This is a genomic window from Bradyrhizobium sp. UFLA05-89 (assembly GCF_059803475.1).
In genome coordinates this window covers 1-196,247 of the sequence record NZ_JBANBA010000002.1, presented here as the reverse complement: position 1 = coordinate 196,247, position 196,247 = coordinate 1, and the positions used below count along the sequence as shown (strand labels likewise).

The window sequence follows — 196,247 nt, the reverse complement described above, 5'->3', positions numbered from 1 at the left end:
CGAACAAGGAGATGATCTGAAATGATCTAACAACCACTCATCCTTGACCAAGCCCATACAAGTATTCCAGAGACAGTTCTGCCTGAATCGAGAGGCCGCGGCGTACTGGATGCCCCGCTTTCGCGGAGCATGACAGCGGAGATTGATGCGCGATGGACGCTCCCAAGCGCTCGTCATTGCGAGCGCAGCGAAGCAACCCAGAATCCCTCTGCGGAAAGACTCAGGATTGCTTCGCTGTGCTCGCAATGACGGTGGAGTGTGAAGCGAGAGCGTCGCGCCTCACTCACTCCGTCATCACATCAAGCATACCTTCCGTGACAGTGCTTGAACTTCTTCCCACTGCCGCAGGGGCAATCTTCGTTGCGGCCGACCTTGCCCCAGCTTGCCGGGTTCTTCGGATCGCGCTGCACGGCGTTGGCCTGCGGGGCCAGCGTCACGTTGGCGAAGGCCATCTCGTCCTCGCCGGTATCAGGATTGAGCTTGTGCGCTTCCATTGTGGGCAGGATAGGCGCTTCCTGCTCCGGCGGAATGATCTCGACGCGCATGAGCTGCGCGGTGACGGCCTCGCGCAGATGCGCACTCATCTCCTGGAAGAGATTGAAGGCCTCGGTCTTGTACTCCTGCAACGGATCGCGCTGGCCGTAACCGCGCAGGCCAATGACCTGGCGCAGATGGTCGAGCATAATCAGGTGCTCGCGCCAGAGATGATCGAGCGTCTGCAGCAGAATCGTCTTCTCGACGTAACGCATCACGTCGGGACCCCACTGCGCGACCTTGGCCGCCATGTGCTCGTCGGCACGGGTCTCGATGCGGGTGAGCAATTCCTCGTCGGCGATGCCCTCTTCCTTGGCCCAGTCGTCGACCGGCAAATCGAGATCGAGCACGCGCTTCAACTCTTCCTTGAGACCCGCGACGTCCCACTGCTCGGCATAGGCATGCTCGGGCACGTGCTTGGCGACGAGGTCCTCGATGAAGGCGTGGCGCATGTCGGCGATGGTCTCGGCGACGTTCTCGTCCTTCATCAGGTCGACGCGCTGGTCGAAGATCACCTTGCGCTGGTCGTTCTGGACGTTGTCGAACTTGAGGAGGTTCTTGCGGATGTCGAAGTTGCGCGCCTCGACCTTCTGCTGTGCCTTCTCGAGCGCCTTGTTGATCCAGGGATGGATGATGGCCTCGCCCTCTTTCAGACCGAGCCGCTGCAGCATGCTGTCGAGGCGATCCGAGCCGAAGATGCGCATCAGATCGTCTTCCAGCGACAGGAAGAATTTTGAGCGACCGGGGTCACCCTGACGGCCGGAACGACCGCGGAGCTGGTTGTCGATGCGGCGGGACTCGTGACGCTCGGAGCCGATGATGTAGAGGCCGCCGGGCTTGTTCACGGTCTTGGCGGGCTTTGAACCCTTGGCCGGCTCGATCTCGACGGTCTCCTCGGCCTTCAGCACGATGTCGCGGAAATGTTCGATGTCGGCCTTGATCTGCTCGATTTTTTTCGCCTTCTCGGCCTCGTCCTCGATCCCTGCGGTCTCCTGCTGGATGCGCATGTCCAGGGAGCCGCCGAGCTTGATGTCGGTACCGCGTCCCGCCATGTTGGTCGCGATCGTGATCGCGCCGGGCACGCCGGCTTCCGCAACGATATAGGCTTCCTGCTCGTGGAAGCGCGCGTTCAAGACCGCGAACAGTTTTGCGGGCTTGCCGGCGCGGGCGGCGGCGTAGAGCTTCTCCAGCGCGCTTTCCTTGCCGAAATCGATCTGCTTGTAGCCGTTCTGCTTCAAGAATTCGGCGAGCACTTCCGACTTCTCGATCGATGCCGTGCCGACCAGCACGGGCTGGAGGCGCGCATTGGCGCGCTCGATCTCGGCGAGGATGGCGACGTATTTTTCCTTCTGCGTGCGGTAGACCTCGTCGTCCTCATCCAGACGCGCGACCGGCAGGTTGGTCGGGATCTCCACGACCTCGAGCTTGTAGATGTCGAACAATTCGTCGGCTTCGGTTGCCGCCGTGCCGGTCATGCCCGCCAGCTTCTCGTACATGCGGAAGTAGTTCTGGAAGGTGATCGAGGCGAGCGTCTGGTTCTCGGGCTGAACCGCGACGTGCTCCTTGGCTTCGAGCGCCTGGTGCAGGCCTTCCGAATAGCGCCGGCCCGGCATCATGCGTCCGGTGAATTCGTCGATGATCACGACTTCGCCGTCGCGAACGATGTAGTCCTTGTCGCGGGTGAACAGCGTATGGGCGCGCAGCGCCTGGTTGACGTGGTGCACGACCGAGACGTTCTCGACGTCGTAGAGCGACTCGCCCTTGAGCTGGCCGGCGTCGCGCAGCAGTGTCTCCAGCTTCTCCATGCCGCCTTCGGTCAAGGTCACCGTGCGCTGCTTCTCGTCGACCTCGTAGTCCGTGACCTTCTCCAGCTTCGGCATGAAGGTGTCGATGGTGTTGTAGAAGTCCGAACGGTCGTCGAGCGGGCCGGAGATGATCAGCGGGGTGCGGGCTTCATCGATGAGAATGGAGTCCACTTCGTCGACGATCGCGTAGTAGTGCGGCCGCTGGACCATGTCCTCGAGCCGGTACTTCATGTTGTCGCGCAGGTAGTCGAAACCGTATTCGTTGTTGGTGCCGTAGGTGATGTCGCAGGCATAGGCCGCCTTGCGCTCGGCATCGTCGAGCCCGTGCACGATCACGCCGGTGGTCATGCCGAGGAAGCCGTAGATCTGGCCCATCCAGCCGGAGTCGCGGCGGGCGAGGTAGTCGTTGACGGTGACGACGTGGACGCCCTTGCCGGCGAGCGCGTTGAGATAGACCGCAAGCGTTGCGACCAGCGTCTTGCCTTCGCCGGTCTTCATCTCGGCGATGTCGCCCTCATGCAGCACCATGCCGCCGATGAGCTGGACGTCGAAATGGCGCTGGCCGAGCGTGCGCTTGGCCGCCTCGCGCACCGTGGCGAAGGCAGGCACCAGCAGGTCGTCCAGCGTCTTGCCCGATGCGAGCAGCTGCTTGAATTCGGCGGTGCGGGCCTTGAGGGCTTCGTCGGAGAGTTTTGAAAGTTCCGGCTCGAGCGCGTTGATCGCGTTGACTCGGGATTGGTATCCCTTCACCCGCCGGTCGTTGGCGGAGCCGAAAAACTTGCGGGCGAGCGCGCCGATCATACCGAATTCCTTGCCAAATTCCTGTGTTCGCGATTACCGCGTTGCAGCCAAGAGGTTGTCACCAACTTGCCTATCAACTCACCGTGACGCCTCGCGGCCAAGGCCCCGTTGCGGGGTCATCCGCCATATGGGTGGGAATTGAGCAAATCTGGGTTCAACGGCCAAAAACGCAGCAAAATAAACGCTATCGCCATGGACGCGACCGGCCACAGATATGGCCCACCCTGAGCCTTGTCAACGGCGGCCGGCTTTCCGCTAATTCATCATTTTGACAGGTTTTTCGCGTTGCCAAGGCATCCCGATTGGGCGAGTGTCCGCCCCGCCCAAATACCCCCTTCAGGATAAGGATTTTCCATGACCACCTCGTTCCCGGTAACGAAAACCGGCCTGCGCTTCGGCCTTGCCACCGCCCTTGCGGGCTGCCTCGCACTGGCGCTGATCGCAGGTCCCGGCCGGGCCGCCGACGACCCGGTCCTGGCCAAGGTCAATGGCGCGGAGATCAAGAAGAGCGACGTTGCGCTCGCCGAGGAGGAACTGGGGCCCTCGCTGGCACAGATGGACCCGGCGACCAAGGACGAGAACGTGCTGGCCTTCCTGATCGACATGAAGATCGTCGCCAAGGCCGCCGAGGACAAGAAGATCGCCGATAACGAGGAGTTCAAGAAGCGCCTGGGTTTCGCCCGCAACCGGCTTCTGATGGACAGCCTGCTCGCCCAGGAAGGCAAGACCGCGACCACCCCCGATGCCATGAAGAAGGTCTATGAGGAAGCCTCCAAGCAGATCACCGGCGAGCAGGAGGTGCACGCCCGCCACATCCTGGTCGAGACCGAGGACGAGGCCAAGGCGGTGAAGGCCGAGCTCGACAAGGGCGCCGATTTCGCCGAGCTCGCCAAGAAGAAGTCCAAGGATCCGGGCTCCGCCGACGGCGGCGACCTCGGCTTCTTCACCAAGGAGCAGATGGTGCCGGAATTCTCGGCGGTCGCCTTCGCGCTGGAGCCGGGCAAGATCTCCGACCCCGTGAAGTCGCAGTTCGGCTGGCACATCATCAAGGTCGAGGAAAAGCGCAGCCGCAAGGCGCCGGATTTCGACCAGGTCAAAGCCCAGATCGAGAACTACGTCACCCGCAAGGCCCAGGCCGACTATGTCGCGAAGCTGCGCGCTGAAGCCAAGGTCGAGCGGCTGGACCAGCCTGCTGCGGACGCGGCAAAGCCGGCTGACAAGCCGGCCGACGCGGCGAAGCCCTCCGACAGCAAGATGGCGCCGCCAGCGAAGAAGTAAGAATTCGCTGTCACTTCGCTGACGCCTAGAGTATTTAAGTATCGTGATGCCCGGCCTCGTGCCGGGCATCTGCGTATCTGAACCCATCAAGGCCCAAGCGATGTCCTCCACTGTCTCTCCACTTGCCCCCAAGCACGTTCCCGACATGCCCGTCATTGCGGGCGTCCGTCTCGCGACGGCGGAAGCCGGCATCCGCTACAAGAACCGCACCGACGTGCTGCTCGCGCTTCTGGACAAGGGCACCGCGGTCGCCGGCGTCTTCACCAAGTCGAAATGCCCGTCCGCGCCGGTGGAATGGTGCCGCGCGAAACTGAAGGGCGGCAAGGCGCGCGCGCTGGTGGTCAATTCCGGCAACGCCAATGCCTTCACCGGCAAGACCGGCCGGGCATCCACCGCGCTGACCGCGAAGATCGCGGCCAAGGCCGTCGGCTGCAGCGAAAGCGAGATTTTCCTCGCTTCGACCGGCGTGATCGGCGAGCCGCTGGATGCGACCAAGTTCGATGGCGTGCTGGGACGTCTCGCCGCGACCGCCGAAGCCGGCGACTATCTCGCGGCCGCGAACGCGATCATGACCACCGACACCTTCCCGAAGGTCGCAACCAGGACCGTGAAGCTCGGCAAGGCCAAGGTCACCATCAACGGCATGGCCAAGGGCGCCGGCATGATCGCGCCCGACATGGCGACCATGCTGTCGTTCATCTTCACGGATGCGCCGATCGCGCCGGCCGCGCTGCAAGCGCTGCTCAAGAGCGGCGTCGAGGACACCTTTAATGCGGTGACGATCGACGGCGACACCTCGACCTCTGACACTCTGCTCGCCTTTGCCACCGGCGCTGCCGCCGAGCACGGCGCGCCAAAAATCAGCCGCGCCAGCGACCCGCGCCTGAAGGCCTTCGTCAAGGCGTTCAACGAGGTGTTGGCCAATCTCGCCGAGCAGGTGGCGCGCGACGGTGAAGGCGCACGCAAGCTGGTCGAGATCACCGTGGAAGGCGCCAAGACCAAGGCGTCGGCGCGCAAGATCGCGATGTCGATTGCAAACTCGCCGCTGGTGAAGACCGCGATCGCAGGTGAAGACGCCAATTGGGGCCGCGTGGTGATGGCTGTGGGCAAGGCCGGCGAGCCCGCCGATCGCGACAAGCTGTCGATCTCCTTCAACGGCATCCGCGTCGCCAAGAGCGGCGCGCGCGATCCGTCCTATGACGAGGCACAGGTGTCGGAGGCGATGAAGGCGCCGGAGATCGCGATCAAGGTCTCGCTCGGCCTCGGCAAGGGCCGCGACCGCGTGATGACCTGCGACCTCACCAAGGAATATGTCGCGATCAACGGCGACTATCGATCGTAAGTTCAGGCATGGCCGAACTCAAGCTGACATTGGTAGTGGCCTGCGCGCTCGTTGACGCCGACAAGCGCGTCCTGATCGCGCAGCGCCCCGAGGGCAAGGCGCTTGCCGGCCTCTGGGAGTTTCCCGGCGGCAAGCTCGAGCCCGGCGAACGGCCGGAGCAGAGCCTCATCCGCGAGCTTCACGAGGAGCTCGGCATCACCGTCAGCGAGCCGTGCCTGGCGCCTCTCACCTTCGCAAGCTACGCCTACGAGGCGTTCCATTTGTTGATGCCGCTCTACATCTGCCGCCGCTGGGAGGGGATGGTGACGGCACGTGAAGGCCAGACCCTGGCCTGGGTCCGTGCCAACAAGCTGCGCGACTATCCGATGCCGCCAGCGGACATCCCGCTGATCCCGCATTTGATCGATCTGCTGATGTGAATTGGGACCTCATCCTGAGGAGCGGCGGTTGCGCCGCGTCTCGAAGGATGGGCCGCATGGCGAGAGCGGGGCCTGCATGGTTCGAGACGGCGCTTGCGCGCCTCCTCACCATGAGGACCATGAGGGTCACGTCTTCCCTGCCTTCTTCACCGCCTCGGCAAGGCTGGTCTTGGCCGATCCGGGCTTGAGCGGCTGCTGTTGGCTGGCATGCGGCGCCCAGCCGGAGAGCCAGATGATCTCGAATGTCGTGCGGATGCGGCCGTCGGGATCGGCAAAGCGCTCGGCATAGATTTGCGCCATCCGCAGCATGGTCGCACGCCGCGTCAGCGTGCGCCGCCGCTCGACCAGCACGTTGGCTGCGCCCATGCGCCTGAGATCCTGCATCAGCGCGAAGGCATTCGCATAGCGCACGACGATGCGATCGACGTCGGTGACCGGCAGCGCAAAACCCGCCCGCTGCAACAGCGCGCCGATGTCGCGCAGATCGGCGAACGGCGCAACGCGCGGCGACACGCCGCCCTCGCATTCGGCTTCGGCCGCGGCAAAGGCCTGGCGCAACTCGGTCAGTGAATCGCCGCCGATCATCGCGGCGAGCAGGAGACCGTCGGGCTTCAACGCACGCCGGATTTGCGCGAGCACGCCCGGCAAATCGTTGACAAATTGCAGCGCCAGCGCGGACGCCACCAGATCGAGGCTTTCCATCGCCAGCGGCAGCTTCTCCTCGCCCGTAGCATCGAGCTCGATCCGCTGTACATTGCCGAAGCGCGCGCGCAACGCCGACAGGCCCTCACCGGGGGTCCACAGATCGGCAACGGCGCCAAATTCGCGCATCACCGCAGCCAGCCGGTCGGCCATGTCCTCGTCGACACGGTCGAGCAGGAAGCTGGCAAGCCCCTGCACGCTCGCACGTCGCTGCCGCGCATGCAGCAGCGCGCGGTCGAACAGGGCGGGCGGGATTTGCGGGTTTTGCGCCATGCCGCTGGTTACGCCGATCGCGACGGTTCTGGCAATCTCCTCTCTCGTGTCCCGGACGCGGTGCGGCACGCAGTGACGCTCCGTAGAGCCGGGACCCACGTTTACGTGGACGATTCCTGGGCCCCGGCTCAGCAGCGCACCGCTACGCGCTGCGCCGCGTCCGGGGCACGAGACATAAAACCGCGGCTTGAGCCCTCGCAAACGTAGCGCTAGCCTTCATTCATGGAAGCCGAAACCGCCCCGTCCCGTTCCATCTCCGCCCATTGGCGTGGGGCGCTTTCGGCCGGCCATCGCCTATTGTCGCGCGCGGCAAGGCTCGCGCTCGACATTGCGCTGCCGACGCTGTGCGTGTCCTGCCGCGAGCCGGTCGATGGCGAGGGCGTCTGTGCGGCCTGCTGGGCGAAACTCTCGTTCATCGCCCCACCCTACTGCCCGCGGCTCGGAATCCCCTTCGTCTACGATCCCGGCCCTGAGATGCTGTCGATGGAGGCGATTGCGAGCCCGCCCGCCTATCATCGGGCGCGCGCCGCGGTACGCTATGATGATGTCGCGCGCACGCTCGTGCATTCGCTGAAGTATCAGGACCGTACCGATCTTGCGCCGGCCATGGGCCGCTGGATGGCGCGCGCGGGGCGCGAGCTGCTTGGCGAGGCCGACATGCTGGTCCCGGTGCCCCTGCATTGGCGGCGGGCTTGGCGCCGCCGCTACAACCAGGCGGGCGCGCTGGCCCGCGTGATCGAGCGCCAGACCGGGGTCAAGGTAAAAGGCGACGTCCTGCGCCGGGTCCGCGCCACCGAGCAGCAGATCGGCCTGTCGCGCGCCCAGCGCGCCACCAATGTGCAGGGCGCATTCCAGGTATCTGCCGACCACCAGGCCGAGGTGCAGGGCCGCCGCATCATCCTGATCGATGACGTCCTCACCTCGGGTGCGACACTGGATGCCTGCGCGCGGGCCTTGCTGCGCGCCAAAGCGGCGCAGGTCGACGCACTGGTCTTTGCCCGGGTTGTGGAGACCGGGTCACGTCCCATATAATTCAATCAATTCATGAATTGAGAGCGCCAGGCGAGATGAGCACTGCTGTCGAGATCTATACGAGGCCGGGCTGCGGCTATTGTTCCGCGGCCAGATCGCTGTTGACCCGCAAGAAAGCCGCCTTCACCGAGTTCGACATCGCCAAGAATCCGTCATGGCGCCAGGAGATGTATGCCCGCGCCGGCGAGGGCTCGACGTTCCCGCAGATCTGGATCGGCGAGAAGCATGTCGGCGGTTGCGACGAGCTCTATTCGCTCGATCGCGAAGGCAAGCTCGATGCACTGCTCGAAAGCGTCAAGGCGGTCTCATGAACCAGAATCAAGCTCAAGCGCAGGATCGTACCTTCACTGCCGCCATGGTGCAGATGCGCACCGGCCTTCTGCCTGAACCGAGCTTCGAGCAGGCGAGCAAGCTGATTCGAAAAGCGGCCGCAAACGGCGCGAATTACGTGCAGACGCCCGAAGTCAGCAACATGATGCAGCTGAACCGCAAGGCGCTGTTCGAGCACCTCGCCAGCGAAGAGGACGACAAATCGCTGAAGGCCTATCGCGCGCTCGCCGCCGAATTGAAGATCTTCTTGCATGTCGGCTCGCTGGCGCTCCGCTACTCGCCGGAGAAGGCGGTCAACCGCTCCTTCCTGATCGGACCCGACGGCAATCTGCTGGCGAGCTACGACAAGATCCACATGTTCGACATCGAGCTGCCGGATGGCGAGAGCTATCGCGAATCCGCCAACTACCAGCCGGGCGAGACGGCTGTGATCTCCGACCTGCCCTGGGGCCGCGTCGGGCTCACGATCTGCTACGACGTGCGCTTCCCCGCGCTCTATCGCGCGCTGGCGGAGGCCGGCGCTTCGTTCATCACCGTGCCCTCCGCCTTCACCCGCAAGACCGGCGAAGCGCATTGGCACGTGCTACTGCGCTCGCGCGCAATCGAGACCGGGTGCTTCGTGTTTGCTGCCGCGCAAGCCGGAACGCACGAGAACAAGCGCGAAACCTATGGTCACTCGCTGATCATCGATCCCTGGGGCGAGATCCTTGCCGAGGGCGATGTCGAGCCCGGCATCATCATGGCCAAGATCGACCCGGCCAAGGTCGAGACCGCGCGCAGGGCGATTCCCTCACTGCAACATGGCCGCCGCTTCGGCGTCGCCGATCCGAAGGCTGGCCCTGATCATCTGCATCTGGTGCGGGGATCGGCATGATCCGCTATGCACTCCGCTGCGAGCGGGACCACGAGTTCGAAAGCTGGTTCCAGAGCTCGTCGGCTTACGACCAGCAGGTCAAGCGCAAGCTCGTGACCTGCCCGATCTGCGGCTCGGCCAAGGTCGACAAGGCGATCATGGCGCCGCGCATCGTCGGCAAGAAGGGCCGCGAGCGCGCTCCCGAGCCAACCCCGGCACCCACGCCAACGACCGAGGTCACACAGCAGCAGCCGGCCTCGCTGATGCTGGCCCAGGAGCGCGAACTGCGCACCAAGCTGAAGGAATTGCGCGACCACATCGTGAAGCATGCCGACAATGTCGGCGAACGCTTCCCGAACGAAGCCCGCGCCATGCATTACGGCGACAAGGAGCACCGCCCGATCTACGGCGAAGCCTCGCCCGATGAAGCCAAGGCGCTGATCGACGAAGGCATCGAGGTGTCGCCGCTGCCGGTGCTGCCGGAAGACCGGAACTGACGCGAGCGCTCATGAGCCGCGAAACGATACTCTCGTCGCTCATCCATTTCGATGCGTCCATCCCGGACCTGAAGTCCGGACTCGGTTCGTTGACGTGGGATAGTGATCCGGTGGTCACGCTGGCGCGACGCGATATCGTCGCAGTCCTTGAGCGGTTTTCAACCGGAGAGATCGATGCCCTCGCCGTCGAGGATTGGGCCAATCTCGTCGAATGCCGCGAGGATATCGGGTTCGAATCGGGATATGAGGACGTGATCCATGCGGCGATCCACGATCTGGCGAACCCGGTGTTGAGCGGTGAGTTGCGCGTTCTGGCACCCGGCATCCTTGCCGGGCTTCGCTAACTCTTCCTACGCCCCCACCAGCACCGCAACGCCGATCACGATCAGCACGATGCCGAAAATCTCGCGCGGCGAGACCGGCTGCTTGAACGAGTAGTAGGCGACGCCCTGCGCGAACAGCACCTCGATCAGCGCGAGCGTGCGGACATTGGCGGCGGCGGTCAGCGCGAAGGACAGGAACCAGAATTGCGAGGCGAAGGCGCCCATGAAGCCGGCGAGCAGCGACGGCTTCCATAATCCAAGGATCGCCTGCAAGATTTTTGGTGCGCGCCACAGCAGGTAGACCGTCAGGATCAGCGTCTGCACGAACAGGCCCAGCACCAGCGTGAACGACGAGGCCGTCACGAAGGAGACGCCGGGCACCGTGATGATTGCGCCGCGGAAGCCGACGGCTGACAGCGCAAACGCGGCCGCGGCGACGAGGCCGATGATGGTCGGCTTCAATTCGGCAAAGCTCTTCTCGCCGCCGGGACGCAGCGCGGTGATGACGACGCCGACGGTCGCGATCACGATCGCCAGCACCTTGAGCCAGGTCAGGTGATCACCGAGGAAGACGAAGCCGAAGATCGCGGTCTGGATCGCTTCGGTCTTCAGATAAGCCGTAGTCACCACGAAGGAGCGGTCGTTCATGGCGAGCAGCATCAATCCGGTGGCGACGATCTGGCTGAGCGCCCCTAACAGCAGCCACGGCCAGAACACGGTCGGCGGCGCGCTCAGATGATCGCCGGAGACGACCAGCACCAGGCCCAAGAACAGCACCGAGAACGGGAAGCCGAACAGGAAGCGGATGTTGGTCGCGCCCCAGGTACCGAGCGGCTTGGTCAACGACCGCTGCATCGCATTGCGCGCGACCTGGCCGAGCGCGGCGATGACGGTGAAGGGAATCCAGAGGCTGGTGACGGTGAGCATGGGCGGGAAATGGCGGGACAGAGAGGCGCTAGCGTGAAGGTAACAGACTCGCTGGTCAACCACGCCGATGTCATGGGTGCGATGCTCCTACCACAAACTCCACTGTCGTCCTGGACAAGCGGAGCGCAGATCCAGGACCCATTACCCCAGGGAGTGGTTTTGCGAAGACTCGTGGTTACAAGCCTCGCGCCACAACCGCTCCCTGGGGTAATGGGTCCTGGCTTTCGCCAGGACGACACCTCTGTTGTTGCAACAGCCGGGCTGCTACACGCAACGCCCGCCTCACACCATCCCTTCCGCCACGACCATGTAGTTCACGTCCATGTCGGAGGAGAGGCTCCATCTGTCGGCGAAGGGCGAGTAGACGACGCCGGTCTGCTCGGTGATGACGAGGCGGTTGTCGAGCAGATATTTGGCGAGCTCGTCGGGGGTGACGAACTTGTTCCACTCATGGGTGCCGCGCGGCAGCCAGCGCAGCACGTATTCGGCGCCGACGATGGCGAGCGCAAAGCTCTTCCAGTTGCGGTTCAAGGTCGAGACCACCATCAGCCCATTCGGCTTCAGCATGGCGGCGCAGCGGCTCAGGAAGATGCCGACGTCGGTGACGTGCTCCACCACCTCCATCGCCAGCACGATGTCGAAGCGCTCGCGCGGGTCGACCTCCTCCACCGTAGTGCAGCGGTAGTCGATCGACAGATGCCCCTTGTCGGCATGGAGCTTTGCGGCCGCGATGTTGCTTGCCGAGGGATCGATGCCGATGACCTGCGCCCCGAGCCGCGAGAGCGGCTCGCAGAGCAGGCCTGCACCGCAGCCGATGTCGAGCACGCGCAGGCCTCCGAGGCAGTTGAGGCTGCGCACGTTGCGCTCGAACTTGCGACAGGCGGAGTCGCGGATATAGCCGAGCCGCAGCGGATTGATCTTGTGCAGCGGGGCCATCTTGCCGCTGGGGTCCCACCACTCGGCGGAAAGCTTTGAGAACTTGGCGACCTCGCCGGCGTCGACGGTCGAGGCCGGGCTGACAATCGTGGTGGCGGAACTGTTCTGCTGCATGCTCATGACAACGCGCCGTCCTACCGCACGGTGATCGAATTGCGGAAGGCAAGTGGGGACGCGATGGTCTCGATCTTCTCGATCCCCTCGCCCACGCCGCGGATCGTCACATCGCCGTAGTTGAAGATGCGACCCAGAATGCTCTGGTCGACATCGACACTTTCAACCTTGTCGAGGCTCATTTCAAAGGTCTTCCGGGTGATGAACCCGGTCTTATGCACAACTCTGAAATTGGTGACGTCGGTCTCGGTGGTAAAGCGGTGGAACCAGCCCTTCAGTGTCCAATAGAGGCCGCCCAGCGCCACCAGGCCGGAAGCTGTGAGCCACAGCAGCACGAGTCCCTCCGTGACCGTCTGCCGCGACATCAGAAGCAGGATCAGGGCCACGATCCAGGCCAGAATCGCCGGAAAATAGAAGATCCAGTGCGCATTGGTCGAATACAGCACCTTCTCGCCGGGCTGCAGGATCTCGTCGATATAACGCGCCATAACCTCGATTAACCCATTCCCGGCCCAGACGGGTCCATCAGGAACCGGCTTGCCCCCGGCCCCGCCGCTCTGTATACGCGCGGTCGGTAGCTACCCCGTCCAGCGCGGGCCACCATACTGATCCTCAAGAGGGAATGCACGCGTCGTCATGAGCCGCCTCGTGATGAAATTCGGCGGCACGTCCGTCGCCAATATCGAACGTATCCGCAACGTCGCACGACATGTGAAGCGTGAGGTCGATGCCGGGCACGAAGTTGCCGTGGTGGTCTCCGCGATGTCCGGCAAGACCAACGAGCTGGTCGCCTGGTGCACCGAAGCTTCCCCCATGCACGATGCGCGCGAATACGACGCCGTGGTCGCCTCCGGCGAGCAGGTGACGTCGGGCCTGCTGGCCATCACGCTCCAGAGCCTCGGCATCCAGGCGCGCTCCTGGCAGGGCTGGCAGATCCCGATCAAGACCAGCGACGCTCATGCCTCGGCCCGCATCGAGGACATCGACGGCACCGAGATCATCAACCGTTTCAAGGAGCGCAAGGAGGTCGCGGTCATCGCCGGCTTCCAGGGCATCAATCCCGAGACCGGCCGAATCACCACGCTCGGCCGCGGCGGCTCCGACACCTCGGCGGTCGCGATCGCCGCCGCCGTCAAGGCGGATCGCTGCGACATCTATACCGACGTCGATGGCGTCTACACCACCGACCCGCGCATCGTGCCGAAGGCACGCCGGCTCGACAAGATCGCGTTCGAGGACATGCTGGAACTGGCCTCCCAGGGCGCCAAGGTGCTCCAGGTCCGTTCGGTGGAACTCGGCATGGTCCACAACATGCCGATCTTCGTCCGCTCGAGCTTCGACAAGCCCGAGGACATCGACCCGCATGCCAACCAGCCGCCCGGTACGCTGATCTGCAGCGAGGAGGAGATCATGGAAAACCACGTCGTCACCGGCATCGCCTTCTCCAAGGACGAGGCCCAGATCTCGGTGCGCCAGATCGAGGACAAGCCGGGTGTCGCCGCCTCGATCTTCGGGCCGCTCGCGGACGCCAACATCAACGTCGACATGATCGTTCAGAACGTCTCCGAGGACGGCAAGACCACCGACCTCACCTTCACGGTGCCGGCGACCGACTACGCGCGCGCCAGGGACACGATCACCGCCGCCAAGGCCAAGATCGGCTATGCGCGGCTCGACAGCGCCACCGACGTCGCCAAAATCTCCGTGATCGGCAGCGGCATGCGCAGCCATGCCGGCGTCGCCGCCCAGGCGTTCTCGGCCCTCGCGGCGCGGAATATCAACATCCGCGCCATCACAACCTCCGAGATCAAATTCTCGGTTTTGATCGACACCGCCTATACCGAGCTTGCGGTGCGGACCCTGCACACGCTCTACGGTCTCGATCAGGTTTAGACGAATTTTCTGTTAGCGGCCGCAGCAAACGCGAAGGTGTACACACCTTCGCGTTTGGCAGGCGTTTTGCTTGGCAAAACAAGCCTCAATTCGCTATACGGCGAGCAGGGTGGGCTGCCGCAGACTGTGCCCCAGTTCAGGCGGTGCCGATTCGGCACAAGCGCTAAATCCAAGAGGATTTGGACTCGTGCCGCCGCCGGACGAGCAAATTTGTTGTTTTTCTGGAGTTTTGGGCCAGCCGCCGGCTACCCCGCCGGGCCAGGCAGATGAAGGAGATTGACGGCACATGCGGAGCGCGTCGGGAGGTCCCCGCGTCTTGTTGAGACGGCTCCGCGAAACCATGGCGGAGCAGGTCTCGGCCCAGGAGCGGCTGGACAAGATCGTGGTGCTGATCGCCGCCAACATGGTGGCCGAAGTGTGCTCGGTCTATGTGCTGCGCGTCGACAACACCCTCGAGCTCTACGCCACCGAAGGCCTCAACCGCGAGGCCGTGCACCATACCGTGCTGAGCGCCCATGAGGGCCTGGTCGGCCTCGTCGCCAGCGAGGCGACCCCCCTCAACCTCAGCGACGCCCAGAGCCACCCGGCCTTCTCGTTCCGCCCGGAAACCGGCGAAGAGATCTACCACTCCTTCCTCGGCGTGCCGATCCTGCGCGCCGGCAATACGCTCGGCGTGCTGGTGGTGCAGAACCGCGCCAAGCGCAATTATGTCGAGGAGGAGCTGGAGGCGCTCCAGACCACCGCCATGGTGTTGGCGGAGCTGATCGCCTCGGGCGAATTGTCCGCGCTCGCCCAGCCCGGCCTCGAGCCGGCCGCACGCCATTCCGCGCAAAAGGTGGGCGCGATCCTGTCGGAGGGCATAGCGCTCGGACACGTCGTGCTGCACGAGCCGCGCGTCGTCATCAAGGACTACATCGCCGAGGACCTGCCGAAGGAAATCAAGCGGCTCGACACCGCGCTCGCCAAGCTGCGCTCCGACCTCGACCGCATGCTCGAGCGCGGCGACGTCGCCGAGGGCGGCGAGCACCGCGACGTCCTGGAAGCCTACCGCATGTTCGCCAACGACCAGGGCTGGTCGCACAAGCTGCACGAGGCGGTCGCGACCGGCCTTACCGCGGAAGCCGCGGTCGAGCGCGTGCAGTCGGACACCCGCGCGCGCATGCTGCGCTCCACCGATCCCTATTTGCGCGACCGCCTGCACGATCTCGAAGATCTCGGCTACCGCCTGATGCGCCAGCTCGTCGGCCAGGACCACGCGCCGTCCCGCGAGCAACTGCCTGACAACGCCATCGTCATCGCCCGCGCGATGGGACCGGCGGCGCTGCTCGACTACGACCGCAAGCGGCTGCGCGGCATCGTGCTGGAGGAAGGCACCGCCAACTCGCACGTCTCGATCGTGGCGCGCGCGCTCGGCATCCCCGCGGTCGGCGAGGTGCCGAACGCGCCGGGTATCGCCGATCCCGGCGACGCCATCATCGTCGACGGCACCTCGGGCTCGATCTACGTACGGCCTTCGCAGGAGATCGAGGCGGCCTATGCGGAGCGCGTGCGCTTCCGCGCGCGCCGCCAGGCGCAGTACCTGGCGCTGCGCGACCGTCCTTGCGTGACCAAGGATGGCGAGGCGGTGGAGCTGATGATCAACGCGGGTCTTGCGATCGACCTGCCGCATATCGACGACACCGGCAGCGCCGGTATCGGCCTGTTCCGCACCGAGCTGCAATTCATGGTCGGCCAGAGCCTGCCGCGCACCAGCGACCAGCTCGCGCTCTACCGCACCGTGCTCGATGCCGCGGGCACCAAGCCCGTCACCTTCCGCACCCTCGACATCGGCGGCGACAAGGCGCTGCCCTATATGGAGGCGGTGATCGAGGAAAATCCCGCGCTCGGCTGGCGCGCGATCCGGCTTGGCCTCGATCGCCCCGGCCTGCTGCGCGGCCAGATCCGCGCGCTCTTGCGCGCAGGCGGCGGCCGCGCGATCCGCGTGATGTTCCCGATGATCTCGGAGGTCGGCGAATTCGATTCGGCAAAGGCGCTGGTCGAGCGCGAGCTGACATATTTGCGCCAGCACGGCCATACGCTGCCGGAGCGCATCGACATCGGCACCATGGTCGAGGTGCCTGCGCTGCTCTACCAGCTCGACGAGCTTCTGAAGAAGGTCGACTTCATCTCGGTCGGCTCCAACGACTTGTTCCAGTTCCTGTTCGCGGTCGATCGCGGCAACGCCAAGGTTTCGGAGCGCTTCGACACCATGTCGGCACCGATCCTGCGCGTGCTGCGCGAGATCGTGCGCAAGTCCAAAGCTGCGGAGAAGTCAGTCTCGCTGTGCGGCGAGATGGCATCCAAGCCGATCGGCGCGCTGGCGCTGATCGCGATGGGCTACCGCTCGCTGTCACTGTCGGCGACCGCGCTCGGGCCGGTGAAGGCGATGGTCCTCGAGCTCGATGCCAAGAAGGCCGGCGCGATGCTCGATCCGCTCCTGGACGCGCCGACCGGCACCGTCTCGATCCGGCAGAAGCTGACGCAATTTGCCGAGGCCGAAGGGCTGTCGTTGTAGCGGGCCGGTCCGAAAGCCGTCCCGCCTCGCCCCTTTTTGCACCTGAGACTTGATCGATGTCGTCACTCCCCGAAGCCAAACTGGACGTCCTCCTTGCGCATCATGCCTCTCTCGAGGCCGAAACGCTCGGCCAGCTCTCCTCCGAGCGCTATGTGCAGGTCACGCGCGAGCTCGCCGAGATCAGCCCGCTGATCGACGCGGTGAAGACCTATCGGTCTGCGGTAAAGGAGCTCGCCGACACCGAGGCGCTGATCGCCGATCCCGCGACCGATGCCGAGATGCGCGGCATGGCGGAGACCGAGCGCGACGAGCTCTCGCTCAGAATCGAAGATCTCGTGCAGAAGATCCGCGTGGCGCTGTTGCCCAAGGACGCCATGGACGACCGCAACGTGATGCTGGAAATCCGCGCCGGCACCGGCGGCGACGAGGCCTCGCTGTTCGCCGGCGACCTGTTCCGGATGTATGAGCGTTTTGCCGGCCTGCAGGGCTGGAAGGTCGAGGTCATCTCGGCGAGCGAGGGCACCGTCGGCGGCTACAAGGAAATCATCGCCGAGGTGCAGGGCCGCGGCGCATTCTCCAAGCTGAAGTTCGAATCCGGCGTGCACCGCGTGCAGCGCGTGCCCGACACCGAGACGCAAGGCCGCATCCACACCTCGGCGGCCACGGTCGCCGTGCTGCCGGAGGTCGAGGATGTCGACGTCGACGTCAAGAACGAGGATCTGCGCATCGAGACCATGCGCGCGCAGGGCGCCGGCGGCCAGCACGTCAACAAGACGGAATCGGCGATCCGCATCACCCATATTCCGACCGGCATCGTCGTGATGATGCAGGACAGCCGTTCGCAGCACAAGAATCGCGCCTCGGCGATGAACATCCTGCGCTCGCGCATCTACGATGCCGAGCGCCAGCGCGTCGAGGCGGCACGCTCGGCCGACCGCAAGGAAAAGGTCGGCTCCGGCGACCGCAGCGAGCGCATCCGCACCTACAATTTTCCGCAAGGACGCGTCACCGACCACCGCATCAATCTGACACTCTACAAGCTGCCGCAGGTGATCGCGGGCGAAGCGCTGGGCGAGCTGATCGATGCGCTGACCACGGAGCACCAGGCCGCCCAGCTCGCGGCGCAGGGTGCCGCTGCCTAGAGTGCGAGGCTCACCTCTCCTCGGCGGGGGAGAGGTAAATCCGCGGCTCGCTCCGATCCAACCAAACTCATCCTGCTCTGGAGCAGACGCCACCAGTCAGCGCGCCTTGGTGCGGAACGATCGCAGGATCTTGCTCAAGGCCGGACTTGCCGCGCGCAGCTCTTCGAGATGGATTTTTGAGAGCGCCCGCAGCTTCTGTTCGCCCTTGGCCGTCAGCTTGAGGCGGACCTTCCTGGCATCCTGCGGATCGGCCACCCGGCTGATCAGCTTCAGCTTCGTCATCCGGTCCATCAGCTCGACCGCGGTGTGATGCCGGATCAGCAGGAACCGCGCGACGTCGCTGATGGTCGCGGCGTCCGGTCCGGTAAAGCCCTTGATCGCGAGCAGCGCCTGGTGCTGTTGGGGCGTCAGCCCGGCGCGCTGGGCGGCAGCCTCGCTGAAGGCCAGGAAGGTTCGCACCTGGTAGCGGAATTGCGCCAGCGCCTGATAGTCGGCCTCGCGCATCGCCGCACTCGCGCGCCGCGCCGACGTTGTCGTCTTCTTCGGTTGGACCATGCCGTGCCGTCCGCCTCGATCTCACCACCCGCCGACAGGAGCGGATGCGTCAAGGCTAGCAAGCGGCCGGGTGCGGACCAACCGGGCTGCACCGCGGATGCACAGCTATCCGCCGGCCTATTCGAAGTTGGAGAAGTTGGAGAGCAGTATCTTTACCAGGATGATCTGGAACGCGATCGGGATACGCACGCTTCGGCGCCTGATCGACCGCTGCAACGCGCCGGCAATCTCGGTGCTGGTGAGAGCGCCGGAGGCGGCGTTGGCGATCAGCCGCGTCCACATCTCCGACAGTGATCCGCCGGGGTGGATCGTCGGCTTGATCGTGACGCCGCAGCCCTGCGCCCAGGCGATGATCTCGCGTGTCGTGTGCGGACCGCAATTGCGCGCGGTCGCAAGACGCTCGGCGGTCAGCGCGAGCAGAAGCTCGCGTGACGGCGACCAGTTGCCCTTCGGCGGCTGCTCGCCCGTCAGCTCGACCGCAAGCTCCTTGAGCACGTTCTGGGCACGGACGCTCAGCGTCTTCATCGGACCAGGCGCCGGGTTCGACTGACCGGCCGGCGAGCTGCGCCAGCCGTCCGGTCGGTTGCGCGCCTCCGGGTTGCGCAGCGCGTCGAGCGCCTGCGGCATCATTCGCTGGCCCTCGCCGTCGGCCGCAGTCCGGCCCGACTCCCGCGGCCAGGATCGCCGCTTCCTGGCCCTCGCCGTTCTCGTTTGCCGCGTCATCTCGCCTGCCGAACCCAGAAGCACGTACTCATAAAGACTAATATATGTCGTTATACGATATGTTTTTGCGAGACAATTTTCGTCGTCCTACGAAAGGCGAAATTGACAGCGGGCCATCACAAGCAATGCTTGCGGCAAGAGCTACACGGGGATGTGACACGACGCGCTCGGCCGGTCGGACCGGATGAGCGCGGCAAACGGTCACGCCCCAAACAAACCATGCTCGGGAGGAACTTGATCATGACGGACAGCTTCATCAGCCGCGGCCTGCATTCCAGACTCTCGCGCCGACGCTTGCTGCAAGGCAGCGCCGGCATCATCGGCGGCTCGCTGCTGCCGGCGATGCCCGCACTCGCCGAGGACAAGCCGGCGCTCGGCACCTATCCGGCGGGCGCCTCGGGTTCCTCTGTCTTCATCGGCATCTCCGTGCCGCGCACCGGCACCTATGCGGTGCAGGGCGAGGACGAATTGAAGGGCTACCAGCTCGCGATCGAGCACATCAATAGCGGGCATGATCTGATCAAGAAGATCTCGCCCAAGACCAGCAAGGGCGTGCTGGGCAAGGAGCTGAAATTCGGCGTCGCGGATTCCGCAGCGAAGCCGAACGAAGCGGTGCAAGCGCAACAGCGCTTCATCAGCGAGAACAAGGCGATCATGATCACCGGCGGCACGTCGAGCGCGGTTGCGGTCGCACTGAACAAGCTCGCCCAGCGCGAGAAGGTGATCTTCGTGTGCGGCATCTCCGGCTCGAACGACACCACCGGCAAGGATTGCGTCCGCTACGGCTTCCGCCAGGATTTCTTCGGCCAGACGGCGGCCGCCGCGATCGGCCCGGTGATGGTCAAAGCCTTCGGCAAGAACAAGAAGGCGGCCTACCTCACGCCCGACTACACCTACGGGCACACCGTGACCAAGTCGATGCAGGATTTCCTGGCAAGCGCGGGATGGACGACCGCCACGAACCAGGTCGCGCCGCTCGGCGCGCCAGACTATTCCTCATATCTGCTCAACGTCGCGAACTCCGGCGCCGACGTGCTCATCAACGTCAACTGGGGGCACGATGCCGTGCTCTCGACCCAGCAAGCCAAGCAGTTCGGCGTGCTCGACAGGATGAAGCTCGTGATTCCCTACCAGGTGCCGTTCATTGCGCGCGAGACTGGCGGCCTGATGCAGGGCGTCTACGCCGCGACCGACTATTGGTGGACGATCGAGGACAAGTTCCCGCTTGCCAAGATGTTCAACGACGCCTTCGCGGCGAAGTACGGCTACAAGCCGGAATGGGGCGCGGAGAATGCGTATATCAGCTTCGCGCACTGGGCCCGCATGTGCGAGGAGGCTGGCAGCTTCTATCCGCCTGATGTCATCAAGGCCTATGAGAAGGGCGAGACCATCCCCTCCTTCGTCGGTGACGTCCACTACCGCGCCGAAGACCATCAGTGCGTCCGTCCTGTCATCATCGTCAAGGGCAAGATGGAAAAGGACATGAAGAACAAGGAGGACTACTACGACGTCGTCGAGATCGTCCCCGGCGACGGGCTGATGCAGAAGCCGGACGCGTTCGGCTGCCATCTCGGCGAATACTCGTGAGCCTGGGTTGACCCCTGTGACGCCGCAGGCAGTTGCCACGCCTGCGGCGTCAGCCTTTTGCGGATCGGCGCGTCGGTCCGCATGACACGGAATCAAGACGCATTCATGATCAGTTGGCCCAATCTCATCTCCCAGCTCTTCAACGGGCTCGCGCTCGGCGCGCTGCTCGCGCTGATCAGCTCAGGCCTCACCATCATCTACGGCACGCTCGGCGTGTTGAACCTCGCGCATGGCGCGATGTTCATGATCGGCGGCTACGCCGGCTTCGTCGCCTTTGAGTACACCCACTCGTTCGTCATCGCCGTCATCGCCGGTTCGCTGTTCGTGATGCTGCTCGGGGTCGCGATGGAACGGGTGATCATCCGGCATTTCTACCAGCGACCGCATGAAGACCAGCTTCTCGTCACCTTTGGCCTCGGCATCTGCTTCGTCGAGATCGTGCGGCTGATCTTTTCCAGCCAGTCGCAGATCGTCCCGCCCCCACCGTTGTTCCAGGGCATCACCAATCTCGGCTTCATGTTCTATCCGACCTATCGCCTCGCCGTGGTCGGCATCGTCGCGATCGCGCTCGGCGCGCTGTTCCTGGTGCTCTACCGGACCCGGCTCGGCATGATCGTGCGCGCCGGCATCGAGGATTCCGTGATGGTGGATTCGCTCGGCATCGACGTCTACCGCGTCTTCATGGTCGTGTTCGGCATCGGCGCGATGGCCGCCGGATTTGCCGGCATCATCAACGCGCCGGTGGTGTCGCTGACACCGGGCGTCGGCGACGACATTTTGGTCGAGACCTTCGTGGTGGTGGTGATCGGCGGCGTCGGCTCGTTTCCGGGCGCTATTCTGGGCGGCCTGATCGCCGGCGAGATCATCAGCGTCACCTCCATGTTCAACCCCGGCTATGCCTATGTGATGCTGTTTGCTGCGATGACGCTCGTGCTCGTGGTGCGACCGCATGGCTTGCTCGGCGTGCAGGGGCGCGAATGAGTAATGCTCTGATGCCCAAGCAAGCGAAGTCCCGGCAGCTTCCCTATCTGATCGAGATCCTGACGGCGGTCGGCCTGATCGTCGCGCCGGTCGTGCTGCCCCATCTTGGCTTTGCGCCGAACACGGTGAACCGGATCCTGGTCTGGGGCCTGTTCGGCCTCGGCTTCGACATCCTGTTCGGCTTCACCGGGCTGCTGTCGTTCGGCCAGTCCGCCTTCTACGGCACCGGCGGCTTCGTCGCCGCCTGGCTTCTGACACGCGCCGGCTTCGGCAACGTGCTGGGCGCGCTGATCATCGGCATGATCGCCGCGGCTGCGACCGGCTACCTGATCGGATTGATTGCGCTACGCCGCACCGGCATCTACTTCGCCATGATCACGGTGGCGATCGCGGAAGTGTTCTTCTTCGTCGAGTTCAATCCGCTGGCCGACTTCACCGGCGGCGAGAACGGCCTGCCGGGCGTGCCGACACCTAGCTTCGATCTCGGCTTCGTCACGCTGCACTTCACCAATGGCTGGTCGCTCTATCAGTTCATCGCCCTCTGCTACTTCATCGGCATCGTGATCGCGCTCAGGATCGTGCGCTCGCCGGTCGGCGCGATCTTCAGCGCGATCCGCGACAATCCGCTGCGTGCCACCGCGGTCGGCCACAACATCCACGGCTACAAGCTGACCGCCTTCGTGATTGCCGCAGCCTATGCCGGCTTTGCCGGCGGGCTGCTCGGCGTGCTGCAAGCCTTCATGCCGCCTGACGCCTTTACGTTCGACACCTCCGGCCAGCTCGTGATGCAGACCGCGATCGGCGGCCGCGGCACGCTGTTCGGACCGCTGGTCGGCGCCGCCGTCTGGCTGTTCCTCCAGGATTTCCTGCAGGCCGCGATGGGGTTAGGTGCCGCCTGGAAGCTCGTGCTGGGCGTCGTCTTCGTGGCTTTGGTCTGTTTCCTGCGCGGCGGTATCGTCGGTGGCCTCATCGATCTCTACGGCCTCGTCACGGGCGAGCGGGCCACGGCTCCGGCGGAGGAAGCGCCCGTCGAAGCAGACTGGCGGGCCGCGGAGGCCGAAATGGCGGAACGAGCGCCGCTCGTTGCTGCACCGGCAGGCGCCAGATACGACCACCGCCAGGGTCCAATCCTTCAAGCCACGGGCCTGACCAAACGCTATGGCGGCCTCGTCGCCAACAGCGACATCGACTTCAGCGTCAATCACGGCGAGCTGCGCGGCATCATCGGTCCTAACGGCGCCGGCAAGTCGACCTTCTTCAAGATGCTGACCTGCGAGATCGCGCCGACCTCGGGCCGCATCGTGTTCGAGGGCCGTGACATCACGGGACAGCGCATCACCGACGTCTGCCAGCTCGGGCTGACCAAGAGCTATCAGGTCAACCAGCTCTTCGCTGGCCTGACGGCGCGGCAGAACCTGACCATCGCGGCGCTTGCCAAGCTCCGCGGAAGATTCCGGCTCGACCTGTTCCGCAAGGTTTCGAGCGTGAGGGGGCTGACCGAGCAGGTGGAGCATACGCTTCAGCTGGTCAATCTGGCCGCGCGGGCCGACACTCCGGTCGCCGAGCTCGCCTATGGCGAGAAGCGACGGCTGGAGATCGGGCTGGCGCTCGCCACCTCGCCCCGCCTGCTGCTGCTCGACGAGCCACTCGCGGGCATGAGCCCGCGCGAGAGGGTCGAGACCGTCCGTCTGCTCAAGGCGATCGCGCGCGACCGCACCATGATCATCATCGACCACGACATGGATTCGCTGTTCGAGCTGGTCGAGCGGGTCACCGTGCTGCAGGAGGGCCGCGTGCTGCTCGAGGGCACGCCGGAGGAAATCAGGACCAACGCCGCCGTGCAGGAGGCCTATCTCGGCGGCGTGCATGGAGAGATCGCTGCATGAGCCTGATCGAGGTCAACGGCCTGAACAGCTATTACGGAGACTCCCACATCCTGTTCGACGTCGCCATGCGCGTCGAGCGGCACGAGGTGGTCGCGCTGCTCGGCCGCAACGGCGCCGGCAAGAGCACCACGTTGAAGAGCCTGATGGGCGTGGTGAGGCCGCGCAGCGGCACCGTGATCTTCGACGGCACCGACATCGCCGGACGCCGCAGCCACAGGATCGCGCGGGCCGGCATGCAGCTCGTCCACGAGGAACGCCGCATCTTCGGCAGCCTCAGCGTCGAGGAGAATATCATCATTGCCGGCTTCACCGCGGAAAAGCGCTGGCCGCTCGATCGCATCTACGAGATGTTTCCGCGGCTGAAGGAGCGGCGCGGCAATCGCGGCAACGAGCTCTCTGGCGGCGAGCAGCAGATGCTGGCGATCGCACGCGCGCTGGTGCGCGATCCCAAGATCATCCTGCTGGACGAACCGTTCGAAGGACTCGCTCCCGTGATCGTCCGCGATCTCGTCAAGGCATGCGGCGATCTCGCCGCGGCCGGTCAGACCATCGTGCTGGTCGAGCAGAATCTTGCGGCGACGCTGGCGCTCGCCAAACGCATCTACATCATCAACAACGGTCATATCGTGCACGAGGGCCCGGCGCAGGAGCTGAAGGCGCAGCCGCAGCTCCTGCAACGCTGGCTCGGCGTCTGATCCGCCGCGCCGGATCAAGCGCCGAGCGCGGCGATCAGCCGCCTGGCGTGCTCGGCGAGCACCGCGGCATCCTCCTGTCGCGTCTGCGGCGGCAGCAATTCGACGCCTGCCCTGACCGGCATGACGTGCACGTGCAGATGCATGACCACCTGCCCGCTCGCGGGCTCGCTGAATTGCTGGATGATGATGCCCTCGGCGCCGAACGCCTTCATCGCCGCAATCGCGATCCGCTTGGCCGCACGTGCCACCTCGGCGAGATCGTCCTCGGCGATGTCCAGGATGCCGCGCGCGGGCGCCTTGGGGATCACCAGGGTATGGCCGGGCGAGCGCGGCATGATGTCGAGAAAGGCCAGCACATGGTCGTTCTCGTAGACCTTGAGGCAGGGGATTTCGTCGCGCAAAATCTTTGCGAAGACATTCTGAACGTCATAGGTCGTCATGGCTGTCACCGTGCATTTTCGCCGATCAAACGCGACCGCTTCCGTTGACGCAAGCATGGCCATCGTCCTATCCACGTGGCGAGGCAGGATGGTCCAGCGGTGACAGATTTCGTTCCCGGAAGCAGCATCGAGAGTACGCGGCGCATCCTGGCGGCGCGGCTGAGATCGGCCGCCATCGGCGAGGCCGAGATCGAGGCGCGTCTGCTCGTCGGAGCTGTGCTGGACCTCGATCTGACCGGGCTGATCACGCAGGCAGACCGGCCGCTCACGGCGACCGAGGCCTCGCAGCTCGAACGATACGCGCAGCGGCGCCTCGTCGGTGAACCGGTCGCGCGCATTCTCGGGGCCAAGGAATTTTGGGGCCTCACCTTTCAGCTCTCGGACGCAACGCTGGTGCCACGGCCGGACACCGAGACCGTCGTCGAGCTGGCGCTGGAGATTTTTCGCGAAGGTCCGGTATCCGGAAGGCCGCCACGGATCGCCGATATCGGCGTGGGCTCGGGCGCGATCCTGCTTGCGCTGCTGCATGAGATTCCGGATGCGTTCGGTGTCGGCACCGATGTCAGCCTGACCGCGCTCGGCACCGCAAAGAGTAACGCCGCAGCACTTGGCCTCGCCGACCGTTCCGCCTTCGTCGCCTGCTACTACGCGGCTGCGCTCGCGGGTCCCTTCGACCTGATCGTGTCGAACCCGCCCTACGTTCCCTCGGGCGACATCGCCAATTTGAGCGTCGAGGTCCGCGACTTTGATCCGCGCCTCGCGCTCGACGGCGGCAATGACGGCTTCGACGCCTACCGCGCCCTGATACCGCAGGCCGCTCAGCTTCTGGCCCCGGGCGGAGCGCTGGTGGTGGAGGCCGGACAAGGTCAGGCTCGCGGCATTGAAACCTTGATGGCAGCTGCGGCGTTAGGAGTGGAGAGGCCACCCAAGGCTGATCTGGCGGGCATCTTAAGGGCCGTGTCGGCCCGAAAAATGCCCCCATAAAAGCCCGATTGGACTACAAAAACCTCTTGGAATATCCCGTGGGAACGACTACGTTCCGGTCAAACATCGGTGCCGGCCCCGTAGACCTACGGGCGAAAGCCGGGCTCTCAAGGCGAGAGCTGCACTGGATTGAAGGTTCCAAGCCGCAGGTCCTGTTAAGCGCGATGGCCCGTGGAGCTGCGCTGCTTTCCGACCGCAAAGTGAACGAAAGCCTGATATTGCGCTTGAAGATTTACGCAAGAAACCAGGGCTTGTTTCGGCAGGCAGAATGAATGGGTTCGCCGGCGATGGGCGTCGGCGGGTGGGAACGCGTCTTTGTTGAACGCGATGGTCAACGACATCGGCAGGAACCTTGGTCGGGACGTGGGCAGGGATTCGAGCCGCGCGCGGCGCGCGTGCCAAACCTGCGCCGCAGCAATTTAGGTCACTCTCAACAGCAGTAACGCGTACGAACTTTTCAAGGGCTGGAATTAAAGGCAGGACATGAGAAACGGTCAGAACAAGCAGCGGATGCGCAACCGGAATAACAACAACAATAACCGGCGCGGCCAGAACCCGATGACCCGGGTTTACGAGTCCAACGGACCCGACATCAAGATCCGCGGTACCGCCTCGCACATCGCCGAGAAATATCTCCAGCTCGCGCGCGACGCGCGCTCCTCTGGAGACCCCGTGGCAGCCGAGAACTACTATCAGCACGCCGAACATTATTTCCGCCTGATTGCCGCAGCTCAGGAGCAATTCCGCCAGAACCAGCAGCAGCCGCGCGGCGGTGAAGAGGTCGTCGTCAGCGACGACAGCGATGACGATGGCGAGACCTTCTCCAATTTCGGCCAGGAGCCCGGCTTCGTCCCGCAGCCCCAGCAGCAGCAGCAGCCCTATACCCGCGAGCGCGACCATCAGCGTGATCACCAGCGTGGCGAGGGCCAGCCTTATCAGCGCGACCAGCAGCAGCCGCGCGAGCATCGCGAGCGCGACCACCGTCCGCAGCCGCAATATCAGCCCCAGCCGCAACCGCAGAACCAGCCGCAGCCGGTGATTGCGGATGCCGGCAGCGTCGATCGCCTGCCCTCCTTCATCACCGGCGCACAACCGCAGGTCAATGGCGGCCAGGGCGGCGGCTTCGAAGGCGGCGGCGGTGGCGGTGAGCGCTATCCGCGGCGGCGCCGCCGGCCGCATGGCCCGCGCCCCGAACGCGAGGCAGCACCGGCCGCCTCGAGCGACGATCTCGCTCCCGGCGAATAAAGCCGCAAAAGCCCGCTTCGATTTATCCGACATGAAGAACGCCCCGGCTCGCCGGGGCGTTCTGCCGTCAGCTCCGCGTCACCGTCGTCGAGGACGGCACCAGCACGGGCTTGAGCGAGGGGATCAGCCGCGCGCGTTCCCGCTTCGCCGGGATCACGCGATAGACCTGCTTGGTCGCTTCCACGATGTGCACGCCGGCGAACGGCAACGACAGCGAGGCGCCCGCGCGCTCCCACATCAGCGCCGACTTCAACAGCCAGCCGCCGGCATAGGGCGGCATGAACAACGCCTCGCCCCAGGCGGTCGGGGTGAACCAGGTCTGGCGCAACAGGTCGGTGATCTGTGCGCGCGAATACGGCCGACCATGGCCGAACGGCGTGTTCTCGGTGCGCGTCCACACCCCGCGCCGGTTCGGGATAATCGCAATGACGCGGCCCGATGGCGCCAGCACCCGCCACACCTCGCGCAGCAGCGCCGCCGGGTCGTCGCAGATCTCGAGCGCATGGACGAGCAGGATGCGGTCGACCGCGGCATCCTGCAACGGCAGCGAGAACTCATCGACCAGAGAGGCCAGCGCGGGCCGCCCCGTCGGCCATTTCAAGACGCCCTGGGCCGCCGGCATGAAGGCGATGCAGCGCTCGGCGTCCTCGCGGAACAGGCCGAGATAGGGGGTGGGATAGCCGATACCGAGGACTCGCTGCCCCTCCGCCTTCGGCCAGCGTTCCCTGATCGCGCGATTGATCAATTGCCGCGCCACGATCCCGAGGCGGCGCGAATAGAAGTCACGCAGATCAATGACATCGATGCTCATGAGCGCAATGTAACATGTGCCCGGCGGCCTGGGCGCGCGGAATATTGCATTGCCTGCGCAACGTTAACGCCATATCTGTTTGCCGGGGCTGAGCGCGATGGAGATATCATGGCCGCCGAAATTCGTACTTTCACCTGTTTAAACGACAATTTCGGTTATCTGATCCACGATACGGAAACCAAGGCAACCGCCTCGATCGACGCGCCGGAAGCCGGGCCGATCCTGAAGGCGCTGGAGCGCGAGGGTTGGACGCTCACCGACATCCTGATCACCCATCACCATGGCGACCATGTCGGCGGCGTCGCTGAGCTGAAGCAGAAATATAATTGCCGCGTCGTCGCGCCGCATGACAAGACGACGAAAATCGCCAATGTCGATTTGCGTGTCGTCAATGCCGACGTCATCAAGGTCGGCAGCCTGCTTGCGCGCGTGCTGGAAACGCCCGGTCATACACTCGACCATATTTCCTACGTGTTCGACGCGGAGAAGACGGTGTTCGCCGCCGACACGCTGTTCTCGATCGGCTGCGGGCGCGTGTTCGAGGGCAACTACCCGATGATGTGGGATTCGCTCCTGAAGCTGCGGGCGCTGCCCGACGACTTCAAGCTCTATTGCGGCCACGAATACACCGCCTCCAACGTCAAGTTCGCACTCACTATCGAGCCCGACAATCCGGCACTCCAGGCCCGCGCGGCGGAAGTTGCAAAACTCCGCGCCGAGAACAAGCCCACCATCCCCTCACTGCTTGGTGATGAGAAGCGAGCAAATGTGTTCCTGCGCGCCGATGACCCCGCGGTTGCAGCCAAGCTACACATGAAGGGCGCTGATGGCGCCATCGTGTTCGGCGAGTTGCGCGAACGCAAGAACAAGTCCTGACGGGGGAGTAATGTCGACCGCTGCCGAGATCATCGCGCGCCTTGAACTGCGACCCCATCCCGAAGGCGGACACTACCGCGAGACGTTTCGCGATCAGAGCACTGACACCAACGGGCGGTCGCGCTCAACCCTGATCTATTTCCTGCTCGCACGCGGCGAGCGCTCGCACTGGCATCGAATCGATGCGGTCGAGACCTGGCACTACTATGCCGGAAGCCCGTTGACGCTGCGCATCGCACATGAAGGCTGCACGCAGCACGAGGTGCGTCTCGGCACGGACCTCTTGGGCGGCGAGCGGCCGCAGGCGATCGTGCCGGCGCAGGCCTGGCAGATGGCCGAGACATCGGGCGAATGGACTCTGGTCGGCTGCACAGTGGCGCCCGCGTTCGAGTTCGCAAAGTTCGAGCTCGCGCCGAAGGGCTGGGAGCCATAGAGGCGATCGGGAATCGGGTGGGAACTGCCGGTCGCGCGCCCTATCACGCCGCTCCTCACAACAGGAGCGACCGATGCACGGCACTTTCGACACTTCGCACATTCACATCGAGCCGGCCATTCTCTATTTCGGAACGCCGGTCGTCCTGATCGGCACGACCAATCCGGACGGGTCCTACAATCTCGCGCCGATGTCCTCGGCCTGGTGGGTGGGCTGGCGCTGCATGCTCGGGCTCGCGCGGGAATCGCAGACCACCACCAACATGCTTCGCACCGGGGAGTGCGTGCTCAATCTGCCGTCCGCCGATCTCGTCGGCGCCGTCGATCGTCTGGCGCGGACCACCGGCTCCGATCCGGTGCCGCCGGCCAAGGCCTGGCGCGGCTACCGCTGCGTGCGCGACAAGTTCGGTGTCAGCGGATTGACCGCGTTGGCGGCGGAGACAGTCGGCGCACCGCGCGCCGCGGAATGTCCGGTGCAGATGGAGGCGAAGCTCGCGCACGTCCACGACATGGCGCAGGACGACGAGATCTTTCGCGGCCATTTGACCGCCATCGAGGTGCGCATCACGCGCGTGCATGCGTATCCTTCCATCATGATGGAGGGCGAGAATAACCGCATCGATCCCGACAAATGGCGGCCGCTGATCATGAGCTTCCAGCAGTTTTATGGCCTGACGTCTGAGCGATTGCAGCGCTCCGAGCTCGGACAGATTCCGGAAGCGATGTACCGGCCGCAGGGCTGGCGGCCTAGCGCGGCCTGATCGGCTTCCACAACAGCAGGTCCTTCGCCGCGATCAGGCCGCCACCGGCGATCAGGACCGCGGCGATGGCGATGCTGGCGCTGGCCTTCGCAAAGCCGGCCGCGATGAGGAACGCGGTCGAGAGCAGCGGCGTCGCGTAGGACGCGGCGCCGAGCACGCGGATGTCGCCGCGCTTCATGCCGATGTCCCAGGCGTAGAACGCGGCGCCGACTGGACCGATTCCGAGCGCAAACACCGAGAGCCATTGCAGTGTGGTCTCGGGCCACAGCGTGGTTTCGAGCGCAGCATGCATCAGTGCGGCAAGCAGCGCAGTGGCAAGGCAGAAGCCGGCGACCGCATCGGTCGGCACGGCTTTCAGTCGGCGCGAGAGCACCGAATAGCTGGCCCAGACGAACGCCGCGATGAAGGCGGCGATCAGCCCCGGCAACTGGCCTTGCGCAAAGCCAGACGAGTTACCGGCGAACAGCAGCACGGTGCCGACGAGGCCGAGCACGGCACCGACGACGTGATGCACGGCGAGACGCTCGCCCGGCAGGAACGACGAGAACAGCACGATCAGCAGCGGCCAGAGATAATTGAGCAGACCCGCTTCGGCCGGCGGCGCGAATCGCAGCGCGAGAAAATAGAGCGCGTGATAGCCGAACAGGCCGCCAACGCCGACGGCCCACACGACGGGCGGCTGGCGTAGGCTCGCTGCCACTCCACTGCGGCCGATCCAGGTCAGGAGACCGACGACACCGGCGATCGCGAACGTCATCGCTGCGAGCTGGAACGCGGGGATCTTGCCGGTCGCGACCGTCATCACCGCGAGCAGGGACCACATCAGGATTGCGGTCAATCCGATCAGCGTCGCGGAGCGGGGAGTCATCAGAGAGGATACCTCGTCATTCCGGGATGGCGCGACAGCGCCAGACCCGGAATGACAGTGCATGGGTGGATGCCCGGGACAAGCCCGGGCATCACGATGTCACCGATATGATGGGGCGTGATGCTTACGCATCACACCATGTACTGGCCGCCATTGACCGACAGTGTCGAGCCGGTGATGGCGCCGGCCTCATCGGCTGCGAGGAACACCACCGCGCGGGCGATCTCCTCGGGCTCGCCAAGACGGCCGATCGGGATCAGCGGCAGGATTGCCTTCTCCAGCACGTCCTTCGGCACCGCCTGCACCATCTCGGTGTTGATGTAGCCCGGGCAGATCGCATTCACGGTGACGCCGCCCTTGGCGTTCTCCAGCGCGAGCGCCTTGGTGAAGCCGATCTCGCCGGCCTTTGCGGCGGAATAGTTCACCTGGCCGAACTGGCCCTTCTGGCCGTTGATCGAGGAGATGTTGATGATGCGGCCGAACTTGCGCGCGCGCATGCCCTCGATCACCTGGCGCGACATGTTGAACAGCGAGCCGAGATTGGTGCCGATCACGGCGTTCCATTGCTCGACGCTCATCTTGTGGAACGCGCCGTCCTTGGTGATGCCGGCATTGTTGACGAGCACGTCGACCGGGCCGACCTCGGCTTCGACCTTCTTCACGCCCTCGGCGCAGCCGTCGAAGGAACTGACGTCCCATTTGTAGACGTTGATCCCGGTCTCGGCCTTGAACTTCTCCGCCGCCGCGTCATTGCCGGCATAGCTCGCCGCGACCTTGTAGCCGGCCGCCTTCAGCGCCTTGCTGATCGCAGCACCGATGCCGCGCGTACCACCCGTGACCAATGCAACACGTGCCATATTGTATTCCTTCCCTCGACGTTTCCTTGGGCGCTTCTAGAGATTTGAGTGATCGTTTTTACTGACGGATTATGCGGGTGGATTGACGGACATCAAGAACAAAACGCCCGGCGGTGAGCCGGGCGCATGTCTTTAGTCGAGGCTTACGCGGTTGCGAAGAATATTTGAGTTGCAACCGCCGCCTTTTTAGTCGCGTGCAACGCACGCGTTACATTTTAATCGCGAGCAATGCACATCGCGATGCCCATGCCGCCGCCGATGCACAGCGTGGCGAGGCCCTTCTTCGAATCGCGCTTCTGCATCTCGTGCAGCAGCGTCACCAGCACGCGTGCGCCGGAGGCACCGATCGGGTGACCGATCGCGATCGCGCCGCCGTTGACGTTGACCTTCGAGGTATCCCAGCCGAGGTCCTTGTTGACGGCGCAGGCCTGCGCCGCGAAGGCTTCGTTGGCCTCGATCAGATCGAGATCGCCGACGTTCCAGCCGGCCTTCTTCAGCGCCAAACGCGAGGCCGGGATCGGGCCGGTGCCCATGATCTTCGGATCGACGCCGGCATGCGCCCAGGAGACGATCCGGGCGATCGGCTTCTTGCCTTCCTTGGCCGCCTGCTTCGCGGTCATCAGCACGACGGCAGCGGCGCCGTCATTGATGCCGGATGCGTTGCCGGCCGTCACCGTGCCGTCCTTCTCGAAGGCCGGCCGCAGCTTGCCCATCGCATCGAGGGTTGCGCCATGGCGCGGATATTCGTCGGTATCGACCACCACGTCGCCCTTGCGGGTCTTGATGGTGACCGGAACGATTTCGTCCTTGAACTTGCCGGCCTTCTGCGCAGCCTCCGCCTTGTTCTGCGAAGCGACCGCGAACTCGTCCTGCTGGGCGCGGGTGATCTGAAATTGCTTGGCCACGTTCTCGGCGGTGTTGCCCATGTGGTAGCCGTTGAAGGCATCCCACAGGCCGTCCTTGATCATGGTGTCAACGAATTCGAGGGCACCCATCTTGACGCCACCGCGCAGGTGCTGGGCGTGCTGGGCCATGCTCATGGACTCCTGCCCACCGGCGACCACGATGTCGGAATCGCCGTTGACCAGCGCCTGATAGCCGAGCGCGACCGAGCGCAGACCCGAACCGCAGAGTTGGTTGACGCCCCAGGCCGGGCTATCCACGGGGATGCCGGCCGCGATCGAGGCCTGGCGGGCCGGGTTCTGGCCCTGTCCAGCGGTCAGAATCTGGCCCATGATGACCTCGGAGACCCTGCCGGGCTCGATGCCACCGCGCTCCAGCGCTGCCTTGATGGCAATGGCGCCGAGGTCGTGGGCGGGAAGGGTCGCGAAGGCTCCGTTGAAGCTTCCGACCGCGGTGCGGGCGGCGCTGACGATGACGACATCGTCTGACATGGGCATCTCCTGGGGCTTGAGGTTCTTTGAAATGGGGGCAGGCAGGCGATCAGAAAAGGCTCGCCAGTCTCACCCAGCATCCTGTTAATGTCGTTGCGGCATGTCAATCGGCCGAGGGGCAGATTCATACCGCAGCGCACTCAGAATAGCGCATCTGTCGATTTCGCAAGCAAGTTTTTGCTCTGCAATTAACCGTGGCGCACAAAACGGTAGCGTGAGCCCTTTGAAAATGCTTATTTTGTTGCGTTGCGTACTCTTCCCGCCCTGCGGCATAGCCCGCCGGGTTCCCGTTCTCAGCGTTTGCAAGTGAGAGCCCATGGCGAAATCAGACCAACCCACCACAATCAAAAAATACGCTAACCGCCGGCTCTATAACACCGGAACGAGCACCTATGTGACGCTGGAAGACCTCGCGGCCATGGTGAAGGAAGGCGAGGATTTCTTGGTTTATGACGCCAAGACCGGCGACGACATCACCCGCTCGGTACTCGCCCAGATCATCTTCGAGCAGGAGAACAAGGCCGGCCAGAACCTCCTGCCCACCACCTTCCTGCGCCAGCTGATCCGCTTCTACGGCGACAGCATGCAGATGGTGGTGCCGAAATATCTGGAGCAGTCGCTCGCGACGCTGACCCAGGAGCAGGAGAAATTCCGCAAGCAACTCGCCAACACCCTGTCCGGCACACCCTTTGCGCCGCTGGAGGAGCAGGTCCGCCGCAACATGGAGCTGTTCCAGCAGACCTTCTCGATGTTCAAGCCGTTCGCGACCCCACAGCGCTCCGCCACGCCGGAGCCTGAGCCCGAAGCCAACGGCGAGGCGCCGAAGAGCGACAACATCGACGAGCTGCGTCAGCAGATGAAGGACATGCAGGAGCGCCTCGAGCGGATGTCGAAAAAGGAGGAGTAGGCTCCTCTGTCGCGCGTGTCCCGGGCGCAACGAGCACGCTGTCCACCGCTGCACTGACACCGCCCCGAGGTCGTCCTGGCGAAAGCCATACTCCCGGCCAGTGCGCGAGCCACGCCTCCCTTTCCACCGCCGTCATTCCCCGCGAAGGCGGGGAATCCAGTACGCCGCGGCTTATCGTTTCATAACGAACGTCTCGGAGTACTGGATCGCCCGATCAAGTCGGACGATGACACCGAGAGTAGGGCACGCGCGTGCCTCGATCTCGTCATCAAGAGTGCAGGCAATCGCGCCGCTCATCCCACTCACATCCCAGATCGCGGATACATCTTCTCGCCGGACACAGTCATTTTCCCAACGATCAGTTGCAGAATCCGCATCCGCGGTCACGGTCCGTAAACTAAAGCGTTTAAGACAATCTTCCCGGATGGCCGCTTAAGCTCCGCCTCGCCGATTACGCCCGTTCATTGTCCCGCGACTGACGAAGCGCCCTTGCCGATGACGACGCCCAGCAAGACAGAGCCGCGCGCGAGCGTCCAGCATGGGCCTGAAGCCTTGCTCGCGCTCAGCCAGCTTGCGCTCGATCGCATGGAGCAGGGTGTCTGCGTCTACGATTCCGACAACCGGATCGTGCTGTTCAACCGCCGCTATGTCGACCTCTTCGACATGTCGCCCGAGGTAGTGCGCCCCGGGACGAGCTATCGCGAGGTGCTGGCTCACAGTGCTTCGCGCGGCAACTTTCCAACGAGCGAGATCGACAAGCTCTATCGGGAGCGCGTCGCGCAGATCGCGAACGGCAAGCGCTTCCGGACGGAGCAGCGGCTCTCCAGTGGCCTTGTCCTGGCGCTCGATCTGAAGCCGCTCCCCGAGGGCGGCTGGATGACGATCTGCGACGACGTCACCCGCCTCGACCGGCTCGAGGCAGAGCTGCGCATGCAGACCGAGCGCAGCCAGCATGCGCTCACCAACATGTCGCACGGTCTCATCATGTACGACGCGCAAGGCAGCGTGGTCGTCTGCAACGAGCAGTTTCTTCGCCTCTACAACCTCGACCCCGACATCGTGAAGCCCGGCGTGTCGCACAGCGCCGTGATCGCGCACTGGGCCTCGCGCGGCAATCTGCCCGGCATGTCCGCGGAGAAATTCCACGACAGGCGGATGAACGATGTGCGCGCCAAGAACTCGGATGCCGTGCTCGTGATGCGCTACGACGGTCGAATGGTGCAGGCGATATCGCGCTTCCTGCCCGACGGCGGCTGGGTGACGGTGCACGAAGACGTCACCGAGCGGCTGCGGTACGAGGAGGCGTTGAAGCAGCAGAATTTCATGCTCGACGCGGCTCTTGAGAACATGGCGCACGGGCTCGCCTTCTACGACGGCGACATGCGGCTCAAGGTCTGCAACAACCGCTACCGCGAGATCTACCGGCTGTCGCTCGAGGAGACCAGGCCGGGCACGCATCTCGCCGAACTGATCGAGCGGTCGATGGCGAATGGTGCCTTCGCATCCGAGTACAGTCCGCAGCAGATCCTGGAAGCCGCCCGCGCACGCATCGCGAGCCGCGACGACTCGTCGATGCGGCGGAGCATGGCCAACGACACCGTCGTCTCGGTGCGCTACTGCGCGCTACCCGAGGGCGGCTTCGTCGCAACCTACGAGGACATCACCGAGCGCGAACGCGCGGTCGAGGAGCTCAGCGAGCAGTACCGCCGGTTCGACGCGGCGCTGAACAACATGAGTCAGGGGCTGTGCATGCTCGACAGCCATCTGCGGGTCATCGTCTGCAATACCCGTTACATCGAGATGTTCGGCCTGTCGCCCGAGATCGTGAAGCCCGGCGTCTCCATGCGCGAGATCATGGAGCATAGCTGCGCGCTCGGCATCAATCCGAACACGACGGCAGCCGCACTCTATGCCGACTATATCGAGCGGCTGCGCGAGGGCGCCCATACGCTGCACCGCCATTTGAGCGACGGTCGCATCATCAAGCTCAACCACTCCCGGATGTCGCGTGGCGGCTGGGTTGTTACCTACGAGGACGTCACCGAGCGCCACAAGACGCAGGCCCGCGTCGCGCATATGGCGCGGCACGATTCGCTGACCGACTTGCCCAACCGCGTGCTGTTCCGCGAGAAGATGGGCGAGGGCCTGAGCGAGGTGGCGACCGCCGGCGGCGCGATGGCCGTGCTGTGCCTCGACCTCGACAATTTCAAGACCGTCAACGATCGGCTGGGACACGCCGCCGGCGACCGGCTGCTGCGCTGGGTCGCGGCGCAGCTGAAGGAGCAGGCGGGCGAGCACGCCACCGTGGCGCGACTCGGCGGTGACGAATTCGCGCTGATCCAGCGCGGGCCGCAGCCGGAAGCGGCCGAAAAGCTGGCGCGCCGCCTGATCGAGATCATCGGCCGCCCCCCGCCCCTCGAAAACCAGTCTATCCATGTCGGCGTCAGCATCGGCATCGCAGTCGCGCCCGATCACGGGCTCGACGCGGACGAGCTGATGAAATGCGCCGACCTCGCACTCTATGGCGCGAAGGCCAAGGGGCGCGGCGCCTGTCAGATCTTCGAGCCCGCGATGGAGGAAGAGGCCCGCGCGCGGCACGCGCTGGAGGCGGACTTGCGCGGTGCGCTCGAGGGGCACGAATTTCATCTGACGTTCCAGCCGCAGGTTCGCCTCGACACGTCCGAATTGACCGGCTTCGAGGCGCTGCTGCGCTGGAGACATCCTTCGCGCGGCATGGTCTCGCCGGCGGAGTTCATTCCGATCGCGGAGGAGACCGGGCTGATCGTTCCCATCGGCGAATGGGTCTTGCGCACGGCGTGCGCGACGGCGGCAAGCTGGCCGGACATGAGCATCGCGGTGAACCTGTCACCGGTGCAATTCCGCGCGCGCGGTCTCGTCGCCATGATCACGAGCGCACTCGCCGAGGCCGGCCTTGCGCCGCACCGGCTCGAGCTCGAGGTCACCGAGACGGCGCTGCTCGACGACAGCGAGGCCACGATCGAGATCCTGCATCAGCTCCGTTCGCTCGGCGTGCGCGTCAGCCTCGATGATTTCGGCGTCGGCTATTCCTCGCTCAGCTATTTGCGCAAGTTTCCATTCGACCGCATCAAGATCGACCGCTCCTTCGTCGGCACGCTCGGCGAATGTCCGGAAAGCGTCGCCATCGTCCGCACCATCGCCAGCCTCGGCTCGGTGCTCGGCGTCGAGACCACGGCGGAAGGCGTCGAGACCTCCGACCAGCTCGACTTCGTCCGCGAATGCGGCTGCACCGCCGTGCAGGGATTTTATTTCGGCAAGCCATGCCCGGCCGCGGAAGTCGGGCGCGTGATCGAAAGGCTGAGTGCGATACGGCAAGTGGCGTGAGGCGTCCGTCTGGACTGCTTCGCTAACCCGCACCAAAAATCGTAGGGTGGGCAAAGGCGCGCTTGCGCCGTGCCCACCATCCCTCCACCATTGCGACAGAAGTGGTGGGGGCACGCTTCGCTTTGCCCACCCTACGATTCCTACCCCGCCGCGGGCACCACGCTGTCTTGCGGCGTGCCCCACCGCCGTTCGGCTGAGGCGAGGCCGATCAGGCGGCCCTGGATGTAGTCGCAGCCCCAGTCGCGCAGCATGTTTGCTGCGTCCTCGTCCTGCACCCATTCTGCGACCGTCTTGATGTCGAGGCGGCGGGCGAGGTCGATCAGGGTCTGCACGAAGGCGCGGTCGTCCGCGGAACGGGTCATGTTCTGCACGAAAGCGCCGTCGATCTTGACGATGTCGACGCCGAGCTTGCGCAGATTCCGGAACGAGGTGTAGCCGGCGCCGAAATCATCGATGGCGATGCGGCTGCCGAAATGCTTGAGACGGCCGACGAAGGCGCGAACGTCGTCGATGTCCTGGATCGCCACCGTCTCAGTGATTTCGACGATCAGCCGCTCGGCAACGCCCGGATGGGCCTGCATCAGCGATTCGATCGACGCCCACCAGTCGGGATCCATGGTGGTATCCGGCGAGATATTGAGGCTGAGCCTGACCTCGGGGCAAGCGGCAAGCTCGGCGACGACGAGCTCGAGCACCCGGTGGTCGACAAGGCGGATGAGGCCGAGCCGCTCGGCCACCGGCACGATGTCGGGCGCGAGCAGCGTCCGCCCGTCGCCCTGCTCCATCCGCACCAGACATTCGTAGAATGCGCCGTCGCGCGTCGCGGCCGAGACCACCGGCTCATAGGCGAGCACGATGCGGCGATCGTTCAGCGCGGTGACGATCTCGTCGGTGACGCGGATGTTGACGCGGCGCTGCGCGTCGCGCTCCGCATTCGGACGCCAGGTGCCGAGCGAGCCGGCGCGGCGGCGTTTTGCGGCGTCGAGCGTCTCGTGCGCGCGGTTGATCGCTTCATCGGTATTGCGGGCATAGCGGGGAACGCTGACCGCACCGATCGAGGCGGTGACCGAGACCGGGCCCGATTTGGTCGGCACCACTTCGTCGCGGATACCGGCGAGGAAGCGTTCGGCGGCGACGTTCATGTCGTCCACGGTGCAGTTCTTCAGGATCAGGCCGAACTTGTTGCCCGAGAAGCGCCCGAGCACATCGCCGCCGCGAAGCCGCGCGCGAATGCGTTTTGCCACGTCGAGGATCACGGCGTCCGCAACGTCGAAGCCGAAGGCGTCGTTGACACGGGCGAGATGATCAATGCCGACCAGCATGAAGGCCGATGCCGAGCGGAAACGCGTAGACTCTTCGATCGCCTCCGCGAGCGCCGCGATCAGATGGGTGCGGTTGAGCTCGCCGGTCAGGGGATCGAGCCGGGCGAGCTTTGCAAGCTCCTCGTCGCGGGCGTGGCGCTCATTGTTGATGCGGACGGCGCCGATCGCACGGACCGGCCGGCCATCGGGACCTGCGAACCAACGGCCGGTCTCCTCGATCCAGACCACGGGATCGGAGGCGCTCATGCGCACGCCATATTCGGCCCGGTATGGCGTGCCGTCGGAGCCGTGCACGGCCGGCAACTGGGCCAGCGCGGCCATGCGCAGCGATTGCGACGGCTCGATCAGGCGGGCGAATTCCGCGCCGGTCGCCAGCCGCTCGGCCGGGATGCCGGGGAAGACGGAACCGACCTGCTCGCCCCACTGAATTGCATCGCTCGCGATATCCCAGATGAAGACGGCCTCGCCGAGGGAGGCCAGGATGTCGGAGGCTTGCGGCAGGGCAGCGGTCAAGGGTGCCTCGTTTCGGGACAGCGGAGACGGTCTCGCAACCTGAGGATAGTGCGAGATTCGGCTTTGACCCTAGGCAAAGTTCATAAACAATTTGGAAACCACGTTTCGAAGCTGCTCCGGAACCGGAACGGCCTGGCCGGCATAGACCTTGCGAGTACCTCACACGCACGGCGACCCGCGTCCCGAAACGCGACAGTCTCGCCGGATTTGAGCCGGATCAACGGTGTTTGCGATGGTGAGTACGGATCGAGCAGGGGAAGCGGAAGGCGGCACTGGGACCGCCCTGGTCCCGCTCACCCCGACGCTTGAATGGGCCCACAAGGTGGTGGTGCTGCCGCGCCCGGACCCGAGCTTCGTCACCCAGCTCATTGCCAATGCCGAGCACGTGCCGCAGACAAGCCGGCTGCGCCGGGCGAGCCCTGCCGACGCGAACATGGCCTATGGACTTAAGCACCCCCTGGGCACCGTAAGCGCCAGGACGCGCCAGGTGGCGTGAGAAGCGTCGGTTAGTTTCTCGATCGAAGCCCCGGACTCGCTGCACCTCTCCTGCTTGCGGGGGAGGTCGGCGCGAAGCGCCGGGTGGGGGCTCTCGCCCCATCGGGAATGTTCATTGCGGAAACACCCCCACCCCAGCCCTCCCCGCAAGCGGGAGAGGCGCGTACCGACCAAGCGGTTACAGAGGACCCAATCTCAGTCAGCGCTGCGGCGTATCGGGCGAGGCCGGCGTGCCGTTGCTCGGCTGGAGATGCGGCGAAGCGATTTCCGGCGAAGGCGCGGCTTGCGGAGTTTTTGGCGCGGGGTGATCCATCAGCACGGATTCGGCGACGGACTGCGCGGATGGTGTAGGTGCAGGAGGCGCGACCGGCGCGGGCTGTGGCGCAGGCGTCATGCGCGGCTCGACGACCGGTTCATCCGCCTGCTCCTCGACCTGACGGCGCGCCTTGCGCGGTGCCGGTGCGGCCTCGGTGACATAGGCGCGACGACGCGTGCGCTGGGCGACGCCGCCGATGAAATCGGCCATCGCGAGCAGCACCAGCAGGAAATAGATGGAGTTGCCGAATTTGGGCCACATCACGAATTCGGCCACGGCCGCGCCGAACACGATCAGCGACAGCAGATGGTCCATCAGGAACTTTGCGCCGGGCCGCGCACCCTTCACGACCTCGAGGAGCAGCAGCACAATTCCGAGCGCGAGCAGGAGATCGCCTAGCGTGACCGGCCACAGCTCGCCCGTGATCATCGGCACCTTGAACAGCACATCCGTGAAGGACACGGTGGGCATCAGGAAAACGATGATGTTGTAGACCGCGAGCGGAATGAGAAGCAGCGGGAAACCGACCATCGCGTGTGCGCCTTCCTGATCGTGACATCCGGGCAGGACAATGCGGCGGCGAAGCGTTTGCTCCGCCGCCGTCACCGTCTTAACTCACTGATTGGCCGAATCCAGGCAGGCGAAACGCCCCCGCCTGTCGATACGCCGGCCTCAGGACTCTTTCTTCTTCAGGACCTGCCGGCCCTTGTACATGCCGGTCTTGAGGTCGAGATGGTGCGGACGGCGGAGTTCGCCGGAATCCTTGTCCTCGACATAGGTCGGCTTCTTCAGCGCGTCAGCCGAGCGGCGCATGCCACGGCGCGACGGCGAGGTTTTTCTTCTCGGAACGGCCATTATCAATATCCTCTAGGGATTGGTGTTCGGGGCATCGTCCAGCCTTCCGGACGGCTCAGCACCCGCAAACGGGGCGAGCTGAATGCCGATCAAGGCCGGGCTTATAGAGGAAGGCTGTTCGTAAAGCTAGGGTTTTGGGCCGGAAAAAGCGCCCGAAATGGGCTCAAAATCCGCGATTTTCCCGCCAACATGTCGAAACGGCCTGCGCCCGCGCCATATAGGTCACCGCCAGTCGCCGCACCCCCGGTCCCGGGGTGCGGGCACTGCGCTTGACCGGGTTCGGCAGAATCGAGGCCAGAAGTCCTGCCTCGCGGGGCGAGAGGCTGGCGGCGGACTTGCCGAAGGCATAGGTGCTGCCTGCTTCGACGCCGAACTGCCCCTGCGGCCCGAGCTCGGCGATATTGAGGTAAATCTCCAGAATCCGCGGCTTGGGCAGCACGAAATCGATCCACAGCGCCAACGGAAACTCCAGCACTTTCCGGACGGGGTCCCGTCCCTGCCAGAGGAACAGGTTCTTGGCCACCTGCTGGGTGATGGTGGAGGCGCCGCGGAACGGAGTTCCGTCCTCCTGCGCGTCGTCGATCGCCTCGCGCAGCGCGCCCCAGTCGATGCCGTGATGCTTGCAGAAATGGGCATCTTCGGCGGCGACCACCGCGCGCGGCAAATAGGGCGACATCGCCGAAAGATCGATCCATTGCCGCTGCATCGGTGCGCCACGCAGACTGCGCCAGGCCATCAATGTCGAAACCGGGTGGCCGGTGCGGTAGAAGGGCGCGATTACGTAGGGCAGGAGCGCCACGGCGGTCAGCACCAGAGCCAGGGTTTTGACGATGCGAAAAATCGACCTTGTCCTGCGCCAAAATGAAAGTGATGAACGGCCCCAGCGATTAAGCCTGTGATAATTCGGGCCTTTTCCAGCAGTTTTAAGGCGTTCCAAGTGATTGACGGAAGCGCCTGCATAAAGGATTGTCCGGCCGAATTTTAGTTCTGGAGCCTTTCTTGATGACCGGCACGACCCCGTCCGATTTCGCCAACCGCCTGGACAAGACCGCTGACGATACCGAGGCCCTGCTGGCCAAGCTGTTGTCGGACGGCATCCTGCCAGACGAGATCGCGCGCCCCAAGCGGCTGATGGACGCCATGCGCTATTCGAGCCTCGGCGGGGGCAAGCGCTTGCGGCCGTTCCTGGTGGTCGAGAGCGCCGCGGTGTTCGGCGTGCCGCGCGAGGCTGCACTGCTCGTGGGTGCCGCGCTCGAATGCATCCACTGCTATTCGCTGATCCATGACGATCTGCCGTCGATGGACAATTCCGACCTGCGCCGCGGTCGCCCGACGCTGCACAAGCAGACCGACGACGCCACCGCGATCCTCGCCGGCGACGGCCTCTTGACGCTCGCCTTCGACGTCGTGACCCGCGACGAGATCCATCGCGACGCCAATGTCCGGCTCTTGTTGACGCGCGCGCTGGCGCGCTGCGCCGGCATCGGCGGCATGGTCGGCGGGCAGATGCTCGATCTCGCCGGTGAAGGACGCTTCGGCGATCGCGAACCGGTCGACGTCGCGCGGATCCAGCAGATGAAGACCGGCGCGCTGCTGCGCTATGGCTGCATCGCCGGCGCGATCCTCGGCCAGGCCTCACACAAGGAGTATCAAGCGCTCGACGATTACGGCCGCGCGCTCGGCGAAGCGTTCCAGATCGCCGACGATTTGCTCGACGTCGAGGGCGATGCGGCAGCGCTCGGCAAGCCGTCCGGCCAGGACGCGGCGCTCGGCAAGACCACCTTCGTCACCCAGCTCGGCATCGAAGGCGCCAAGCAGCGCGTGCGTGACCTGCTCGCGCGCGCAGACGCCGCCGTCTCGATCTTCGGTGATCGCGCCGCGGTGCTGCAGGCTGCCGCGCGGTTCGTGGCCGAGCGGAAGAACTGATCGAACGATGACGGACGGCGGCAAAGAAGATCCCGTCCTCGTCCGCTTCCGGAAGATGTCGCGGCCGGTGCGCGTGGTTTATGCGCGGCCGAGGACCTTCATCGCGCTAACCGCGGGCATTCTGGTTGCTCTGCTGCTGCCGGGCTCGTTCCGGCCGGTGACGCGGCTGTTGCTTGGCTGGGACGCGCTGATCACGGTCTATCTCATGCTGGTCTACAGCATGATGCTGAACCAGGACCACAGCCACATCCGCCGGGCCGCCGTCATGCAGGACGACGGTCGTTTCGTCATCCTGCTGGTAACGGCGGTCGGCGCATTCGCGAGCATCGCTGCCATCGTCGCCGAGCTCGGCACCCATCGCGGCGTCGGCGAGCTTTCGCTCGCGATTGCCACGATCGGACTTTCGTGGGCGGCGGTGCACACGACCTTCGCGCTGCACTACGCCCATGACTATTACCGCCACACCAAGCCGGGCGGCCTGCAATTTCCGAGCGGCGACAAGGATGACCACGCCGACTACTGGGACTTCGTCTATTTTTCCTTCGTGATCGGCATGACTGCGCAGGTCTCCGACGTCGGCATCACCGACAAGACCATCCGCCGCACCGCGACTGCGCACGGCATCGTCTCGTTCATCTACAACACCGCGCTGCTCGCGCTGACGGTAAACATCGCGGCAAGCGCGATCGCGACGTAGGCTGCGGCAACAAGCTTTCGCTAGTCGCAGATCTCGGGGTTGGGGTCGGCGCCATAGCCGCCGCCGCCGCGATATCCGAGATGACAGCCGCGCTTGACCGGGCGGCAGATGAGGTCGTTGCAATAGATCTGACCGCTGCCTCCGGAAGCGCGGCCTCCGGCTGCCGTCGCGGCGGCGCCGGCCTGCGGACGCGGTTTTGCCGGGCGATCCTGCTGCTGGCCGTCGTCGCGCTTGGCAGTGCTCGCGGGCTGCTTGGCGCGCTTCTTCTCGCATTCATTGTCGTCGTTCAGCACATAGCCGTCGCCGCAGACGATCTTGGTGCACTTGTCGCCATCCGACTTGTAGCCGCGATCGCAGACCAGCGGGCAGACCCGTGACGGCTTGGCCTTGACCGCGTCGAGCGCATCGGTGCTTGCGACCTTCACGTCGAGCTTGGTGCCGGCATAGCGGTTGAACTGCGACAGCGAGCGCTGCGACGCCGTGTTCCAGTTGCCGTCGGCTTGCCCTGAGAAGCAGCCGACGCGGCCGAGTTCGGTCTGCACCGAGCGGGTCAGATCGGCTGGTGCGCTCGGCGTCAGCGCGGCAACGTTGGTGCCGGGCGTATTGTTGGCCTTTGCGGTCGAGACAGCGGGCGTCGCGGCCGCCAGATTGACGCGCTGCTGCTCGGCGGCGGCCGCCTGCTGCTGTGCCTGCTCCTTGACCTTCTGGGCGGTGAGCTGCGCCTGCTCGGCGGCTTTCGCATCGGCCTCGGCCCTGGCCTGGGCATCCTTCTGCGCGCCCGCCGCGGCAAGACGATCGCGCTCGGCTTCCGCCTGCTTCGCCTTTGCGGTTGCCGCCGCGTGCACCTCTTCGGCCGCGATCTTGTCGAGCTGGAGTTTTGCCAGGCTCGAATAGAAGCCGTCCGGATGCTGGACAAGGAACGCATCCCACGCCGCCTTGTTGCCGACCTGGAGCGCGAGCTCGTAATCGCGCCGCACCTCGGCCTGCGCATTGACGGCGGGCTGGGCCGGCGCCACCACCGCGACCTTGGCCGGCACCAGCGGTACGTCGTCGCCGCCGAGCGAGCCATAGACGAATGGCTCCTGCTTGTTGTTGGTGGTCTTCAAGACGTCGTCGCGCACGAAGCCGAAGGCGCGGCGGACGTCGAGCCCCGGCGTCGTCAGATGCTTCGACAACGCCATCGTGAACGGGCTGTTGCCGCCGTCGCCGTCCTGCGCCGTGGAGCCGGCCTTGGCCGAATAGGCAATCAGCGTGTTGGGGCTGGTCGGCTCGACCTGGGCGAGGCCGCGCCCGATGCCGCGCGAGGCGATCGTGCGTTTCATGGACTTGCCGAAGGGATTGTCGCGGCAGGCGTCGAGGATCACCAGACGAAGCTGCTTGGCAGGCTCGATCGCGACCAGGACGCGATCGAGCGACAGCGCTTCGTCATAGACGTCGGTATCGCGCTCGAGCTTGGCGTCGACGGGGATCAGATAGTTCGCGCCGTCGACCTCGATGCCGTGGCCGGCATAATAGACGACAGCGATATCGGCATCGCGCGCGGAATCGGCGAATTCGCGCAGCGCGCGGCGCGTCTCCAGCGCCGGCAGGTCGTGGCGGGCGTCGACCACATCGAAGCCGGCCTCCTTCAGCGTCTTCGCGATGACGGCCCCGTCATTGTCGGGGTTCGCGAGTTGCGGCGCATTCTGATAGGCGGAATTGGAGAGCACCAGCGCGACGCGCTTGGCGGCAAAGGCCGGCCCGGCGCCGAGCAGCAGCGCGAGCGCGAGGAGAAGCGGACAAAATCTGAACAGGCTGCGCATCACCGAACTTCCAGCTCAAGGGAGAATTCGACACCCTCCCGACCTATCTAGCAACATCCGCGCCGCGCGCTTGTGACGGACGTCACAGCTTGTGATGGAGATCACGACGGGCCGTGCGTCAGCTCGCGGGGAAAGACCTTTTTGTTAGTCTCGCCAGAAGGGTAGCGGTTCGCAGGATCGGGAGCGTTTGCGAGTCGCTCAGCCCGCTCCGACATGCCCGCGGTGCTGCGGCAGATTGTCCGTGATCTCGTACCAGGGCGCCTTGGAGCCGACGAACATATGCGCGGTCGGGCGGATCGAGGGATCGTCGATCAGGGTTCCCATGGTGACGTGGACCCATTGGCCCTCGCGCACCACGGAATAGAGCAGCGAGCCGCAGCGGGCGCAATGCGCGTCGTGAGTTGCCGCCTCGTCGCCATAGATCAGCCGCGCGTCCTCGCCCGTGACCACGCGGAACTTGTGCCGCTCGATCCCGGCGAACGGCTTGAAGGCGGAGCCGGTGGTGCGGCGGCAGTTCGAGCAATGACAATTCAGCGCATAGACGAATTCATCCGCGACGTCGTACTGCACGGCGCCGCAGTAACATCTTCCGGCGAGGCGGCGACGGCTTGTCGTGCTTGTCACGATCCTTCTCCAGCGCAGAATACGGCGTGACACTGTAGCGGGTCGGCCAGCCCCTGCCGATCAGCTTTTCGCGACCAAATCGCTGGCGGATTCGCGAAGCCCGCCCTACGTTCTCCCGTCGCGCCAACGTGCCAGGGAAGGAGAGAAGCATGGGGTATGACCGCTCGAGTGTCGAGGCCGTGGTACAAGGCTATTTCGACGCGCTCTACGAAGGCGACGCCGACAAGCTCGGCGCGGTGTTCCACCCCTCCGCCGACCTGCGCTGGGTGGAAAAGGGCGAGCTCAAGATCCTGACGGTGCCGGACTGGCTCGCCTGGATACGCAAGCGGGCCTCTGCAAAGTCGGAAGGCAAGCCGCGCGAGGATTTCATCGTCACCATCGACCGCTCGGACGACAAGACCGCCTTCATCAAGGTCAAATGCCAACTGCCGCCTCGCTACTTCACCGACTATCTCGTGGCGATGAAGCTCGCCGGCGGCTGGCAGATCGTGTCGAAGTCGTATCGGTATGATTTGAAAGACTGAGGGACGGCGGCCACGAAGACGTTGGACGTCGCGCTCGAAAGCGTTCCCCAATTTTCGTCATTGCGAGCGTAGCGAAGCAATCCAGACTCTTTCCGCGGAGACGGTCTGGATTGCCTCGTCGCTGCGCTCCTCGCAATGACGGCTGGGAGAGATCGCGCGCTGCGTTCCCTCTACTCTAGGAGGGGGGCCACACTCGGCTCCAGCGCTCGCTGCACGTGCCGTCCTCTCACGACGGATACACCCCTTCCTGGGCTACCCCCTCCCCTCCCTCCCCCACAAGGGCAGGGCTATCGCATATGACGTCGGCGCTTACGCGCTGAAGTTTCCAAATCGTCATGGCCGGGCTTGTCCCGGCCATCCACGACCTTTCCCGCAGCACGAAGTACGTGGATGCCCGGGACAAGCCCGGGCATGACGAGATTGTGGCAGCGGCATGCCGAACCAACGCGATCCGCAAACGCGATAGCCCGCAAGGGGGAGGGTAGCGGAGTTCGCGGCGCCACTGTGCGTCACAAATTTGTCCGAGCTATCGATGAAACCCGTCGCGGATGCATCGTGATTGCGCTCACGGGCATCTCCGCAATGCCCACACTCGCCTGAAAGATTCCCATGCTGCTCAATCGTCGTTTGCTGGTCGCCTCGCTGTGTGCGCTGGCCACACGTCCCGTCTTTGCCGAGGAGGCGCCGCCGGCGCTTCAAACCTATGAACGCGAGAGCGGCGGCAAGGTTGGCTTCTATGCCGAGAACCTCAGCTCCGGCAAAAAGCTCGCCTGGCGCGCCGACGAGCGGTTTGTCATGTGCTCGACGTTCAAGGCTTCGCTTGCAGCCTGCGTGCTGGCGCGGGTCGATCGCGGCGAGGACCAGCTTGCGGCCATGATCGGCTATCGGCAGGCCGACCTGCTCGACTATGCGCCGGTGGCGAAGGAGAACCTGTCGAAGGGCGCGATGTCGGTCGCCGACATGTGCAAGGCCAGCGTCGAGCTCAGCGACAACACCTGCGCCAACCTCCTGCTGGCGCGGATCGGGGGACCGGCGGCACTCACCGCGTTCTGGCGCTCGCTCGGCGACACCACCTCGCGGCTCGATCACAACGAGCCTGAGCTCAACCGTTCGCCGCCGGGCGACCCGCACGACACGACCACGCCCGCTGCCATGGCCGGCAATTTCCGCCGTCTCGTGCTGGGCGAAGCCCTGTCCGCAGCCTCGCGCGCAGAGCTCACCGACTGGATGGTGAACTGCAAGACCGGTGCAAAACGGCTGCGCGCCGGCTTGCCGGGAACCTGGAGGATTGGCGACAAGACCGGCAACAACGGCAAGGACGCTTCCGGCGACATCGTGGTGGCCTGGCCGAAGCCCGATACCCCCGTCGTGATTGCGGCGTACACCCAGGGCGGCACGCCGAACGCCGCGCAGATCGATACGGTGTTCGCCGCCATCGGGCGAATGGTCACTGAACGTCTGGGATGATCCGGCTGCATTGACCTCGCGCGTGCTTCCAGGCCAAGTGAAAGAATGGTGGAAGCGCGGTTTCAGATCTTTCTCATCCTGCTCGGCGTGCTCGCAGGCACCGCGCTGGTGGCGCGGCGCCTCAACATCGCACCCGCCATCCTGTTGATGCTGGCCGGTGTGGGTCTGGCTTTCGTGCCGGGCATGCCGCGGGTCGAGCTGCCGCCGGAACTCGTACTGCTGCTGGTGTTGCCGCCGCTGATCTATTCGGCGAGCGTCGCGATGAGCTGGCGCGAGTTCAAAATGAACTTGCGCCCGATCGTGCTGCTCGCGGTCGGCTGCGTGATCTTCACCGCGGCGATGGTGGCAACCGCCGCGCATTTCCTGATCGGCATGCCCTGGACCACCGGCTTTCTGTTAGGTGCCATCGTCGCGCCGCCCGACGTGGTGGCGCCGCTCGCGATCGCGCGCAAGCTGCACATGCCGCGCCGCATCCTGGTCGTGCTCGAAGGCGAAGGGCTTGCCAACGATGCCACCGCGCTGATCCTCTATCGCTTCGCGCTCGCCGCGATCATGACCGGTAGCTTCTCGTTGCCGCTTGCGACCGGCGAGTTTGTCCTCATCATTGCCGGCGAGGTCGCCTACGGCATCGGGGTCGGCTGGCTCTCCCTGCGCGCCCGCAAATGGGCCCGCGACCCGCAGGTCGAGATCACGCTGTCGCTGATCACGCCCTACCTCGCCTACTGGCTGCCCGAGCATGTCGGCGGAAGCGGCGTGATCGCCACCGTCGCCTGCGGGCTCTATGTGAGCTGGAACGGACCGTTGTGGATTTCCTCGGCGACGCGCCTGCAGGGCATCTTCTTCTGGGATCTCGTGATCTACCTGATCGAGGGCATCCTGTTCCTGCTCACCGGCTTCCAGATGCGCGCACTCTACGAGCAGTCGAAGGCGTTTCCGCTCGACGAGATCCTGATCGCGACCGGCGTGGTCGTGGCCATCGTGGTCATCGCGCGCTTTGCCTGGCTCTATCCCGCGACCTACCTGCCACGGATATTGAGCCCGAGCCTGCGCCGGCGCGATCCCTCGCCGCCCTGGCAATGGGTGTTCACGCTGGCCTTCACCGGCGTGCGCGGTGCGGTGTCGCTCGCCGCCGCGCTGGCGCTGCCCTTCGTGCTGCCGGGCGGCGAGGCCTTTCCCTATCGCGACCTGATCCTGTTCGTCGCCTTCGGCGTCATCTTCGTCACGCTGGTCGGCGTCGGCCTCGGCCTGCCCAAGGTGGTGCGATGGCTCGGCGTGGCCGAAGCCGGCCGCTCCGAACACGTCGCCGAGCATGAGGCCGAGATCGCCGCACGGCGCCAGGCGCTCGATGCAGCCCTGAGGTCGCTCGATACGCTCGCCGAAGAGAAGGAGCTGTCCGACGAGGTGGTGCACCTGCTGCGCGCCCGGCACGAAATCCGCGCCAGCCAGCTTCCCGAGTCGCTAGACCCGAGCCGCGATGACGTCTCGGCCGCCGGCACCACGCTGACGCGTAAGCTGATCACCGCAGAGCGCAGGTTCATCCACGAGCTCTTGCGCGAGGGCAAAATCACCGACGAAGCAAGGCGGCGGATCGAGCGCGATCTCGATCTCGAGGAAGCGAGTCTCGCGAACCGGGAGTTTCAGCGGGTGCCGCTGTAGCGACAATCTCCGTTGTCGTCCCGGACAAGGCCGCCACCCATATCTGAGGGATTAGCTGTGGCGGGACGCGCTTCAGCGTCAACGCTGTCATTCCCCGCGAAAGCGGGGAATCCAGTGCGCCGCAGCTCATCGATTCATAACGGACCTCTCGGAGTACTGGATCGCCCGATCAAGTCGGGCGATGACGGCTGAGAGTGTGGCAAGCAGTTCCCACCATCTCGTCATTGCGAGCAATCTACCGCCGCTCGCAAAATTGCTTCGTCGCCGCCACCACAGCCGCTGCAATCGTCTGCTGCCGCTCCGGCGAGTTCATCGCCATTTCCTCGTCGCGATTGATGATGGAACCGGCCTCCAGCAGCACCGCGGCGCTTCTCGTGCGTGAGAGCACGACGAGCTGATCAAAGCGATAGACGCCGACATCCTTGTCCAGCAACTCGTGGCGATAGCGCCCCATCAGCGGCAGGGTGTACTGGTGCGCGTACGTCAGGTCCTGGGCCTTCAACTCCCTGCCGAGAAGGCGGGCGAACGCCAGGCTCGCAGCGTATCGCGGGTTCTGCCGCGAGACGAACAGCGAATGGCCGGAAAAGCGGTCACTGAAATGGCTTCTTGCGCCTTCGAACTCCCATTCCTCCAGAAATTTGTCCGGCACGGCGTCATGGTGAATCGACAGGAAGAGATCGGCGCGCCAGTCGTTGGCGACGTTGACGCGCTTGAAGAGGCTCGGCCTCGCCCTGCCGTCCGTCACGAGCAGACGCGTCGTGGCAAAACCTTCCGACTTCAGTCTCTCCGCGATGAGCCTGGCAAGCCGTAAGTTGAACGCGAACTCGGGGTCGTTGCGCGCGCTGTCCGCGCCGAGCGATTCGGCGGTGTGACCGACGTCCACGACGATGCGGAATTTGGCCGGCTCGCATTTTTCGGGCGCTGGCTTGGGATTGGGCGTAGGCTTCGCCCGTACGATCTTCCGCGCCGACGCGGCATGGCTCATATCGACCGGCGCGCGCAACAGCGGAAGAAGCAACGCAACGACCGCTGCAATGATGGCCCTCACGAACGGCAAGCGCTACACCGGCCGCTCGCCCCTCACCGTCACGCGCGTTCCCGACCGCGTGTGGGGCCAGTAGTCCCACATCGCGCGATGCTGGGTGCAGCGGTTGTCCCAGAAGGCGATGGCGTTCTCGGTCCAGCGGAATCGGCACTGGAACAGCGGGTTCTCGGCGTGCTGGTAGAGATAGGCGAGCATCGCGTCGCTCTCGTCGCGGGGAATGCCGTTGATGGAGCGGGTGAAGCCGCGGTTGACGTAGAGGGCCTTCTTGCCCGTCACCGGATGCGTGCGCACAACCGGGTGCTCGGCATGCGGATAGGTTTGCTTGTCGGCAACGCCGTAGTTCGCATAGAGCCCGCGATAGATCGGCTCGCCGTCATGCAGCGCAGTGAGGCCGTCGAGATAGGCCTTCATGCGGTCCGACAGCGCCTCATAGGCTGCATACATGTTGGCGAACAGCGTGTCGCCGCCGCGCGGCGGACATTGCTTGATGTAGAGGATCGAGCCCATCGGCGGCTCGAGATCGCAGGACACGTCGGAATGCCAACCCTCGCCATTGGCGCGCGGCGAGTTCTTGTCGGCATAGATCTTCATCAGTGCCGGGTCTTCGTCCTCATGCGGCGCGGCGGGATGAAAATGCAGCTCGCCGAACTTGCGGCCGAAGGCGAGATGCTGCTTTGGGGTAATGTGTTGGTCGCGGAAGAAGATGACGAGGTTTTCGGCCAATGCACGATGGATCTCGTCCATCTGCCGGTTGGAGCGCGCATCGTCGGACATGAGCTTGCCGATGTCGACGCCTGATATTTCCGCGCCGATGATCGGCGTGAGTTTTTCGACGGCGATGGTCTCATAAGGCGCGCCTTCATCGGCCATGTGGCGATAGCGCGGACCCTGCTTGCCAGTAAGCGAACTCATGGGTGTTGCTCCCAATCATTGTTGATTGAGGGCATCGTAGCCCGGATGGAGCGAAGCGCAATCCGGGAGCAGTGTGTCAGCTTGCGAGAGGCCCCGGATTTCGCTGCGCTCCATCCGGGCTAGATACGCGCCACAAACAGCGGAGCAAGATTACTCCGCCGCAGTCTCCGGCACCTTGGCGCCCTGTCCGTAACGCTGGTCGATGTAGTCAATCACAAGCGCCTTGAAGTCGGCGGCGATGCCGGGGCCGCGCAATGTGCGGAACTTCTTGCCGTCGACGAAGACGGGGGCGGCCGGCGCTTCGCCGGTGCCGGGCAAGGAGATGCCGATATTGGCATGCTTGGATTCGCCGGGGCCGTTGACGATGCAGCCCATGACCGCGACGTTGAGCTCTTCGACACCGGGGTACTTGGTCTTCCAGGTCGGCATCTCGTCGCGGATGAAATCCTGGATCGAGCGCGCCAGCTCCTGGAACGTGGTCGAGGTGGTGCGGCCGCAACCCGGGCACGCCGCAACCAGCGGCACGAAGGTGCGAAAGCCCATGGTCTGTAAGAGCTCCTGTGCAACCTGCACCTCACGGGTGCGGTCGCCGCCCGGCTCCGGCGTCAGGGAGATGCGGATGGTGTCGCCGATGCCCTGCTGCAGCAGGATGCCGAGCGCAGCGGACGAGGCGACGATGCCCTTGGTGCCCATGCCGGCCTCGGTGAGGCCGAGATGGATGGCATAGTCGGAACGGCTCGCCAGGACCTCATAGACCGCGATCAGATCCTGCACCGCCGACACCTTGGCCGACAGGATGATGCGGTTCTTGGGCATGCCGAGCTCTTCGGCGCGCGCCGCCGAGAGCAGCGCGGACTGCACCATGGCTTCGCGCATCACGGCGCGGGCATCGCGCGGATTGGCCGAGGCCGCGTTCTCGTCCATCAGCTTGGACAGGAGCTCCTGGTCGAGCGAGCCCCAATTGGCGCCGATGCGCACCGGCTTGTCGTGCTTGTTGGCGATCTCGATGATGTCGGCGAACTGGGTGTCGCGCTTGTCCTTGAAGCCGACATTGCCGGGATTGATGCGGTACTTGTCGAGCGCTTCCGCGCAGGCCGGATAGTCGGCGAGCAGCTTGTGGCCGATATAGTGGAAGTCGCCGATCAGGGGCGTCGTGATGCCGCGCTTGCGCAGGCCGTCGCGGATGTGCGGAACGGCGGCGGCGGCCTCCTCGCGGTCCACGGTGATGCGGACCATCTCGGAACCGGCGCGCGACAGCGCTGCGACCTGGGCGATGGTGCCGTCGATATCGGCCGTGTCGGTGTTGGTCATCGACTGCACGACGATCGGCGCGCCGCCGCCGACGGCGACGTCGCCGACCTTGACCTGAGTGGTGTTGTGGCGCGGCGCGGGCCCCGCGATGTCGGAATCGATGGTGTTTTCGGGCTTGTTCATGGGGTCCAAATATCAGGTTTTGGTGACATTCAGCAATGCATCGCGCGGGGCCACAGCGTCTCGGCTGGGACGGTTAACTAGAAAAAGCCCAGCAATTACAAGGATAGCAGCTGCCCCGAACGTGAGGCTGAGGGTGTCATGCAGGATGAAATAGCTAGCGACGACGCCAAACAAAGGGGTGATGAAGGTAAAAGCCGACAATTTGCTGGCCGAATAGGTCTTCACCAGCGCGAACCAAAGCGTGAACGTGGTTCCGACCACCCAGACCGCCTGGAACACCATCAGCGTGATCGAGAGCGGGCCCGGGGCATGGGGAATGGTCTCGCCCAGGAGATACGCGGCCAGGCCCAGAATCGGGATCGACACCGCGACCTGGTAACCGATAGCCTTCTCCGGCGGGGCGAAGCGCAGCCGTGTCGACTTGGCGACCAGGGTTGTTCCGGCCCATAGCGCGGCGCCGCCGACGATCATGAGGTCGCCGAGCAGGACCTGTGAATCCACGTTGGGCTGCGGCACGCCGATCGCAAGCGCCACTCCGGCAAAGCTGACGGCGAGCCCGAGCCACTGCGTACCACTGAGCCGCTCGCCCAGCACCTGGTAGGAGCCGAGCGCAACGAAGAACGGCGCGGTGTAGAGGAAAACCACGGCGCGGGAAGCCGGGGTGAAGCGCAGGCCTTCATAGATCAGCACGAACTCGGCGCCGAACATCAACCCGGCGATGAGGCCTGCGGCCAGCGTGCCGTCGCGCTCGAAGAATTTTGCGCCGCGCAAGGTGCCGATGATGAACACCACCGGTAGCGCGCCCATCGAGCGGATGGTCGCCTGGAGCACTGGCGGGATATCCGGGATGACCAGCTTCACCGCGATCTGGTTGAACCCCCAGGTCAGGCACAGCATGAGCATCAGGGCGATGGCGCCGCCGCTCAAGGGGCGGCCGGCGGACGTGCTTGTTGGTTCTATCGACATGTCTTCCCGGGACCGGCTTGGCGCCGTTGTTATCAAGAAGCTTTCTGACAATGGGTGCAGGTGCCCGTGATCTCGACCACAGACAGTTTGGGGGCAAAACCGGAGGCGCGGGCAGCCTGGTTGAGACCCTGTGCGACGGATGCCGCCGGAATCTCGCCGACGAGGCCACAGCGCTCGCAGATCAGGAACGCGACCGCCGAGGTCGCGTCATGGTCGTGAGCGCAGGCGAGATAGGCATTGCGACTCTCGATCCGGTGCACAAGGCTATTGGCCATCAGGAACTCGAGCGCACGATAGACCGTGATCGGCGCCGGCCGCGGCATCGATTTGGCCAGCTCGTCGATCACCTCATAGGCGCCGAGCGGTCGATGGCTGGAGAGCAGCGCCTTGAGCACCTCGCGGCGGATCGGCGTGAATTTCTGCGCGCGCTGCTCGCAAACGGCTTCCGCATGCGTCAAGGCATCCGCGGTGCAGCGGCCGTGATCGTGGTCAGGCGCGGGAAAGGCCGGCTTTGCAAGGCTCATGGCGCAGACCTTTAGCATTTCCGGAACGGGAACCCAAAGAGCGCGGTCTCGAATGGCTGCCAGCCATGCTTTTCCGGCGGAGCAGCGCCGCGTTACGTTGCCATGAAATAATCATAAGCTTGCTTATTATATGCCAAGCTTATTGGAGACCAAGCTTATGAGCCGCACGTCGGTTGATCAGAACTTCCTGTTCACGCTCGGCGAACTGTATCGCCTGTTGCGGGTCTATGCCGACAAGGAGGCATCCCGCTACGGCATCACCCGCGCGCAATGGGCGGTGCTGGCCAAGGTCGAGCGCAGCGAGGGCATGAAGCAGTCCGAGCTTGCCGAGCTGCTGGAGATGCAGCCGATCACCCTGACGCGGCTGATCGACAAGCTCTGCGACAATGACTGGATCGAGCGTCGCAGCGACGCTTCCGACCGCCGCGTCAACCGCCTCTATCTGAAGAAGGCCGGCCGCTCGCTGCTCGGCAGGATGAGCGGCCTGAAGTCCGAACTCACGGCCAATGCGCTCGACGGCATCAACCCGGCGGACGCCCACCGTCTCCTCACCCAACTCGAAACAATCAAGGAAAACGTGCGCAACGCCATCCAGACCAGCGGAGCGGAACAAGCGCGCAGGGAGCAGCGCTATGGCTGATCAGGTCCTGAAATTCGTCCCCGAGCAGAAGGGCGGCCAGAGCGGCAAGCCAACCAAGAAGGTCGCGGCCGAGCCGCGTCGCCGGCTGCTGGCCGGCCTGCGCCGCTATCGTCGCTTCCTCCTGATGGTGGTGCTGCCCACGGCGGCCGCGATCGGCGGCATCACCTTCTATCTGCATGGCGGCCGCTACGTCGGCACCGATGATGCCTATGTCGGCGCACAGAAGGTTTTGGTGACGCCCGACATCTCCGGCAAGATTGACAAGGTCGTCGTGAAGGAAGGCCAGCTCGTCAAGCAGGGCGATGAGCTGTTCGAGATCGATCCGGTCCCGTTCCGTCTTGCGGTGCAGGAGGCCAAAGCGCAGCTCGCGCAAGCCAGGACCACCTACGACAACCTCGTCGCCAACGTCAAAATCTACGGCCAGATGCTCGATCTCGCCCAGCAGGGCATGGATCTGAAGCAGCGCGACGTCGAGCGCAAGCAGGCGCTGGTGAAGAACAATTATGGCTCCCAGCTCGACCTCGACAACGCCTCGAACGCATTGGTCACGGCCGGCGCGCAGGCGCAGTTCGTCAAGCAGCAGCTCTCCAATGCGAAGACGCAGCTGCTCGGCAATCCCGACCTGCCGCTGGAAGAGTTCCCGCCCTATGTGCAGGCCAAGGCCAAGCTGGATGACGCCCAGCGCAATCTCGACCATGCCGTGCTGCGCGCGCCGATGAGCGGCGTGGCGACGCAAGTCGACCAGATCCAGCTCGGCCGCTTCGTCGCCGCCGGCACGCCGGTGTTCTCCATCGTCGACATCGCGCATCCCTGGGTCGATGCCAATCCGAAGGAGAGCGACCTCACCCATGTCGCAGTCGGGCAATCAGTCACGCTCGAGGTCGATGCGTTCCCCAACCATGTGTTCAAGGGCAAGATCGGCTCGCTGTCGCCGGGCACCGGCGCGCAGTTCGCGATCCTGCCGCCGCAGAACGCTACCGGCAATTTCGTCAAGGTCGTGCAGCGCGTACCGGTGCGGATCTATTTCGACGACAGCGACAAGTTCGTGAAGAAGCTGAAGGCCGGCATGAGTGTCTATGCCACCATCGACACCGGCCATCAGCGCTCGCTCGCCGGCCTGTTCGGCCTGTCGGCGAACGCCAACCAGGACAAGGAAGACTGACGTCGATGTCCGGTTCCGCCAGTACAGCGATGGTCCCCGGCCTGCGCCGGAACATGGTGACGATCTGCGCCATGACCGCGACCATCATGCAGGCGCTGGACACGACGATCGCCAACGTCGCCTTGCCCTACATGCAGGGCACGCTGTCGGCCTCACAGGACCAGATCAACTGGGTCCTGACCTCCTATATCGTCGCCGCCGCGATCATGACCGCCCCAGTCGGCTGGATCGCCAACCGCTACGGCCGCAAGCGCATCTTCATCATCTGCTCGGCCGGCTTCACGCTCGCCTCCGTGCTGTGCGGGCTCGCGCAGGACATCAACCAGATGGTGCTGTTCCGCCTGCTTCAGGGCGTATTCGGCGCCGCGCTGGTGCCGCTGTCGCAGGCGGTGATGCTGGATTCCTACACGCTCCAGGAACGCGCCAAAGCGATGTCGATCTGGGGCATGGGCGTGATGATGGGCCCGATCATGGGTCCCTCGCTCGGGGCCTGGCTGACCGAGACCTATTCCTGGCATTGGGTCTTCTTCGTCAATTTGCCGTTCGGCGCTATCACCGTGCTCGGCCTGATGGTCTTCATGGACGAGACCAAGAAGGATCTCAGCCTCAAATTCGACTGGTTCGGCTTCACGGCGCTGGCCGTCGCCATCGGCGCGCTCCAGCTCGCGCTCGACCGCGGCGAGCAGCTCGACTGGTTCGAGTCGGCCGAGATCGTGACCGAGTTCGTCGTCTCGGCCGTCGCTTTCTATTATTTCTTCGCCCACTCCTTCACGACCTCGCGGCCGTTCATCCGCTTCGCGCTGTTCAAAGACCGCAACTTCCTCACCGGCTGCATCTTCATGACGGTGATGGGGCTCGTGCTGTACTCGACCATGGCGCTGGCCTCGCCTTACTTACAAAACGTCATCGGCTATCCCATCATCACCGCGGGCGAACTGCTCGCAACGCGCGGCTTCGGCACCTTCCTCGCCATGATGGCGGTCGGGCGCATGATGCGCTATTTCGAGGCGCGCACGCTGATCATTGCCGGGCTCACGCTGACCGCCGGCTCGCTGTTCCAGATGACCGGATGGACCGACCAGACCCAGGCGCTCGAGATCATCACGGTCAGCATCTTTCAGGGTTTTGGCTTCGGCCTCGTGTTCGTGCCGCTCTCCACCGTGTCGTTCCTGACGCTGCCCAATGACCTGCGCACCGACGGCACCTCGATGCTGACGCTGCTCCGCAACGTCGCAAGCTCGGTCGGCATCTCCATCGTCATCGCCGAGCTGACCCAGGGCTCGCGCAAGACCTATGCGATCCTCTCCGAGCACATCAACCCGTTCAACCACGCGCTTCAGATGCCTGATGTCGCCGGCATGATCAACCTTTCCACCGACGCCGGCCGCGCCATGGCCGACAAGATCGTCGCCATCCAGGCGCAGATCATCGCCTTCGCGCACGACTACCAGCTCGTGATGATCTTCATCCTCTGCACCATCCCGCTGGCCCTGATGATCGGCTCAACCAAGGCCGCACTGCGCAAGCAGGCGGCCGGGCCGGAGCATGCGGTGATGGAGTAGGGGCCGCTCGTGCCCCGGACGCAGCGCAGCACGCAGTGATGCGCTGCTGAGCCGGGGCCCAGGCCGAGTGGCAACATAGGTCACGGTTCTGCGGCGCATCGCTACGCGCTGCACCGCGCCCGGGACACGAGCAAATCACTCCAAAAACTCCTCGCAGCCGAGCTCGTCGACGGCGAGCAGCACCCGCTGGAGGTTGTTCCACCAGATCACCGGCGGGATGTTGACGCTCCATTGCCAGACCGGGTTGGTGATGTGCCAGAGCACCGACTGGCGATAGTCGCGATCAAGCGCCTCGCGGCTGTAGCCGGTTACGCCGTGCGCGATCAACGTGCCGTAGTAGCTGTCCAGCAGCGGCCGTTCGAGCGCCCGCCGGGTCTCGGGATACCATTGCAACGCCATCATGTAGGCGAGGTCGCCGGTCGGCACGTTGATGCGCCATTGGTCGAAGTCGAAGATGCGCACGGTATCGGCGACGGCGGCGCGCGGCAGCAGGAAATTCCAGGTGTGGGCATCGCCGTGGATGATGGTCACGTGGCGGCGCGAATGGTAGCGCTGGAACAGCCGGTCCCATTGCGCGAGCAAGCGATGGAAGAGATCGCGCCGCTCCTCACCGAGGCGATCGCCGAGCATGTCGGCAAAGCGGTCGTAATGACCGGTGAACGTCTCCAGCAGATTTGTCGTCTCGGCGGCGCTCATCCAGACGCCAACCGTCTCGCCGAGACTTGGGTGATCCCACCACGCTGCGTGCATGCGTGCGAGCGTGGTGACGATGCCCATCGCCTGTCCGTGTGATGGCGGCAACGGCCACGCCGTCGCGATCTCGTGGCTGTCAGTCAAATCTTCCAGTGTCAGATGCCAGGCAAGGCTCTCCTCGTCGAAATGTCCGTCGAAGCAGCGCGGCACGAGCCGCAAGGGCATCCTGGGTGCAAGCTGCGTGTAAAAGGCCACTTCGCGCCGGCCGGCATTCGGCAGCGACTTGGCGAACGACGCGTGGGCCGTCTTCAGGATCAGGGACTGCGGCGCGCCATTGGACTCGCCGACATAGCGCAGACCAAGGCGCGTGATATGCGACAGGATCGTGTCGCGCGATGACAGGACCTTGACCTCGCGCACCGCGCCGCGGTCCAGCGCGCCGGCCTTGCGCAGCGCGGCGGTGAGATACGCGGCGTCAGCGACCGCCGGTAGTTGTGGAGTTGTCATGAAGCGCGCCCCGTGTGCCGCGCTCATCCTGCACGATCACACGGGGAAGCGCCAGCCGCGCCGTCGGAAAAGCGGCGCTCCGATCTCACACGTCGAAGAACACCGTCTCCTCGCCGCCCTGGAGCCGCAGGTCGAGGCGATAGACCGGCTTGGCCGCATCGCGCTTCGCAATCAGCGTCGCGCGGCGATCGGCGGGCACCAGCGCCAGCACGGGATCGTTGGCGAGGTCAGCATCGTCGCTGAAATAGATGCGGGTGTAGAGATGCCTGAGCATGCCGCGCGCGAACACCGCGACCAGGAGATGCGGCGCCTGCGGCTTGCCGTCAGGATCGGGCACCACGCCCGGCTTGATCGTATCGAAGGAATAGTTGCCGTCCTTGTCGGTGCCGCAGCGAGCGAAGCCGCGGAAGCTGGCGTTCGGCAGGGCGCGCTTGTCCTGCGGGTCGGCAAACCGTCCCTGCGCATCCGCCTGCCAGATCTCCAGCATGCAGTCCGGCACGGCGACGCCGTCGCCGTCGAACACCTTGCCCTCGATGCGGAGGCGGTCGCCGGTGACGTCGGGCGTAAGCGTCGAGTTGGTGAACGCGTCGTTCCACTCATAGTCGCCGGTCGGCGTCAGGCCGTATTTGAAGAACGGACCGACGGTTTGCGATGGCGTGATCCCGTTGGGCTTCACAGAATCCTGCACTTAAGTGTTCTCCATTGGCGTGGCGTTCTTGCCGCGCAGCACGACGTCAAAGCGATAGCACAGCGCCCATTCGGGCTTGGTGTTCTCGAGATCGAAGGATGAGACCATCCGCATGCGCGCCTTCTCGTCCGGCACCGAGTTGAAGATCGGATCGAACGGGAACAGGGGATCGCCGGGGAAATACATCTGCGTCACCAGGCGCGTGACGAAAGAATGGCCAAACACCGAGAGATGGATGTGCGCGGGCCGCCAGGCATTGTGATGATTGCCCCAGGGGTAGGCGCCGGGCTTGATGGTGACGAAGCGGTAGTAGCCCGACGCATCGCTCTGGGTGCGGCCGGCGCCGGTGAAGTTCGGATCGAGCGGCGCAGGATGCTGGTCACGCACATGCACGTAGCGGCCGCAGGCATTGGCCTGCCAGATCTCGACCAGCGAATTGGGTACGCCGCGGCCATCCTCGTCGAGCACATGGCCGTGCACGATGATGCGCTCGCCGAGCGGCTCGCCCTTGTGCATGCGGGTGAGATCGTTGTCGCCCTCGCGGACGGTTTCGTGGCCGTAGACCGGGCCGGTCAGCTCCGCGAGCGTGTGGCGCATCGGGATCAGGGGCTTGTGCGGCGCCCGCTTGATCGAACTCTTGTAGTCGGGCGACAGCGGCAAGGGATGCGCCTTGTTGCTGTCGACGGGATAGATGAATGTCATGGCCAAACTCCTCCCCGGCCATTTTAGTCCGGCCGGTCAACGCTTCCGCCAATCATTATAGGATATAACTAATTGGGGGAAGCGGTTTGGCGATCCTCCTACGCCGGCAGCTGACATATGGGCGCACTATTTGATCGGCGGACGCGGCAGCACGGCCTCACCGGCCTCGAGCCGGTAGGTGTGGTCGAGTGAATACCAGGGCGTCGCGACGTCGCGCTCAGTCGGATGCGACGCATCATGGCGCTGGAACTTGCCAATCAGCGCTTGAGTCACGCCGAACTGCACGTCGCTGTCGATGTGCGGATCCGTGGGGTCGTAGACCTGCGAGATCAGCACCTTGAATCCGGGCTTGAAGATTAGGGCGTGCAGATGCGCGGGACGGTAGGGGTGCCGACCCTGCGCCTTCAGGAGGCGGCCGACCACGCCGTTGGTCGGAATGGGGTAACCGACCATCATCATCGAGCGGAACGAGAAGCGTCCGTCCTGGTCGGTCGTGAACTTGCCGCGCAGGTTCATGTCCGCCTGCTCCGGATCCTGGTTCTCGTAGAGGCCAACCGGCGAGGCGTGCCAGACATCGACTTCTGCGCCGGCGACGGGGCGGCCTTTCCTGTCGACGACGCGGCCGCTGACGAACAGCGGCGCACCCGGCGTCTCGGAGCGGACGATCGATCCGCCATTCTCCACCCGCGGCGAGTTCAAGCGCCAGAACGGTCCGAGCAGCGACTGGTCGGTTTCGGTGTTGCCCTGATCGCCATTGTTGAGCAGGCACACCAGGGGCGAGACGCCAAGCGAGCCGGCCATCAGCACGACTTCGTTGTGCGTGTCTGTGGTCAGCTTGCCGAGTTCCGCGATGATCGCCGTAGCGTCGCGAAACTCCTTCTCGGTTAGTCGAACGTCACGGACGAAGCCATGCAGATGCTTGACTAGCGAGATCATGATCTGCCGCATCCGCGGATCGGACGTCCGCTCCATCACCGCCAGAGCGGCGGCCGTGACGTCCTGTTCGCGCTCGATGATCATGGCACGGCCCTCTCACTTGGCGTCATGGCCGGGCTTCTCCCGGCTATCCACGACCTTCTCCCGGCACCAAGAGCGTGGATGCCCGGGACAAGCCCGGGCATGACGAATCTTTGGCACCCGCCCCGGGATGCCGAGACGCTGCGCCTTTCGTCAGTTCAGTTTCTCGATCGCGACCGCGACGCCCTGGCCGACGCCGACACACATGGTGGCGAGCGCGAGCTTGCCGCCGCGCTTCTCCATGCCGTGCACGGCGGTAAGCGCAAGGCGCGCGCCGCTCATGCCGAGGGGATGGCCGAGCGCGATCGCGCCGCCATGCGGATTGACGAAGTCGGCATCGTCGGCGACGCCAAGCTGGCGCAGGCAGGCGATGCCTTGAGAGGCGAAGGCTTCGTTGAGCTCGATCAGGTCGAAATCGCTGATCTTCTTGCCCAGACGCTCCATCAGCTTGCGGGTCGCCGGCACGGGGCCAATGCCCATGATGCGCGGCGGCACGCCGGCCGAAGCGAGGCCGAGGATGCGCGCGCGCGGCGTGAGGCCATGCTTCTTCACGGCCGCTTCGGACGCGAGGATCATCGCTGCGGCGCCGTCATTGACGCCGGAGGCGTTGCCGGCCGTCACCGTACCGGGATTGCGCACGATCGGCTTCAGCTTGGCGAGACCCTCGCGAGTCGTCTCGGGCCGCGGATGCTCGTCCTTGTCGACGGTGATGGGGCCGGCCTTGCCGCCGGGAATCGTGATCGGCGTGATCTCCTCGGCGAAATAGCCGGCGGCGATCGCCGCACCCGCGCGCTGCTGCGAGCGGATGGCGAAAGCGTCCTGATCGGCGCGCGAGACCTGGAATTCCTCGGCGACGTTCTCGCCGGTCTCCGGCATGGCGTCGACGCCGTATTGCGCCTTGAGCAGCGGATTGATGAAGCGCCAGCCGATGGTGGTGTCAAAGATCTCCGCCGAGCGCGAGAAGGCTTCCTGCGCCTTGCCCATCACGAAGGGCGCGCGGGTCATGGATTCGACGCCACCGGCAATTGCGAATTCGATCTCGCCGGAGCGGATGGCGCGGCCCGCCGCACCGACCGCGTCGAGGCCGGAGGCGCAGAGGCGGTTCAGCGTCTGGCCGGGAACCGAATCCGGGAGCCCTGCGAGCAGCAGCGCCATGCGCGCCACGTTGCGGTTGTCTTCGCCGGCCTGGTTGGCGCAGCCGAAGAACACTTCGTCCACCTGCGACCAGTCGAGCTTGGGGTGCTTGGCCATCAGCGCCTTGATCGGGGCGGCGGCGAGATCATCGGCGCGCACCTTGGCGAGCGAGCCGCCGAAACGGCCGATCGGGGTCCGGACGGCATCGCAGATAAACACATCACGCATCGTTGTTCTCCCTGAGTGCCGCGGTCCGGCCAAAATTCTTCAATGACGGCGGAGTTTTAGGAGGGCGCCCGCGGCAGGTCAATTGACGGTTTCGCGCGCGATTCGCAGGGGGCTGACGCCGGCAACGCATGCCGCGCTGCGGACAGCGTGGAAAACCCGCCTCCCCCGGCCAAAGCGATAGGACCACGGGACGAAATTTTGTAGGTTGCGCCGCCCATGACGATGCAACAGCCCATTCCCGCACCAGAACCTGAATCCGCGCCCGCGCCGCAAGCAGAAGCTGCTGCCCGTGTCACGCCGATGATGGAACAGTATCTGGAGATCAAGGCGGCACATCAGGGCCTGCTGCTGTTCTACAGGATGGGCGATTTCTACGAATTGTTCTTCGAGGACGCCGAGATCGCCTCCAAGACGCTCGGCATCGTGCTGACCAAGCGCGGCAAGCATCAGGGCGCCGATATTCCGATGTGCGGCGTGCCGGTCGAGCGCTCCGAGGATTATCTGCACCGCTTGATCAGCGCCGGCCACCGGGTCGCGGTGTGCGAGCAGACCGAAGATCCCGCCGCCGCCAAGGCGCGCGGCAACAAGAGCGTCGTACGCCGCGGTGTGGTGCGGCTGGTCACGCCGGGCACGCTGACCGAGGACACGCTGCTCGATGCGCGCGCCAACAATTATCTGCTGGCGATCGCGCGCGCCCGCTCCTCCTCGGGCGGCGATCGCTTTGGTCTCGCCTGGATCGATATTTCGACCGCCGAGTTCATGGTGACGGAATGCGCAGGCGGGGAGCTAGCCGCAACGCTGGCGCGCATCAATCCGAACGAGGCTGTTGTCACCGACGCGCTCTACAGCGACAACGAACTGGGACCGGTCTTGCGCGAGTTGCCGGCGGTGACGCCGCTGACCCGCGACGTCTTCGACGGCGCCACCGCCGAGAAACGCCTATGTGATTATTTTGCGGTTGCGACCATGGACGGGCTCGCACAGCTCACGCGGCTCGAGGCCACGGCCGCGGCCGCCGCCGTCACCTATGTCGACCGCACCCAGGTCGGAAAACATCCACCGCTGTCACCACCCGCGCGCGAGGCCTCCGGCGCGACCATGGCGATCGATCCGGCCACTCGCGCCAATCTCGAGCTGACGCGGACGCTGGCCGGCGAACGCCGCGGCTCGCTGCTCGACGCGATCGACTGCACGGTGACATCGGCGGGCTCGCGCCTGCTCGCACAGCGCCTCGCGGCACCGCTGACGGACGCAGCAGGCATCGCGCGGCGGCTCGATGCGGTCAGCGCCTTCGTCGCGGACTCCGCCGCGCGCGAGGACATCCGCAGCATTTTGCGCGGTGCGCCCGACATGTCGCGCGCGCTGGCGCGGCTCTCGGTTGGCCGCGGCGGACCGCGCGATCTCGCCGGGATCCGCGACGGCATTTTGGCGGCCGACCAGGCGCTGGCACGGCTCAATGAAATCGTCCAGCCGCCGCAGGAAATCGCCGCGGTGATGGCAGCATTGCAGCGGCCCTCGCGCGAGCTCGCGGCGGAGTTTGCGGCCGCGCTCGCCGAGCAATTGCCGCTGATCAAGCGCGACGGTGGTTTCGTCCGCGAAGGTTATGAGCCCGCGCTCGACGAGGCGAGAAACCTGCGCGACGCCTCGCGCCTGGTAGTCGCCTCGATGCAGGCGCGCTACGCCGACGCGACCTCTGTGAAGGGCCTGAAGATCCGGCACAACAACGTGCTCGGCTATTTCGTCGAGGTGACCGCGCAGCATGGCGACAAGCTGATGTCAGCGCCGCTGAACGCGACCTTCATCCACCGCCAGACACTGGCTGGACAGGTGCGCTTCACCACATCCGAGCTCGGGGAGATCGAGGCCAAGATCGCCAATGCCGGCGACCGCGCGCTCGGGCTCGAGCTGGAAATCTTCGAGCGGCTCTGCGCCAAGGCGCTTGATATCAGCGAGGATCTGCGCGCCGCGGCGCATGGCTTCGCGCTGCTCGATGTCGCGACCTCGCTGGCAAAGCTCGCGGTCGACGAGAACTATGTGCGGCCCGAGGTCGACGGCTCCTTGGGCTTTGCCATCGAAGCCGGGCGCCATCCGGTGGTCGAGCAGGCCTTGAAGCGCAATGGCGAGCCGTTCATTGCCAATGCCTGCGACCTGTCGCCGGCGCCAGCACAGAAATCCGGCCAGCTCTGGCTGCTCACCGGCCCCAACATGGCCGGCAAGTCGACCTTCCTGCGCCAGAACGCGCTGATTGCTTTGATGGCGCAGATCGGCAGCTTCGTGCCGGCCTCGCGCGCGCGGATCGGCATCATCGACCGGCTATTCTCGCGCGTCGGCGCCGCCGACGATCTCGCGCGCGGCCGCTCGACCTTCATGGTGGAAATGGTCGAGACCGCGGCGATCCTCAATCAGGCCGGCGAGCGCTCGCTCGTGATCCTGGATGAAATCGGCCGCGGCACCGCGACCTTCGACGGCCTCTCGATCGCCTGGGCCGCGATCGAGCATCTGCACGAGAGCAACCGCTGCCGCACGCTGTTCGCCACGCACTACCACGAGCTCACTGCACTTTCAGCAAAGCTGCCGCGGATGTTCAACGCCACGGTCCGGGTCAAGGAGTGGCAGGGCAACGTCGTGTTCCTGCATGAGGTGCTGCCGGGCTCGGCCGACCGCTCCTACGGCATCCAGGTCGCAAAGCTCGCCGGCCTGCCGCCGGCCGTGATCACGCGCGCCAAATCCGTGCTGGCGAAACTCGAAGCACAAGACCGCGGCCAGACCGCGCGTGCGCTGGTCGATGATCTCCCGCTGTTCGCGGTGCCCTCACGCGCCGCCGCGGACGCAGCACCGCCGAGTGAGGCCGAGCTGCTCGTAGAAGCGCTAAAGGCGCTGCACCCCGACGAGATGACGCCGCGCGAGGCGCTGGATGCGCTCTATTCGCTGAAGGCCAAGCTGCCGAAGCAGTGAAGGTGCGTAGGGTGGGCAAAGGCGCGAAGCGCCGTGCCCACCATCTCTCCGCAACCTCGACATCAGCGGTGGGCACGCTTCCGCCTTCGCTCTTCGAGCTGCGGCGGAAAAGTCGCTTTGCCTACCCTACACTTCCGAGCGCTTGGCTACGCCCTCGCCGCGATCGCGGCGGCTTCGGCGGCGGCGCGCTGCATGCTGGTCGACATCTCGTTCGTCACCGTGCTCTGCTCCTCGATGGCTGCTGCGGTCGAAGTCACGTATTCGCTGACGTTGTTGATCGCCTGCTTGATCGACGAGAGCGCGCTGACGACATCGCCGGAGATGCCGTTGAGGCTGCCGATCTCCTGGCCGATCTTGTCGGTCGCCTGCTTGGCTTGGTTGGCAAGGCTCTTCACCTCGGAGGCGACCACTGCGAAGCCGCGGCCGGCTTCACCCGCGCGCGCCGATTCGATGGTGGCATTGAGCGCGAGCAGGTTGATCTGCCCGGTGATGCTGTTGATCATCTCGACGATGCCGCTCATCGCCTGCGCGGCTTCGGTCAGACGCTGGGCCTGCGCGTCGGCGGAGGCGACCTGTTCCACCGCGCCCAATGCGGTCTCGCGCGATTTGGTCATCGCTTCCGAAATCTCCCGCACCGAGGCGTTGAGCTCCTCGGATCCGGCGGCAACCGATTCCATCATGCCGCGGACGCGTTCATTGCCCATGCGGACCAGCACCTGCTTGGTGGTATCGGTCGCATATTTCACCACCTTGAACGGCTTGCCGTTGAGATCGAGGATCGGATTGTAGGAGGCCTGGATGTAGACCTCCCTGCCGCCCTTGCCGATGCGCCTGTATTCAGCCGCCTGGTACTGGCCGCGGTTGAGCGCGGCCCAGAACTCGCGATAGGCGGCGCCGTCGCGCTCCGACGGGTCGACAAACATGCTGTGGTGCTTGCCCTTGACCTCGGCGAGCGCGTAGCCGAGCGTGGCGAGGAAGTTACGGTTGGCTGTGATGATCGTGCCGTCCATGTTGAACTCGATCACAGCCTGTGCCTTGTCGATCGCTGCGATCTGGCCGGCAATGTCGACGTTCTTCAGCTTCTCGGCGGTGACGTCGGTTGCGAACTTGACGACGCCAAATGGCCTGCCGGCCTCGTCGAGCAGCGGATTGTAGGAGGCGAGGATCCAGACCTCGCGGCCGCCCTTGCCGATACGCTTGAACTCGCCCGAACGGTATTCTCCGCGGTTGAGTGCGGCCCAGAATTCGCGATAGGCCGCGCCGTCGCGCTCGGCCTGCGGCACGAACAGGCTGTGATGCTTGCCCTGGATCTCGCCGAGCGAATAGCCAAGCGCATTGCAGAAATTCTCGTTGGCCGTGACGATGCTGCCATCGAGGCGGAACTCGATGACGGCCTGCGCGCGGCCGATGGCGGAGATCTTCGACGCATCCGCCATGCTGTGGATCTTCTTGGCGGTGATGTCGGTCGCGATCTTGACGATCTTGACCGGCTTGCCGTCATCGCCGAGCACCGGATTGTAGGACGCTTCGATCCAGATCTCGCGGCCGCCCTTGGCGATCCGCTTGAACTCGGCCGCCTGGAACTCGCCGCGGCGGAGCCGTTCCCAGAACGTCCTGTAGGCGGCGCTATCGCGATGGTCGGCCGGCACGAACATGGAATGGTGCTTGCCCTGGATCTCGTCCAGCCGGTAACCGAGCGCGTCGAGGAAGTTCTTGTTGGCCGCGATGATCGTCCCGTCCGGCCTGAACTCGATCACGGCCTGCGAATGGCTGATGGCGTCGAGCTGCGCCTGGGCATTTCCAATGGACTTGCGACCAAACATCGTAATTTCTCCAGATTAAGGCATAGGTCCTCGTTGGGCGCGAACACATGCGCGCGCCCTTAATGGCACTTTGAGCTTTCGGCGGACCGATCGCTCATACTGGACTGCTAAATTGCGGCGCGCCCGCTGACGCGAACATGAAAACGCAAGCACGCTTTGATGTCGTCTCCGCCCAACGCAGGGACGACAAGAAGGGTACTATTACGTACAAGGCCCAAAGATTAAATTAATGATCGTATCGAAAACAGGCAGCGAAGCTGCTGCTTGCTCTTTAATGCGTCACTTTCCTGCGCGCGTTCCACCACAGCGTAAGATTCCAGGTCACGCAGGTTGCAAGCGCAAGGCTCAAGCCGATCGCCGAGTCGAATCGCACCACCACAACGTGCATCACTGCGATCGCCGCGCCGAATCCGAGCAAGCCCCAGGCAGAGTTCGCGATCACCGCTGCGGTCGGCGGGCCGCCGATGCGCGGATGCAGGATCACCATCATGCTGGTGAAAACGATCGGATAGAGCGCGATGACGCCGCTGACGCGCGGTCCGACCCAGCCAGAGGTCGAAACCACGATCGCAACCAGCGTTGCGACCAGCGCGGCGCGGAAGGGGATGTCGTACCAGCGGCGCGTAACCAGCGGCATCTTCACATGGCGGTATTGCGCGAGAAGTGGAATGCAGATGCCGAACGCGAACAGGTTGGCGGCAAGCCCCGCAGTCAGGGTCCAGTCGAACATGCGGATGATGGACGCAAGCACGATCCAGACCGCAACTGCGCTTCCGACACTCACCAGAAAGCTGTGCCGCTGCGCGAGCACGACATAGGTGAGCCCGAGGAAGATCGTCGCGGCGTTGACGGGAAGGCTCGCCAGCGCACCCTGCGCGATGAAGGCGGCATCGTGATCGAGTGCGAGAAAGACATAGGAAGGGCCGGCCGAGATCGGCAGCGTCGCGACCAGCGCGCCGATCACCGGACCGGAGCGCTCGGTAATGATTGACGCCGTCACGACAAACGCCGCAGCGATCGCCATGCGCAAGAGGAGGAAGAGTATGAAGGTGAGTTCGGGAGGCATTTGGCGCGGGTTGATTATTGTTGGATCGATTTATCCGCGGGCGCTTTCACCCCTGCCGTAGGGAGAGGTCGATTTGCGTAGCAAATCGGGGGAGGGCTTCAGGTCCCACGAGAGAGCGCTGCCCCTCACCCGCGCTTTCGGCGCGACCTCTCCCTCCGTGAGAGGTGGGCAGCTACATCCTCTGCATCGACACCGAAACCTTCGGGCCGTTCTTGATGGTCTGGTAGACCACGCAATAGCGCTCGGTGAGTTTCAGCAGCAGATCGAGCTTGTCTTGGGGTGCGTCGGTGTCGACCTCAAAGCGCAGGCGGATCTCGGCGAAGCCGACCGGGGTCTCCTTGTCGACGCCGAGCGTGCCGCGGAAATCGAGATCACCCTCGGCGTAAACGTTGCCGGTCTTCAAGGGCACATCAATCGCGGTCGCGACCGATTTCAGCGTGACGCCGGCGCAGGCAACCAGCGCCTCGAGCAGCATGTCGCCCGAGCAAAGCTCCAGCCCGGAGCCGCCCGTCGCCGGATGGAGGCCGGCGATGGCGAGCGCGCGACCGGTCTCGACCTTGCAGGCGATGCCACCGTTGTCGGTCGAGCCCTTGGCCTTTAGCGTGATCAGCGCCGCCTTCGGATCAGTCTTGTAGCGTTCCTTGATCGGGGCCTGCATCTGGCGAAGTTCTGCGGCATCCATTTTTGTTCTCTCCCGGAAGATCGCCCCTCGATGTACCGGCTGGGAGCAAGATTGTCACCACCACATCGCCTGGCCGGGACCCTGGGTTGCGTCACGGTCAGGCACATTGCGATCGAGCGAGCGGTCGAGCGACGTCAGGACATTGCGCTTGAAGCTGTCGAACAGCGGCGAGTTGCGGTCGCGCGGGCGTGCCAGATTGATCTCGATCTGGTCGAACAGCCGGCCCGGCCGCGGCCGCATCACGAGCACGCGATCAGCCAGCACCACGGCCTCGTCGACGTCATGGGTCACCAGGATCAGCGTCGGGCGCGTGTCGGCCCAGAGGTCGAGCAGGTGATCCTGGAGATCCCTGCGCGTGAAGGCATCGAGCGCCGAGAACGGCTCGTCGAGCAGGAGCACTTCGGGCTGCGGCACCAGCGCACGCGCGATCGCGACGCGCTGCGCCTGTCCGCCCGAAAGCTCGCGCGGCCAGGCATCGGCCTTGTCGGCAAGTCCGACGCGATCGAGCGCCCGTGCGACTCTTTCGCGCCGCTCGCCTGCGGGAAGATCGGCGATGCCAAAGCCGATATTGTCGGCCACGCTGAGCCAGGGCAGCAGCCGCGGCTCCTGGAAGATGATGCCGATCTTGGCGTGCGGCGACGTTATCGCCTCATCATCGAGCGTCACCGCGCCGGAGCTGGCGCGATCGAGGCCGGCGATGGCGCGCAGCAGCGTTGACTTGCCGCAGCCGGAACCGCCGATGATGGCGACGATCTCACCCTGCTTGATCGCAGCCGAGAAGCGCGCCAGCGCCTCGACGCCATTGGGGTAGGTCTTGCTCACCCGTTCGAGCGCCAGCATCACGCCCCTCCCCGCTCGCGGCCGAAGGCATCCTGCCAGCGGAGCAGCGGCGCCGTCGCGATCTCGATCATCCAGTCGGTGAGCTTGCCGAGGATGGCGAAGATGACGATCGCGGCCACGATCTGCGCGGGCTTGCCGAGCTGCTGGCCGTCGATCAGCAGATAGCCGAGGCCTTCGGAGGCCCCCATGAATTCGGCGGCAACGACGAACATCCAGCCAAGGCCAAGCCCGACACGGAGCGACACGACGTAAGCCGGGAGCACGGCGGGCAGCAGGATGCGGCGGATCATGGCTGGGCCCGACAGGCGGAAGATGCGGCCGACCTCGACGATCTTGCGATCGACGATGAGAATCGCGCCCATCACGCCGAGATAGACCGGAAAGAAAACGCCGACCGCGATCAGTGCGATCTTGGAGGTCTCGAAGATGCCCAGCCAGAGGATGAACAGCGGCACCCAGGCAATCGAGGGAATTGCACGCAGCGCCTGCACGGTCGGATCGAGCAGCCGGCGCGCCAACGACCAATAGCCGGCGATGGCGCCTAACAGCGTGCCCGCGACGACGCCGAGCACGAAGCCGAGACCGACACGCCACAAGGTCGCGGCGATGTGCCGCGTCAACTCACCCGAGCGGGCAAGATCGAGAATGGTCGCCAGGACTCGCGAGGGCGGTGGCACCAGCCGGCCGTTGGAATAGCCGAGCCAGACCACGAGCTCCCAGCCAAGCGCGAGCGTCAGCGGCAGCACGAGCCCGAGCAGCGGCCGCGCGTAGCGTGCAATGCGCGGCGCACGCGTTAGGCCGCTCTCGGACTGTTCCACCGCTGGGGCTTCGAAGGTCATAGCCATAGCAAGCGCGTCTCTGGCGGGAATGCAAGGGAGCGCAACATTCTCGACCGCCGTCCTGGGCTCGCTTCGCGCCCCGGGACGACGGCGGAGTTGGTTGCGCCCGCCTCTCCACTTGCGTAGCCCGGAGCGCAGTGCAATCCGGGATAGCGCCGCGGGAGGAAAAGTCCCGGATTGCGCTGCGCTCCATCCGGGCTGCAGGCCAGCATCAATTCGTCGGCAGCGGGACCTGGTCGTCGATCAGTGCATCGAGCGTGGCCTTCACATCCACCTTGGCGTCGACGACGCCGGCCTGCTGGAGCGCGAGGCCGGCGGCGAGGATCGAGTCGCGCTGCGCGGCGCCGATGCGGCTGTGGGTCAGTTCGGTGCGCTCCTTGAGCTGCTTGTCGACAACGGCATCGGGCAGCTTCGTCACCGCGATGAAGGTCTTCTTCAGCTCGTCGTAATTCGCCAGCGAGAACTTTCGCGCGTCCTCGTACACCGCGAGCACGCGGCGGACGATGTCGGGATAGTCCTTCAAGAACTGCTCGCGCACATTGAGGATGCCCCAGGTGTTGGCGTCGGCCTTGCGATAGAACAGCTTTGCGCCCTCCTCGACCTCGGCCTGCGCCATCATCGGATCGAGGCCGGCCCAGGCATCGACGTCGCCGCGGATCAGCGCGGTCTTGCCGTCGGCATGCTGAAGCAGCACCGGCGTGATGTCCTTTTCCGAGAGGCCCGCCCCAAGCAGCGCACGCACGAGGAAGATGTGCGGATCGGTGCCGCGGGTCACCGCGACGCGTTTGCCCTTCAGATCAGCCACGTCGGTTATCTTGGAATCCTTGGTCGTGACCAGCGCAGTCCATTCGGGGCGCGAATAGACGTAGATCGACTTGATCGGGTTGCCGTTGATCCTTGCGACCAGCGCCGCCGAGCCCGCAGTCGAGCCGAAATCGATCGAGCCGGCATTGAGGAATTCAAGCGCCTTGTTGGAGCCGGCCGACTGCACCCAGGTGATGCTGATGCCGTCCTTGGCGAACTCCTTCTCGAGAAGCCCCTTTTGCTTCAGGACCAGCGACACCGGATTGTAAGTCGCCCAGTCGATGCGAAGCTCCTTCAGCGGCTCGGCTGCGCGCGCCAGACCAGTGGTCAGCGCGAGCGCCACACCGCCCGCCAGCAGAATGCGTCGTGAAAATCTGGTCATGTCCGGCCTCCTTGCGAAACTTCATTGTTTTTCAATGAGTTATACCTAGAGGTCAACGAGAAAATCCCTATCTTGAAACCGGCCCGGCCGAGAACAAGTTTGTCGAAGGCCAGCCTTTCCAAGCATGGAACGACTATTGCGAGAGAATGGCGGGTGACAGCGCCGGTCAGCTCTTATATCCGGTGAAGCATGGACAGTGTCGCGCCCCAGCACAAGCAGGAGATGGATGATCGTTTCGACAGCGCGCGGGCAACCGCCGCGATCGATGCGCTTGCCGCAAAGCATGAGGGGCGCGAGGACGCGTTCCGCACGGCGATGGCGCAACTGCTCAAGGCCGAGCTGATCGCGGCGCGCGCGGAAGCGCAGAAGATCCTGCTGAAAGACCGCCACGGCCGGCGCTGCGCAGAGCGGCTGTGCCACGTGCAGGACGAGATCATCCGCATCCTCTACTCGGCCGCGACCCGCCATCTCTACCGCTCGCCGATCCCGACCGGCGCCGAGCGCATGGCAGTGGTTGCGACCGGAGGCTATGGCCGCGGCTTGATGGCACCGGAATCCGACATCGATCTCTTGTTCATCCTGCCCTACAAGCAGACCGCCTGGGGCGAGCAGGTCGCCGAAGCCATCCTCTATTGCCTGTGGGACATGGGCCTGAAGGTCGGTCACGCCACGCGCTCCGTCGATGAATCGATCCGGCAGGCGCGCGGCGACATGACCATCCGCACCGCCATCCTGGAGACGCGCTTCCTGACCGGCGACCAGCCGCTCTATGACGAGCTGGTCGCGCGGTTCGACAAGGAAGTGGTCCAGGGCACCGCATCCGAATTCGTTACCGCAAAGCTCGCCGAGCGCGAGGAGCGGCATCGCCGCGGCGGCCAGTCGCGTTATCTGGTCGAGCCCAACGTCAAGGACGGCAAGGGCGGCTTGCGCGACCTGCACACGCTGTTCTGGATCGCGAAATACGTCTATCGCGTGCGCGACACCGACGAGCTCGCCGAGCGCGGCGTGTTCGACGCGCAGGAGTACCGCACCTTCCGCCGCTGCGCCGACTTCCTCTGGTCGGTACGCTGCAACCTGCATTTCTACTGCGGCCGCGCCGAGGAGCGTCTCTCCTTCGACCTCCAGCGCGAGATCGCGGTGCGCCTCGGCTATACCTCGCATCCCGGCATGCAGGACGTCGAGCGTTTCATGAAACACTACTTCCTGGTCGCCAAGGAAGTCGGCAATCTCACCGCCATCCTGTGCGCGAAGCTCGAAGACCAGCAGGCCAAGCCCGCGCCGGTGCTGAGCCGGATGATGGCGCGCCTGAGGCCCAGCACCGTGAAGCGGCGCGTCCCTGACAGCGACGACTTCATCGTCGACAACAACCGCATCAACCTGGCTGCACCCGACGTGTTCAAGCACGATCCGGTCAACCTGATCCGCATCTTCCGCCTGGCACAGAAGAACAACCTCGCCTTCCACCCCGACGCGATGCGTAACGTGACGCGCTCGCTGGGCCTGATCAACGCGCAGCTTCGCGAGAATCCCGAAGCCAACCGGCTGTTCATGGAGATTTTGACCTCCAACGACGCCGAGACCGTGCTGCGACGGATGAACGAGACCGGCGTGCTCGGCCATTTCATCCGCGCCTTCGGCAAGATCGTCTCGATGATGCAGTTCAACATGTATCATCACTATACCGTCGACGAGCATCTGATCCGCTGCATCGGCTTCCTGCAGGACATCGAGCGCGGCGGCATCGAGGAGTTCACGCTCGCCAGCGACCTCATGCGCAAGACGCGGCCCGAGCACCGGCCGGTGATCTATATCGCGACGCTCTTGCACGACATCGCCAAGGGGCGGCCCGAGGATCATTCCATCGCGGGCGCCAAGGTGGCGCGCCGGCTCTGTCCGCGGCTCGGCTTCAGCCCGGCCGATACAGAGCTCGTGGCCTGGCTGATCGAGGAGCATCTGACCATGTCGACGGTCGCGCAGTCGCGCGATCTGTCGGACCGCAAGACGATCGAGAACTTTGCCGCCGTAGTGCAGTCGGTCGAGCAGATGAAGCTGCTCACGATCCTCACCACCGCCGACATCCGCGGCGTCGGGCCCGGGGTGTGGAACGGCTGGAAGGCGCAGCTCTTGCGATCGCTTTACTACGAGACCGAGCCGGTGCTGACCGGCGGCTTCTCGGAAGTAGACCGGGGCAAGCGCCTCGCCGCCGCGCACGCCGAGTTTCGCAACGCCTTCGCCGAATGGCCGAAGGAGGAGCTGGATGCCTATGTCGGCCGGCACTATCCGGCCTACTGGCTCAAGGTCGAGCTGCCGCGCAAGATGCGCCACGCGCGCTTCGTGCGCGCGAGCGAGCAGGCCGGCCACAAGCTCGCGATCAATGTCGGCTTCGACGAGGTCCGCGGCGTCACCGAACTCACGATCTTCGCCGCCGACCATCCCTGGCTGCTGTCGATCATCGCGGGCGCCTGCGCGTCCGCCGGCGCCAACATCGTCGACGCCCAGATCTACACCACGACCGACGGCCGTGCGCTCGACACCATCTCGATCTCGCGCGAATACGACCGCGACGAGGACGAGGGCCGTCGCGCCACCCGCATCGGCGAGATGATCGAGGACGTGCTGGAAGGCAAGCTGCGGCTGCCCGAGGTGGTGGCGCGGCGCACCGTGCGCAGCAAGGCGAGGCCCTTCGTGATCGAGCCGGAAGTGATCATCAACAACCAGTGGTCCGATCGCTACACCGTGATCGAGGTCTCCGGTCTCGACCGTCCCGGCCTGCTCTACGAATTGACCACCGCGATCTCCAAGCTCAACCTCAACATCGCCTCCGCGCATGTTGCGACCTTCGGCGAGCGCGCGCGTGACGTCTTCTACGTCACCGACCTCCTTGGCGCGCAGATCAACGCGCCGACGCGGCAGGCCGCGATCAAGAGCGCGTTGACGCATGTGATGGCGGGCGAGAAGGCGGTCCAGCCGGCGGCGTGAAGGTCGCGCCTGTTCTCTCCACGTGCCATTCCGGGCTCGCCGCTTGTGCGCCGCCCCGGAATGACGAGCGAAGAAAGAGGCGCCTCGCCAACTACACCCCCACCCCCTCATGCCTCAGCAGCCAGCGTTTGCGCTCGAGGCCACCGCCGTATTTCACCAGCGAACCGTCAGCGCCGATCAGGCGGTGACAGGGCAGCACGACGCTGATCGGATTGGAACCGTTGGCGTGACCGACGGCGCGCACCGCCTTGGGCATGTCGAGCCTAGCGGCCAGCGCGCCATAGCTCAGCGTCGTGCCGACAGGAATTGTCGCAAGCGCTGTCCACACCTTGCGCTGGAACGGCGTGCCGGCGACGCGCCATTTGATCGATTTCAGCCGGACGAGATCACCGCCGAAATAAGCCGACAGGGCCGATCGCATCTCGACAGGCGCGCGCCGCGCACGCAGATCGACCGCACCATGATGCAGGCGCAGCAGCTCGTGCATTCGGTGCTCGTAATCGTCCCAGTCGAGCGCGCGCAGCGTGCCTTCTGCATCCGTGACGAGCAGAGCGACCCCGATCGGCGTCTTCAGGCGATCGAAGCCAAACGATTCCGGGTTTTGCGACGCAGCCGTCATGATTAGCTCGGCGAAGAATGGACCGACACAGACTGTCGCGACACGCCCGCGAACGCCACCCGAAAGCTGACACGCCTTGCGCCCTGGCGAGGCTTCCTCCACAATTCCAGGCAGCGATGGCGGCCGCTCGAACAGGCGGAAACAGACCATCGACAGATAATTCCGTGAGGAGGAAGATTCCGGATGAACAATCGCCCAGCCCATTTGGCCGCCACCGCGGCCTTCGCCCTTGCGCTCGCGGCCTCGCCGGCGCTCGCGCAGAAGAAATACGATCCCGGTGCGAGCGACAGCGAGATCAAGATCGGTCAGACCAACCCTTTCAGCGGGCCAGCCTCCGCCTATGCCACGATCGGCAAGACTCAGGCGGCCTATATGAAGATGATCAACGATCAGGGCGGCGTGAACGGCCGCAAGATCAATCTGATCCAGTATGACGACGCCTATAGCCCGCCGAAGGCGGTCGAGCAGGTCCGCAAGCTGGTCGAGAGCGACGAGGTGCTGCTCACCTTCCAGCTTCTCGGGACGCCCTCGAATGCGGCCGTGCAGAAATATCTCAATTCCAAGAAGGTGCCGCAGCTCTTTGCCGCCACTGGCGCGTCGCGGTTCACCGATCCCAAGAACTTCCCGTGGACGATGGGATACAATCCCAACTACTTCGTCGAAGGCCGCATCTACGGCCAATACATCATCAAGAACCATCCGAACGCCAAGATCGGCATCCTCTATCAGAACGACGATCTCGGCAAAGACTATCTGAACGGCATCAAGGCCGGCCTCGGCGACAAGGCCGCAAAGATGATCGTGGCGGAAGCGTCTTACGAAGTCTCGGATCCGACCATCGATTCGCAGATCCTCAAGATCAAGGACGCGGGCGCGGATCTCTTTTTCAGTGCGACGACGCCCAAGCAGGCGGCGCAGGCGATCAAGAAGATCGCCGAGCTCGACTGGCATCCGGTTCACATCCTCGACATCAACTCCGTATCGGTCGGCGCGGTGATGAAGCCGGCGGGGCTCGAAGCTTCCAAGGGCGTGATCAGCGTGAATTACGGCAAGGATCCGCTCGATCCGACCTGGAAGGACGATCCAGGCATGAAGAAGTATTTCGAGTTCATGGCAAAGTACTATCCCGAAGGCGACAAGGACTCGCTCTTCAACGCCTACGGCTACTCGACGTCTCAATTGATGGTCTACGTGCTGCAGAAGTGCGGCGACGACCTGACGCGTGAGAACGTCATGAAGCAGGCGACCAGCCTGAAGGACGTCAAGCTCGACCTTGCACTGCCAGGCATTGTCGCCAACACCTCGCCGACCGACTACCGCGTCAACAAGCAGCTTCAGATGATGAAGTTCAACGGCGAGCGCTGGGAGCTGTTCGGCCCGATCCTGGAGGATGCAGGCCCGGCGGGTTAGTCAGGAAAAGACCAGACGAAAAAGGTCATGCCCGGGCAGAAGCGCGTCTTCGCGCTGGATGTCCCGGGCATCCACGTTCCTGAGCCGAGAAAAGACGTGGATGGCCGGGGCAAGCCCGGCCATGACGCCATGAGAGACCGAGTGTCACTCCGGCACCTCGCCGAAATTCTTTCCGATCGGCAGCACGGCATGGCGGATCAGGCGGGAGTCCTCGACCGCCGCTTGCCGGTGTTTCACCGCTTCGCGATAGACGGGGTCGCGGATCATCTCGACGAAGGCGGCGACGCTTGGATATTCGGCGATGAAGCAGTGGTCCCAGCGTTCCTGCTGCGGACCGATCAGCATTATCTCGAACCTGCCCTGCCAGACGATGCGGCCACCGAGGCGCGTGAACACCGGGCCGCTTTCGCGACCATAGGCCGCATAGGCCTCGGCGCCGGTCGCTTTGCGGCCGTCGGGATAGGCCGCCTCCTTGCGCAAGCGAACCAGATTGAGCATGTGGATCGGACCCGGGCGGTCGTTCTCCCGGAATTGCGCGAAAACCTCCTTGGTCGGATCGATATGGCCCATGGGTGCTCCCTTTCGTTGATGGCTCGATCCTAGCTTTGCCGCGCCTCTCGCGGAACCACCGGCACGCGGCCGCCGCACCTCCTAATCCCGCGTTAAGCTTTGCGTAACCGGGCCTTAAACAGCCACAGCTAGCGTGCGGTGGGACGGACTGACCGGGCGTTTGTGGATGGCGTGGGGAAAGAAAAAAGGCGGGCGCAAGGAGCCACTGTTTGGCTTGCCCGCAGCGCTGGCCGATTTGCGCCTGACGCCTGCCGATCGCATCCCGAACGCCTCGGACGACAAGCCGAAAAAGGACAAGGCCAAGCGCAAGAGCGACGATGCCGATGACGAGCCCCCGCGCGAAAGGAAGGCGCCCGTGAGCCGCAGTGGCGCAAAACGAAGGTCGAAGTCGAAGATCGGCTTTGGCATCGGCCGTCTGTTCTACTGGGGCGCGGTGCTCGGCCTGTGGGGCGTGATCGCCGTGATCGGCGTCGTGATCTGGGTCGGCGCCCATCTGCCGCCGATTCAATCGCTGGAAATTCCAAAGCGCCCTCCGACGATCCAGATCGTCGGCATGGACGGCAGCGTGCTGGCGCAACGCGGCGAGATGGCCGGCGCCAATGTGGCGCTGAAGGATCTGCCGCCGTATTTGCCGAAGGCCTTCATCGCCATCGAGGACCGCCGCTTCTATTCGCATTTCGGCATCGACCCGGTCGGCATCCTGCGCGCCCTGGTCACCAACGTGGTTCATCGCGGCGTATCGCAGGGCGGCTCGACGTTGACGCAGCAGCTTGCCAAGAACCTGTTCCTGACGCAGGAGCGCACCATGCAGCGCAAGCTGCAGGAGGCCGAGCTTGCGATCTGGCTGGAGCGCAAGCACTCCAAGAACGAGATTCTGGAACTCTACCTCAACCGCGTCTATTTCGGCTCCGGCGCCTATGGTGTCGAGGCCGCCGCGCAGAAATATTTCGGCAAGTCGGCCAGGAACGTGACGGTTGCGGAGGCCGCGATGCTCGCGGGCCTCGTCAAATCGCCCTCGCGCCTCGCGCCCAACCGCAATCCCGAAGGCGCGGAAGCGCGCGCGCAGGTCGTGCTCGCCGCCATGGCGGAGGCCAAATTCATCACCGAAGCGCAGGCGCAGGCCTCGATCGGCCATCCCTCCTACAACGTGAAGCCGGCCGGCGCCGGCACCGTGAACTACGTCGCCGACTGGATCGGCGAGGTCCTGGACGATCTCGTCGGCCAGATCGACCAGAGCATCACGGTCGAGACCACGATCGATCCAAAGCTGCAGAGCGTCGCGGAAGCCGCCATCATCGACGAGCTCGCGGCGAAAAGCGTGAAGTTCAACGTCAGCCAGGGCGCGCTGGTCGCGATGACGCCTGACGGCGCCGTGCGTGCCTTGGTCGGCGGGCGGAACTATTCCGAGAGTCAATACAATCGCGCAGTGACCGCCAAGCGCCAGCCGGGCTCCTCGTTCAAGCCGTTCGTCTACCTGACCGCGCTGGAGCAGGGGCTGACGCCCGACACGATCCGCCAGGACGCGCCGATCGAGGTCAAGGGCTGGAAGCCTGAGAACTACACCCACGAGTATTTCGGGGCGGTGACGCTGACCCAGGCGCTCGCGATGTCGCTCAACACGGTCGCAATTCGCCTCGGCCTCGAAGTCGGGCCGAAGAACGTGGTGCGCACCGCGCACCGGCTCGGCATCTCCTCGAAGCTTGAGCCCAACGCCTCGATCGCACTCGGCACCTCCGAAGTCTCGGTCGTCGAGCTGGTCGGCGCCTATGCGCCGTTCGCCAATGGCGGCCTCGCTGTGTCGCCGCATGTGGTGACGAAGATCAAGACGATAGAAGGCGGCAAGTTGCTCTACATGCGCCAGCCCGACGAGCGCAACCAGGTGATCGAGCCGCGCTACGTGGCGATGATGAACACGATGATGCGGGAAACGCTGATCTCCGGCACCGCCAAGAAGGCGGAGATCCCGGGCTGGATGGCCGCCGGCAAGACCGGCACCAGCCAGGATTACCGCGACGCCTGGTTCATCGGCTACACCGCCAACCTCGTCACCGGTGTCTGGCTCGGCAATGACGACAGCTCGCCGACCAAGAAGGCGACCGGTGGTGGCCTGCCGGTGGAAGTCTGGTCGCGCTTCATGCGCACCGCGCACGAAGGCGTGCCGGTAGCGGCCTTGCCGAATTCGCAAGCCGGCTGGGGCCTGTCGAACCTCGCGCAGGCGGCCTCGCAGGTCTCCGCACCGACGCCGTCCGCTGTTGTCAACAATAGCGGTACTCGCCCGCCAGCCACGCGCGCCAATGTGCGACCGGAGCCGGCCGCGGGGCTCGACGGCTGGCTGATGGACCGATTGTTTGGCGGGAACAGGTAGCCGCTAAAAGCGCTGTCAGGTTCGGCCTGAACAAAAAGCTCGAAAACAACCCCATGCACAGTAGCCGGTGAGAGCCGGCGCGACGCGCGGTGGATTTTGCGAGGTCATTGATGCGGCGGACGAAGCAGACGTCGCGACGCGACTTCACTTGCCATTCCCCGCGTAGGCCGTCGCCTCATTCGGGTCATTGCCCGCGAAAGCGGCAATCCAGTACGCCGCGGCTTCTCCGTATTCTTCACCGCCTCTGGAATACTTGATCGTCCACTCCAGTGCGCAATTGCGCACAAGGCGGGCGATGACGGCTTCGGATACGGCCGACGGCTTACAGCCTGGCTAGCAAGAGAGGGCCTTAATCCTCGATCCCGTAGCGATGCAGGTCGTTGCCGTGCGTATCGAGCCACTTCTTGGCGCGCTCGACCGAGGGGCAGATCTTCGCGCAGACGCGCCAGAACCGCGGCGAGTGGTTCATCTCGACGAGATGGGCGACCTCGTGGGCTGCGAGATAGTCCAGCACGTAAGGCGGCGCGAGGATCAGACGCCAGGAGAACGATAGCGAGCCGGCGGAGGTGCAGGAGCCCCAGCGGCTCGACTGATCGCGGATCGAGAGCCGCCTGACGCGAACGCCGAGTTCGGCGGCATAGGCTTCCGCCGAGCGTTGCAAATCGTGGCGCGCCTCGCGCTTGAGGAAGTCGTGGACACGGCGATCGACGTGATCGACACCGCCGGCAACGCAGATGATGCGCTCGCCGCTATCGCGCGTCTCGGTCCACACCGTGCCGCGTACGCCGGCGCGATGCACGATCCGGTGCGGGAGGCCACGAAGCGGTATCACAGTGCCCGCCTGGAACGGTGCGGCCTTCGGCAAGCGGCCAAGGCGCGCGGCAATCCATGCACCGTGACGCTGCGCAAAGTCTTTTGCCTCTGCGAGCGTGCCGCGCGGCGGCATGGTGAGGATCGCTTCGCGATCACTCGGATGAATGCGAAGCGTATAGCGCCGCGCGCGACGGTGTCGGCGCAGCCTTATCGCGAAAAATTGCGATCCGTGGTGGATCACAAAGGTCTTGGGTTCGTGAGGCCGCCGATAAAGGAGCGCGCGAGTGGCCATGTCTGTCAGTCCGGGGAGCAGGAGTTCGCCCGGATTCTGCCATAACCGCCGCCACGGAAAGCGCTCGGCGCAAAAACAAATCATTTGCCCAATATACAGGGGTTGGCAGCCCGGGAGCCCCTACAGACTGGGGTTGGAACCGGTTTTTTTCGCCCCCGCCAGGTGCATGCTGGGGCCCCAAAGTCTGAGGCCCCGCTCACTCCTACAAAACTACCTAATTACCGCGAATCTGGCGGGAACCCGGCCCCTTCGAAGCGCCGTACCATGCGCGGGAAACCCGAAAAAGCGGCCTATTCGGCCGCCAACGCCAGTGAAGCCTTCGGATTCGCCGCCGAAATCATGAAATCGTGGATGCGTGGCACGATTTCCGACTTGAAGCGCGATCCATTGAACACGCCGTAATGTCCGACGCCCTTCTGCACGTAGTGCACGCGGCGATGATCGGGGATCGAGCTGCACAAACCGTGAGTCGCTTCGGTCTGACCGAGACCGGAGATGTCGTCGTTCTCGCCTTCCACCGTCATCAGCGCAACGCGCGTGATCTTGGTGGGGTCAACCCGCGTACCGCGGTGGGTCATCTCACCCTTCGGCAGCGCATGCTTGACGAACACGGTGTCGACCGTCTGCAGATAATACTCCGCGGTCAGGTCCATGACCGCGAGGTATTCGTCGTAGAAGTCACGGTGCTTGTCGACGAGATCGCCGTCGCCCTTCACCAGATTGGCAAACAGCTGCTTGTGCGCATCCATGTGCCGGTCGAGATTCATGCTGATGAAGCCGTTGAGCTGCAAAAAGCCCGGATAGACGTCGCGCATCATGCCCGGATGCGGGAACGGCACCTTGGTGATGACGTGGTTGCGGAACCAGTCGATGCCGCGCTCCTCGGCAACCTTGTTCACCGCGGTCGGATTGCGGCGGGTGTCGATCGGGCCGCCCATCAGCGTCATCGAGGTCGGCACGAACGGGTCGCGCCGCGCTTCCATGATCGAGACGGCCGCGACGACGGGCACCGAAGGCTGGCACACCGCCATCACATGGGTGTTGCCGCCGAGCACATGCAGCATCTCGATGACGTAGTCGATGTAGTCGTCGAGATCGAAGCGGCCTTCGCTCAATGGGACCATGCGCGCGTCGGCCCAATCGGTGATGTAGACCTCATGCGCCGGCAGCAGGGCCTCGACCGTGCCACGAAGCAGCGTCGCGTAGTGGCCGGACATCGGCGCCACGATCAGCACGCGCGGCTGCGGGCTGCGCAGCGGACGGGTGAACTTGCGATCGAAATAGAGCAGCCGGCAAAACGGTTTTTCCCAGACCGGGCGGACCTCGACGGGGACGCGGATGCCGTTGACCTCGGTGTCGTCGAGGCCCCATTCCGGCTTGCCGTAGCGGCGCGTCGTGCGCTCGAACAATTCGCAGGCCGCGGCCAGCGACTTGCCGACATCGGTGTGCGACCACGGATTCAGGGGATTCTGAAACAAGATCTTGGTGGCGTCGGTGACTGCGCGCGCTGGATTGAGAGAGGCGTGCGCCATCTCATACATCCAGTACATCGGCGTCGTTAAGACCGGACTGCCTTCGGCCACCAGGGGCGGTGCGCCGCCAAACTCACCAATAGGCATATCGTATATCCTCTCGCATCGCAGCATACTGCCGAATGCGTAATATTGCGTCAATGCATGGTTCCGTACATGTACGGGCTCTCCGTCGCAAAAACGAGCCTGAATCCACGGGAAAGTGAAGCTACTCGCCGCTGGACAGCAGCGAGCCGTGCTTCTTGGCGCTGCGCAAAAGGGCAAGGAATGCCCAGAAAGATGCCGCCAGAAGGCCAGCATTGATGGCGAGCGCATATAGCATCAGGTCGGCCCGGAAGCTGTGGTCGATCAGCAGCGCCCGCATGCCCTCGAATACGTAGGTCGGCGGCAGCGTCCAGGCGACGACTTGCAGCCAGGGCGGCAGCACGCTGACCGGATAGTAGATGCAGGCGAGCGGCATGATCGCGAACATCAAGGTCCAGACGATGCTTTCGGCCCCGAGCCCGTTCCGCAACACCAGGCCGGAAACGAAGATGCCGACCGCCCAGCTCGTGAAGATCAGATTGCAGAAGAAGGCGATCAGCGGCAGGCCGAGGCTGTAGACGTTGAAGTGAAACAGAAACAGCGCGAGCAGCGTCATCGGGATGACGCCGATCGCGAGGCGAATCAGGCTCATGACCATAAGTGCGAGCAGGAACTCGATCGGCTTGAGCGGGCTCATCATGAGATTGCCGATGTTGCGCGCCCACATCTCCTCCAGGAACGAGATGGAGAAGCCGAGCTGGCCCCGGAACAGGATGTCCCAGAGGATGACGGCACCGATCAGCGTGCCGCCGGCCCGCGCGAAGAAATTGGCGTTTTGCGCGACATAGAGCTGGATGAAGCCCCAGGTGATGACCTGGAGCGCCGGCCAGTAGAGCAGCTCCAGAAGCCGCGGCCAGGACGACATCAACAGGTACCAGTAGCGCAGGATCATCGCATTGATGCGATGCATCGCCAGGCCGCGATGGAGCGCGAGCTCGCTCATCGCACCGTCTCCCGCGCCGCTCCGTTGCTACGGCCGCGCGCGACGTCCAGAAACACATCTTCCAGAGTGTCGCGGTTGTAGCGGGCCATGATGGCGTCGGGCGTATCGTCGTCCTCGATGCGACCGCGCTTCATGATGATGACGCGGTCGCAGAGCCGCTCGACCTCGAGCATGTTGTGCGAGGCGAGCAGGATGGTGGCATTGTGGGCCTTGCGGTAGGCCTCGAGATGCGACCGCACCCAATCGGCCGTGTCAGGGTCGAGCGAGGCCGTCGGCTCGTCCAGCAGCAGCAGCTCGGGCTGGTTGATCAGAGCCTTCGCAAGCGCAACGCGGGTTTTCTGCCCGGCCGAGAGCTTGCCGTTGGCCCGGTCGATGAATTCGTTGAGATCGAGATCGTCGGCAAGCTGCGCGATGCGACCGGACAGATCCTTCACCGCATAGAGCTTGCCGAAAATCGTCAGATTCTGCCGCACCGTGAGCCGCATCGGCATGTCGACATAGGGGCTTTCGAAATTCATCCGCCCGAGCACATCGGCGCTCTGCTCGGGCATCCGATGCCCGAGCACCCGCACACGGCCGGAGGTCGCCAGCACCAGGCCCATGATGATCGCGATCGTCGTGGTCTTGCCGGCGCCGTTGCCGCCGAGCAGACCCGTGATGCTGCCGCGCGGAAGCGTAAAGGAAATGTCGTCGACCGCACGGGTCTGCTTGTAGACCTTGACGAGATGGTCGACCTCGATCGCCGCGGACAGGGTGCCGTCCGCGACAGTCGGCCGACTTGAAGCCTTGTCATTCTCGGTCATGCTGGGCGTTCTTCTGCTATTGCGGCGGCAAGCGCAAGACTTGTAACCAGACGGATTGTGTGAGCCACCCGCGTTTGTGACCTGAGAAGGCAGTGCCCAATTGGCCGATATAACTGAAATTGCCGCTTCCGAGTTTCGCCATTCGCGGCGGCATATCCGCCTGGATACGATCCTGCGGCTGCGCTGGCTTGCGGTGCTCGGCCAGCTCGCCGCCATCTTCATCGTGGCGCAGGGGCTGGAATTCAACGTTCCGATCATCCCCTGCGTCACCATCATCGGGCTGGCGGCGGCGCTCAACCTCGCCCTGCAAATGGCGGTCAATCCGATGCAGCGGCTGGAGGGCGTCCATGCGGCCGCACTGCTGGCGCTGAACATCGTGGAATTGGCTGGCCTCTTGTTCTTCACCGGCGGATTGGAGAACCCGTTCTCATTCCTGTTCCTGGCCCCAGTCCTGATCTCCGCGACCGCGCTGCCGGCCAGGCTCACCTTCGGCCTCGGCCTGCTGGCGGTCGCCTGCGCCTCGATATTGGTCTTCTTTCATCTGCCGCTGCCCTGGGACAGCGACGATCCCCTGGTGCTGCCGCCGATCTATCTGGTCGGCGTCTGGCTTTCGATCGTGCTCGCGATCGGCGTCACCAGCCTCTACTCCTTCCAGGTGACGGAAGAGGCGCGCAAGCTCGCCGACGCGCTCGCCGCGACCGAGCTGGTGCTGACGCGCGAGCAACATCTGACCCAGCTCGACGGGCTTGCGGCCGCGGCCGCGCATGAGCTCGGCACACCGCTGGCAACCATCTTCCTGATCTCGCGCGAATTGGAGAAGACGGTGAAGGACGCAAGCTTCGCCGCCGATCTGAAAACCCTGCGCGAGCAGACGCAGCGTTGCCGCGACATCCTGAGCAAGATCACCCAGCTCTCCTCCACCGGCGCGCCGTTCGACCGCATGAAGCTGTCGGAGCTGATCGAGGAGGTCGTGGCGCCACACCGCGATTTCGGTGTTGCCATCAAGGTGCGGATCGCGGTGGCGGCGGCCACGGAACCGGTCGGCTCGCGCAATCCTGCGATTCTCTATGGCGTCGGCAATATTGTCGAAAATGCCGTCGATTTCGCTCATACGACCGTCGAGGTCAATGCGTGGTGGAACAACGATACCATCGAGATCTTGATCTCCGACGACGGCCCCGGCATTCCGCCCGATCTCTTGAACCGGATCGGCGAGCCCTATCTGTCGCGGCGGCGCTTGCAGGACGACGGCGGAGGCGAGCGTCGCGGCCTGGGGCTTGGGGTGTTCATCGCACGCACGCTCCTGGAGCGCACGGGTGCCAAGGTCTCGTTTACCAATCGGACGTTCCCCGAGCATGGCGCCGTGGTGCAGATCGTGTGGCCGCGCGAGCGTTTTGAGGCTACCGAGACGGCCGAAGAAACAATAGGATAGACCGCGACGTTGGGTCGCACTGCGCACGCCATCGACTTTCGACGACCTTGGCAGCGGCCGATTGCAACGCCATATCTTCCAGCGTTGGAGAGAGGACAAAACCTTGAACGCCATCGCCGAACTGAATGAACAGGCCGACCGCTCGCTCTTGATCGTCGAGGACGACAAGCCGTTCCTGGAGCGGCTGTCGCGCGCCATGGAGACGCGCGGCTTCACGGTAACCTCCTGCGATACCGTCTCGGATGGATTGGCAGAGATCGGCAAGGCCGCGCCAGCGTTCGCGGTGGTCGACTTGCGGCTCGGCGACGGCAACGGCCTCGACGTGGTCTCGGCGCTGAAGAAGAAGCGCCCCGATGCGCGCGCCATCGTGCTCACCGGCTATGGCAACATCGCCACCGCGGTGACGGCCGTGAAGATGGGCGCGATCGACTATCTCTCGAAACCGGCCGACGCCGACGACGTCGTCGCTGCCCTGCTGTCGACCGGCACTGAAAAGTCCGAGCTGCCGGCGAACCCGATGTCGGCCGACCGCGTGCGCTGGGAGCACATCCAGCGCATCTACGAGATGTGCAACCGCAACGTCTCGGAAACCGCGCGCCGCCTCAACATGCATCGACGCACATTGCAGCGAATTCTGGCCAAGCGCGCGCCGCGGTAGGTCCGCATGTTGTAGGGTGGGCAAAGGCGCAGAGCGCCGTGCCCACCTCTTCTGCTTCATCTTCGGTGGCATGAGCGGTGGGCACGCTTCGCTTTGCCCACCCTACAAATCGCCGCGCCCTACTCCCAAAACTCCGCGTGGCCCTGCGGATCGACCAGACGGTTGATCCGGAGCGCGGCGGCCATGGCAAAGCGCACCGTCATCTGCTTGCGGGTGGGGGCCGGCAGCTTGTGCTCGGGCGCATCGCAGTGGAGATGCGCGCCATAGGCGTCCGCGATGATCAGGCCGGTGCCTTCCGGAAAGATCTCGCAAGGCAACTCCTGCGTGAAGGCGAAGAACAGCCGGTCGCAATGGGCGCGGTACTCGTGCCATTTCTGATCGCTGCGCAGATCCTCAACCGACGATTTGATCTCGACGATCCAGATCTCGCCGCGCTCGTTCAGCGCGACGAGATCGGCACGGCGGCCCGACGGCAGCGGCAGTTCGCTGATGCAGGAGAAGCGGAGCGATCGCAACAGCCGTGCCGTGCCGCGCGCGACTGCAAGCGCGGTCTCGGACTGGCGGCCGTCAGGCGGCGGCACGAGCGCGATGTGGCGGGCGGTGTTGTCCATGGGGTGAGTTTAGCCGATTCCGCTCGCTGCGCACACCATTCGATGGAAACGAGCTGCATCCCATTCTCAACCGTCGTCCCGGCGAAGGCCGGGACGACACTGAGTGTGAGGCGGGAACCTCGCCTCTCGCCGACACTTATCACGCAGCCACTCACCGCCGTGCGGACCAGCGAGGCTGCCCCGACATGATCGACGACCTCTGGTACAAGAACGGCGTCATCTACTGCCTGTCTGTCGCCACCTACATGGATGCCAATGGCGACGGCGTCGGCGACTTCAAGGGGCTGTTGCGGCGGCTTGACTACCTGCACGGCCTCGGCATTACCGCGATCTGGCTGATGCCGTTTCAGCCGTCGCCCGGCCTCGATGCCGGCTACGACATATCGGACTATTACGGCGTCGATCCGCGCTACGGCACGCTCGGCGACTTCGTCGAATTCGCTCATGGCTGCAAGCAGCGCGGCATCCGCATCATCATCGACCTCGTCGTCAACCACACTTCGGACCAGCATCCCTGGTTCAAGGACGCGCGCCGCTCGAAGGACTCGCCCCATCGCGACTGGTATGTGTGGTCCGACAAAAAGCCCGCGAACGCCGGCAAGGGCGTCGTGTTTCCCGGCGTGCAGAAATCGACCTGGACGCGCGACAAGGAAGCCGGCGCCTGGTACTTCCATCGCTTCTACGATTTCCAGCCCGATCTCAACACCTCGAACCCGCGCGTGCAGGCCGAGCTTCTGAAGATCATGGGCTTCTGGATCCAGCTCGGCGTCTCCGGTTTCCGGATGGATGCCGTGCCGTTCGTGATCGCCACCAAGGGGCCGAAGGTCAAGACGCCGACGGAGCAGTACGACATGCTGCGATCGTTCCGCGAATTCCTGCAATGGCGCGAGGGCGACGCGATCATCCTCGCCGAAGCCAATGTGCTTCCCAAGACCGACATGGAGTATTTCGGCCGTGATGGCGACCGCATGCACATGATGTTCAACTTCCACGTCAACCAGCACCTGTTCTATGCGCTGGCCTCGGCCGACTCGCGCGCACTCGCCGAGTCGCTGAAGGCGACCAAGCCGCGGCCGGCCTCCGCCCAATGGGGCATGTTCTTGCGGAATCATGACGAGCTCGATCTCGGACGGCTAACCAAAGCGCAGCGGGACCTCGTGTTCAAATGCTTCGGGCCGGACAAGGACATGCAGCTCTACGATCGCGGCATCCGCCGGCGGCTGGCGCCGATGCTCGGCGGCGACCGCCGCAGGCTCGAGCTTGCCTACAGCCTGATGTGCACGCTGCCGGGAACGCCAGTGATCCGCTATGGCGACGAGATCGCAATGGGCGACGACCTGGCGCTGCCCGAACGCAATTGCGCACGCACGCCGATGCAATGGTCGACCGAGCCGCACGGCGGCTTCACCGACAGCGACAAGCCGGTCTCGCCGGTCATCGACAAGGGACCGTATGGCTTCGGGCACGTCAACGTCGCCAAGCAGCGGCGCGATCCGAACTCGATGCTGAACTGGACCGAGCGCATCATCCGCATGCGGAAGGAAGTGCCGGAGGTCGGCTGGGGCGACTTCGAGATCATCGCCGTGCAGGACCCGGCGATCTTCATCATCCGCTATGACTGGCGCAACAATTCGGTGCTGTTCGTGCACAATCTCGACGAAAAGCCACGCGAGATCGCGTTCTCGACGAAGCTGCCCGAAGGCCATGGAACGCTGCTGATCAATCTCCTGGCGGAAGATCACAGCCGCGCCGACAAGCGCGGCCAGCACCGCGTCGTGCTCGAACCCTACGGCTATCGCTGGTACCGCGTCGGCGGGCTCGATTACCTCTTGAAGCGCAGCGATATCGACACCAAGGCGATGCGGAAGAATGCGCGGGGGAAGTGACGCCCCTTCCCCCACGTCGGCCCGATGAAGGCCAGGCGAAGGCCGGGACGACGATCAGGATCGCCCCGGCAAGATCACCACGCCTTCATTGCCGCGCAAGTCGAGCACGCCCTCGAGCTCTTCGCCCTCGCGGTCGAGAAAGGTGGAGAGCAGGATCTCGCTGCCGAAGCGGATGGCGCTGGTGGTGACGGCGACGGGGTCGGGGCCGAGATTGAGCACGACGACCAGCGCCTCGCCGCCCGCCTGCCGGCGATAGATCAAGAGGTCGCCTTGCGCGGCGATCGGATGATAATCGCCGGCGACCAGTTGCGGGTGCGCCTTCCGCAAGATGATCAGGCGCTTGTAGAGATTGAGGATCGATAACCTGTCGGCTTCGAGATTGGCCACGTTCTCATGAACGTGGATCTCCGGCAGCGGCAGCCACGGCGCAACTTGAGAGAAACCGCCGAAGCTCGAGGAATCCCATTGCATCGGGGTGCGGCAGCCGTCGCGGCCGACGCCGATGCCGGGCACGTTCTTCTCGAAGGGATCGCGGACGTCCTCGGGTGCGATCGCGACCTGGCTCATTCCGATCTCGTCGCCGTAATAGAGCGTCGGCGTACCGCGCAGCGTCAGCAGCAGCATGGCGGCGACCCGCGCCTGCTCCGGCCCGACGCGGCTTGCGACGCGCGGCCGGTCGTGATTGCCGAGCACCCAGTTCGGCCAGGCACCCTTCGGCAGCGCCTTCTCGTAGTCCTCGATGATCTTTTCGATCGAGCGTGCGCTCCAGAAGGTCGAGAGCAGCGCGAAATTGAACGGCATCTGCGCGCCGGTGAGATCGTTGCCGTAATAGGCCATCAGACGATGCAGCGGCAGATAGATTTCGCCGATCAAGACGCGCGCGCCAAAGGCGTCCGTGACGCGCCGCATCTCGGCGATCACATCGTGCACCTCGGGCTGGTCGGTCGAATATTGCGTGAGGATTTTTTCATTCGGCGGCCGGCCCTCGACATAGTACGGGTTCGGCGGGTTGTCGCGGAAGTCCGCGTCCTTGATCAGGTGCCAGATGACGTCGACGCGAAAGCCGTCGACGCCCGTCTCCAGCCAGAACCGCATCACGCCATACATCGCCTCGCGGACGTCAGGGTTGCGCCAGTTGAGGTCCGGCTGCTGGGCGAGGAAGGCATGGTAGTAATATTGACCGCTCGCCTCGTCATATTGCCACGCGCTGCCACCGAACTCGGACAGCCAGTTGTTCGGCGGCCCGCCGCCCGCGCCCGGATCGCGCCAGATGAACCAGTCGCGCTTGGGGTTATCGCGCGAGGAGCGGCTGGCGATGAACCAGGGATGCTGGTCGGAGGTGTGGTTCGGCACGAGATCCAGGATCAGCTTCAACCCGCTCTCATGCGTGGCCTTAAGCAGCGCATCGAAATCCTCCATGGTGCCGAACAGGGGATCGATGCCGGTGTAATCGGAAATGTCGTAGCCGAAATCGGCCATCGGCGAGCGGTAGACCGGCGACAGCCAGATGGCATCGACGCCAAGCGATTTCACGTAAGGAAGGCGCTTGAGGATGCCGGCGAGATCGCCGACCCCGTCGCCGTCAGTGTCCTGAAACGAGCGCGGGTAGATCTGATAAAAGATGCCGTCGCGCCACCAGTTTTCGTCGTTCTCGGCCATGCTGGAATCGCCACCTTCGAAATCTGCCTCGCGCCAAGCAACGCGCTGGCAACGCTGGGGTTCAGACCAGCAGGCCTTTGAGACCGCCGTGTGACGGCGGAAGCGCCTGTTCCCGCATCCGGAATGCCGAATCTTTTGCTTGGCGGGCCGCCAAAAATCGGCAATGTGAGGCCATGACCGAGCAAACCGAACAATCCCAGGCGGCGAAAGCGGGCGCAATCATCGTTCCCGTGACGCTGTTCGAGCAGAACTGCACCATCATCTGGGACGAGCCCAGCAAGAAGGCCGTGGTGATCGATCCCGGCGGGGACGTTCCAAAAATCCTGGACGCGATCAGCCAGACCGGCGTGACCGTGGAGAAGATCTGGCTGACGCACGGCCATATCGATCACGTCGGCGGTGCCGCCGACCTGCGCGACGCACTGAAGGTGCCGATCGAAGGGCCGCACGTCGCCGACAAGTTCCTGCTCGACAATGTGGTCGAGAGCGGCGCGCGCTTCGGCATGAGCGGCGTGCGCAATTTCGCGCCGGACCGCTGGCTGGAGGAAGGCGACACCGTCTCGATCGGCGATCTCTCCTTCGACATCCTGCACTGCCCGGGCCACTCACCCGGCAGCGTCGTCTTCTTCAACAAGGAGCTGCGCTTTGCCCATGTCGGCGACGTCCTGTTCGCAGGTTCGGTCGGCCGCACCGACCTGCCCGGCGGCAGTCACGCGACGCTGATCAACTCGATCAAGACGAAACTCCTGCCGCTCGGCGACGACGTCGGCTTCATCTGCGGCCATGGCGCGGGCTCGCGCATCGGCCATGAGCGGATGACGAACCCGTTCATCACCGGGGAGATGTAGCTTTACTGCGTCACGAGCACACGCCCTCATCCTGAGGAGCCCGCGATAAGCGGGCGTCTCGAACGATAGCCGCGCGTGAGAGACGGGCCTTCATGGTTCGAGACGCGCGTTCCGCGCTCCTCACCATGAAGGTCCTGCGACGCAGCGAGTTTTAGGCTGCCCTACTCCGCGGCATCTGCGAGCGCCGCCGGCTCGCTCAAATGCCGCTCGCCCCAATCGCGGATCGCCGCAATCACGGGCACGAAGCTCTTGCCCTTGCGGGTGAGGCGGTATTCGACCTTCGGCGGCACCACGCCAAAATCGCGGCGGTCGATCAGCCCGCTCTCGGTGAGCGCCTTCAATTCGCGGCTGAGCACCCGCGGGGTGATCTCGGCGCTGCCCGCGGCACCTCGGAGCAGGCCGCTCCTGATCTCGCCATAGCGGCGCGGGCCGTCCTTCAGGTCCCAGACAATCCGCAGCTTGTACTTGCCTGCGATCATCTTCTGGAAGGCTGCGACCGGGCAGCTCCGCAGGGCCGATCTCGCTTTCGCCATCTCGTCACCTCTCTGCGCTCACAGGAGGATAGGAGGGATGCCGAAAAAGTCCATACTATCAATTTTGTCCATACTTGCAGAACTGCTCACGAGGCGCAGATGATGACGCACACGACGAAGGGAGCGTCACATGAAGCACTTCATGATCACGTATCAGTTCAGGAACGGCACGACGGAGGCCTGGCACCAGGAGATCGGCCGCTTCATCAAGGCGATCAACGAGGATGCGGAGCTGAAGGGACGGATCGGCTATCGCTGCATGAAGAACCGCGACGACAACAGCTATCTCCACCTTGCCAGCGTCACCGACGATGCCGCGCAGAAGACCCTGCAATCGCGCGACTTCTTCAAGCACTATACCGAGATGACGCGAAAGGTCGCCGACGGCGAGGTGACGGTGACGCCGATCGAGCTGATCGATCAGACGGCGTAGCGCTGGTCGGATTGCTGCGCCAAAAACGCAAACATCGTCCCGGATCCGCGCTGCGCTTGTCCGGGACGACAGTTGGGATTGGTTCTACTTCATCAGGCCAGCGGCCGTCAGCGCGCGCGTGATGACGGCGCTGAGGTCGAGGCGACGCCTGGCCTTCTTGCCGGGCTTGGCCTTGAGCTTTGCATTTCCTTGCGGCTCGGCAACGGCGGTACGGATCGACCTTGCAAGATGCGGCGCGGGCGACAGGGCCGGCGCCGGCTTCGCCGCCGCGGTCGGCTTCTTCTCGGGCGCGGCGCTGCGGATCCATTCCGTCAGGCCGAAGAATTTTGCGATGTGATACGACGAAGAAATGCCCGCCTCGATCAGGAAGGCGCCTTCGATGCCGTAGCGATGATCGTTGTCGGCGACGCCGAGCGGCGTGCCGTGCGCCATGTCGGTGATGGCGAAGGATTCGACGATGGTCTCGCCGTCCGCATTCCACCAGGCCTGGCGTGGATAGCCGTCGACGACGGTTTCCGACATCGGCGTCAGCGGCAGGTCATGCAGGTCAAGCCACTGCTTGACGATCTCATCGGCATTGCCGGGATTGACGGTGCGGTCGGCGCTGCCGTGCCAAACCGAAATCTTGGGCCAGGGACCGCGATGGTCGGACGCCTTGCGCACGAGATCGCCGAGCTCGCGCGCAGGGCGCTCCGGCGAATGAAACATACCATCGAGAGCCTGACGCAGATTCGATGCCACACCGTAGGGCAGGCCCGCAATGATGGCGCCAGCCGCGAAAACCTCCGGATAGGTCGCAAGCATCACCGAGGTCATGCCGCCGCCGGCCGACAGGCCGGTGATGAAGATGCGCCGCGCGTCGATGCCGTGCGTCGAGACCATGTGCGCGATCATCTCGCGAATCGAGCGCGCCTCGCCGCTGTCGCGCGCAGTGTCTTCCGGACTGAACCAGTTGAAGCAGGTGTTGGCATTGTTGGCGAGCTGCTGCTGCGGCATCAACAGCGCGAAGCCGTAATGCTTTGCAAGCGTCGACCATCCGGCGCCGAGATCGTAACCAGCCGCGGTCTGGCCGCAACCATGCAGCACGACGACGAGTGCACGCACCTGCTGCAATTGCGCCGGTACGTACGCGAACATGCGCAGGTTTCCGGGATTAGAGCCGAATCCGGTGATCTCCGTCAGCGGACTGTGCTGGCCCGTGCCGCGCAAGTTTTCGGCAAAGCGCAGACCGTCCAGCTTTGGCAGACGTCTTAAGAGATCGACATTCCTGGTTAACGACACCGACAGCTCCTGATGGGGCAACTTCCAACGCCACCCCAAAACAGATAGTTGCTGCGACGCAAAATAAAAAGTCTGTGTGCCGTCAATCCCCGTGAATTAACGGGCAATTCGACTACGCAATCGACAACGTTGCCTAGAGTTCATGCGGGCGCGCGGCGCATCCATGTCAGAAATGCGACGCAGATCATGATTAACGTCGCAAACAGGGCGATCGCGACAAAAAAACCTGCACGCGATGAGTGCAACGATTCGACAGCAAAGAATACCGCACCGATTGCGGCGACACCGGCTGCATTCCCGATCTGAATGGTTGTGCCGTACATGCCGGATGCCGAGCCTGCCGCGACAGGCTTCACCGTCGAGAGCACGGCACCCGAGAGCGGCGCCATCACGAGACCCTGGCCATAGCCGAAGATGATCATGGTGAGCGCAAGCATGACCGGCGTCGGCGCATCGACAGAGAAGGCAAGAAGCGCGAGCGCCGCGAGACCCGCGGTCTGAAGCGCGCAGCCCTCGATCAGCACCTTGGTGCCACGATGCCGCGCCCGCACGCCGCTGTGGCGCGACGCCACGACGAAGGCGAACGCGAGCGGAATGAAGGCGCTGCCGGCCGCGAGCGGCGGAATCTTCAACCCCTTTTGCATGAACAGCGTCATGATCAGGTAGAAGGACAGATTGGCGAGAAAGAAAAAGAACGCGGCGCCAAGTCCGCGCAGGAAAGCAGAGTCCGACAACAGCGTGAGATCGATCAGCGGCATGCCGCCGCGCCGCGCCACGGCGTGCTCCAGGCGCAGGAAGAACGCGAGCATAGCGACTCCAATGGCCACCACGCCCCAGAGCCACGGCGCCCAGCCAGCATCGTGGCCGAACAGCAGCGGCCCGATCAGGCACAACAAGCCTGCGAACAAGACAAGACTGCCGGCGACGTCGAGCCGCGTGCCGACTCGTCGCGTGGCCTGTGGCATGATGCGCATCGCGGCGGCGATGATGAGGAGGCCGAACGGCACGTTGACGAAGAACACCGAGCGCCAGCCGGCATGCGCAAGGTCGATCGTCAAGAGCAGGCCGCCGAGCAGGAAGCCGGCGGCACCGGCGAGCCCCAGCACGATGCCATAGATGCCAAACGCGCGGTGGCGCGACCCGTCAGTAAATAGAAGATGCAACGTCGCCAATACTTGCGGCACCATCAGTGCCGCGGTTGCGCCTTGCGCCAGCCGCGCGATGATCAGCTCGGAAGCGGATTGCGCAAGCCCGCACCACAGCGAGGTCAGCGTGAAGCCGGCAACACCGGCCAGAAACACGTTCTTCGTGCCATGGATGTCGCCGAGCCGACCGCCCGTGACCACCAGCGTCGCATAGGCGATCAGGTAGATCGCAACCACGGATTCGATCTGCGCCGGCGTCGCATGCAGGTCGACCGCGATGGTCGGGATCGCGACGTTGACCACGAAGGCGTCGACGCCGAACATGAACTGCGCGGCCACCACGATCGCCAACACCCACCAGCGGCGACTTGAATCCAGCGGCTTTGCGACGATCCGATGCATTGGCACGCGCCCGTTTCGAATTTCTCTGGCCGGATGCTTTCAGATTGGATGCAGCGGAGCGATTACCTCCGAGGTAGGATTCGCGCACTCTTCCTTCCGCCTGCGGCAAGAGAGAAAAGAAGCACGGTCGCTCTCATCCCCGCACATAGCTGCATTCCGCCGCGCGGGAGACGGCGCGATTGCCTTCGCATGCGCGAGCACGTAGCTTCGCGGACCAAACAAACAGAAAATTCAGCCGGAGAGAACGCCATGGCGCGCCTGAAATTCGGAGCCTTTCTTGCCCCGCATCACCCGATCGGGGAGCATCCGATGCTCCAGTTCCGGCGCGATCTCGACCTCGTCGAGCAACTCGACGCGCTCGGCTATGACGAGTTCTGGTGCGGCGAGCATCATTCCTCCGGTTGGGAGATGATTGCGTCGCCAGAGATGTTCCTGGCAGCGGCCGGCGAGCGCAGCAAACGCATCAGGCTCGGCACCGGCGTCGTCTCGCTGCCCTATCACCATCCGTTCAACGTCGCCCAGCGCATGGTGCAGCTCGACCACATGACCGGCGGACGCGCGATCTTCGGCTCCGGCCCCGGCGCGCTCGCATCCGACGCACATACGCTCGGCATCGACCCGATGACGCAGCGCGACCGTCAGGACGAGGCGATCGCCATTATCCGCCGCCTCTTCAATGGCGAGCGCGTCACTGCCAAGAGTGATTGGTTCACGATGAACGACGCCGCGCTCCAGCTCCTGCCGCTCCAGGAGGAGATGCCGTTCGTGGTGGCCTCGCAGATCTCACCCTCCGGCATGACGCTCGCCGGCAAATATGGCATCGGCATCATCTCGCTTGGCTCGATGACGACGCAGGGCCTGATGTCGCTGCGTCAGCAATGGGAATTCGCCGAGGATGCCGCGAAAAAGCACGGCACCAAGGTCGATCGCGCCGACTGGCGCGTGCTGCTCACCTGGCACATCGCCGAAACCCGCGAGCAGGCCCGCCGCGAGGCCGGCGCCGGGCTGATGCGCTGGCACAACGAATATAATGTCGGCACGCTGCAACGGCCGGGCCTGACCGCGTTCTCCTCGCCGGACGAGGCCGTGGACAAGACCGCCTTCGTCGACGGCGCGGCCTCCACCATCGGCACGCCCTATGATCTCGTGAATACCATCAAGAACGTGATGGAGGTGTCCGGCGGCGTCGGCGCCATCATCGGCTTCGTGCACGACTGGGCCAATCCGGAAGCCACGCGCCGGAGCTGGGACATGGTCGCGCGCTATGTGGTGCCCGAGATCAACGGCTACATCGACGGACTTCGCAGGTCGCAAAAATTCGTGATCGAGAACCGTGCGATCTTCGAGCGCGCGGGCCAGGCGGTGATGGCCAAGATCATGGAGAACGAGAAGGCCGCCGAGGCCCTGAAGCAGACCGGCCCCGGCCGCGTCGCGATCCCCGCCGTCAACGCGCCGGATTTGCAGAAGGAGGCGGCGAAAAGGCAGGCCTAGGGTCCGCGGCATTCGCTTGCGAACGCCGTCACATCGGTTCCGCCCCAACTGTGCTATGCTGACTGCGTAGCCGGCCGCGTGGTCGCACGATCCCGTTCGGTCAACAACCGGAGCCAACGCCATGTCGATGCAGAGTGTGGCCTCGCCCGCGATCAGCTGGACCGCCCCCAGGCGCAACGAGCTCAAGCACATTCCGGGTGACGAGGGCTGGCCGATCATCGGCAAGACGCTCCAGGTGCTGGCCGACCCCAAGGGGCACATCGAGGCGGCCGGGGCGAAATATGGGCCGGTCTATCGCACCCACATTTTCGGCGAGACCAATGTCGTGCTGCTCGGGCCCGAAGCAAACGAGCTCGTGCTGTTCGACCAGCAAAAGCTGTTCTCCTCGACCCATGGCTGGAACAAGGTGCTCGGCCTGTTGTTTCCACGCGGCCTGATGCTGCTCGATTTCGACGAGCACCGCCTGCACCGCAAGGCGCTGTCGGTCGCCTTCAAGTCCGGGCCGATGAAGTCCTATCTCAGCGATCTCGACAAGGGCATCGCGGCGCGAGTGGCGCAGTGGAAGACGAAGCCGGGCGTGATGCAGATCTATCCGGCGATGAAGCAGCTCACGCTCGATCTCGCCGCGACGTCGTTCCTCGGCGCCGATATCGGGCCGGAGGTCGACGAAATCAACCGCGCCTTCGTCGACATGGTGGCGGCCGCCGTCACCCCGATCCGCCGCCCCCTGCCGGGCACGCAGATGGCGCGCGGCGTGAACGGGCGCAAGCGGATCGTCGCCTTTTTCAGGGAGCAGATTCCGCTGCGCCGCGCCAGGCAAGGCGGCGAGGACCTGTTCTCGCAGCTCTGCCACGCCACCCATGAGGATGGCGCGCTGCTCTCCGAGCAGGACATCATCGACCATATGAGCTTCCTGATGATGGCCGCGCATGACACGCTGACCTCGTCACTGACGTCCTTCATCGGCGAGCTCGCGGCGCATCCGGAATGGCAAAGCAGGCTGCGCGACGAGGTTACGGCGCTAAAACTGTCGGCTGGCGCGCCGACGAGCTTCGACGATCTCGAAAAGATGCCGCTGTCGGAGATGGCGTTCAAGGAGGCGCTGCGGATCAAGCCGCCGGTGCCGTCGATGCCGCGCCGCGCGATGCGCGACTTCACGTTCAAGGGGTTTACGATTCCGGCCGGCACGGCGGTCGGCGTCAATCCGCTCTATACCCATCACATGAAGGACATCTGGCCGGAGCCGGATCATTTCGATCCCTTACGCTTCACCGAGGAGGCGCAGCGCAACCGTCACCGCTTCGCCTGGATACCCTTTGGCGGCGGCGCGCATATGTGCCTCGGCCTGCACTTCGCCTACATGCAGGCGAAATGCTTTGCGCGGCACTTCTTGCAGAATCTCGAGGTATCGCTGGAGCCGGGCTACAAGCCGGACTGGCAGATGTGGCCGATCCCGAAGCCGCGCGACGGATTGCGGGTTGTGGTGAAGGCGGTGTGACATCGTCGAGATCGTAGGGTGGGCAAAGCGAAGCGTGCCCACCACGTCTGTCGCAATCGTGGAGAGATGGTGGGCACGACGCGCGAAGAGCGCGTCTTTGCCCACCCTACGAATCCCGCCCTGCCTCGCCTTCCGGTATACGCCACCTCGCGATCACAATTTTGGCACCTTCAGCGACAAAGACTTCTGCTGGTCGCTCCAGCCTGCCCATGGGATGTTCCTGTCTTCGAATGCTTCAAGGCCAATCGACCGGCACTGCGCGGTGTCGTCGTTCCAAGGGCCAATAGTCCCGCCTGCCAATGCCGGGGCAAGCTATGCTTGCGCAGGCGGCCTGTGCAGCGCCTTCATTTGCAGCCCGCCTTCCGAGTTCGCTTTGCGGTTGAACGGCAGATGATGAAACTGGTCGACGAATTCCGGAAAGGCTGGCTCGGCATCTCGCCGCCTTCGCTGGCGCTCAGCGTCGGCTTTGCGACGATCTGTCTCGTGCTCGCGACGCTGGTGCGCTGGGGCCTCGCCCAGGTGCGGCCGGACATCTTCTTCACGCCGTATTTTCCGGCCGTGTTCTTTGCCGCCGCATTCGGGGGCCTGCGCATCGGCGTCATCACCGCGCTGATCGGCGGCGTGCTTGGCGTCAGCCTGAATTTCGGCGATGCCCATGCCGACACCGCGCGCTTCGTCCTGCTCGTGCTGTACTGGGCCGTCACCGCGCTCACGATCTGGGGCGTCGAGCACTACCGCTCACTGCTCATCGAGCAGCGGCGGATCTCCAAGCGCCTTATCGAGGAAGAGGATTATCGCAAGCTCCTGGTCGACGAATTGCAGCACCGGCTGAAGAACAAGCTCTCGACCGTGCACGCGGTGCTGCATCAGGTGCTGCATGACCAGCCGCAGGTCTGGGCCCGCGTCGATCCGCGGCTGCGGTCGCTGGCGGCAACTGACGATCTGATCGCGCGCGTCGACAATTCCGGCTGCGACATACGCGACCTCCTGATTTCCGAGCTCGGCCCTTACGGCCATGTCCGCTTCTCGCTGAACGGCGAGCGGCTGTTCCTGCCGGCAAAGCTTGCGGTCACGCTGTCACTGATGTTTCACGAGCTCGCCACCAATGCGAGCAAATATGGTGCGTTTTCTGCACCACGCGGCCTGTTGCAGGTGTCCTGGACCGTCTCCGACGATCGTCTCACCATCACGTGGGACGAAACGGAAGGACCCAGCGTCGACAAGGTCTCGGCACCGGGCTTCGGCACCAAATTGTTGAAATCGGCGCTAATCGCCTTCGACGGCAAGACCGAGATCTCATACCTGAAGAGCGGCGTTCATTGCATCATGCAATGTCGCATTCCCAAATCCTGACACTTTGGCGGCAAAGCCAAAGCAGTCCGCGCGCATTCCTCGCGGTTTCGCAGGTGCCGTTGATACTCTGTTAATGACGATGGGTGCCGCGCGTGCCGGCGCGAACAGGTTGTGGAAACCACGCCTGTATTTCTGCGTATCCCTTAACCAAAACTAAGAGGGACTTCGGCAAGATCGCGCCATTACAAAGCCGCGCCCGAACAACAAGATTCATGAATTCTATGGACGACAGCAAATACTGCGGCGCGACTGATGCCGAGCTCGGATTTCTCAAGGAAATCGTTAGAATGCTGCCTGCCGGCGTGACCGTGCAGGACGCGCGCGGCGACCTCATTCTGGTTAACGATGCCGCCGCCCGCCATCTCGGCATGGATGGCAACCGGCCCACACCGGACCTGGCGCAGCGCCGCCAGGCCTGCCAGCAGGCGATGCGGGGCGGCCAGCCGGTGGTGGCCGAGGAATCCGTCCATGATGGCACCGCGCGCCAGGTCCTGCTCACCACCCATCGTCCGGTCCGCCTTGCCGGCCGCGATCTCCTCATCTCCACCTCCTCCGACATCACCGAGCAGAAGAATTTCGAGGACCAGCTGTTTCGCTCGGCCTATTTCGACGAGCTCACCGGCCTGCCCTCCCGGCGCGTGATCGAGCACCGCGCCAACGGCATTTTGGCGCGCGAGCACAGCGGCGAACGTTTCGCACTCGCCTTTCTCGACATCGATAATTTCAAGCACATCAACGACTATTACGGTCATTCGGTCGGCGATGCGCTGCTGGTTGAGCTATCGAAGCGGCTCGGCCGCGACTTGCGCGAAACCGACATGCTGTCGCGGATCTCGGGCGACGAATTCCTGCTGCTGCTCTCGCCGATCAAGAGCGAGGAGGAGGTCGCCGAATTTATCCAGGCGACGCTGAAACGCCTCACCGCGCCCTTCTTCATCGACTCTTCCGAGATCTTCGCCTCCACCTCGGTCGGCGTCAGCCTCTATCCCGATCACGGCCGCTCCTTCGAGGTGCTGCGTCAAAATGCCGACATCGCGATGTACCGCATCAAGAACGACGGCAAGGGCTCCGCCGCGTTCTTCGATTCCGGCATGGAGCGCGAGGCGCTCGCGCGCATGAAGATCGAGCAGTCGCTGCGGCTCGCCATTCTCGAGAAGCGTTTCTGCTGCGCTTTCCAATCCAAGGTCGACATCCGCACGCAGGCGGTGAAGGGCATCGAGGCCTTGGTGCGCCTGCGCGACGACGAGGGCGTGATCCAGGCACCGGGCTCGTTCATCAACCTCGCGGTCGAGCTCGGGCTGATCGACGAGCTCACCCATCTCGTGCTGGCCGAGATCGTGCGGTCGATCGACCTGATCAACGACACCTTTGGCGCGGAAGCCAGCATCAGCATCAACATCGCCGCCAAGCAGGCGGGCAATCCCGAATTCATGCGCTCTTTTGCGCGGGCGCTGGACGAGACCGGCTTTCCGAAACGCTTCATGATCGAAGTGACGGAGGACGCCTTCGTCGCCACGAATCTTTTTCAGTCCGAGATCCTGCCGATGTTCCGCAAGCTTGGCGTCGGCATCTCCATCGACGATTTTGGCATCGGCTACTCCTCGCTTTCGGCTCTCGCCGACATCACGGCCGACGAGCTCAAGATCGACCGCTCCTTCATCACCGACATCCATAAGCGCCCGCGCAGCCAGGGCATCTTGCGCGCGATCGAATCCTTGAGCGAGGCGCTGGGCATGACAGTCATCGCGGAAGGCCTCGAATCCTATGAGGAGCTGGCCTATCTCCAGGCCGCGACCAAGATCCGCTATGCGCAGGGCTATTACTTCGCCCGGCCGATCTTCCTGGAGGAGCTGAAGCTCGCAACGCCCGCGGCCAGCGAAGCGCGCGTCAGCACCGCAAGCCGCCCGGCGCAGCAGAACCGCCAGGGCTATTCGCGCGCGAGCGGATACCGGCGATAGGGTCGGCGCTGGTGCAACATTCTCAGTGTCGTCCCGGCGAAGGCCGGGACCCACAACCCCAGGAAGGAGTCGTGGCGCGAGCTGGTAACCACGAGTCTTCGCCAAACCACTTCCTGTGGTAATCGCGACGAGCGCAGAGCGCTCGCGCGGAGGTCCTGGATTTGCGCTCCGCTTCGCTGCGCTTGTCCAGGACGACGTGCTGGACGAGTTTTCGCCCTTTGAAATTGCTGGCCTTTTGCTAAGAAGCAGGCGAACGTCCGGGCTTGCCTCGCTTGGCAGCCACCGAGGTACGCCATGTCCGCCTCCGTCGTCAGCGATTCCGCCTATATTCGCGCCCGCGCCATGGAGACGCTGTTCGAGCGGCTGGAGCATCTCTGCGAGGGTGCCATTGCGATCGATCGCAGCGGGCGCGTGGTCTATGTCAACGAGAAATACGTCACCGCGATCGGCCTTTCGCACGAGTCCGAGGCGCTCGGACGTCCGATCGAGGAGATCATTCCCAACAGCCTGATGCGGCGGGTGGTGGAGACCGGCGAGCCGATCATCCTCGACATCATGGAGCTCGGCGGCGAGCAGCTCGTCGTCACCCGCATGCCGATCGAGGACGAGCGCGGCAACATCATCGGCGCCATCGGCTTCGTGCTCTATGACCGCCTCGAGGGCCTGAAGCCGCTGCTCGCGCGTGTCACTCAGCTCGAGAGCGATCTGCGACTGGCGCGGCGGCAATTGTCGCATGTCCGCGCCGCACGCTTCACTTTTGCCGATTACGTCGGCGCGACGCCAGGCATCGCACAGGCCAAGGAGCTGGCGGCGCGCGCCGCGCGGCAGAACGTCACCGTGCTGCTGACCGGCGAGACCGGGACGGGCAAGGAGATGCTGGCGCAGGCCATCCACAACGCCTCCTCCCGCGCCGAAAAGCCGTTCGTCAGCGTCAACGTCGCCGCCATTCCCGACACGCTGATCGAGTCGGAATTCTTCGGGACAGTGCCGGGCGCCTATACCGGGGCCGACCGCAAGGGCCGCGAGGGAAAATTCCGCATCGCCGATGGCGGCACGCTGTTCCTCGACGAGATCGGCGAGATGCCGCTGCAGCTCCAGGCCAAGCTGCTCCGCGTGCTGCAGGAGCGCGAGATCGAGCCGCTCGGCTCCGACAAGGTCACCAAGATCGACGTGCGCGTGGTCGCCGCGACCAATGTGGATCTGCACAAGCGTGTCAGCGACGGCGCGTTCCGCGCCGATCTCTATTACCGGCTCAACGTGCTCTCGATCGGCCTGCCGCCCTTGCGCGACTGTCTCGGCGATCTTCCTGACATCTGCGCGCGACTGCTCGAGGACATCAGTGCGACCGGCGACTACGTCAACGCGAAGATCACACCGAGCGCGCTCGCCGCGCTTGCCCGCTACGACTGGCCCGGCAACGTCCGCGAGCTCCGCAATATTCTGGAGCGCGCGCTGATCCTGAGCGACTCGGGACGGCTGACCGGCGAGGATTTTGCCCGCATCCTGCCCGTCGGGGACACCAGACCTGTGGCGCAGGTCCGCACGGGCGGCACCATCGTCCCCTATGCCGAAGCGGAAGCCGAGTTCGAGAAGCACACGCTCGAGCAGGCGCTCGCCGCCAGCAACGGCCAGATCTCGGAAGCCGCAAAGATGCTCCAGATCTCGCGCGCGACCTTCTACAAGAAGCTCGCCAAGTTCGGCCTCGCCTCGGGACCGGCTTCCGTCTGAGTTTCGAGACTGAAAGTGTCCGGAGTCTCAGACTCCGGACACTGCGCACCGCGCTCCCTTCCCGTCGCCGATGCGCGAATTGCCGGGTTTTCAGCCACTTTGCCCACAACCGCCGCATCTGGCGCGGAGCTTGCTTTTCGCTCTGCACAAAGACGCATGTTGCAAGTGCGCGCTTGGCAAAAACAGGGAGAACCCAAGATGAGTGGAGCGATCACAGTCAATCAGCTTCAGGCAAAGCAGCCATCGCACGTCACCGTCGCCACTGCGAGCCTGATCGGCACGGCGATCGAATGGTACGATTTCTTCCTCTACGGCACCGCCGCCGCGCTGATCTTCAACAAGCTGTTCTTTCCGACCTTCGACCCCATGATGGGCACGCTGCTGGCGTTTGCGACCTATGCGCTCGGCTTCATCGCGCGCCCGCTCGGCGGCGTCGTGTTCGGCCACTACGGCGACAAGATCGGCCGCAAGACCATGCTCTATCTGACGCTTCTGATCATGGGCGCTGCGACCGCGGCAATCGGCTTCCTGCCGACCTATGAGACCGCCGGCATCTGGGCCGCGATCCTGCTCGTCGCCTGCCGCCTGATCCAGGGCTTTGGCTTAGGCGGCGAATGGGGCGGCGCCGTGCTGATGGCGGTCGAGCACGCGCCCGAGGACAAGAAGGGCTTTTACGGGAGCTGGCCGCAGCTCGGGGCGCCGCTTGGCCTGGTGCTCGGCACGCTGGTGTTCTCGGTCGTCTCGTCGATGCTGACCGACGCGCAGCTCTATGCCTGGGGCTGGCGCATCCCGTTTCTGTTCTCGATCGCGCTGGTGCTGGTCGGCCTATGGATCCGCTTCACCATCGCGGAATCGCCGGAGTTCCAGAAGGTCAAGGACACCAAGCAGGAAGTGAAGATGCCGATCCTCGAGGCGATCCGGATGTATCCGAAGAACATTCTGCTCGCGATGGGCGCGCGCTTCGCCGAGAACGGCTTCTTCTACATCTATGCAACCTTCGTGCTCGCCTATGCGACGCAATCGCTCGGCATGAACAAGCAGGACATGCTGAACGGCGTTCTGATCGCGGCCGCGATCGAGACGTTCACGATCCCTGCGTTCGGCGCGCTCTCCGACCGCGTCGGGCGGCGGCCGGTTTACATCTTCGGCGCGGTCTTTTCCGCGCTGATGTCGTTCCCGCTGTTCATGCTGCTGTCGACCAAGAATCCGCAAGCCGCCTGGATCGCGATCGTGCTGGGTCTCGCCGTCGGACATGCGGCGATGTACGGCCCGCAGGCGAGCTTCCTGTCGGAGCTGTTCGGCACCAAGGTGCGCTATAGCGGCGTCTCGCTCGGCTACAATCTCGCCTCGATCTTCGCCGGTGCGCTGTCGCCGCTGATCGCGACCGGTCTGATGACGGCCTATGCGCCGGCAACCTGGCCGATCTCACTGTACATGATCGTGCTCGCGATCATCACCATTGTGTCGGTCTACTTCGCCACCGAAACACGCAAAACAGCTCAGGCCTGGGCGGCCTGAGCCTCGTCTAGCGCCGCAGGGAGCGGCCTGTTCGAGGGTCGCTCCCCGCGATAAGATCGACCAAAGCGCGATGAGATTAGGTAGAATCGTCATCGCGCTTTAGGTTGTTGTTTGAGCATGATCTTTCCGGAAAACCGCTTCACACTTCTCCGGATCATGCTTTAGAGCAACAATAACGGCATGCGGTCCAGGGATCGGGAGAAACGCCGTGAGCCAGCACCCAGCTCTGCCTTACCTACGCAATTCCGAGAAGGGCAAGATCGTCACGGCGGCGGAAGCCGTCATGCTGATCCGCGACGGCGACACGGTCGCCACCGGCGGCTTCGTCGGCATCGGCTTTGCCGAGGAGATTGCGATTGCGCTGGAGGAGCTCTATCTCTCCAACGAGGGCGATGCGCCCTATACGCAAGGCAAACCGCAGAATCTGACGCTGGTCTATGCGGCGGGCCAGGGCGACGGCAAGCATCGCGGCCTCAACCATTTCGCGCATGAGGGCCTGGTCCGCCGCGTGATCGGCGGGCATTGGGGACTTGCCCCCAAATTGCAGCAGCTCGCAATCGCGGGCCAGATCGAGGCCTACAACCTGCCACAGGGCGTCATCACGCATCTGTTCCGCGACATCGCCGCGCACCGTCCCGGCCACATCACCCGCGTCGGCATGGGCACCTTCGTCGACCCCCGCAACGGCGGCGGCAAGCTGAACGCGCGCACCACCGAGGACATGGTGGAGCTGATCAAGATCGGCGGCGAGGAGTGCCTGCTGTACAGGACGTTTCCGATCCATGTCGGGATCATTCGCGCCACCACCGGCGATCCCGACGGCAACCTGACCATGGAGAAGGAGGCGCTGACGCTTGAAGCGCTCGCCATCGCTATGGCCGCGCATAATTCCGGCGGCATCGTCATCGCCCAGGTCGAGCGGGTCGCCGAAAGCGGCAGCCTCAATCCGCGCCAGGTCAAGATCCCCGGCATCCTCGTCGACTGCGTCGTGGTGGCAAAGCCCGAGCACCATTGGCAGACTTTTGGCACGCAATATAACCCGGCCTTCTCGGGCGAGATCAGGGTGCGTGCCACGTCGCTCCCCGCAATGCCAATGAACGAGCGCAAGATCATCGCCCGCCGCGCCGCCTTCGAATTGAAGGCCAACAGCGTCGTCAATCTCGGCATCGGCATGCCCGAGGGAATCGCCTCGATTGCCAACGAGGAGCGGATCATCGATCTCATCACGCTGACGGCCGAGCCCGGCGTGATCGGCGGCATCCCCGCCAGCGGAATCGACTTTGGCGCGGCGATCAACACGCAGGCCGTGATCGACCAGCCCTACCAGTTCGATTTCTACGACGGCGGCGGGCTCGATGCGGCTTTCCTCGGCCTTGCCCAGGTCGATCGTGCCGGCAATCTCAATGTCAGCAAGTTCGGACCGAAGCTTGCCGGCGCCGGCGGCTTCATCAACATCAGCCAGAACGCCAAGGAGGTCGTGTTCGTCGGCACCTTCGGCGCGGGCAAGCAGGCCATTGCGGTCAGCGACGGCAGGCTGTCGATCGTCCAGGAAGCGAAGTCGCGCAAGTTCGTGGACCATGTCGAGCACGTCACCTTCAGCGGCGTCGTGTCGGCGGCGCGTGGGCAGCGCGTGCTCTATGTCACCGAGCGCTGCGTCTTCAGCTTACGACCCGACGGCCTCGAGCTCGTCGAGGTCGCCCCCGGCATCGATATCGAGCGCGACATCCTGCGCCTGATGGACTTCAAGCCGCTGATCCCGCGCGACCCCGCCCCGATGGACGCGCGCATTTTCCGCGACGATCTGATGGAGCTGCGCGAACGGCTTCTGACGATCCCGCTCGACCAGCGCTTCACGCTGGACGAGCAGCAGAACCTGTTCTTCGTCAACCTGGAACGCTATCCCCTGCGCAGCAAGGCCGATATCGACGCCATCGCGCGGATCGTCGAGGCCAGGCTCGCCCCGCTCGGCCGCCGGGTCTACGCCATCGTCAACTACGACAACTTCTCGATCCTCCCCGAGCTGATGGACGACTACTCGGCCATGGTCCGCAGCCTCGTCGACCGCTTCTATTCCGGCGTGTCGCGCTATACGACTTCAGGGTTCCTGCGCATCAAGCTCGGCGAGGCCTTGGAGAAGCGCGGCGTAGCACCGCACATCTTCGAGAGCGCAGCCGAAGCGCAGTCGGACTGGCGGCAGATCGAAGGGACGGACGGACGCGATGACGGCGCGTCACGCGGCGCGCGGCAGGCTCAAAAATGATGCAGGCCTTGCATGCGCGATTTCAGGCGGAAGGTTGAATTGCAATGTTCGCCGCGCTGTGCAAATCGCTGTTGCCCAACAAAATCAATCAGGAGGGACCATCTTGCGTTTACCAGTCATAATAACAACAACCATAGCAACAACGATTTTTGGCCTCGCCGCAGCCACCGCCGCGCGCGCAGATGACCTGAAGATCGCGCTGATCTACGGCAAGACCGGTCCGCTGGAGGCCTATGCCAAGCAGACCGAGACCGGCCTGCAAATGGGTTTTGAATACGCCACCAAGGGCACCATGACGCTCGACGGTCGCAAGATCGTCATCATCACCAAGGACGACCAGGGCAAGCCGGACCTTGCCAAGGCCGCGCTCGCCGAAGCCTATCAGGACGACAAGGTCGATATCGCGATCGGCACGACGTCGTCGGCCGCGGCGCTGGCGATCCTGCCCGTTGCCGAAGAGAACAAGAAGATTCTGATCGTCGAGCCTGCCGTCGCGGACCAGATTACCGGCGAGAAGTGGAATCGCTACATCTTCCGCACCGCGCGCAACTCCTCGCAGGACGCGATCTCCAACGCGGTCGCGATCGGCAAGCAGGGCGTCACCGTTGCGACGCTGGCTCAGGACTATGCCTTCGGCCGCGACGGCGTCGCCGCCTTCAAGGAGGCGCTGGCCAAGACCGGCGCGACGTTAGCTGCCGAAGAATATGCCCCGACCTCGACCACCGACTTCACCGCGGTCGGCCAGCGTCTGTTCGACGCGCTAAAGGACAAGCCGGGCCGCAAGGTGATCTGGGTGATCTGGGCGGGCGCCGGCAATCCGCTGGCCAAGCTCCAGGACATGGATCCGAAACGCTACGGCATCGAGCTCTCGACCGGCGGCAACATCCTGCCGGCGCTCGCGGCATACAAGGCGCTGCCGGGCATGGAAGGCGCGACCTATTACTACTATGACATCCCGAAGAACCCGGTGAACGACTGGCTGGTGGCCGAGCACCAGAAGCGCTTCAACGCGCCGCCGGACTTCTTCACCGCGGGTGGCTTTGCCGCTGCGATGTCCGTCGTCGCCGCCGTCACCAAGGCGAAGTCGACCGACACCGAGAAGCTGATCACGGCGATGGAAGGCATGGAATTCGACACGCCGAAGGGCAAGATGGTGTTCCGCAAAGAAGACCATCAGGCGCTCCAGAGCATGTATCACTTCAAGGTCAAGGTCGATCCGAACGTTGCCTGGGCCATCCTCGAGCCGGTGCGCGAGCTGAAGATCGAGGACATGAACGTTCCGATCCGCAACAAGCGCTGAGCTTCTTTCTTCACCTCCCCCGCTTGCGGGGGAGGCCGGGTGGGGGCTCTTTCCTCTTGGGGGTTCTCGCCTGCGGAGACACCCTCTCCCGTAGCCGACGCTCCGCATCGGCGTCCTTTTCTAGAACGGCGGCCGCAGGCCGCCTATGCCTCCCCCGCAAGCGGGGGAGGGTGCGCAGTATGATCCGCGGTTAGATCCTCATCTCATCATTCGCCAGACTGCCAATGACGCTGACCCTTGAAACCCGCGACCTCACCATCCGCTTCGGCGGCCATGTCGCGGTCAACAACGTCACCTGTAGCTTCCGCCCGGGCGAGCTCACCGCCATCGTCGGACCGAACGGCGCCGGCAAGACCACCTATTTCAACCTGATCTCGGGCCAGTTGCGCGCGACGAGCGGCAGCATTTTGTTCGACGGTACCGACATCACCGAGCATTCCGCGCCGCTGCGCACCCGCGCCGGCCTCGGCCGCGCGTTCCAGCTCACAAACCTGTTTCCGAACCTGACGGTGGAAGAGAATGTCCGCCTCGCCGTGCAGGCGGCGAACGGCACGCATTACGAGATGCTGCGGCCCTGGATGGTGCGGCGTGACCTGATCACGCGCGCGGACGGCATCCTCGATCAGGTCGCGCTCGGCGGCCGCCGCGGCGTCGCCGCGACCGCACTGTCGCACGGCGACCAGCGCAAGCTCGAGGTCGCGCTGATGATCGCGCTGGAGCCGAAAGTGTTCATGTTCGACGAGCCGACCGCAGGCATGAGCATCGACGAGGTGCCCGTCGTTCTCAATCTCATCGCACAGCTCAAGCAGGACAGCAGCAAGATCATCCTCCTGGTCGAGCACAAGATGGACGTGGTGCGTTCGCTCGCCGACCGCATCATCGTGCTGCACAACGGACAACTCGTTGCCGATGGTCCGCCGGCCGAGGTGATCGCTTCCCCCATCGTGCAGGAAGCCTATCTCGGCGTCGCACCCAAGAAAGCTGCAGAGGGCGCAGCATGACCGACCTACTGACACTGTCCGGCGTGCACACCCATATCGGCCGCTATCACATCCTCCAGGGCATCGACCTCGTGGTCCCTCAGGGGCAGACCACCATGCTGCTCGGGCGCAACGGCGCCGGCAAGACCACGACGCTGCGCACCATCATGGGCCTGTGGCAGGCCTCCAGCGGCGAGATCAGCCTCGCCGGCGCGCGCATCGAGGGCCGCGCCACGCCCGACATCGCCCGGCTCGGCGTCGGCTACGTACCGGAGAGCATGGCGGTGTTCTCCGACCTCACGGTGAGGGAGAACCTGGTGCTGGCGGCGCGCGACGGCCCGCTCGACGACGCCCAGCTCGATTGGATTTTTGGCTTCTTCCCGGCGCTGCGCCGCTTCTGGCTGTCGCGCGCCGGCAGTCTCTCCGGCGGGCAGAAGCAGATGCTCTCGATTGCGCGGGCCATCATCGAGCCGCGCAAGCTCTTGCTGATCGACGAGCCGACCAAGGGGCTGGCGCCCGCGATCGTCATGGCGCTGATCGAGTGCCTGAAGGAGATCAAGCGCAAGGGCGCGACGATTCTCCTGGTCGAACAGAACTTCTTTGCCGCCCGCGAGCTCGGCGACAGCGTGCTGGTCATGGACAACGGCAAAATCGTCCATCGCGGCGAGATGGCGGCGCTCGCCGCCGACGTGCCGCTCCAGGAGCGGCTGCTCGGCCTGAGCCTAGAGGCACATCAATGACCGACCTTGCCGCAACCGATCCGCTGCCGAAGCCGAAACGCGACATCGCGCCGATCCTGCTGCCGATTGCGCTCGCACTCGCCGTGATTCCCTTCGTCGGCTCGACCAGCTCCTGGCTCACTCTGACTGCCGCGAGCCTCGCCATGGGCATGATGATCTTCATCATGGCCTCGGGGCTCACGCTGGTGTTCGGCCTGATGGACGTGCTCAATTTCGGCCACGGCGCCTTCATCGCGGTCGGCGCCTATGTGGCGACCCTGATCCTGCTGCCGTTCGCGGCCGCGATGCAGGCGGATTCGCTCTGGCTAAACCTTGCGGTGCTTGCGCCGGCCGCGCTGCTCTCGATGGCGGTGTCCGGCGCGCTCGGCCTCGTCGTCGAACGCGTGCTGATCCTCCCCGTCTACGGCCAGCACCTGAAGCAGATTTTGATGACGACCGGCGGCCTGATCGTCGCCGAGCAGACGCTTTATGCCGTGTGGGGCCCGCAGATCATCCCGCTGCCGCTGCCGACCTCGCTACGCGGCTCCTTCATCATCGGCGACGTCGCGATCGCGAAATACCGCCTGCTTGCGATGCTGGTCGGCCTCGTCGTCTTCATCGCGATCCAGCTCGTGCTCAACCGCAGCAAGCTCGGGCTCCTGATCCGCGCCGGCGTCGAGAACCGCGAGATGGTGGAGGCGCTCGGCTATCGTATCCGCCGCCTGTTCCTCGGCGTGTTCATGACGGGATCGGCCCTCGCCGGCCTCGGCGGCGTGATGTGGGCGCTCTATCGCGAGCAGGTTCACGCCTCCATGAGCGACGACCTCACCGTGCTGATCTTCATTGTCGTCATCATTGGCGGGTTAGGTTCGATCGGCGGCTGCTTCATCGGCGCACTTCTGGTCGCCATGGTCGCAAATTACGGCGGCTTCCTGGTGCCGAAACTCGCACTCGTCTCTAACATCCTACTGATGGTCGCCGTTCTGATGTGGCGGCCGCGCGGCCTCTATGCGGTGACCAGCCGATGATGATCCTGTCAGGCGACCCGCCGCGGAGCCGCGTTCTCACCCTCACTCTCCTCGTCATCATCCTGGCGCTGGCGGCAACGCCCTATTTGTTTCCGGGCGCCAAGGCGATGAACGTGGCGGCCAAGATCTGCATCTTCGCTGCGCTGGTCGCCTCCTATGACCTCCTGCTCGGCTACACCGGCACGGTGTCGTTCGCCCACACCATGTTCTACGGCATCGGTAGCTACGCGATCGCGATCGCGCTCTATTCGATGGGGCCCAATTGGGGTGCGGTGGCAACCGGCATCGTCATCGGCCTGCCCCTTGCGGCGCTGCTGGCGCTTGCGATCGGGCTGTTCTCGCTTAGGGTCGCGGCGATCTTCTTTGCAATGATCACGCTTGCGGTCGCCTCCGCTTTCCAGGTGTTGGCCTCGCAGCTCTCCTGGCTGACCGGCGGCGAGGACGGGCGGAGCTTTCAACTGCCGGAGCTACTGCGGCCTGGCACCGTGCTGATCCCAAAGAGCCTTGCAGGTTTCGAGTTCAACGGCCGGACCCTGACCTTCTATCTCGTCTTCGTTGCGTCGGCCCTGATGATCCTCGCGCTGCTGCGAGTCGTGAACTCTCCGTTCGGCCGCGTGCTCCAGGCGATCCGCGAGAACCGGTTTCGCGCCGAGGCACTCGGCTACCGCACCGTATTCCACCTCACCTATGCCAATTGCCTGGCTGCGCTGGTTGCCGCCAGCGCCGGCATCCTCAACGCTCTGTGGCTACGCTACGCCGGCCCCGACACCTCGCTGAGCTTCTCGATCATGCTGGATATTCTCCTGATGGTCGTGATCGGCGGCATGGGCACGATCTACGGCGCGATCATCGGCGCGACGATCTTCATCCTTGCGCAGAACTATCTGCAATCGTTGATGGGCGTTGCCTCGAAGGCAGCAGCCGACGCCGGCCTGCCGCTGCTGCCAGGCCTGTTGCACCCGGATCGCTGGCTGCTGTGGCTCGGACTGCTCTTCATTGCCAGCGTCTACTTCTTTCCGACCGGCGTGGTCGGACGTCTGCGCAATGCCGGCGCCAAGAAGACGTGACGCCTCACGCGTTAAGCCGTCATTAACGATGCGGCGCCCGCCCCTTCATCTGTGCAATACACAACCTTGAGACGACGCAGCACGATTCATCGCTTGCCAGACCGGCCTAATGGCCTTGTGGTAACCGATTAAAGCTTGGGTAACCGGCTTTCCTAAGGTTTGGGCCATCTGTGCATAGTAAGCCTCTTCCCCTAGGGAGGGGGAATGCGCCGGATGTCGTCCACGATCACGAGCAGAATATCCGCGGCCGCCAGGGGCGGCTGGAACGCTGCCATACGGCGCGGACCCGTGCTGTGGCTGACGCTGAGCGGCGCCCTGCTGGTGGCCGGCATTTTCGTCGTCACCACCATGGCGATCGGCGACTTCCGCGAACGCGCCCTCGTCAACAACGAGCGCGAGCTGGAAAACACGGTGCTCTTGCTGACTCGCCATTTCGATCAGCAGTTCGAGGATGCCGAGACTGTCGCCGCCGATCTGATCGCGCAGATGAACCTGCCAGACATCTCCTCGCCCGAGATGTTCCGCGAGCGCATGTCGAGCGATGAAGCCCATCGCATGCTTACGAACAAGATCAGCGCCGTGAACTATCTCGGCGATATCGCGATCTACGACACCGACGGCAACATCATCAACTGGTCGCGACACGAGCCGTTGCCGAAGATCAACATCTCCTCACGGGCCTATTTCCAGACCTTCAAATCCGATCCGCAATCCGAGCCGGTGCTGCTGGAAACCGTGCGCAGCCTTCTCATCGGCAGGTGGACCACGGTGGTGGCACGCCGGCTGACGAGCCCGCAGGGCGAATTCCTCGGCGTCATGCTGCGCCGGATCGATCCTGAGAGCTATCAGAAATATTTCTCCTCCGTTGCGCTCGGCAAGGGCGCAGCCATCTCGCTGTTCGACCGCCGCGGCGCGATGCTGGCACGCTACCCGCACATCGATGAGCTGATCGGAAAAAGTTACGCCAACGCACCGTTGTTGCAGAAGATTGCGACCAAGGGTGGCCGGCAGACGGTGCGGATCGAGAAGAGTCCGATCGACGGTCAGGGGCGGCTGGGTGCCGGTGCGCCGCTCGTGCATTTCCCGATCATCATCATCGCGACCAATACGATGGAATCGGCGCTTGCGGACTGGCGCGAGCAAACCCGTTTCATGATCATCGCGGCCACGCTGGTGGCGACGATCATTGCACTCATCCTCTATCTCATCATCCGCCAGATCAGTCGCCAGAGTCGCGAGGCGCAAGCGCGAATCGAGTCGGAACGACTGCGGCTCGACACTGCGCTGAATAACATGTCGCAGGGCCTGGTCCTCTACGACGCCACCGGACACATCGTCACCTGCAACCGGCGCTATACCGACCTGTTCGGCCTGTCCCCGGACGTCATCAAGCCCGGCTGCCACATCCAAGACGCAATGTACCACTGCAAGGAGATGGGGCTATTCGACGGCGACGTCATCGAATTCTGCGCCGGCGTGATGCGGATCGTCGCCGAGGGCAAGGTCTCGACAAAAGTGACGGAGCTGCCCGATGGGCGCGCCTTCCAGATCATCGATACGCCGCTCGCACAGGGCGGATGGGTCGCCACGATCGAGGAGATCACCGAGCGACGCAATCTCGAGCAGGAGCGCGACCGTAACTACACTTTCCTGCGCGAGATCATCGACCACATCCCGTCGCAGATCACGGTGAAGGACGCGCGCACGCGACAATATCTGCTGGTCAACCGGATTGCCGATGACGTGTTCGGTGAATCCGGCGCGTCGATCGTCGGCAAGACCGCCTTCGACATTATTCCGGAGCGGGACGCCAAGACCGTCACTTGCGACGACGACCGCCTGCTGCGATCGCCCGACGAGCTGCTCGTGGACGAGCGGGCCTGGGAAACGCGCACCGGCGGCCGCCGCCATGTCATCTCCAAGCGCATCGGCATTCGCGACAAGGCCGGCGAGCCGCGCTACATCATCAACGTCATCGAGGACGTGACCGAGCGGCGCCGCGCCGACGAGAAGATCGCGCATATGGCGCATTACGACGCGCTGACCGACCTGCCGAACCGCGTGCTGTTCCGCGAGCAGATCGAGCGCGAGCTCGAGAAGGTCGCGAGCGGCCAGCAGTTCGCGCTGCTTTACATCGACGTCGACGAGTTCAAGGGCATCAACGATTCACTCGGCCATCATGTCGGCGACGAGCTGTTGAAGGCGGTCGCGGCCCGCATCCGCGCCTGTCTCAAGCCGGGCGACCTGATCGCGCGGCTCGGCGGCGACGAGTTCGCGGTGATCCAGACCAGGATCGAGACATCCGCCGACGTGCTCGCGTTCGTGACGCGGATCCACGAGGCGATCCGCCGGCCCTACCATTGTCTCGGCCATCAGCTCTCGACCGATGCCTCGATCGGCATCGCGCTGGCGCCGCAGGACGGCATCGATCTCGACCAGCTGATCAAGAATGCCGACCTCGCGATGTACGGCGCCAAGGCGGAGGGACGCCGCACCTATCGCTTCTTCGTGCCGGCGATGGATGCGTGTGCCAAGGCACGCCTTGCGATGGAGCAGGACCTGCGTCAGGCCCTGGTCGACGGCGGCTTCGAGCTTCACTATCAGCCGCTGGTCAATCTGCGCTCCGGCGAGGTCTCCGGCTGCGAGGCGCTGCTCCGCTGGCGCCACCCCGAACGCGGCATGGTCTCGCCGGCCGAGTTCATTCCCGTGGCTGAGGACACCGGCCTGATCAACGAGCTCGGCGACTGGGTGCTGCGCACGGCCTGTGCCGAGGCCGCAAGCTGGCCCCGCCATGTGCGGCTTGCGGTCAACGTCTCGCCGGTGCAGCTCAAGTGCGAGACACTGGCTCTGAAGATTGCCGGCGCGCTCGCCGCGTCCGGTCTCGATCCCTGCCGCCTCGAGCTCGAGATCACCGAGGCCGTGCTGATCCGCGACGACGAGGCCGCGCTCTCGATCCTGCATCAGCTCCGCTCGATCGGCGTGCGCATCGCGCTCGACGATTTCGGCACCGGCTATTCGTCGCTGAGCTATCTGAAGCGCTTCCCGTTCGACAAGATCAAGATCGACCGCTGCTTCGTCGCCGACATCGCTGAGACCAGCGGCGCACCCGTCATCGTTCAGGCCGTGGTCAACATCGCCGGCGCCAGCAACATGACCACCGTCGCCGAAGGCGTCGAGACCGAGGCGCAGCGCGATATGCTGCGCGCCCTCGGCTGCACGGAGATGCAGGGCTATCTGTTCAGCGCGCCGAAGGCCGCGAACGATGTGCGAAAACTGTTCAGGCCGAGCAGCGCGCAAGTGCAGGCGGTGGCCTGAAGATGGCGAAGCCCGCCCGCCCCAAACAGTTAGACGTCGCGCATTCCTATGCCGTGCGGCTGATGCAGCATCTGGTGGTCCCGACCTTCGTGATCGACCCCAAGCGCCGCGTCGTGATCTGGAACAGAGCCTGCGAGCGCCTGACCGGGGTTGCCGCCTCCGAAGTGATGGGCACGAGCAAGCACTGGCAGGCCTTCTACGAGACGAAGCGCTATTGTCTTGCCGATCTCGTCGCGCTCGACCTGCCCGAGCAGCTGCCGGAGCTTTATTCCGAATACACCGCGCGCGGTCACAACGGGCTCGGCTTCGGCGCCGAGAACTGGTGCATGATGCCGAAGCTCGGCAACCAGCTCTATCTTGCGATCGATGCTGGCCCGATCCACGACGAGGCCGGCAATCTGATCGCGGTGGTCGAGACCTTGCGCGACCTGACCGACCAGAAGCGCGCCGAGATGGCCCTCAAGGAGCTCGCCAGCAAGGATGGGCTGACCGGGCTCTCCAACCGCCGCTCCTTCGACCAGATGCTGATGACCGAATGGTCGCGCGCGCAGCGGACGCAGCTGCCGCTCTCGCTGCTGTTCGTCGACGTCGACCATTTCAAGCTGTTCAACGACCTGCACGGCCACCAGACCGGCGACGAATGCCTGCGCGCGGTCGCCAACGTCGTCCGCAGCCACGCTGCGCGCCCGCTGGACCTTGCGACGCGCTATGGCGGCGAGGAGTTCGCGATGATCCTCCCCGAGATGAATTGCGAGGCCGCCTGCACCCTCGCCGAGCAGATCCGCTGCGCGGTCATGGACTTGCGGATCACGCATGGCGCGGAGGGCGCCGGCGACCACGTCACGCTCAGCGTCGGCGTCGCAAGCCACGTCCCCGGCGAACACGACGACCGCCCGGACCGATTGCTCGGAGCAGCCGACCAGGCGCTCTACGCCGCCAAACGGCTCGGCCGCAACCGTGTCATCTCCGCCGAAGCCATGTTGGCCGAATTCGCCCGCCTCGATCGCGGGATTCGGGAGGTTCCGGCCCTGGCAGCGCGCCGGTCCAGCCGGAGCTGACAAGGGCGTCGAGCGGAGGTTGCCGACCCCGCGCCAATCAGCTAAATGGGGCCTCGCTGCACCCGTAGCTCAGCTGGATAGAGCGTTGCCCTCCGAAGGCAAAGGTCACACGTTCGAATCGTGTCGGGTGCGCCAGCAAGTTCAAGCAGTTGTACGATTTTCGCCGTTTCGAAGGTGAGCCCGGGTAAGCAAGCCGAACGGCCGCACTAGCCTTTAACGATTCCGGTTATCTCAAGGCTGAACGCGACCGAACAGCTTGTTCGCGAGATCGGCCGAGGCATGAGCCTTGCCGACAAAGGCGGACAGATAACCAAGCACTTCGCCGGTTGCAGAGAGGATTGCGTCGCCCTCGACGCGGTAAGTCTCGCCGTTCTTGCCGATGAGCTTACCATCCTTGACCGATCCGATTGCCTCGCCGGTTTCAGGGTGAAGAACAACACCATAGGCTTCCATCGCGTCGCTCCTCAGCTTTGGCTGTATTGATCGCCGACCGGCACGATCGGCGGCTTCGGCGCCGCGACGGCGAAGGTGATCGGGTTCACGCTCAGGGCGATACTGCCGGGGCTTAGCAAGCCGGTGCTGCCGGCTGTGACGGCGATCTGCGCCATCTGCTTCACAGGCGGCTAAAGATACTCGAAATGGCTGCCGGCAAGCTAGGCGCTGAAGGCGGTGCCGAGAATGACGGGCGCTAATGGGCTACCAGTACGCTGTCTGATCGACATGTCCATGTACTCGAATCAATAGCGCTACCACCTGAACAATACGCTCCCGCGCAGTCCGGGGCGTCACAGGGACGTGAGTGCCCCGCGCCGACCGACCTCACTTGGCATCAGCCCGATCTTGGTTGGGAGGGTTTTCAACACCCACGAAACGCAATAGATCGCGGCCGCCCCGAGCCAGCCGCGAAGCCCCTCGCGCACGGCTCAGGTTGCAGAATTTCCCTCGGAGGTGACATGCAGGATCTTGTCACCCCTTCGGACGCAGCCATCGTCAAAATGGAATCCGAACAAGGTCTCGGCCTCATCTCCGAAGACGGTCAAATACCGGATTTGACCGTGAACGATAATCCGCGCGTCACCCTTGGCGATCGCCATCGCCTGTTCCTGTGTCAGAGGCTCGGTTGAAATCAGTTTTATGCTCTCGACAGCCCCGCTGCCGAGAGAGGAGCTCGACCTGGGCCCAGACTGTTTGAGCGTGAGGGGCCGTTTGTCGCTCTTGAGGCGATATTTGAGGGCTGCCACAAACGTCGTGTTATGCGAGGGCGTCTGGCCACTGTTCTTGGCAACGACAGAGATAGAGACCGGCTTGCCGACTTCGTACTCTTCTGTCCGGCAATTTTGGACGGAGACATAGGCCCGCAATTGCAATCCGGCGTTCCGATCTGCACTTTTGACCAAGGCGCGCGTGGCTAGCCATAACGCCACAGTCGCCAGGAACAGCAGGAACGTGAAGCCGACCAATAGCGTATCGCTTACCTTGAGGCGATAGCCGTAGATGGCCGGCCAATATTCGTCTCCTTCCGGCGTGGCTTCTCTGATCAGATCAGGCCTTTTTCCCCCGAGCACGGCTCCTTTCTCGAGATCAGCTTCGGCGAACTTCTGTTCGTAAACGGGGTTCGCCTGCTTTTCCGTTGTATTGGGTCCATAGACTCCCCAAAAGACGCTTCCGCCGAGCGCGAAGCCCATTACAAGAGCAAACAAGGGCCAAATCAGAGAGCGAGGCGTCATGGCAATTTGCATTGATGTGAAAAACTCAGTTCTGAAGCTAAAGTTGACTTAGAGCCCGCGTTTTGCGGCTCCAAGGCCTCTCTCACCCACGACCGGCAGTAGCTTGAAGGCGCTCCACGTCGCTAGTAATCGATAATTTGCGCCATATTTGCAATGCCGCTTTGATCGCGGGATGTGGCATCGAAAGATCACCCTGGGCGAAATGCGCGAGATCGGATGTCCGACCGGGGCGATTATGGAGCACTAGCAAGTACCGCCCGCACCCAGAGCGCAGCCGTGGGATTGTCAGGAAAAGCCCCAGCTGAAACCTCACGGACAATCAGATTGGTCCCCGGTGGGAGCATAACACCGGTTTCGTCATTAGGAGAGATCACACCCGAAGCTTCCTGCTGAACGTCCCTTCGCCAACCCGGAAGCCGCTGCCGGCAAGCCCGTCGAGCTTGCCGCCGGCATCGAAGCCGTCCAGGACGGCCACATCCCATCTCGGGAAGATCAACGCGCCGTTTCTCTACGCTTAAGGCCAACGGGCCCGAGTTTGGCGCCGGGATCAAACACGCGGTCGAACGCGGTTGGCTCGAGCTGCACGAGAGCGGGACCTATGTCCGGCTCCTGAAGGTCGACGCCGCGGGACATCAATCGGAATGAAAAAGAAACCCGCCTCCGAGTTAGGGAAGAACTGCACGAAATGCGTCCGAAGGCGGGGGCACGAGGACTTAAGTATTGCCATAACATCGAATGACAGTCCGTAAGCCCGCCATCCGACCAGATCAAACTAGCAGGACACCTTGGGAAAAAGTGGTAATTGGGTCTAGCGTGACTCTTGGACGCACCTCTGTGAGGTTGCTGGCCTTTCGAAGATCCGATCGAGGTTAGCCGGGCGCAAGCTGGTCACGCTGCGCGATGCGAGTACATCGCCAAGCTGCCCAAGGCCGTGCACAACGCGCCTTTCATCAAGACTGCCGTCGTGCAGGGGGTTACCGACGGCGCGACGGCTGGCAGAAGCACTGGATCAAGGTGAAGAACCGGAGCCACCCCGCGATGGGGCGCGAGATCTGAGGGCACCTACGTTTAAGCAGTACAGGTCGTGAAACTGCGAGGTATATTCATTTTTGATACGCATGACCAAACCGGATACGGTCGCCAACGTGAAGGACTCATAGACCCGCGATCTCTTAAGGCACCGAGGAACAGTGAAGTGTTGCGAGCGTTGAATTGCGGCTGGAGGCACAGCTGTGATCCGTTATTTTTTCGACATCAGGGACGGAGCCGCGCTTTATCCGGACGAAGAAGGCCTAGAACTGGCGAATCAAAGATCCGCCGAGCGGGAGGCGGTTAATACGTTGGCTGACATGGCGAAGGATCCGCTCGGTATGCGCGATCAGCAGGACATCGCTATCGAAGTCCGCACAGAGGTTGGACCGGTTTTTCAAATCGCCCTCGTATTCGGAGCGAACCGGTTGAAGAACTAGTGAAAATCCGAAGGCATCCCGCCCATGACGCGGATTCGGCGCCGGCAACAGATAGCGGTCGAGGGCGGCTGACTGGAGGCGCACGCGAACGGGACCATGCCGAACCCGCGAACCCAGGGCCTAGGGTTGCAGCATCAAGAGGATGCGATGGCGGTCTTGCTGGCGCCGCCGCTGGCTCTCACGCAACGCCTCCAATTCAGCCTCAGCGTAGCAGGTATCTTGATTCTGTCGTTTCAGACTAACTAGCAGCGCCTCTTGCTCTGCTAAGCGCCGCTCGCACCCAACTACCTCACGCTCTACCTGCCTCAACTCATCGAGAAGTGCGTCATTAATCATCATCATCAAACACGCTGACTCTGCCGACTGGTCCAAGGCAGGGCCCGCGCGGAGAGCCCCGCAAATTGAGACTACCCCGCCTCGCCAGGTCTGGAGAGTTCACTAACGCACACAACCCACATTAAATTTCAAATCCTCCAAGTTCAGTTTTCGATGCGGTCAGCACAGCTCTAGGAACCTAGGATGCTCTCTACACTTGCTTCTTTTTCTTCTCTTCCCAGGGAGCTCCCATGGCCAAAACGAATTGCTTGATTGTGCGAGCCGTCGGAAGTCAACTAGATCAACTGCGCGGAGAGGCATCCCGCCTTTCCCGAGGAAATAAGATCGACTGCTGGGTTGAGCGCGGCGACATTGGGACGCGGTTTTGCTTTGAGACCGCTGAAGCGAAACAAGCGTTTGCGTCAATCTGCGAAAACTTCGCAGTTGCTTGTAGGGAAGTCTAGCGAACGGTGTAGCAGGCCCGCCCGCGTGAACGGTGGCCTGTTCGAGTTTCACTTTTTCAGGCAAAGACCGATTGTCGGCGGGGTCCCGCACTTCGCGCCGTCCGCGGTTCCTCCACTTGGACAGAACACGGAGACAAGGGTTTCGTTGCTGTCGCAGTTGACGGCGCCGTCGGTCTGCACCGTTCGGATATTGAACGACGCTGGATCGCCCTTGTCGCCCTTGTCACCTTTCGGTCCCTGGGGTCCTTGTGGTCCCTGCGCGCCGGCTGGGCCTTGGGCACCTGGCACACCCTGAATCCCTTGGGCACCTTGCGGGCCGGCCGGCCCCTGCGGTCCTGGATCACCTTTCGGTCCAGGCTCCCTGCCACATGCTGCAAGTACGAGCGCGGCAGTCATCACGGCTACCGTAATCACTTTACGCATTGCGATCCTCCCGACGAGCGAAAAACAGTAAACGTAGCGGCAAAATGACACGATGGCCAACAGCGGAGCTTGTGGTGCAATGCGTTAGCCTCTGTGGTCAGGCTTTGATCCGTAAGGGTCGGAGATTTCCAATGTCAGATGCAACGCGATTTCAGTATACGAGCTCCTCGGTTCCGAAAGCTTACGATGAGTTCTTCGTGCCGCGGTTATTCGAGCCATGGGCAATACTGTTGCTCGATGAGGCCAATCTTCAAAGTGGCGAGGCCGTCCTGGACATCGCCACTGGTCCCGGGACGGTTGCACGACTCGCTGCAGCACGAGTTGGGCCCAAGGGCCGCGTCGTGGCGATCGATATCGCACAGCCAATGCTGGACATCGCTAAGGGCAAAGCGCCGCTCCTAGATGCTGCCCTGATTGAATATCTGCAATCTCCGGCCACGCAACTGCCATCCGAGGCCGGCGTGTTCGACGCGGTGTTGTGCCAGCAGGGATTGCAGTTCTTTCCTGATAGACCGGCCGCCCTGAGAGAGATGCATCGAGTACTGAAGCCAAATGGACGTGCGGCAATGGCCGTGTGGGCGGAGCTTGAACGCAATCCGATATTCGTAGCGTACCATACAGCCCTGCGTGCCACAGTGCCCTCCGAGCTGGCCGATTTAGCGACAGCACCGTTCAGTTTCTCAAGCGGCACGGCGTTGAAGGCCGCAGCCGAAAATGCGGGTTTCCGCCAAGTCCGTTTGTTGACGCCGAAGCTGCTCATGGTGTTGGAGGGTGGGTTGGAGCAAGCAGTACAATCCTTCGCTGCCACGCCAATATCGCCGAGTGTTGCAGCACTTCCCCAAGACGTTCAGGAAGCTTTCTTTGCCCGCGTGCGGCACGAAATGACTCCCCTCTTAAGGGAGGGCAAGGTGGTCGGGGAAATGCATTCAAATATCATCATAGCCAATCGCTAACTTCACGCCCGATCCATGCTGGTGAGCGGCCGACATGTCAAAGCAACGCAAGGATGTTTGGGCCAGTGGAAACGCCTACGCGCCGAAATTTATAGAGCCTGAGCATGATCTCCGCGCAAACCCGTTCCGCGTTTGTCGCGGGGGAAAACCGCTCCACACTTTTTCGGATCATGGACTGGGTTCGCAGCCGTGGCGCCTCAGTTGCGCTGGATCAGGTCCCAGCGGTTGCCACAGATATCCCTGAAAACCGCGACGACCCCATAGGCCTCATACCGCGGCTCTTCGACGAAGCGCACGCCGGCTGCGATCATGCGCGCATGATCGCGACCAAAATCATCCGTCTCCAGGAACAGAAAGACCCGCCCGCCGGCCTGGTCACCAATGCGCGCTACTTGGGCCGGATTGTCAGCCCGCGCCAATAGCAGGCCGGAGCCGGCGCCCCCCCGTGGGCGCACGACCACCCAACGCTTGCCGCCGCCAAGCGGCGTGTCCTCGCAGAGCTCGAAATCCAGGGCACCGGTGAAGAAGGCGATCGCCTCGTCATAGTCCGCGACTACGAGGCTGACGAGGGAAAGCCGCTGATTCATCGTCCAACCAAGGGAGTTGCGCGACGTTGGCTGTCAAGAAGGGCAGGATACCATGATATCGGCTCGGTCAGGCGGCAGCGCGATGTGGCGTGCTGCAGCGTGAGTGCATGTAGCCGCTCAATTCCAGAGCCGGCGCACCTCCTCCAGTCAGCCAATGGTGTGTGCATTGCAAAACGGCATAGAGGCCCTAGCGCATTTCCTTCCGCGGGTGCATGCTGCCTTTCGCGGGGCTATGAGGAGGCTTGGCGATGCGTCACCCATCCAAACCGCTACTCGACAAGGCATTCGCTTACAAGGCCGGCGCGATCGGTCTCGGGTTGCTTCCCATAGCTATGGCGTTCGCTGCAGTCCTTATACCCTGATCGCGGCGTCGGACCCGCGAGCGCGACTTCGCAAGGCTTTCCACACCTGCGACCAGCAGTGGGCTTGCACTGCGCGGGTCCACTAGGAGTTTATCATTTGCCAGCCAGTTTCGGACGTCGCTGATCGCGGCATGCACCGCCCTCGCCCGCCGCAACGAGGGCGTTCCTTGTCGTGCGACTCGACTGGTCTACTTCGGCAATGCGCCGTTGTCGCGAGCGGACGGTGCCTGCCTCAGAGCGGGCAAGCTGTGCCCGGCGCCGGCGCGCACCCCTGACCAGGAATGATCGGTTGTGGCGTCGGAAGCGGCGGCCACGGATGAATCGGCACCGGATGGATCGGCACCGGATCGACCGGGATATGTGGCGGCCACCACGGCAACGGCGGAGGGCCGATGTGCACGGGAGGCAGCGGACCGATGATGATCGGCAAAGCGGGGTTCGCGGCATTACTGTCGGCATGCGCGACGCCGACCAATGCGCTCACAACGAGGGATGAGAGGCAGAACGCACGGAAAATCATTGTCGTCGGCTCCTGACTGGGCGCACGGCCAATACGATCGTGCCAAGCAAGAATTCCATTGCGCATCGCCAGCGCCAAGCCGGACATGAGAGCTAGAGATAAACGACTAGTCCCAAACAACTAGCCGCTCACCGAGGCGCAGCCGCAATCGAAAGCCCAGTTTGATGGACCGATTCTGCGGCGCGGCGGCAAGCTGACGGAGACACCGTCGAGCTTCCCGAGGTCTCTTTCAGTTTCAGTGCTTGCTCGGTTCGAACATCACGATCACGCCGGTGGGCTCCGGCTCGTGCGCCCTGAGGCTCGTCAGTTCCGGGGCGGTTCGGTCAGCGAGACCGTTGGTCTGTTCTTGAATACGTCGCCGATGGCGCGAAAAAAAATCGATACATGGATCGATACATGGAAGGTGCTTTTGAGGGTAACACGCGAGCGTTGAGTAACGCGCTGTCGCGGGCAACCGCCGGTTCGGTCGCAAAGTCGCGACGAGCGGCATCACTGACGCGTCTCGCGTCCAGTCGTCATCGACCGCGGCACGCCCATCAGCGCGCCGACGGCCGTCGCGGTCGCGCAAACTCCTTCAATGCTTGCTCGGCTCGAACACCACGATCACGCCGGTCGGCTCCGGCTCGTGCGCCCTGAGGCTGGTCAGCTCCGGATCGCTCCAGTCGGCAAGGCTGACGACTTCGCCGGTCCGGCTCTCCATCGCGGATGAGTCGGTGGGCTCCAGCACTTTCAGTCCGCTCTCGTCGACGAAGAACGTATGATCTCCGAACAGGCTGTTGAGCTGAGGCACGGCCGGGTGTCCGTCGGGAAGCACCTGGGCGTCCAACTGTCTCATGGTCTCCTTGACCTGGATGGCGTTCAGCTTCATGAGCCGCTCCATTTCGCGCTTGTGTGGTGTCCCTGGCGTCGCCGTGGCGGACTTTGTTCCAGCACTGGCCGCCCCGGCTTAGACTCCCGAACAGATCGCACGCGCAATTGTTCCGCAGCGCCTCCACGTCCGAGGCGATCGGTTGCGTCCGCCGTGCTCGTGGCATGATTGGGGCGACATCGAGATGGCAGTCGCACGTGGTCCAAAACGCGGCGGCGGTTGCATTCTCAAGAGGCGGCTAAAGATCAAGACGCGTCTAGAGATCGAAATTGGTCGGCAGCATGACCACATCGCGAATGGTCATGCCACGCGGGCGCGTCAGCATGAACATCACCACATTGGCGACCTCGCTGGCTTCGAGCAGGCTTCCGGAGGCCCTCGCTTCCTCCAGCTTCTCCGGCGGCCAGCCCGCGATCAGTGCGGTGATGACGGGACCGGGCGAAATCGATCCCACGCGGATGCCGTGCTTGATCACCTGGCGTCGCACGGTCTGCACGAAACAGTTGATCGCCCATTTGGACGATGCATAGACCGGCTCCCACGGTGTCGGAAAATGCGCCGCGAGCGAACTCGTGATGATGATGTCACCCGTCCGGCGCTCGATCATGTGAGGCAGCACGTCGTGGACATTCTTCATCACGACGTTGACGTTCAGGTTCAGCATCCGGTCGATCGCGATGCTGTCGGCCTCGACGAGATCGCCGCCAATGTACGTGCCCGCATTGGCGTGCAGGATGTCGAGCTGACCGGTCTTCTCCAGAACGCGCGGCAAGAGCGTGGCGCACTCCCTCGGGTCCAGCAGGTCGATGACGAGCGGGATCGCGGCGTCGCCGTGCCTGTCGCAAATGGCCTTCAGGGCTGCGGCGTCGCGGTCGACCAGCACCACGCGCGCGCCTGCGGCCAGCATCGCCTCGGTGCTCGCCAGGCCAATGCCCGACGCAGCCCCTGTCACGACGGCAACCTTGCCTTCCAGATCTCCTGCCATGGGCGCTTCTCCCTTGCTGGGCGCTTCTTCAGGCGCCCGCCGTGGCGCGGGGCCGTCACTCCCCGCGGTTTTCCCCGACCGATAACGCGCAGATGCGCGAGAGGTGCGTGTAGGGCAGGCCCGTCTCATTGGCCCAGGCATTGAACTGCGCCTGCACCTTGGCGAGATCGCCCTTTGACTTCACCTCCTCGGCGATGTCGAGGCCGGCATCGCGCAGGCACGCGACGACGTCCCTGGAGGTGACGAAGCCGTCCCAACCGACGAAGCGCAGCAGCATCTGGCCGGTGTTACCGCCCAGCCGGCTGCCACGCTTGGCAAGCAGATCGAGCAGGCCGACCTCGTCCGAAGCCGGCCATTTCGCCAGAAATTTTCCGAAGCTGCCATGCTCCTTGGCGATCTCCTGCACGAAGGTGGCATTCTCGCGCACCGACAGGATCTTTGCACCGTTGCGCACGATGCGGGCGTCGCGCATCAGGCCTTCCCAGTAGTCCTCGGGCTGAAAGGTCAGCTTGGCCGGCTGGAAGTGCAGGAAGGCCTGCTCGAAGCCGTCCCATTTTGAGTGGATCACGCTCCAGGCAAAGCCGGCGCAAAATACCCGCTTCGTCATCTCCGCGAGAATGCGATCGTCAGGCAGCTTTGTCAGCGCCTTTGCATCGGGCTTCGCCGGCAGGAGCTTCTCGAGCTGCTTGGGCCCGCCCTTGCGCTTCTCGGCGCGGGCGCGAATGGTCTTGAACGAGGTCATGCGATCACCTGCCATGAGGCCGCGCTACGACACCAGACTTCGCCGGGGAGGTCCAGCCCTTGCCAATTTGCCGCGGCTGCGGGCCGGCCACGCTGGTCTGCTTCTTGCTTTTCCGATGCGGAATTCCCGCGTTTTCTCATTTTCTGACCTGACGGATTTTCAATGCGCTGCCTGGTCGTCGCCGACCTACATTACTCGCTGCCGCAGCTCGACTGGCTCGTCAGCGCGGCGCCGCAATTCGACCTCGTGATCTTCGCCGGCGATGCGCTGGACATCTCCTCGCAGGTGGATTTTCGCGCGCAGATCGTGGTGGTGAAAAAATACCTCGCGATGCTGGCGCGTCAGACGCGCGTCATCCTGTGCTCGGGCAATCATGACCTCGACGAGCGCAGCGCCGAGGGCGAGAAAATCTCGCGCTGGATCACGGAGGCCCGCGAGCTCGGCATTGCCTGCGACGGCGACGACCTGAGGATCGGCGACACGCTGTTCACGGTCTGCCCGTGGTGGGACGGCCCGGTGGTCAAGGCGCGGATTGCCTCGCAACTGAGCGAGGCCGCCACAAGACGACCGCAGCGCTGGATCTGGGCGCATCACGCGCCACCTGCGAATTCGCCGACGAGCTGGGGCGGCAAGCGCTTCTTCGGTGACGTCGATCTGGTGCAATGGATCGCGCAGTATCAGCCGACGATGGTGATCTCCGGCCATGTGCACCAATCGCCCTTCATCACCGACGGCGCGTGGTACGACCGGCTCGGCACCACCTGGGTGTTCAACGCAGGCCTCCAGCATGGCCGGCCACCGACCCACATCGTGCTCGATCTCGACGCGGGCAAAGCGTTCTGGCTAGCGGCAGGCGAAGCGCAATGTATCGATCTCGATGCGGCCCTGCGGCGGCCCGCGTCGGCAGTCGCCGAGCCGCCGGACTGGCTCACATTCTTGGATCGGATTGCCGATCCGAGCCTGGCGAAACCTCCTGCGACGGCAGGTTGATCATGCTTTGCAGGACGTCGCCGACCATCGCCAGATGGTTGCCTTGCCCGGCATATTGCCGCTTGAGATCGGCAAGATAGGTGTTGGCGACGTTGAGCCGCTGCGCCAGCATACGCGCAAGCAGAAGCGCGACCTCGGGCTCCTGGATCAGGAACGAGGCGGCATCGTCGAACTCGTAGATGACGGAATCGGCGCAGGCGCGCACCGTCGCGGTGTGCGGCTGTTGGAGCAGTACCGACATCTCACCGAATACGGCGCCGGGCTCGGCGATGGTCGCAACCACGGTGCCGCCCTTGATCACCTCGAGCTTGCCTTCCATCAGCACGTAGAGATGCCCCGAGGCGCCGCCCTCGGTCAGGATCAGCGCGCCGGCTGCGACCCGCCGCTCCGTTCCGCTCCTGCAATAGTCCAGCACCGCGCGCATGTTGATATCCCCGTCCGTGCCAGACTAGGCACCGATGCGATCGGCGTCGAAGGGATAAAAGCGGCGAAGCTGCTCAACTTTTCGGCATCAGTGGCCATACCGCATCGCATCACAGGCTCGGCGCCGGCTCCAGCGGCAAGGACTGCAAGCCACCGAAGCGGCGTTCGCGCCGATGGAAGGAGGCCAGCGCCTCGGCGAGATCGCTGGCCTCGAATTCGGGCCACATCCGCTCGGTGAAATGCAGTTCGGCATAGGCGCCCTCCCACAGCAGGAAGTCCGACAGGCGCTTTTCGCCGGAGGTGCGGATGATGAGATCGACATCGCGCAAGAACGCTTCGCCGGTGACGAGCTGCGAGAAGGCCTCTCGGGTGAGGCTCGTCAGCGCGGCCGCCTTGGCGGCGGCGTTGAGGATGGCGTCGCGCGCCGAATAATCGACGGCGATGCGCAAATGCAGCGCTTTGCCGTGGGCGGTTGCGCGCTCGGCGCCGGCGATTGCCGCGGCAATGCCCTCGGGCAGGCGGTCGCGACGGCCGATCACCGAGAGCCGGACGCCGTTCTTGACCAGGCTCTGCACCTCGTTGGCGAGATAGAAGCGTAGCAGCGTCATCAGGGCCGCGACCTCGGCCCTCGGCCGGCGCCAATTGTCGGTCGAGAACGCATAGAGCGTCAGGGTGCCGATGCCTTGCTTGGGTGCGGCTTCGACGATGCGCCTGATCGTCTCGACACCGGCTTCGTGGCCGCGGACGCGCGACAGGCCGCGCCGCGTCGCCCACCTGCCATTGCCGTCCATGATGATGCCGACATGAAGCTTGTCGTTTGCCTGCGTGACGTCACTTTGCATTGCAAAGTCTCCGATCAAAAAAGGGGGGGGTCAGGTCGAGATGATGCCGAGGCGGCCGAGCGGCGGCGCCTCGCGGCCGGCGGCCTTGGCGGCATCGCGCACCAGGCGTTCGAGCACGGTGAGATAATCGAGGAACCGGCGGCGGCCGGCCTTGGTCAGCCGGCAGGTGGTGTGGGGACGGTTGCCTTCGTAGCCTTTGGTCACGTCGACGAGGCCGGCCTCCTGCAGCACGGCGAGATGCCGGCTGAGATTGCCGTCGGTCAGGCCGCAGAGCTGCTTGAGATCTGCGAAGGCGAGCCCCTTCGGATGCGCCATCAGCGAGGTCAAAAGGCCGAGCCTTGCCTTTTCATGGATGACGCGATCGAGCCCCTCATAGGAGAAGGGTGCACTTTCAATCTTCGACATCATGGTCTCCGGACGCAACATAGAGAATGCCGGCCATCAGCGACTGCCCGATTACGAAGGGCAGCCCCATGGTCCAGGGCGAGAGCGTGTGAGTCTGGCTCGCCAGCACGACGATCACAAAGCCCGACACGAAATACCAGGCGCCCGCCAGCGCGACACTGCGCGGCAGCGAGCGGACGGAAGCGAAGATGCCGAGCGACACCAGGACCTGCCACAGGCCCGGCAACAGCCAGAGCGTTTCGGCCGCGAACTTCCACAACACCACCGCGAGCAGCACGCCGGCAACGCCAGCCGGCAGGAACTGCTCGATCGCCTGGTGAATCATGACATCGGCAAGACCGGAGTGATGGCGGCGCGAGCGCGCGCGCATCTCGATCCAGATAACGAAGCCCGAGAGGCCGGCCGCAAGACCCCAGCCGAGGAAAAAGGCAAGCGGCTGAGCGCTCGGATCGTCAATAAACCAGTATTGCAGGATGGTGGTGATGAGCGCGAGCGCGCCGGTTGCGACCATCGTCGCGGGACCATAGCCACGAAAGGCGGTGCCGGCTGCGATCTGGCTGCGGATCGCCACGATATCGGCCAGCGCCTTATCGAGATCGCGCATCTGCAACGTCGAACCTCGCTACACCCGCGGACCCCATCCGGGGGCGTCGTTTACTTTGTAATGCAAAGTATACCGTATCGCAAAGTAAAAGCAAGGGCGCCGTCATCCAACCGGGCGACGGCCGGCGCCGAACAACTGCCGGTTGCGCCAAACCGGGTCGTACGGGTAAGGTGTCGAACGAGAAGCGTTCCGGGGCTTTGCAATGTTGAAGTGGGCAGTGGCATGCGTGCTGCACATCGTTCTGATCGGGGTTGTCAATGCCGCGGGGCCGTTCGGATCCGTCAATATCGGCAATTGGATCGGCGGCGCGTTCAGCAATGATGAGTCCGGCGCGTTCTCTCATTGCGCAGCGACGGCGCCGTATGCCAACGGCGTCATTCTGGTCGTCGCCCAGAATGCAGCGGGCTCGTGGCTGCTGAGCTTCGCCAGTCCCGGTTACAAGTTCAACAAGGACGAGAACGCCGCGATCGACGTGACCTTTGACGGCCAGGAGCAAGCGCGCGTGTTTGCCACAGCCAATCGATCCGACATGCTGACCGCGATCATGCCGCCGAACGTGGTGCGGTCGTTTCAGAAGGCGAGCCTGATGGTCGCGACGGCCGGCCGCACCGTCCTGCAATTCCAGTTGACGTCGAGTGGGCCCGTGATCGCGGCGCTGGCCAATTGCGTCACCAAGGTGAAGGCCGACGGGCTAAGCAAGGCCGGCGATTTCACCAAGGTCGCGGCGAAGCCGGCGCCCGCTGACAAGCAGGCGCCGCCCAGCGGCAAACCGGGCAAGACCGGAAGCTACAGCGGCACAGGCTTCGTGGTCAGTGGCAGCGGTCACGTCGTCACCAACAATCATGTGATTGACGGCTGCGTCGGGGACATCAAGGGCAATCTCACCGGCGAAGCGAGGATGGTGCTGCGCGTGGTGTCGCGCGATGCGGTCAACGATCTGGCGCTGCTGCAGGCGCCAGCGACGGCGACGTTCAAGGACTTTGCCAAGATCCGCGATCGTTCAATCCGCTCCGGCGATTCCGTCGTGGCGATCGGCTTTCCATATCATGGCCTTTTGACCTCCGACTTCACGGTCACGACGGGCATCGTGAGTTCGCTCAGCGGCATTCTCAACGACACCCGTCACCTACAGATCAGCGCGGCCGTCCAGCCAGGCAACAGCGGCGGCCCGCTGTTCGACACGTCCGGCCAGTTGATCGGCGTGGTCGTGTCGAAGCTCGATGCCAGGATGCTGATGAGGGCGACGGGAACGATCCCCGAAAACATCAACTTCGCGATCAAGACCGGCGCGATGCGCGACTTCCTCGACAATTCCGTCGTGCCCTACCAGACCGCCGAGCCGAAGGGTGAGCTCAAGACCACCGACATCGCCGGCAACGCCCGCGCCTATACGATGCTGATCTCGTGCACCGGGACGGAGCAGGCCGACGCAAAGCGATAGGTTTGCTGCGCGTTGCCGCAACAAGCGCGACTGTCATTCCCCGCGAAGGCGGGGAATCCAGTACGCCGCGGCCTTTCCGTACTCGTCACGGCCTCTGGAATACTGGATCGCCCGCTTTCGCGGGCGATGACACTGTGGATGTGGACGGCGCCTTGCCACAAGCGTCGCTGAAGACCCAGCAACCCGACCAGCTCAGCCATGGCAGCACGCCGCCTTTGCTGCATCAGGCTCGTACTGGTCGCGTAGCCGCACCCAGTCCATCGGATAGGGCAGGCCTTCCTCGTGACGACCGAGCGGGGTGAGATCGAGATACTGGTAGGCCGCGTTCATCATGTCGAGACCGCGGGCAAAGCACGAGTAAGTGTGAAAGACGGCGCCAGTCTCGTCGCGGAAGAACACGCTGATGCCGGGCAGCTCGGGGCCGTAGAACGGCGTGGTGCCGAAATTGTATTTCGGCTCGCCGTTGTCGATCTCTTCGCGCGTAAACGTTACGCCAAAGTCATGGTTGAAGTCATTGTCATTGTCGCCCGAGGACACCCAGTCGAACGTCCAGCCCATGCGCTTCTTGAAGGCCTCGAGCTTGGCAACCGGCGCGAGCGAGATCGCGACCATGGCGGTATCGCGCGCGGCCAGATGTGGCACCATGCGCTCAAAACCGTCGGCCCAGAACGAGCAGCTCTTGCAGGCCGCCTCCCAATCGGGCGCGAACATGACATGCTGCACGACGAGCTGCGGGCGCCCCTTGAAGAGGTCGGCAAGCGTCACCTTGCCGTTCGCGCCGTCGAACACGTAATTCTTGTCCACCTTGATCCAGGGAAGGTTGCGGCGCTCCTCGGCGAGACGCTCGCGCGCTTTGCTGAACTCTTTCTCATGCGCCAGGTGCGCCTTGCGGGCAACGATCCACTCCTGGCGGGAAACGATCTGATGTTGCTGCATGATGAACTCCGTTGATCAGGCGACGAAGGCGTCGAGCTTGTCGAAGAACGAGCTCCAGCCGCGTTGATGGTTGTCGCGTGCGGTTTCGTCGAAGAACTGGGCATGATGGAAGATCATCAGCGTGCCACCGTTGTCGGGCTTGAACGTGATGGTGACGAGCGACTCGCGTTCCGGCGTCGAGTGCCAAGCCCAGGAGAACACCAGCCGCTCGTTCGGCACGACCTCGCGGTAGGTCCCCCCGGCCTCGAAATATTCGCCGTCGTCGCGGGTGAAGCTGATCCGGTAGCGGCCGCCGGTACGGACGTCGAGGTCGGCCTGCACCGTCGCGGGCTTCATGTTCGGCGGGCCGAACCACTGCGCTAGCTGCTCTGCCTGCGTCCACGCGGCGTAGACCCTTTCCGGCTTCGCGCGGAGCCGGCGCGTGAGGGTGAGGCTTGGACGTTCGCCGGCGCGGGCTGCGGCTGCTTGGTTGACGGCCATGGGTCTTCCTCCACAAAAGCTGCAAGGCGATCGAAATTGTCGGACCAGAAGCGCGCGTAGCGATTGAGCCAGTTCATCGCCTGCTCCATCGGCTGCGCGGTGAGCCGGCAGGCGACCGTCCGCCCGGTCTTCTCCCGCACGATCAGGCCTGCATCCGACAACACCTCGAGATGCTTCATGATTGCGGGCAGCGAGATCGAAAACGGCGCGGCCAGTTCGCTGACCGACAGGCCGTCCTCCTCGCCGAGCCGTGCCAGCAGCGCACGCCGCGTCGGATCGGACAACGCCGCAAAGGTTCGGTCTAGCGTCTCGCTCTGATACTTAACCATGTGGTTTAGTATAGGTGGAAGCAGCCTGCCGTCAAGCGGGAACGCGCATATGGAGGTCCGCACGACTGCGTGATTGCGCGCTCGCCTAAAAATCGGTTCCGGAACGCAAATGAAAAAAGCCCCGCCTCGCGGCGGGGCTTCGTCAGCGTCGACATGCGCGAGCCGGTATCGCTACTCGACCTTCAGGCCGGCGAACTCGACGACCTTCTTCCACTTGTCGGTCTCGGCCTTGATCATGTCGCCGAACGCATCCGGCGTCTGCACGAGCGGCTCGCCGCCGAGCTCGACCAGGCGCTTGGTCATGTCGGGCTCTTTCATGATTGCGTTGATCTCGCCGTTGAGCTTGGCGATGATCTCCTTCGGCGTGTTCTTCGGCGCGCCCATGCCGAACAGCGCACTCGCCTCGTAGTTCGGGACGGTCTCCGCGATCGCCTGCACGTCGGGTAATTGCGAGGAGCGCTCGGCCGTGGTGACGCCGAGCGCGCGAAGCGAGCCAGAGCGGATGTGCTGGATGATCGAGGGCATGTTGTCGAAGATCACCTGCACCTGGCCGCCCAGCATGTCGGTGATCGCGGGCGCCGCGCCGCGATAGGGCACGTGCTGCATCTTGCAGCCGGTCATCGCCATGAACATCTCGCCCGACAGATGCACCGAGGTGCCGTTGCCCGAGGAGGCCATGTTCACCTTGCCGGGATTGGCCTTCACATATTCGATAAATTCGGCGACGTTCTTCGCCGGCACGTCCTTGTTCACGGTCATCACGTTCGGCACACGCTGGAACGACGCTACCGGCGCGATGTCGCGCACGAAGTTGAACTTCAGATTGGCGTAGAGCGAAGCGTTGATGTAATTGGCCGGATTGACCAGCAGCAACGTATAGCCGTCGGGCTCGGCATTGACGACGGACTCCGTGCCGATGTTGTTGCCGGCGCCGGGCTTGTTCTCGATCACGAATTGCTGGCCGAATTTTTCCGACAGCCGCTGGCCGATCAGCCGCGCCAGGATATCGGTGGCGCCTCCCGGCGGATAGCCGACGACCCATTTCACCGGCCGCGCCGGATAATCCGCCGCAAAGGCCCTCGAGAGCGGCGCGGTTGCAAGCGGACTGGCGGCAAGCAGGCCCAGCGCAGTGCGGCGTGTGATCATCTGAAATCTTCTCCCAGTTTGTTGTTCTTGATGGCAGCGCGTTGTAACAAAGCCCGCCACCGACGAGAAGTGCGCTACCCGCATCGCGACGAAAGGATAAGGCATGTCCGTCAAGGTTCAGGCCCTCGATCACCTCGTCGTCAACGTCGCCGACGTCGCGCGCACCGCCGAGTGGTACCGCAAAATCCTCGGCATGGAAGTGAGGGTGTTCGACCCCGGCGGCGGCAAAGCGCCGCGGACGTCGCTTCAGTTCGGCAACCAGAAGATCAACGTCCGGCCGCGCGATGCCGACAAGGTTGAGTGGTTCACCGCGGACCATGCGACCGCCGGCAGCGAGGATCTGTGCTTCCTCACCACGGCCACCCCCGACGAGGTGGTGGCGCATCTGACGGCGCATGGCGTCGCGATCGAGGAAGGCCCGGTGGCCAGGCAGGGCGCCCGCGGCACGCTGCGCTCGGTCTATTGCCGCGATCCGGACGGCAGCCTGGTCGAGATTTCGTCGTATGAGGACGGCGGCCGGCAGAATTCGTAGGGTGGGTTAGCCCCGCGGCTGCGCGAAGCGCAGTCCGCTAGGCGTAACCCAACATGGCTGCAGGCGGTGGTGGGTTGTGCCTCGCTAACCCACCTAAGGCCGCGGAGAATGTTTCGTCAGAACGATCCCAGCGCGACCGGGCGGAAGGCCTGCACGAGCTGCTGGTCCAGCTTGCCGCCCATGCCCTCCAGCATCGCGAAGGCGCGGGAGTGGGTGAAGGGCAAGCGGTAGGCACGCTTCTCGACCAGTGCCGCGTAGATGTCGACGATGGTCGTCAGGCGAACGATGTCGCTGATCTGGTTCGAGGAGAGCTTGTTCGGATAGCCACTGCCGTCGAGGAATTCGTGGTGGTGCAGCACGACATCGAGCATTTCCGGCGGGAAGCCGCCTTGCTCGGCGAGCGCTTCGTAGCCGCGGCGCGGATGCTGGCGGACCTCGTCCAGCTCCTCGTCGGTGAGCTTGCCGGGCTTGTCCAGAAGCTGTGTCGGCACGAAGGCCTTGCCGACGTCGTGCAGCAGCGCGGCGCGAGTCAGGCGGCGCTGGTCGTCCTCGCGCATGCCGAGATGCTGCGCGAAGGCGACTGCAAAGCCGGTGACGAACAGACAGTGCCGGTAGCTGCCGACATGGTGGCAGCCGACGGTGGTGAGCCACTCGCGCAGCGAGGAATGCTTGATCGCCTTGAGGATCTTGTTCTCGGCGGCGACGACGTCATCGAACGTCAGGGGCACGCCGAGCGGCAGTTTCTCGAACATTTTCGCCAGCACGCCGTGCGCCGCCTCGACGCCGCGGTTCAGCGTCTTGCCGCGATCGCTGGCGTCATAGGTGGTGGTGTCCGGGAACGCGGCACGGATGCGCTGCAAAATGGCCTCGGGTTGCAGCGGCCGCGAGATCGTGTCGGTGGCGCCCAGCGCCCAGGCCTGCATGGTGCCGTGGTGGAGCGCATCCGCCAGCACGAACAGCCGCGGCATCGAACGATAGGCGTCGCCGCGCAGCTTGTTGCGCACCCGCTGCACGCTCTCGGACGAGCGCAGGTTGATGTCGACGATGATGCCGGAGAGATCGCGCGCCGGCTGCTCGGGGATCTCCTGGGTCGAGACCGTTGCGACCTCGCCGACCGACTGCAGGATATGGGCAAGCTCACTGCTCTGGTCGCTGCGGTCGGAGGCCAGCAAGAGCCTGCGTTTGGCGGCGGGTTTGGCTGAGGCGGTCATGGCTTCCCCAAAAGCAACTGAAACAGGCAACTGAAAAGAGCACTGCGCTCGACTGCACCACCCTAGCGGCATCAGGTTCTCCGGCCCTTAATGCGCGTGCTGAACGGGAACCTGCGGGGTTTGTTCAAATTTGAGGGATCTTGCCGAGGTGCCTAGAGACAGTGGACGTCACCAAACTCACCGCCGTCATCGTCCGGCTTGACCGGACGATCCAGTACTCCGAGACGGCTGTGATTCAATCGAGAAGCCGCTGCGTACTGGATGCCCCGCCTGCGCGAGGGCATGACAGCGAATGTTCGGAGCAGCATACCGATCAACAAAAAATCCGCCGGAGGCTGCCCCTCCGGCGGATCGTCTCGATTGCAATTTGCGGCGAGCTTACGCCTTCATGTTCGCCTTCACGGCCTCGGCCGTGATCGGCAGGCTGCGGACGCGGGCGCCCGAGGCGTTGAAGATGGCGTTGCCGATGGCCGGGGCGACCACCGTCACTGCGGGCTCGCCGACGCCGGTCGCCTTCTCGCCATTGGCGATCACGGCAACCGCGACCTCCGGCATCTGGCTCATGCGAAGGGGCGTGTAGCTGTCGAAGTTGGTCTGCTCGATGCCACCGTCCTTCAGCGTCGCCTTCTCGTACATCGCAAGCGACAGGCCCCACAGCGCCGCACCCTCGACCTGGGCGCGGATGTTGTCGGGATGCACCTGCGTGCCGACGTCGGTCGCGACCGTGAGCTTCTTCACAGTCACCTCGCCCGAGGGCGCAACGGCGACGTGGGCGACGCACGCCGTCCAGCTTGCGGTGGCGCGCTCCTGCGACGACACGCAGGCCACGCCCATGCCTTCACCCTTGGGGAGCTTCTTGGTGCCGTAGCCGGCAAGGCCCATCGCGGCGAGCAGCGTGTTGCGCAGCCGCTGCGCGCCGCCGTCATTCTTGCCCGCGCCGTCGAGCAGCGAGATGCGGAGCTGGGCGGGATCCTTGCCCGTCGCAGCCGCGATCTCGTCAATCATGCTTTCGACGGCCCAGAAGGTCCAGCCCGGTGCCACCGAGCGGAGCTGACCGGACGGGGTGGCGTTGTGCGCCATCTCGTTCTTGATCGCCCGCACATAATGGTTGGGTACGGTGTAGAAGAAGTCCGACCCGTTCACCGTGAAGGAGTCCAGCGGACCCTTCTTGTCGACCGAGGGCGTCAGGAAATCGGGAATTCCCCAGCGCGCGGTCGGCCAGGCCGAAACCACGTCGTGGCTGATCGCAACGATCTTACCGTCGCCGTCCACGCCGGCCTTGACCTTTTGATAGGTGAGCGGACGCGAGAAATCCATCGTCATGTCGTTCTCGCGCGAGTAGATCACCTTGACCGGCTTGCCCACGGCCTTGGCCGCCTGCACCGCCGGCACCATCATGTCGGCATCGAGTCGCCGGCCGAAGCCGCCGCCGAGCCACATCTGGTGCATGACCACGAACTTCGGGTCGATCCCGGCCGCACCGGCGGCGATCGCGCCGGAGCGCGTCGCGAACTGATTGCCGGAATAGATGTGCAGGATCTCGCCCTTGAACTCCGCGGTGGCGTTCATCGGCTCCATTGGCGCGTGGATGTTGATGTTGGTGGTGTACTCCGCCTCCAGCACCTTGGCCGCCGAGCCGAACGCCGCCGAGGGATCGCCGTCCTTGACGAAGTACTGGCCGGAATCGTCGAGGCCCTGGAGCCGCTTCGCTTCGTCCAGCAACGACTGGCTCGACAGCTTCGCGTTCGGACCGCCGTCATAGGCGATCTTCAGCGCATCCGCCGCCTTGCGGGCCTGCGCGTAGGTGTTGGCCACCGCGACGACCCAGCCCGAGGTGGTCTGCGTCTTGTCGTCGATGATGACCGCCTTGATGAAGCCCGGCATCTTCTTGGCGTTGCTGTCGTCGACCGATTTCACCGTGGCGCCGAAGCGCACCGGTGGGGTGACGACCTTGCCGTAGGCCATGCCGGGCAGCATGACGTCGATGCCATACTTGGCCGTGCCATTGGTCTTGGAGGGAATGTCGAGCTGCGGCACCGACACGCCGATCATCGTGTATTGATCCGGCGTCTTCAGCGCGATCGCCTTGAGCTCGTCGGCCGTGAAGGTCTTCGTCGCCTTGCCGCTCTTGACCACGTCGGCAAAGCTCATGTGCTTCTTCGACTTCGCGTGCGAGATCACGGAATCGCGCACCACGAGCTCGCCTGCCGGCACGCCCATCGCGGTCGCGGCAGCGTCCGTCAACGCCATGCGACCCGCGGCACCGGCGCGACTCATCGCGTCGAAGTTCATCATGGTCGACCAGCTGCCGCCGGTGATCTGTGCGCCCAGTACGGGGTCGTTGAACTTCGGATCGTTGGACGCGAGCTGCACCCGCATATCTTTCCAGCTGGCCCCCAATTCCTCGCAGACGATCTGCGCCATGGTGGAGGCGATGTGCTGGCCCATGTCGGCCTTGCCGCAGGTCACGGTGACGAGACCATCCGGCGCGATCGAATACCAGACGCTCGGCTCGAAATTGGCGGGCGCGGCGGCAAGCGCGTGGTCGATGCCGGGAACGCCGGCATAGCCGAGCACGAGACCGGTCGCCGCGGTGCCGACCAGGAACGAGCGGCGGCTGAGATCAGTCGCCTCGGGAGTGACGTTCTTCACGTGCTGATTCATGTGGGCCTCCGCTCATTGGCGGAAGCGGACGCGGTGCGCATCTCGGTTGCCGCACGCATGATCGCCTTCTGGATCCGTGAATAGGTCATGCAGCGGCAGAGATTGCCGTCCATGTGCGCGACGACTTCTTCCTTGGTCGGGTTGGGGTTCTTCGCCAGCAGCGAAGCGGCCTGCATGATCTGCCCGGACTGACAGTATCCGCATTGCGGGACCTGCTCGGCGATCCACGCCTTCTGCAAGGGATGGTCGCCCTTGGCGGAGAGACCTTCGATGGTGGTGATCTTCTTGCCGGCGACGTCGCCGACCATGGTCTGGCACGAGCGAACGGCTTCACCGTTGACGTGCACGGTGCAGGCGCCGCACAGACCGGCACCACAGCCGAATTTCGTGCCGGTCATCTGCAATTGCTCGCGGATCGCCCAAAGGAGCGGCGTATCGTTTGCCGCATCCACGGACATACTCCGCCCGTTGATGGTGAGAGTTGGCATGGTTTCTTCCCCTGCCGGTGCATGAAGCCGCTTACGGCGGCAACTTGTCTGACCGACACCCACCGGGCTGGCGTCGGCCTTGGACGCAAGAATGATCGCGTTCGTTTGCGGAGGCAAATGCAATTTGGAATCGATCGAAACAAACGTGATGCACGCATCACCTTTGTGCGTCGCGACAGGACCTTGATGCAAACCGGCTGACGGAATAAGCGGCAAAATTCGTGCGACGCATGCATGCCATCGCGGCATGCCCTCAAGGATCTGCAAGTATCCTCGAAGTAACCTGGCACGCCAGGATGTCCGAAGCAGGCGAAATTCGTAGGGTGGGTTGGCCGACGAACTCCCGTGGTTCAACAAGCGCCGCAGGAAGGCGTAACCCGCCACGCCGCTGGTGAGAAAAAATGTGGTGGGTTACGCTGCGCTAACTCACCTGCAAATCAGCGCGATGCCATCGATCGATCGGGACGTCGCTGATCGTGGTCGGCGCCGACGACACGCCGTTCCTCGCAGCGTCCGACTACATGGCGGCAAAAACCCCCGGCGCACACAAGGTCGTGATACCCGCGGCCGGGCACGCCGTGAACATCGATCAGCCGTAGGCTTTTGTTGACGCGATGGTTCCCTTCCTGAAAAATCTGCCGCGCGAGGTGCGCCGCGAAGGGACCTAAACGATGAAGTCGACGACTGTGGCGGGATTGGCAATCGCGCTAGGCATGATGACGGCCGCGGCGCACGCGGAGCAATGGGCGCCGCCGCGCCTGCCCTTCGTCATGACATTATCGAACACCACGCCGCTGGCCTTCGGAATGGATGCCGCCCAGGCAGCGCATGCGCTGGGCCAGCCGCTGCAATATGTTCGCGGACGCCCCGGCAACGAGATCTACCTCGCCTTGCGCAATCTCGGCGGCAGCCGGCTCATCCCCTACCGCCACCGCCTGTTCCTGCAATTCCGCCATGGTCGCCTCGCAGGCTGGAAAGAGGACTACGGCGAGAACTGGATGTGGGAGTAAGTGCCACCCCTCATGGTGAGGAGCGCCCACCGGGTCCGCGCGAAGCGCGGCCCGATGGCAGGCTCCGGCGCGTCTCGAACCATGCAGGCCCCGCTTAAGCAACAGGGCCTTCATCCTTCGGGACGCGCGCAAGGGCGCGCTCCTCAGGATGAGGTGAGAGAGCGGAATTTCGGGATCAACAACTCATTCAACAACCAACAACGAAGGACAACCTCGTGGGACATGACATTAAACTGACGGCCTCCGACAATTTCCAGTTCGGCGCCTATCGCGCCGATCCCAGTGCTGCGGCGAAAGGCGCGGTGGTGGTGATCCAGGAGATCTTTGGGGTCAATCATCACATCCGTTCGGTCTGCGATCGGCTGGCCAAGGAAGGCTATGTCGCAATCGCGCCGTCGATCTTCGATCGGACCTCGCCAAACTTCCAATCGGGCTATTCGCCCGACGAGATCGCCGAGGCGCGCAAGTTCGTCGCCAATCCCGACTGGGCGGCAATGTCGCGCGATACGCAGGCCGCGATCGATGCGGTGAAGAGCGTCGGTCCGGTCGGCATCATCGGCTTCTGCTTAGGCGGAAGCATCGCCTATGTCGCAGCGGCACGACTTTCCGGCCTCTCGGCCGCGATCGGCTATTACGGCGGCGCCATCGTGCGCTTTGCCGACGAGAAGCCGAGGGTGCCGACGCAGCTGCATTTCGGCGAGAAAGACGCCGGCATTCCCCTGACCGACGTCGAGACCATCAAGGGCAAGCGGGCGGACGTCGAGGTCTTCATCTATCCGGGCGCCCAGCACGGCTTCCATTGCGACGAGCGCCCAAGCTACGACAAGGCCAGCGCCGATATCGCCTGGCCGCGCAGCATGGCGTTCTTTGCGACGCATTTGAAGTAGCGCGCGCACCCTCTCACCGTCGTCATTCCGGGATGCGCAGACGGACGCAGGCCCGGAATGCTGAGGAGAGAGAACCGCACCGCTCACGCTGCGGGAATCGTGGGGGTGATGAACTGGTCACCTGCCCCATTCACCGTGTCGTACGCGAAAAGATCTCTAAAACCTTGCCAGCCAGGGCGTTGCCGAGATCCGCATTGTTTTGCGCGCAGAAATGGATTCCATCCAGCCCCCCTGTTGAGATCACGCTTCCTGCGTCGAAGAAGTCGACCTTCATGAAGTTGGCGAGAGATCTGTACTGTGTGGCAAGCTCGATCGTCTTCTCGCGCCCGCCCTCAAACATTCCCTGGAGCCAGGGATCGGCTACGGGCGCGAGTGGAGGCGGCGCCACAACGAGCACCCGCGGGGCTCCATAAACCGTGCCTACGCCACCAGTCGACGTGAGCACCTGGCCGACCAGCTTCGACATGCCGACCGCAATGTCATATGACGAGCGATGATAGTAACTCTTCGCATCGTTCGTTCCGAGCATGATGACGACGAGGTCCAACGGAAGATGACTTGCCAGAGCGGAGGGCAGATAGGCGGATCCGTTCAGGCGCGCATCAACGGGATCATCGATCGCCGTCGTTCGTGCGCTCAAACCCTCCTCCACGATTTCGTAATCGGACCCAAGCTTGGAGGCCATGATCCCCGTCCACCGCTCTGGATAGGGAAATCTCGTCGTTGGTGCTCCCTCGCGAACAGCAATCCAACCCCAGGTCAGAGAGTCGCCAAAACACAGGATTCGCCTGGCCATGAGATCCTCGCTCAGTTGAACAAAGGAACGGATGCTGGGGAAGATTGCAGCGAGCACTATGGACGCCGGGTCATCGCCTACCTCCGGCACCCTTCGCTCTCGCCGCTATAGCTCCAGTTAGGCTGATGAACGGCTCTCTCAGCATGTCATACCCGGATGCGTGTGTCAGCACGCAGGCCCGGACTGACGAAGAGAGGGCTGAATGAATTTCTAGAACCAGCGCTCGCCGACGTACACGGTGTCGCCGGGACCGACGGGGGTGCCGAGCGGCACCACGGCGCGCATCGCGCCGCCGGCATCGCTGCGGGTCACCGTGACCACGTCGCGCTTGGCGCGAGGCGAGAAGCCGCCGGCGATCGCCACCGCGCTCTCGACGGTCATGTTCGGCACGTAAGGATATTGGCCGGGCGCGGCGACTTCGCCCAGAATGAAGAAGGGACGATAGGCTTCGATCTCGACCGCCACGGACGGTTCCCGGATATAGCCGTTGCGCAAGCGCGCGGCGATTTCGGAGGCGAGCCCCGCCGTGGTGCGACCGCGCGCCGGCACTCCGCCGATCAGCGGCATGGTGATCGCACCGCCGGCGTCGATCGCGTAGGTGTTGGTGAGACCTTCCTGGCCGTAGACCACGACGCGCAGCTTGTCGCCGGCATCGAGATGATAGGACGCGTCATAGCGCACCGGCGCGGCATAGCCGACCGCTACGGGCGCGGGAGCTGCGGCAAAGGAATTGCGGAGCGCGCTGATGGCGCCGCCACCGGAATTGTCGACCGCAACCGGCTGCGGTCCGGCGGGCTGGCCATAGGCCATGTAGTCGAGATCGCTGCGCGGCTGCGCCACCGCGACTGGACCGACGGTTTGCATGCAGCCGCCAAGGGCAAGCGCGGCGGACGCTGCCAACATCGACAATCGAAACGCGCGCGCAACCCGCACTGGAGCCATCCCTCGAACCGAGATGGCTCCAGTCTTGCACCTGTTATGGTTAATAAAACGTTGAGGGGCGTAGGGCGCGACAATGCGGACAACGGGCACCGTGCGCTCCCTCTCCCGCTTGCGGGAGAGGGGTGGGGAGAGGATGCCTCCGCAATGAACGCTCTTTGAGTGGAGAGAGCCCTCACCCGCATTGCATCTCACGATGCAATGCGACCTCTCCCGCAAGCGGGAGAGGTGCAGCGAGTTCGCGGCTTACGCGCTGACGCCGACGCCGATCGGGCAGGAGACGCCGGTGCCACCTAAGCCGCAATAGCCGGCCGGATTCTTGGCGAGATATTGCTGGTGGTAGTCCTCGGCGAAATAGAACTCGCCGGCGGGGGCGATCTCGGTGGTGATGGCGCTGAGCCCCTTGGCTGCGAGCGCCTTCTGATAGAGTGCCCTGGAGTCGTCAGCCGCCTTCTTCTGCGCACTGTTATAGGTGTAGATCGCGCTTCGATATTGCGTGCCGACGTCATTGCCCTGACGCATGCCTTGCGTCGGGTTGTGGTTCTCCCAGAACACCTTCAACAGCCGCTCGTAGGAGATCTTCTTCGGATCGTACACGACAAGCACAACCTCGGTGTGGCCGGTGCGGCCCGAGCAGACCTCTTCATAGGTGGGATTGGGCGTATGGCCGCCGGCATAGCCGACCGCAGTGATGTAGATGCCCTCGCCGAGCTCCCAGAATTTGCGCTCGGCACCCCAGAAGCAGCCGAGCCCGAACACGGCCTGCTCGAGACCCGCGGGGTAAGGCGGCTTGAGCTTCTGACCGTTGACGAAATGGGTGGTAGCGGTCGGTAAAGGCTCCGCACGGCCCGGCAGCGCCTCGGCTGCGCTGGGGAGTGCAGTGGTCTTGCGCATGAACAGCATGGGTCGGATCTCCGAAACGAGCTGTCCGTCGCCCAAGCAGAGGTGCTTGAGGCGGCGTGCTCGTGATGCCAGGTGAATATAGGCATTTACGCCTGAAGAGGCAGCCCTGTTACGCCGGCGCCATTGCAGGAGCGGTCAGTCCCGCGAATAGCCGATCAGGGGTTTCCGCGGCCGGAACAGGATCATCAGGAGGATCCCGAGAATGCCGAGCACGGCAAAAACCGGCTGATCCAGCACCAGGCGGATCACCGAGGTCCATAGCCAGGGGGCCTTGGCCTCGACCCAGGTCCGGAACGCCTGCTGGCTGGATTGATGGATATCGTTCCAGAACTGGCCGAACCGGGTGAACCGGAGGGTCTGGTCCGCCACCCAGCGGGCGCCGTCATAGACCATGAAGATGAAGCCGCCAGCCAGCAGCAACAGGCCGATCAGTCGGAAAAAGCCGCGGATCATGCATCACCTTAAATGGGCCCGTCCGGCCGGGACGAGGCGAAACGCCGCCAGCCAATACCGGGGCGAGAACGGAAATTCAACCTCGTCAGTACGTTACGGCAGTTCCCGCCCTGACAAAGGCGGCTTTCCGGCCTCCCGAAGCCGTTGACGGTGCCGCAGGCCCCCTCTATAAGGGCGCCAACTGGCGGTGGGCGCAATCCCGCCGCCGCTGTTCTTTGAGCCATGCGAGACAGCCGTACAAGGCAATAGCCGCAAGGCTGGCGCGCGGGTTCTAAAGAACAGCCTTAGCAACCGAACACCCTAAAACCGAGCGTCGATTTCGCGGTTCAAGCAGCCGGCGCTAATCCGAGCAAGAAGCGACCGGTCACCGCAGAGGATTTTTGAGACAATGGCCAACACCACTTCCGCCAAGAAAGCGACGCGCAAGATTGCCCGTCGTACCGCCGTCAACAAGTCGCGTCGGACGCAGATGCGCGGCGCAGTCCGCACCGTCGAAGAGGCGATCAAGTCCGGCGATCGCGCCGCTGCGCTGAAGGCGTTGGCGAATGCCGAGCCCGCCCTGATGCGCGCCGCGCAGCGCAACATCATTCACAAGAACAACGCGAGCCGCAAAGTGTCGCGGCTGACGCATCAGATCGCCAAGCTCGGCAAGTGATCTGACCGAACATCGCGTAAGCAGACGAAGGCCCAGCATGCGCCGGGCTTTTTCTTTTTGTCGTGTACCCGACAGAGATCAGAGCGCCTCAGCCGAAGCCTCTGAAGCAGAGCTCCGCGATCCGAGCCGTTTGATCCGAGCTCTGCGATGGGGGCTCGCTGACAGATAAGAACTCTTGATCGCAGCTCCTGAAAAAATTCTTCGCCGCGCTATTTTACCTCCCGTAGTCTTACTGCTGGCGATTCTGTCACACTGGAAACTTTCATCGCAATTGCGAAAAGCCTGTGTGGCGCAGCAGGACGAATTCCTGCCTCGCCATTATTTGCACACAGTAGTTCCCAGGCGAGCTGTGCAACGGCGGGGTTACCCTGCAAAACGAGACTCGAAAAACGATGTCTCGATAATCACTTATCCACATAGTGACGGGAAGCATTTGGAAAATTGGCTCACACGGCACTCGCGTGACGCTTTTGTAAATTTTTTTTGCGCGCCGTCGGAGAATTGTCACATGACGCGCATTGCCTTCGATTCTGCACGGCGATTCAAAAACTTGGTTCTCGGCCCTGTGAACAACTCTGCGCACGCGTTAACGCAGATCAGGATTTAAGCTCCTCAACTGTGAATCAATTCCGTTGCGAGTCTCTGCGCATCGTGTATTTCTTAAAGCCGTCCGCAGCGCCCACGATCTTGAGACCAGCGCGGTTTTAGAAACGGGGTGAGCGTGCAAATCGGCGGCGGTGTGCACGTGGGCGACGCTTTACCAAGCGATTGTCGGTTTCAAACCCATAGCAATATGGGAACGATAGTGCTTTGTCCAAATGTCTCCAAGCGGGGCATTCGTGTCTCGTTCGCGTTTAGACGCAACGGAGAGACAGCGACGAACCACCCGACAAGCGCGAAGGCGGCGCCATCCGGACGAGCTAGGAAAGACGGGCGGACCTCGCGTTGGGAATGTGGAGTTCCTACGCGAAGTTCATAGGCGACACGCAGGACCTTGCCGTGAGCAATCACGGCAGGACGGGGAGGCACCATGTCGAACGAACGCAACGCGGTATTGAATCACATCTCTTCTTCCAACGATGCCGTTTCGAGTTCGTCCTCCGACCAGCCTCCGGCGTGCCCTTGCGCGCTGAGTACGCGCTGACCTCGCGAACCCTCCATTCTTGACATCATTGGTCTGTTCAACGGCATTCGCGCCGAACGGCTGACCTGTGCCTTCAAGATGGCCTCGCTTGAGGTCGTGCCGTGGCAGGAAACCTGCAACGGCACTCGCAACGCAACCTTATCTCCAAAGAAAAGTTTTCAAACAATGACATCGGAACAGGATCGCTGGTCACGCGTGAAGGGGCGGCTACGCTCGAGTGTTGGCGAGGACGTCTACACCAGCTGGTTTGCACGCATGGATCTCGAAGGGGTCCAGGAGGAGAGCGTGCGGCTGTCAGTGCCTACGCGCTTCCTGAAGAGCTGGATCCAGGCGCATTATGCCGAGCGCGTGCTCTCCTGCTGGCAGGCCGAGATGCCGGAAGTGCATCGTATCGACCTCACCGTGCGCACCGCTGTGCGCCCGACCGTCGCGCTCAAGGAAGCGCCGGCGCCGATTGAGGCCAAGCGCATGGATGGCCGCCCCTCGGCCGAGCTGCGCGCGACTGCGACCGCGCCGGTCTCCGCCAACCATGACGCGCTCGGCGGCTCGCCGCTCGACCCGCGCCTGACCTTTGCAAGCTTCGTCGTCGGCCGCGCCAACACGCTGGCGCATGCGGCGGCACGCCAGGTCGCGGAGGGACGCCGCGGCGATCCCGTGATGTTCAATCCGCTCTACATCCATGCCGGCGTTGGCCTCGGCAAGACGCATCTCTTGCAGGCGGTGACCTGGGCCGGCAATTCCGGCAGCGAGCGCAAGGTGCTCTATCTCACCGCGGAAAAATTCATGTACGGCTTCGTCGCCGCGCTGAAGACGCAAACGGCACTCGCCTTCAAGGAGGCGCTGCGCGGCATCGACGTCCTGGTCATCGACGACCTCCAGTTCCTCCAGGGCAAGTCGACGCAGGCCGAGTTCTGCCACACGCTGAATGCGCTGATCGATGCCGGCCGCCAGGTCGTGATCGCGGCCGACCGCCCGCCGTCCGATCTCGAGAGCCTTGACGATCGCGTCCGCTCGCGGCTGGCCGGCGGCCTCGTCGTGGAGATGGGATCGCTCGGAGAAGATTTGCGGCTTGGCATTCTCAAGTCGCGCGTTGCAGCGGCCCGCGCCCATCACGCCAGCTTCGACGTGCCTGAGGAGGTGCTGAACTATCTGGCGCGCACCATCACCCATAACGGCAGGGATCTCGAAGGTTCGATCAATCGGCTGCTTGCTCACTCGAAACTGAACAACCAGCCGGTGACGCTGGAAATGGCCGAGCGCGAGGTGCGCGACCTGATCCGGCCGCAGGAGCCCAAGCGCATCAAGATCGAGGACATCCAGCGCGTGGTGGCACGACAATATAATGTCAGCCGCTCCGATCTCTTGTCCTCGCGCCGCACCGCCAACGTGGTCCGGCCGCGGCAGGTCGCGATGTACCTCGCCAAGACGCTGACCCTGCGCTCGCTGCCGGAGATCGGCCGCCGTTTTGGCGGGCGCGACCACACCACGGTGCTGCACGCGGTGCGCAAGATCGAGGCACTCGTCAGCAAGGACGCGGCGCTGTCCGAAGAGGTCGAGTCCTTGAAGCGCCAGCTTCAGGAATAAACCCCTAAGGCCATTCCCACCTGCGATCGTCCCGGCTTCGCCGCCGGGGCGATGGGCAAGATCGGGATGTAAATCGTGGGGAACAGCTCCCCAATCCCTTGAATCGGATGGCTTTACGCGCCACCTTGCGCGACCCTGACGGCTTTGATCATATCGGCTGGATGATCCGGCTTTGTCGGGTTTCTTCCGTGCCGCGGCGCCGCTTTCGGCCGCCCGGCTTTTCCAACGATGTGTTCTCTTGGGGATCGGGCGGGTAGTGCAATGAAGGTTACGGTCGAACGCGCGCAACTCCTGAAATCGCTGGGCCACGTCCACCGCGTGGTCGAGCGACGCAACACGATCCCGATCCTCGGCAACGTGCTGGTGCGCGTAGAGGGCGCGAAATTGTCGCTGAAGGCGACCGACCTCGATCTCGAGGTGACGGAGACGCTCGCCGCGGAAACCGCGACCGCCGGTTCCACGACCGTGCCAGCGCATATGTTCTACGACATCGTGCGCAAGCTGCCAGACGGCTCGCAGATCGTGCTGGAAGGCGACGGCGACCGCTCAGTGCTGGCGATCCGCGCCGGCCGCTCGCGTTTCACGCTGCAGACGCTGCCGGAGAATGATTTTCCCGATCTCGCGGCTGGCGACATGTCGCATTCCTTCAATCTCGCCGCCAAGGACGTGAAGCGGCTGATCGACCGCACCCAGTTCGCGATCTCGACCGAGGAGACGCGCTACTATCTCAACGGCATCTATCTGCATGCCGCGGGCTCTGCCAAAGCGGCGACCCTGCGCGGCGTCGCCACCGACGGCCATCGCCTCGCCCAGATCGACCTGGTGCAGCCCAACGGCGCCGCCGGCATGCCCGGCGTGATCGTGCCGCGCAAGACCGTCGGCGAGGTGCAGCGCCTGATCGAGGATAGCGAAGCCGAAGTGACGATCGAGCTGTCGCAGGCCAAGATCCGCTTCACCATCGGCAATGTGGTGCTGACCTCCAAGCTGATCGACGGCACCTTCCCCGACTACGGCCGCGTCATCCCACAGAATAACGACAAAGAACTGGTCGTGGACAAGAAGGATTTTGAGGCCGCGGTCGACCGTGTCTCCACCATCTCCAGCGAGCGCGGCCGCGCGGTGAAGCTGTCGCTGTCCGCTGGCAAGCTCGTGCTGTCGGTGACCAATCCGGATTCCGGCAGCGCCACCGAAGAGCTCGAGGTCGAATACGCCTCTGATGCACTCGATATCGGCTTCAACTCGCGTTATCTGCTCGACATCGCCGCCCAGATCGAGGGCGAGGTCGCAACCCTCAAGCTCGCCGACCCCGGCTCCCCGACCCTCGTCCAGGACCGCGACGACAAGAGCGCACTGTACGTGCTGATGCCGATGCGGGTGTGAGGCCTGCTCCTCTCGCCATGGCCGGGCTTGACCCGGCCATCCATCAAGTAAGATGACCTATTGGGTGTACATCCTCGCCCGTAAACCCGGTGGAACGCTGTGATGAAATTGTCCGCTGATGCGGACGATGGATTGCCGGGTCAAGCCCGGCAATGACGAGTTGATATGACCCCCTCCCGCATTCATCGCCTGACGCTGACGCAGTTTCGCAACTACCGCGCGGCGGGGCTCGAGACGGCGGCTGACATGGTGGCGCTGGTCGGGCCCAATGGTGCGGGCAAGACCAATTGCATCGAGGCGATCTCGTTTCTGTCGCCGGGCCGCGGCCTGCGGCGGGCGACGCTGGAGGACGTTGCCGACAATCAGGGCGATGGCTCCTGGGCCGTGTCGGCGCAGGTCGAGGGCGCGCTGGGCCTTGCCACGCTCGGCACCGGTATCGATGCGCCGCGCGCCGACAGCGCAGTGAGCCGACGTTGCCGCGTCGACCGCGAGCCGGTCAACTCGGCGAGCGCCTTCGGCGACCACATCCGCATGGTATGGCTGACGCCGGCAATGGACGGCCTGTTCATGGGCGCAGCCTCCGAGCGACGGCGCTTCTTCGACCGCCTGGTGCTCGCCATCGACAGCGAGCATTCAGGGCGCATCTCCGCGCTCGAGCGTTCGCTGCGCTCACGCAACCGGCTGCTCGAAGTGCGCAACTATGACGACCACTGGTGCGACGCCATCGAGCGCGAGACCGCCGAGCTTGCGGTCGCGGTCGCAGCGACGCGCGGCCAGACCGCTGCAAAACTCACCGAGATGCTCAACACGCGCGCGCAATCTTCCGCCTTCCCGTCGGCGCAGATCGCGCTCGACGGCTGGATGGAGAACGCGCTGCTCAGCGAGACCGCCACCGCCGTCGAGGACCGCTACCGCCAGATCCTGCGCGACAACCGCCCGCGCGATGCGATCGCCGGCCGCACCACCGATGGGCCGCACATCACCGACCTCCAGGTGATCTACGCGCCAAAAAGCATGCCGGCGCGCGATGCCTCGACCGGCGAGCAGAAGGCGCTGCTGATCGGACTCGTGCTGGCGCATGCAACGCTGGTTGCCGAGATGACCGGCATCGTGCCGCTCTTGCTGCTCGACGAGGTCGTCGCGCATCTCGACCCCAACCGCCGCGCCGCCTTGTTTGCCGAGCTGCAAAAGCTCGGCGCGCAGGTGTGGTTGACCGGCGCCGACCCTGCCGCCTTTGCCGAGATCGGCGCCAGCGGCGAAGTGTTCGACGTCGAAAACGGGCGCATTTCGGCACGCCGATAGGGCGTCACTGTTGAACCTGACGGGCTCCCCTGGCGACTAGTCTCTTGAGGCCGCGCCGGCCGTGTCGCAGTCGTTGCTATCGCGCGAGGCCCCGAGCGGCGCGCGACATCCTTGGAGAGTAAGCATGACGACGACGTTCAAGCGCGGGACGAGAGTTCCGGCACGATGGCGGCTGGTCGCGTGCGGTCTCTTCCTTATCGCAAGCTGCCCGCTTCCGGCACAGGCCGAGGGCTGGGTCTCGCACCTGTCGCGGCTGTACGTGGCGCGGCTGTGGCCGGGGCCGCTCAAGCTCGATCCCGATGTCGATATGCCTGTGCCGACCCGCATCAGCCACAGAGAGTTCACCTCCAACTATGCCAACGGCGTCAAGTCCCCGATCCGGCGCACGCTCAAAGCCAGCATACCCGCCGAGTTCGGCGACGTGCTCGCGTTCTACCGCACCGAGCTGGCAAAGCGCGGCTGGCAGGAAGTGGCAGATGGCGCTGCGGTTGCGGCCGAGCAGGCGGAGCTCTCGTTCGCATCTTCGGAGGGGCCGGCCACCCTGAAGCTTGGCCGTGCGAAGGACGAGACCACAGTCGACCTGGTGCAGCGGAATCCGGAGGCCGCGGCCAAGGCCAGGTTCCTGCCGATGCCCGGACAAGCGCGCCTGATATTCGGCTATCTTGTACCGGACGTGGCTTTGCTCGCGATCAACGATCAAACCATCAAGATCGCAGGCGGCGTGAACCACCCACAAACGCTGGATCTGCCACCCGGCACCTATTCCTACGAGCTGCTCGTGTCGGGCCACCCAGTCGGCACCAATACCATCACTGTGGCCTCAGGCGAGGCTTGGTCCCTCGGGGGAGATAACGGCGATAAGCCCTCCCGGATTTACTGAACCCCAAAGCCTTCCCCGGGGCGCCCACGGCGCCTCGGAACCGGCGCCGTCACACCGGGGAAATGCGGTCATTCTCGACGCGAGAAAGCACCCCCGAATCGGGCTTTTTGCAACGCCCAGAATCCGTCTTCGAACGTCTTGAAAACTGCCTGAAAATCCCTATCTGATCAAAGGGTTGCGGGAGGATACTTTGCGCTAGGCGCAATCCTCCTTTCATGGCACAAATAGCTCTCAAATCAGCGCCTTTTGCGCCGCTGATTCGGGCGACACCCTCGAAGGCCTCTCATGACAGAACCTGCTCGGCAGCCGCGTGCCGAAAACGAGCCCTCCAACGCGAGCGATTACGGCGCGGAATCGATCCGCGTGCTCAAGGGTCTCGATGCCGTACGCAAGCGTCCAGGCATGTATATCGGCGACACTGACGACGGCTCGGGCCTGCATCACATGGTCTACGAGGTCGTCGACAACGCGATCGACGAAGCGCTCGCGGGCCACGCCACGCGCGTCGACGTCGTGCTCAATGCGGACAATTCCGTCACCGTGCGCGACGACGGGCGCGGCATTCCTGTCGACATCCACAAGGGCGAAGGCATCTCGGCGGCCGAGGTCATCATGACCCAGCTCCACGCCGGTGGAAAGTTCGACCAGAACTCCTACAAGGTCTCCGGTGGTCTGCACGGCGTCGGCGTGTCCGTCGTCAACGCGCTGTCGAGCAAACTCGGCCTGCGCATCTGGCGCGACGACAAGGAACACTACATCGAGTTCGCCCATGGCGATGCCGTCGCACCGCTGAAAGTCGTCGGCGACGCGCCGGGCAAGCGCGGCACCGAGGTGACGTTCCTCGCCTCGACCGAAACCTTCAAGAACGTCGAATATGATTTCGCAACGCTCGAGCATCGCCTGCGCGAGCTCGCCTTCCTCAATTCCGGCGTCAACATCATCCTCTCCGACATGCGTCATGCGGTCGAGAAGCGCGAGGAGATGCATTATTCCGGCGGCGTCGAGGAGTTCGTCAAATATCTCGACCGCAACAAGAAGGCACTCGTGCCCTCTCCGATCATGGTGCGCTCGGAGGCCAACGGCATCGGTGTCGAGGCCGCCTTGTGGTGGAACGACAGCTACCACGAGAACGTGCTGTGCTTCACCAACAACATCCCGCAGCGTGACGGCGGCACCCATCTCGCCGGTTTCCGCGGCGCGCTGACGCGCCAGGTCAACGGCTACGCCGAGGCCAACGCCAAAAAGGAAAAGATCGCCCTCACCGGCGATGACTGCCGCGAAGGTTTGACGGCCGTGCTGTCGGTGAAGGTGCCCGACCCGAAATTTTCGTCGCAGACCAAGGACAAGCTGGTGTCCTCGGAAGTGCGTCCCGTGGTCGAGAACGTGCTCAACGAGGCGCTTGCGGCGTGGTTCGAGGAACACCCCAGCGAAGCCAAGATGATCGTCGGCAAGGTGATCCAGGCCGCGGCCGCCCGCGAGGCCGCGCGCAAGGCGCGCGAGCTGACGCGCAAGAGCCCGCTCTCGGTCTCCTCGCTGCCCGGCAAGCTTGCCGACTGCCAGGAGAAGGATCCGGCGAAGTCCGAGCTGTTCATCGTCGAGGGTGACTCGGCAGGCGGCAGCGCCAAGCAGGGCCGCAACCGCGAGTTTCAGGCGGTGCTGCCGTTGCGCGGCAAGATCCTCAACGTGGAACGCGTGCGCCCCGACAAGATGCTGTCGTCCGAGCAGATCGGCACGCTGATCACCGCGCTCGGCACCGGCATCAGCGACGATTTCTCGGTCGAGAAGCTGCGCTATCACAAGATCATCGTCATGACGGACGCCGACGTCGACGGCGCCCACATCCGCACGCTGCTGCTGACCTTCTTCTACCGGCAGATGCGCGACATCATCGACGGCGGCTATCTCTACATCGCCCAGCCCCCGCTCTATAAGGTCAGCCGCGGCAAGTCCGAGCAGTATCTGAAGGACGAGCGCGCGCTGGAGGACTATCTGATCGACGCCGGGCTCGATGATTGCGTGTTCAGCTCCGGAAACGGTGGCGATCGCACTGGCCGCGACTTGCGCGCGCTGGTCGACGACGCCCGCGTCGTCCGCAGCATCCTGCGTAACTTGCACAGCCGCTATAACCGCAAGGTCGTCGAGCAGGCCGCGATCACCGGCGTGCTGAACAAGGCGATCTACGGCGATCCCGAGAAGGCTGCCGCGGCCGCGCAATACATCGCCGGGCGCCTCGACAGCCAGGCCGAGGAGGTCGAACGCGGCTGGATCGGCCACTACGTGGAGGGCCAAGGCTTCCAGTTCGAGCGCACGGTGCGCGGCGTCAAGGAAGCCGCCATCATCGACGATGCCTTCCTCGGCTCGGCCGAAGCCCGCAAGCTCGACGAGTACACGCTGAAGCTCCAGGATGTCTACGGCCGCTCCGGCAAGCTTCGGCGCAAGGACACCGAGCAACTGGTCCACGGCCCCGTCGATCTGTTCGAGGCCGTCACTGAAGCTGGCCGCAAGGGCATCACGCTCCAGCGCTACAAAGGTCTGGGCGAGATGAACCCGGAGCAGCTCTGGGAAACCACGCTCGACACCGAGGTGCGTTCGCTGCTCCAGGTGAAGGTCAAGGAGGTCGACGAGGCCGACGATATCTTCACCAAGCTGATGGGCGACGTGGTCGAGCCGCGCCGCGACTTCATCCAGGAACATTCCCTCAGCGCCACGATCGATATCTAGCGGCCCTTCCGGCTGCCGGAGCTTCTTGAGGTAGAGGACGCATGCACCTCGACCCCTTACAACGGCTCGATGCCGACCTGCTGCTGACGCTTGACGCGCTGCTGAGCGAATCGAACGTCACCCGCGCCGCGCAGCGCCTCGGCGTGCGACAGTCCGCCATGTCCGCGCGGCTCGCGCGCTTGCGCGAGATCTTCGACGACCGGTTGTTCGTGGCTTCGCCAGACGGACGCGGCGTGCTTGCCACGCCTCGCGCGCTGGCGCTTCAGCCCGCGCTGACCAGAGTGATCGAGCTCATGGAGGGCATGCTTGGCCCAGCGGCGGATTTCGATCCGGCGACGGCGCGCCGGACCTTCACGCTCGCGCTTCACGAGATCCCCGCGATGATGCTCGCGCCCGATCTCGTTCCGCGGATTGCGACGGCGGCGCCGTCAGCCAGGCTCGTGCTCGTCGCGCCGCCGGAGCCGCAAACCCTCGCCGATCGGCTCGAGGGCGGCGAAGTGGACATCTGCATCGGCAACCGAGCGACGGCGCAGAGCGCCTGGCAGGCGCGCACGCTTTTCGAGGACCGTTTCCTGACCGCGCAGCGAAAGGGCCATCCACGCGGTTGCGCTCCACTCGACCTCGAGGCCTTCTGCGACGCCGAACATCTGCTGGTCTCGGCCGACGGGGGCGGATTCTTCGGTCACGTCGATGCCGCTCTGGCGACACTCGGCCGCGAGCGGCGCGTGGCATTGTCGATCCAAAACTACGCACTGGCGCCTACGATCGTCGGCGCCAGCGATTATCTGTGCACGTTGCCGAGCCGCTTCCTAAGTCGGTTCGAGAATACGCTCGACTTCTTCGAGCCACCACTAGAACTCGGCGCTGCGGAGCTGGCGGCCTATTGGCACCCCCGGTTTCAAGACGACCCGGCGCATCGCTGGCTGCGCGAGCAGCTCTTCGCTGCAGCGAGCTCTACCGGGCGTCGCTAGATCATGATCCGGAAAAGTGTGCAGCGGTTTGCCGAAGAGGCCATGCCCAATCAACAAACCAAAGCGCGATGACAATTCTTCCTAGATTCATCGCGCTTCGGATTTAGTCCACCTGCCGGTTGCCGTACTCGATGGGGACCCATTGATAGCCCTTGTCCGCCCGGCGGACATGGCCGATGCCGGGGAACGGCAGGTGCGGAGCCGCAATGAGCTCGCGCTCGCTGGCAAATTGAGCGAAAGCCTGCTCGCGCGTCGCTTCGGCAGCCTTCGGATTGACGTCGTAGACGATGGTAATGCTCGGGTCAGGAAACTGCACCGAGGCGACGTGGATGATGTCCCCGATGAAGGTCATCCGCTCGCCCTGGCTAACCAGGGTGTAAAACGCGCTGCCTGGCGTATGACCGGGGTGGAGCGTTGCCGTGATCCCTGGGACGACTTCCGTGGTGCTCGAGAAAGCAGCGACCTTGCCGGCATCCACATAGGGCTTTAGCGTCTTGATCGCTTCGTCGAAGTATTTGCGGTCATAGCCCGACTCAACGGAGTTTGCCGGGTTGAGGAAAAAGTCGATATCGGGCTTCCCGAGATGGACCGTCGCGCTCGGGAATACGATTCTCCCGCCTTCCACGAGGCCGCCGCTGTGGTCCGTATGGACGTGTGTGATCAGGATGTCGGTGATCTGTTCCGGCCGGTAGCCTGCCGCCGCCAGACTGGCGCGAAGCTTGCCGCCATTCCCCGGACCAAAGAGCTCGCCGGAGCCGGTGTCGACGAGCACGAGACGATCCGGCAACGCGATCAGGAAAGCGTTGATCGAAGCCTCGATCGGATTGTGCAGGAAGCTCGCATCAAGAAGCTTGTCCGTCTTTGCACGAGTCGTGCTGGTCAGCAGGGCATGCAGATCCTGCGGCACCGTGCCGTCGGACAGGACAGTAACGGTGACCGCTCCGACGTGGACACGATAGAAATCGGCACCCTGCGCGGCGACATGTGGCGTTGGGCCCGTCACCTGGGCAAACGTCGGTGAGGTTCCGTAGAGGGATAGAAGGGTAACGGCGATAGCCAGATGAAACTTGCGCATGGATGTCTCCCGAGGTTGTTCGAGCGACGATCTAGGTGCACGTCTTCATCGCGCGCAGGCCGCTGGGATCGATCGGTGGCATCGACGCCGTTGATGGCCTTCGGTCAGTCGGCCTGTTGCGACCGGTGACGGCGGGACGGGCCTGAACCGCGGCAAGTGCAGAATTGATACTGCGCTCAATTCTCTGTATTTTCCGCCCCCGAAGCGGCCCCGCCCAACCGAACTCAGGAAAGCGAGAATCTCAGTGGCGCCCATCCAATATATCGTCGAGGGCGGTCACCGGCTCTCGGGCTCGATCGAGCCGTCCGGCAACAAGAACTCGGCGCTGCCGATCATCGCGGCTGCCCTGCTCACCGAACATCCGGTGACGCTTCAGAACGTGCCGCGCATCCGCGACACCGAGACGCTGGTCGAGCTGATCCGCTCGGTCGGTGCATCGGCCGAATGGCGCGAGCGCAACACGCTCGTCATTCATGCCAAGAGCATCCGCGCGGCCGATCTCGATCCTGAGCTCTGCGTCCGCATCCGCGCCTCGATCCTGCTCGCGGGGCCCCTCCTCGCTCGCTGCGGCGAGGTGATGCTGCCGCCGCCCGGCGGCGACGTCATCGGCCGGCGCAGGCTCGATACGCATGTGCTGGCGCTGGAGCAGTTGGGCGCCAAGGTCACCGCGACCGACCGGCTGGAATTCCGCGCGCCAAAGCTGACCGGCGCCGACGTGTTCCTGGACGAGCCGAGCGTCACCGCGACCGAGAACGCACTCGTTGCGGCCGTCGCTGCCGACGGCGTCACCTATTTGCGCAACGCGGCCTCCGAACCGCATGTGCAGGACCTCGCCAATTTCCTGGTCGCACTCGGTGCGAAGATCGAGGGCATCGGCACCAACACCATGATCGTGCATGGGCAGGCCACGCTTGGCTCGGCAACTTACGCGATCCAACCCGACCATATCGAAGTCGGCTCGCTGATCGGACTTGCCGCCGTGACGCGCTCGCCTTTGCGCATCGTCCGCGCCGGCGTCGAGCATCTGCGCTCGATCCGCATGGGTTTTGAGCGGCTCGGCATCGTCTGCCGGGTCGAGGGCGACGACCTGATTGTGCCCTCCAACCAGACGCTGAAGATCCAGGACGATTTCGGCGGCCACGTGCCCAAGCTGGAGGACCAGCCCTGGCCGGCCTTTCCGGCCGATTTGATGTCGATCGCGATCGTCACCGCCACGCAATGCGAGGGCGTGATCCTGATGTTCGAGAAGATGTTCGAATCCCGGATGTTCTTCGTCGACAAGCTGATCGCGATGGGCGCGCGCATCGTGCTGTGCGACCCGCACCGCGCCATCATCGCGGGGCCCAGCCGCCTGCGCGGCGCCTCGATGATCTCGCCCGACATCCGCGCCGGCATGGCCATGCTGCTTGCGGCGGTCTGCGCCGAAGGCACCTCGACGATCAATAACGCCGACCAGATCGAGCGTGGCTATGAGCGCATCGACGAACGGCTGAACGCACTCGGCGCCAAGATCAAGCGCGTGCCGGAACGGAAGAGCTGAGGCGCCTCCTCGCTTAAACCCTGTCGTGCCCCGGACGCAGCGCAGTACCAAAAGCGCGCTACGGTGATGCGCTGCTGAGCCGGGGCCCATGTTGCGAGGCCCGTGCCCGTGGCTTCTGGGTCCCGGCTCGCGCTTTGCGGTCCGGGACACGAGAGGAGGCCATGTTTTCGACGTGGGGCTGTGTTATCGGCCGGCCATGCTCGAAACCGTCCGCCGCCCATCGCAGCAGCTCGCCGCGCAAAACCACCTCGCCGATGAATTCGGCGAGACGTTGCGGCTGGCAGTGCCGATGATGCTGACGCAGCTCGGGCAGATCGCGATGATCACCAGCGATCTCGCACTGATCGGGCGGCTCGGCGAGGACGCCGTCGCAGCTGCGGCACTTGCGCACACCGTCTATTTCGTCAGCTTCACCTTCGGGCTCGGCTTGATGGCGGCCGTATCGCCACTGGCAGCCCAGGCGTTCGGCGCCGGCGACGTCAGACGCATCCGCCGCTCCTTGCGCGTGGGCTTGTGGGTTGCGTTCCTCATCTCGCTGCCGATGATGGCTTCGCCGCTTTATGGCGAGCACATACTGATCGCGCTCGGACAGGCGCCACCTTCGGCCGTGCTCGCGCAGCGCTATCTGAACGGTCTGGCCTGGGGCATTGCGCCGGCGCTCGGCTTCATCGCGCTGCGAAGCATGATGAGCGCGGTGAACCGGCCACAGGCACCGCTATGGATCACGCTGGCGGCGATCCCCGCGAATTTCGCGCTGGTCTATTGCCTGATCCATGGCCTGTTCGGCTTGCCGAAGCTCGGCCTGTTCGGCGCGGGGCTTGCGACCACGCTCGTCAATCTCGGCACCTTTCTCGCAGCACTCGCCATTGCGGCGTGGCGCAAGCCGTTCGCCGACTATCATCCGCTCGCGCATCTCTGGCGGATCGACTGGCCCTTGATGCGCCAGCTGATCGTGATCGGCGCGCCGATTTCGTTCTCGCTGTTGCTGGAATACGGCCTGTTCTCCTCGGCGGCGCTGTTGATGGGCCTGATCTCGACCACCGCATTGGCCGCGCACCAGATCGCGCTTCAGGTCACGGCTGTGCTGTTCATGGTCCCGCTCGGCATCGGCATGGCTGCGACGGTGCGGGTCGGCCACGCCTTCGGCCGCGACGACCCGGCGGGCGTCCGACGCGCGGGTCTCGTCGCAGCCCTGCTCGGGATTACGTTCGTCGCGGTGCTGACGGTTGCGATCATCCTCGGCCGCTATGAGCTCGGACGGCTGTTCTTCGGAAGCAGCGAGGCGAGCGCACCGACTGTCAATCTGACCGCGACGCTTCTTCTGGTCGGCGCGACCTTCTTCATCGCCGATGCGTTGCAGACCATCATGGGCGGCGCGCTGCGCGGCATCAATGACACCCAGATGACATTGGTGTTCGCGGCAATAGGCTATTGGTGCGTCGGCTTCCCGATCGCCTGGGTTCTCGCCTTCCACGCCGGCCTCGGCGCGGTCGGCGTCTGGATCGGATTGTCGATCGGATCGTTCGTCTATGCCGGCCTCTTGATCTTGCGCTTTCGGATGCTGACGCGCAAAATCCCGGGATGACAAGTCCCGTTCGCGAAATCACCCCGAACGTCGATACCGGCACGGTGCTGTCAGGCGCGCAGTTCATCGACGCCTTTCGCGTCGACATTGGCACCGCGGCAGTCAACGCCCGTGAGGCCTGCACACGGATGGTCTTGAACGGACCACGCTGGGTCGATGCGCTGGTGCGCCTGCGTAATATTCTGGTGACGCCGTTCGGGCTGAAAAAATCGGGCGAAGGCGCACCTGCGCCCGGCGGCTTGATCGGCCTGTTTCCAGTGTTGAGCGAGACGCCCGAGCGGCTGGTCGCCGGCTTCGACGATTCTCACCTCGATTTTCGCATTGTCGTCGACGTGGCCGGGGATGCAGCGAGCCGCCAGGTCACCGTGACCACTCTGGTGAAGACAAACAATTTCCTCGGCCGGACCTACCTCATGCTCATCACACCGTTCCACAAGCTCGTGGCCCGCGGCATGATGGGAAGGATCGAGGAGCCGGTCCGCTAATTATTCCGCCGCTTTCACCGGCCCATCGGCCACAGCTTCGGACCACTCGCCGATGACGCGATCGAGGTCGCAGAGATTCTGGTGCATCTGCTCCAGCGAGAAGCCGAGGGCGAAGAAGCGCTCCGCGGTGTCGCCGGGATGTCCGCGGATCACGCCGTCCTGACGGACGGCGGCAACCGCCTCGGCATAGTGCTGGAGCGCGACGTGCACGGGGTGGATCGGCGGCGCGCCGGCACCCTCGCGCATGGCGTCGGCCGCCGACTTCAGGAAGCGCACGATCGCCGCGCTGACCTCTGTCAGGGGTGCCGCGAGCCTGACCTGCACCTCGACGGGCAGTGGCACCACGGTCGCGCGGCCGATCATCACGACGTCGTGGCGCAGCCGCAAGATCGTGCGCAGCAACGGGCCGGTATCCGGTCCGCTGGACAATCGCGCGGAACGCTCGCGCTCGGCTTCGGCACCAATGGTATTCATGCCGACCATTGCGGCGCCGATCCCGTCCTGAATCCGATGCAACGCATCGTTGTCGCGGCCGCGCGTCAGACCCGCGAGCAGTTCGGTAAAGGCCTCCGCAATCAGCTCGAGCAGCTTGGCAGCGCTCGCGCGAATCTGCCGTACCGCGCGCGACGGCAGCACCAGGAACGAGACGAGCAGCCCCGTCACGGCGCCGACCGAAACCTCGCTGACGCGATCGATCGCCGAGGCCATGGGATCGGCATGATGCATGGTCGGAAGCACAAGCACGATTACGGCCGTCACCGTTGCAGAGCTCAGATTCGGATAGATCGACGCGATATAGGCAAGTGGCGCCACGGCCAGCACCAGCAAACACAGCAGGCCCAGTTCGCCGGAATAGGGGATCAGGATTGCGATGGCGCCGCCGTAGACGGCGCCGCCGATCGTGCCCAGCATGTAGTCGCGCGTCGCCTTGAGCGAGCGCCCTACGCTCATCTGAGTCACGATGATGGACGTCAGCACAGCCCAGAGTGGCAACAACAGGTGTAGCGCGGTGGCGAGTGCATAGGCGGCGGTGGCGGCCACCGTGACCCGGACCGCCAGCCCCAACTGGGTCTTTCGCAACCAGAGCCGGTCGAACAGCTGTCTTACGCCTACCATCGTCAAACGTCCCGGTCCCATCCTCGTCAACCGACCAAAAGCATAGCTGATACCCGTGGCCGCGAGGCGGCTTGAAAGGGGAAATCCGCCCGCCTACCCTGCCGGCCAAAACGAGGAAACACGATGGCCCACGAAACCGCAACGCTCGCGGCCTATGTCGCCAAGCTAAAATATGAGGATATTCCAGCGGAGGTACTTGAGCGCGCAAAGGTGCTGACGCTCGATTTCCTCGGCAGCGCCATTCGCGCACGGCGCGAGGCGGAATCGACGCCGTCGCTGCTGAAGATGCTGGAAGCGCTGGCGCTCGACGGCAAGGGCGAATCCACCGTGTTCGGCGATACCAAAACCTGGACGCCGGCGGTCGCCGCACTCCTCAACGGTGCCCTCGGCCACTCCCTCGATTTCGACGACACGCATGCCGATTCCTCGCTGCATCCGAGCGCGCCGGTGGTGCCGGCCGCGTTCGCGGTCGGCGAGATGGTCGGCGCCTCCGGACGCGACGTGCTGACCGCGATCGTTGCGGGCTATGAGGTCTGCTGCCGGCTCGGCAACGCGCTCGATCCGACTTCGCACTACGCCCGCGGCTTTCATCCGACCGCGACCGCAGGCACCTATGGCGCGGCGGCCGCAGCCGGCAAGCTGTTCGGCCTCTCCGAGACGCAGATCATCTCAGCCTTCGGCGTCTCCGGCAGCCAGGCCGCGGGCTCGCTGCAGTTTCTGCTCAGCGGCGCCTGGAACAAGCGCTATCAGGTCGGCGCCGCCGCGATGAACGGCGTGATCGCCGCCACGCTGGCGCGCAACGATTTCGTGGGTTCGACGGAATCGGTCGAGGGCAAGCACGGCCTGCTCGTCGGCTACACCGACGACGCGCATCCGGACAAGGCCGTCGCCGAACTCGGCAAGAGCTACGAGACCATGAAGATCGGCGTCAAACCCTATCCGAGCTGCCGCTATACCCACGCCGCAATCGACGCGCTGATCGCGATGCGGCGCGAGCACAATCTGACGCCCGAGCAGGTCAAGCGTGTCGAGATCGGCCTGCACCGCAACGGCATCACGCTGACCGGCGATGCCCCGACCAAGCGGCACCCGCGCTCGATCGTCGGGGGCCAGTTCTCGATGTTCTTCACCGGCGCGCTTGCGCTCGACCAGGGCAGCTTCGGCTGGGACGATTACAAACGACTTGGCGATGCCGCGATCGACGCGCTCGCCGACAAGTTCGAGGTGGTGCAGGATTCGCGGCTGGAAGGCCGCGTCCATCCGTTCGGCGCGCGCGTCAGCATCACCACCGACGACGGTGTGCACGAGCGACTGCACGCCGACCCATCCGGCGAACCGACCTCATTCCCTGACGCGCAGGCAATGCAACAGAAATTCTTGACGCTGGCACGCCCGGTGCTGAATGCACGCGCTGAACAATTCGCGGATGCGATCCTATCGCTGGAGCGGTTCGATCGCGTGGCGAAGGCAACGCAGCTGGGGAGGCAGTGAGTTAGCGCCGCGCTGACACACCCTCTCCCCTTGCGGGAGAGGGTGGATTCGATGCGAAGCATCGAAGCCGGGTGAGGGGTCTCTCTCCGCGCGTGAACCTTTCACAATTGAGTTCGCGGAGAGAACCGCTCATCCGGCGCCATTCTCTTAAGAACGGCCGACGAAAGCGGCCTGTGCCACCTTCTCCCGCAAGGGAGAAGGGAAGAGGAGTTCGCCAGCTCAGTTCCCACCCGCCATCTTCGCCTTGTCATGCGTCGCCGCAACCACGTCGCTTACAAGCTGAAACACCCCGTCCACCTCCGGCGGCCAGTTCGGCGAGCGGCCGAGGCGCACGATCACCAGGCGCTCGGACGGGATCACGATCGCATATTGCCCGATCGTGCCCTTGGCGAAGAAGGCATCGCACGGCCAACCGTGCTCGATGCGGTAGTTCGCGCCAAAACTGTCGCCACGATTGGTCCAGAAGCCGGCGCCGATGCCGACCCAGCCGTTCGGCGTGGCCGTCGCGGAATAGTTCACCCAGCTCTCGGGCAGGATACGCTTGCCGCCAACGACGCCGTCGTCAAGATAGAGCTGGCCGAAGCGCGCCCAGTCGCGTGCCGACGCCAGCATTTCGCCGGAGCCCTCGATCGTGCCGGCGCCGTCGAGCTGAATCATGACGTTGACCATGCCGAGCGGCGCGAACAGTTCGCGGCGCGCGAAGCGAAGCGCATCTGCGGGCTTACCGCCGGCGGCATTGCGAATCAGCTGCGCGAGGATGAGGAAGTTGCCGTCGTGATAGTTCCAGGCCGTGCCCGGCGCGGTCGCAAGCGGCGCGCGCTCGGCAAAGGCGGCCATGTCGTTTTCCGCATACTTCATCGTGTTGACCGGCTCGAGCACAGAGCCGAGCGACGCCTGCAACGAGCTTCCGAGCGCGAGCCCGGCGGTGTGGCGCAGCAATTGGTCGACGGTGATGGCATGGCGCGGATCGTCCGGACTCTGCCAGGCGGCGATCGGCGCGGGCCCGTCGAGCTTGAGTTTACCCTGGCGCACCAGAATGCCTGTCAGCGCCGAGGTCACCGACTTGGTCATGGAGAAGCCGAGCAGCGGCGTCTCCGGTCCGATGCCATCGGCATAGCGCTCGGCGATAATGCGGCCGGCTTTCATGACAACGATCGCACGGGTGCGCCGATAAGGCGCTTGCGCTGGCTCGGCGAAGGCACGGTCGAGCGCGGTTGACAGTCCTTCGCTTTGCGGCGCCACCAGTCCCGGGCCGGCGATCTCCGGCAGCAAGGCAGGCTGCTTGTCATCCGGCGACAACGCGACGTCGGTGATCCCCTGGCCGTGCTCGAGCGTGCAGCCGAGCCCCTCGCGATAGACGGCATGGCTGCGGCCGATGCCGAACAGAGACACGGTCACGTCCTTGCGCGCACGATCGACCTGAAAATCCATCGCCCAGGTGAGCGGGCCCGCGCCCGGCATCGCATCCGTGGTCTCGGCGAGATTGCGGCTGGGATCGAGGCCGGAGACGAACGTCTCCGAACAGAGCGTGTGGGCGATGAAGCCAGTCGCAACCTTGGGCACGTCACGGGCCCTCGCCGCGGCGAGCGCGAGGCCTGTACAGGCAATGGCGGTGGTGAGGAGGACGATCTTGCGGCGGCGGGTCACGGGCTTTCTCCGGCTTTGGGGCGAATACCGGAGAAGGACCAGAGCGGGCCGATGGCAGCTCGCCGGATTTGGAAAATGACCAGGTTGAAACTGATCGGACCTGGCCGATTCTAGAGTTATCCTGTGATTTCAAAGGCATAAAACTAAGCCACATCGGCCTTGAGGCGCCGATATTCCGTCGGTGTCACGCCCGTGACCGCCTTGAAGGCGCGGTTGAACGGGCCGAGGGACTGGAAGCCGGCATCCATCGCGATGGTGATGACGGGCACTTCGGCCTGCGAGGGATCGGCCAGCGCGGCCTTGGCTTCCTCGATCCGGTGGTTGTTCAGGAACACATTGAAGTTGCGGTAGCCAAGCCGCTGGTTGATCAGCCGGCGCAACCGGTATTCCGGAATCTTGAGCCGGCCCGCCAGCGCGCCGATGGTGATGTTCTCTTGGCGGTAGATCCGCTCGTCTGCCATCAGCCGCATCAGGGCGTCGATCAGCTTCTGGTCGGCGGCGTCTTCGCTAGCTTGCGGGCGGAAAATGACCGCCGGTGCGGCCTCGGCGACAACCGGAAACAGATCGGCGGCATCGACCCGCATCATGGCGTAGGCGATGGCCGCGACGATGCAGGCGAGCACGCCGGCATTGATCGTATCGGCGGCATCGCCGACGCGATAACCCGCGACGGAGATCTGAAGCAGCGCATTCACCCCGCCATAGAGCGCGCCGGCACAGACGAGGAAGACGCGAACGCGGCGGCGGCGCTCGACCAGGTCGGCCGGCCACGAGGCGATCGTCTGCCCAATCGCAAGCGCGATGAAGCCGAGCACGATCAGGTTGACCACCGTCACCGAAAACCGTACGTGGCCGCCAGGCGCAATCCAGACGCAGCCTGCGAAGCTGAACGCCGTCACCAGCGCCCAGACCCATCCGTGCCACCAGCTTAAGCGAAACTCGTCGTCGAACAGCGCGCGCGTGAACAGCCAGAACACGACGATGTTACCGGTCGATAGCGCAACTAGCGGCGCATGCGATGCCGGGATCCGAGACGTGACACCAACCGAATAGCTCACCGCATGCGCGGCCAAGCCCAGTGCGAGAGCAGCACCGAGCCGCCCCGCCAGCACGTTGCGGAAATCGGCGACCAATGACGCAGCCAGCACCAGCAGCAGCGCGACGCTGGCGGAGCGGAAGGCGAGCTCGAGAGCGGCTGTTGTCATCGAATGCTGCGGTCGATCACGGTTGAGATCGGCCGAACATCGTTCGTTACACCGGCTTTTTCAAGGACCATCCGCATCCCCCACGCACACTGTCATCGCCCGGCTTGCAGCCTCCGCTGAAGCTTCGGCGAGCCGAGTTTGCGAGCCTCGTCGGAGCCTTGGCGGAGACCGGACCTGGCGATGACAGTGGAGTTTGTGGCCGGCCTTTGTCGCGACGGCGCTGCAAATTCCTGCTAGGCTCGCGCCCAAGAAAGCCAAAAGGAGTCCACCATGAGCTGGATGCCCGACAACGATCCCGTGCTCGGCGATCCCAAAACATGCGATGCGCTCGATCTCGTCATCGTGCCGCGCACCCGTGATCTCGGCGATGGATTTGAAGTCCGCCGCGCGCTGCCGCATGGCAAGCGGCAGATGGTCGGGCCCTTCATCTTCTTCGATCATTTCGGACCGGTGCAATTCGTCTCCGGGAAGGGCATGGACGTGCGGCCGCATCCGCATATCGGCCTTGCCACCGTCACCTATCTGTTCGACGGCGCGATCATGCACCGCGACAGCGAAGGCAACATCCAGGAGATCCAGCCCGGCGCGATGAATCTGATGACCGCAGGCCGCGGCATCGCGCATTCCGAGCGCACGCCCGATACGCAGCGCGCCTCGGGTCAGAAGATGCTGGGGTTGCAAAGCTGGATCGCACTGCCGGCGGCATCGGAAGAGATCGCCCCGTCATTCCAGCACTACGCCGCGGGCGATCTGCCGATGATCTCCGAGCGCGATTTCACCGCGCGGGTGATCGCCGGCTCCGCGTTCGGCATCACATCGCCGGTCACGATGGTCTCGCCCTGGTTCTATACCGAGGTCACGGCGGTGGCGGGCGCGCGCGTGCCGCTCGATCCCGATCACGAGGAACGCGCGATCTATGTCGTCGACGGCGAGGTCGAGATCGCCAACGAACGGTATGAGGGGCCGCGCCTGCTGATCTTCCGGCCCGGCGATCGCATCACCGTGAAGGCCGTAAGGCCGACGCGGATGATGTTTCTCGGCGGCGATGCACTCGAGGGGCCACGCCACATCTGGTGGAATTTCGTGTCCTCCAGCAAGGAGCGGATCGAGCAGGCCAAGCAGGACTGGAAAACCGGTCGCTTCGCGGCGGTTCCGCAGGAACACGAATTCATTCCGCTGCCGGAATAGGCTATCCCGATCCTGGGCCGCGCTGTCGCGCGGCCCTAAGATCTCCTGCCTGAAGGCCCTGCCGATGACCACGATGCTGACCAGTGAACTGCCGCTCCCCAAGATCGGGCGTGGCAAGGTACGCGATATCTACGCCGTTGATGACGATCGCCTGCTGCTCGTCACCACCGACCGTATCAGCGCCTTCGACGTCGTGATGGGCGAGACCATCCCGATGAAGGGCGCGGTGCTCACGCAAATCAGCGCCTTCTGGTTCAGAGAGCTTGAGGGCGTGGTGCCGCATCACGTCATCAGCGCCAACACCGACGAGATCATCGCAGCCGTGCCAGCGCTGAAAGCGCACGGCGCCGACATCCTCGGCCGCGCGATGCTGTGCAAGCGCACCACCGTGTTTCCGATCGAATGCGTGATCCGCGGCTACATCTCCGGCTCCGCCTGGAAGGAATACGCGGCGTCCGGCACGCTCGCCGGCGAGAAGCTGCCGGCAGGCCTCGTCGAGAGTGAAAAACTCAATCCTGCGATCTTCAGCCCGGCGACCAAGGCCGAGACCGGCCATGACGAGAACATCACGATCGCGCGGATGCGCGAGATCGTCGGCGACGAGGTCGCCCATACGCTGGAGAGCATGACGCGCGCGATCTACACGCTCGGTGAGGAGCTCGCGCGTGAGCAGGGCATCATCATCGCCGACACCAAGTTCGAGTTCGGCCGCGACAAGGACGGCCGCATCATCCTGATCGACGAGGTGATGACGCCGGACAGCTCGCGCTTCTGGGCGGTCGACGCCTACAGGCCAGGCCAGCCGCAGGCCAGCTTCGACAAGCAGCCCTTGCGCGACTACCTGGATGTCGAACGCCGCGCCGGCCGCTGGAACGGCGACGCCCCGCCCCCGCCGCTCCCGGCAAGCGTGGTCGAGGCGACGAGCAAGAGATATCTGGAAGCGTATCGGCGGATGACGGGAAAAGAGCTGAAGATCTAGCGCGGTCGCAAGTCATCGGGCGAGGACGCCCCTCCGACGTTGACCGCCATTCACATTCACTGTCGTCCTGGACAAGCGAGCAGAGCGAGCGCTGATCCAGGACCCATTACCACAGGACAGGGTTTGGCGAAGACTCGCGGTTAACCGATTTCGCTCCACGACTTCTCCCTGGGTAATGGGTCCTGGCTTTCGCCAGGACGACATCGAGAGATCGCCCGAAACTGTTGGCGATTTCATATTTGCAAAAATCCTTTTGCGCTAGGCTCGCAGTCGTCTACGTCTCGGACGGAAATTTTCAGGGGCGAGCACAAGGGCGTGACAGATCCAGCAATCACCTACAGTCCGGCCGCTCGATTCGATCCGGCCATCAAGCGTGCGCTGAATGATATACTGGGCGGAAGCGCAGCGAGTGTCCTGACCGTCACCTTTGGGCTTTCCTATGCGCTGCTGATCTTCGCCGGTCCGCTCTCCCCCTATCTGTCCTACGGAATCGCCGCGACCTTCATCAGCTCCGCCGTGCTTGCGGCCATCATCGGATTCGGAAGCTCTCTGCCCTTTGCGATTGCCGCACCGGACAGCTCCACCGCCGCGGTGACGGGAATCCTGGCCGCCTCGCTGGTCGAACGCATCGAGACGGCGAATCTGCCAGCACCATTGCTCTCGTCCGTATTGATCACGCTCGGCCTGTCGACCGTTCTGACCGGACTCACTCTGTGTGGATTGGGACTGACACGGATGGGCCGCGCGATCCGCTCCGTGCCTTTTCCCGTGGTCGGCGGCTTCCTCGGCGCCACCGGACTTCTGATCGTCATGGGCGCCATCCGGGTCATCACCAATCATCCGGTGCAGTTCGGGACGCTGCTGGGCTTCACGAGCGGCATCATGCTGTCGGAACTGGGGGCGGCGTGCGCGATGGCGCTGGTGCTGTATTTCACCTGGCATCGCTCGCGCAGCCCGTTCGGACTGCCGATCATCCTGGTCGGCGGCATGCTCACGGCACATGTGGCGTTCTGGATCGCGGGCATCTCGCCGGAGGACGCGCGCGCCATGGGCTGGACCTTCGAGCCTCCGCCGCCGGCCGCCTTCATGCTGCCCTGGCATACCGACGGTCTCGTCCGCTATCCTTGGCCGGCCGTGCCGGACCTGCTCGGCAACGTGGTCGCCGTGATCTTCGTCACGGCATCCAGCACGCTGTTCAACACCACGGGTATCGAGGTCGCCGTGCATCGCGAGGCTAATCTCGAGCGCGAGCTGAACGTCACGGGCGCGGCCAACATCCTGGCCGGAGCGCTCGCCGGCTATGCCGGCTGCATTTCGGTCAGCCGTTCGATCCTCAATTTCCGCAGCGGCGGCCGCGGACGCCTGTCGGGTCTGACCGTCGCGGCGATGTCGCTCTTGATGCTGGCCATCGCGCCCGATCTGCTCGGGTTCATGCCGAAATTCGTGCTTGGCGGCCTTCTGCTCTATCTCGGCGCCGATCAGCTCCACAAATGGATCATCGAGTCGCGCAAGCGGCTATCGAAGCTCGAATATCTGTCGCTGATCGCCATCATCGTGATCATCGTGATCTGGGGCTTCGTGCCGGGCATCCTGATCGGGGTGATCATCGGCTGCCTGACATTCGCGTTCAGCGCGGCGCGGGTGGAGTCGATCAAATACAGCTTTGACGGCTCCGAATACCGCTCTTCGCTCGACCGCTCGCGGGACGATCAGGACGTGCTACTGGCCCATGGCGGCACGATCCAGGGCCTGAATCTCCAGAGCTACCTGTTCTTCGGCTCGGCCAACCGGCTCTATCAGCACGTCAAGCGCCTGCTCGGGGAGCGGCCGGAGTGCCGCTATCTGCTGTTCGACTTCAAGCTCGTGACCGGCGTCGATTCCTCGGCCGCCTACAGTTTTGCCCAGATCAAGCGCAGCGCGCGCGACCTCGGCGTCGAGCTGATCCTGGTGCATCTGTCGGCCGCGGCCGAAAAGGTGCTGCGGTCCAGCGATTTCATCAGCGAAGGCGTCACCATCATTCCCGAGCTCGATCATGCGCTGGAATGGTGCGAGAACGAGATCATCTCGCAACATCAGGGGCTCGCTCAGGAAGAGGCCAACTTGCGGGACTGGTTCGCGCGGATTCTCGATAGCGAACGGGACGCCGACGAGCTGATCCGCCGCTGCCAGCGCCTCGAGGTCGATGCCGGGGAGATCATCGTGCACGCCGGCGACCCCGCCGATTCCATGCACTTCATCCTCGACGGACGCGTCGGCATCATGGTCCCTGCCGAGGACGACCGGACCACGCGCGTACGGAGCCTCGGCCGCTACACCACGATCGGCGAGATGGGGCTGGTGTCGCACACGCCGCGCAGCGCGACCATCCAGGCCGAGGTCGCAAGCGTGCTGTACGTGCTGAACACGCACCAGTTCGATGCGATCAGGGACGAAGACCCCGAGCTCAGCCACAAGCTGCTGACCTATTTCGTCTCGGTCATGGCCGAGCGGCTTAGCTTTGCAAACAGGACCATTGCGGTGCTGCGCCGGTAAGGCCGGCGTAGCTCGGAGCAAAGCGCAATCCGGGCTTTCGCACGAGGCTCGAACGTTCCGGATTTCGCTTCGCTCCATCCCGGCGACGGCACTCCCTCCGCGGCTACAGGCCTACACCCCTGCCATCATCACGTATTTGATCTCGACATATTCTTCCATGCCGTGATGCGAACCCTCGCGGCCGAGACCGCTCTCCTTGACGCCGCCAAAGGGCGCGACTTCCGTCGTGATCAGGCCGGTGTTGACGCCGACCATTCCCGACTCCAGTGCCTCGGCAACGCGCCAGACGCGGCCGAGGTCGCGGGAATAGAAGTAGGAGGCGAGACCGAACGGCGAGTTGTTGCACATCGTGATCACCTCGGCTTCGTCCTTGAAACGGAACACCGGCGCGAGCGGGCCGAAGGTCTCCTCATGCGCAACGAGTGCGTCCGGCTTGACGTTGGCGAGCACCGTCGGCTCGAAGAAGCTGCCGCCGAGCGCATGGCGCTTACCACCGGTGACGATCTTCGCGCCACCCTTCACCGCGTCCGCAATGTGTTTTTCGACTTTGTCGACGGCTTCCAGATTGATCAGCGGGCCCTGCACCACGCCGGCCTCGGTGCCGTCGCCGATCTTCATTGCAGCGACTTTCTTGGAAAGCTTTTCGACGAACTCGTCGTAGACCTTATCCTGGGCGTAAATGCGGTTGGCGCAGACGCAGGTCTGGCCCATGTTGCGATATTTCGAGACGATTGCGCCCTCGACCGCGGCATCGATATCGGCATCGTCGAACACCACGAAGGGCGCGTTGCCACCAAGCTCGAGGCCGAGCTTCTTCACACCGACGGAGGCTTGCTGATAAAGAATCTTGCCGACCTCGGTCGAGCCGGTGAAGCCAACGAAACGCACGGCGGGATGCTCGCACAGCACCTTGCCGATGGCCGACGAATTGCCGGTGAGGATATTGAATACGCCCTTCGGCACGCCGGCCTTTTCGGCGAGCGCGACCAGCGCAAGCGCCGTCAGCGGCGTTTCGTTCGCGGGCTTCAGCACAACGGTGCAGCCGGCCGCGAGCGCAGGCGAGACCTTGCGGGTGATCATCGAGCAGGGAAAATTCCACGGCGTAATCGCGCCGCAGACTCCGATCGGCTGCTTGATCGCAAGCAGGCGCGCATCGGGGCGCTGCGTCGGGATCGTCTCGCCATAGACACGGCGCGCCTCCTCCGCGAAAAATTCGACATAGGCGCCACCGATATCGACCTCGCCGAGCGCCTCGGTCAGCGGCTTGCCCTGCTCCGAGGTGAGGATCAGTGCCAGATCTTCGCGATTGGCTGCAATCAATTCGAACCATTTGCGCAAGATATTGGAGCGCTGTTTTGCCGTCAGCTTGGCCCAGGCCGGAAACGCCCGCTCGGCGGCTTTCACCGCCTGCGTGGTCTCCGCCGTGCTCATAACGGGGATTTTGGCTAGCTCGGCACCGTTCGCCGGATTGGTCACTGGCCGCGACGGCGTGCCGACCCAGGCGCCGTCGATGTAGCAGGCCTCGCGCAGCAGCGCGGGATCCTTGAGACGGTCGCGCAGGGTGGAGGTGGCTTGCGAGGCGCGTGCGGCGGCGGTCGGGGTCATGACGTTGCTCCTGGGACTGTCGGATTGGCCCGGAATATAGGGGCATGCGGCGCATCTTGCATCGCCCCGCAAACGCAAATCTGCTTCAAGCTAATCTGGGGGCAGCGCGAAGCCCGCGCAGGACGATTCTTGCTTGAGCCTGTCTTGCTTGAGCCTGGCCGCGATCTCTTAACCTCTCCCTACGGGAGGGGTCCTGCATCGTAGGCAGAAACTCAGCCCAACTCAGTCTTGTCGTTGGTCTACGCTGCGCCGCTCATATAGGTCTCGCGCCGGCCGACCATGTGCTCGGCGGCCGCCTTGGCATCGGCCTTGGTCGAGGTCGCGCAGGTCCGGTATTCGAGATCCGGCACGGCCGTGGTGTCGCGCCGGCCGAACCACGACTTTGAGCCGACCGGCAGCAGTGCGAGAGCCTGCGCCAGATTCTCGACCGCTCCGAAGGAAAATAGCGCGCCGGTACCGGCGATCCGGACTTCGTAAATGCCGGGCGAAATCGGCGCCTCGAGGTTGTCGCCCCGCCCAGCACGGGGATAGCGCTTCCATTCGCTCCAGGTCGAAATCATTTCAAGCCCCCTCGCGGTCATCGAAGCCGCCAAGATTTGCATCAATTGTTTGGCCGGCCGCGTCGATTCAGCCGTGTTCTGAACGCCTTGGTGCACAAAATGTTTCAGAGCAGTATGTTCGAAGCATACCGCCTGTTACCCTACGAGGTCTCGGCGAAGTGCGGTCATCCACCGCCGATTGTGACGAGGTGTTGCAGTTTGGTTCGCCTGTCGTCCTTCGCACGTGACCCGCCGTCAAGTCACGACATCGCGAACGGCGCGGGGGTTGAGATGCTTGCCGCACGTGGTTGCCGGGAGGACAATCGATCACTTCCAACAATAATCAAACCGGAGGAAACGCGCATGCAAAGCAAAGCCCAGATCGATCAGGTTCTGCGCCAGAAGAGCGATGCGAAGGCCATTCCAGGCGTCGTCGCCATCGCCGCGACCGGTAAGGACGTGCTGTACGAAGGCGCGTTCGGCAAACGCGACCTGTCCAAGCCCGATGCGATGACGGTGGACAGCGTATTCTGGATCGCCTCGATGACGAAGGCGGTCACCGCGGCAGGTGCGATGCAGCTGGTCGAGCAGGGCAAGCTTTCGCTCGAAGCGCCGATCAGCACGGTGTTGCCGGACCTCGCCTCAGTGCAAGTGCTCGAAGGTTTTGACGCCAGCGGCGCGCCGAAGCTGCGCCCGGCATCGCGACCGATCACGCTACGTCAGCTCCTGACCCATACGGCCGGCTTCTGCTACAACGTGTGGAACGGCGACTGCGCTCAATATCTGGAGAAGACCGGGACCCCGAACATCTTTTCCTGCCAGAACGTCGCGCTGAAGACGCCGATCATGTCCGACCCTGGCACACGCTGGGAATATGGCATCAATATTGACTTCGTCGGCAAGGCCGTGGAGGCCGTCAGCGGCAAGAAGCTCGATGCTTACTTGCGCGACAATCTGTTCACGCCGCTTGGCATGAGCGATACCGCGTTCAAGATCACCGACGACATGCGCCAGCGGCTGGTCGCCACGCATGCACGCGGCGAGGATGGATCGCTGGCGCCGATCCTGTTCGAGATCGAACAGAACCCGGAATTCCACATGGGCGGCGGCGGCCTTTACAGCACTGCCGGCGACTACATCAAGTTCACCCAGATGATCCTCAACAAGGGCCGCGGCAACGGCAACCAGGTGCTCCGGCCCGAGACGATCGCGACGATGAGCCAGAACCACATCGGCGATCTCAACGTCACCAAGCTGACGTCCGTGGCACCGATGTACACCAACGACGTCGATCTCTACCCGGAGCAGACGAAGAAATGGGGCCTCAGCTTCCTCATCAACACGGTCAAGACTGCTGAAGGCCGCAGCGCCGGCAGCCTCGCCTGGGCCGGACTTGCCAACACCTATTTCTGGATCGACCCGTCACGCGACGTTACGGGCGTCATCCTGATGCAACTCCTGCCATTCGTCGATAAGGAGTGCCTCGAGGCCTACGCCGGCTTCGAGCGCGGCGTCTATGCCGGGCTCGATGCCGGAAGCGGCCAGAGGGCGGCATAGCCCCTTAAGTCTAAGGCGCGCCCTGTCGCGCGCGCCGAGAACAGGATGTACCGTGCCCCGAAGGCCCTCGCCCTCGGGGCACGCGGCCATCATGAACCAGGCTGGAGGACACGACCTTGGCGGACAAAGCTGAAAGCTATGTATGTGGCATCTCCGATACGCCGCTGCTCGGCGACACTATCGGCCGCAGCCTCGACCTGGCCGTGCGGCGCTGGCCCGATCGTGAAGCGCTGGTCTCGCCGAGTCATGGCGTGCGATGGACCTGGAAGGAATTTGCCGAGCGGGTCGACGCGCTCGCCGCCGGTTTTCTTGCGCTCGGTCTTGAGCACGGGGCACGGATCGGCATCTGGTCGCTGAACCGCCCGGAATGGACACTGACCCAGTTCGCGGCCGCCAAGGCCGGACTGATCCTGGTGACGATCAATCCCGCCTACCGCCTCAGCGAGCTGGAATTCGCCCTTTATAAGGTCGGCTGCGCAGCGATCGTCACCGCGACAGCCTTCAAGACCAGCAACTACATGGAGATGCTCAATACGCTGCTCCCCGAGCTTGCCGGCGCCAGGCCCGGGCAGCTGCAAGCGGCGCGGCTCCCCGATTTGCGCATCGTCATCCAGATCGGCGATCCCGCCGTATCAGGCACGATTCCGTTCGACGAGGTCGCGCGCATGGGCGGCGCCCGTCACCGCGAACAGTTGGCCGCGCTCGGCGCGTCGCTGCAGTTCGACGATCCCGTCAACATCCAGTTCACCAGCGGCACGACCGGCTCGCCGAAGGGCGTGACGCTCACCCATCACAACATCCTCAACAACGGCTATTTCACCGGACGCGCGATGCGCCTCACCGAGACAGACCGCATCTGCATTCCGGTGCCGCTCTATCACTGTTTCGGCATGGTGATGGGCAACCTCGCCTCCGTCACGCTCGGCGCGGCCATGGTCTACCCCGGCGAGGGCTTTGATCCGCTCGCGACACTGCGCACGATCGAGCAGGAGAAGTGCACCGCAGTCTACGGCGTGCCGACCATGTTCATCGCAGAGCTCGATCATCCCGAGTTCTCGAAGTTCAATCTAACATCGCTGCGTACCGGCATCATGGCCGGGGCGCCGTGCCCGATCGAAGTGATGAAGCGCGTCAACACCGAGATGAACATGCGGGAGGTGACGATCGCCTACGGCATGACCGAGACCAGCCCGGTCAGCTTCCAGAGCGCGATCGACGATCCACTCGAACGCCGCGTTTCCACCGTCGGACGCATTCATCCTCATGTCGAGGTCAAGGTCGTCGATCTCGACGGCAAGATCGTCAAGCGCGGCGAACGCGGCGAGCTCTGCACCCGCGGCTACAGCGTCATGCTGGGCTATTGGGAGGACGAGGAGAAGACCGCCGACGTGCTCGACGCCAATGGCTGGATGCACACCGGCGATCTCGCCACCATCGACGCCGAAGGCTATTGCAACATCGTCGGCCGCATCAAGGACATGGTGATCCGCGGCGGCGAGAACCTCTATCCGCGCGAGATCGAGGAATTCCTCTATCGTCACCCCAAGATCCAGGACGTGCAGATCTTTGGCGTGGCGGATACACGCTACGGCGAGGAGCTCTGCGCCTGGATCCGCGTCAGGTCAGGCGAGACGCTCACGGCCGAGGAGGTTCGCGCCTTCTGCGAGGGCCAGATCGCTCACAACAAGATCCCGCGCTACGTCGAATTCGTCGACGAATTCCCGATGACCGTGACGGGCAAGATCCAGAAGTTTTTGATGCGGGATGCCGTGGAGCAACGGCTCGGGCTAAAGGCGGCGAAAACGGCGTGAGGACACTCATATCAAAATGACGCTGCCATTCCCCGCGAAAGCGGGGAATCCAGTACGCCGCGGCCTCTTCGTATTCGTCGCTGTCTCTGGAATACTGGATCGCCCGGTCCCGTCTCCGCCAAGGCTCCGACGAGGCTCCGACGAGGCTCGCGAACTCGGCTCGCCGGAGCTTCAGCGAAGGCGGCAAGCCGGGCGATGACGGCGAGTGTGCGGAACGTCAGTATCACGAGCTCGTCATTGCGAGCGCAGCGAAGCAATCCAGAGTCTTTCCGCGGAGATGGTCTGGATTGCTTCGTCGCTTCGCTCCTCGCAATGACGGCGCGTTACACCGTCAGCCCGCGCTGCTGCGCCAGCTCCTTCAGCGACACCTGCGGACGGGCGCCGATGTGCTGGATGACTTCGGCGGCGGCGAGCGCGCCAAGCTGGCCGCATTGGTTGTAGGAGAGATCCCGCGCGAGACCGAACAGGAAACCGGCAGCAAAGAGATCGCCGGCGCCGGTGGTGTCGACGAGCTTGTCGATCGGCGAAGCGGGCACCGCGACGGCATCTTCCGACGACACTACCATGCAGCCCTTCTCGCTGCGCGTGACCACGCCGAGATTGACGTCGTTACGGAGCTGCTTGAGCGCGGTGTCGAAGTCCGACGTCATGTACAGCGAATGTAATTCCGACTCGTTGGCAAACACGATATCGACCGTGCTGTTCTTCATCAGCGACAGGAACTCGTCGCGATAGCGGTCGACACAGAATGAATCCGACAGCGTCAGCGCCACCCTGCGGCGCGCATCATGCGCGATCTTCGCCGCCTTGACGAAAGCATCCTTGGCGTTTTTCGGATCCCAGAGATAACCCTCGAGATAGACGATGCGCGCGGCCGCGATCTCGGCCGGATCGATGTCGGCGGGCGACAGATCCTGCGCCGCGCCGAGATAGGTGTTCATGGTTCGCTCGCCATCCGCCGTCACCAGGATGTAGGAGCAGCCGGTGGCCGGACCATCCTTGGCGGCCGGCGTGTCGAAGGCGACGCCGGCGGCGCGGATGTCGTGGACATAGAGCTTGCCGATCTGGTCGTCCTTGACCTTGCCGACATAGGATGCCCGCGCCCCCAGGCTCGCAACGCCGACGATGGTGTTGGCGGCCGAGCCGCCCGACACTTCCGTGGCCGGGCCCATGTCCTTGTAGATGGCGGCCGCACGGGCCTCGTCGATCAGGGACATGCTGCCCTTGGTCATGCCGTGCTTGGCGAGAAAAGCCTCATCGGTCCGAACCAGCACGTCGAACAGCGCATTACCGATCCCCAGGACGTCATATTTGGCGTCATATTTTGCGTCAGCCATTCACCTTGATCCCGTTGCCTGATTGCGGTTAGGCGGAAAATCCGCTTCCTACTGCTTGAAAATCCGGCTCGCGGCCTATCACGACCGACCCCGCGCGAGCAAGCAACGAAGGGTTATCTTTTGACGCGTTTTCTTCACGCGAACCGGGACCACTTCGCTCGAAAACGCTATTGTATTCAGGCCTCATGATCCGCTCCTTCCTGACAGTCTCGACGGGAACATTGGCCTCGCGGCTGCTGGGATTTGCGCGGGATTCCCTAATCGCAGCGCTGCTCGGGACCGGTGCCGTCGCGGACGCATTTCTCGCCGCGTTCCAGCTCGTCAACGTGGTGCGCCGGCTGCTCAGTGAAGGCGCGCTCAATGCGGCGTTGGTCCCGGCCTGGTTGCGCACGCGCGAGCGCGCCGGCGACGAGGCCGCAGCGGCTTTCGCCGGCCGTGTGCTGGGGACGATCAGCGCGGCACTCATCGTGGCCTCGATCGCCATCGCGCTGGTGATGCCGCTGATCATCACCATCATCGCGCCGGGATTCGCCGGAAGCAACACGCGCGATCTTGCAGTGGCGAACGCGCGACTGATGCTGCCCTACCTCGCCTTCGCCGGACCGGTCACGGTGCTGATGGGGCTGCTCAATGCGCAAGGCCGTTTCGCGCTCACCGCGTTCTCGCCGCTGCTGTTCAACATCGCGCTGATCGCCGCGATCGCAGCTCTGCTGCTGGGGCACGCCGATGCCGTCTTCGCTGCATGGACGCTTGCCGCGACCGTCGGCATTGCCGGCCTCTTGCAGCTGTTGATGCTGGGCTCGCAGCGCAGCGCGCGCCTTGCCACGCCCCTGCGCGTCACCTTCGACAAGGAGATGCGCGGCTTCTTCGCCAAGGCGATCCCCGGCATGATCGCCAGCTCCGGCCCGCAATGGCTGATGGTGGCCGGCGCCATAATCGCATCGGCAACGCCGTCAGCTGTCTCCTGGCTTTATTTCGCCAACCGCCTGATCGAATTGCCGCTCGGCATCGTCGGCGTCGCCATGGGCACCGTTCTGATGCCGGAGCTGACGCGCGCGACCGGAAGCGGCGACCGTAGCGCCGTGGCGCATGCGGAATCGCGGGCGCTCGAGCTTGCCACGGGTCTCGCGCTGCCGGCGACCCTTGGCCTGATCGTGCTGGCCGAGCCGATCGTGCGATTGCTATTCGAGCATGGCGCATTTGGCGCGAGCGACAGTGCGGCAACAGCAAGCGCGCTGATGGCGCTGGCGCTGGGTCTTCCCGCCCATGTCCTGATCAAGGCGCTGTCACCGGCTTTTTTCGCCCGCGGCGACACGATGGCACCGCTGATCGCTACCGCAAAAGGGTTCGTGGTCGCCGTGGCGCTCGCCGTGGTGCTTGGCCATGTCTTCGGCGCGACGGGTATCGCGGCGAGCATCGCGTGCGGCGCCTGGAGCAGCGCGCTCTCGCTGCTTCGCAAAGGCGCCGCCGAATTCGGCTTCGCGGTCGACGCCGCCGCCCGCAAGCGGCTGCCGCGGATTGCGCTCGCCGCGCTTCTCATGGGCGCCCTGCTCTGGCTCGCGACCGCCATCGCGCCCGCCGGCGGCCACAGCCTGCTCGGGCTGATCGTTCTCGGCCTCCAGATCACAGGCGGCCTGGTGGCCTACGGCCTGTTCCTGAAACTGCTCGGCATTGCCTCCTGGCGCGAGGCGCTTGCCGCCTTGAGGCGGCCGGCGCATCTGGACCAGGACGCGTAGGAAGCAGCGAATTACACTTGACGGAGCAGCGCCGCTGTTGGAAACGACGGCCCGTCGACCTCAGGAAGGCTTGCCAGGAAAGCTTACCATGCCATTCGTTGAACGGGTTTTTTCGGGCGTCCAGCCGACGGGCAATCTGCACCTCGGCAACTATCTCGGCGCCATCGTCAACTTCGTGAAGATGCAAGAAACGCACAACTGCATCTATTGCGTCGTCGACATGCACGCGATCACGCAAGGGGTGGACGTCTGGGGTGGGCCCGCCGAGCTCGCGCGCAACACCCGCGAGGTGACCGCGGCGTTCATCGCCAGCGGCATCGATCCGAAGAAGCACATCGTGTTCAACCAGAGCCAGGTCGCAGGCCACGCCGAGCTCGCCTGGATCTTCAACTGCGTCGCGCGCATGGGTTGGCTGAACCGTATGACCCAGTTCAAGGAGAAGGCCGGCAAGGACCGCGAGAACGCCTCTGTCGGTCTTTACGACTACCCCGTGCTGATGGCGGCCGACATTCTGCTGTACCGCGCCACGCATGTTCCGGTCGGCGAGGACCAGAAGCAGCACCTCGAGCTTTCGCGCGACATCGCGCAGAAGTTCAACAACGATTTTGGCGATTCGATCCGCAGCCACGGCGCCAATGACGGCCTGTTCTTCCCGCTCCCGGAACCGCTGATCACGGGACCGGCGACGCGTGTAATGAGCTTGCGCGACGGCACCAAGAAGATGTCGAAGTCGGATGCGTCGGACTATTCGCGCATCAATTTGACCGACGATGCCGACACCATCGCGCAGAAGGTCCGCAAGGCGAAGACCGATCCGGAGCCGCTGCCGACGGAGGAGAAGGGCCTGGAAGCGCGCCCCGAGGCCGACAACCTCGTCGGCATTTTCGCCGCGCTGTCGGGCCAGGCGAAGGCCGAGGTGCTGCGCGATTTCGGCGGCGGCCAGTTCTCCGGCTTCAAGAACGCGCTGGTCGATCTCTGCGTCACCAAGCTGGCGCCGATCGCCGGCGAGATGAAGCGCCTGGTCGCCGACCCCGGTCACATCGACGCCATCCTGAACGACGGCGCCGACCGCGCGCGCGCGATTGCGGACGAAACCATGGCGCTGTCCAAGGACATCGTCGGCTTCATCCGCAAGCGTTGATTGTTGCGCCTGCGAAGTCTGGCCGACGCCGCGGCGCCGGCCAACGTCCCTCTCCCAAAGGCAAGGGGAGTGTGGCAGCATGCCGGGCGGGGATACGCCGGGACATGCATGAGCAGCAAGCGACGATGCTTTGAGCCGGGTCACAAGCCGAAATGCCTTGTCATCGTTGACGACACCGCCGAATGGGATCGCGCGGTCTATTACGCCAGCCGCTGGGCGATCCGCGCCGGCGGCGGCGTGGTGATGCTGCGCATCATCGAGACCGAAGACCAGAACCAGCAATGGCTGGGTGTCGCCGACATCATGCGCGCCGAGGCGCAGGAGGCGGCCGATGCCGCGCTCGACCGCGCTGCCGGCCGCGCCAACGGCATCGCCGCGATCACGCCGGAACGGGTGATCCGGGAGGGCGCCCCAATGGAACAGCTGCTCGATGTCATCGATCAGGATCCGGATATCGCGATGCTGGTGCTCGCTGCCAATCCCGGCGCCGAGGGACCGGGGCCGCACGTCGCACTGCTCGCCAATGCCGTCGGCACGTTCCCGATTCCAGTAACGATCATTTCAGGCGAATTGAGCGACCCCGAAGTCGACGCACTGTCGTAAGGCGCTGCGCTCATCCCCCCTCAAGGGAAGGGTAAGTGACAGCGTCTTCTCTAACCCGCTGATCCCACAACGAAACTTCCCTACCCGCCCCTTGACCGTGCGTTTGGCGTCGCCATCTGGTACTGAGAACTCACGCGCCGGCCTTGAACCGGCGACGTCCGGAGAAAACCATGTTCATTCAGACCGAAGCCACCCCCAATCCCGCCACGTTGAAGTTCATTCCCGGCCGCCTCGTGTCCGACGGCGGCCCGATGGAATTCGCCTCGCGCGAGGCCGCCGCCCGCTCGCCGCTGGCCGAAAGGCTGTTCGACGTGCCCGGCGTCACCAGCGTCTTCTACGGCAGCGACTTCATCACCGTGACCAAGGCGAGTGGTGAGTGGCAGCAGCTCAAGCCCGCGATCCTCGGCGCCATCATGGAGCACTACATGTCCGGCGCGCCGCTGCTCGCCGATGGCGTGGCCGCCAGCGACGACGCCCTCGACGAGGACGACGAATTTTTCGACGAGGCGGATGCCGAGACAGTCGACATGATCAAGGATCTGATCGAGACCCGCGTGCGGCCCGCTGTCGCCAATGACGGCGGCGACATCACCTTCCGCGGCTTCAAGGACGGCGTCGTCTACCTCAACATGAAGGGCGCCTGCTCCGGCTGCCCGTCATCGACCGCGACGCTCCAGCACGGCATCCAGAACCTCTTGAAGCATTTCGTGCCCGACGTGGTCGAAGTCCGGCCGATGTGATCAAGGTATAGTAGGGTGGGCAAAGGCGCAGTGCGCCGTGCCCACCATCCAAGGTGTGTTAGAAGTGGTGGGCACGCTTCCGCCTTCGCTCTTCGAGCTACGGCGGACAAGTCGATTTGCCCACCCTACGAAGTGCGGCGATGGCAGGGGGGCTGCGAATAGTGCGTGACGGATGGCGAATAGGCGCTTGGTTCGCTAGACTTTTCACCATTCACCACTCGCCATTCGTTCTTGCATGCTGATCCTTGCCATCGATACTGCGCTCGACGCCTGCGCCGCAGCGGTGCTGAACACCGAAACCGCCAAACTGGTCGCGCAGGAATCGCTGCCGATGAAGCGCGGGCATGCGGAAGCGCTGATGCCGCTGATCGCGCGGGTGATGCGATCGGCCGAGCTCAGCTTCACCGCGCTCGACCGCATCGCGGTTACCACCGGTCCCGGCAGCTTCACGGGTCTGCGCGTCGGGATTTCGGCCGCGCGCGGACTTGCGCTCGCCGCCGGCAAGCCGGCGGTGGGGCTGACGACGCTGTCGGCCTATGCAGCCGCCATCGTCAGCCAGAACAAGCCGGCGCCCGTCATCTCCGCGATCGATGCGCGGCATGATCACGTCTATTTCCAGATCGTCGCCGGCGATGGCAGGCAGCTCGTGCGGCCAAGAGTTGCCGGCATCGACGAGGCGATTGCCGCCTCGCAATTCGGCGCGCCGCACCTGGTCGGCAATGCCGCCAAGATTCTCGCCGATCGCTGGCCGAAGGACGCAGCCCAACCGATCGCCGTCGATCCGCAGGCCGCGCCTGACATCAATTGGGTGGCGTGGCTGGCGGCGGCCGCTGATCCCGACACCACGCCGGCGCGTCCATTTTACCTGCGTGCGCCCGATGCGAAACCGGCCGCCATTCCGCCACTCGCAGCACACGCCGCAACCTCATGATGAATTGGCTCGCCGAATGGTGGCGCGGCGGCAGCGCCGTCGTCGAGGGTGCGACCGCGCGCGACGCCGCGCGGCTGGCAGAGCTGCACGCCGCATCCTTTGCGCGCGGCTGGGGCGAAGGCGAATTCGAAAGCATGATGAGCGAGCGCAACACGCAGGTAGATCGCTTACGATTGGGCCGCAAGACGATCGGTTTTGCGGTGTCGCGGATGGGTGCGGACGAGGCGGAAATCCTCTCCGTTGCCGTGGATCAGGCCTATCGCGGCCGCGGATTCTCCCGCGCGCTGCTCTTGACCCATCTCGGCCACCTCGCTGGCCGCGGTGTGCGCACTATATTTCTCGAAGTTGAGGAAAATAACCGGCCGGCGCGGGCGCTCTACGACGGCGTCGGATTCATGGTGGTCGGGCGCCGCGAACGCTACTATAAGCAGGCAAACGGGGAACAATTGAACGCACTTCTGATGCGACGTGACTTGTCGTAACATCGATTGAACAAAGTGCCCGCCAGGCAGACAACCCTATGACCGTACTCAAACATTCGTCCGTGAAGGCGACCGGCATCGAGGCGCGCTGTGCCGCTACCGGCATGCGCATGACCGAGCAGCGCCGCGTCATCGCCCGCGTGCTCGCGGAAGCCGTGGATCACCCTGATGTCGAGGAACTCTACCGGCGCTGCGTCGCAGTCGACGACAAGATCTCGATCTCGACCGTCTATCGCACCGTAAAACTGTTCGAGGATGCCGGCATCATCGAGCGCCACGATTTTCGCGAGGGCCGCGCGCGCTACGAGCAGATGCGCGACAGTCATCACGACCACCTCATCAACCTGCGCGACGGCAAGGTGATCGAATTCACCTCCGAAGAGATCGAGAAGCTGCAGGCGGAGATCGCCCGCAAGCTCGGCTACAAGCTGGTCGACCACCGGCTCGAGCTCTATTGCGTCCCGCTCGACGACGACAAGCCATCCAACTGATGGCGATTTTGCACAGACCGCCCCGCGCGATCGGTTCACCTCTCCCCATCGGGGAGAGGTCGATTTGCTCCTGGCGATGCGAAGCATCGTCCAGTGCAAATCGGGTGAGGGGGCGCAGGTCCCACGAGAGACTGAAGCCCCTCACCCGGCGCGTCGCGCCGACCTCTCCCTATGGGAGAGGTGAAAACGGCGCGCTCTAGTGCCGATCGACCTCATCATCTTCGACTGCGACGGTGTGCTCGTCGACAGCGAGGTCATCTCGTGTCAGGCGCATGCGGACGTGCTGAGCCGACACGGCTATCCGATCACGTCGGAAGAGGTGTTCGCGCGCTTTCTCGGACGATCGACGCGACAGGCCAATCTCGAGATCGAGACCGAGCTTGGCCGCAAGCTGCCAGACACCTATCACACCGATCTGCAGGATGAATTGTTCGGCTCGTTCGAGCGCGACCTGGAAGCGATACGCGGCATTCACGACGTGCTCGACCAGGTCACACAACGCGTGTGCGTGGCCTCCAGTGGCTCGCATCAGCGCATGCGGGTCAGCCTGGGGAGAACTGCGCTCTACGAGCGCCTTGCGCCGAACATCTTCTCGGCCTCGCAAGTGAAGAACGGCAAGCCGGCGCCGGACCTGTTCCTGTTTGCCGCAAGCGAGATGAAGGTGCCGCCGGAGCGCTGCGTCGTGATCGAGGATAGTGTAGCCGGCATCGCCGGCGCGGGCAGCCGGAATGACCGTGTTCGGCTTTTACGGGGGTAGCCATTGTCGTCCAGGCTATGCCGATGTCCTGCGACAAGCGGGCGCCGACCTGACCTTCGACGATATGCGGCAATTGCCGGACCTGGTCCGCCGGGTCGAAGCCGACGCCTTGGCCGAGTGATTTCACCACCGCCTCTGTCATTCCGGGGCATCGCGCAGCGATGAACCCGGAATCTCGCGCCGAAACCTCTGGATTCCGGGCTCGCTCGCTATGCGAGCGCCCCGGAATGACGGCCCAGGGGCCTCCATTCGCTGGATTTTCGCTCGTCCAACCTATATCTGAGGGCCGTTCTCCACCTCAAATCCGGGTTCCATGACGCCGCCGCGCAAGCTGCACATCAAATCATATGGCTGCCAGATGAACGTCTACGATGCCCAGCGCATGGTGGACACGCTGGCTCCGGAAGGATTCGTGGAGACGGCGAGCGCAGAGGATGCCGACCTCGTCATCCTCAATACCTGCCATATCCGCGAGAAGGCCTCGGAGAAGGTCTATTCCGAGCTCGGCCGCCTGCGCGCCGCCAAGGACGAGGCGGCGCGCGGTGGCCGCACCATGCAGATCGCGGTCGCCGGCTGCGTGGCGCAGGCCGAGGGCGATGAGATCGTGCGCCGCGCGCCTGTCGTCGATGTCGTGGTGGGCCCGCAGAGCTATCATCATTTGCCGGAGCTGTTGAAGCGCGCAGGCCACGACGGCCGCGCGATCGAGACCGAATTTCCGGCGGCCGACAAGTTCGGCTTCCTCGCCCAGCCAAAGCCCGAAGCGATCCGCGCGCGCGGCATCTCCGCTTTCGTCACCGTGCAGGAAGGCTGCGACAAGTTCTGCACCTTCTGCGTCGTGCCCTATACGCGCGGCGCCGAGGTGTCGCGGCCCGTGGCGAAGATCGTCGACGACGTGAAGCGGCTCGCCGACAACGGCGTGCGCGAGCTCACGCTGATCGGCCAGAACGTCAACGCCTATCATGGCGAGGGACCGGACGGACGAAGCTGGCCGCTCGGCAAGCTGCTCGAGCATCTCGCGCAGATTCCCGGCATCGCGCGCCTGCGCTATTCCACCAGCCACCCTCGCGACGTCGATGACAGTCTGATTGCGGCCCACCGCGATCTGCCCGGCCTGATGCCCTTCGTGCACCTGCCGGTGCAGTCCGGCTCGGACCGGATCCTGGCGGCCATGAACCGCAAACATACCGCCGATGATTATCGGAAGATCATCGACCGTTTCCGGGCTGTGCGCCAAGACATTGCTTTTTCATCAGATTTTATCGTGGGCTTCCCTGGGGAGACCGAGCAAGATTTTCGCGCGACCCTCGCACTGGTCACACAAATCGGCTACGCTGCAGCCTACTCGTTCAAATATTCGGCCCGGCCGGGAACCCCGGCCGCGGACATGCAGGAGACGGTGTCCCTAGTCGAGATGGACCAGCGATTGGAGCGGCTCCAGGAGTTGATCGACGCCCAGCAATCGGCCTTCAACAAGGCTGCGATTGGCACAACCGTCGACGTGTTGTTCGAGCGCGAGGCGCGCAAGGACGGCCAGATCGTCGGCCGCACCGCTTACCTTCAGCCCGCGCATGTGATGGCTTCGCCCGACATCATCGGTAAAATCCTGCCGGTGCGCATCGACAGCCTCGAACGCTACAGCCTGCTCGGCGCGCTCGCGACGCCTGAGCCCGCGCAGCGGCCCGCTTTATCGCCAATCGCCACTGGAGCCTGAAACCCTTGCCCAAAAGCGCATCGGATTCGTCTTCGTTCGCTCCCAGCCGCAAATTTGACCGCGACATGCAAGTTCCGCCCGAAACCCAGGTCGTCATCGACTTCGACGACAACCGCGCCGCTTCCGCGCTGGTCGGCCCCTACGGGCAGAATCTGGCACAGGTCGAGCGCCGGCTCGGCGTCGTCGTCGACTCCAAGGGCAACCACATCACCATCGGCGGCACGCGCGATGGCTGCGACGCCGCGCGGCGCGTGCTGGAAATGCTCTACGCCCAGGCGGTGAAGGGACAGGATCTCGACCAGGGCGAGGTCGAAGGCGCGATCCGCGCCGTGATCGCGCAGGGCTCGCTGTTCGAGTTCGACGCCAAGTCGGCCAAGTCGACCTTCGAAAGCATCAATTTGCGCAAGCGCCCCGTGCGCGCACGCACCGCCGCGCAGGATTCCTATATTCGTGCACTGAAGCGCCATGAGCTGGTGTTCGGCATCGGCCCGGCCGGCACCGGCAAGACCTGGCTCGCCGTCGCGCACGCCGCGCAACTATTCGAGCGCAAGGAGGTCGACAAGATCATCCTGTCGCGCCCGGCGGTGGAGGCCGGCGAGCGGCTCGGCTTCCTGCCTGGCGATCTCCGCGAGAAGGTCGATCCCTATCTGCGCCCGATCTATGACGCGCTGTATGACCTGATGGATGCGCGTATCGTCGAGCGCGCGCTGCAGACCGGCGAGATCGAGATCGCGCCGCTCGCCTTCATGCGCGGCCGCACGCTGACCAATGCCGTGATCATCCTGGACGAGGCGCAGAACACCACCTCGATGCAGATGAAGATGTTTCTGACCCGTCTCGGCGAGAACAGCCGCATGATCGTGACCGGCGATCCGTCGCAGATCGACCTGCCGAACGGCCAGACCTCCGGCCTGTCGGAGGCGACCCGTCTGCTCGGCGGCGTCGAGGGCATTTCACAAGTTCATTTCACCGCCGAGGACGTGATCCGGCACGAGCTCGTGGCGCGGATCGTTGCCGCCTATGAGGGGTCGGCGCAACGGCCGGCCGCAGGCAAGCCATAGCGAGAAAATCCGGATCGAACGACGCAAGCCAAGCGCCGTCCGTTCCGAACAACACCATGTCGCATTCCAATCTTCCCATGACCGAGGTTCTCGTCGTTGCCGACTGCTGGCAGAGCGAGCCCGATGCCGAAGCGGTGATCCAGCGCGCGATCGCCGCGGCGGCCTCTTCCGTCGACGACGACGTCACCGACGCCGAAGTGGCCGTGATGCTGACCGATGATTCCGGCATCCGCACGCTGAACAGCAACTGGCGCGGCATCGACAAGCCGACCAACGTGCTGTCCTTTCCTGCACTCCAGCCGGAGGGCGAATGGAAGGCGGGCGATGCGCCGCGCATGCTCGGCGACATCGCCATCGCCTATGAGACCCTGCGGCGCGAGGCGGACGAGGAACAGAAGCCGTTCGACCACCATTTGAGCCATCTCGCGGTGCACGGTTTCCTGCACCTGATCGGCTACGACCACGAAAACGATGCTGACGCAGAGGAGATGGAAGCACTCGAACAGGACGTCCTGGCCCAGCTCGGTATCCCGGACCCCTATGCAGAGCGCTGACGGATCGATTGAGATGGCGGATTCCGAACCAATCCACGACAATCCGCGCAACACCCGCAACCTGCCGGCGGTGGTGCAGCCGGGCGAGATCGCGCGTCCGACAGCCGAAGGCTGGCTGATCCGCGCCATCCGCACGCTGTTCGGCTGGAAGGCCGGTTCGGTTCGCGACGATCTCCAGGTCGTGCTCGACGCCACGACGCCTGACGATGCCGGCTTCTCCGCCGTCGAGCGCACCATGCTGCGCAACATCCTCAACCTGCATGAGCGCCGCATCGCCGACGTCATGGTGCATCGCGCCGACATCATCGCAGTGAAGCGCGACATTCCGCTCGGCGAGCTGATGGACCGCTTCGAGAGCGCGGGCCATTCCCGCTTCGTGGTCTACAACGAGACGCTCGACGATCCCGTCGGCATCGTGCACATCCGCGATCTCCTGACCTTCATGACGGCCAAGGCCCGCGTCTCGGAAGCCACCAAGACCAAGCGCAAGAAGCCGCTGCCCGCCGGTCTCGATTTGCGCGCGGTCGACCTCGCGCTGCCGCTGCAGGATGCCAACATCATCCGCAAGCTCCTCTACGTGCCGCCGTCGATGCGGGCAATCGACCTGCTCGCACAGATGCAGGCCTCGCGCATCCATCTCGCGCTCGTCGTCGACGAATATGGCGGCTCCGACGGGCTGGTCTCGCTCGAGGACATCGTCGAGCAGATCGTCGGCGAGATCGACGACGAGCACGACAGCGACGAGCCGCCGTCGATCGTACGCCAGCTCGACAATTCCTTCATCGCCGATGCGCGCGCGAGCCTGGACGACGTCCGCTCCGTGATCGGCGAGGATTTCGTCACCGGCGAAGCGGGTGAGGAGGTCGAGACGCTCGGCGGCTATCTCGTCAGCTTCGTCGGCCGCCTGCCGGTGCGCGGCGAAGTGATCTCCGGTCCCGGCAATTACGAGGTCGAGGTGCTCGACGCCGATCCGCGCCGCGTCAAGCGCCTGCGCATCGCGGCTCGCAAGGAACGTCCGGCCCCGCGCACCCAGCGCGAAAGCCGCCGCCGCGAGGCCTCACCCGATCAAGGCACGCCGCCATCCGGCGACACGCCCAATCCGCCGCCCGGCGACGGAGCCGGCACGCAGTGACCCCGGCGCAACGACTTCGGATGGTCGCCCTTGCCATCATCCTCACCTGGGGATGGAAGCGCGCGCTCATTGCCATGGCGGCCGGCGCGCTCTCGGTGCTGGCGCTGGCGCCTTTCAACGCCTGGCCGGTGCTATTTCTGACCTTCCCGGTGCTGGTCTGGCTGATCGACGGGGCCGGCGGCGGCCGGTTCGGCGGCGTTCCCGCCGCGGCGCTGACAGGCTACTGGTTCGGGCTCGGCTATTTCGTCCCCGGCCTCTACTGGATCGGCTACGCCTTCTTCGTCGATGCCCAGACCTTTGCCTGGCTGACGCCGTTCGCAGTGCTGGGCCTGCCGGCCTATCTCGCAATCTACACGGCGATCGGATTTGCGCTGGCGCGGCTGCTCTGGACCAAGGACGCCGGGCGCATCCTCGCGCTCGCGGCAAGTCTCACCGTCGCCGAGTGGATGCGCGGCCATGCCCTGACCGGCTTTCCATGGAACGCCTTCGGCTACTCGCTGTCCGAGCCGCTGCCGCTGGCGCAGACTGCGTCACTGATCGGCCTCTGGGGCATGACGTTCCTGACGGTCGCGATCTTCGCCAGCCCTGCGGCGCTGATCGACCGCACGCCGGACAAGAAAATTCCGTGGCGCGTGCCGGTCGCAGCGATCGCACTGCTGATCGTCATGGGCATCTTCGGCGCGATCCGCCTGTCGCTGCATCCAACGACGATGGTGGCGGGCGCAAAGCTTCGCCTGATGCAGCCGAACCTTCAGCAGGATGCCAAGTTCAACTACTCCGCCAAGGCGGAGGTGATGAAGAAGTACCTGGCTTTGTCGGACCGCGCCTCCGGACCCCAGTCGACTGGCGTACGCGATACCACCATCCTGATCTGGCCTGAATCCGCCTTTCCGTTCTTCCTGGCCCGCGAAGCCGACGCGATGGCGCAAATCGCGGACCTCCTGCCCAAGGGAACAGTGCTGATCACGGGATCGGTCCGCGCGCCCGATCTGCCACCGGGCACGCGAATCACGCGCGCCTTTAACTCCATCTACGTGATCGACCACGACGGCAGCGTGCTTTCCGTCTACGACAAGCTGCACCTGGTACCGTTCGGAGAATTTCTTCCCTATCAGGACCTGATGGAGAAGCTTGGCTTCGAGCAACTGACGCGGGTTCAGGGCGGCTTCATTCCCGGCACCGTGCGGCATGCACTGCCGGTGCCGAGCGTGCCGCCCGCGCTACCGCTCATTTGCTACGAAGCCATCTTTCCCGGTGACGTTGCAGGACGCGAAGAACGGCCGGGCTGGATCGTCAACCTGACCAATGACGGCTGGTTCGGAATTTCCACTGGCCCCTACCAGCACATGGAGCAGGCTCGAATGCGTGCCATCGAGCTTGGATTGCCGCTGGTCCGCTCGGCAAATACGGGAATTTCGGCGGTCGTCGATCCCGTCGGTCGGACCATCGCCAGCCTTGGCCTCGGTATCGAGGGCGTTCTGGATTCGGGCCTGCCCGCTGCGATCCCAGCAACCGTGTATGCCAGGGTCGGCGACATTCCGGCCGCGATCCTCGTCGCGCTCGCCGTCATTCTTGCGGTGCGTAAGCGCGTTGCCAGACGACGTCCCTGATCGCCAACGGCGCTGCCGGTAAACTTTTGACAACCGTAATCCTCCGGTTGACAGAGCGGCAGCACGCTCCGCATTCTGCCCTTGCTGCAGGAAGACAGCGGGCGTTGCTAAATTTCTCCGCAATGTTTCCCAAGAATCCAAACAGAGGTTTTGGCGACGTTATCACCTGACGCATACTCCCCTGTTGCGCTAAAGGTGTCTGAGGAGGGCAGGAGAGATGTCGAAAGCGCCCAACCCTGTTGACAAATATGTCGGCAGCCGCGTGCGCATGCGCCGCATCATGTTGGGCATGAGCCAGGAGAAGCTTGGCGAAGCGCTTGGCCTGACGTTCCAACAGATCCAGAAATACGAGAAGGGCACCAACCGGGTCGGCGCGAGTCGCATCCAGCAGATCGCGGAAATTCTCCAGGTGCCGGTCTCGTTCCTGTTCGAGGGCGGACCAAGCGGCACGCCGGGCCCCGATGGCTTCAGCGAGGGCGCCTCGCCCTCCTATGTTTCCGACTTCCTCGCCACATCCGAAGGGCTGGCGCTGACGAAAGCCTTCACCCGGATCACCGATTCCAAGATGCGTCGCTCGATCGTCGATCTCGTCGAGCAGATCGCTGCCCGCGAAGGCCCCGACAAGCGCTGAGGCGCCCTGCATTCGGGCCATGAGGCTGCGCCAAATCTGGCCTATGTCGTGATGTGTGGTCCGCGTATAAGGCACGCGAATTTCCACGACATTCCTCACCCCGAGGCACAGGCGACGACATGTCCAGCTCAAATCCGTTCGACACTGCGACCATCCTTGAGGGCATCCGCCGCTGGGTGGAGATCGAGACGCCGACGGAAGCGCCTGAGCAGGTCAACAAGCTGATGTCTGTCGTCACCGAGCAGCATCGCGACCTGCCCGTCACGACCGAACGCGTCGCCGGCATCAATGGCTGCGGTGATCATCTCGTGGTGCGCTCTGCATGGGGACAGGACAGACCCGGCATCCTCGTGCTCAGCCATCTCGATACCGTACACCCGATAGGCTTCATCGAGCGCCTGCCCTTCAAGGTCGAGGGCGACAGCGCCTTCGGCCCCGGCATCTACGACATGAAGGGCGGCGCCTATATCGCCCATCACGCATTCCGCAACATCTGCGCCACGTCCGACCACTCGCCGCTCGGCATCACCCACATGTTCACCTCCGACGAGGAGATCGGCAGCCCAACCTCGCGCACGCTGATCGAAGCGGAAGGACGGAAGGCCAAATATGTGCTGGTGACGGAGCCGGCGCGCGACGGCGGCAAGATCGTCACGGGCCGCAAGGGCGTCGGGCGGTTCGAAGTCTTCATCAGAGGCGTGCCCGCGCATGCGGGCTCGCGGCCCGAGGATGGCCGCAGCGCCATCCGCGAGCTCGCCAACATCATCCAGACGCTGGAAGGGATGAACGATCTCAAGCGCGGCGTTACCGTCAATGTCGGCGTGGTGCGTGGCGGCACGCGGCCCAACGTCACGCCGGAAGAAGCCTATGCCGAGGTCGACCTGCGCGTGCTCAGCAATGCCGACGCCGAGGAATTCGTCGGAAAGATTCTTGGGCTGACCTCGAAGACCGATGGCGTCACCGTCAAGGTGACGGGCGACCTCAACCGGCCGCCCTACGAGAAGAGCAATTCCGGTGCCTCGCTCTACGAGCACGCGAAAACGCTGGCCGGCGAGCTCGGCTTCGATCTGATCGACACCCACACCGGCGGCGGATCGGACGGCAATTTCACCGCGGCCCATACCGCAACGCTCGACGGGCTCGGCGTCGACGGCAAGGGCGCACACACTCATTATGAGCAGCTCTATGTTTCCTCGCTCGAGCCACGCGCGCGGCTGCTCTACCGCCTGTACCAGACGCTGCGATGAGCGAGCGCAGATCGGATCCGGCTCGCGCTGACGACGGCGAGCGCGCGTTCTTCGGCCGCCGCAAGGGGCACAAGCTTCGGCAGCACCAGGCCGACCTCGTTGCGCATCTGCTGCCGCATCTTGCGCTCGACATCACGCAAGCGGCGCCTGCGAATGCGTGCGCGATCTTCGATCCAGCCGCGCAAGCGCTGCGGCTCGAGATCGGCTTCGGCGGCGGCGAGCATCTCGCGGCGGAGGCGCAACACTTTCCGGCCACCGGCTTCATCGGCTGCGAGCCCTATGTCAACGGCATGGCCAAGATCCTCGCGCAGATCGAGGCGCACAATATCGGCAACATCCGCCTGTTCGCGGGCGACGCCGCCGAGCTGCTGGCCTGGCTGCCGAACTCTTCGCTGTCGCGGATCGACCTGATCCATCCCGATCCGTGGCCGAAGCGGCGGCACTGGAAGCGGCGGTTCGTCCAGGACAAGACCATATCCGCGATGGCGCGCGTGCTCGAAAGCGGCGGCGAATTCCGCTTCGTCTGCGACATCGACGATTATTGCGCCTGGACGTTGTCGCATCTCGCCCGCTCGCCGGACTTCGTCTGGCTCGCCGAGCGCGCCGACGATTTTCGATTGCCCTGGGCCGGCTACACCATGACGCGCTACGGCAGAAAAGCCGCGCGCGAGGGCCGCAAGGCTGCGTATTTGCGATTCAGGCGAGTATAGATTCTTCGCGCGGTCCATCTGCAGTCGTCATGGCCAGGCTCGTCCCGGCCATGACGCCAAGCGTAGATGCCCAGGTGCGTTACTTTGAGCTCAGATCGTCTGGCGGCTGCGCCAGAAATTCACGACCCGCTCGGCGGTCGACGGCATCAGCTTGGTGAAGTTCATTCGCGCCGCTTCGATATCGGCATCTGCGGGCGCGCGCTGCGGGCCGTACCACAACAGGATCAGGGCGCGCACGGTCGGCCAGCCGAGGTTCAAAACCCGGCCCATGATCAGGATCGGGTCGTAGCGGTCGCCGGCGATCAGACGGTCGAGGACGGGGAGCCTGACGCCGGACATCGCGGACAGCGCAGCGATGGATTCCTCATATTTGTGGGCCTTTGCGAAACCGAGCAGCGCACTTTCGCCAAGATGGCCTTCGCGGTTGAGACCGAGCACGGTGCGCTGCGCCGCCGAGAAGTCGCGCCGCGGACCTTGCGGCAGCGAGGCCTCCTCGAGCTCGTTCATCGCGCGCCTGATCTCCATCTGGCGCGCAGGCTTGACCACGCTCGACAGGCGGCGGCGGATGACGTCGAGCGTTCCGCCGAGAAGGTCCTTGAGCTGATCGCCGGAGAGATCGTCGCGCTGGCCGATCTTGAGCGTCAGCACGCCGTCCTGCGCGGCGCGCTTGATCAGCTCCGAATAGCCGCCCGCCGAGAACACGGCACCGGCATTGCCAGCAGCACGCCGCACCACGTCGCGATCGCCGCGCTCGACCAGCACATCGGTGATATCGGCGGACAGGACTGGCCGCTCGGTCATGGCGAGAAGGTGGCTCTGGCCTTTCAGGCGCGCAATCTCGATCAGCGCGGCTTCGTCGAGCACAGGCGAGCGGCGTAACACGGGGCCCGCCACCTGAATTTCGTTTTCGCGCGCGAGCTGACCGACGAGATGGCGCGGTGCGTTCGCCACGCGCGAAAATCGCTCGGCAAGATCGATACGCGCCGTCAGGTCAGCATGCGGAACGAGGTCGATCAGCAGATTGTCGAAGAGATCGACGAGATCAGGCCTGAGCTTGGTGGCGTCCTGGAAGAACAGATCGGCGATGGCGCGCGCGATGTCGCTGCGACGCCTGGGGTCGCCGCGCCTGACGATCTCGTCCAGTCCGGGAATGAGCGACGTGGCAACGGTCATGAAACGCGAACTCGCATTGGGCACGCCGGGAGTACACGAGAAGCCTTAAAATGCACCGCCAGCAGGCAAATTAGGCCATCCTTGGTGAAGGAACGGTTAGAGCATGATCCGGAAAAGTGTGTAGCGGTTTTCCGAAAAGATCATGCTCAAACAAGGACCTAAAGCGGGATGACGCTCCATCCTGATTTCATCGCGCTTTAGGCCGGGCACCGCATAAAAAGGCGGTCCTGGGGCGGCCGGGCCTTGTCGAGAGCGCCGAAAAGCGCTATATCCGCGCCAACTTATCTTCTCATACGATCGGTATTGAGAGTGGGCCCGGAAGGACCCGCTCTTTTTTATTACCTGCATCGAGATCGGGCGACCACGTCTGTAGGGGCCGACCGACCCCGCGAGTTCCCTGAAGCAGCGTAAAGCAAGCGTTAACCACTAGAAGCGTCTTGACCCCAGATATGATCGAACCCAGCGCTGGTTCCACAGATACCGAGCTATTGGCCGAGCCGCGGCTCGTGGTCGAGCCGGGCGTGGCCGCGCGGGTCTCGGCGATCGCCGGCCCGGTGCTGCAAGGCATGGGCTATCGCCTGGTGCGGATCCGCATCTCCGGGGAAGCCGGCTGCACGGTCCAGGTCATGGCGGAGCGGCCGGACGGCTCGATGCAGATCGAGGATTGCGAGGCGATCTCTCGGGCGCTGTCGCCGGTGCTCGATGTCGCCGATCCCATCGACCGCGCCTATCGGCTGGAGGTTTCCTCGCCGGGGATCGACCGGCCGCTGGTGCGCCGCTCCGATTTCGAGCGCCATCTGGGGCATCTGTTGAAGATCGAGATGGCCGTCGCCCATGACGGACGAAAGCGCTTTCGCGGCGCCATCGCCGGCATCGAAGGCGACCGCGTTCGCATCACGCGCGACGACGTCAAGGCCGGCGAGGACGCCGACGTTCTCCTGGTGATGGAGGATATCGGCGAGGCGCGGCTGGTCCTGACCGACGAGCTGATCGCGGAGTCCATGCGCCGGGGTAAGGCGCAGGAGCGCGAGATGCGCCGCAATCTCGGCCTGGAGCCGCCGCAACCGGCGCACGCCAAGATCAGCGAGAAGACGACCAAGAACACCAAGCCGAAGAAGAAGCCGGCACCGAAAAACACCAAGCAACATCGCCTGACCGCCGAACGTGCGCGGCGCGGCGAAATCGAGCCTGACGAAGGAGACTAGCCATGGCAGTCAGCGCCAATCGACTTGAATTGCTGCAGATCGCCGACGCCGTTGCGCGCGAGAAATCGATCGACCGCGGCATCGTCATTGCCGCGATGGAGGACGCCATCGCGAAGGCGGCGCGCGCCCGCTACGGCAGCGAGACCGACGTTCATGCCGAGATCGATCCCAAGAAGGGCGAACTCCGGCTGTCGCGCCACATGCTGGTCGTCGACAAGGTCGAAAATCATTCCAACCAGATTTCACTGGTCGACGCGCAGCGCGCCAATCCCGGGGCCCAGGTCGGCGACACCATCGCCGATACGCTGCCGCCGCTGGAATATGGCCGTATCGCCGCGCAGTCGGCCAAGCAGGTCATCGTGCAGAAAGTGCGCGAGGCCGAGCGAGACCGGCAGTACCAGGAATTCAAGGACCGCATCGGCGACATCGTCAACGGCGTCGTCAAGCGTGTCGAATATGGCAGCGTGATCGTCGATCTCGGCCGCGGCGAAGCCATCATCCGCCGCGACGAGATGCTGCCGCGCGAGGTGTTCCGCAACGGCGACCGCGTCCGCGCCTATATCTTCGACGTGCGCCGCGAGACTCGCGGGCCGCAGATCTTCCTCTCCCGCACCCATCCGCAGTTCATGGCAAAGCTGTTCGCGCAGGAAGTGCCGGAAATCTATGACGGCATCGTCGAGATCAAGGCGGTGGCCCGCGATCCCGGCTCGCGCGCGAAAATCGGCGTGATTTCCCGCGATTCCTCGGTCGATCCGGTCGGCGCCTGCGTCGGCATGCGCGGCTCGCGCGTGCAGGCAGTGGTGAACGAATTGCAGGGCGAGAAGATCGACATCATCCCCTGGTCGCCCGACATCGCGACCTTCGTGGTCAACGCGCTGGCGCCGGCCGAAGTGTCCAAGGTCGTCATCGACGAGGACCGCGAGCGCATCGAGGTCGTGGTGCCCGACACCAACAACCAGCTTTCGCTGGCGATCGGCCGCCGCGGCCAGAACGTCCGCCTCGCCTCGCAGCTCACCGGCTGGGACATCGACATCCTGACCGAGCAGGAGGAATCCGAGCGCCGCCAGGCCGACTTCGAGAACTCCACCCGCGTCTTCATGGAATCGCTCAATGTCGACGAGGTGGTCGGTCAATTGCTGGCATCCGAAGGCTTCACCTCGGTCGAGGAACTGGCGATGGTCGACGTCAAGGAACTCGCCGGCATCGAAGGTTTCGACGAGGAGACCGCGCAGGAGCTGCAGAACCGCGCGCGCGAATATCTCGAGCAGCAGGAAGCCGAGCTCGAGGCCAGGCGCAAGGAACTCGGCGTCGAGGATGCGGTTAAGGACGTGCCCGGCGTCACCTCGAAGATGCTGGTGAAGTTCGGCGAGAACGACATCAAGACGGTCGACGACCTCGCCGGCTGCGCCACCGACGATCTGGTCGGCTGGACCGAGCGCAAGGAAGGCGGCGAGCAGACCAAGTTCAAGGGCGCGCTCGACGGCATCGACATCTCCCGCGACGATGCCGAGGCGATGATCATGCAGGCACGCGTCAAGGCCGGCTGGATCACCGAGGCGGACCTCGCCAAGCCCGCTGAAGACGCCGAGGCGTCCGAACAGCAGCCGGCTTAAGGGCGATCAGGAGATGTCGCCCGGATGCTTGCCAGCACTGACCCCGAACTCGACCATGGACCGCGGACCGAAAGGTCCGCGACCATGCGCATGTGCGTGGTCAGCCGAAAGGTCCGGCCGATCGACGAGCTGATCCGCTTCGTCGTTTCACCCCAGGGCGATATTGTTCCCGACCTCAAGCGCAAGCTGCCTGGCCGGGGCATGTGGATATCGGCCTCGCGACAAGCAGTTGCGGAAGCCGTCCACCGTCACCATTTCAGCAAGGCCTTCAGGCGCGATTTGCGCGTCCCGCCAACGCTTCCCTCTGACACGGAAACGCTGCTGGTTCGGAGTGTGACCGAGGCGCTGGCGATTGCCACCAAGGCAGGTCAGGTCCTGGCCGGCTTCGGCAAGGTCGAGACCGCCCTGAAAGAGGGAGCGGTTGCGGTCCTGATCCACGCCAGTGACGGAGCCCAGGACGGAATCCGCAAATTGGACGGGTTGGCGCGGCAAAACGAGCGGAATCGCGACGAGAAGCTGCAAATTCCCGTCGTCACCGCATTGAAATCGGCAGAATTGGATTTGGCACTAGGCAGGTCAAATGTGATACATGCTGCGCTGCTCGCGGGCCCGGCGAGCAGGACATTTTTGTCACGTAGCCAGATGCTGGTCCGATACCGGATGGCGGACGATGACGGGACTGCCGAAAAGCGCGGCCAGGATTTCTGAAGACAGAACGACGACCGGTATGACAGTGCGGCAACGCACAATGACAACAAGATCAGGATTAGGACTGCTGAATGGTTGATACCAAGACCCCTGGCGACAAGAAGCTGAGCGTTCCGAGCAAGACGCTGACGCTCAAGCCGCGCGTCGAAACGGGCACCGTGCGCCAGAGCTTCAGCCATGGCCGCAGCAAGCAGGTTGTGGTCGAGAAGCGCGGCAAGCGCCGGATCGGGGACACCGGTCCCGAGCCGCACACCCCGGAGGTTGCGAAGCCGGCCCCGGCCGCACCCCCTCCTGC

At 64.1% G+C, this 196,247-nt stretch carries 171 protein-coding genes, 1 tRNA gene and 3 pseudogenes; 99 read left to right on the top strand and 76 right to left on the bottom strand.

Features of this window, described 5'->3' with window-relative positions; genetic code table 11:
• Positions 1-299 precede the first annotated feature (299 nt).
• The gene (gene secA, locus SO139_RS02135; RefSeq protein WP_449382639.1) at positions 300-3,140 is read right to left on the bottom strand and encodes a preprotein translocase subunit SecA; all 2,841 of its coding nucleotides are present in this window, start codon (positions 3,138-3,140) and stop codon (positions 300-302) included.
• 354 nt (positions 3,141-3,494) lie between these two features.
• Between secA and SO139_RS02130 the strand changes: the two genes are divergently transcribed.
• The 3 genes from SO139_RS02130 to SO139_RS02120 all read left to right on the top strand — a co-directional run bounded on the left by SO139_RS02130 (position 3,495) and on the right by SO139_RS02120 (position 6,179).
• Positions 3,495-4,418, top strand: a complete 924-nt coding sequence (locus SO139_RS02130; RefSeq protein WP_449382640.1) for a peptidylprolyl isomerase — start codon at positions 3,495-3,497, stop codon at positions 4,416-4,418.
• A 100-nt stretch (positions 4,419-4,518) separates the two neighbouring features.
• Positions 4,519-5,760: a bifunctional glutamate N-acetyltransferase/amino-acid acetyltransferase ArgJ gene (gene argJ, locus SO139_RS02125; protein ID WP_449382641.1), complete on the top strand. Its 1,242-nt coding sequence runs from the start codon at positions 4,519-4,521 to the stop codon at positions 5,758-5,760.
• 8 nt (positions 5,761-5,768) lie between these two features.
• Positions 5,769-6,179 carry a (deoxy)nucleoside triphosphate pyrophosphohydrolase gene (locus tag SO139_RS02120; protein WP_449382642.1) on the top strand — a complete coding sequence of 137 codons (411 nt, stop codon included), beginning with the start codon at positions 5,769-5,771 and terminating at the stop codon, positions 6,177-6,179.
• A 126-nt stretch (positions 6,180-6,305) separates the two neighbouring features.
• Here SO139_RS02120 and SO139_RS02115 read toward each other — a convergent pair whose 3' ends face one another.
• The gene (locus SO139_RS02115; RefSeq protein ID WP_449382677.1) at positions 6,306-7,154 is read right to left on the bottom strand and encodes a methyltransferase domain-containing protein; all 849 of its coding nucleotides are present in this window, start codon (positions 7,152-7,154) and stop codon (positions 6,306-6,308) included.
• 222 nt (positions 7,155-7,376) lie between these two features.
• Here SO139_RS02115 and SO139_RS02110 point away from each other — a divergent pair, with 222 nt between their 5' ends.
• The 5 genes from SO139_RS02110 to SO139_RS02090 are packed head-to-tail and all read left to right on the top strand — an operon-like array spanning position 7,377 to position 10,210.
• A complete protein-coding gene (locus SO139_RS02110) occupies positions 7,377-8,186 on the top strand; it encodes a ComF family protein (protein ID WP_449382643.1) in 810 nt (269 codons plus the stop codon).
• A 35-nt stretch (positions 8,187-8,221) separates the two neighbouring features.
• Positions 8,222-8,497 (top strand): glutaredoxin 3, encoded by a 276-nt coding sequence (gene grxC / locus SO139_RS02105; protein ID WP_449382644.1) that lies wholly within the window; start codon positions 8,222-8,224, stop codon positions 8,495-8,497.
• Positions 8,494-9,390 carry a carbon-nitrogen hydrolase family protein gene (locus SO139_RS02100; protein ID WP_449382645.1) on the top strand — a complete coding sequence of 299 codons (897 nt, stop codon included), beginning with the start codon at positions 8,494-8,496 and terminating at the stop codon, positions 9,388-9,390. Before grxC ends, SO139_RS02100 begins: the two co-directional genes overlap by 4 nt.
• Entirely contained in the window at positions 9,387-9,866 is a 480-nt protein-coding gene (locus SO139_RS02095; protein ID WP_449382646.1) for a DUF1178 family protein, read from the top strand. The genes SO139_RS02100 and SO139_RS02095 overlap by 4 nt, the downstream gene beginning before the upstream one ends.
• 11 nt (positions 9,867-9,877) lie before the next feature.
• Positions 9,878-10,210: a hypothetical protein gene (locus tag SO139_RS02090; protein WP_449382647.1), complete on the top strand. Its 333-nt coding sequence runs from the start codon at positions 9,878-9,880 to the stop codon at positions 10,208-10,210.
• A 6-nt stretch (positions 10,211-10,216) separates the two neighbouring features.
• Here the strand turns inward: SO139_RS02090 and SO139_RS02085 are convergent, their stop codons facing one another.
• From SO139_RS02085 to SO139_RS02075, 3 genes are all read right to left on the bottom strand, one after another.
• On the bottom strand, positions 10,217-11,116 hold the full coding sequence (locus SO139_RS02085; protein ID WP_449382648.1) for an EamA family transporter: 900 nt from the start codon (positions 11,114-11,116) through the stop codon (positions 10,217-10,219).
• 282 nt (positions 11,117-11,398) lie between these two features.
• On the bottom strand, positions 11,399-12,172 hold the full coding sequence (ubiG, locus tag SO139_RS02080; protein WP_449382649.1) for a bifunctional 2-polyprenyl-6-hydroxyphenol methylase/3-demethylubiquinol 3-O-methyltransferase UbiG: 774 nt from the start codon (positions 12,170-12,172) through the stop codon (positions 11,399-11,401).
• 14 nt (positions 12,173-12,186) lie between these two features.
• On the bottom strand, positions 12,187-12,654 hold the full coding sequence (locus SO139_RS02075; protein ID WP_449382650.1) for a PH domain-containing protein: 468 nt from the start codon (positions 12,652-12,654) through the stop codon (positions 12,187-12,189).
• 148 nt (positions 12,655-12,802) lie between these two features.
• On the opposite strand from SO139_RS02075, the gene SO139_RS02070 reads away from it, so the two are divergent.
• The 3 genes from SO139_RS02070 to prfA all read left to right on the top strand — a co-directional run bounded on the left by SO139_RS02070 (position 12,803) and on the right by prfA (position 17,755).
• A complete protein-coding gene (locus SO139_RS02070; protein ID WP_449382651.1) occupies positions 12,803-14,059 on the top strand; it encodes an aspartate kinase in 1,257 nt (418 codons plus the stop codon).
• A 286-nt stretch (positions 14,060-14,345) separates the two neighbouring features.
• On the top strand, positions 14,346-16,613 hold the full coding sequence (ptsP, locus tag SO139_RS02065; RefSeq protein WP_449382652.1) for a phosphoenolpyruvate--protein phosphotransferase: 2,268 nt from the start codon (positions 14,346-14,348) through the stop codon (positions 16,611-16,613).
• 56 nt (positions 16,614-16,669) lie between these two features.
• Entirely contained in the window at positions 16,670-17,755 is a 1,086-nt protein-coding gene (gene prfA / locus SO139_RS02060; protein ID WP_449382653.1) for a peptide chain release factor 1, read from the top strand.
• Between the two features lie 96 nt (positions 17,756-17,851).
• Here prfA and SO139_RS02055 read toward each other — a convergent pair whose 3' ends face one another.
• Together SO139_RS02055 and SO139_RS02050 are read right to left on the bottom strand one after the other, a co-directional pair.
• Positions 17,852-18,310, bottom strand: coding sequence for a MarR family winged helix-turn-helix transcriptional regulator (locus SO139_RS02055; protein ID WP_449382654.1), 459 nt, complete (start codon positions 18,308-18,310; stop codon positions 17,852-17,854).
• 117 nt (positions 18,311-18,427) lie between these two features.
• A complete protein-coding gene (locus tag SO139_RS02050) occupies positions 18,428-18,940 on the bottom strand; it encodes a hypothetical protein (protein ID WP_449382655.1) in 513 nt (170 codons plus the stop codon).
• 333 nt (positions 18,941-19,273) lie between these two features.
• On the opposite strand from SO139_RS02050, the gene SO139_RS02045 reads away from it, so the two are divergent.
• The 4 genes from SO139_RS02045 to SO139_RS02030 all read left to right on the top strand — a co-directional run bounded on the left by SO139_RS02045 (position 19,274) and on the right by SO139_RS02030 (position 24,182).
• Complete coding sequence (locus tag SO139_RS02045) at positions 19,274-20,620, top strand: substrate-binding protein (RefSeq protein WP_449382656.1); 1,347 nt, start codon at positions 19,274-19,276, stop codon at positions 20,618-20,620.
• A 105-nt stretch (positions 20,621-20,725) separates the two neighbouring features.
• Positions 20,726-21,601 carry a branched-chain amino acid ABC transporter permease gene (locus tag SO139_RS02040; RefSeq protein WP_449382657.1) on the top strand — a complete coding sequence of 292 codons (876 nt, stop codon included), beginning with the start codon at positions 20,726-20,728 and terminating at the stop codon, positions 21,599-21,601.
• 11 nt (positions 21,602-21,612) lie between these two features.
• Positions 21,613-23,487, top strand: coding sequence for a branched-chain amino acid ABC transporter ATP-binding protein/permease (locus SO139_RS02035; protein WP_449382658.1), 1,875 nt, complete (start codon positions 21,613-21,615; stop codon positions 23,485-23,487).
• Positions 23,484-24,182, top strand: a complete 699-nt coding sequence (locus SO139_RS02030; RefSeq protein ID WP_449382659.1) for an ABC transporter ATP-binding protein — start codon at positions 23,484-23,486, stop codon at positions 24,180-24,182. Before SO139_RS02035 ends, SO139_RS02030 begins: the two co-directional genes overlap by 4 nt.
• A gap of 14 nt (positions 24,183-24,196) precedes the next feature.
• On the opposite strand, the gene SO139_RS02025 is transcribed toward SO139_RS02030, so the two are convergent.
• Positions 24,197-24,622, bottom strand: a complete 426-nt coding sequence (locus SO139_RS02025) for an HIT domain-containing protein (RefSeq protein WP_449382660.1) — start codon at positions 24,620-24,622, stop codon at positions 24,197-24,199.
• Positions 24,623-24,721: 99 nt separating this feature from the next.
• On the opposite strand from SO139_RS02025, the gene prmC reads away from it, so the two are divergent.
• Both prmC and SO139_RS02015 read left to right on the top strand, forming a co-directional pair.
• Positions 24,722-25,606 (top strand): peptide chain release factor N(5)-glutamine methyltransferase, encoded by an 885-nt coding sequence (gene prmC, locus SO139_RS02020; protein WP_449382661.1) that lies wholly within the window; start codon positions 24,722-24,724, stop codon positions 25,604-25,606.
• A gap of 483 nt (positions 25,607-26,089) precedes the next feature.
• The gene (locus tag SO139_RS02015) at positions 26,090-26,851 is read left to right on the top strand and encodes a DUF4167 domain-containing protein (RefSeq protein WP_449382662.1); all 762 of its coding nucleotides are present in this window, start codon (positions 26,090-26,092) and stop codon (positions 26,849-26,851) included.
• Between the two features lie 67 nt (positions 26,852-26,918).
• Here SO139_RS02015 and SO139_RS02010 read toward each other — a convergent pair whose 3' ends face one another.
• On the bottom strand, positions 26,919-27,662 hold the full coding sequence (locus SO139_RS02010) for a class I SAM-dependent methyltransferase (RefSeq protein ID WP_449382663.1): 744 nt from the start codon (positions 27,660-27,662) through the stop codon (positions 26,919-26,921).
• Between the two features lie 108 nt (positions 27,663-27,770).
• Here SO139_RS02010 and gloB point away from each other — a divergent pair, with 108 nt between their 5' ends.
• The 3 genes from gloB (at position 27,771) to SO139_RS01995 (ending at position 29,731) form a co-directional block, all read left to right on the top strand.
• Entirely contained in the window at positions 27,771-28,538 is a 768-nt protein-coding gene (gene gloB, locus SO139_RS02005; protein WP_449382664.1) for a hydroxyacylglutathione hydrolase, read from the top strand.
• A gap of 10 nt (positions 28,539-28,548) precedes the next feature.
• Complete coding sequence (locus SO139_RS02000) at positions 28,549-28,971, top strand: cupin domain-containing protein (protein WP_449382665.1); 423 nt, start codon at positions 28,549-28,551, stop codon at positions 28,969-28,971.
• Between the two features lie 73 nt (positions 28,972-29,044).
• Positions 29,045-29,731, top strand: coding sequence for a flavin reductase family protein (locus tag SO139_RS01995; RefSeq protein WP_449382666.1), 687 nt, complete (start codon positions 29,045-29,047; stop codon positions 29,729-29,731).
• On the opposite strand, the gene yddG is transcribed toward SO139_RS01995, so the two are convergent.
• From yddG to SO139_RS01980, 3 genes are all read right to left on the bottom strand, one after another.
• Positions 29,718-30,599, bottom strand: a complete 882-nt coding sequence (gene yddG, locus SO139_RS01990) for an aromatic amino acid exporter YddG (protein ID WP_449382667.1) — start codon at positions 30,597-30,599, stop codon at positions 29,718-29,720. The genes SO139_RS01995 and yddG overlap by 14 nt on opposite strands.
• 131 nt (positions 30,600-30,730) lie before the next feature.
• A complete protein-coding gene (gene phbB / locus SO139_RS01985; RefSeq protein WP_027524036.1) occupies positions 30,731-31,456 on the bottom strand; it encodes an acetoacetyl-CoA reductase in 726 nt (241 codons plus the stop codon).
• 215 nt (positions 31,457-31,671) lie between these two features.
• Positions 31,672-32,850, bottom strand: a complete 1,179-nt coding sequence (locus tag SO139_RS01980; RefSeq protein WP_449382668.1) for an acetyl-CoA C-acetyltransferase — start codon at positions 32,848-32,850, stop codon at positions 31,672-31,674.
• Positions 32,851-33,166: 316 nt separating this feature from the next.
• Here SO139_RS01980 and phaR point away from each other — a divergent pair, with 316 nt between their 5' ends.
• Both phaR and SO139_RS01970 read left to right on the top strand, forming a co-directional pair.
• Positions 33,167-33,757 carry a polyhydroxyalkanoate synthesis repressor PhaR gene (gene phaR / locus SO139_RS01975; RefSeq protein WP_027524034.1) on the top strand — a complete coding sequence of 197 codons (591 nt, stop codon included), beginning with the start codon at positions 33,167-33,169 and terminating at the stop codon, positions 33,755-33,757.
• Positions 33,758-34,252: 495 nt separating this feature from the next.
• Positions 34,253-37,120, top strand: a complete 2,868-nt coding sequence (locus SO139_RS01970; protein ID WP_449382669.1) for a PAS-domain containing protein — start codon at positions 34,253-34,255, stop codon at positions 37,118-37,120.
• A 140-nt stretch (positions 37,121-37,260) separates the two neighbouring features.
• Here the strand turns inward: SO139_RS01970 and SO139_RS01965 are convergent, their stop codons facing one another.
• Positions 37,261-38,955 carry an EAL domain-containing protein gene (locus tag SO139_RS01965; protein ID WP_449382670.1) on the bottom strand — a complete coding sequence of 565 codons (1,695 nt, stop codon included), beginning with the start codon at positions 38,953-38,955 and terminating at the stop codon, positions 37,261-37,263.
• Positions 38,956-39,187: 232 nt separating this feature from the next.
• Between SO139_RS01965 and SO139_RS01960 the strand changes: the two genes are divergently transcribed.
• Positions 39,188-39,451 (top strand): hypothetical protein, encoded by a 264-nt coding sequence (locus tag SO139_RS01960; protein WP_449382678.1) that lies wholly within the window; start codon positions 39,188-39,190, stop codon positions 39,449-39,451.
• Positions 39,452-39,649: 198 nt separating this feature from the next.
• On the opposite strand, the gene SO139_RS01955 is transcribed toward SO139_RS01960, so the two are convergent.
• From SO139_RS01955 to mtgA, 3 genes are all read right to left on the bottom strand, one after another.
• Positions 39,650-40,297, bottom strand: coding sequence for a hypothetical protein (locus tag SO139_RS01955; RefSeq protein ID WP_449382671.1), 648 nt, complete (start codon positions 40,295-40,297; stop codon positions 39,650-39,652).
• A 141-nt stretch (positions 40,298-40,438) separates the two neighbouring features.
• Positions 40,439-40,621: a 50S ribosomal protein L32 gene (gene rpmF, locus SO139_RS01950; RefSeq protein WP_024509484.1), complete on the bottom strand. Its 183-nt coding sequence runs from the start codon at positions 40,619-40,621 to the stop codon at positions 40,439-40,441.
• A 163-nt stretch (positions 40,622-40,784) separates the two neighbouring features.
• The gene (gene mtgA, locus SO139_RS01945; RefSeq protein WP_449382679.1) at positions 40,785-41,462 is read right to left on the bottom strand and encodes a monofunctional biosynthetic peptidoglycan transglycosylase; all 678 of its coding nucleotides are present in this window, start codon (positions 41,460-41,462) and stop codon (positions 40,785-40,787) included.
• Positions 41,463-41,623: 161 nt separating this feature from the next.
• Here mtgA and SO139_RS01940 point away from each other — a divergent pair, with 161 nt between their 5' ends.
• Together SO139_RS01940 and SO139_RS01935 are read left to right on the top strand one after the other, a co-directional pair.
• On the top strand, positions 41,624-42,547 hold the full coding sequence (locus SO139_RS01940) for a polyprenyl synthetase family protein (protein ID WP_449382672.1): 924 nt from the start codon (positions 41,624-41,626) through the stop codon (positions 42,545-42,547).
• Positions 42,548-42,554: 7 nt separating this feature from the next.
• Complete coding sequence (locus SO139_RS01935) at positions 42,555-43,244, top strand: DUF1345 domain-containing protein (protein WP_449382673.1); 690 nt, start codon at positions 42,555-42,557, stop codon at positions 43,242-43,244.
• Between the two features lie 20 nt (positions 43,245-43,264).
• Here SO139_RS01935 and SO139_RS01930 read toward each other — a convergent pair whose 3' ends face one another.
• Positions 43,265-45,046, bottom strand: a complete 1,782-nt coding sequence (locus SO139_RS01930; RefSeq protein ID WP_449382674.1) for a caspase family protein — start codon at positions 45,044-45,046, stop codon at positions 43,265-43,267.
• A 198-nt stretch (positions 45,047-45,244) separates the two neighbouring features.
• Positions 45,245-45,670 (bottom strand): GFA family protein, encoded by a 426-nt coding sequence (locus SO139_RS01925; protein ID WP_449382675.1) that lies wholly within the window; start codon positions 45,668-45,670, stop codon positions 45,245-45,247.
• 149 nt (positions 45,671-45,819) lie between these two features.
• On the opposite strand from SO139_RS01925, the gene SO139_RS01920 reads away from it, so the two are divergent.
• The 3 genes from SO139_RS01920 (at position 45,820) to SO139_RS01910 (ending at position 49,317) form a co-directional block, all read left to right on the top strand.
• Entirely contained in the window at positions 45,820-46,194 is a 375-nt protein-coding gene (locus SO139_RS01920) for a nuclear transport factor 2 family protein (RefSeq protein WP_449382676.1), read from the top strand.
• Between the two features lie 609 nt (positions 46,195-46,803).
• Positions 46,804-47,661 carry a class A beta-lactamase gene (gene bla, locus SO139_RS01915; RefSeq protein WP_449382601.1) on the top strand — a complete coding sequence of 286 codons (858 nt, stop codon included), beginning with the start codon at positions 46,804-46,806 and terminating at the stop codon, positions 47,659-47,661.
• A gap of 48 nt (positions 47,662-47,709) precedes the next feature.
• The gene (locus tag SO139_RS01910) at positions 47,710-49,317 is read left to right on the top strand and encodes a Na+/H+ antiporter (RefSeq protein ID WP_449382602.1); all 1,608 of its coding nucleotides are present in this window, start codon (positions 47,710-47,712) and stop codon (positions 49,315-49,317) included.
• A 235-nt stretch (positions 49,318-49,552) separates the two neighbouring features.
• On the opposite strand, the gene SO139_RS01905 is transcribed toward SO139_RS01910, so the two are convergent.
• The 5 genes from SO139_RS01905 to SO139_RS01885 all read right to left on the bottom strand — a co-directional run bounded on the left by SO139_RS01905 (position 49,553) and on the right by SO139_RS01885 (position 54,198).
• Positions 49,553-50,302: an N-acetylmuramoyl-L-alanine amidase gene (locus SO139_RS01905; protein WP_449382636.1), complete on the bottom strand. Its 750-nt coding sequence runs from the start codon at positions 50,300-50,302 to the stop codon at positions 49,553-49,555.
• A 75-nt stretch (positions 50,303-50,377) separates the two neighbouring features.
• A complete protein-coding gene (locus SO139_RS01900; protein WP_449382603.1) occupies positions 50,378-51,274 on the bottom strand; it encodes a TauD/TfdA dioxygenase family protein in 897 nt (298 codons plus the stop codon).
• Positions 51,275-51,424: 150 nt separating this feature from the next.
• Positions 51,425-52,708, bottom strand: coding sequence for a flavodoxin-dependent (E)-4-hydroxy-3-methylbut-2-enyl-diphosphate synthase (ispG, locus tag SO139_RS01895; protein WP_027524016.1), 1,284 nt, complete (start codon positions 52,706-52,708; stop codon positions 51,425-51,427).
• 12 nt (positions 52,709-52,720) lie between these two features.
• The gene (locus tag SO139_RS01890) at positions 52,721-53,674 is read right to left on the bottom strand and encodes a DMT family transporter (protein ID WP_449382604.1); all 954 of its coding nucleotides are present in this window, start codon (positions 53,672-53,674) and stop codon (positions 52,721-52,723) included.
• 32 nt (positions 53,675-53,706) lie between these two features.
• Entirely contained in the window at positions 53,707-54,198 is a 492-nt protein-coding gene (locus SO139_RS01885; RefSeq protein WP_449382605.1) for a Fur family transcriptional regulator, read from the bottom strand.
• A gap of 157 nt (positions 54,199-54,355) precedes the next feature.
• Between SO139_RS01885 and SO139_RS01880 the strand changes: the two genes are divergently transcribed.
• Genes SO139_RS01880 through SO139_RS01870 form a run of 3 tightly spaced genes read left to right on the top strand, consistent with a single transcriptional unit; the run spans position 54,356 to position 57,562 of the window.
• A complete protein-coding gene (locus SO139_RS01880; protein ID WP_449382606.1) occupies positions 54,356-54,838 on the top strand; it encodes a MarR family winged helix-turn-helix transcriptional regulator in 483 nt (160 codons plus the stop codon).
• Positions 54,831-56,000 carry an HlyD family secretion protein gene (locus SO139_RS01875; RefSeq protein WP_449382607.1) on the top strand — a complete coding sequence of 390 codons (1,170 nt, stop codon included), beginning with the start codon at positions 54,831-54,833 and terminating at the stop codon, positions 55,998-56,000. The genes SO139_RS01880 and SO139_RS01875 overlap by 8 nt, the downstream gene beginning before the upstream one ends.
• Before the next feature lie 5 nt (positions 56,001-56,005).
• A complete protein-coding gene (locus SO139_RS01870) occupies positions 56,006-57,562 on the top strand; it encodes an MDR family MFS transporter (protein ID WP_449382608.1) in 1,557 nt (518 codons plus the stop codon).
• Positions 57,563-57,697: 135 nt separating this feature from the next.
• Here the strand turns inward: SO139_RS01870 and SO139_RS01865 are convergent, their stop codons facing one another.
• The 5 genes from SO139_RS01865 to pcaF form a co-directional block, all read right to left on the bottom strand.
• Positions 57,698-58,762, bottom strand: a complete 1,065-nt coding sequence (locus SO139_RS01865) for a phosphotransferase (RefSeq protein WP_449382609.1) — start codon at positions 58,760-58,762, stop codon at positions 57,698-57,700.
• Positions 58,763-58,847: 85 nt separating this feature from the next.
• Entirely contained in the window at positions 58,848-59,450 is a 603-nt protein-coding gene (gene pcaG / locus SO139_RS01860) for a protocatechuate 3,4-dioxygenase subunit alpha (RefSeq protein WP_449382610.1), read from the bottom strand.
• Positions 59,451-60,152: a protocatechuate 3,4-dioxygenase subunit beta gene (gene pcaH, locus SO139_RS01855; RefSeq protein WP_449382611.1), complete on the bottom strand. Its 702-nt coding sequence runs from the start codon at positions 60,150-60,152 to the stop codon at positions 59,451-59,453.
• 126 nt (positions 60,153-60,278) lie between these two features.
• Entirely contained in the window at positions 60,279-61,172 is an 894-nt protein-coding gene (locus SO139_RS01850) for a dioxygenase family protein (protein WP_449382612.1), read from the bottom strand.
• A 150-nt stretch (positions 61,173-61,322) separates the two neighbouring features.
• Positions 61,323-62,531 (bottom strand): 3-oxoadipyl-CoA thiolase, encoded by a 1,209-nt coding sequence (gene pcaF / locus SO139_RS01845; RefSeq protein WP_449382613.1) that lies wholly within the window; start codon positions 62,529-62,531, stop codon positions 61,323-61,325.
• 216 nt (positions 62,532-62,747) lie between these two features.
• Here pcaF and mutS point away from each other — a divergent pair, with 216 nt between their 5' ends.
• Entirely contained in the window at positions 62,748-65,486 is a 2,739-nt protein-coding gene (gene mutS / locus SO139_RS01840; protein WP_449382614.1) for a DNA mismatch repair protein MutS, read from the top strand.
• Between the two features lie 146 nt (positions 65,487-65,632).
• Here the strand turns inward: mutS and SO139_RS01835 are convergent, their stop codons facing one another.
• From SO139_RS01835 to SO139_RS01810, 6 genes are all read right to left on the bottom strand, one after another.
• Positions 65,633-67,309 carry a methyl-accepting chemotaxis protein gene (locus tag SO139_RS01835; RefSeq protein ID WP_449382615.1) on the bottom strand — a complete coding sequence of 559 codons (1,677 nt, stop codon included), beginning with the start codon at positions 67,307-67,309 and terminating at the stop codon, positions 65,633-65,635.
• Positions 67,310-67,580: 271 nt separating this feature from the next.
• A complete protein-coding gene (locus tag SO139_RS01830) occupies positions 67,581-68,375 on the bottom strand; it encodes a hypothetical protein (protein WP_449382616.1) in 795 nt (264 codons plus the stop codon).
• Positions 68,376-68,547: 172 nt separating this feature from the next.
• Positions 68,548-69,057, bottom strand: coding sequence for an OsmC family protein (locus SO139_RS01825; protein WP_449382617.1), 510 nt, complete (start codon positions 69,055-69,057; stop codon positions 68,548-68,550).
• Positions 69,058-69,111: 54 nt separating this feature from the next.
• Complete coding sequence (locus SO139_RS01820) at positions 69,112-69,897, bottom strand: ABC transporter ATP-binding protein (protein WP_449382618.1); 786 nt, start codon at positions 69,895-69,897, stop codon at positions 69,112-69,114.
• On the bottom strand, positions 69,897-70,742 hold the full coding sequence (locus SO139_RS01815) for an ABC transporter permease (RefSeq protein WP_449382619.1): 846 nt from the start codon (positions 70,740-70,742) through the stop codon (positions 69,897-69,899). The genes SO139_RS01820 and SO139_RS01815 overlap by 1 nt, the downstream gene beginning before the upstream one ends.
• A gap of 205 nt (positions 70,743-70,947) precedes the next feature.
• Entirely contained in the window at positions 70,948-71,922 is a 975-nt protein-coding gene (locus SO139_RS01810; protein ID WP_449382620.1) for an aliphatic sulfonate ABC transporter substrate-binding protein, read from the bottom strand.
• A 189-nt stretch (positions 71,923-72,111) separates the two neighbouring features.
• Between SO139_RS01810 and SO139_RS01805 the strand changes: the two genes are divergently transcribed.
• The gene (locus SO139_RS01805) at positions 72,112-74,901 is read left to right on the top strand and encodes a [protein-PII] uridylyltransferase (RefSeq protein ID WP_449382621.1); all 2,790 of its coding nucleotides are present in this window, start codon (positions 72,112-72,114) and stop codon (positions 74,899-74,901) included.
• Between the two features lie 91 nt (positions 74,902-74,992).
• Here SO139_RS01805 and SO139_RS01800 read toward each other — a convergent pair whose 3' ends face one another.
• Positions 74,993-75,520, bottom strand: coding sequence for a methylated-DNA--[protein]-cysteine S-methyltransferase (locus tag SO139_RS01800; RefSeq protein WP_449382637.1), 528 nt, complete (start codon positions 75,518-75,520; stop codon positions 74,993-74,995).
• Positions 75,521-75,703: 183 nt separating this feature from the next.
• Here SO139_RS01800 and SO139_RS01795 point away from each other — a divergent pair, with 183 nt between their 5' ends.
• Positions 75,704-76,930 carry an ABC transporter substrate-binding protein gene (locus tag SO139_RS01795; protein ID WP_449382622.1) on the top strand — a complete coding sequence of 409 codons (1,227 nt, stop codon included), beginning with the start codon at positions 75,704-75,706 and terminating at the stop codon, positions 76,928-76,930.
• Between the two features lie 144 nt (positions 76,931-77,074).
• Here SO139_RS01795 and SO139_RS01790 read toward each other — a convergent pair whose 3' ends face one another.
• Positions 77,075-77,500 (bottom strand): DUF1330 domain-containing protein, encoded by a 426-nt coding sequence (locus SO139_RS01790; protein WP_449382623.1) that lies wholly within the window; start codon positions 77,498-77,500, stop codon positions 77,075-77,077.
• 166 nt (positions 77,501-77,666) lie between these two features.
• On the opposite strand from SO139_RS01790, the gene SO139_RS01785 reads away from it, so the two are divergent.
• Entirely contained in the window at positions 77,667-79,865 is a 2,199-nt protein-coding gene (locus SO139_RS01785; RefSeq protein WP_449382624.1) for a transglycosylase domain-containing protein, read from the top strand.
• Between the two features lie 349 nt (positions 79,866-80,214).
• On the opposite strand, the gene SO139_RS01780 is transcribed toward SO139_RS01785, so the two are convergent.
• The 4 genes from SO139_RS01780 to SO139_RS01765 form a co-directional block, all read right to left on the bottom strand.
• Positions 80,215-81,054, bottom strand: coding sequence for a M48 family metallopeptidase (locus tag SO139_RS01780; RefSeq protein WP_449382625.1), 840 nt, complete (start codon positions 81,052-81,054; stop codon positions 80,215-80,217).
• A 206-nt stretch (positions 81,055-81,260) separates the two neighbouring features.
• Positions 81,261-82,589 carry a polyhydroxyalkanoate depolymerase gene (locus SO139_RS01775; protein ID WP_449382626.1) on the bottom strand — a complete coding sequence of 443 codons (1,329 nt, stop codon included), beginning with the start codon at positions 82,587-82,589 and terminating at the stop codon, positions 81,261-81,263.
• Positions 82,590-82,710: 121 nt separating this feature from the next.
• Positions 82,711-83,529, bottom strand: coding sequence for an ABC transporter permease (locus SO139_RS01770; RefSeq protein ID WP_449382627.1), 819 nt, complete (start codon positions 83,527-83,529; stop codon positions 82,711-82,713).
• Complete coding sequence (locus SO139_RS01765) at positions 83,526-84,332, bottom strand: ABC transporter ATP-binding protein (protein WP_449382628.1); 807 nt, start codon at positions 84,330-84,332, stop codon at positions 83,526-83,528. Before SO139_RS01765 ends, SO139_RS01770 begins: the two co-directional genes overlap by 4 nt.
• Before the next feature lie 109 nt (positions 84,333-84,441).
• Here SO139_RS01765 and SO139_RS01760 point away from each other — a divergent pair, with 109 nt between their 5' ends.
• Positions 84,442-85,764: an ActS/PrrB/RegB family redox-sensitive histidine kinase gene (locus tag SO139_RS01760; RefSeq protein ID WP_449382638.1), complete on the top strand. Its 1,323-nt coding sequence runs from the start codon at positions 84,442-84,444 to the stop codon at positions 85,762-85,764.
• A gap of 103 nt (positions 85,765-85,867) precedes the next feature.
• A complete protein-coding gene (locus SO139_RS01755) occupies positions 85,868-86,422 on the top strand; it encodes an ActR/PrrA/RegA family redox response regulator transcription factor (RefSeq protein ID WP_254101122.1) in 555 nt (184 codons plus the stop codon).
• A gap of 119 nt (positions 86,423-86,541) precedes the next feature.
• On the opposite strand, the gene SO139_RS01750 is transcribed toward SO139_RS01755, so the two are convergent.
• Positions 86,542-87,033, bottom strand: a complete 492-nt coding sequence (locus tag SO139_RS01750) for an MmcB family DNA repair protein (RefSeq protein WP_449382629.1) — start codon at positions 87,031-87,033, stop codon at positions 86,542-86,544.
• A gap of 185 nt (positions 87,034-87,218) precedes the next feature.
• On the opposite strand from SO139_RS01750, the gene SO139_RS01745 reads away from it, so the two are divergent.
• Positions 87,219-88,919 carry an alpha-amylase family protein gene (locus tag SO139_RS01745; RefSeq protein ID WP_449382630.1) on the top strand — a complete coding sequence of 567 codons (1,701 nt, stop codon included), beginning with the start codon at positions 87,219-87,221 and terminating at the stop codon, positions 88,917-88,919.
• A gap of 54 nt (positions 88,920-88,973) precedes the next feature.
• Here the strand turns inward: SO139_RS01745 and SO139_RS01740 are convergent, their stop codons facing one another.
• Positions 88,974-90,578 carry an alpha-amylase family glycosyl hydrolase gene (locus SO139_RS01740; protein WP_449382631.1) on the bottom strand — a complete coding sequence of 535 codons (1,605 nt, stop codon included), beginning with the start codon at positions 90,576-90,578 and terminating at the stop codon, positions 88,974-88,976.
• Positions 90,579-90,751: 173 nt separating this feature from the next.
• Between SO139_RS01740 and SO139_RS01735 the strand changes: the two genes are divergently transcribed.
• The gene (locus SO139_RS01735; protein WP_449382632.1) at positions 90,752-91,426 is read left to right on the top strand and encodes an MBL fold metallo-hydrolase; all 675 of its coding nucleotides are present in this window, start codon (positions 90,752-90,754) and stop codon (positions 91,424-91,426) included.
• 161 nt (positions 91,427-91,587) lie between these two features.
• Here the strand turns inward: SO139_RS01735 and SO139_RS01730 are convergent, their stop codons facing one another.
• Complete coding sequence (locus tag SO139_RS01730; protein ID WP_449382633.1) at positions 91,588-91,959, bottom strand: winged helix-turn-helix transcriptional regulator; 372 nt, start codon at positions 91,957-91,959, stop codon at positions 91,588-91,590.
• 130 nt (positions 91,960-92,089) lie between these two features.
• On the opposite strand from SO139_RS01730, the gene SO139_RS01725 reads away from it, so the two are divergent.
• Positions 92,090-92,392 (top strand): hypothetical protein, encoded by a 303-nt coding sequence (locus SO139_RS01725; protein ID WP_449382634.1) that lies wholly within the window; start codon positions 92,090-92,092, stop codon positions 92,390-92,392.
• An 84-nt stretch (positions 92,393-92,476) separates the two neighbouring features.
• Here SO139_RS01725 and SO139_RS01720 read toward each other — a convergent pair whose 3' ends face one another.
• The gene (locus tag SO139_RS01720) at positions 92,477-93,673 is read right to left on the bottom strand and encodes an extracellular catalytic domain type 1 short-chain-length polyhydroxyalkanoate depolymerase (protein ID WP_474800035.1); all 1,197 of its coding nucleotides are present in this window, start codon (positions 93,671-93,673) and stop codon (positions 92,477-92,479) included.
• 140 nt (positions 93,674-93,813) lie between these two features.
• The gene (locus SO139_RS01715) at positions 93,814-95,220 is read right to left on the bottom strand and encodes an MFS transporter (RefSeq protein ID WP_449377586.1); all 1,407 of its coding nucleotides are present in this window, start codon (positions 95,218-95,220) and stop codon (positions 93,814-93,816) included.
• A 249-nt stretch (positions 95,221-95,469) separates the two neighbouring features.
• Between SO139_RS01715 and SO139_RS01710 the strand changes: the two genes are divergently transcribed.
• From SO139_RS01710 to SO139_RS01640, 15 genes are all read left to right on the top strand, one after another.
• The gene (locus SO139_RS01710; RefSeq protein WP_449377587.1) at positions 95,470-96,711 is read left to right on the top strand and encodes an LLM class flavin-dependent oxidoreductase; all 1,242 of its coding nucleotides are present in this window, start codon (positions 95,470-95,472) and stop codon (positions 96,709-96,711) included.
• A gap of 121 nt (positions 96,712-96,832) precedes the next feature.
• Positions 96,833-98,209, top strand: a complete 1,377-nt coding sequence (locus SO139_RS01705) for a cytochrome P450 (protein WP_449377588.1) — start codon at positions 96,833-96,835, stop codon at positions 98,207-98,209.
• A gap of 390 nt (positions 98,210-98,599) precedes the next feature.
• A complete protein-coding gene (locus tag SO139_RS01700; protein ID WP_449377589.1) occupies positions 98,600-99,562 on the top strand; it encodes a sensor histidine kinase in 963 nt (320 codons plus the stop codon).
• Between the two features lie 221 nt (positions 99,563-99,783).
• Entirely contained in the window at positions 99,784-101,520 is a 1,737-nt protein-coding gene (locus SO139_RS01695; RefSeq protein ID WP_449377702.1) for a putative bifunctional diguanylate cyclase/phosphodiesterase, read from the top strand.
• A gap of 294 nt (positions 101,521-101,814) precedes the next feature.
• Positions 101,815-103,248: a sigma-54 interaction domain-containing protein gene (locus SO139_RS01690; RefSeq protein WP_449377590.1), complete on the top strand. Its 1,434-nt coding sequence runs from the start codon at positions 101,815-101,817 to the stop codon at positions 103,246-103,248.
• A 198-nt stretch (positions 103,249-103,446) separates the two neighbouring features.
• A complete protein-coding gene (locus SO139_RS01685) occupies positions 103,447-104,766 on the top strand; it encodes an MFS transporter (RefSeq protein ID WP_449377591.1) in 1,320 nt (439 codons plus the stop codon).
• A gap of 208 nt (positions 104,767-104,974) precedes the next feature.
• A complete protein-coding gene (locus tag SO139_RS01680; RefSeq protein ID WP_449377592.1) occupies positions 104,975-107,026 on the top strand; it encodes an acyl CoA:acetate/3-ketoacid CoA transferase in 2,052 nt (683 codons plus the stop codon).
• Between the two features lie 118 nt (positions 107,027-107,144).
• The gene (locus SO139_RS01675; protein WP_449377703.1) at positions 107,145-108,326 is read left to right on the top strand and encodes a substrate-binding domain-containing protein; all 1,182 of its coding nucleotides are present in this window, start codon (positions 107,145-107,147) and stop codon (positions 108,324-108,326) included.
• A 224-nt stretch (positions 108,327-108,550) separates the two neighbouring features.
• Positions 108,551-109,327, top strand: a complete 777-nt coding sequence (locus SO139_RS01670; protein ID WP_449377593.1) for an ABC transporter ATP-binding protein — start codon at positions 108,551-108,553, stop codon at positions 109,325-109,327.
• Positions 109,324-110,046, top strand: a complete 723-nt coding sequence (locus SO139_RS01665; RefSeq protein WP_449377594.1) for an ABC transporter ATP-binding protein — start codon at positions 109,324-109,326, stop codon at positions 110,044-110,046. The genes SO139_RS01670 and SO139_RS01665 overlap by 4 nt, the downstream gene beginning before the upstream one ends.
• Positions 110,043-111,053: a branched-chain amino acid ABC transporter permease gene (locus SO139_RS01660; protein WP_449377595.1), complete on the top strand. Its 1,011-nt coding sequence runs from the start codon at positions 110,043-110,045 to the stop codon at positions 111,051-111,053. The genes SO139_RS01665 and SO139_RS01660 overlap by 4 nt, the downstream gene beginning before the upstream one ends.
• The gene (locus SO139_RS01655; protein WP_449377596.1) at positions 111,050-112,120 is read left to right on the top strand and encodes a branched-chain amino acid ABC transporter permease; all 1,071 of its coding nucleotides are present in this window, start codon (positions 111,050-111,052) and stop codon (positions 112,118-112,120) included. Before SO139_RS01660 ends, SO139_RS01655 begins: the two co-directional genes overlap by 4 nt.
• A gap of 204 nt (positions 112,121-112,324) precedes the next feature.
• Complete coding sequence (locus SO139_RS01650; protein ID WP_449377597.1) at positions 112,325-115,435, top strand: bifunctional diguanylate cyclase/phosphodiesterase; 3,111 nt, start codon at positions 112,325-112,327, stop codon at positions 115,433-115,435.
• 2 nt (positions 115,436-115,437) lie between these two features.
• The gene (locus tag SO139_RS01645; RefSeq protein ID WP_449377598.1) at positions 115,438-116,493 is read left to right on the top strand and encodes a sensor domain-containing diguanylate cyclase; all 1,056 of its coding nucleotides are present in this window, start codon (positions 115,438-115,440) and stop codon (positions 116,491-116,493) included.
• A gap of 58 nt (positions 116,494-116,551) precedes the next feature.
• Positions 116,552-116,628 (top strand) — tRNA-Arg (locus tag SO139_RS01640).
• Positions 116,629-116,724: 96 nt separating this feature from the next.
• On the opposite strand, the gene SO139_RS01635 is transcribed toward SO139_RS01640, so the two are convergent.
• The 3 genes from SO139_RS01635 to SO139_RS01625 form a co-directional block, all read right to left on the bottom strand.
• Positions 116,725-116,946 (bottom strand): KH domain-containing protein, encoded by a 222-nt coding sequence (locus tag SO139_RS01635; protein ID WP_449377638.1) that lies wholly within the window; start codon positions 116,944-116,946, stop codon positions 116,725-116,727.
• An 11-nt stretch (positions 116,947-116,957) separates the two neighbouring features.
• Positions 116,958-117,101, bottom strand: a complete 144-nt coding sequence (locus SO139_RS01630) for a hypothetical protein (protein ID WP_449377639.1) — start codon at positions 117,099-117,101, stop codon at positions 116,958-116,960.
• A 315-nt stretch (positions 117,102-117,416) separates the two neighbouring features.
• Entirely contained in the window at positions 117,417-118,232 is an 816-nt protein-coding gene (locus SO139_RS01625) for a hypothetical protein (RefSeq protein WP_474800043.1), read from the bottom strand.
• A gap of 1,220 nt (positions 118,233-119,452) precedes the next feature.
• Between SO139_RS01625 and SO139_RS01620 the strand changes: the two genes are divergently transcribed.
• Positions 119,453-119,689, top strand: coding sequence for a DUF6894 family protein (locus tag SO139_RS01620; RefSeq protein WP_449377641.1), 237 nt, complete (start codon positions 119,453-119,455; stop codon positions 119,687-119,689).
• 1,333 nt (positions 119,690-121,022) lie between these two features.
• Complete coding sequence (locus SO139_RS01615; RefSeq protein ID WP_474800045.1) at positions 121,023-121,844, top strand: class I SAM-dependent methyltransferase; 822 nt, start codon at positions 121,023-121,025, stop codon at positions 121,842-121,844.
• 197 nt (positions 121,845-122,041) lie between these two features.
• Here SO139_RS01615 and SO139_RS01610 read toward each other — a convergent pair whose 3' ends face one another.
• The 5 genes from SO139_RS01610 to SO139_RS01590 all read right to left on the bottom strand — a co-directional run bounded on the left by SO139_RS01610 (position 122,042) and on the right by SO139_RS01590 (position 125,908).
• On the bottom strand, positions 122,042-122,431 hold the full coding sequence (locus tag SO139_RS01610) for a VOC family protein (RefSeq protein ID WP_498539581.1): 390 nt from the start codon (positions 122,429-122,431) through the stop codon (positions 122,042-122,044).
• Positions 122,432-123,025: 594 nt separating this feature from the next.
• The gene (locus SO139_RS01605) at positions 123,026-123,313 is read right to left on the bottom strand and encodes a hypothetical protein (protein WP_449377643.1); all 288 of its coding nucleotides are present in this window, start codon (positions 123,311-123,313) and stop codon (positions 123,026-123,028) included.
• A 574-nt stretch (positions 123,314-123,887) separates the two neighbouring features.
• Complete coding sequence (locus SO139_RS01600; protein ID WP_449377644.1) at positions 123,888-124,181, bottom strand: hypothetical protein; 294 nt, start codon at positions 124,179-124,181, stop codon at positions 123,888-123,890.
• A gap of 256 nt (positions 124,182-124,437) precedes the next feature.
• The gene (locus SO139_RS01595; protein ID WP_449377645.1) at positions 124,438-125,166 is read right to left on the bottom strand and encodes an SDR family oxidoreductase; all 729 of its coding nucleotides are present in this window, start codon (positions 125,164-125,166) and stop codon (positions 124,438-124,440) included.
• Positions 125,167-125,221: 55 nt separating this feature from the next.
• A complete protein-coding gene (locus SO139_RS01590; protein WP_449377646.1) occupies positions 125,222-125,908 on the bottom strand; it encodes a DNA-3-methyladenine glycosylase I in 687 nt (228 codons plus the stop codon).
• A 162-nt stretch (positions 125,909-126,070) separates the two neighbouring features.
• Between SO139_RS01590 and SO139_RS01585 the strand changes: the two genes are divergently transcribed.
• Complete coding sequence (locus SO139_RS01585) at positions 126,071-126,898, top strand: metallophosphoesterase family protein (protein WP_449377647.1); 828 nt, start codon at positions 126,071-126,073, stop codon at positions 126,896-126,898.
• On the opposite strand, the gene SO139_RS01580 is transcribed toward SO139_RS01585, so the two are convergent.
• From SO139_RS01580 to SO139_RS01565, 4 genes are all read right to left on the bottom strand, one after another.
• Complete coding sequence (locus SO139_RS01580; protein WP_449377648.1) at positions 126,837-127,322, bottom strand: Crp/Fnr family transcriptional regulator; 486 nt, start codon at positions 127,320-127,322, stop codon at positions 126,837-126,839. The genes SO139_RS01585 and SO139_RS01580 overlap by 62 nt on opposite strands.
• Positions 127,323-127,431: 109 nt before the next feature.
• On the bottom strand, positions 127,432-128,163 hold the full coding sequence (locus SO139_RS01575; RefSeq protein WP_449377649.1) for a di-trans,poly-cis-decaprenylcistransferase: 732 nt from the start codon (positions 128,161-128,163) through the stop codon (positions 127,432-127,434).
• Positions 128,164-128,193: 30 nt separating this feature from the next.
• Positions 128,194-128,568 (bottom strand): transcriptional regulator, encoded by a 375-nt coding sequence (locus SO139_RS01570; RefSeq protein WP_283038759.1) that lies wholly within the window; start codon positions 128,566-128,568, stop codon positions 128,194-128,196.
• Positions 128,555-129,172, bottom strand: a complete 618-nt coding sequence (locus SO139_RS01565) for a hypothetical protein (RefSeq protein ID WP_449377650.1) — start codon at positions 129,170-129,172, stop codon at positions 128,555-128,557. Before SO139_RS01565 ends, SO139_RS01570 begins: the two co-directional genes overlap by 14 nt.
• Positions 129,173-129,374: 202 nt before the next feature.
• Between SO139_RS01565 and SO139_RS01560 the strand changes: the two genes are divergently transcribed.
• Positions 129,375-130,613 carry a S1C family serine protease gene (locus SO139_RS01560; protein WP_449377651.1) on the top strand — a complete coding sequence of 413 codons (1,239 nt, stop codon included), beginning with the start codon at positions 129,375-129,377 and terminating at the stop codon, positions 130,611-130,613.
• 192 nt (positions 130,614-130,805) lie between these two features.
• Here the strand turns inward: SO139_RS01560 and SO139_RS01555 are convergent, their stop codons facing one another.
• The 4 genes and pseudogenes from SO139_RS01555 to SO139_RS01540 form a co-directional block, all read right to left on the bottom strand.
• Positions 130,806-131,549, bottom strand: coding sequence for a DUF899 domain-containing protein (locus SO139_RS01555; RefSeq protein ID WP_449377652.1), 744 nt, complete (start codon positions 131,547-131,549; stop codon positions 130,806-130,808).
• Between the two features lie 15 nt (positions 131,550-131,564).
• Positions 131,565-131,897: pseudogene (locus tag SO139_RS01550) on the bottom strand (SRPBCC family protein); the annotation flags it as partial.
• Between the two features lie 11 nt (positions 131,898-131,908).
• Entirely contained in the window at positions 131,909-132,358 is a 450-nt protein-coding gene (locus tag SO139_RS01545) for an ArsR/SmtB family transcription factor (protein ID WP_449377653.1), read from the bottom strand.
• Between the two features lie 171 nt (positions 132,359-132,529).
• The gene (locus SO139_RS01540; protein WP_449377654.1) at positions 132,530-133,504 is read right to left on the bottom strand and encodes a Bug family tripartite tricarboxylate transporter substrate binding protein; all 975 of its coding nucleotides are present in this window, start codon (positions 133,502-133,504) and stop codon (positions 132,530-132,532) included.
• Between the two features lie 103 nt (positions 133,505-133,607).
• On the opposite strand from SO139_RS01540, the gene SO139_RS01535 reads away from it, so the two are divergent.
• Entirely contained in the window at positions 133,608-134,036 is a 429-nt protein-coding gene (locus SO139_RS01535) for a VOC family protein (protein ID WP_449377655.1), read from the top strand.
• A gap of 116 nt (positions 134,037-134,152) precedes the next feature.
• On the opposite strand, the gene SO139_RS01530 is transcribed toward SO139_RS01535, so the two are convergent.
• From SO139_RS01530 to SO139_RS01520, 3 genes are all read right to left on the bottom strand, one after another.
• Positions 134,153-135,247 (bottom strand): HD-GYP domain-containing protein, encoded by a 1,095-nt coding sequence (locus tag SO139_RS01530; protein WP_449377656.1) that lies wholly within the window; start codon positions 135,245-135,247, stop codon positions 134,153-134,155.
• A gap of 378 nt (positions 135,248-135,625) precedes the next feature.
• Positions 135,626-137,911, bottom strand: coding sequence for a xanthine dehydrogenase family protein molybdopterin-binding subunit (locus SO139_RS01525; protein WP_449377657.1), 2,286 nt, complete (start codon positions 137,909-137,911; stop codon positions 135,626-135,628).
• Positions 137,908-138,399, bottom strand: a complete 492-nt coding sequence (locus SO139_RS01520; RefSeq protein WP_449377707.1) for a (2Fe-2S)-binding protein — start codon at positions 138,397-138,399, stop codon at positions 137,908-137,910. Before SO139_RS01520 ends, SO139_RS01525 begins: the two co-directional genes overlap by 4 nt.
• A 467-nt stretch (positions 138,400-138,866) precedes the next feature.
• On the opposite strand from SO139_RS01520, the pseudogene SO139_RS01515 reads away from it, so the two are divergent.
• From SO139_RS01515 to SO139_RS01505, 3 genes and pseudogenes are all read left to right on the top strand, one after another.
• Positions 138,867-138,998 (top strand): annotated as a pseudogene (locus SO139_RS01515) (alpha/beta fold hydrolase); the annotation flags it as partial.
• A gap of 72 nt (positions 138,999-139,070) precedes the next feature.
• Entirely contained in the window at positions 139,071-139,409 is a 339-nt protein-coding gene (locus tag SO139_RS01510) for a hypothetical protein (RefSeq protein ID WP_449377658.1), read from the top strand.
• Between the two features lie 215 nt (positions 139,410-139,624).
• Positions 139,625-140,296 (top strand): dienelactone hydrolase family protein, encoded by a 672-nt coding sequence (locus tag SO139_RS01505; RefSeq protein ID WP_449377659.1) that lies wholly within the window; start codon positions 139,625-139,627, stop codon positions 140,294-140,296.
• Positions 140,297-140,426: 130 nt separating this feature from the next.
• On the opposite strand, the gene SO139_RS01500 is transcribed toward SO139_RS01505, so the two are convergent.
• From SO139_RS01500 to SO139_RS01485, 4 genes are all read right to left on the bottom strand, one after another.
• Positions 140,427-141,092 (bottom strand): SGNH/GDSL hydrolase family protein, encoded by a 666-nt coding sequence (locus SO139_RS01500; protein WP_449377660.1) that lies wholly within the window; start codon positions 141,090-141,092, stop codon positions 140,427-140,429.
• 210 nt (positions 141,093-141,302) lie between these two features.
• Positions 141,303-141,995, bottom strand: coding sequence for a polysaccharide biosynthesis/export family protein (locus SO139_RS01495; RefSeq protein WP_449377661.1), 693 nt, complete (start codon positions 141,993-141,995; stop codon positions 141,303-141,305).
• A gap of 282 nt (positions 141,996-142,277) precedes the next feature.
• Positions 142,278-142,934 carry a peptide-methionine (S)-S-oxide reductase MsrA gene (msrA, locus tag SO139_RS01490; protein ID WP_449377662.1) on the bottom strand — a complete coding sequence of 219 codons (657 nt, stop codon included), beginning with the start codon at positions 142,932-142,934 and terminating at the stop codon, positions 142,278-142,280.
• Between the two features lie 135 nt (positions 142,935-143,069).
• Positions 143,070-143,387: a hypothetical protein gene (locus SO139_RS01485; RefSeq protein ID WP_027527813.1), complete on the bottom strand. Its 318-nt coding sequence runs from the start codon at positions 143,385-143,387 to the stop codon at positions 143,070-143,072.
• A 388-nt stretch (positions 143,388-143,775) separates the two neighbouring features.
• On the opposite strand from SO139_RS01485, the gene rpsT reads away from it, so the two are divergent.
• The 7 genes from rpsT to SO139_RS01450 all read left to right on the top strand — a co-directional run bounded on the left by rpsT (position 143,776) and on the right by SO139_RS01450 (position 154,024).
• Positions 143,776-144,042, top strand: coding sequence for a 30S ribosomal protein S20 (gene rpsT, locus SO139_RS01480; protein ID WP_027527812.1), 267 nt, complete (start codon positions 143,776-143,778; stop codon positions 144,040-144,042).
• Positions 144,043-145,351: 1,309 nt separating this feature from the next.
• Positions 145,352-146,770, top strand: coding sequence for a chromosomal replication initiator protein DnaA (dnaA, locus tag SO139_RS01475; protein ID WP_449377663.1), 1,419 nt, complete (start codon positions 145,352-145,354; stop codon positions 146,768-146,770).
• Positions 146,771-147,031: 261 nt separating this feature from the next.
• The gene (gene dnaN / locus SO139_RS01470) at positions 147,032-148,150 is read left to right on the top strand and encodes a DNA polymerase III subunit beta (protein ID WP_498539580.1); all 1,119 of its coding nucleotides are present in this window, start codon (positions 147,032-147,034) and stop codon (positions 148,148-148,150) included.
• Between the two features lie 165 nt (positions 148,151-148,315).
• Complete coding sequence (gene recF / locus SO139_RS01465; RefSeq protein WP_449377665.1) at positions 148,316-149,452, top strand: DNA replication/repair protein RecF; 1,137 nt, start codon at positions 148,316-148,318, stop codon at positions 149,450-149,452.
• A 124-nt stretch (positions 149,453-149,576) separates the two neighbouring features.
• Positions 149,577-150,332 (top strand): hypothetical protein, encoded by a 756-nt coding sequence (locus tag SO139_RS01460; RefSeq protein ID WP_474800884.1) that lies wholly within the window; start codon positions 149,577-149,579, stop codon positions 150,330-150,332.
• Positions 150,333-150,617: 285 nt separating this feature from the next.
• Positions 150,618-153,053: a DNA topoisomerase (ATP-hydrolyzing) subunit B gene (gyrB, locus tag SO139_RS01455; protein ID WP_449377667.1), complete on the top strand. Its 2,436-nt coding sequence runs from the start codon at positions 150,618-150,620 to the stop codon at positions 153,051-153,053.
• Between the two features lie 41 nt (positions 153,054-153,094).
• Positions 153,095-154,024 (top strand): LysR family transcriptional regulator, encoded by a 930-nt coding sequence (locus SO139_RS01450; RefSeq protein WP_449377668.1) that lies wholly within the window; start codon positions 153,095-153,097, stop codon positions 154,022-154,024.
• 103 nt (positions 154,025-154,127) lie between these two features.
• Here the strand turns inward: SO139_RS01450 and SO139_RS01445 are convergent, their stop codons facing one another.
• Positions 154,128-155,099: an MBL fold metallo-hydrolase gene (locus tag SO139_RS01445; protein WP_449377669.1), complete on the bottom strand. Its 972-nt coding sequence runs from the start codon at positions 155,097-155,099 to the stop codon at positions 154,128-154,130.
• Positions 155,100-155,343: 244 nt separating this feature from the next.
• On the opposite strand from SO139_RS01445, the gene murA reads away from it, so the two are divergent.
• The 3 genes from murA (at position 155,344) to SO139_RS01430 (ending at position 158,709) form a co-directional block, all read left to right on the top strand.
• Positions 155,344-156,639, top strand: a complete 1,296-nt coding sequence (murA, locus tag SO139_RS01440; RefSeq protein ID WP_449377670.1) for a UDP-N-acetylglucosamine 1-carboxyvinyltransferase — start codon at positions 155,344-155,346, stop codon at positions 156,637-156,639.
• 196 nt (positions 156,640-156,835) lie between these two features.
• Positions 156,836-158,224 (top strand): MATE family efflux transporter, encoded by a 1,389-nt coding sequence (locus tag SO139_RS01435; RefSeq protein ID WP_449377671.1) that lies wholly within the window; start codon positions 156,836-156,838, stop codon positions 158,222-158,224.
• On the top strand, positions 158,221-158,709 hold the full coding sequence (locus SO139_RS01430; protein ID WP_449377672.1) for a DUF2867 domain-containing protein: 489 nt from the start codon (positions 158,221-158,223) through the stop codon (positions 158,707-158,709). Before SO139_RS01435 ends, SO139_RS01430 begins: the two co-directional genes overlap by 4 nt.
• On the opposite strand, the gene SO139_RS01425 is transcribed toward SO139_RS01430, so the two are convergent.
• On the bottom strand, positions 158,710-159,825 hold the full coding sequence (locus SO139_RS01425; RefSeq protein WP_449377673.1) for an FUSC family protein: 1,116 nt from the start codon (positions 159,823-159,825) through the stop codon (positions 158,710-158,712).
• Positions 159,826-159,948: 123 nt separating this feature from the next.
• On the opposite strand from SO139_RS01425, the gene SO139_RS01420 reads away from it, so the two are divergent.
• The gene (locus SO139_RS01420) at positions 159,949-161,316 is read left to right on the top strand and encodes an MmgE/PrpD family protein (RefSeq protein WP_449377674.1); all 1,368 of its coding nucleotides are present in this window, start codon (positions 159,949-159,951) and stop codon (positions 161,314-161,316) included.
• A gap of 219 nt (positions 161,317-161,535) precedes the next feature.
• On the opposite strand, the gene SO139_RS01415 is transcribed toward SO139_RS01420, so the two are convergent.
• Both SO139_RS01415 and SO139_RS01410 read right to left on the bottom strand, forming a co-directional pair.
• Positions 161,536-162,963, bottom strand: coding sequence for a serine hydrolase domain-containing protein (locus SO139_RS01415; RefSeq protein ID WP_474800879.1), 1,428 nt, complete (start codon positions 162,961-162,963; stop codon positions 161,536-161,538).
• A 143-nt stretch (positions 162,964-163,106) separates the two neighbouring features.
• Positions 163,107-164,168: an AraC family transcriptional regulator gene (locus SO139_RS01410; RefSeq protein ID WP_449377676.1), complete on the bottom strand. Its 1,062-nt coding sequence runs from the start codon at positions 164,166-164,168 to the stop codon at positions 163,107-163,109.
• A 270-nt stretch (positions 164,169-164,438) separates the two neighbouring features.
• On the opposite strand from SO139_RS01410, the gene SO139_RS01405 reads away from it, so the two are divergent.
• The 3 genes from SO139_RS01405 to SO139_RS01395 all read left to right on the top strand — a co-directional run bounded on the left by SO139_RS01405 (position 164,439) and on the right by SO139_RS01395 (position 168,867).
• Positions 164,439-165,356, top strand: a complete 918-nt coding sequence (locus SO139_RS01405; protein ID WP_449377677.1) for a pirin family protein — start codon at positions 164,439-164,441, stop codon at positions 165,354-165,356.
• 64 nt (positions 165,357-165,420) lie between these two features.
• Entirely contained in the window at positions 165,421-166,335 is a 915-nt protein-coding gene (locus SO139_RS01400) for a phosphoribosylaminoimidazolesuccinocarboxamide synthase (RefSeq protein WP_498539579.1), read from the top strand.
• A 315-nt stretch (positions 166,336-166,650) separates the two neighbouring features.
• Positions 166,651-168,867, top strand: coding sequence for an SLC26A/SulP transporter family protein (locus SO139_RS01395; protein ID WP_449377679.1), 2,217 nt, complete (start codon positions 166,651-166,653; stop codon positions 168,865-168,867).
• A gap of 111 nt (positions 168,868-168,978) precedes the next feature.
• Here SO139_RS01395 and SO139_RS01390 read toward each other — a convergent pair whose 3' ends face one another.
• Together SO139_RS01390 and SO139_RS01385 are read right to left on the bottom strand one after the other, a co-directional pair.
• Complete coding sequence (locus SO139_RS01390) at positions 168,979-170,472, bottom strand: NAD-dependent succinate-semialdehyde dehydrogenase (RefSeq protein WP_449377680.1); 1,494 nt, start codon at positions 170,470-170,472, stop codon at positions 168,979-168,981.
• A 239-nt stretch (positions 170,473-170,711) separates the two neighbouring features.
• Positions 170,712-171,032: a hypothetical protein gene (locus SO139_RS01385; RefSeq protein ID WP_498539578.1), complete on the bottom strand. Its 321-nt coding sequence runs from the start codon at positions 171,030-171,032 to the stop codon at positions 170,712-170,714.
• Between the two features lie 342 nt (positions 171,033-171,374).
• Here SO139_RS01385 and SO139_RS01380 point away from each other — a divergent pair, with 342 nt between their 5' ends.
• Together SO139_RS01380 and SO139_RS01375 are read left to right on the top strand one after the other, a co-directional pair.
• Positions 171,375-172,568 (top strand): serine hydrolase domain-containing protein, encoded by a 1,194-nt coding sequence (locus SO139_RS01380; protein ID WP_449377681.1) that lies wholly within the window; start codon positions 171,375-171,377, stop codon positions 172,566-172,568.
• A 116-nt stretch (positions 172,569-172,684) separates the two neighbouring features.
• A complete protein-coding gene (locus SO139_RS01375) occupies positions 172,685-174,379 on the top strand; it encodes an AMP-binding protein (RefSeq protein WP_449377682.1) in 1,695 nt (564 codons plus the stop codon).
• A 323-nt stretch (positions 174,380-174,702) separates the two neighbouring features.
• Here the strand turns inward: SO139_RS01375 and SO139_RS01370 are convergent, their stop codons facing one another.
• Positions 174,703-175,716 (bottom strand): adenosine kinase, encoded by a 1,014-nt coding sequence (locus SO139_RS01370; protein ID WP_449377683.1) that lies wholly within the window; start codon positions 175,714-175,716, stop codon positions 174,703-174,705.
• A gap of 185 nt (positions 175,717-175,901) precedes the next feature.
• Between SO139_RS01370 and murJ the strand changes: the two genes are divergently transcribed.
• The 16 genes and pseudogenes from murJ (at position 175,902) to trmB (ending at position 191,253) form a co-directional block, all read left to right on the top strand.
• The gene (murJ, locus tag SO139_RS01365; RefSeq protein WP_449377708.1) at positions 175,902-177,452 is read left to right on the top strand and encodes a murein biosynthesis integral membrane protein MurJ; all 1,551 of its coding nucleotides are present in this window, start codon (positions 175,902-175,904) and stop codon (positions 177,450-177,452) included.
• Positions 177,453-177,540: 88 nt separating this feature from the next.
• Positions 177,541-178,593 (top strand): tryptophan--tRNA ligase, encoded by a 1,053-nt coding sequence (gene trpS / locus SO139_RS01360; RefSeq protein WP_449377684.1) that lies wholly within the window; start codon positions 177,541-177,543, stop codon positions 178,591-178,593.
• Between the two features lie 108 nt (positions 178,594-178,701).
• On the top strand, positions 178,702-179,196 hold the full coding sequence (locus SO139_RS01355; RefSeq protein WP_449377685.1) for a universal stress protein: 495 nt from the start codon (positions 178,702-178,704) through the stop codon (positions 179,194-179,196).
• 170 nt (positions 179,197-179,366) lie between these two features.
• On the top strand, positions 179,367-179,936 hold the full coding sequence (locus tag SO139_RS01350) for a NifU family protein (protein ID WP_449377686.1): 570 nt from the start codon (positions 179,367-179,369) through the stop codon (positions 179,934-179,936).
• Between the two features lie 235 nt (positions 179,937-180,171).
• Positions 180,172-180,867, top strand: a complete 696-nt coding sequence (gene tsaB / locus SO139_RS01345) for a tRNA (adenosine(37)-N6)-threonylcarbamoyltransferase complex dimerization subunit type 1 TsaB (protein ID WP_449377687.1) — start codon at positions 180,172-180,174, stop codon at positions 180,865-180,867.
• Positions 180,864-181,349 carry a ribosomal protein S18-alanine N-acetyltransferase gene (gene rimI, locus SO139_RS01340; protein WP_449377688.1) on the top strand — a complete coding sequence of 162 codons (486 nt, stop codon included), beginning with the start codon at positions 180,864-180,866 and terminating at the stop codon, positions 181,347-181,349. Before tsaB ends, rimI begins: the two co-directional genes overlap by 4 nt.
• A 38-nt stretch (positions 181,350-181,387) precedes the next feature.
• Positions 181,388-181,840, top strand: a complete 453-nt coding sequence (locus tag SO139_RS01335; RefSeq protein WP_449377689.1) for a Fur family transcriptional regulator — start codon at positions 181,388-181,390, stop codon at positions 181,838-181,840.
• Positions 181,841-182,039: 199 nt separating this feature from the next.
• A pseudogene (locus tag SO139_RS01330) lies at positions 182,040-182,718 on the top strand (HAD family hydrolase).
• 192 nt (positions 182,719-182,910) lie between these two features.
• Entirely contained in the window at positions 182,911-184,308 is a 1,398-nt protein-coding gene (gene miaB, locus SO139_RS01325; RefSeq protein WP_449377691.1) for a tRNA (N6-isopentenyl adenosine(37)-C2)-methylthiotransferase MiaB, read from the top strand.
• A gap of 65 nt (positions 184,309-184,373) precedes the next feature.
• Complete coding sequence (locus tag SO139_RS01320; RefSeq protein ID WP_027528338.1) at positions 184,374-185,369, top strand: PhoH family protein; 996 nt, start codon at positions 184,374-184,376, stop codon at positions 185,367-185,369.
• A gap of 56 nt (positions 185,370-185,425) precedes the next feature.
• Positions 185,426-185,923, top strand: coding sequence for an rRNA maturation RNase YbeY (ybeY, locus tag SO139_RS01315; protein WP_449377692.1), 498 nt, complete (start codon positions 185,426-185,428; stop codon positions 185,921-185,923).
• Positions 185,924-185,936: 13 nt separating this feature from the next.
• Positions 185,937-187,055 (top strand): hemolysin family protein, encoded by a 1,119-nt coding sequence (locus tag SO139_RS01310; RefSeq protein WP_449377693.1) that lies wholly within the window; start codon positions 185,937-185,939, stop codon positions 187,053-187,055.
• Positions 187,052-188,665 (top strand): apolipoprotein N-acyltransferase, encoded by a 1,614-nt coding sequence (lnt, locus tag SO139_RS01305; RefSeq protein ID WP_449377694.1) that lies wholly within the window; start codon positions 187,052-187,054, stop codon positions 188,663-188,665. Before SO139_RS01310 ends, lnt begins: the two co-directional genes overlap by 4 nt.
• Before the next feature lie 217 nt (positions 188,666-188,882).
• Positions 188,883-189,296 carry a helix-turn-helix domain-containing protein gene (locus SO139_RS01300; protein ID WP_074121911.1) on the top strand — a complete coding sequence of 138 codons (414 nt, stop codon included), beginning with the start codon at positions 188,883-188,885 and terminating at the stop codon, positions 189,294-189,296.
• A gap of 119 nt (positions 189,297-189,415) precedes the next feature.
• The gene (locus tag SO139_RS01295; RefSeq protein WP_449377695.1) at positions 189,416-190,543 is read left to right on the top strand and encodes a M20 family metallopeptidase; all 1,128 of its coding nucleotides are present in this window, start codon (positions 189,416-189,418) and stop codon (positions 190,541-190,543) included.
• A complete protein-coding gene (gene trmB, locus SO139_RS01290; protein ID WP_449377696.1) occupies positions 190,540-191,253 on the top strand; it encodes a tRNA (guanosine(46)-N7)-methyltransferase TrmB in 714 nt (237 codons plus the stop codon). Before SO139_RS01295 ends, trmB begins: the two co-directional genes overlap by 4 nt.
• Before the next feature lie 90 nt (positions 191,254-191,343).
• On the opposite strand, the gene SO139_RS01285 is transcribed toward trmB, so the two are convergent.
• Positions 191,344-192,426, bottom strand: coding sequence for a DUF2336 domain-containing protein (locus SO139_RS01285; RefSeq protein WP_498539577.1), 1,083 nt, complete (start codon positions 192,424-192,426; stop codon positions 191,344-191,346).
• 449 nt (positions 192,427-192,875) lie between these two features.
• On the opposite strand from SO139_RS01285, the gene rimP reads away from it, so the two are divergent.
• The 4 genes from rimP to SO139_RS01265 all read left to right on the top strand — a co-directional run.
• Positions 192,876-193,631: a ribosome maturation factor RimP gene (gene rimP / locus SO139_RS01280; RefSeq protein WP_449377698.1), complete on the top strand. Its 756-nt coding sequence runs from the start codon at positions 192,876-192,878 to the stop codon at positions 193,629-193,631.
• Between the two features lie 2 nt (positions 193,632-193,633).
• Positions 193,634-195,244: a transcription termination factor NusA gene (nusA, locus tag SO139_RS01275; RefSeq protein WP_449377699.1), complete on the top strand. Its 1,611-nt coding sequence runs from the start codon at positions 193,634-193,636 to the stop codon at positions 195,242-195,244.
• A gap of 24 nt (positions 195,245-195,268) precedes the next feature.
• Positions 195,269-195,952, top strand: coding sequence for an RNA-binding protein (locus SO139_RS01270; protein WP_449377700.1), 684 nt, complete (start codon positions 195,269-195,271; stop codon positions 195,950-195,952).
• Between the two features lie 71 nt (positions 195,953-196,023).
• Positions 196,024-196,247, top strand: a 224-nt coding sequence (locus tag SO139_RS01265; RefSeq protein WP_498539576.1) for a translation initiation factor IF-2 associated domain-containing protein, incomplete at its 3' end; no start/stop codon positions are given.

Bases quoted from the DNA above. Each gene is read 5' to 3' on its own strand.
- secA (WP_449382639.1), bottom strand. From the start codon at position 3,140: ATGATCGGCGCGCTCGCCCGCAAGTTTTTCGGCTCCGCCAACGACCGG.
- SO139_RS02130 (WP_449382640.1), top strand. From the start codon at position 3,495: ATGACCACCTCGTTCCCGGTAACGAAAACCGGCCTGCGCTTCGGCCTT.
- argJ (WP_449382641.1), top strand. From the start codon at position 4,519: ATGTCCTCCACTGTCTCTCCACTTGCCCCCAAGCACGTTCCCGACATG.
- SO139_RS02120 (WP_449382642.1), top strand. From the start codon at position 5,769: ATGGCCGAACTCAAGCTGACATTGGTAGTGGCCTGCGCGCTCGTTGAC.
- SO139_RS02115 (WP_449382677.1), bottom strand. From the start codon at position 7,154: ATGGCGCAAAACCCGCAAATCCCGCCCGCCCTGTTCGACCGCGCGCTG.
- SO139_RS02110 (WP_449382643.1), top strand. From the start codon at position 7,377: ATGGAAGCCGAAACCGCCCCGTCCCGTTCCATCTCCGCCCATTGGCGT.
- grxC (WP_449382644.1), top strand. From the start codon at position 8,222: ATGAGCACTGCTGTCGAGATCTATACGAGGCCGGGCTGCGGCTATTGT.
- SO139_RS02100 (WP_449382645.1), top strand. From the start codon at position 8,494: ATGAACCAGAATCAAGCTCAAGCGCAGGATCGTACCTTCACTGCCGCC.
- SO139_RS02095 (WP_449382646.1), top strand. From the start codon at position 9,387: ATGATCCGCTATGCACTCCGCTGCGAGCGGGACCACGAGTTCGAAAGC.
- SO139_RS02090 (WP_449382647.1), top strand. From the start codon at position 9,878: ATGAGCCGCGAAACGATACTCTCGTCGCTCATCCATTTCGATGCGTCC.
- SO139_RS02085 (WP_449382648.1), bottom strand. From the start codon at position 11,116: ATGCTCACCGTCACCAGCCTCTGGATTCCCTTCACCGTCATCGCCGCG.
- ubiG (WP_449382649.1), bottom strand. From the start codon at position 12,172: ATGAGCATGCAGCAGAACAGTTCCGCCACCACGATTGTCAGCCCGGCC.
- SO139_RS02075 (WP_449382650.1), bottom strand. From the start codon at position 12,654: ATGGCGCGTTATATCGACGAGATCCTGCAGCCCGGCGAGAAGGTGCTG.
- SO139_RS02070 (WP_449382651.1), top strand. From the start codon at position 12,803: ATGAGCCGCCTCGTGATGAAATTCGGCGGCACGTCCGTCGCCAATATC.
- ptsP (WP_449382652.1), top strand. From the start codon at position 14,346: ATGCGGAGCGCGTCGGGAGGTCCCCGCGTCTTGTTGAGACGGCTCCGC.
- prfA (WP_449382653.1), top strand. From the start codon at position 16,670: ATGTCGTCACTCCCCGAAGCCAAACTGGACGTCCTCCTTGCGCATCAT.
- SO139_RS02055 (WP_449382654.1), bottom strand. From the start codon at position 18,310: ATGGTCCAACCGAAGAAGACGACAACGTCGGCGCGGCGCGCGAGTGCG.
- SO139_RS02050 (WP_449382655.1), bottom strand. From the start codon at position 18,940: ATGATGCCGCAGGCGCTCGACGCGCTGCGCAACCCGGAGGCGCGCAAC.
- SO139_RS02045 (WP_449382656.1), top strand. From the start codon at position 19,274: ATGACGGACAGCTTCATCAGCCGCGGCCTGCATTCCAGACTCTCGCGC.
- SO139_RS02040 (WP_449382657.1), top strand. From the start codon at position 20,726: ATGATCAGTTGGCCCAATCTCATCTCCCAGCTCTTCAACGGGCTCGCG.
- SO139_RS02035 (WP_449382658.1), top strand. From the start codon at position 21,613: ATGCCCAAGCAAGCGAAGTCCCGGCAGCTTCCCTATCTGATCGAGATC.
- SO139_RS02030 (WP_449382659.1), top strand. From the start codon at position 23,484: ATGAGCCTGATCGAGGTCAACGGCCTGAACAGCTATTACGGAGACTCC.
- SO139_RS02025 (WP_449382660.1), bottom strand. From the start codon at position 24,622: ATGACGACCTATGACGTTCAGAATGTCTTCGCAAAGATTTTGCGCGAC.
- SO139_RS02015 (WP_449382662.1), top strand. From the start codon at position 26,090: ATGAGAAACGGTCAGAACAAGCAGCGGATGCGCAACCGGAATAACAAC.
- SO139_RS02010 (WP_449382663.1), bottom strand. From the start codon at position 27,662: ATGAGCATCGATGTCATTGATCTGCGTGACTTCTATTCGCGCCGCCTC.
- gloB (WP_449382664.1), top strand. From the start codon at position 27,771: ATGGCCGCCGAAATTCGTACTTTCACCTGTTTAAACGACAATTTCGGT.
- SO139_RS02000 (WP_449382665.1), top strand. From the start codon at position 28,549: ATGTCGACCGCTGCCGAGATCATCGCGCGCCTTGAACTGCGACCCCAT.
- SO139_RS01995 (WP_449382666.1), top strand. From the start codon at position 29,045: ATGCACGGCACTTTCGACACTTCGCACATTCACATCGAGCCGGCCATT.
- yddG (WP_449382667.1), bottom strand. From the start codon at position 30,599: ATGACTCCCCGCTCCGCGACGCTGATCGGATTGACCGCAATCCTGATG.
- phbB (WP_027524036.1), bottom strand. From the start codon at position 31,456: ATGGCACGTGTTGCATTGGTCACGGGTGGTACGCGCGGCATCGGTGCT.
- SO139_RS01980 (WP_449382668.1), bottom strand. From the start codon at position 32,850: ATGTCAGACGATGTCGTCATCGTCAGCGCCGCCCGCACCGCGGTCGGA.
- phaR (WP_027524034.1), top strand. From the start codon at position 33,167: ATGGCGAAATCAGACCAACCCACCACAATCAAAAAATACGCTAACCGC.
- SO139_RS01970 (WP_449382669.1), top strand. From the start codon at position 34,253: ATGACGACGCCCAGCAAGACAGAGCCGCGCGCGAGCGTCCAGCATGGG.
- SO139_RS01960 (WP_449382678.1), top strand. From the start codon at position 39,188: ATGGTGAGTACGGATCGAGCAGGGGAAGCGGAAGGCGGCACTGGGACC.
- SO139_RS01955 (WP_449382671.1), bottom strand. From the start codon at position 40,297: ATGGTCGGTTTCCCGCTGCTTCTCATTCCGCTCGCGGTCTACAACATC.
- rpmF (WP_024509484.1), bottom strand. From the start codon at position 40,621: ATGGCCGTTCCGAGAAGAAAAACCTCGCCGTCGCGCCGTGGCATGCGC.
- SO139_RS01940 (WP_449382672.1), top strand. From the start codon at position 41,624: ATGACCGGCACGACCCCGTCCGATTTCGCCAACCGCCTGGACAAGACC.
- SO139_RS01935 (WP_449382673.1), top strand. From the start codon at position 42,555: ATGACGGACGGCGGCAAAGAAGATCCCGTCCTCGTCCGCTTCCGGAAG.
- SO139_RS01930 (WP_449382674.1), bottom strand. From the start codon at position 45,046: ATGCGCAGCCTGTTCAGATTTTGTCCGCTTCTCCTCGCGCTCGCGCTG.
- SO139_RS01920 (WP_449382676.1), top strand. From the start codon at position 45,820: ATGGGGTATGACCGCTCGAGTGTCGAGGCCGTGGTACAAGGCTATTTC.
- bla (WP_449382601.1), top strand. From the start codon at position 46,804: ATGCTGCTCAATCGTCGTTTGCTGGTCGCCTCGCTGTGTGCGCTGGCC.
- SO139_RS01905 (WP_449382636.1), bottom strand. From the start codon at position 50,302: ATGAGCCATGCCGCGTCGGCGCGGAAGATCGTACGGGCGAAGCCTACG.
- SO139_RS01900 (WP_449382603.1), bottom strand. From the start codon at position 51,274: ATGAGTTCGCTTACTGGCAAGCAGGGTCCGCGCTATCGCCACATGGCC.
- ispG (WP_027524016.1), bottom strand. From the start codon at position 52,708: ATGAACAAGCCCGAAAACACCATCGATTCCGACATCGCGGGGCCCGCG.
- SO139_RS01890 (WP_449382604.1), bottom strand. From the start codon at position 53,674: ATGTCGATAGAACCAACAAGCACGTCCGCCGGCCGCCCCTTGAGCGGC.
- SO139_RS01885 (WP_449382605.1), bottom strand. From the start codon at position 54,198: ATGAGCCTTGCAAAGCCGGCCTTTCCCGCGCCTGACCACGATCACGGC.
- SO139_RS01880 (WP_449382606.1), top strand. From the start codon at position 54,356: ATGAGCCGCACGTCGGTTGATCAGAACTTCCTGTTCACGCTCGGCGAA.
- SO139_RS01875 (WP_449382607.1), top strand. From the start codon at position 54,831: ATGGCTGATCAGGTCCTGAAATTCGTCCCCGAGCAGAAGGGCGGCCAG.
- SO139_RS01870 (WP_449382608.1), top strand. From the start codon at position 56,006: ATGTCCGGTTCCGCCAGTACAGCGATGGTCCCCGGCCTGCGCCGGAAC.
- SO139_RS01865 (WP_449382609.1), bottom strand. From the start codon at position 58,762: ATGACAACTCCACAACTACCGGCGGTCGCTGACGCCGCGTATCTCACC.
- pcaH (WP_449382611.1), bottom strand. From the start codon at position 60,152: ATGACATTCATCTATCCCGTCGACAGCAACAAGGCGCATCCCTTGCCG.
- SO139_RS01850 (WP_449382612.1), bottom strand. From the start codon at position 61,172: ATGATCATCGAGCGCGAACAGGACGTCACGGCCGCCGCTCTGGCGGTG.
- pcaF (WP_449382613.1), bottom strand. From the start codon at position 62,531: ATGCGTGATGTGTTTATCTGCGATGCCGTCCGGACCCCGATCGGCCGT.
- mutS (WP_449382614.1), top strand. From the start codon at position 62,748: ATGACGATGCAACAGCCCATTCCCGCACCAGAACCTGAATCCGCGCCC.
- SO139_RS01835 (WP_449382615.1), bottom strand. From the start codon at position 67,309: ATGTTTGGTCGCAAGTCCATTGGAAATGCCCAGGCGCAGCTCGACGCC.
- SO139_RS01830 (WP_449382616.1), bottom strand. From the start codon at position 68,375: ATGCCTCCCGAACTCACCTTCATACTCTTCCTCCTCTTGCGCATGGCG.
- SO139_RS01825 (WP_449382617.1), bottom strand. From the start codon at position 69,057: ATGGATGCCGCAGAACTTCGCCAGATGCAGGCCCCGATCAAGGAACGC.
- SO139_RS01820 (WP_449382618.1), bottom strand. From the start codon at position 69,897: ATGCTGGCGCTCGAACGGGTGAGCAAGACCTACCCCAATGGCGTCGAG.
- SO139_RS01815 (WP_449382619.1), bottom strand. From the start codon at position 70,742: ATGGCTATGACCTTCGAAGCCCCAGCGGTGGAACAGTCCGAGAGCGGC.
- SO139_RS01810 (WP_449382620.1), bottom strand. From the start codon at position 71,922: ATGACCAGATTTTCACGACGCATTCTGCTGGCGGGCGGTGTGGCGCTC.
- SO139_RS01805 (WP_449382621.1), top strand. From the start codon at position 72,112: ATGGACAGTGTCGCGCCCCAGCACAAGCAGGAGATGGATGATCGTTTC.
- SO139_RS01800 (WP_449382637.1), bottom strand. From the start codon at position 75,520: ATGACGGCTGCGTCGCAAAACCCGGAATCGTTTGGCTTCGATCGCCTG.
- SO139_RS01795 (WP_449382622.1), top strand. From the start codon at position 75,704: ATGAACAATCGCCCAGCCCATTTGGCCGCCACCGCGGCCTTCGCCCTT.
- SO139_RS01790 (WP_449382623.1), bottom strand. From the start codon at position 77,500: ATGGGCCATATCGATCCGACCAAGGAGGTTTTCGCGCAATTCCGGGAG.
- SO139_RS01785 (WP_449382624.1), top strand. From the start codon at position 77,667: ATGGCGTGGGGAAAGAAAAAAGGCGGGCGCAAGGAGCCACTGTTTGGC.
- SO139_RS01780 (WP_449382625.1), bottom strand. From the start codon at position 81,054: ATGATTTGTTTTTGCGCCGAGCGCTTTCCGTGGCGGCGGTTATGGCAG.
- SO139_RS01775 (WP_449382626.1), bottom strand. From the start codon at position 82,589: ATGCCTATTGGTGAGTTTGGCGGCGCACCGCCCCTGGTGGCCGAAGGC.
- SO139_RS01770 (WP_449382627.1), bottom strand. From the start codon at position 83,529: ATGAGCGAGCTCGCGCTCCATCGCGGCCTGGCGATGCATCGCATCAAT.
- SO139_RS01765 (WP_449382628.1), bottom strand. From the start codon at position 84,332: ATGACCGAGAATGACAAGGCTTCAAGTCGGCCGACTGTCGCGGACGGC.
- SO139_RS01750 (WP_449382629.1), bottom strand. From the start codon at position 87,033: ATGGACAACACCGCCCGCCACATCGCGCTCGTGCCGCCGCCTGACGGC.
- SO139_RS01745 (WP_449382630.1), top strand. From the start codon at position 87,219: ATGATCGACGACCTCTGGTACAAGAACGGCGTCATCTACTGCCTGTCT.
- SO139_RS01740 (WP_449382631.1), bottom strand. From the start codon at position 90,578: ATGGCCGAGAACGACGAAAACTGGTGGCGCGACGGCATCTTTTATCAG.
- SO139_RS01735 (WP_449382632.1), top strand. From the start codon at position 90,752: ATGACCGAGCAAACCGAACAATCCCAGGCGGCGAAAGCGGGCGCAATC.
- SO139_RS01730 (WP_449382633.1), bottom strand. From the start codon at position 91,959: ATGGCGAAAGCGAGATCGGCCCTGCGGAGCTGCCCGGTCGCAGCCTTC.
- SO139_RS01725 (WP_449382634.1), top strand. From the start codon at position 92,090: ATGAAGCACTTCATGATCACGTATCAGTTCAGGAACGGCACGACGGAG.
- SO139_RS01715 (WP_449377586.1), bottom strand. From the start codon at position 95,220: ATGCATCGGATCGTCGCAAAGCCGCTGGATTCAAGTCGCCGCTGGTGG.
- SO139_RS01710 (WP_449377587.1), top strand. From the start codon at position 95,470: ATGGCGCGCCTGAAATTCGGAGCCTTTCTTGCCCCGCATCACCCGATC.
- SO139_RS01705 (WP_449377588.1), top strand. From the start codon at position 96,833: ATGTCGATGCAGAGTGTGGCCTCGCCCGCGATCAGCTGGACCGCCCCC.
- SO139_RS01700 (WP_449377589.1), top strand. From the start codon at position 98,600: ATGATGAAACTGGTCGACGAATTCCGGAAAGGCTGGCTCGGCATCTCG.
- SO139_RS01695 (WP_449377702.1), top strand. From the start codon at position 99,784: ATGGACGACAGCAAATACTGCGGCGCGACTGATGCCGAGCTCGGATTT.
- SO139_RS01690 (WP_449377590.1), top strand. From the start codon at position 101,815: ATGTCCGCCTCCGTCGTCAGCGATTCCGCCTATATTCGCGCCCGCGCC.
- SO139_RS01685 (WP_449377591.1), top strand. From the start codon at position 103,447: ATGAGTGGAGCGATCACAGTCAATCAGCTTCAGGCAAAGCAGCCATCG.
- SO139_RS01670 (WP_449377593.1), top strand. From the start codon at position 108,551: ATGACGCTGACCCTTGAAACCCGCGACCTCACCATCCGCTTCGGCGGC.
- SO139_RS01665 (WP_449377594.1), top strand. From the start codon at position 109,324: ATGACCGACCTACTGACACTGTCCGGCGTGCACACCCATATCGGCCGC.
- SO139_RS01660 (WP_449377595.1), top strand. From the start codon at position 110,043: ATGACCGACCTTGCCGCAACCGATCCGCTGCCGAAGCCGAAACGCGAC.
- SO139_RS01655 (WP_449377596.1), top strand. From the start codon at position 111,050: ATGATGATCCTGTCAGGCGACCCGCCGCGGAGCCGCGTTCTCACCCTC.
- SO139_RS01650 (WP_449377597.1), top strand. From the start codon at position 112,325: ATGCGCCGGATGTCGTCCACGATCACGAGCAGAATATCCGCGGCCGCC.
- SO139_RS01645 (WP_449377598.1), top strand. From the start codon at position 115,438: ATGGCGAAGCCCGCCCGCCCCAAACAGTTAGACGTCGCGCATTCCTAT.
- SO139_RS01635 (WP_449377638.1), bottom strand. From the start codon at position 116,946: ATGGAAGCCTATGGTGTTGTTCTTCACCCTGAAACCGGCGAGGCAATC.
- SO139_RS01630 (WP_449377639.1), bottom strand. From the start codon at position 117,101: ATGGCGCAGATCGCCGTCACAGCCGGCAGCACCGGCTTGCTAAGCCCC.
- SO139_RS01625 (WP_474800043.1), bottom strand. From the start codon at position 118,232: ATGCAAATTGCCATGACGCCTCGCTCTCTGATTTGGCCCTTGTTTGCT.
- SO139_RS01615 (WP_474800045.1), top strand. From the start codon at position 121,023: ATGTCAGATGCAACGCGATTTCAGTATACGAGCTCCTCGGTTCCGAAA.
- SO139_RS01610 (WP_498539581.1), bottom strand. From the start codon at position 122,431: ATGAATCAGCGGCTTTCCCTCGTCAGCCTCGTAGTCGCGGACTATGAC.
- SO139_RS01605 (WP_449377643.1), bottom strand. From the start codon at position 123,313: ATGATTTTCCGTGCGTTCTGCCTCTCATCCCTCGTTGTGAGCGCATTG.
- SO139_RS01600 (WP_449377644.1), bottom strand. From the start codon at position 124,181: ATGAAGCTGAACGCCATCCAGGTCAAGGAGACCATGAGACAGTTGGAC.
- SO139_RS01595 (WP_449377645.1), bottom strand. From the start codon at position 125,166: ATGGCAGGAGATCTGGAAGGCAAGGTTGCCGTCGTGACAGGGGCTGCG.
- SO139_RS01590 (WP_449377646.1), bottom strand. From the start codon at position 125,908: ATGACCTCGTTCAAGACCATTCGCGCCCGCGCCGAGAAGCGCAAGGGC.
- SO139_RS01585 (WP_449377647.1), top strand. From the start codon at position 126,071: ATGCGCTGCCTGGTCGTCGCCGACCTACATTACTCGCTGCCGCAGCTC.
- SO139_RS01580 (WP_449377648.1), bottom strand. From the start codon at position 127,322: ATGCGCGCGGTGCTGGACTATTGCAGGAGCGGAACGGAGCGGCGGGTC.
- SO139_RS01575 (WP_449377649.1), bottom strand. From the start codon at position 128,163: ATGCAAAGTGACGTCACGCAGGCAAACGACAAGCTTCATGTCGGCATC.
- SO139_RS01570 (WP_283038759.1), bottom strand. From the start codon at position 128,568: ATGTCGAAGATTGAAAGTGCACCCTTCTCCTATGAGGGGCTCGATCGC.
- SO139_RS01565 (WP_449377650.1), bottom strand. From the start codon at position 129,172: ATGCGCGATCTCGATAAGGCGCTGGCCGATATCGTGGCGATCCGCAGC.
- SO139_RS01560 (WP_449377651.1), top strand. From the start codon at position 129,375: ATGTTGAAGTGGGCAGTGGCATGCGTGCTGCACATCGTTCTGATCGGG.
- SO139_RS01555 (WP_449377652.1), bottom strand. From the start codon at position 131,549: ATGCAGCAACATCAGATCGTTTCCCGCCAGGAGTGGATCGTTGCCCGC.
- SO139_RS01545 (WP_449377653.1), bottom strand. From the start codon at position 132,358: ATGGTTAAGTATCAGAGCGAGACGCTAGACCGAACCTTTGCGGCGTTG.
- SO139_RS01540 (WP_449377654.1), bottom strand. From the start codon at position 133,504: ATGATCACACGCCGCACTGCGCTGGGCCTGCTTGCCGCCAGTCCGCTT.
- SO139_RS01535 (WP_449377655.1), top strand. From the start codon at position 133,608: ATGTCCGTCAAGGTTCAGGCCCTCGATCACCTCGTCGTCAACGTCGCC.
- SO139_RS01530 (WP_449377656.1), bottom strand. From the start codon at position 135,247: ATGACCGCCTCAGCCAAACCCGCCGCCAAACGCAGGCTCTTGCTGGCC.
- SO139_RS01525 (WP_449377657.1), bottom strand. From the start codon at position 137,911: ATGAATCAGCACGTGAAGAACGTCACTCCCGAGGCGACTGATCTCAGC.
- SO139_RS01520 (WP_449377707.1), bottom strand. From the start codon at position 138,399: ATGCCAACTCTCACCATCAACGGGCGGAGTATGTCCGTGGATGCGGCA.
- SO139_RS01510 (WP_449377658.1), top strand. From the start codon at position 139,071: ATGAAGTCGACGACTGTGGCGGGATTGGCAATCGCGCTAGGCATGATG.
- SO139_RS01500 (WP_449377660.1), bottom strand. From the start codon at position 141,092: ATGGCCAGGCGAATCCTGTGTTTTGGCGACTCTCTGACCTGGGGTTGG.
- SO139_RS01495 (WP_449377661.1), bottom strand. From the start codon at position 141,995: ATGTTGGCAGCGTCCGCCGCGCTTGCCCTTGGCGGCTGCATGCAAACC.
- msrA (WP_449377662.1), bottom strand. From the start codon at position 142,934: ATGCTGTTCATGCGCAAGACCACTGCACTCCCCAGCGCAGCCGAGGCG.
- SO139_RS01485 (WP_027527813.1), bottom strand. From the start codon at position 143,387: ATGATCCGCGGCTTTTTCCGACTGATCGGCCTGTTGCTGCTGGCTGGC.
- rpsT (WP_027527812.1), top strand. From the start codon at position 143,776: ATGGCCAACACCACTTCCGCCAAGAAAGCGACGCGCAAGATTGCCCGT.
- dnaA (WP_449377663.1), top strand. From the start codon at position 145,352: ATGACATCGGAACAGGATCGCTGGTCACGCGTGAAGGGGCGGCTACGC.
- dnaN (WP_498539580.1), top strand. From the start codon at position 147,032: ATGAAGGTTACGGTCGAACGCGCGCAACTCCTGAAATCGCTGGGCCAC.
- recF (WP_449377665.1), top strand. From the start codon at position 148,316: ATGACCCCCTCCCGCATTCATCGCCTGACGCTGACGCAGTTTCGCAAC.
- SO139_RS01460 (WP_474800884.1), top strand. From the start codon at position 149,577: ATGACGACGACGTTCAAGCGCGGGACGAGAGTTCCGGCACGATGGCGG.
- gyrB (WP_449377667.1), top strand. From the start codon at position 150,618: ATGACAGAACCTGCTCGGCAGCCGCGTGCCGAAAACGAGCCCTCCAAC.
- SO139_RS01450 (WP_449377668.1), top strand. From the start codon at position 153,095: ATGCACCTCGACCCCTTACAACGGCTCGATGCCGACCTGCTGCTGACG.
- SO139_RS01445 (WP_449377669.1), bottom strand. From the start codon at position 155,099: ATGCGCAAGTTTCATCTGGCTATCGCCGTTACCCTTCTATCCCTCTAC.
- SO139_RS01435 (WP_449377671.1), top strand. From the start codon at position 156,836: ATGCTCGAAACCGTCCGCCGCCCATCGCAGCAGCTCGCCGCGCAAAAC.
- SO139_RS01430 (WP_449377672.1), top strand. From the start codon at position 158,221: ATGACAAGTCCCGTTCGCGAAATCACCCCGAACGTCGATACCGGCACG.
- SO139_RS01425 (WP_449377673.1), bottom strand. From the start codon at position 159,825: ATGGTAGGCGTAAGACAGCTGTTCGACCGGCTCTGGTTGCGAAAGACC.
- SO139_RS01420 (WP_449377674.1), top strand. From the start codon at position 159,949: ATGGCCCACGAAACCGCAACGCTCGCGGCCTATGTCGCCAAGCTAAAA.
- SO139_RS01410 (WP_449377676.1), bottom strand. From the start codon at position 164,168: ATGACAACAGCCGCTCTCGAGCTCGCCTTCCGCTCCGCCAGCGTCGCG.
- SO139_RS01405 (WP_449377677.1), top strand. From the start codon at position 164,439: ATGAGCTGGATGCCCGACAACGATCCCGTGCTCGGCGATCCCAAAACA.
- SO139_RS01400 (WP_498539579.1), top strand. From the start codon at position 165,421: ATGACCACGATGCTGACCAGTGAACTGCCGCTCCCCAAGATCGGGCGT.
- SO139_RS01390 (WP_449377680.1), bottom strand. From the start codon at position 170,472: ATGACCCCGACCGCCGCCGCACGCGCCTCGCAAGCCACCTCCACCCTG.
- SO139_RS01385 (WP_498539578.1), bottom strand. From the start codon at position 171,032: ATGATTTCGACCTGGAGCGAATGGAAGCGCTATCCCCGTGCTGGGCGG.
- SO139_RS01380 (WP_449377681.1), top strand. From the start codon at position 171,375: ATGCAAAGCAAAGCCCAGATCGATCAGGTTCTGCGCCAGAAGAGCGAT.
- SO139_RS01370 (WP_449377683.1), bottom strand. From the start codon at position 175,716: ATGGCTGACGCAAAATATGACGCCAAATATGACGTCCTGGGGATCGGT.
- murJ (WP_449377708.1), top strand. From the start codon at position 175,902: ATGATCCGCTCCTTCCTGACAGTCTCGACGGGAACATTGGCCTCGCGG.
- trpS (WP_449377684.1), top strand. From the start codon at position 177,541: ATGCCATTCGTTGAACGGGTTTTTTCGGGCGTCCAGCCGACGGGCAAT.
- SO139_RS01355 (WP_449377685.1), top strand. From the start codon at position 178,702: ATGAGCAGCAAGCGACGATGCTTTGAGCCGGGTCACAAGCCGAAATGC.
- SO139_RS01350 (WP_449377686.1), top strand. From the start codon at position 179,367: ATGTTCATTCAGACCGAAGCCACCCCCAATCCCGCCACGTTGAAGTTC.
- tsaB (WP_449377687.1), top strand. From the start codon at position 180,172: ATGCTGATCCTTGCCATCGATACTGCGCTCGACGCCTGCGCCGCAGCG.
- rimI (WP_449377688.1), top strand. From the start codon at position 180,864: ATGATGAATTGGCTCGCCGAATGGTGGCGCGGCGGCAGCGCCGTCGTC.
- SO139_RS01335 (WP_449377689.1), top strand. From the start codon at position 181,388: ATGACCGTACTCAAACATTCGTCCGTGAAGGCGACCGGCATCGAGGCG.
- miaB (WP_449377691.1), top strand. From the start codon at position 182,911: ATGACGCCGCCGCGCAAGCTGCACATCAAATCATATGGCTGCCAGATG.
- SO139_RS01320 (WP_027528338.1), top strand. From the start codon at position 184,374: ATGCAAGTTCCGCCCGAAACCCAGGTCGTCATCGACTTCGACGACAAC.
- ybeY (WP_449377692.1), top strand. From the start codon at position 185,426: ATGTCGCATTCCAATCTTCCCATGACCGAGGTTCTCGTCGTTGCCGAC.
- SO139_RS01310 (WP_449377693.1), top strand. From the start codon at position 185,937: ATGGCGGATTCCGAACCAATCCACGACAATCCGCGCAACACCCGCAAC.
- SO139_RS01300 (WP_074121911.1), top strand. From the start codon at position 188,883: ATGTCGAAAGCGCCCAACCCTGTTGACAAATATGTCGGCAGCCGCGTG.
- SO139_RS01295 (WP_449377695.1), top strand. From the start codon at position 189,416: ATGTCCAGCTCAAATCCGTTCGACACTGCGACCATCCTTGAGGGCATC.
- trmB (WP_449377696.1), top strand. From the start codon at position 190,540: ATGAGCGAGCGCAGATCGGATCCGGCTCGCGCTGACGACGGCGAGCGC.
- SO139_RS01285 (WP_498539577.1), bottom strand. From the start codon at position 192,426: ATGACCGTTGCCACGTCGCTCATTCCCGGACTGGACGAGATCGTCAGG.
- rimP (WP_449377698.1), top strand. From the start codon at position 192,876: ATGATCGAACCCAGCGCTGGTTCCACAGATACCGAGCTATTGGCCGAG.
- nusA (WP_449377699.1), top strand. From the start codon at position 193,634: ATGGCAGTCAGCGCCAATCGACTTGAATTGCTGCAGATCGCCGACGCC.
- SO139_RS01270 (WP_449377700.1), top strand. From the start codon at position 195,269: ATGCTTGCCAGCACTGACCCCGAACTCGACCATGGACCGCGGACCGAA.